This window comes from Martinezella rhizogenes (assembly GCF_007002745.1).
In the GTDB taxonomy this organism is placed as follows: domain Bacteria; phylum Pseudomonadota; class Alphaproteobacteria; order Rhizobiales; family Rhizobiaceae; genus Agrobacterium; species Agrobacterium cucumeris.
Genome location: NZ_SGNY01000003.1, coordinates 57,087 through 284,639, shown reverse-complemented (window position 1 = coordinate 284,639; position 227,553 = coordinate 57,087). Strand labels below are relative to the sequence as shown.

Below are 227,553 nucleotides of genomic sequence, written 5' to 3'. Positions count from 1 at the left end.
TCGGCGGCCATCAGGCTCGGATAGGCAAGCAGGCCAAGCGAGACCTGTTCGGCATTCTTTCCGGACTTGTCCTTGAACTGCGTCATGCGCTCCATCCAGCCGATACGCGCCACGCAGTTGAACACCCATGCCAGTTCCGCATGCTGCGGCACGGCCGACTGGTTGAAGACGATGTGCTTTACGGGGTCGATGCCCGAGGCGATGAAGGCGGCCGCGATCGAGCGGGTCTGCGCCTTCAAGTCAGAATGAACGAGCTGGGCAGTGATGGCGTGCATGTCGACGACGCAATAGATGCAGTCGTTATCTTCCTGCAAAGCCACGAACTTGCGGATAGCGCCGAGATAATTGCCGAGATGCAGATTGCCGGTCGGCTGGACGCCCGAGAAAACCAGCGGCTTGAATACGTTCATTGTCGTCCTCGAAAAGGCTTGTGGAGGGCCCCGCCCCGTGATTTGAATTGCACGCGCTTATGCACCCGCAGCCCCTCGCAATCAAGCGGTTTCAGGGCATATCAGCCGCGCGGCTGAAGAAGATCCCAGCGATTTCCATAAGGGTCGACAAAGACCGCGACGGAGCCGTAAACCTCATGGCGCGGCTCTTCCAGAAAACGCACGCCGCGCGCCAGCATCGTCTCGTAGTCGCTTTGAAAATCATCGGTATTGAGGAAAAACCCGACACGTCCGCCGGTCTGATTGCCAATGGCAAGCCGCTGCGATTCACCATCGGCCTCGGCAAGCAGCAGGGCGCAGCCGTCGGTGCCTTGAGGTTTCACCACCAGCCACCTTTTGCCATCACCAAGCGGCTGATCGGAGAGGCACTCAAACCCCAGAACCTCGCAATAAAACGCCTTTGCCCGATCGTAGTCATCGACCACGAGGGTGACGAGGGCGATGCGGCGGTTTTCGGCAAAGGACATCAGCCTGCCTCCGTCTCGACGTTCTTTTTGCCGCGCTTGCGAATGGCGCGCTTGACCATGCCGATATCAGCGCCGCCCGAAGCGAAGGCCAGCACGAAATAAACCAGCATGGCGGCAAAAACGAGAGCCATGATGGTGCCGGCCTGAACGAAAATCGACGAGGCCGAAGATAGCTCGAAACTAAGCCAGGTCAGCGCATAGTGGACGAAGCCCGCCATGAGGGCGGCAGCCAGCAGCAGCCGCGGAATGCGAGTAAGCAGCGGAATATCCACCTGCCAGTGACCGCGCCACAGCAGCATGGCAAACAGCAAGGCGGCATTCACCCAGCCGGCGGTGATCTCGGCAATGGCGATGCCTGGACCGCCGAGACGCGGAAACAGCGTCAGCGCCAGCGAGACGTTCACCACCACGGAAATTGCTGCGAAAATCATCGGTGTGCGGGTGTCTTCGCGGGCGAAGAAGCCCGGAATGAAGGCCTTTATCAGCACGAAAGCCGGCAGGCCAAGACCATAGATGCCGAGGATTTGCGCAACAGTGATGGTGGCGGACGGCGAAAAATTGCCGCGCTCATAGAGAAAACGGACAATCGGTTCCGCCATGACGAGAAGGGCAGCGGCAGCGGGCAAGGTCAGGAAGAGTACGAATTCGACCGAACGGTTCTGCAGGCTTCCCGCCTCGACCATATGGCCACCGCGCAGGGCGCGCGCCAGTTCCGGAAGAAGCACGGTGGCGACAGCGATACCGACGACACCGAGCGGGAGCTGGTAAATCCGGTCCGCATAGGCAAGCGAGGAGATCACTCCTTCGCCAGCAGAGGCGATATTGGTGTTGATTAGCAGGTTGATCTGGGTGATGCCGCCGGTAATTGCCGCCGGCAGCGCGAGGACCAGAAGCCGCTGCACATTCTTCGTCAGTCGTGGCCTGCGGAAACCGATGCGCATGCCGGCATTGCGCACGGCAATCCAGACGATGGCAAGCTGCACCAGACCCGCCACCATCACCCCCCAGGAAAGGGCATAACCCACCTGCAGGGGATCATAATTCTTCCACCATGCCCAAGCGAGCACGCCGATCAGGATGATGTTGAGGAAAACCGGAGCGATAGCAGCCGCGAAATAGCGGTGCAGCGAGTTCAACATGCCACCCATCATCGCCGCCAGCGACATGCAGGCGAGATAGGGGAACATGATGGTGGCAAGATGCACCGTGTTATCGAACTTCACCGGATCTTCGAGGAAGCCCGGTGCAATCACGGTACGCACGATGAACGGCATCGACAATTCCATCAGGATTGTCAGAGCCAAAAGCACGGTGAACAGGACGCCGAAAACTTCCTCGGAAAAGCGCCTTGCGCCCTCCATGCCGTTCGCCTCGATTTCCTTGGCGAAGAGCGGCACGAAAGCCGAGTTGAACGCGCCTTCGGCAAAAAGCCGCCGGAAGGTGTTCGGAAAACGGAAAGCGGCATTGAAGGCATCGGCCACCGGGCCGGTGCCGACGGCGGCAGCCATCAGGGTTTCCCGGAGGAAGCCGAAGATGCGGCTGCCGAGCGTGGCGGTGCCGACGGTGGCGAACTTGCCGATCAGACTCATGGGCGCTTCAAGCCTTTGCCGTGCGCGCGGCCGGCAGTGCGGCCACGTCGGGATGGGCGATGATGCCGTTCGGCATGCGGTCGCGCAATTCATCTTCCTGTTCGCTCATCACCGCCTTCAGGCGGGTGGCGATGCTGGCCTGCCGGTTGTCGTTCGTCACCTTCTGCCCGAAGAGATCAGTCACATAGAAGGTGTCGATGACCTTTTCGCCAAAGGTGGTGATGCGGGCGGAATGAATATCGAGCGACAGATCGGCGATGACAGCCGTCATATCCGCCAGCAGGCCCGGCCGGTCGAGGCATTCGACTTCAATAACGGTGAACTTGTTCGACAGCCCGTTGGAAATGATGACCGAGGGCGGAATGATGAAGGCGCTTTTTTTCTTGCGGCTCTTGGTGCGCGTCGCGATCATTTCCGGCAGGCGCTGCTTGCCGGACAGAACCTCCTCGATGAGCTTGCCGACATTGTTGCCGCGCCGCGTCTCATCTTCATCGATCGGAAATTCACGGTTGATGAGGATCGTATCGAGCGCCCGTCCATCCGATGTGGTGAAAATCTGCGCATCGGCAATGTTGGCGCCGGCCGCCGCGCAGGCGCCTGTTATGATCGACAGCAGGCGCGGATGGTCGGGCGCCAGCACGGTAATTTCCGTAATCGCGTGGAAGGAATGGGTACGCACCATGGTCGACAGTGCCTTTTCCTGCTTGTCGGCCTCGCGGATGAAGCGGGTGTGGCGCACCTGATCTTCCAGCGCCACCGTCAGCAGATAGGGCTCGTAATGCAGCTTGGTATATTTGCGCCGCGCCTTTTGGCCCCAGTCGTCCAGTGCCTCGTAAAGCGCCTGCCGGGCGATCTGTGCGCGTTCCTTGCGAGAGACTTCCGAGAAGCCACCGGAAAGCAGCAGTTCCGTCTCGTAATAAAGCGAACGCAGCAACTGTCCCTTCCAACCGTTCCACACACCCGGACCAACGGCGCGAATATCGCAGACCGTCAGGATGAGCAGCATCTTCAGCCGCTCCATGGATTGCACCTTGTCGGCGAAATCGGTGATGGTCTTGCGGTCGTGCAGATCGCGTGTCTGGGCGACCATGGACATCAGGAGATGCTGCTCGATCAGCCAGACGACGGTTTCGGTCTGCTTGCCGGTGAGGCGGAAACGCTGGCACAGCTTGCGGGCCACGCGCGCGCCGGCAATCGAGTGGTCTTCCTGCCGCCCCTTGGCCACATCATGCAGCAGGACGGCGACATAAAGCGCTTCGCGCTCCTCAAGACCCGGCATCAGCTGGTTGGCCAGCGGATGGGCATCGACAGCCGTCCCCTTGTCCACCTCGGACAACACACCGACCGAACGGATCAGGTGCTCGTCCACGGTATAGTGATGATACATGTTGAACTGCATCATCGCGACGATCTTGCCGAATTCGGGAATGAATTTGCCGAGAACGCCTGCCTCATTCATGCGTCGAAGCGTTAATGCAGGATCGCGCCGCGAGGTGAGGATCGACAGGAAAAGCCGATTCGCCTCCTCGTTTTCCCGCAGAGCATCGTTGATGAGCGACAGCGAGCGCGTGACGACGCGCAAGGCATCCGGGTGCAGTTCGAGATTGTTGATATCGGCGATGTGGAACAGCCGGATCATATTAACCGGGTCATTCTTGAAGACGTCAGGTTTGGCCAGCGCGATGCGCCCCCTATCCTCGACGAATTCCACCGAACCCGGAATTTTACGCACACGATGCGCGAATCGGCTGAGAACGCCGGAGAGGCCCGGTACATCCTTCGCCTGCCGGTCTTCCAGTGCGGCGCAGACGATGCGGGTGAGGTCACCCACATCCTTCGCCACGAGGAAATAATGCTTCATGAAGCGCTCGACGGCCGAAAGGCCGGGGCGCGGCTGGTAGTTCAGCGCATCGGCGATCTCGCGCTGAATATCGAAGGAAAGGCGCTCTTCCGCTTTATTGGTGATGAAATGCATCTGGCAACGGACAGCCCAGAGAAAATCATCGGCCTTCTCGAACAGCCTGAGTTCACGCCGCGACAGAACACCGAGCTTGACGAGATCGGCGGTATCGCGAACGTGGTAATAATATTTGGCGATCCAGAACAGCGTGTGCAGATCGCGCAGGCCGCCCTTGCCTTCCTTGACGTTCGGCTCCACCAGATAACGCGTGTCGCCAGCCTTGCGGTGACGCTGGTCACGCTCGGCGAGCTTGGCTGCGATGAATTCCGGGCCGGTGCCAGTGACGACTTCCGCCTCGAAGCGTTTTTCCAGATCGTCGGTCAAAGATTTCTTGCCGCAGATCGCCCGCACTTCCAGAATTGCGGTCCTGATCGTCATATCGGATTTGGACAGGCGAATGCACTCATCCACTGTGCGGGTGGCATGGCCAACCTTGAAGCCGAGATCCCAGAGCAGATAAAGCACGAACTCCACGGCCTTGTGCATATCAGGCGTATTTTTCGCGGGCAGCAGGAACAGGAGGTCGATGTCCGATCCCGGCGCCAGTGTGCCGCGGCCGTAACCACCGACGGCCGCCACCGCGATCTGCGGGGCATCCTTCGGATAGGCATATTGGCAGGCGAGATCATAAAGCGTCTCGATCAGGCGGTCCTGAAGCCAGGAAATGCGGCGGGCGCAATCAATGCCGCTGCCATCAGCCTTCAGCAGTTCGCGGACCTTTTCCCGGCCTTCCGTGCTGGCCTTGCGAAACAGCGGCAGAAGGTCGGACCTGACATCGGCGATGCGCTTGCCATCTTCCTTAAAGATGATGTCGCAGTCGCGCTTCAGCGCCGAGACATCGAGAATTTCGGAAAAATCCAGGTCCTTGATGGCCATCTATGCCGGTATCCATGTCCTGTGGGAAATCCCACCGCTTGCGATGGGAGTGTCCTATAGCGAGTTTTAAAGGCGATGGACAGGCAGTCTCCGCATCGAACCGAAAAGTGTCAGCGGTTTTCGGAAAATTCGATGCGCAAAAAGTTCAAGCCTTGCCAAGTTCTTTCTTTAACGCATAGAGCGCGTCCAATGCCTCACGTGGCGTCATTTCGTCCGGATTGATCCCCTTCAATGATTCTTCCACTTTCGATGGTCCGGCCTTGCGGGTTTCCTCGCGGCGAACGGCGATCTGGAACAGCGGCAGATCATCGATCAGCTGGCTGGCCGGGTTCTTGCGGTCGGCATCCTCCAGTTTCGTCAGCACTTCACGAGCACGCTCCACCACCGATGCCGGCAGGCCCGCAAGCCGTGCGACCTGAATACCGTAGGAGCGATCCGCTGCACCTGGTCCGACTTCGTGCAGGAAGATAACGTCACCTTCCCACTCCTTCACCCGCATCGTGGCATTGGAGAGGCGACCGAGTTTTTCCGACAAAACGGTCAACTCGTGGAAATGGGTGGCAAAGAGACCACGGCAACGATTGACCTCGTGCAGATGTTCGACCGCTGCCCAGGCAATCGAAAGACCGTCAAAGGTCGCAGTACCACGGCCGATCTCGTCCAGAATGACCAGCGAGCGATCCGTCGCCTGATTGAGGATGGCAGCGGTTTCCACCATCTCCACCATGAAGGTCGAACGGCCGCGCGCCAGATCGTCGGAAGCGCCGACGCGGGAAAACAGCCGGTCGACGATGCCGATATGGGCGGCTTCCGCCGGAACGAAGGAGCCGATCTGCGCGAGAATGGCGATCAGCGCATTCTGGCGCAGGAAGGTCGATTTACCGCCCATGTTCGGGCCGGTGAGCAGCCAGATTGCACCGTTCTTGCCACCATTGACGGCCGAAAGATCACAATTATTGGCAATGAAGGGTCCGGCCGATTGCCGCCGCAACGCCTGTTCTACGACCGGATGACGCCCGCCCTTGATCGCAAAGGTCATGGAGGCATCGACAATCGGACGGCAATAGGCCTGCTCGGTGGCGAGATAGGCGAGGCTTGAGGCGACGTCGATGACGGCGAGTGCGAAAGCACCGGCCTTGATCGCTTCGGCCTGCTGCACCACGGCCTCGACCATGCGGGCGAAGGCTTCCAGCTCCATGGTCAGAGCCTGCGCTGCGGCATTGGCGATGCGGCTTTCGAGATCGGCAAGCTCGGTGGTGGTGAAGCGCATGGCGCCCGCCATCGTCTGGCGATGGATGAAGCGCGCCTTGGCCTCATCCGTCGCCATCATCACATCGGCATTGCCCGCCGTCACCTCGATGAAATAACCGAGAACGTTATTGTGCTTGATCTTCAGTGACTTGATGCCAGTCTCATCGGCATATTTCAGCTGCAGACCGGCGATAACCCGGCGCGACTGGTCGCGCAGCGCCCGCACCTCGTCAAGTTCAGGATTGGCGCCGTCACGCAGGAAACCGCCGTCGCGTTTCAGAAGCGGCAGGTCGTCAGCGAGCATCGAGCCGAGCATGGCTTCCAGCCCGCCCGGCAAGGCTTTCAGATCCTTGAGAGCCGTCGCCAGTTCATCCGGTAGCAACCCGCCATCGAGAATAATCGCGATTTTTTCAGCCGAAGCCAACCCCTGCCTGATAGCGCCGAGATCGCGCGGGCCGCCACGCTCCAGCGCGAGGCGGGATAACGCGCGCGGCATATCCGCGACATGTTTCAAGGCGTCGCGCAGGTCTTCGCAGAGAGAGACGTCATCGATGAGATAGGCCACGGCATCAAGGCGGGCATTGATCTTGTCCGGGTCGGTGAGCGGCGACATCAGCCGCTCGGCCAGCATCCGCGCGCCACCGCCGGTCACCGTGCGGTTGAGGGCATGCAGCAGCGATCCATCCCTTTCGCCTGATAGCGTCTTCACCAGCTCCAGATTGGCGCGGGTGGCGGGATCGATGAAGAGGGTAGAGGCAGCACTTTCGCGTTCCGGCGCGCCGAGAGGCGGACGCTCGGCAATCTGGGTCTTTTCGACATAAGCGACGGCGGCGGCAGCGGCAGCCATTTCCACCCGCGAAAACGTGCCAAAACCATCAAGCGTCGAGACGTTGAAATAACGGGCGATCCGCCCTTCCGCCGTGGCGCTGTCGAAAAGAATGGCCGGCTGCGGCACCGCAACGCGGCCAAGAACGTCGAAGACCGGCCGCAGCTCCTCGTCATGAAACAGGCTGTCGGCAACGATCAGCTCACGCGGGTCGATGCGCCAGATATCGGCGAGAAGCCGCGTTAGCGTGGTTTCCGCCAACCGGAAAACGCCGGTGGAAATATCGATCCAGGCCAGTGCAAACTGTGCCTCGGCACTGCCACGAATGCGGGCAAGCGCCATCAGATAGTTGGATTCCGTCGGCGACAGCAGCTTTTCTTCGGTCAGCGTGCCGGGCGTGACGAGCCGCACCACATCACGCTTGACCACGGATTTCGAGCCACGTTTCTTCGCCTCGGCGGGACTTTCCACCTGCTCGCAGACGGCAACGCGATAACCGCGCAGGATGAGTTTCTGGAGATAGTCGTCCGCCGCGTGGACGGGAACGCCGCACATGGGAATATCATGCCCCATATGCTGTCCACGTTTCGTCAGCGTGATGCCCAGAGAACGGGAGGCTTCGACCGCATCGTCAAAGAACAATTCGTAAAAATCGCCCATGCGGTAAAACAGCAGCGAACCCGGATTGTTCGCCTTGATCTCGATATATTGTTCCATCATCGGAGTGGCCGTCGCGCGGCTCTCCTCCGAGATCAGGGAAGCGGTTGTCAGAACGTCCGTCAATGGCCTGCCGATGTCATATCGTGTTGCGGAAAACGAGCGCCGACACTAGCGGGAATGCCCGCCTCAAGACAACACGCGCAGGCCCGCTGCCCACAGGAACATCCGGCAAAAAGCCGATCAGCCGTTGATGCGCTCGGCCTCGCCGCCGTAATAGCTGATATAGCGGCCGGCGATGGACGTGACCGGCAGAACCACAAGAACATCCGTGGTGTTGAAGGCATGATCCACCACCGCGCCGGAACCGAACATGGCGCCAAGACGCATATAGCCCTTGATCAGCGGCGGCATGGCGTTCAGCGCCTTGCGGGTGTTCAACGCCTCCGCCGGCATCAGGTCCATCTCGTGGTAAAGCTCGGGAAGCGCCGAAGCCTCCCACTCGCCTTTCGCAACGCAATTGTGGTGAAGGAAGGAGAGCGCCAGCGCATGGGTTTCCGGCTGCACGCCGGGGAAGGAGGCGCAGCCGATCATGGCGTCCATGCGATGTTTCACCGCATAGGCCCAGTTGCCCTGCCACAGAAGCTCGACCGTGCGCTTGGTGCGATATTCCGGCAGCACGCAGGAGCGGCCAAGCTCCATGAAGCGCTTGCCCGGATGGCGCGCAACCAGCCCGGCAATGTCGAATTCGCTGGCGGAATAAAAACCATTATTGGCGAGCGCCGTTTCCTGACGCAGCAGACGATAGGTGCCGACGATCTGATCCTCGCTGTCACCTTCGATTGCCTTGTCCAGTACGAGCAGGTGGTCGCAGACACTGTCCCAGGCGTCGATGTCACGCTTGCGCCGCATCGCCTCAGCGGGAAGGCGCGCATTCATTTCCTCAACGAAAACCTTGTAACGCACGGATTGTGCGGCATCGATCTCGCGCTCATTTCTCGCGAGCCGGGTTTCCAGCGTGCCGATACGACCGAAAAGACCCTCATTATCCTGAGCGGACTCAGGGCGTGGGGGAATGACAACATTGTTTTCACAAATGTCGTGATTGAAGATTTCGGCAACCATGGGGAATCGCTCCGCCACCAAAGAATTTTCCTGTCATAAATCACTAATTGACGACAGAATAGTGACAAAATGACGCCAGCGCGAGTCTGTCAAGCTATTATGGCGAAAGGCGTTTCGCCTCCAGCATACGACGAATTTCCTCAACCAGCTGTCTCGGGTCGGTTGGCTTGGTCAAAACCTTGGCTGCACCGGCTTTCAGCAGGATTTCAGCCGTGTCGGCGCTGGCATCACCACTGAGCACGATGACGGGAATATTTCTCTCATCCCTCAACGTGCAGAAAAGTTCCGGCAGCACCTCAAGCCCCTCGCCACCTGGCATATTGAGATCCGAGATGACGAGATGCGGCAAACGGGCAGCACCCGGCGCCAACGACTGCCGCAGGGCCTGAAAATCATCGACGGCACGAACGATATAGCCGCTCTTCTCCAGGACCGCCCGGATGATGCGGGCATTGACGGCATCATCCTCGGCCACGAGAATTTCGACGCCACTTGCCCCTTCCTTCAACCGTGATGAAAAGCCCACATCGGGGTGGTTGTCGTTCAGCGCGTCGCGGCGTTCTATGCCCCGCAGGCGGCCACAGAGGACGTCGATCAGCGATTTTTCGCGCAGTGGTCGGATAAGCCAGGCGTCGAAGGAGACATGCATCGTCGAAGGCCGTTCCTCCGGGCTCACCAGCAGGGTGCGGCGAACATTCTGCTGCGGCCAATCCTTCAGGGTATCCCTGAACAGGGGTGAAACGCGCCGGTCGACGATGATATCGGTGAGATCGGCACTAAGGTCAGCTGCCCCATCCCGCAGCTTTTGCAGATCTTCCGGCTGATGAATGAGAACACATTTGCCGCCAAACGCCTCTATCGCCTCCATCGTCACCGCCCCAGCCACACCCCTGGGCGCAATCAGCAGGACATTGGTGTGTTGCAGACAGCGGCGCCGGCCAGGATCCGGAACTGCAACGGGCGCGCCGCCCGGGCGGAACGAAAGCGTGAAGATACTGCCCTTCCCCCTGTGGCTCGAAACCGTAAGGCTGCCGCCGAATTCCCGCACGATGCGGGCGGAAATCGCAAGACCGAGGCCCGTGCCGGCACTTCGCTGCGACATCGGCCCTGCCTGCTCGAATTCACCGAAGATACGGGCCTGTTCGCTCTCGCTCATGCCCGGACCGGTATCCTCAACGGTCACCTGCAATTCGCCCTCGACCATGCGCGCCCGGATGACAACCCCGCCTTCGCGGGTGAATTTGACGGCGTTTCCGAGAAGATTGAACAGAACCTGCCGCAGTCTTGCCGGATCGAAATCGAGATAATCGGGCACGTCAGGGCTGACGAAGGAGGTGATTTCGATCCCTTTTTCGTGGGCGCGGTGCGCCAGCATCTCGACAATGCTCTCGATCAACCGCCGCAGGTTTTCCGCGCGCGGATTGAGCTTGAAGCGGCCCGCTTCCATGCTCGAATAATCCAGCAGATCCTCAACGAGCTGCACCAGCGACTGGCCGGACTGCTTCATGCCATCAAGATAATTACGCTGCTCTTCGTTGATCTTCGTTTGTGACAGCAGATGGTTCATGCCGAGCATGCCGGAAAGCGGCAGGCGGATTTCATGACTTACCGTGGCAAGCAGCCTTGCCTTTTCGGCATCGGCCTTTTCGGCGCGCAAACGGGCGTCTTCCCTTTCGGCAAGCGCAAGCCGCTCTTCCGTCACGTCTCTGGCGATGCTGCTGATGAGAAGACGGCTGCTGGCCAGATCGCGGGTTACCACATCGTGCCAGGAGAAGATGCGCTGTCCGAAAGGGGTGGCAATTTCCACGTCATAGGCGTGAACCTTGTCGCCTGGACGGAAGGCAATGCCGATTTCCTCGCAACTCAACCCTTCGGGGGCCGAGCATCCCGTCATTTCACGAAAGATCCGGTTCGCTTCAACGATACGCCTATCCAGATTGCGGATGACGACGATATCACCCATGGATTCCTGCATCTCGGCGATCAGCGAGCGGTTCTGCGTCTGCCGCAGCCGGACATCCAAATCCTCGGCCAGCGCGTCTGTATTTCGGACCGGTTTGCCAAACAGCGCGTAGAGAAGGACACCGACGAGCACGGCGCCGAAAAAGGATGCTACGGCGACGGTGATCACATAGGGCACTGCAAGCGCAATCAGCGCAGCGACGAATGCGCCGACCGACAACGAAATGGCAACGTAGAGGGAAATCGGCCCTGAGCCGATCTCGTGTTTCGTGCCGGCATGCCGCCTTGTCGCGTCGACACGATCATCCGGCTGCGCCGCTACAGGCGCCAGCCCAAGCCCGTCTGAAACTTTTTCCCGAAGTTTTGCCAGTTCGCTCATATGCAACCGCTACCATGGCAGCGGTTTTGATATGTTTGGTGCAAACCCTAAAATTTTACTTTTTAGCCGCCCGGGCGTGCAGAAATTCGTCAAGAATGACGCAGGCTGCACCGATGGTTATGAAACTGTCGGCGAGATTGAACACAGCGAAGGACCATGTCTGCGTGTGAAACAGGATGTAGTCGATGACGTGTCCATAAAAGAACCGGTCGAGAAGATTGCCGGCAGCACCCGCGATGATGAAGGCAAAGCCGAGATGGGCAAAGGTGCGGTCCGCCGCCGTCTTGCGCCACAACCACAGCACGAAGACGACAATAACGAGCCGCATGCTGACAATGAACCAGCCCTGCATGTCCGATAGCATCGAAAAGGCGACGCCGAGATTATAGGTGCGGTAAAGCGCCAGAAACGGAATGACCGGCACCATCTCCTGCAATGGCAGATAGGCTTCGACCAGTTGCTTGACGATCTGGTCCAGCACCAGTGCGGCGATGATCAGCGCAAAGGCCGGGCCGAACTTCGAAAACAAAGCCGCTTTGGCCATTACTTCACCGGTGCCAGTTCGAGGAGATGGCGCCGTGCTTCGAAAAGCATCACGGCGGTTGCGATGGCGAGATTGAGGCTGTCGGCACGGCCCTGCTGGGGGATGCGCGCCAGCTGATCCGCCTTGCCAGCCAGTTCCGGCGGCAGACCGGATTGCTCGTTACCCATCAAAAGCACGACCGGCCTGCCGGCATAGTCGATCTTCCGATAATCCGAGGAACCCGAGAGATGGGTGGCGACGACGCTAACCTGCGCCGATTTTTTCCAGGAGAGGAATTCCTCAACCGAGGCACGGGCGACGGGCATGGCGAAGACCGAACCCATGGTGGCGCGAACCGTTTCCAGCGAGAAAGGATCGGTACAATCGCCGACCAGAATGACACCGGAGGCGCCCGCCGCATCGGCGGTGCGGATGATGGTGCCGAGATTGCCGGGATCGCGGACACGGTCGAGCGCGATATAGGTCTCGCCCTTTTCCGGGCGAATATCCCTGAGAGAGGCCCATTTCTGTTCAAAAATGCCGACGACCATCTGCGGATTGTCGCGGCGGGTGATCGAGGCAATGACTTTTTCGCTGACTTCGAGCACCAGCCCGCCTGACGCGACCGTCTTGACCGCCGCCTGCTCTACCAGCGGCTTGCCCTTGGCGGCCTTTGCGTAAACCAGCGTCTTGATCGTCCAGCCGAGTTCGAGGGCATCGATGACCAGCTTCAAGCCTTCCGCCATGAAGGTGCCGGTCTCTTCCCTGCCCTTTTTCTGGGTGAGCGCCTTGATATCCTTGATGATGGGATTGGCGAGGCTGGTCACTTCCTTGACCTGGCCAACCCGGCGCGTGGTGTTTTCGCGCATATCTTTCATCATTTCGGCTCCCAACGGCTGAACAGCGATGTGGAAAGCACCCGGCCCGGCGTCTTGCCGTCAAGCCCGGCCTCGCGAATGACGAGCTCGCCTGACGCAACGGCGCCGCCGGCGCCACGCATGATTTCGCGCATCAGCTCGTGCATCGAATAAAAACTGGCCCTGATGGAATAGGCCGTCAGCACCAGGCCGAGCGCCTTGGGTGAGAGGATTTCCCGGCAGATATCCAGCATCAACGGCAGATGGTCAAACAATTGCCAGACCTCGCCATGGGTGCCTCGGCCGAATTTCGGCGGGTCGGTGAGGATGATGTCATAGGTGCTGCCACGACGCTCCTCACGCTGGATGAATTTCATCGCATCTTCGCAGATCCAGCGGATGGGCGCCTGTTCCAGCCCGGCAAGCGCCTGATTTTCCTTGGCCCAGCCAATCGCCTTCTTGGAAGCATCGACATGGGTGACTTCAGCCCCCGCGGCGGCCGCAACCAGCGAGGCGACGCCGGTGTAACCGAAGAGGTTCAGCACTTTCAGCGGCCGGTCGGCCGTCTCGACGGCATGTTTCAGCCATTCCCAATGGACGATCTGTTCCGGGAAGACGCCGACGTGCCGGAAGGCCGTGAAGCGGCCCAGAAATTCAACGCCGAGCAGGGACAAGGGCCAGGTTTCGCCCAGCGCCGTCTTCGGAAAGCGCCAGCGGCCCATGCCGTCTTCATCCGTATCGCCGGTAAAAATGGCATCGGCATTCTGCCACACCCGGTCGGGGACCGACGGTTGCCACAGCGCCTGCGCCTCGGGACGGACGATGCGGTAGTCGCCATATTGTTCGAGCTTTAGGCCATTGCCGCTGTCGATCAGGTGAAAATCGCCGGCACCGCTCGATTCCAGAATGACCGGAACCTGTTCTGCGGGACGTTCCCCGGTGCGCTGCTTGAGGGGCCGTGCAGGCGCCTGCTCAACCGCCGGTGCGGCAGCAACCTTCTCCTTCGGTGCAGGTTTCGGCACGCTGCGAACCGCGTCGGGTTCGCGCTTTTTCGACGCTGCATCGGCGCGTCGCGCCGGCTTTGCGGCATGAACCTGTTTTTTCTCGCTCCCGGCACGTGCACGATTGCCCGGCCGGCTGTCTTTTTTCTTCAATGGAAATCTTTCCGCTTCTGCCCGCGTCTTATGGCGCAGCAAATAGCATTCCGCACGCCGCTCGACTAGAGCCGGAACGACTGTCGGCTATATCACTTTGCCGGGAGTTGGCCCGCATTCGGAAGCTGAGCGGCCGAAGTCGCCTTTTGGCGGTTCGCCTCATCGTGCCAGCGAACCGCTTCCCTGGCTTCGATACGGGCGCGTTTGCGATGTTTGCCCTGCGCGAACCATGTGGCTGCCGATCCCAGCAACACGCCAAAAATGACGGCCAGAAACAGGAACACGAAAAACGGCGCGGTGAAGGACAGAACGCCGTCATCGGGACGGAAGGGGTTGAGTGCAAGCGTCACGGCCTGACGGTTGGCCACGCACAGGATGACGAGGATGATCGCCAGCGGAAGCAGGATGATGAGGTTGATGATTTTTTTCGACATCCGACATTACTCCATCGCTGCGGGGTTCCGCCGGCTCCGTTTCCGGCGTCCTGCGTCCGGGACGATCAATCGTCCTCTTCTTCGTCACCCATTCCAGGGTTAAGGCGCTCACGCAGCTCCTTGCCCGTCTTGAAGAAAGGCACCCATTTTTCCTCGACGAAAACCGATTCGCCCGTGCGCGGGTTCCGCCCCGAACGTGAAGGTCGGTTTTTCACGGAAAATGCGCCGAAACCACGAAGCTCGACACGATTTCCACCCGCCAGGGCATCGGTGATTTCATCCAGCACCGCATTGACGATGTTTTCCACGTCACGGTGATAAAGGTGCGGGTTACGCGCAGCAACGATCTGCACCAGTTCAGATTTGATCACGGTTGCCCCCTGAAAGAATTGGATTTTTAACGTGGCCCAACCTGCCAAACGGAAACAAGACCGTCAAGAAACAACTTGTCCGCACCGAGCTGGCCGGGTCCCGCAAAGGGAATTAAATCGTCATATCCCAGAAACTTCGCTATTTGCGCAACACTGAAAAACGAAAAAGGCGAACGAGACGACGGTGCGCGCCATTCGACGATCGGCAAATCCTTGGCGACGCCGTGCGTTTCGAGATAACCGCGGATTTCCTTTTCGCCACCGAGCGTATCGACCAGCTTGTTGGCGAGCGCCTGCCTGCCGGTGAAAATCGATCCATCCGCCAGTTTCAGCACATCCTCACGCGGCAGCTTGCGACGATCGGCCACAAGGTCAACGAACCAGCCATAGCTGTCCATCACCATGGCTCGGATCATCGTCTTTGCTTCTTCAGGTGCCTCGTGGAACGGCGAAGGTTCCGCCTTCAACGGGGAGGACTTGATTTCCTGCAGCGAGACGCCGAGCTTGTCCATCAGTTGGCCCACCTGCGGATATTGAAAGATGACGCCGATCGAACCGGTGATCGAGGTTTCCCCCGCGACGATGACGTCGCCAGCCGAAGCGATCATGTAACCGGCGGAGGCGGCCAGCGTGCGGACGTCGGAAACGACCGGCTTCTTGTCCGCAACGCCGCGAATGGCCTTGAAGATACGCTCACCGCCATAGGTGGTGCCGCCCGGTGAGGAGATCGACACGATCAGCCCTTTGACATTGTCGCTCTTGGCGATCTTGTCGAGCCGTTCCAGAAGCTCCGTATTGTCCTGGATCAGACCGGAAATCTCGACGCGGGCGATATGCGGCTTGGCACTTTGCTGCGGCTCGGTCCAGAAAAACCGGTAAAGGCCGAAAATACCGACGACAAACAGCAAAACAGCGGCAATCCGCCAGAAAGTCAGCTTGCGGCGCAATTGCCTGCGATCTGCTATCGCCATATTATCCATCGAGAACCTCTGCCATCCGGCCTTTGACGCCACGCGTGCTTCACGGCCATATGGTTCTTCTAGCGCGAAGCCGCAAGGAAACAATAAGGAAACCAGAATTACGATAAAATTCGCATTTCCCTTGCACCTTTCCAGACAAAAACCATATTGGCAGGACAAAGCACTCGTGCCAAACACATTCAGATAAACATACAAGCTTCAATTGTGCGCCAAAAATGGCACCCAGGAAGTTTCCGGACCCACTCTTATGCTTGAACGACTCCGCGAACCCGCGCCAGCATTTCCGCTGCCGAATGACCAGAACGGCGCTTACGAGCGCGCTCTGCGGCATTCCGCGCGCGTGAAGCGGTTGAAAATCATCCTGCCGCTCAGTGCCGCGGTGATTTCGCTCGCCTTCATCGCCGTTTCGCTCATCCGCACCTGGGCGCCAGACGAGGTTTCGCTGGAAAGCGCAAGGATCGAAGACGGCAAGATCGTGATGGAAAAACCTGCCGTTGCCGGCCGCAACGAGAAGGGGATCGATTATTCCATGAACGCCGACCGTGCGTTGCAGGATATCGCCAATCCCAACCTGATGACGCTGGAAAAAGTTCTGGCCGCAGTGCCTGTCAATGACAGCGTCGCACAGGTGATCGCCAAGGAAGGCATTTTCGACCGGGCCACCAATACGCTGAAGATGACGGCACCTTTTGACATCAATCTCAGCAATGGCATACAAGCGAAGTTCCAGTCTGCGGATGTTGATTTGAAGGCCGGAAAAATGAGCAGCAAAGAGCCCGTTTCGATCAAAACAAACGACGGTGCCATTGTTGCGCAATCGATTGATATCGCCGATAATGGCAAGACAATTACATTTTCGGGGCAGGTACGGGCACGTATCGCTGCATCCAATATCAAAAATGAAGCCAAGTGAGAGCCCGGTCCAGATGATGCAAGTTTCCCGTCCCGTTTCCCTTGGCAGATCCGCAGGCGTTGCAGCCGCAGGTCTTGTTTTCTCCTGTCTCGCAACCGTGGCCTTCGCCCAGAGCACCACCAGCAACATGCAGGGTGTGAAGCTCTCCAGCGATCAGCCGATCGCGATCGAAAGCGACCAGCTCGAAATCCGGGATCAGGAGCGCAAGGCCTACTTCACCGGAAACGTGAAAGTTGTGCAGGGCACGACCACCCTTCAGGCCGGCAAGATGACGGTCAACTACAAGGGCGAGGGCTCCTCGCTCACCAGTGGTGACGCCAATATCGAAAAAATCTTCGTCGATAACAATGTCTATCTGACGTCCGAGACCCAGAAGGCCACGGCTGATCATGGCGAATTCGACATGGCGGCGCAGACCTTCATCCTGACGGGCAAGCAGGTCGTTCTGTCCGAGGGCACGAATGTATTCACCGGCTGCAAGCTCACTGTCCTCATGAACTCGGGACAGGCGAAGCTCGAAAGCTGCGGCGGCCCCGTTCGGATCATGCTCGATCCGAAATCGCAGAAAAAACAGTAGTCTCACCTCGTGAAGATACCTTCGATCTCAAAAATGTTTGGCGGTGGGCGCAACCCATCCGTGGAAGCGACCTCACAGGCCGACAAAGCCCGTTATGAAGGCACGCTGATCGCGCATGGGCTGACGAAGACCTATAATACACGCCGGGTGGTCAACGGCGTGTCACTCGTCGTGCGCCGCGGTGAGGCCGTGGGGCTTTTAGGTCCGAACGGCGCCGGCAAGACGACCTGTTTTTACATGATCACCGGCCTCGTACCCGTCGATAGCGGCAAGATCGCCATCAATGGCAATGATGTGACCGGCATGCCGATGTACAGGCGTGCGCGTCTCGGCGTCGGGTATCTGCCGCAGGAAGCCTCGATTTTTCGCGGGCTGACGGTCGAGGAAAACATCCGCGCCGTACTTGAAGTCCACGAACCGGACAGTGCCAAGCGAAGCCGCAAGCTCGACGAGCTGCTGGAAGAATTCCACATTGCCCAGCTGCGCAAGTCGCCGGCAGTCGCACTGTCGGGCGGTGAACGCCGTCGCCTTGAGATCGCCCGCGCTCTGGCGACCGATCCGACTTTCATGCTGCTGGACGAGCCTTTTGCCGGTGTCGATCCGATTTCGGTCAGCGACATTCAGAATCTCGTCAGACACCTCACCGCACGCGGGATTGGTGTTCTCATCACCGACCACAATGTCCGCGAAACGCTCGGCCTCATCGACCGCGCCTATATCATCCATGCCGGTGAGGTTCTGACCCACGGCCGCGCGGACGATATCGTCAACAATCCGGACGTGCGCCGGCTCTATCTCGGCAATAATTTCAGCCTTTAAGCTTGCGGGCGCGAAAGATTCTTCATCGCGCCCTGCGCCGGCGCTTGACCAAACAAGATAAAAAAGCAATTTTTGGGCCAAGTTTCTTTGCCTTCTCAAAATTTATGAAAACTGTGGCAATGGAGAAGCTGTAAGGGGAGTTTCGCGTCCGCCATGGCATTGTCTGCCAGCCTTTTGCTGCGTCAAAACCAGTCTCTCGTCATGACACCTCAGCTGATGCAGTCCATCCAGCTGCTTCAGATGACGCATTTCGAGCTGACGCAGTTCATCGCGCAGGAAGTGGAGCGTAATCCGCTGCTCGAAATTGCAGCAAACGACGGCGATTTGGGCGGCGACTTACCTGATAATGCGGATAATTTCAGCGATACCGACGGCGAAGCCTCGGATAAAAACCCCACGGTAACGGCCGACAGCGAAGACTGGTACGGCGACCGCGCCGCAAATCTCGGCGAACAGCTCGATACCAGCTTCGAAAATGTCTTCCCGGACGATGCCGAGCCCAGAAAGGCCGATGCGCCCGAACTGGCAAGCCAGTGGAAATCCATGCCCGGGCAGGAATCCGGCGAAAGCTATGATCTCGACGATTTCGTTGCCGCGAAACAAAGCCTTGGTGACCATCTCAATCAGCAAATGCCGCTGGCCATATCCTCCCCCGAGGACCGCATGATCGCCGATGCACTGATCGGCCAGCTCGACGAAACCGGATATATCGCAGCGGATGCCGTCGATGATGTCGCTGAACGGCTGGGAACGGCGCCATCGGCGGTGGAGCATGTTTTAAAGACGCTTCAGGGTTTCGATCCTCCGGGCGTGTTTTCCCGTTCGTTGAGCGAATGTCTGGCAATCCAGCTCGCCCAGAGAGATCGGCTCGATCCGGCGATGCGGGCCCTGATCGATAATCTCGAGCTTTTGGCCAAACGCGACTTTGCTACCTTGAAAAAACTCTGCGGCGTCGATGAAGAGGACCTTCTCGACATGCTGGCGGAGATCCGGACGCTCAATCCGCGTCCCGGCGCGAGTTATGATTCGACCGTTTCGGAGACAATCGTCCCCGATATCATCGTTCGGCCCTCTTCATCCGGCGGCTGGCTTGTGGAGATAAATCCCGACACCCTGCCGCGTGTGCTCATCAACCAGAGCTATTTCGCCGAGGTTTCGAAACATAAGGCGCGTGCAGATGAGGACCAGGATTTCCTTTCCGAGTGCATGCAGACGGCTCACTGGCTGACCCGCAGCCTCGACCAGCGTGCCCGGACGATCATGAAGGTAGCGACCGAGATCGTGCGCCAGCAGGACGCCTTTCTCGTCAACGGCGTTGATCACCTGCGCCCGCTGAACCTCAAGACGGTGGCCGACGCCATCAAGATGCACGAATCCACCGTCAGCCGGGTGACATCGAAGAAGTACATGCTGACGCCACGCGGGCTGTTCGAGCTCAAATATTTCTTCAGCGTCTCGATCAGCGCGGTTGAAGGCGGCGACAGCCATTCGGCGGAGGCGGTACGTCATCGCATCAAGGCCATGATCGCCCAGGAGGCTGCCGAGGCGGTGCTTTCCGATGATGACATCGTCGACAATCTGAAAAAGAGTGGCGTTGATCTCGCCCGCCGCACTGTCGCCAAATATCGTGAGGCGATGAACATCCCCTCCTCCGTTCAGAGACGCCGCGAAAAGAAGGCGCTCGCGAAGTTGTCAGTCTTCTGAGCGGCGCGCCTGATCACGTTTGGAGCGCTTTTTTGCCGCACCATTGACTCTTATCACGCCAGGGGCTAGAAGCCCGCCGCACACGTAAGCAAGGTCATTTGTAACGGATTCATCTCCACCGTCCATGGGCGTAAAATTCGAATGGAGGCTTTTTAAGGTCTTCGAAACGCTTGGATGCGCGCTCGGCTTGACGTAAGCTGGTACTCGCAAATCACTACAAAAAGGAAAATTTCCATGAGTGTGCGTGTATCTGGTAAACATATGGAGATCGGCGAATCTTTCCGTCAGCGGATTGAGGACAATATAGGTCTGGCAGTTACCAAATACTTCGATGGGGGGTATTCAGGCCAGGTAACCGTGGAGAAGTCCGGATCGCGTTTTGCCGCCGACTGCAAGCTGCATCTCGATACAGGCGTTGTATTGCATGCGGCGGGTCAGGCAAATGATCCGCAGGCAAGCTTCGATGCCGCCGCAGAGCGGATCGAGAAGCGCCTGCGTCGCTACAAGCGCAAGCTGAAGGACCATCACAATGGTTCGAATGGCGTGTCGCAGGAAATCGCCTATACGGTGATGGATGCTGTTCCCGATGAGGACCATGAGGTTCCCGAGGACTACGCACCCACGATCGTCGCGGAGAGTTCGAAACAGATAAAGACAATGTCCGTTGCCAGCGCCGTGATGGCGCTCGACATGACGGACGAACCGGTTCTGCTGTTCCGCAGCCCGGGCAAGGAATATCTCAACATCGTCTACCGACGTCATGACGGCAATATTGGCTGGATCGACGCGGAAACGATCAAGAGCTGAACAGTCTGACAAGACGTGGGAGGCAGAACGCGAAAGCGTCTCTGCCTCCTGCATCGTCTCGATGGCATGAAGGAAAAAGAGAATGGCGTTGGCAGATTTGCTGCAACAAGATGCGATTATTCCCGCCCTCAAGGTGAATTCCAAAAAGCAATTGCTTCAGGAGCTGGCCGCAAAGGCAGCCAGAATTACCGGAGTCTCGGAACGGGAAGTTTTCGACGTCATCCTCCAGCGTGAAAAGCTCGGCTCCACCGGCGTCGGCCATGGCATCGCCATTCCACACGGCAAGCTCGCCAGCATTCATCAGATCACGGGTGTCTTCGCACGCCTTGAAACGCCGGTCGATTTCGAAGCGCTGGACGACCAGCCGGTCGATCTGGTTTTCCTTTTGCTTGCGCCTGAAGGCGCTGGTGCGGATCACCTGAAGGCACTGTCTCGAATTGCGCGCGCCCTGCGCGACCCTGAACTGGTGGCCAAGCTGCGCGCCACCGATTCCGACACGGCAATCTATGCTTTCCTCAATCAGGAACAGGCGACGGCGGCCTGATCCGCCACCACTGATCTCAGGTTTTCATGACAATAAAAAACGCGCCTCAAGGGCGCGTTTTTTATTACGGGAAGAAATGCCTCAGGCATCCTTTTCATTGAGAGAGGCCGTGCCGGGCTCTGCCGATGCGGCGGTTTCCGCCTTCGGGCCACCCTTGGCAACACCCACCATGGCCGGGCGCAGGACGCGGTCGCCGATGGTGAAACCGGCCTGGATAACCTGAAGCACGGTGTTGTTCGGAACTGCCGGATTGGGAATTTCGAACATGGCCTGGTGGAAGTTCGGATCGAACTTCTGGCCCTCTGCATCAATCTTTTTGACCCCATGGCGCTCGAGCGTCGACAACATCGAGCGCTCGGTCATCTCGACGCCTTCGATCAGGCCATTGAGACCGGCTTCGCCATTGGTCTTGAGCTCATCCGGGATAGCCTCGAGCGCGCGGCGAAGATTGTCGGAAACCGCGAGCATGTCGCGTGCAAAACCGGCCAGCGAGTAGGCCTTGGCGTCCTTGACGTCGCGCTCGGTGCGGCGACGAAGATTGTCCATTTCGGCGGCAAGACGCAGGAACTTGTCGCGCAGATCGGCATTTTCTGCCTTCAGCAGCTCGACCGGATCGGGTTCGGCAGCATCAGTCGGCTCTTCCCCGGCAAGTGCGGGATCGAGAAACTCTTCGGCGATGTCCGCGTCAGGTCCGGGCTTTTTCGTATCGTCGGTCATGACGTTCTCCAAATTTGAATATTGTTGGTTGCGCCCGATATCGAGCTTTGGCGGGCAAAAATCAAGGCTTGCGGCGAAAAGCTTGCCGCATTCTCTGGCCTTGCGGGCTTGCCCTATCTTTGCTTTCGGGAAAGGCGGGCCATGATCTGGGCGGTATAATCGACCATGGGAACGATACGGGCGTAATTCAGCCGTGTTGGCCCGATGACACCGACAGCACCCACGACCCGGTTGTCCTCATCGCGATAGGGCGCAACAATGAGCGACGAGCCGGACAGCGAAAAGAGCTTGTTTTCCGAACCGATGAAAATCCTCACACCCGAGCCGCTTTCCGCAAGGTTGAGGATCTCGATCAGATTTTCCTTGCGCTCCAGATCGTCGAACAGCAGGCGCACACGATCGATGTCTTCTTCGCCGGCCAGGCCTTCCAGCAGGTTGGAACGTCCGCGAACGATGAGGCGGCCGAGCTTGCCTTCCTCATTGTCACCCGCCCAGACGGCAAGGCCACGTTCAATGAGATCCTGCGCCAGCGTGCCGAGTTCCGATTGCAGCTCCGCACGCTGCGTCTGGAACTGGCCGCGCAGTTCCTGCAGCGTCTGGCCGGAGAGATGGGCGTTGATGAAATTGGCCGCCTCGGTCAATTGCGACGAGGAAATGCCGGCCGGCAATTCGATGATGCGGTTTTCGACCTGATTATGGTCGCCCACCAGCACCGCAAGCGCCTTGGTGGGTTCCAGCCGAATGAATTCGACATGTTTAAGGATGACATCGTTCTTGGCCGTCAGCACGAGGCCGGCGCCGCGCGACATGCCCGACAGCATGCGGCTTGCTTCCGTCAGCAGCCCTTCCAGCGATTGTTCGTGGCCGGCGACCGGGCCGATCTGCCGGTCGATATTCGCCCGCTCGTCGGCAGGCAGATCGCCCACCTGCATGAAGGCGTCAACAAAGAAACGCAGCCCCGTCTGGGTGGGCAGGCGTCCGGCGCTGATATGTGGCGAATAGATGAGGCCAAGTTCCTCGAGATCGCTCATGACGTTGCGCACGGAGGCCGGCGAAAGCGACATTGGCAGCAGCCGCGACAGGCTGCGCGAGCCCAGGGGTTCACCAGTGTCGAGATAGCCTTCGACGATGCGGCGGAAAATTTCCCGCGACCGTTCATCCAGCAGAGATGCCTGATCTTTTGAAAGCGGTGCTGAAAAACCCATCTCGTCCGTTCTTTGTCGCCCAAATCTACTCTGCGCCAATATAATGCGTCGCGCCGCTGCGGCAAAATGGAAATTGGCTTTGCAAAAGCCCGGAGCGCGCCTTAGAAGGCAGGAACCAACATGGAGAGTGGATCATATGCGGCCTTCAGGCAGAAAAACCGATCAGATGCGCAAGGTTTCCTTCGAGCGCAATTTCTCGAAACATGCCGAAGGCTCCTGTCTGGTCAAATTCGGCGACACGCATGTGCTCGTCACCGCTAGCCTTGAAGAAAAGACGCCGCCATGGCTGCGCAACAGCGGCAAGGGTTGGGTGACCGCCGAATACGGCATGCTGCCACGCTCTACCAATGAGCGCATGAAGCGCGAAGCCGCCGCCGGCAAGCAGGGTGGGCGCACGCAGGAAATCCAGCGCCTCATCGGCCGCTCGCTGCGCGCTGTCGTCGACCTCCAGGCGCTTGGCGAACGCCAGATCAGCATTGACTGTGACGTCATCCAGGCGGACGGCGGCACACGCACCGCCTCCATCACCGGCGCATGGATTGCCCTGCATGATTGCCTGAAGTGGATGGAAACCCGCAACATGATCAAGGTCGAGAAGGTCCTGAAAGACCATATCGCCGCGATCTCCTGCGGCATCTTCGCCAAGCAGCCGGTGATCGATCTCGATTATCTGGAAGACTCGTCCGCCGAGACCGACGCGAATTTCGTCATCACCGGCTCCGGCGGCATCGTTGAAGTTCAGGGAACGGCGGAAGGCGCACCCTTCTCCGAAGAAGAATTCCTGACGCTGCTTGGCCTTGCCAAGGCAGGCTGCAGCGAACTGGTCGCCCTTCAGAAGCAGGCGATTGCCTGAGCCGACAGGAAAGCATGATGCGCAAGCTCGATACCAGAACGATCGTCGTCGCCAGCCACAACAAGGGTAAGATCGCCGAAATCGCCGATCTGATCGGACCTTTCGGCTTTTCCGCCAAATCGGCTGCCGAGCTGAATTTCGCAGAGCCGGATGAGACGGGTACCACCTTCGAGGAAAATGCCGCCATCAAGGCGCTTGCCTCCGCCAAGGCATCTGGCCTGCCGGCTTTGTCCGACGATTCCGGTCTTGTCATCGACGCACTGGATGGCGCGCCGGGTGTCTACACCGCCAATTGGGCAGAAACGGCCGATGGCACGCGCGATTTCGCCATGGCAATGCAAAAGGTTGAAGATGCGCTGGCGGAACGCGGCGCATCGAAAGCCGAGGATCGCACGGGCCGCTTCGTCAGCGTATTGTGCCTTGCCTGGCCGGACGGTCATGTCGAATATTTCCGTGGCGAGGTGGAAGGCACCGTCGTGTGGCCGCCGCGCGGAACGAGCGGTTTCGGTTACGATCCGATCTTCAAACCCGAGGGTTACGACACTACATTCGGTGAGATGACGGCGGATGAAAAACATGGCTGGAAACATGGTGACGCCTTTGCGCTGTCGCACCGCGCCCGCGCCTTTAAAGAATTCGTAGAAACCTGCCTGGAGGCATGAACCCGATGGTCGGGGAGCATCATTTTTCTGCCCCCGGCGCATCGCTTCTGCCGGATACGGGCGATCCCGGTTTCGGGATCTATCTGCATTGGCCCTTTTGTGCGGCCAAATGTCCCTATTGTGATTTCAACAGCCACGTCCGCCACCGGCCGGTGGATCAGGAGCGGTTTACCGCGGCCTTCCTGCGTGAAATGGAGCATATGCGGGCGCTGAGTGGCCCGCGGGTCGTTACCAGCATTTTCATGGGCGGCGGCACGCCATCGCTGATGGATCCGCAGACGGTTGCGGCCATTCTGGATGGCGTTGCGCGTTTCTGGCATGTGCCTGATGGTATCGAGATCACCATGGAAGCCAACCCTTCCAGCGTCGAGGCGGAACGGTTTCGCGGTTATCGCGCAGCGGGCGTCAATCGCGTCTCGCTTGGCGTGCAGGCACTGAACGACCGGGACCTGAAGTTCCTTGGCCGTCTGCATGATGTCGCCGATGCCCTGAAAGCCATCCGGCTGGCGCGGGAAATCTTTCCGCGCATGTCCTTCGATCTGATCTATGCACGCCCGAAGCAGACGGTGGCCGAATGGGATGCCGAACTGAAGGAGGCGGTTTCCTATGCCGTCGACCATCTGTCGCTCTACCAGCTGACCATCGAGGAAGGCACGCCTTTTTATGGTTTGCACAAGGCCGGCAAGCTCATCGTGCCGGATGGCGAGCATTCGGCTGTGCTTTATGAGGCGACGCAGGAAATCACCGAGCGCTACGGCATGCCGGCCTATGAGGTTTCCAATCACGCCCGCCCCGGCGCCGAAAGCCGCCATAACCTCACCTACTGGCGTTATGGCGACTATGCCGGCATTGGCCCTGGCGCGCATGGACGCCTGACGCGCGGCGCCTCCAAGCTCGCCACCGCCACCGAACGACACCCGGAAACCTGGCTCGAGACCGTCGAGCGGGAAGGCCATGGCATGGTCGATAAGGAAATGCTGGGTGTCGACGAGCAGGCCGACGAATTGCTGCTGATGGGGCTTCGCCTGCGCGAAGGCATCGATCTGGCCCGCTGGAGCGATCTTTCCGGCCGCGATCTCGACCCGGAAAAGGAAGAATTCCTTCTGCAGCACGGTTTCGTGGAAAGGCTCGGCAATTCGCGCCTGCGCTGCACGCCTTCTGGCATGCTTATTCTGGATGCGGTGGTCGCCGATCTCGCCTGCTGACCGGCAGTACTGCCTGCCCTCAGCCAATCAAGAATTGAGAAAAAAATAAAAAAAGCGGCCCGGAGGCCGCTTTTTTTCATGCGTTGTTTTCGTTGATCAGGCGTTTCAGCAGCTCAACCTCGTGGCCGAGCTTGGTGTCGCCGGAAATCAGTTCCTCGATCTTGCGCACCGCGTGAAGAACCGTGGTGTGGTCGCGACCGCCAAAACGGCGACCGATCTCGGGGAAGGAGCGCGGCGTCAGCATCTTGGCCAGATACATGGCGATCTGGCGCGGCTTGACGATGACGCGGGTGCGGCGGTTGGATACCAGCTCCTGTCGCGACACATTATAGTGTCTGGCGACGATGCGCTGAATATCCTCGATGCGCACGCGCTTGGCCTCACCGCTTCCGACGAGGTGCGACAGCAGCTCATCGACACGGTCAACCGAGAGGTTCGGCTCAAAAGAGCGACGGAACATCAGCTGGTTGAAGGCACCTTCAAGCTCGCGTCCGCTCGCAGTCACGCTTTTGGCCACGTGGGTCAGGATTTCGTCCGAAATCTCGAAAGACGGATCGTCCTGGCGCGCCGAACCCATACGACGGTTGAGCATTTCATACCGCATGTCGTAATCGGGACCTTCGATCTCGATCGCCATGCCGCCCTGAAGACGGGACCTCACACGCGGATCGAGCGATTCCAGCTCCCACGGTGCACGATCAGCAGCCACCACGACCTGCTTGGCGCTGTCGAGCAGCATGTTCAGCAGGTGGCAGAATTCGTGCTGGATCATCTTGCCCTGCAGGAACTGCATGTCGTCGATGACGAGCAGGTCGATATTGCGCAGCGTATCCTTCAGCGTCAGCGCATCATTGTCGCGGATCGCCGTTGCAAAACGCCACATGAAATATTCAGCCGTCAGATAGACAACACGCGGATTGCGCGGGCTGTCGATGGCGGCATTGGCAATGGCCTGCAGAAGATGCGTCTTACCAAGACCGACACCCGCATGGATGAACAGCGGGTTGAAGCGCACGGCGCCGGCACCGGCTTCGGCGATCGTCTTTGCCGCCGCAAGTGCGACACGGTTGGACGAGCCTTCGACAAACGTATCAAAGGTGAAGCGCGTATCAAGCGGCGAACCGAACAACGGCCCGGAGCCGCCCTGACGCAGGGTCGCCTGCGCTGCCGCAGGCTGTGCGGCGGGCGCCGTCGCGGGCTGCGACGGAATGAAGGACTTGTTGCGCGGAGCAGCACCGACCTCAGGTGCGGGCTGCACCCGTTCGTCAGCCTGCGCCGGGCGAACCGGACGGCTGGCCGAGCGAACAAGAATCTCCACCTTCAACACATCCGGATCCTCGCTCTGAACGAGGTTGGTGATCAGATCCATGTAACGGTTGTTGATCCACGACTTCAGAAAGGTCGTCGGAACGGTAAAGCGGACGACGCTTTTCGAAACGGTATGGAGTTTGAGCCGTGCAAACCAGCTTGCATAGACCTCCGGACCAACCTGTGCCTTGAGCCGCGCGCTAAAACGCTCAAACAGCGCATCGTGCTTCATTGCCGATTTGTCCCCTGCCGCATCAGAGCAAGCTGCATCACATGCCTTCGGTGCGCGGTCCCCATCAGCCACCGCACCCATCGCCAAATTCAATTGCATATTGCCGCCTTTCAAATTGCCAATCATAGCCTGACGATCAAAAATCGATCGCCAGAGATCCCCCTCGTATTATTCCGGCCTTCAGTGCTCCCCTCGAAAGAGCATCAAAGGCTACTACTTGTTTGCGAGCCGGTTATCCCATTTCCCTCCCCCTCATGGAGAGGCCTGCGACACGCTAAAGACGCTCCTTTCGCCACAACCCTAAGGCGTATTCTTGAGGACAAAAAACCCCTGCCCGTTCCGAGACCGAAACGGCGCAAAAAGCTCCATGACCTGAGAAAACGGGCCCCGAAAGACCCGCCAGCAAGAAGGTGAATATCGTCGATACGATCATCGAGATAATCTGTGGACTGAGATCCGCACCCCTTGTTGGAATGCATTTAGGCAGGATCGTGGGGAGAGATCAATGGCGTTTTTTCTGCAAAAACTCAGATCGGCCATTGACTCACAAAGGCCGTTTTGCATCACGGGCAAGGCCCGAAGCAGAATCGCTTATGAATCAATGAGATTCAATTTTGGCAATTTTAGAGAGCCTGTTTTGGCAAAAAAATAAAAATCTTCTTGACTCAAAACTCGTCACGACTTCCGTAGAGAAAGCTTCCCATTTTCCGGGAGACCTCCTACAAGCCATTGTTTTTGCTTAATATTTCCTGTCGTCCATCTGACACGCGTTTGTCACGTTACGGCAGGAATGATTAACGGGCAGTTAGAATCACAAAAAGCCCGGTCAAAAGACCAGGCTTTTTGAATAGTTATTTGTGATTAGCCGGATTAGGCCGAAAGAGCCTTAACGCGCTGTGCGAGACGCGACACCTTGCGGGATGCGGTGTTGCCATGCAGGACGCCGCGGGTAGCTGCGCGCTGGATCTCGGGCTGAGCAGCCTTCAGAGCTTCGGTGGCAACAGCCAGATCGCCGGAAGCGATTGCTTCCTCGACCTTGCGAATGAAGCCGCGAACGCGCGAACGGCGAGCCTTGTTGACTGCGGTACGGCGAGCGATCTTGCGGGTCGCCTTTTTCGCCGAAGTTGTATTGGCCATGTATGCCTCTCTTCGAATTCAAACCAAATTCCGCAACCAGAGGATCGGGTCGTTCGACGACCTCACTTAACCCAAGAATGCGGGAGTAATTTCGGACAAGCCGGATGGCTTTCCTTAACCGTGGGCGGGCATATACCGCTAAAGCGCACGCCCGTCAACGCGCAAATGGCGGAAAACGCCGATATTCCGACTCCTTAGCGATTCCGGAAAACGGGTTTGCGTTTTTCGATGAAGGCCGCCATGCCCTCCTTCTGGTCCGCCGTTGCAAAGAGCGACTGGAAGGACCGCCTTTCATATCGCAGGCCTTCCGCCAGCGACACCTCGAAGGAGCGATTGACGCTTTCCTTGGCCATAAGAACCGAGGCACGCGACAGCGAAGCGATGCGGGTAGCAGCCTCCACCGCCTCCTCCATCAGATTTGCGGATGGCACGATGCGCGAGACGAGGCCTGAGCGCTCGGCCTCCGCCGCATCCATCATGCGGCCGGTCAGAACCAGATCCATGGCCTTTGCCTTGCCCACTGCCCGTGTCAGCCGCTGTGAGCCACCCATGCCGGGGATGACGCCGAGGGTGATCTCCGGCTGGCCGAACTTCGCCGTTTCCGAAGCGATGATGAAATCGCACATCATCGCCAGCTCGCAGCCGCCACCGAGCGCAAAACCCGAAACGGCAGCGATGACCGGTTTCCTCGTCGACGCAACCTCGTCCCAGCCGCCGAGAAAATCACCGACATAGGCGTCGACAAAATCCAGCCCCTGCATCTCCTTGATGTCGGCGCCTGCGGCAAATGCCTTTTCCGAGCCGGTGATGATGATCGCACCAATGGAATCATCGGTGGAGAATGAAGAGAGAATGTGCCGCAGCTCTTTCAGAAGCACCGAGTTGAGAGCGTTGAGCGCCTTGGGGCGGTTGAGCGTTATGACGCCCACCTCATCACGCTTTTCGACCAGTATCGTTTCATAGTCCACGGCAATCTCCCCTTCTCCGTTGTTGCGGCCCATTACTCTTGGCTCAGTCACTTCTGGCAGGCGGCGCAATAAAAGGTCGAACGACCGGCCTGTACCACTCTCTCAACCGTACCCCCGCAGCCGGGTGTCCGGCAAGGCTGGCCTTCCTGATCGTAGACCGAAAAGGAATGCTGGAAATAACCGAGTGTCCCGTCTGTCTGTATATGGTCGCGCAGTGAGGAGCCGCCGGCGGCGATAGCGTCCGCGATCACGTCACGGATTTTTTCCGTCAGATCGGTGAGCTGCGCTTTGGGCTTGCCTGATGTCGTCACCAGCGTTCCCGCTGCCCGCAAGGGAGAAAGATGCGCGCGCCACAGCGCCTCGCAGACATAGATATTGCCAAGGCCGGCAATGACCTTCTGATCCAGCAGCGTGCCTTTCAAGGGCTGGCTCTTGCCCTCAAACCGGCTCGCCAGATAATTGGCGCTCAATGCATTGCCTGTTGGTTCCGGCCCAAGCTCGGCAAAAGCCGGATAGAGATCGAGCTTGTTGCGCTCCACCAGATGCATGAAGCCGAAGCGGCGCGGATCATTATAGATGACGCAGACGCGCTCTTCGCCCTTATCCAGATGAAAGACGACATGGTCGTGTTTGCCATCCTTTGAGCGGGCATAATGAAACGCGCCGGGCGTATTGCCGGCTTCATCCGCGTCCGCCTCGATACGAAACGAGCCGGACATGCCGAGATGGGCAATGATCGTCAGCCCATCCTCAAGTTCGATCAAAAGATATTTCGCCCGGCGTCCAAGCGATATGATCGTTTTGCCTTCGATCAGCGTCGCAAAATCTTCCGGGAACGGAAAACGCAGATCAGGGCGGCCAAGGTGGAGTTTGCGAACCCTTGCCCCTTCCATGGCGGGGGCAAGACCGCGTCTGACAGTTTCGACTTCTGGCAATTCTGGCATCTGGCTTATCCGGCAGTTTATCGTTAGGACCATGTGGTCTATACAATGCACGCGAAATGTCGCGCCCAGGCGATGCGGCAACAGATAGCGTCGCCATGGCGTTTCCGCTATGGTCCGCCACGCAATAAAATGGAGACAGACGATGACCGACGCCCGTACGACCGCAGAAGGCGGCATGGAAACGTCCTATGGCTTCCACAAAGTGGACGAAGGCAAAAAGCAGGGGCTGGTCAACGAGGTCTTCCACAAGGTGGCCAAGCGCTACGACATCATGAACGACGTGATGTCGGCGGGCCTGCACCGGCTGTGGAAGGACGCCATGGTCTCTTCGCTTTCGCCGCGCAAGGATGCTTCCTACAGGGTTCTGGACGTGGCGGGTGGCACCGGCGATATCGCGTTTCGCATCGTCGAGGCCTCCAACCGTCTGGCGCACGCCACCGTTCTCGATATCAATGGCTCGATGCTGGCGGTCGGCGAGGAACGCGCTGCAAAAAAGAAGCTTTCCGACAATCTGACCTTCGTTGAGGCCAATGCCGAAGAACTGCCCTTCGAGGCGAATTCATTCGACGCCTATACGGTCGCTTTCGGCATTCGCAACGTGCCGCGCATCGATGTCGCGCTGAAGGAGGCCCATCGCGTGCTGAAACGTGGCGGGCGGCTGCTGGTACTGGAATTTTCAGAGGTCGAAATGCCGCTGCTCGACCGCGTCTATGACGCCTGGTCGTTCAACGCCATTCCGCAATTTGGCAAGATGATCACCGGCGACGCCGAACCCTATCAATATCTGGTCGAATCGATCCGCAAATTCCCCAATCAGGAGGATTTCGCGGCGATGATCCGCACCGCCGGCTTCTCCCGCGTGTCCTACACCAACTACACCGGCGGCATCGCCGCCCTGCATTCCGGCTGGAAGCTTTAAGAGCATGGCCAGCAGAAGCAGGAGACAGGCATAAGCATGAGCACTTTGGGCGCATATTTCCGCCTCGCAAGGGTTGGCTGGGTTCTCGTGCGCGAAGGTGTCGTGCTGGCCCTACCCTCCGACGACCTTCCTGCTCCCGCGCAAATGCTGAAAGCGTTGCTGAAGCCCTTCGCCCGCAGCAAGGCCAAACGGGCGCAGCGTAGCGACCGGCTGGCAACGGCCGTCGAGCGGCTTGGACCGTCTTATGTGAAGATGGGCCAGTTTCTGGCCACCCGCCCGGATGTGGTGGGAGCCGATTTCGCCGACGATCTCGCAAGCCTTCAGGATCGCATGGCATTTTTCCCGGCTGCTGCGGCCAAGGCTAATATCGAAGGTTCGCTCGGACGCACGGTTTCCGACCTCTACAGGGAATTCGGTGATCCGATCGCGGCCGCCTCCATCGCCCAGGTTCATCCGGCAATGGTGGATACGCCGAAGGGACCACGCAAGGTGGCCGTCAAGGTCATCCGTCCCGGCGTGCGCCAGCGTTTCCAGAACGATCTGGAGGCGATGTATCTGATCGCCGACCTGCAGCAGCGCTTTGTCCGTTCAGCCCGCCGTCTGCGGCCAGTCGAGGTGACACGCACGCTGGAACAGACAACCAAGATCGAGATGGATCTGCGGCTTGAGGCCGCCGCCCTTTCCGAGCTTGCCGAAAACACAAAGGATGATCCCGGTTTCCGTGTTCCGGAAGTCGACTGGGAACGCACCGGCCGCGATGTCGTCACCATGGAGTGGATCGACGGCGTCAAGATGTCGGATATCGAAGGGCTGAAGGCTGCCGGTCACGACCTGAACCAACTGGCCGACACGCTGATCCAGTCTTTCCTGCGGCACACGCTGCGCGACGGCTTTTTCCATGCCGACATGCATCCCGGCAATCTCTTCGTCGACGACAAGGGCATGATCGTCGCGGTGGATATGGGCATTGCCGGACGGCTCGGCAAAAAGGAACGCCGCTTCCTCGCCGAAATCCTCTATGGCTTTATCACGCGCGATTACATGCGGGTGGCAGAGGTACATTTCGAGGCCGGTTATGTGCCGGGCCATCACGATAAAGCCAGCTTCGCACAGGCGATCCGCGCCATTGGCGAGCCGATCCACGGGCAGCCGGCCGAGACGATCTCCATGGGCAAGCTGTTGACCCTGCTGTTCGAAGTGACCGAGCTTTTCGACATGGAGACGCGGCCGGAACTGGTGATGCTGCAAAAGACCATGGTGGTGGTGGAAGGCGTATCACGCATGCTCAACCCGCGCTTCAACATGTGGAAGGCGGCCGATCCGGTCGTCGGCGGCTGGATCAGGGACAATCTCGGTCCCAAGCGCATCGTCACCGATCTGAAAGACGGCATGAAGGCCGCTCTAAAGCTTGCCGAAGCGGCACCCGAGATCGCCGCCAAGACGGAAAAGCTGCATTCCGAGCTAATGTATATGAGCGAGAACGGTCTACGTTTCGATGCCCAGACAGCCGAAGCCATCGGCAGGGCGGAAGCGCGCCATACCAAATGGGGGCGGATTGCGCTCTGGGTGATCGCGCTGACGCTTCTCTATATTGCCATCCGAATCAGCTAAGACATATCTGAACCTTGGAGGTGCGCGATGTCACGGTTGGGCACCTCAGTTACCAAAAACCGCCTTTCAAGCCGACGTGACGACCGCATGCCATGCTCATGCAATCTAACGAAGAATAGTGACCTGACCTTCTCAACGAAACAGGTGGCCTATGCGACTGTTAACCCTTCTGGTTGGTTCGCTATTCTTCAGTCTTCAACCGGTCGCAGTGCCGGAAGCAATGGCGCAACACAGGGTCTACGATCCCTGTACGGATGGCAGCATAAGCGATGGCAAGCCGCGCAGTTGCGGCGAGCTGAAACGGGAATTGCGACGCAGTGACAGGTATGGTCGCAGGGAGTGGGATTATTATCGGCCGATGCGCCCCCCGCGCACCGATCCATGCAGGGACGGGCGCGTCAGCGACGGGCAACCGCGATCCTGCGGAGAGTTGCGTCGCTGGTTGAATGGTAGATGATTGCCGGACGGGAATTGAAATTCATGGCAAAAACTCAGGCAGTGAAACAGGCCCTTGTCTATTGTTCGTGGCCGATGGTGTTTTTCTTCGGCCTTGTCGGCTCCTATTTCGCCTTCAACAGCAGCCATCCCATCATGGCGTTCCTCTGCGTCTATGCGGGCGCGGTGTTGAGCCTGTTTCTCCTGGAACGTTATATCCCCTATGAGGTTCAGTGGCTTCAGGGCGATGGCGAAACCGCGACCAGCATTGGCCACACCCTGTTGACCAAGGGCCTTGTCCAGCTTGCCGCCGTTGCGGGAGCAATCTTTCCGATGCTGACCGCCAATGTGCTGCAGCCGCTTGCGGCCATGCGGTTCAATCTGTGGCCCTCCGACCTGCCGATGATCATTCAGGTCGCACTTGCGGTCACCATCGCTGAATTTGGCCTCTACTGGGCGCACCGTATCGCGCATGAGACCGTGTTCTTCTGGCGTTTCCATGCCCTGCACCACAGCGTTGTCCGTCTATGGGTGGTCAATACCGGTCGCTTTCATGTGGCGGATTCGCTCTTCAAGATCGCGCTCAGTCAGCTTCCGCTCTATTTGATGGGCGCACCCTTGCACGTTTTCTGGTGGCTTGGCGCCGTTACCGCCTTCATCGGCATTCTGACCCATTGCAATGTCGATATGAAAACTGGCCCGCTGGACTATGTATTCAGCACGCCGCGGCTGCACCGCTGGCATCATTCCAAGGAGCTTCCCGAGGGAAACACCAATTATGGCGAGAATCTCGTCATATTCGACCAGCTGTTCGGCAGCTATTTCAATCCCGATCGCCCGTCCTCCACCAATATCGGTATCAAGGGGCAAATTGCGAAGGGCTTTCTGCCCCAGCTTTTTCAGCCCTTCACCAAGGAGGGCGTTCGCCAGATCATCGGTCGAAACACAAAAGACAATTCAGGCGAAACGCCCGGCATGTGAGGTTGGAGCATTCCCGCTTTTCTCCGAAATGCGAAAACGCTCTAGTCGAAGAATATGCCCAGCTCAGAGCGCAGTTTCTTCGTCAGGCCGGCCGCAACCAGTTCATAGGAGCGGCGCACATAATGCTCTAGCTCCTCTCGCTCGAGCGGTGAATGGTCACCGATCGATATCCATTTGCGTTTGGCAAAATAGGGCGCCTGACCGATGCCTTCCAGCGAGGTGAGGATTTCGAAACTTTCCTCCGAACATTTCACCACCAGACGCCAATCCACCCGCTCTCCCAGCACGGCAAAGACCTTGTCGCCGACCTTGGCGACATGGGAATCCCACTGATCGACGAAACGCACGCCCGGCCATTCGCCCAGCACTCTGTCGAATGTCTTGCGATCAAACAGGCTCATGCGAGTTTCTCCGCGATAAGGGCTGCCAGACGTTTTGCGACGTCGGCCTTGTCGAGATCCGGCCAGGCCTCAATACCGTCCGCCGATATGATCTTCACGCTGTTTCGATCTCCACCCATGATGCCGGTCTCAGCCGAGACATCATTGGCGACAATATAATCCGCGCCCTTACGCTCCAGCTTGGCGCGACCGTTCTTCTCAACGTCCTGTGTTTCGGCGGCGAAACCCACCACCAGCTTCGGGCGCTTTTCGTGGTGGCCGACGGTTTTCAGGATATCGGGGTTTTCCGTCAATTGCAGCGCGGGCGGTGCATCGCCCGGCTGCTTCTTGATCTTCTGTTCCGATGAACCTGTCACCCGCCAGTCAGCGACGGCGGCGACCATGACTGCGATATCCGCCGGGAGCTTCGAGATCACCGCATCGCGCATCTCTTCGGCACGCTCGACATGGATCGTTGTGACTCCGGCCGGATCGGCGATGGTGACCGGGCCTGAGACCAGCGTCACCTCCGCCCCCAGTTCCGCGAGAGCTGCCGCAATGGCGTGGCCCTGCTTGCCCGACGAGCGGTTGGCTATATAGCGTACCGGATCGATCGGCTCATGCGTGGGACCGGAAGTGACGATGGCCTTCCTGCCCTTGAGTGGTTTGGGGCCATTGTCCAAAAGCGCCTCAACGGCCTCGACGATCTGCAACGGCTCCGCCATCCGGCCGAGACCCGCCTCGCCCTTCTCCGCCATCTCGCCTGCCATGGGTCCGATGAAAAACACACCGTCTTTTTTTAGCGTTTCGACATTGCGGGCCGTCGGCTTCGCCGTCCACATTTTCGGATTCATGGCGGGTGCGATCAGCACCCTGCGGTCAGTCGCGAGAAGGATGGTAGAAGCAAGATCGTCGGCCAGACCATGCGCCATCTTGGCCATCAGATCGGCAGTGGCGGGCGCGACCAGCACGAGGTCGCAGTCGCGCGCCAGCCTGATATGGCCGACATCCTGCTCGTCCTGTCTGGAAAAAAGCTCGGTGAAAACGTGGGTGGCAGACAGCACGCCGACCGCCAGCGGAGTGACGAATTCCTGCGCACCCTTCGTCATGACCGGCGTCACCTTCGCGCCGCGCTCTTTCAGGCGGCGGATGAGATCGAGGCTCTTATAGGCCGCGATGCCGCCGGAGATGATGAGGAGAATATGTTTGCCTGAAAGCGTCATGATGCCGGACCAGTTTCCCGTTTCACCGGGAAACTAAGCCCTTGGCATTCAAAGTGCAATCCGGCTGATATCACGCCGCCTTGGCGACGTGATATTCCTTGATCGCAACCATCTTGATCGCCGGAAAACGCTCGGACTCATAACGCAATGAGAAGGCGTCCTGCGCCAGAAACACCGGATCGCCATCCAGATCGCGGGCGATATCACCGCGCTTGACGTTGAGGAACTTGTCCATCTCCGCCGGCTGATCGGATGAAATCCAGCGGCAGACGGAAAAGCGCGACATTTCGAAGGAGACCGGCAGGCCGTATTCGCCCATCAGCCGTTCCTTCAATACGTCCAGCTGCAGCGCGCCGACGACGCCGACGATGGCGGGCGAACCGTCCTCCGGCGAGAAGAGCTGTACGACGCCCTCTTCCGCCATCTGCTGCAGAGCTTCCTTCAGCTTCTTCGCCTTCATCGCATCTTCCAGCCGCACGCGGCGCAGGATTTCCGGCGAGAAGTTCGGAACGCCCTGGAAAACAAGGTTTTCACCCTCAGTCAGCGTATCACCGATGCGCAGCGTGCCGTGGTTGGGGATGCCGACCACATCACCCGCAAAGGCCGTATCGGCGAGCTGACGCTGCGAGGCAAAGAAGAATTGCGGCGCGGTCAACCCCATCTGCTTGCCGGTGCGCGACAAACGCGCCTTCATGCCGCGCTCCAGCTTGCCGGAGCAGATGCGGGCAAAGGCGATGCGGTCGCGGTGGTTGGGGTCCATATTCGCCTGAATCTTGAAGACGAAGGCCGTCATCCTGTCTTCGGCCGCATGCACGGTGCGGGTATCCGCCACCTGATCGCGCGGCGGCGGTGCGAAATCGCCGAGTGCATTGATGAGGTCGCGCACACCGAAATTGCGCAGCGCCGAACCGAAGAACACCGGTGTCATGTGGCCTTCAAGAAACGCCTGGCGATCGAAGGGACGGCAGGCTTCCAGCGCCAGTTCCGTTTCTTCGATAAAGACCTTGCGTTCGTTTTCAGGCAGCCGATCGGCAACCGCCTGCGGGCCGTTGACGGAGAGGCCTTCCACCTGCGTATCATTGCCACGAAAGGTGTTTTCGGCAAGATTATAAGCGCCACAGAAGCTTTTCGCCCGTCCCACCGGCCAGGTGATCGGCGCAGTATCCAGCGCCAGCTTTTCCTCGACCTCATCCAAAATCTCGAAGGGATCACGGCTTTCGCGGTCCATCTTGTTGATGAAGGTGATGATCGGAATATCGCGCATGCGGCAGACTTCAAACAGCTTCAGCGTGCGTGGCTCAATACCCTTGGCAGCATCGATGACCATGATCGCCGCATCCACCGCCGTCAGCGTGCGGTAGGTGTCGTCGGCGAAGTCTTCGTGGCCGGGCGTATCGAGAATGTTGAAGACGCGGTCGTTATATTCGAAGGTCATGACCGAGGTGACGACCGAAATGCCGCGCTCCCGCTCGATCTTCATCCAGTCCGAACGGGTCTGGATGCGATCCTTCTTCGCCTTCACTTCACCGGCAAGCTGGATCGCTCCGCCGAACAGCAGCAGCTTTTCGGTAAGCGTCGTCTTACCCGCGTCCGGGTGCGCGATAATAGCAAAGGTGCGGCGGCGGGAGACCGCCTCGGCAAGTGTTTCGGCCATCTGACAAATCCTGTGAATTGCGGGCTATCTAGCGTTTCAGGCCCGCATTTGCAATTGACCTCGCCGCGATCTGCGCAAACTAATGCCACATGACCGTTCAAAATGACAATCGCCCCCCTCTTCGCCTCGTCCGCCTCGCCAATGGCGCAGGCCTCGAATTGCCGTCCTATGAAACCGGCGGTGCAGCCGGTATGGACCTGCGCGCCGCGGTGCCTGCAGATCAACCGCTAACGCTGAAACCCGGTGAACGGGCACTGGTGCCGACCGGCTTCATCTTCGAAGTTCCATCCGGTTATGAGGCGCAAATCCGCCCCCGCTCCGGCCTTGCCATCAAGAACGGCATCACCTGCCTCAATTCTCCCGGCACGGTGGACAGCGATTATCGCGGCGAAGTGAAGGTCATTCTCGCCAATCTGGGGCAGGATGATTTCACCATCGAGCGCGGAATGCGCATTGCGCAAATGGTTATCGCGCCGGTAACACAGGTCACCGTGAGCGAAGTGACGGAAACCTCCGAGACGGCGCGTGGCGCCGGCGGTTTCGGCTCGACCGGGGTCTGACCGGCAAGCCGCATGATCGATTGTTTTTACCCGGCAATTTCGCTATTGATCTAGCGGATTTTCCGGGAAACATGATCATGACACTGACGACCCTTCTGGCCTATGCCACTGCCCTCTTCATCGCCGCCGCCATTCCCGGCCCCGGCATGACGGCGATCGTGGCGCGGGCGCTGGGTTCGGGCTTTCGGGAAACCTTCTTCATGGGCCTCGGGCTGGTGCTGGGCGACATGATCTACCTGACCGGCGTAATACTGGGGTTGGCCTTCGTGGCCCAGACCTTTCAGGAAGCCTTCATGGTGCTGAAATTCGCCGGCGCGGCCTATCTCCTCTATATCGCCTGGAAGCTTTGGACCGCCGGCCTTTTGCCGCAGGACCTGAAGGCGAAAAAAAGTACCAGCATGCCGATGTCCTTCCTGTCCGGCCTGCTGATCACCCTCGGCAACCCGAAAACCATGCTGTTTTATGTGGCGCTGGTGCCGACGCTGATCGACATCCGCATGATCGGCCCGTCGGAATATGCGACACTCCTCGCCCTCACCTTCGTCGTGCTGATGGCCGTTCTTTTGCCCTACATCCTGCTTGCGGCCAAGGCGCGCAACCTCCTGAAACGGCCGAGCGCGCTGACGATCCTCAACCGCACGGCGGCGGGCATTCTGGCCGGAACGGCGACCATGATCGCCATCCGCAGCACCTAAAATAATTTCGTTCATTTACCCCGTTTATCGTGAAATTTTTCCGGTAAACCGGCCATATAAGGATGAACGTTCGCTAGCCTGACAGGGCGATTGCTCCTATTCTGCCGCTCAAATCTTGCGGCCATTATTCTGTGGCCTTCATACAGGAGAGCATCATGCCCGAAGCCAGAAAGCCCGGACGCGGACGCGTCTATTCCTCGATTACGGAAACAATCGGCGATACGCCGATCGTGCGGCTGGACAAGCTGGCGAAAGAAAAGGGCGTGAAGGCCAACCTGCTTGCCAAGCTGGAGTTTTTCAACCCCATCGCCTCCGTGAAGGACCGCATCGGTGTTGCCATGATCGAAGCGCTGGAAGCGCAGGGCAAAATCACTCCCGGCAAAACGACACTGGTGGAGCCGACTTCGGGCAATACCGGCATCGCGCTTGCCTTTGCTGCCGCGGCCAAGGGCTACAAGCTGATCCTGACCATGCCGGAAACCATGTCGGTCGAGCGTCGGAAAATGCTGGCCCTGCTCGGTGCCGAACTGGTGCTGACCGAAGGTCCGAAGGGCATGAAGGGCGCAATCGCCAAGGCGCAGGAACTGGCCGAGACGCTTCCCGACGCCATCATACCGCAGCAATTCGAAAACCCCGCCAATCCGGATATTCACCGCAAGACGACGGCGGAGGAAATCTGGAACGACACCGACGGCACGGTCGACATTCTCGTTTCCGGCATCGGCACGGGTGGAACGATCACCGGCACGGGTCAGGTTCTGAAATCCCGCAAGCCGGAAGTGAAGGTCATTGCGGTGGAACCCGCCGACAGCCCGGTGCTCTCCGGTGGCAACCCCGGCCCTCACAAGATCCAGGGCATCGGCGCTGGTTTTGCACCCGCCATCCTCGATACCGGTATCTATGACGAGATCGTCACCGTCACCAATGACGAGGCTTTCGAAATCGCGCGTCTCGCGGCAAGGCTCGAAGGCGTGCCTGTCGGCATCTCCTCGGGTGCAGCATTGGCGGCGGCAATCAAGGTCGGCGCGCGCGAGGAAAATGCCGGCAAGAACATCGTCGTCATCGTTCCTTCCTTTGCGGAGCGTTACCTTTCGACGGCGCTGTTCGAAGGTCTTGGGCTCTAACGACCCCATCCGGTACGCGCGATCGCGGACCAAGGAATCGAGATTTATCATGCCGCCGGTACCGCTGGCGGCATAAGCCTTTCAGAACGCCCGCATTCGGCTGAATTCACGCGATGCGCTTCATATCGTGCTTTCGCATCGGCCTATCGAGAAGGGGCGGAGCTTTTTCAGAGGCTGCCTCCAAACTCTTCCAAAAAAGCGCGCAAACATCACGGCTCTAAGCCGCTGTCGGCAACCTCTCACCCGCGATACGATAGGACACGGCTTCCGCCACATGAATGCGGCCGACCGTTTGTTTGCCGTCCAGGTCGGCCAATGTTCGCGCGACCTTCAGAATACGGTGATAACCGCGTGCGGAAAACTTCAGCCGTTCTGCGGCATCGCGCAACAATTGCAGCCCGGACGCATCCGGCTCGGCATATTTTTCGATCAGGGTCGTCGTGCAGCGGGCATTGGTACGGATGGCAGGAAACCCCGCCGCCGCATAACGCTCCTGCTGGGCGAGGCGGGCATTGGCGACACGGGCGGCAACCACCGCGCTCGGCTCGGACGCGACGGGGCGGATGAGATCAGTGGCGGAAACGGCAGGAACATCAATACGGATATCGATACGGTCCATCAGCGGACCGGAAATGCGCCCCTGATAATCGGTCACGCAACGCGGACCTCTGGCGCAGGTGAAGCCCGGCTCTCCTGCCATGCCGCACCGACACGGGTTCATCGCTGCGACGAGCTGGATTTGCGCCGGATAGCTGACGCGGTGATTGGCCCGCGCGATGATACATTCACCCGTCTCCAGCGGCTGGCGCAAAGCATCCAGCACCTGCGGCGAAAATTCCGGGAATTCATCCAGAAAAAGAACGCCGTGATGGGCAAGTGAAGCCTCGCCCGGTCTGGCGCGCAACCCGCCACCAATCAAAGCCGCCATGGTGGCGGAATGATGCGGCGTGCGGAACGGCCTGCGGTCTGAAAGCTTGCCGCCCGACAATTGGCCGGCGATGGAATGAACCATGGACACTTCCAGCAGCTCTGCCGCCTCGAGCGGCGGCAGGATGGACGGCAGACGCGCGGCAAGCATGGATTTGCCGGAGCCGGGTGGACCGACCATCAGCAGATTATGGCCACCAGCCGCTGCCACTTCCAGCGCACGTCTGGCGCTTTCCTGTCCCTTGATATCCGCCAGATCGGGCAGATTGACCGGACTGGTCCGGATGGCGGGCACGGGGCGCGAAAGCAGCTGCGTGCCGCGAAAATGATTGGCAAGCGCTATGAGGCTGCGCGGGGCAAGGATATCGATGCCGGCACCGGCCCAGGCCGCTTCCGGACCGCTTTCAGCCGGGCAGATCAGGCCCTTGCCGAGAGCGTTGGCGCCGATGGCCGCCGGCAGCGCGCCAGAGACCATGCCGATGGTGCCATCGAGATTAAGTTCGCCGAGAACCACATATTGGCCGAGCGCCTCTGCCGGTATGGCGCCCAAAGCGGCCATGAGCCCCAGAGCAATTGGAAGATCGAAATGCGAGCCTTCCTTTGGCAGATCGGCAGGCGCGAGATTGACGGTCACCTTTTTTGCCGGAAGCGCCAGACCCGAAGCATGTAGTGCCGCCTGCACCCGCTCCCGGCTTTCGGCCACCGCCTTGTCCGGCAGGCCGACGATCTGGATGCCGACCTTTCCGGGTGCGACCATGACCTGCACCTCGACGGGCACACCCTCTATGCCCTGAAATGCAACCGTATTGACCTTCGCCACCATGGCCTGCCCCCGCAAACCGGCCACGACATCAGAGCTTCATGCCCTGTGGCGGCCACCCGCAAGCAACGTGCCATAAGGCAAAGAATAAAACAAGAACATCCGGTGAACAATTTCACGCGGGCGATGTATTTTAGTTGTATCTAGTTGCACCCACGGAACAAACGGAGTTCGATCGGAAATCGCCTCAGAAATCCTGAGCTTCGCGCTTTTTCTCGATGGCGTCCCACAACAGGCTTGCCACATCGGCACCGCCGAATTTCTGCACCTCACGAATGCCCGTCGGTGAGGTGACGTTGATCTCCGTGAGATAATCGCCGATCACATCGATACCAACAAAAAGGAAACCACGCTCGCGCAGGGCGGGACCAATGCGGCGGCAGATTTCCTTCTCGCGCGCCGTCAGTTCCGTCGGCTCTGGCCGGCCACCGGCATGCATGTTGGAGCGGGCATCGTTTTCCGCCGGCACGCGGTTGATTGCGCCCACCGGCTCGCCATCCACCAAAAGGATGCGCTTGTCGCCCTTACGGACGTCAGGCAGATATTCCTGGGCGATGTAAGGCTCACGGAACATCTGGCCGAACATTTCCAGCAGCGAGGAGAAATTGCGGTCGTCACGCGCCGAATGGAAGACACCCGCACCGCCATTGCCATAAAGCGGCTTGAGGATGATATCGCCCATTTCATTGCGGAACCGGGCGATCTCGGCCACGTCCTTGGTGATCAAGGTCTTCGGCATCAGATCAGCGAATTCAGTGACGAAAATCTTTTCCGGCGAGTTGCGCACCCAGGCGGGGTCATTGACAACAAGCGTCCTAGGATGAATACGCTCCAGCAGATGGGTGGAGGTGATATAGGCCATGTCGAATGGCGGATCCTGACGCAGATGGATGACATCCATGGTCGAAAGATCAACGCGCTCCGGTTCCGACAGCGAGAAATGGTCGCCCTTTATGTCGCGCAACTCCATCTGCTCGACGGTGGCGTAAATCTTGCCGTCACGCATGGAAAGACGGTCGGGCGTATAGTGGAACAGCCGGTATCCACGCGCCTGCGCCTCAAGGCTCATGGCGAAAGTGGAATCACCGGCAATGTTGATGCCGGAGACATGATCCATCTGGATCGCGACGTTCTTGATCTTCGCCATGCGCATGTTCCTCTTGCAGCATAGGGATGCCCTGCGGCCCACAATGCCCATTGTCCCGTCTTTTCAAGCTTCCCGGCAAGCCCGGGAGAGACCCGGAAATGCTTCAGAAAACCCTGAAGATGTAGGGCAGCGACCATTCAAACGCAACTGCTGCAAGCGGTGCTTTGTGTGAGTTTTATTGAACCTTCACAATTCCCCCGACGGAGCCGGAAGGCCCCGTCGTTTGAATTGTTTTACCGTTTCAGGCCGCCAGCTTGTAGGAACTGCCGGAAAACAGCTTGTTCTTGACGCGATAGGCCAGCGCCAGCGCCCGGGGGAATGGACGACGCATGAAGGCAACCTTGCGGACATAGTCATCCACCCGCCAGGTGGCCCATGTTCCCGCCCGGAAATAGGCGACGTCGCCAACCCGCAGGATGCTGACCGAACCGTCTTCGGCCGTCACATGCACCTCGCCTTCCAGAATATAGACGGTTTCATCCCAGCCGAAGAACCAGCGGAATTCACCGGCCGTGCAATCCCACATGGCGGTGCTGGAAGCGCGGTCACCGCTTCGGGAATGATCGGCCGCGCGCGCCTGGGGATCGCCGGAGATGATCCAGTCAGGATTGATGGGGGCTGGCTGAAGTCGCAGATCGGTGCAGGATGCGCTGACAACGGCCTCGTCTTTTACTCCGCGCAGATAGGCCGGCAATATTGGCATCGTGCGGATCGCCATGGTTGCAGCCGCCGCGAACATCATTTTGAACGACATATGAGAAAACCCCCGTGAAATATTGGAGGTCTTCTATCATCGGGATCGTAACAAAGCGGTTTTGACAATCGGCGCAATTTTAGTCATCGCGCCGATTTCTTCCGACGTGATCAGGCCGTTGCCAGCTGAGCGGACTGTACCTGGACCTGCTCCGCCTTACCGGCGATGCGCTTGCCGGTTTCGTTGGAGAAGAAGTGCAGTTTTTCCGGCGCTATCGTTACCGACAATGCAGCCGGAACCTCGACATCCGGCGGGAAAGCCACTGTCAGGTTCTGATCGCCGATCATGCCATGCACGAGGCGCTGCGAACCCAGCTCCTCGATATAATCGACGCGCAGCGCAAGGCCCTGCTCGCCCGCCGCGGCAATGCGGAAATCCTCCGCCCGCATGCCCACCGTCACCGACCCCGAAGCGGGGGCAAAACCGTTCAGTGCAAACAGTGACGGACCGATGGCGAGGCTATCGCCATGCAGTTCGGCATTCAGCAGGTTCATGGCGGGAGAGCCGATGAAGCTGGCGACGAAGGTGGATGCGGGGGTGTGATAGACATCAAGCGGCGCGCCGATCTGTTCGATGCGGCCGCCATTCAGCACTACCAGACGATCAGCCAGCGTCATGGCCTCTAGCTGATCATGGGTGACATAGATGGAGGTGGTGCCGAGGCGTTTTTGCAGGCGCTTGATTTCACCGCGCATCGAGACGCGCAGCTTGGCATCGAGGTTAGACAGAGGCTCATCGAACAGGAAGGCAGCCGGTTTGCGAACGATGGCACGGCCCATGGCGACACGCTGCCGCTGGCCGCCGGAAAGGGCGCGCGGTTTGCGATCCAGATAGGGTTCGAGCTGCAGCATACGGGCGGCTTCGGCCACACGTTCATCGATCTCCGTCTTCGGCGTCTTGCGGTTCTTAAGCCCATATTCCAGGTTCTGACGCACCGACATATGCGGATAAAGCGCGTAATTCTGGAACACCATGGCAATATCGCGGTCGGCGGGATCAGCCTGGTTGACCACCCGGTCGCCGATCTTCACCGTGCCTTCGGAGATGTCCTCGAGCCCGGCAACCATGCGCAGGAGCGTTGACTTGCCGCAGCCGGAGGGGCCGACGAGAACGATGAACTCACCATCCCTGATGTCGATATCGACGTGATGCACGGCGCGCACGCCGCCATGATAATCCTTGCAGACCTGACTGATTTCTATAGCGGCCATTTCGGTCTCCTTATTTATCGCTCTCGGTGAGGCCCTTGATGAACCAGCGCTGGAATACGATGACGATCAGCACCGGCGGCAGCATGGCCAGAACGGCGAGCGCGAAAGCTTCGTTGTAATCGGGAATTTGCGAACCAACCCAGACCTGCAGGATCGACTTGATGCCACGCATCAGGGTGAAGAAACTCTCATCCGTCGTCATCAGCATCGGCCAGAGATACTGGTTCCAGCCATAAACGAACATGATGATGAAGATCGCCGCCATCATGGTGCGCGACAGCGGGATGATAACATCGATGAAGAATTTGAACGGCCCTGCCCCGTCGATACGGGCGGCCTCCAGCAATTCTTCCGGAATGGATTTGAAGAACTGCCGGAAATAGAAGGTGCCAGTTGCAGACGCCAGAAGCGGCACGATCAGGCCGGTATAGGAGTTCAAGAGGCCAAGTTTGCTCATCACCTCGTAGGACGGCATGATGCGCACCTCAAGCGGCAGGAGCAGCGTCGTAAAAATGATCCAGAAGGCGAGTGTGGCAAAGCGGAAGCGGAAATAAACGATCGCATAGGCCGCCGTCATCGACAGCACGATCTTGCCAACGGCAAAACCAATGCCGAGAATCAGCGAATTGAGCACCATGTTGAGGCCGGTAATCTGCCCGGTGAAGCCGCCCTTCTGCGTCAGGACCTTTTCATATGTTTCGACGAAATTGTCGCCCGGAATGATCGCCAGGCCGCTGCGATGGATTTCCGCCGCCGTATGCGTCGAGGTCATGAAAGCCACGACAACAGGCAATATCAGGAACAGCGCGCCTGCTATCAGCACCAGATGGTCGAGGGGTTTTGTCTTGTACATCGTCTTTTCCCTCAATTGTAATGGATGCGCTTCTCGATGAAGCGGAACTGGATGATGGTGAGGACGAAGACGACCAGCATCAGAATGACGGACTGGGCAGAAGAACCGCCGATGTCATTGCCGCGGAAACCGTCGAGAAACACCTTGTAGACCAGCGTGATCGGGTTATTGGCCGCCTTGTCCTTCACCATTACGTCGATGACGCCGAACGTGTCGAACAGGGAATAGGTGATGTTGATGATCAGCAGGAAGAAGGCGGTGGGCGCCAGAAGCGGCATGATGACCGTCCAGAAGCGGCGAAAGCCAGAGCGGCAATCAATGGCAGCTGCCTCACGCACAGCGACGGACACGCCTTGCAGGCCAGACAGGAAGAAGATGAAATTATAAGGGATCTGCTTCCACACGGCGACGACGACCATGGCAAAGGCCGTGTCGAAATAATTGAGGCCGACCTTCATGTCCCAGCCGAAAAACGCCGCCATCTTGACGAAGGGGCCGATATGCTGGTCGAAAAACATCATGCCGATGAGGCCTGCGACTGGCGGCGCGATGGCATAAACGGAGATCAGCAATGTCTTGTAGGTCGAACTGCCGCGAATGACCGCATCCGCCTTGACGGCCAGCAAAAGGCCGAGCGCCAGTGAAAAGAAGGTCACCAGGATAGTGAAAACGACCGTGAACTTGGCAATGTTGAGATATTCCGGATTGAATATCGCGTCCGAATAATTGGCGAAGCCCACGAATGACGCCCCGAACCCGAAAGGGTCTTCGAGATAAAACGAGGACTGAATGGCCTGAGCGGACGGCCAGTAGAAAAAGATGAAAATCACCGCGAGCTGCGGCGCCAGAAACAGATAGGGTACGAAGGACGAGGAGAACTGTACGCGCTTCATGCCGGCTTCAGCGGGCTTGGCGGGTTTTCCAGCCTTTGCGGACCAGCCGGATAAAAACCGGCGCGGTTGAGACGATGTATAGGCCACGCTTGCGCCTCCTTATCCAGAAGCGAGCCTCCCTTCCGTCGGAAAGGAGGCTCGACAACGATCATTGGTTTCGAAAAGATCGATCAGCCGGCCGTCTTGGCGAAACGGGCCAGAAGGTCGTTGCCTTCCTTCTCGATGATGTCGAAGGCGTCCTTCGGCGTGACTTCGCCGGAGAAGATGCGGTTATATTCGCGTTCCATGACGGCGCGGATCTGCGGGTAGAAGCCGAGGCGATAACCCTTGGACCATTCGCCGCCCGGCAGCGACAGCTGCTGGATGCCGACTTCGGCGACCGGCTTTTCCTTGTAGAAGCCTTCAGCCTTGGCCTTTTCGTAAGCGGCCTTGGTGATGGCGACGTAACCGGTGGCCTTGTGGTAGAAGACCTGGATTTCCGGCGAGGTCAGGAACTGGAAGAAGTCAGCCACGCACTTGTTTTCGGCTTCGGACTTGCCGGACATTGCGAAGAGGGCAGCGCCGCCGATGAAGGAGTTGGTGCCAGCGCCCTTGATGGAGCCCCAGTAGGGAAGGAAGGTTGCCGAGAACGGCATGGTTGCCGTCTTCTGCAGGCCACCGAACGAACCGGAAGAACCGATCCAGAAAGCAACCTTGCCTTCTTCAAACGGCTTCTGGTTGTCGTTCCAGCCGGCGCCGTAGTAAGCGAACAGGCCCTTGTCCTTCCAGTCCTTCAGCTTGTCGAACATCATGACGAGGTTCGGATCGGTAAGCTTCAGCTTGGTATCGGTGACGCTGTCGTAGCCGTTATTGTTGGTGGCGAACTGGATGTTGTTGCGGGAGAAGAAGTTCTCCGTGAACTGCCAGGTCAGCTGCGACTGAACGAGCGGGATATAACCGGCTTCTTTCAGCTTCGGCGCAACCTGTTCAAACTCTTCCCAGGTCTTCGGTGCTTCGACGCCGGCCTTCTTCAGGGCTTCGTCGTTGACATACATGATCGGAGCGGAGGAGTTGAACGGCATGCCGACGAACTTGCCGTCAGCTGCAGCGTAGAAATAACGCACGCCGTTGATGAAGGCTTCGCGGTCGAACTTGTAACCGGCCTTGTTGATGAGGTCTTCCGCAGGAATGACCGCGCCCTTGGCGTTGATGATGGTGGCAGCGCCGGCATCGAAAACCTGGAGGATGTTCGGCTGTTCGCCGGAACGGAAGGCGGCGATGCCGCTGGCCAGGGCTTCTTCGTAAGAACCCTTGGAAACCGGCGTCAGAGCGCATTCCTTCTGGGCTTCGTTGAACTTCTGGGAAACTTCGTTGATGACTTCGCCGTTACGGCCGCCCATACCGTGCCACCAGGTGATGTTGGTCGCAGCCATGGAAGACGTTGCCGAAATGCTGACCGCCACTGCGGCCATGGAAATCTTCTTCAACATTACTAAATCCTCTCCACCATTTATTGGGATGAGGATGCGAATAGAGGGGTTCCATGACGCCTCTTTAACAGTTTCATGTCAGATTTGTTACGGCGCCTGTTAATGAACTCCGTTCTTTCAAAAATGGATGTCTCAGGCGTCCTTGCGCTTTATCGGCCGGGCCGGATTTCCCACCACCGTCGCGCCGGGCGGCACACCCCGCGTCACCACCGAACCAGCACCGACAATCGCCCCATCACCAATGGTTACGCCGGCCAACAGGATTGCGCCGCCGCCGATCCAGACATCACGGCCGATTGTCACCGGTTTTGCGATTTCAACGCCTTGCGCGCGCGGAACCGGGTCCAGATGGTGTTCAGCACAATAGATCTGCACGGCGGGGCCGAGCATTGCCCCATCGCCGATCACCACCCTGGCGGAATCGAGAATGACGCAGCTGGCGTTAAGATAGACATTCCTGCCCAGCGTGATGTTGAAGCCATAAGCGCAATGAAACGGGGCTTCGATAAATGCGCCTTCCGCGACAGAGGCGAAGAGGGCGTGCAGCAGCGGTGCCATGGCTCCGCGCTCATCCGGCAGCGCGGTATTGTGCTGGTGAACGGCCCGGCGGGCGCGCCAGCGCAGCCCATCCAGCTCGGCATCCATGCAGCTGTACCATTCGCCCGCGGCCATTTTTTCCCGCTCGGTGGACATTGCCTTCCCTCCCCCCTCAAAATGCGTCAATGAAATGCTGCGGCAGGCGTCGCGGCAGAATGGCGACGATATCGAAGCGCAGCGAAAACCGGGCAGCATCCCCGCGACGGGAGAGCCAGAGATCGGCGGCGGCCCGGATGCGCTGCTGCGAATGGAAGCCGACCGCATCGATAGCCCCCAGCCCGGAAGATCGCGCCTTGACCTCGATGATAGCAACGACATCCCGCTTGCGGGCGATGAGGTCGATTTCCCCCAACCGGGTACGATAACGAATGGCGAGGATGCGATATCCCTTCGCCAGCAGATAGAGTGCGGCCCAATATTCCGCCGTGCGACCGCGCCGCTCGGCCTTGCGTCTTCTGTTCCTTTGCGCGTCAGCCGCCATCCCTGTCCTTCATGTCCAGCAGCCGTTGATAAAGCTCCTTGCGTGGCAGGCCGGTCAGTTTCGATGCCTCGCCCGCGGCCTTGGCGGCAGGCATGGTCGCGACCAGATCCTTAAGGAGCTTTTCGACATCCTCGATATCGGGAATTTCGTCATAGGAGGGCGGCTCGATCAGAAGTACGATCTCGCCCTTCACCACGCGATCCTCGTCATAATAATCGGCAAGCTCGCTGAGCGTGCCGCGCCGGAATTCCTCGAAAGTCTTGGTCAACTCGCGACACACCACGGCGCGCCGGTCGCGGCCAAGCACTTCCGACGCCACCTTGACGGTGGTGCCGATGCGGCGCGGCGATTCAAAAAAGATCAAAGTGGCGGGGATTTTCGCAAGTTCGGCAAACCGATCGCGCTTGCCGCGATCCTTCACCGGCAGGAAACCCGCAAACAGAAAGGCATCACTCGGCATGCCCGATCCGACAAGGGCGGCGAGCGGCGCAGATGCGCCCGGCACCGGCACGACGCGATGGCCCGCTTCCAGTGCCAACTGACCAAGACGATAACCGGGATCGGAAACGAGCGGCGTTCCGGCATCCGATACCAGTGCCACGGATTTTCCGGCTTCCAGGGCGGCGATGAGCTTCGGCCCCGCTTCGTTCGCATTGTGCTCGTGGTAGGCGAGCGGGCGCGTGCGAATGCCGTAGCGTTCCAGCAGGATACGGGTGACGCGGGTATCCTCGCAGGCGAGAACATCCGCCGAAGCCAGTGTCTCCAGCGCGCGGATGGTAATATCGCCGAGATTGCCGATGGGGGTGGCCACGAGATAAAGCGCCGGCTCCAGCGGTCGTGCCGGAATGGTGGCCGTCCCGATCCTGAATTCCCTTGTTGCCTGCCTGGCATCGCTGTTCGATAGTTCTTCCGTCACACGGCTTCCAATCATTCTGGCCGATTATTGCCGGCCGGTCGCTCCGGTTTTCCTCCTTTATGGGCAATAGAAAACCGGCGAACAAGGTCCATGGACGGCTCCATCCTGTGGATCATGCTGTATAGCAGCAAAATGAGCCGAGGCAGACGCACTCGGCTCTTGCATTTTCTGCAATAACTCTGCCATTTTGCCCGTCCACATTATCCGGCTTTTTTGCCGGTCAAGACTCTTCTTGCCGATCCGGCGGTGGCCGGTTCGCAACGGTTGAAAGCGGTAGCGTCCATGCGTATTACTCTTGAGCGGTCGAACCTTCTTAAATCGCTGAACCACGTGCACAGGGTTGTCGAGCGTCGTAACACGATCCCGATCCTGTCCAACGTCCTGCTTCGCGCATCCGGCGCCAATCTGGACATGAAGGCGACCGACCTCGACCTCGAAATCACCGAAGCAACACCGGCCATGGTGGAACAGGCGGGCGCCACCACCGTGCCGGCGCACCTGCTTTATGAAATCGTGCGCAAGCTGCCTGACGGTTCCGAGGTGCTTCTGGCCACCAACCCTGATGGCTCCACCATGACGGTTGCCTCCGGCCGTTCGAAATTTTCGCTGCAATGCCTGCCGGAAACCGATTTCCCTGACCTGACAGCTGGCACCTTCAGCCATACTTTCAAGCTTAAGGCGACCGATCTGAAGATGCTGATCGACCGCACGCAATTTGCGATTTCGACCGAAGAGACACGTTATTACCTGAACGGCATCTTCTTCCACACCATCGAAAGCGGCGGCGACCTGAAGCTGCGCGCTGTCGCGACGGACGGTCACCGTCTGGCGCGCGCCGATGTGGATGCCCCTTCCGGTTCCGAAGGCATGCCGGGCATCATCATTCCGCGCAAGACCGTCGGCGAACTGCAGAAGCTGATGGACAATCCGGAACTGGAAGTCACCGCCGAAGTCTCGGACGCCAAAATCCGCCTGACCATCGGTTCGGTGGTTTTGACCTCGAAGCTCATCGACGGCACCTTCCCGGATTATCAGCGCGTCATCCCGACCGGCAACGACAAGGAAATGCGCGTCGATTGCCAGACCTTCGCGCGGGCTGTGGATCGTGTCTCGACAATTTCGTCCGAGCGCGGCCGCGCCGTGAAGCTGGCGCTAACTGACGGCCAGTTGACGCTGACCGTCAACAATCCCGACTCGGGAAGTGCTACCGAAGAACTGGCCGTTGGTTACGACAATGATTCGATGGAAATCGGCTTCAATGCCAAATATCTCCTCGACATCACGTCGCAGCTTTCGGGCGAGGATGCGATTTTTCTGCTGGCGGATGCCGGATCGCCGACGCTCGTTCGCGACACCGCCGGCGATGATGCACTCTATGTTCTGATGCCGATGCGCGTTTAAACGGCTGTTTTTTTGCCAATTCAATCAAAAACGCCGGTGGATCGCTTCACCGGCGTTTTTTGATTCGGATGCTGCGCGTTTCAAGCAATAAGCGAATTTTTCCAGTTACGACATTTTGCCTTGTTTTTGCGCCAAATGAGATCAACAGTGCGTAACCGTTTTTTGACAATGACCAAAAATGTATCCGAGGGGAATTATGGCACTTAACCTGAAGCAACGCCTTGAGCAGAAATTTGAGGAAGAAATCCGCTTTTTCAAGGGCATGGTCAGCCAGCCGAAAAAAGTCGGCGCCATTGTCCCGACATCGTCGATCACGGCGAAGAAAATGGCGAGTGTCATCAATCCCCATTCCGGCCTGCCGGTTCTCGAACTCGGCCCGGGCACGGGTGTCATCACCAAGGCCATTCTGGCGCGCGGCATCAAGCCGGAAAGCCTGACGGCCATCGAATATTCAACCGATTTCTACAATCAGCTGCTCCGGAGCTACCCCGGCGTCAATTTCGTCAATGGCGACGCTTTCGATCTCGATGCGACGCTCGGTGAACACAAGGACCAGATGTTCGACAGCGTCATTTCTGCCGTGCCGATGCTGAATTTCCCAATGGCCGCCCGTATCAAGCTTCTTGACGGATTGCTGAAGCGCGTGCCGCATGGCCGCCCCGTGGTGCAGATATCCTACGGTCCGATTTCCCCGATCGTCGCGCAACCGCATCTTTACCACATCCGCCATTTCGATTTCATCGTGCGCAATATTCCGCCGGCACAATTGTGGACCTATACGCGGGCCTGACCATTCGGCAGAATGGCTAAGACCGTCATTTCCCGGTCGTGACGGATGGTTAGGGTGTTGGTTTGCCCTTTCCATTGCCTTTGAGGATCGGTTTCATGCACGCGCTTTACATCACCCATCCCCAGGTCAAGATCGACCCGATGGTTCCCGTTCCCGATTGGGGGCTTTCGGACAGGGGTGCCGAGCGGGCGCGGGAGGCAAGCCACCTCCCCTGGGCACGGTCATTGCGTCGCATCGTTTCCAGCGCCGAAACCAAGGCGATCGAAACCGCCCGTATCCTCGCCGAAACCTCCGGTGCGACGATAGAGATTATCGAAGCAATGCATGAAAACGACCGGTCCGCCACCGGCTTCCTGCCGCCGCCGGAATTCGAAAAGGCGGCGGACTGGTTCTTCGCCCATCCTGACGAGAGCTTTCACGGTTGGGAAAGGGCGATCGACGCGCAGGCACGGATCGTCAGCGCCGTCAAAGCTGTTCTCGACAGGCACGAACCACAGCAGCCCATCGCCTTTGTCGGCCATGGCGGCGTGGGTACGCTGTTGAAATGCCATATTGAAGGCCGCGGCATCAGCCGCGCCAAGGACCAGCCACCGGGCGGCGGCAATCTTTTCCGCTTTTCCATCGCCGAGTTTTCACTTGCAGCCGCGTCGCCCACATGCGACTGGACGGCAATGGAAACATGGCAGGGATAAGACAATGACCGCGCGCGAAAAACTCATCGTCGGGCTGGATGTTCCGACTGTGCAGCAGGCCGAAGACATCGTGTCGAAGATCGGCGACGAGGTTCTGTTCTACAAAATCGGTTATCAGCTGGTATTCGCAGGCGGTCTCGAATTTGCGCGTGACCTTGTTCAGAGCGGCAAGAAGGTCTTTCTCGACATGAAGCTGCTCGATATCGACAATACCGTTGCCTCCGGTGTCGAAAACATCGCCCGCATGGGCATGTCGATGCTGACCCTGCACGCCTATCCGAAAGCCATGCGCGCCGCGGTCAAGGCGGCCGAAGGCTCCGGCCTCTGCCTGCTCGGCGTCACCGTGCTGACCTCGATGGACGACAGCGATCTGGCGGAAGCCGGTTACGCCTCGGATGCCCGTTCGCTGGTGCTGCGCCGGGCGCAACAGGCACGCGAGGCTGGTATGGGCGGCATCGTCTGTTCGGCCGAGGAATCGACGGCGGTGCGCGAAATTCTCGGTCCGGACCTTGCCGTCGTCACCCCCGGCATTCGCCCGGCCGGTGCGGATCTCGGCGATCAAAAGCGGGTGATGACGCCTTACGACGCCATCAAGGCCGGCTCCAGCCATCTGGTCGTCGCCCGTCCGATCGTCAGGGCGGAAGACCCGAAGGCGGCAGCCCGCGCCATTCTTGATGACATGCTGCGCGCCAGCTTTCCGGCCAATCACTAACGACAGGAGGAGATGAAATGGCAAAGGGATATTGGATCGCCCGCGTCGATGTGCGCGACAATGAGCGTTACAAGGACTATGTCACGACAGCGAAGCCCGCCTTCGAGCGGTTCGGCGCCAATTTTCTGGCCCGTGGCGGCGCATTGACCGAACTGGAAGGCAAAGCACGCGGACGTAACGTCGTCATCGAGTTCCCCTCCGTACAACATGCCATCGACTGTTATAATTCGCCGGAGTATCAGGCCGCGGCCAAAATCCGTCAGGAAGTCGCTGATGCGGAGATGCTGATCGTCGAAGGAATTTGACGCTCGTCAACCGCATTTCCAAAGCCTGCCCCTGCCGCGCGATAACATCTCTTCACCTGCGCGCGGCTTTGGGCTAAGAGACTGAAAAACGCTTTATCGACAGCTTCTGAGGAGCCTCCCATGACCTTGGCCAACCTTCCACCCCTCGTCACCGTTTTCGGCGGTTCGGGTTTTGTCGGGCGGCATGTCGTGAGAATGCTCGCCCGGCGCGGTTATCGCATCCGCGTTGCCGTGCGTCGCCCGGATCTTGCCGGTTTCCTGCAGCCGCTCGGCAATGTCGGCCAGATTTCCTTTGCCCAGGCGAACCTGCGTTATCGCGACTCCATCATCAAAGCCGTCGAAGATGCAGACCATGTGGTCAATTGTGTCGGCATCCTGACCGAAAGCGGCCGCAACACCTTTGACGCCGTGCAGGAATTCGGCGCCAAAGCGATTGCCGAAGCCGCCCGTGACACAGGCGCGACGCTGACGCATATCTCCGCCATCGGAGCGGAAGCAAATTCGCAGACCGGCTATGGCCGCACCAAGGGCCGCGCCGAAGCCGCCATTCATTCCGTTCTGCCAGGCGCGGTGATCCTGCGTCCGTCGATCATTTTCGGACCGGAAGACGATTTCTTCAACAAATTCGCCAAGATGGCCCGCAGCATGCCGTTCCTGCCGCTGATCGGCGGTGGAAAAACCAAATTCCAGCCTGTTTATGTCGAGGATGTCGCCGAAGCCGTCGCCCGCAGTGTCGATGGCAAGCTGAAGCCCGGCGCAATCTATGAACTCGGCGGTCAGGACGTGATGACGTTCCGCGACTGTCTTGAGGCAGTTCTTGCAGCAACTTATCGTCAGCGTCCTTTCATCAATCTGCCTTTTGGCGTCGCCTCGATGATCGGCAAGATCGCTTCACTGGTCCCGCTCATCACGCCGCCGTTGACCGCCGATCAGGTGACCATGCTGAAAAAGGACAATGTCGTTTCCAGCGAGGCGGAAAAGAACGGCCTGACACTCGAAGGCATCGGCATCAATCCCGTTCGTGTCGCTTCGGTTCTGCCCTCCTACATGGTGCAGTACCGCACACATGGTCAGTTCTCCAACGCCGGAAAAGCCGCCTGAAGCTGCACTTCAGGCATCGCCATTCTGAACGGAAGCGGGAGCCATTCCCGCTTTTTGTTTTTGCGCGATTGAATTGCAACCAAACCGCTACTGGCGCATTTCTCCCTCAACTGAAGGGGAGGTGCAGCATCAACAGGGACGGCGTTGCAAAGCCGGGTAAAAGTTAACGGCCATCTGGCCGCAACACGTAAGCGTGGCACAAGCGCAACTGTGGAAAAGACTTCGCATTAACCCGGTATTCAGCAAGCTCCTTTATTGATATTGGCCACATTCCAAACATATCCCGGACCCTCAATTCACACACGGCGGCATGATCCGCACGAACGAACGTCTGAAAGGCAATCATAAAATGGGCAGATCTATCGCACTCTTTTTTGCGTGTGCGGCTTTGGTGGTTCTGGCGGGTTCTTTCATGGCGCCGGGAACGGTTGCGGCGGGCAAGAGCGGTTGCGCTCCCGCTTACGGCGTCGATCCCTGCGCGACGGCTTCGATCAGCGCCAACTGATCAGCCTCTAAAAGCTTCAAAGAAAAAGCGCCTCCGGTTTTCCGGGGCGCTTTTTCGTTTTCAGGTCGGCCATTCAAGACGGCCGGCATTCACTGGCTTAACCAAAAACCAGAAGTGCGATCAGCCCCAGCGAACCGATGACGATGCGCCACCAGGCGAAAGGCGCAAAACCACGCCGCGAGACGAAGTCCAGCAGCGAGCGCACGACAAACAGGCCGGAAACGAACGCCGCGATGAAACCCACGGCAATCAGCGCGCCGTCATCAAAGCTCAGCGCATCGCGGTTCTTGTAGAGATCGAGGGTGAAAGCGCCAAGCATGGTCGGCATCGCCAGGAAGAACGAAAATTCGGCGGCAGAGCGCTTGTCCGTACCCATCAGTAGCGAGCCGACAATGGTAGCACCCGAGCGCGATGTGCCGGGGATCATCGCAAGGCACTGGAACAGGCCGATCTTGAACGCGAGCGACGGCGGATAATCCATGATGTCGGTATATTTCGGTTTTAACGGCATGCGGTCGACGGCAAGCAATATGACGCCGCCGATAATAAGGACGACACAAATCAGCATCGGTGTTTCGAACAGCACCGTCTTGATGAAGTCATGCGCCAGAGCCCCGATCACCGCCGCCGGCAGGAAGGCAAGCGCGACGGCCATCACGAAGCGGCGCGCCTTGGCGCTGGTCGGCAAAGCGAGTGCGATCGATACAAGTTTTTGAAAATAAACAAGAAGGATAGCGAGGATAGCGCCGAGCTGGATAAGGACGGCAAAGGTGTTGCCGGGTGATTTGAAGCCGAGGAAATGCCCGGCCAGCAGCACATGCGCCGTTGAGGAAACGGGAATAAACTCCGTCAGACCCTCGATAATGCCCAGCAGAAGCGCGCTGATGATCGATTGGTCACCCATGAGGTATCCTTTTTTCAGGGGAAAGCGGCAATGGAAAGCAATTGCGTTAAACTTGTTTTAAAGTAGCCAAGCTCTTATAGCGTCTTGATGAAGCGAAACTGAAAAAGTTTTCCGGCAAATGCCGATCATGACAACCAATCGTAAAAATTGAGTACCGATGCCAACTCTCTATCATTCTCCGATGTCGACCGCATCCCGGTTCGTTCGTCTGATCCTCGCAGAATACGGGTTCCAGACCGATCTCGTGGAAGAGCAGCCGTGGGAAAGACGACGGGAGTTTCTGGCGCTCAATCCGGCCGGCACCCTGCCGGTCTATCTGGATGACAATATGCGCTCGCTAAGCGGGCCTTATGTGCTTGCCGAGTTTCTTGACGAAACGCATGGGGTTTTGAAGCGCGACAGGCGACTTCTGGCAGAAGACCCGTTTCAGCGGGCGGAAATCCGCCGCCTGACCGAGTGGTTTCTGCAGAAGATGGAAAATGACGTAACCCGGCCGCTGGTGCGGGAGCGGGTTTATAAATTGCAGATGACAACCGCGCAGGGTGGCGGGCCGCCGGATTCCAAGCTGTTGCGTACTGCCCGCAACAATATCCGCCAGCATATCAAATATCTGGAGTGGCTGGCCGGTTCGCGCACATGGCTTGCCGGCGACCGGTTGAGCTATGCAGACCTTGCCGCCGCAGCCGGTGTTTCGGTGCTGGACTATCTTGGTGAAATCAACTGGCTCGAGGCGCCGATTGCCAAGGAATGGTATCAGCGGCTGAAATCAAGGCCTTCCTTCCGACCGTTCCTGAGCGAACGCATTCCGCGCCTTGCGCCCTCCTCCCACTACGCCGATCTGGATTTCTAAAATACGGTCTTCTGGTTATTTGCTGCGGCCTGCGGCTGTATTTAACGCATGTCATTGTCCCGAAACCGCTGCACACTTTCGGGCGACATGCACTATATATGCCGCAGAATAACCCTCGGGAGACATGACCATCGACGTCGCCAGCGACAAACAGCAGATACGCGCCCGAAAGCTGACGGACTTCGTTCGTCAGGAGGCGCTTTCGCTCGGCTTCGATCTGTGTCGCATTACCGCGCCGGACTGCATTCCACTGGCGCCGGAACGGCTGAGGCTGTTTCTCGACAAGGGTTACCACGGCACCATGGCGTGGATGGAGGAAACGGAGGCTCGCCGAGCCCAACCGAAAACGCTGTGGGGCGACGTGCGCTCCATCGTCATGTTCGGCCTCAATTATGGCCCGGAGGAGGACCCGCGCGGTATTCTTTCGAAACCGGACAAGGCAGCCATTTCGGTCTATGCCCGCAATCGCGATTATCACGACATTATCAAGGGACGGTTGAAAGAGATTGCCACCCGCTTTGCCGCACGTGCAGGCGAGGATGTGAAGGTCTTTGTCGATACCGCGCCGGTCATGGAAAAGCCGCTTGCCGCCGCCGCCGGGCTTGGCTGGCAGGGCAAACACACCAACCTCGTCAGCCGCACCCACGGTTCCTGGCTGTTTCTCGGCAGCATGTTCACCACCGCCGAGCTCTGTCTTGATGAGGCGGAGAAGGACCATTGCGGTTCCTGCCGCGCCTGTCTCGATGCCTGTCCGACGGCCGCTTTTCCGGCCCCCTATCAGCTCGATGCACGCCGCTGCATCTCCTATCTCACCATTGAACACAAGGGGCCGATCCCGCACGAATTCCGGCCGTTGATTGGCAACCGCATCTATGGCTGCGACGATTGCCTTGCCGCCTGTCCGTGGAACAAGTTCGCAGCTAGCGCCTCCGAGATGAAATTGCAGGCGCGCGAGGATCTGAAGGAACCTTCCATTTCTTTCCTGCTGACACTCGACGATGCCGCCTTCCGCAGCTTTTTCAGCGGCTCCCCGGTCAAACGCATCGGCCGCAACCGGTTTATCCGCAACGTGCTGATCGCAGCGGGAAACTCCTCCGACCGGCAATTCGTGGAACGATGCAAGGCACTTGCCGAAAGCGATTCCTCGCCGGAGGTGCGCGGTATGGCCGCATGGGCTTTGTCACGGCTTATGGACAGGGAAGAATTCCGTACATACTCTGCCAGCCGCGCCCCGGAGACTGATCCGGAGGCGGAAATGGAATGGCAATTGGCAGAGGCGTGACGCATGCATGTGATGATTTTCGGCGCGGGATATTCGGGAAAAGCCATCGCAAACGCGCTGAAACCCGCGGCTGGTACCATCTTCGGTACGACCCGCAGTGAGAATAAATTCCCGAACCTCGAAGCCGCAGGCATGACACCGTTCCTTTTTGACGGTGTTCGTTTCAATGACGATCTCATCGCCGCGATGGGCAATATCACACATCTCGTCCAGTCCATCGCGCCCGGCGGGCAAGGCGATCCGCTGCTGGCGTTGCTGGGCAGCGATCTGAAACGGTTCCTGCCGAAGCTGGAGTGGGTGGCTTATCTTTCCACCGTCGGCGTTTATGGCGATCATGATGGTGCCTGGGTGGATGAGGAAAGCCCCTGCCGCCCGGTTTCCGCCCGTTCCGTGGAGCGCGTCGCCGCCGAAGCCGCCTGGACGGCAGCTGCCGAAAAAGCAAATGTGCCGCTTGTCACCCTTCGTCTGTCCGGAATTTATGGCCCCGGACGCAATGCCTTCATGAATTTCGAAAAGGGAACGGCGCGAAGGCTGGTCAAGAAAGATCAGGTGTTCAATCGCATCCGGGTCGAGGATATCGGTGCGGCACTTGCCTTTCTGGCGAGCAGGAACGAACGCGGTATCTTCAATGTCACCGATGACGATCCCTGCCCGCCGCAGGATGTCGTGAGCTTCGCCGCGATGTTGATGGGTGTGGAGCCGCCGCCCGAACAGGCGTTTGAAACCGCCGATCTGACGCCTATGGCGCGCTCCTTCTACGGCGAGAACAAGCGTGTTTCCAACGCCAAAATACGCAGCCTCGGCTTTAATTTCGACTTTCCGGAGTACAAGATCTCGCTGACGAAGTTGTGGGAAAATGGTCTCTGGCGAGGCTGAAGACGAGGCCGTTAAAAGCGATGAAAAATCCTTCCAAACCCACTTTTGAGGATGGTTTTCGTCGCATTTTGGTCAATTAGGACTTTATTAACCAAACAAAATTCACTAAAATCATAGCAATTAGAAAAATATTTCACTCACATTTCGTGAAGTGGATTCACGAAGCCGTGACTTGCAACAGCATTTCGATTGCGCATTGATTCTGCGTTATTTTTTCCATTTTTATATCCGTCTATCACACGGACACCTTTCCGGCTAACGATCACGAATGTTACAGCCTGTAACACTTCGTGATTTGAGCTTAGCTTTTTTTCGCCATTTTTCCCTCGCCCTACAATCTCGCATCAAAAGGCGTTCAGGCCAGTTCATGGTCGTTTAGCAAGGGCACAATCAATCGGCGCGGGGCCGATTTTCAGGGAAGCACAGTTTGTTGAATATCCGTCGTATAACTTTCACCGCTGCAACTATAGCCGCCTGTTCCATCATCGCGCCTCTTCAGGCGAATGCGGCAAATGGTTGTGGAGGCGCATCGTGGTATGCGTTGACCTCCAAGACTGCTTCGGGCGAGCGTATGAACGCCGCCAATCTGACCGCCGCGCACCGCTCGCTGCGGTTTGGCACCAAGGTCAAGGTTACCAACGCGCGCAACGGCAAAGCCGTGGTGGTGCGCATCAATGACCGCGGTCCGTTCATCAAGGGTCGCGTTCTCGATCTTTCCAAGGCTGCCGCCAAGAACATCGGCATGATCAGTTCCGGCACTGCCAAGGTCTGCTACGAGATCGTCAAGGCCGATTGAGCCTTGCCCTCGCCGCCATTCGCGTCTACCAACCGGGCTTATCAGCAAAAGAGGTAGACAATGCGTTTGGGCGGGCGTTTGGCCGGAGCAATCGAAGTATTGGCGGATATTGAAGGGCGCAAACGTCCTGTCGCCGATGCATTGAAGGACTGGGGGCTTGCCCATCGTTTTGCAGGCTCCGGCGACCGGGCCGCGATCGGCAACATCGTCTATGACGCGTTGCGCATGAAACTGTCGCACGCCTGGCTGATGGATGATGACAGCGCAGCCTCGCTTGGCTATGCCGTGCTGCTGCGCCAATGGGGCAAAAGCTTCTCGGAACTGGCGGCGGAATTCGATGGCGACAGGTTCGCCCCCGCCGCACCAGACGAACAAAGGCAGCAGGCCTTTCTTTCCCGCTCTCTCGGTGACGCGCCGACCCATATTCAGGGCGATATTCCCGAATGGGTGCAATCTTCCTTCGAAACGGCATTTGGCGAAAACTGGCTCACTGAAGCGCAGGCGCTGAATGAGCGGCCGACCCTTGACCTGCGCGCCAACACGCTGAAGGCAACCCGCGAAAAAGTTTTGAAGGCACTTGAGGAAAGCGGCGCGGAAGCCACGCGTATCGCCCGTCAGGGTGTTCGCATCCCTGCCGGTGAAGGCCCCTCCCGTCTGCCGAATGTGACCGCCGAACTCTCCTTTCAGAAGGGCTGGTTCGAGGTGCAGGACGAAGGCTCACAAATCGTTGCCGATCTCGCCGGCGCGCATGAGGGCGAACAAATCCTCGATTATTGCGCCGGTGGCGGCGGCAAGACGCTCGCCATGGCCGCCAGCATGAACAATAAAGGCCAGGTTCACGCCTTCGATGCCGACCGCAAACGGCTTGCGCCGATCATCGAGCGGCTGAAGCGGGCCGGCACCCGCAACGTGCAGGTCCATGACCGTACCGCCGGGCTTGTGCCCTTCCAGGGAAAATTCGATCGCGTTCTGGTGGATGCGCCCTGCACCGGCACCGGCACATGGCGCCGCCGCCCCGATACCAAATGGCGGCTGACGGCACGTAATCTGGAAGAACGCGTGCAGCAGCAGGGTGAGGCGCTGTCGCAGGCCAAGGGTTTCGTGCGCCCGGGTGGCGAGTTGCTTTATGTCACCTGCTCCGTTCTGCCTGAAGAAAACGAACAGCAGGTCCGGCGTTTCTGTGAGGAAAATCCCGAATTTGTCATCGGTTCTGCTCTGGAGCGCTGGCAGACGACTTTCGGTGCAAATGCGAACAAACCGCATTCCTCCGACGGAAAGACACTGGCGTTGACGCCTGCAACCACAGATACGGACGGTTTCTTCTTCTGCTTGATGAAACGCAAAGCATAAAAGCCGATTTGCACGCGCTGATTTTACTTGGGAAATGCCACGCGATCTTGTTTTAAAGCATTCTAAACTAGAATGTTTGACACAAGTTTGTGATTGGGTCAGAACTCGCTGGCCGCAGCGTGAAGTCTTTTCACGCCTGCCCAAGGAGAGGGATCATGATCCGCAAAACCATTCTCAGCGCCTCTTTCGCGCTTCTTGCCGCATCGGCGGCTTTCACCGCGCTTCCTGCACAGGCCGCCACTGACGCGGCTGCCGTCGTCAAGCACTACGCCGATGTCGCGCATGCGAAATACGAGGATTCGCTGACCACGGCGAAGGCGCTGGACAAGGCGATCGATGCGTTGATTGCAACGCCGAGCGAAGAGACGCTGAAGGCCGCCCGCGAAGCCTGGATCAAGGCGCGTGTTCCCTACCAGCAGTCGGAAGTCTACCGTTTCGGCAACCCGATCGTTGACGATTGGGAAGGCAAGGTGAATGCCTGGCCGCTGGATGAAGGCCTGATCGATTATGTTGACGGTTCCTACGGCACGGAAAGCGACGAGAACGAACTTTACGTCGCCAACCTCATCGCCAATCCGAAGATCAAGATCAGTGGTGAAGAGGTCGATGCCTCCAAGATCACCCCTGAACTGATCGAGAGCCTGCACGAGGCGGGTGATGTCGAAGCCAATGTGACCACCGGTTACCACGCCATCGAATTCCTGCTCTGGGGCCAGGATCTGAACGGCACCGGACCGGGCGCGGGCAACCGTCCCTATACCGACTACGACAAGGCAAAATGCACCAACGGCAATTGCGACCGTCGCGCCGATTACCTGAAATCCGCCTCCACCCTGCTGATCAAGGATCTCCAGGAGATGGTGGACACCTGGGCGCCGGAAGGCGAAGCCACCAAGACGGTGGAAGCCGATCCGAAAGCCGGCCTCACCGCCATTCTCACCGGCATGGGTTCGCTTTCTTATGGCGAGCTGGCCGGCGAGCGCATGAAACTCGGCCTTCTGCTGCACGATCCGGAAGAGGAGCATGATTGCTTCTCCGATAACACCTATAATTCGCATCTGAACGACGCCATCGGCATCGCTTCGGCCTATACCGGTGAATATACCCGCGTGGACGGCACGAAGATGACCGGCGCCTCGCTGGCGGAACTGGTCGGCGCCAAGGACAAGGCGCTGAACGACGAAATGACGGCGAAGCTGAACAAGACGCTCGACGCCATGCATGCGATGGAAAAGCGCGCCCAGACCGTTGAAGCCTATGACCAGATGATCGGCGAAGGCAACAAGGAAGGCAATGCCGTGGTTCAGGCGGCCATCGACGGTCTCATCGACCAGACGAAGACTGTTGAACGCGTCATCGCCGCACTCGATCTCGGCAAGATCGATCTCGAGGGCTCTGACAGCCTCGATAACCCGAACGCCGTCTTCAAATAAGCGGCAAGACGGGCCGCAATGCACTGCGGCCCGTTTCTCCCATGCGCTCCTGATTTCCATGGAATTGTCACTGCTGCCGATCCGCAAGCCGTTTTTCTTCGCCGGGGCAGCCTGTCTTCTGGCATCGGCAACGCTTGCCGCGCCGTTGCGTGATGATCTGACGAAGAAAGACCGCAGCCGTGTTGAGGCCGTGACCGCGCCGACGACGGATTTTACGAAACCGGAGCCCTTCGAGGCCATGTCCGGTGGCGCGACAACCAGCAACAACAAACCCGACAGCGGCGCATTTTCGCATCCTTCCGCCACCATGCCTTTCGAGCGGAAGCAGGATTTCAAGCTCGGCAATGCGCTGTTCCAGAAGCTCTGGGTCTCCTCTCCCTCCTCCACCCAGGCATCGGACGGGCTGGGACCGCTTTATAATGCCCGGTCCTGCCAGACCTGCCATGTGAAGGACGGCAGGGGCCGCCCGCCTCTTGCCGGGGAAGACGCCGTCTCCCTGTTTCTGCGGCTGGCGCGACCGGCCCGAAACGAAGCGGAACGGGCCGCGCTTGCGCGCCACGAGGTGCTGAGTTTTCCCGACGAAACCTATGGTCACCAGCTTCAAAACCTCGCCATTCCCGGCCTTGCCGCCGAGGGCAAGCCGGTCATCAACTACATTGAAACGCCGGTTCGGCTTGCGGATGGCGAAATGGTGATGCTGCGCAAGCCCACCTATGCCGTAGCGGACCTCAACTACGGCCCGCTTGGCACCGACACGACACTTTCGGCGCGGATCGCCATGCCCACGCTCGGGCTTGGCCTGATCGAGGCGATCAGCGAGGCCGATATTCTGGCCAAAGCCGACCCCGATGACAAAAATGGCGATGGTATCGCCGGGCGTCCGGCATGGGTCAGGGATCATCGCACCGGTGAGGTGAAACTCGGACGGTTCGGCTGGAAAGCCCAGAATGCAAGCGTGCGCGATCAGAGCGCCAGCGCCTTCTCCCACGATATCGGCATCTCCACACCGGATGCGCCGAACGCTTATGGCGATTGCACCGATGCCCAGAAGGACTGTCTGGCCATGCCGACCGGCGTGCAGCCGCGGCTGGGGCCAGTGGAAGCCCCTGACCCGGTTCTCGATCTCGTGACCTTCTACACCGAAAACCTCGCCGTGCCGCAGCGGCGCAATGCCGGTGATGCGACCGTTCTGCAGGGCAAGCAGCTGTTTTACACCTCCGGCTGCACGGCCTGCCACACGCCGAAATTCGTGACCCGCCGCGATGCCAGCGACCCGATGCATTCTTTCCAGCTGATCTGGCCCTATTCGGATTTCCTCTTGCATGACATGGGAGAGGCGCTTGCAGATGGCCAGCAGGTGGGTGAGGCGAATGGGCGGCAGTGGCGCACCCAGCCGCTCTGGGGCATCGGCCTGACGCAGAGCGTCAACGGCAACGGTTTTTACCTGCATGACGGGCGGGCGCGCAGCCTGACGGAAGCGATATTGTGGCACGGTGGTGAAGGGCAAAAAGCGCGCGATGCCTTTGCCGTCTTGCAAAAATCCGACCGGCAGGCTTTGCTGGCTTTTCTGGAGTCCCTTTGATGAAAAATGCCATGCGAAAAATATCCGGCCTTGTTTCCGTGCTGCTGCTTTTGACCAATCAGCCGGCGATGGCACAGGATGTGGAACTGATGCCGCCGCCGCCGCTCGACCCCGCACAGGTGCGGAGCGTTATGGAAAAGGCGGTGAACGGCTTCATTCGCCCCGGTTATGACCACTTCCGGCAATCCGCAGACAGGCTGGAAGGCAGCATGAAGGCTTTCTGCGCCGCGCCCTCCAAAACAACGGATGAGGCGGCTAAAGCGGCCTTTGCCGATACCGTGGCGAACTGGTCGACCATCGAGATCGTGCGGGTCGGTCCTGTCATCGAGCAGAACCGTTTCGAAAGGGTGCTTTATTACCCCGACAAAAAAGGCCTCGGACTGAAACAGGTGCAGCGTTACCTCTCCGAAAAGGATGAAAGCGTCACCAGCGCCGACGGCCTGAAGGGCAAGAGCGTCGCGGCACAGGGGCTTGGCGCGCTGGAATTCGTGCTTTACGGCACTGGCGCGGAAGAACTGCTCGACAAAAAGGGCGATTTCCGCTGCCGCTTCGGCGCAGCCATCGCCGGCAATATCGCCAATGTGGCGGCCGAGCTTTCCGACAGCTGGAATGCCCCTGACGGCGCGCAGAAAAACTGGACCCAGCCGGGGCCGGACAATCCCGTCTTTCGAGACGAGCGCGAGGCCCTGGTTGCCCTGCTCGGCATTCTCGTGCATGGCTCCGAAGCGATCCGTGACCAACGGATCGAAACCTTCTACAAGGGGCCGGACAAGGCGCGTTTTCCACGCACCGCCATTTACTGGCGCTCCGGCCTGACGTGGAAAAGCATCTCGGCAAACATCAAGGCCGTTCAGACCCTGCTGCACACCGCCGATATGGTCGAACTCGTGCCACCCGACCAGCGCTCCATCGTCAATTCCATCGACTTCATCGCCAAATCGATGATCCGCATTTCCGGAACGATCGATACGAATGTCGAAAAGGCACTGGACAAGGATGATCAGCGCGCCAAGGTGGATTATCTGCTCCTCAACGGCAAAGACCTGATCTATCGCCTCAATGACCAATATGGCGGCGCCATCGGCCTCAGCTCCGGCTTTTCCTTCGCCGACGGGGACTGAGCCGATGATATCAGGCGCCAAGCGGATGTTGATAGATCGGCGCAGCTTCATCAGGGCAGCGGGTATTCCCTTTCTTGCTGCGTTGGCTCCCCGTTCACTTCATGCACTGGAACGGGCAGACGCGGTCTTTGCCTCCGCCTTCCGCGCCCGTGACGGCTCCTACGGCATTGCGACGGTGAGCGAACGCGGCGAGATCATTGACCGCGTTGCGCTTCCCGCCCGCGCCCATGGAATGGCGACGAGCCACGCGACCGGCATGGCGGTGGCCTTCGCGCGCCGGCCCGGCACCTTCTTCATGGCTTTCGATCCCGCGCGGCACCGCGAGCCGATCGTGATGCACACGCCGGAGAACCGCCATTTTTATGGTCACGGGCAATTTTCGCCCGATGGGGCGATCCTCTATGCCAGCGAAAACGACTTCGACGGCAATCGCGGTGTTATCGGGTTATACGACGCCAAAAACAGATTTACCCGCATCGGTGAATATGATGCGCACGGCGTCGGTACGCATGACATGACGGTGAGCGATGACGGGCGGCTGATCGTGATCGCCAATGGCGGCATCGAAACCCATCCGGATTTCGGCCGCACAAAACTCAATATCGACAGCATGCAGCCGTCTCTCGTGCTTCTGGACGCCGCAACCGGGCAGCTGATCCAGAAACATACGATGCCGGACGGGCTGCGGCAGCTTTCCACCCGCCATGTCGATCTTGGCGATGACGGCCGCATCTGGTTCGCCTGCCAATATGAGGGGCCGCGCAACGATCTGCCGCCGCTTGTCGGCCATTTTGCCAGGGGCGAGGACCTGGCCTTCGTCGATCTGCCGGAGGAAACAACGGTGCGCCTTGCCAATTATGTTGGAGCCATCGCCGTCAATCGGCGCGAGGGACTGGTGGGCCTGACCTCGCCCAATGGCAATGCCGCCGTGACACTGGATGCGAAAACCGGGCGGGTGGTTTCAGAGGTAAGCGTGCGCGAAGCAGCGGGCGTTGCCCCCGCCGCCAAGGGCATTGCGGTTTCTTCCTATGACGGATTTTTCGAGGCGCTGCGCAGCGACGTGGCATGGGACCAGCATATCGTGCGTATCTCCAGCTAAAATACTGAAAAGGCACGGGAACAAAAGCCCGGCAGGCGCATTTGATGCGTCATGAAAAACCTGACCGTGTACGTTGTTTTTGTGGTTGTCGTTGTTGCCATCGGGGCTCTGATCGGCGTCAACAATGTGCCGGGTGAATGGTATCAATCGCTGCAGAAGCCTTTCTTCAATCCGCCCAACTGGATTTTCGGGCCCGTCTGGACCGCGCTTTACGTGCTGATCGGTATCGCCGGTGCACGCACATGGATCAGGAAGCGGATGGGAACGCGCATGCGCCTCTGGTTCACCCAGATGGTGCTGAATTTCCTGTGGTCGCCGATCTTTTTCGGCATGCAGAGCCCGGCGGGCGCACTGGTCATCATCATTCCGATGCTGGTGTGCATTTTGGCGTTCATAGCCCTTACCTATCGCCGTGACCGCATATCCATGTGGCTTTTCGTGCCCTATGCGTTGTGGGTTGCCTTTGCCAAAGTGCTGAATGCGAGTATCGGCATCCTGAACTAATTTCTCCCTGCCCGGCCCTTGCCTTGCCTGCCGTCCCGCGCCATGTCAGTTTGCGATGGGACTTAAAGCAGGCAGGTAGGCCATGGAGATCACGGATCCCGGCGATTTTCGTCAGCGGATAGAAAGAAGCTTTGCGCGACAGGGCGTGGTGCAGGCAATCGATGCTGAGATCAGCCGCATCGAACACCGGCTCGTGGAAATCGAACTACCCTTCCATGAAAAGCTGACGCAGCAGCATGGCATATTGCATGCCGGCGTCATCGCCGCCGGTCTGGATACGGCCTGCACCTATGCCGCCTATACGATCATCGAACCGGAAGCTTCGCTTTTGACCATCGAGTTCAAGGTCAACCTCATGTCGCCGGGCCGCGGTGAGCGGTTCCTGTTTCGCGGCGAGATCATCAAGCCCGGCAACAACCTGATCGTCGCCGATGGCCGCGCTTATGCCCTTGCCGACGGTCCCGCGAAGCTGATCGCCTCCATGACTGGCACGATGATGGTGGTGAAGGGTCGCGAGGATATTACCGGATGAGCTACCGGCTTTTGCATGTTGCGGATAAATCCGTTCTTTTCGTCATGGCGGCCTCGGCCGAATATGGTCCTCATCTGCAGGCAAGAATTTCCCCCCTCATGACCGGCGTCGGCCCAGTCGAGGCGGCGATTTCGGTCACGGCAGTTCTTGCCGGTCTCGATGCAGCGGATCATCTGCCTGATCTCGTCGTTTCGCTCGGCTCAGCCGGCTCGCGGACGCTGGAACAGACGGGCATTTATCAGGCGATTTCAGTTTCCTATCGCGACATGGACGCCTCGCCCTTCGGCTTTGAAAAGGGGCGCACGCCGTTTCTAGACCTGCCGGCCGAGGTGGCGCTCCCCTTCCGCATACCCGATATTGCCGAGGCGCGGCTTTCCACCGGCGGCAACGTGGTTTCCGGCGCTGCCTATGGGTCGATCGATGCCGATATGGTGGAAATGGAGACCTTTGCCGTTTTGAGAGCCTGCCAGCGTTTCGGTGTGCCGCTCATCGGCCTGCGCGGTATTTCCGATGGCAAGGCGGATGTGAACCACGTGGACGACTGGACGGAGTATCTGCATATCATCGACGAAAAGCTGGCAGATGCCATCGACCGGCTTTGCCGCGCCATTGAGGAGGGCGTGATCGCCCTTTGAAACCTTGCGATTTTCGCAAATTTCCGCTGGTTGATGCCCGCTTGCGGGTTGCCTAAAGCCGCCATTTTCTTTAAAGGCTCGCCATGACCCAGATAGCCCATCCCGACAGCATTCTCATCATCGATTTCGGCAGCCAGGTGACGCAGCTCATTGCGCGCCGCATCCGCGAAGCCGGGGTCTATTGCGAAATCCATCCGTTCCAGAATGCCGCAGAGGCGTTTGAGAAGCTGCAGCCCAAGGGCGTGATCTTCTCCGGCGGCCCCGCATCCGTGACAACGGAAGGCAGCCCGCGCGCACCGCAGGCAGTGTTCGACAGCAAGGTTCCGATCCTCGGCATCTGCTACGGCCAGCAGACGCTCTGCACACAGCTCGGTGGCGTGGTGGAAGGCGGCCATGCGGCGGAATTCGGCCGCGCCGATATCGACATCAAAAAGGCAAGCCCGCTGTTCGACGGCTTCTGGGAACAGGGCAAGAGCTATCCGGTGTGGATGAGCCATGGCGACCGCGTGACGAAGCTGCCGGAAGGTTTCGAGGTCATCGCGACCTCCGAAAACGCACCTTTCGCCATCGCAGCCGACGAGGCGCGCCACTATTACACCACCATGTTCCACCCGGAAGTGGTGCACACGCCTGACGGCGGCAAGCTGCTGTCCAACTTCGTGCACAAGATCGTCGGCTTGAAATCCGACTGGACGATGGCGGCCTACCGCGCCGAGATGATCCGCAAGATCCGCGATCAGGTCGGCACCGGCCGCGTGCTCTGCGCACTCTCCGGCGGCGTCGATTCCTCGGTTGCGGCCATCCTCATTCATGAGGCGATCGGCGACCAGCTGACCTGCGTTTACGTCGATCACGGCCTGATGCGGCTTGGCGAAAGCGAGCAGGTCGTCGGCATGTTCCGCGACCACTACAATATTCCGCTGGTTCATGTGGACGCCGCTGATCTGTTCCTCGGCGAACTCTCGGGCGTTTCCGATCCGGAAGCAAAGCGCAAGACCATCGGTCGTCTGTTCATCGAAGTCTTCGAGGCCGAAGCGGCCAAGATTGCCGCCGATGGCAAAGGCGCACCGAAGTTCCTGGCGCAGGGCACGCTTTATCCTGACGTCATCGAAAGCGTTTCCTTCTCCGGCGGCCCGTCCGTCACCATCAAGAGCCACCACAATGTCGGCGGCCTTCCCGAGCGCATGAACATGCAGCTCGTTGAGCCGCTGCGTGAGCTTTTCAAGGACGAAGTCCGCGCGCTTGGCCGCGAACTCGGCCTGCCGGAAAGCTTCATCGGTCGCCATCCCTTCCCCGGCCCGGGTCTGGCGATCCGCTGCCCCGGCGCGATCACCCGCGAGAAGCTCGATATTCTGCGCAAGGCGGATGCGATCTATCTCGACGAAATCCGCAAGGCCGGTCTCTATGACACCATCTGGCAGGCCTTTGCTGTGCTGCTGCCGGTTCAGACCGTCGGCGTCATGGGCGACTACCGCACCTATGACTTCGTCTGCGCGCTGCGCGCCGTGACCTCGGTGGATGGCATGACGGCGGATTTCTATCCCTACGACATGAATTTCCTCGGCCGCGCCGCCACCCGCATCATCAACGAAGTGCGCGGCATCAACCGTGTTGTCTACGACGTGACGAGCAAGCCGCCCGGCACGATCGAGTGGGAATAACGCCTACAATAGGCATAGCTTGGACGATGACGCCGCGACTAGCTCGCGGCGTTTCTGTTTTGTCTTGTGAGGTAGATGATCTGGGCGGTCAGGCCGACGACGAGGATCGCCAGCAACCCGCCCTGAACGCCGAGGAGCAGCGGCGACTTCAAATCGGTAACAAAGGGATGACCATCCGGAACACGGCGCAGGGTCTCGGTCGCCGTCGGCACCATCAGGAGAAATGCGCTCACACTCAGACAGATGGTTTCTATATATCTGGCGATGCGCGTTGAGCCGAGAATGCGCTCAATTCCGTAACCTGCGAGCAGGAACAGGATGGTCAGCGCGCCAATGGCGTAGCTGACCGGCTGATGCGCCACGAGGAACGCCGTCACTGCGCCAATCAGCATGGACACAAAATAGATGGCGCCCGGCCCGGATCGGGGAACGATCCGACCGTGACGGGCAAACATGTAAAGGGCCACGGGAATGGCGGGCAGGCTGCCGAGTGTGTGGACCCAGCCAAGCGGAGAAATTCCGAACATGAGATTGCCTTTCTCTTCCATAAGGGCGGTGGCGGCCCGGGGAAGCAGACTGTTGACGACTGATCTGGAAGCGTAATGCTGTCTATTTACCGGGTCGGGATGTCGCTCAGGTCATGCATTCACCTCCCTCGCGACGTTTCATTTTCAAGCTGTGATGCGCTCCAGCATGGGGCGGGTTATCGCGCCAAAGGCTGCGGCATCACCGTAGGCGCGGGCCGAGAGCATTGCGCCATGCACGGTGGCCATGAACATTTCGGCATTGGTGCGCGCTGTTCCTGTCAGCACAAGGCGCCCTTGGGTAGCCCCGCGCTCCAGCACGGCGGCAAGCCAGCCCGAGAGGCTTTGAAAATGCGCACGCACCTCAAGAACCACAGATTCGGGAAGGACGGGTATTTCAGTGGCAAGCAGGGCGCAGACGCAGAAGGGATGGGTCGCATCAGCGATACAGCCTTCCCAATAGCCGATATAGGCGCGAAGCTGTTCGAGCGGATCGGAAATGTTTCGCTCCAGCTCGGCGAGCCCGGCTGCAGCTTCCTGCCTGTACTGCTCGACCAGTTTGCGGACCAGGTCTGATTTGCTCGGGAAATGGTGGTGAATGCTGGCATTGCGAATGCCGACCACGCTGGAAATATCGGCGTAGCTGAAACCGTTGTAGCCGCCGCTTACAATCAGAGTACGCGCGCAACGAAGAATTTCATCGGCCTTGGTTTGTGGGGTTTTCATATTCATTACCTACCAACTAGTAGGTAGATTGTCAACTCAATGCACCATGCTGTTATTTTCTGGAGTTCCCCTGCCTGTCGGGATTGTAATTGTTCTCTTTTTGTTCTTTTAATTTCTTCTGGCAATGATAATATCGCGGCCTTGGCAAAAGCCGTGGAGCATCGTCATGGGTTTCGAGTTGACGGATAAGGGAGGTGTAAGGCAGCTTTTCTTTGAAGGGCTGGAGACGCCAAAAATACAGCGCCTTAATCCGCGATTTCGCAGCAAGCTTCTCTTATTGTTGAAGCCGCCGGCAGTCGTGGCCGATAGAATCTTTGCCGATGCTTCACAGTATGCGGAAGGACGGACAAGGCGTGCAGCCTATCCGGCGGAGCTTCTGCATATCACGCTGCTCTGTATCGGATGTTTCGAGACTGTGCCTCACGGGCTGATAAACAGGCTGAAGGCGGCGCTGGGAGAAATCAATGCGCGGCCCGTTCCTATCACTTTCGAAGAAACGTCGCTTTTTGGTAATCGCAATAGTCTGGTGCTGCGAAGCAGCCGCGATATGCCGGAAATCAAGGCTCTCGTGAAGATATTGCAACGCGCCCTTTGGCGGGCAAATCTTCCCTTTGTTACGGCATCATCTTTTACGCCGCATCTCACCATGATCTATGGCTGTGGGAAGATTGAGCTTATGCCCGCCGGTAAACCCTATAGCTGGCTGGCGGGCAATTTCGAACTTGTCTTCAGCCATAATGGCGAAACAAGGCACGAGCCGCTGGCACGTTTTGCGCTTTCAGCGAAGGCGGATCGTTATGAGCGGCCTGAGAGCCAGTTATATTTATCGGAAAAAGTGATCGGCCCGTCAAAGCGGCCGAAACAGAGTGCAGCATCTCGATGACGTGCACTCGAAGCGGCGGAACAATCCCGCGCTGACAATTTATCCCGCACCTGTCCTTCGAGGACTATGCGGGAACCTTCCTGTGTGAATACGGAACGCTTCTTGAGCCATCCGCGACGCATCCACCTCGCCCGTCGAAAACCGGCATGGATTTCGACGCCGAGCGCAAGCGAGGCGATGCCGCCTCGCTACAAATAATAGCCAGCTTAGAGCTGTACCTTGTCGAAAGCCTTACCGTCGATGCCGAGGGCTTCGAGATCGGCACGGGCGGGCTTGCGATGTGCGCGAACAGCGGCCGAAACCGAGAGCGCTGCACCGAGAACGGCGAAAGTTTCACCGAAGAAGTTACGCGATGTCTTTGCAACCTGACGCATTTTTCTCTCCATCTTTGATGCCCAGATAATGGGTATTTTCGGCCTCTTCTACAACTCATGATGTAGCAGGGAAGCCATGCAGCTTTGCTCGCGCTCGTTTGGATATCAGCCATGGCGATTTCGCATGGCTCAGACCTCACACCCCGACAGGCCTGCAAGGGACCTCGGACATGGGTTGAATAAGCCGGATATTTTGTTATGCCGGAAAGCTGAATACAAAGAGGCTGGTAGCATGACGATCACCATTTACGGCATCAAGAACTGCGACACGATGAAGAAGGCCAGAAGCTGGCTGGAAACCAACGGCATCGACTATTCTTTTCATGACTACAAGACGGTCGGCATCGATCGCGCCCATCTGGAGACATGGTGCGATGCCGCGGGCTGGGAAACCGTTATGAACCGCGCCGGCACGACCTTCAAGAAGCTGGATGATGGCCAAAAGGCCGATCTTAGCCGCGAGAAGGCCATCGGTTTGATGCTGGAGCAACCCTCCATGATCAAGCGTCCGGTACTCGAGGCCAAGGGCAAGATAACCGTCGGTTTCAAACCGGAAACCTACCAGACACTTTTTGCCTGAGCGCAGCCGCCATGTCGAAAACGACCCGCGCCACGCAGATGCTGACCAAGGCTGGTATTACCTTCACCACCGTCACCTATGATTACGACCCGAATGCCGACCGCATCGGCCTGCAGGCTGCCGAGGCGATTGGGGAACCGCCGCATCTGGTGTTGAAGACACTGATGGCGGAACTGGATGGCAAACCGGTCTGCGTCGTTGTCCCCTCCGACCGTGAGGTGAGCATGAAGAAGCTTGCCGCCGCCTTCGGAGGCAAATCCGCCAGCATGATGAAGCCTGCCGATGCGGAGCGGGCCACCGGTTACCATGTTGGCGGCATCAGTCCTTTCGGTCAGAAGAAACAGGTGCCAACGGCCATTGAGGCTGATGCCATGGCGCATGCGCATGTTTACATGAATGGCGGGCAAAGAGGGTTACAGGTGAGACTTTCGCCCCGCGATGCGCAGGTAGCGTTGAAGGCCATCATCGCTCCGCTGGTGGCGGACTGACGCTTTTCCCACCGCTTTTGAAAGCATTTGGCTTTCGAAAGGAATGGGCTATGGTCGGCACCTCCGATTGAAATATACGAAGGCAGATCATGACCGTTTCTCCCATCGATCCCGTCAAACTCGAAAAACTGGCCGAAGTCGCCGTAAAAGTCGGCCTGCAATTGCAGAAGGATCAGGATCTGGTGATCACTGCGCCCCTGGCGGCACTGCCGCTGGTGCGGCTCTTGACCAAACACGCCTATCTGGCCGGCAGCGGGCTGGTCACCACCTTCTATTCCGATGAAGAAACCACGCTATCACGCTACTGCCACGCCAGTGACACGAATTTCGACCGGGCTTCCGACTGGCTCTACGAAGGCATGGCGAAGGCCTATGCCAACGGCGCGGCGCGGTTGGCGATTGCCGGCGATAACCCCATGTTGCTGGCAGAGCAGGACCCGGCCAAGGTGGCGCGGGCCAACAAGGCCAATTCCACCGCCTACAAGCCGGCGCTGGAGAAGATTTCCAATTTCGACATCAACTGGAACATCATTTCTTATCCGAACCCCTCCTGGGCTAAGCAGGTCTTCCCCGGGGTCTCCGAGGACGAAGCTGTTCGCAAGCTCGCGGACGCCATCTTCGCCGCCTCGCGGGTGGACCTGGCCGACCCTGTGGCGGCCTGGGCAGAGCATAACGCCAATCTCGCCAAGCGCTCGGCATGGCTGAATGGCGAGCGCTTCTCATCGCTGCACTTCACCGGCCCCGGCACGGATGTAAGGATCGGGCTGGCAGACGGCCATGAATGGCATGGCGGCGCTTCCACCGCCAAGAACGGCGTAACCTGCAACCCGAATATTCCGACCGAAGAAGTATTCACCACGCCGCATGCGCTGCGCGTGGATGGTTACGTTTCCAGCACCAAGCCCCTTTCGCATCAGGGAACGCTGATCGATGATATCCGGGTGAAATTCGAGGGTGGCCGCATCGTCGAAGCCAAGGCTTCGAAGGGCGAAGCGGTGCTGAACAAGGTGCTCGACACCGATGAGGGCGCTCGACGTCTCGGCGAAGTGGCGCTGGTGCCGCATTCCTCGCCGATCTCGGCAAGCGGTATCCTGTTCTACAATACGTTGTTTGACGAAAACGCCTCGTGCCACATCGCGCTTGGCCAATGCTATTCGAAGTGCTTTGTCGACGGTGCTTCGCTGTCGCAGGATCAGATCAAGGCGCAGGGCGGCAATTCCAGTTTGATCCATATCGACTGGATGATCGGCTCCGACAAGGTGGATATTGATGGCGTGAAGCCGGATGGCTCCACGGTTCCGGTGATGCGCAAGGGCGAATGGGCCTGAGGACACTTACCTCGGTAACTGGCTGCGCTGACTGAGCCAGATGCTGAAAAGCACCGCAACAAACCCGGCGATCTGCGCTGGCGTGAGGCTTTGGCCGAGCGCCAGCCAGCCTAGAAGAGTTGCAACGACAGGGCTTAGAAAACCGAGCGATGCCGCAGCCGAGGGCTCTATGCGGGCAAGCCCGCGAAACCACAGAAGATAGGTCAGCGCCGCACCGATGAGGCCGAGATATGCCATGCCGAGGATATTGGCGACGGTTGGTGTTGGCAGGGCCGGTTCCAGAACAAAGGCAACCGGCAGGAGCAGAATGCCGCCCGCGGTCAATTGCCAGGCGGTGAAGGTGAGATTGGAGACCGGCGGTCGCCATTTGCGCGTCAGCACCGTTCCGAAAGCCATGGAGACGGCACCGGCAAGGCCTGCGGCAACACCGATACCATCCAGCGCCGCTCCGGGCGTCAGCACCAGAAGTGCGACGCCCGCAATGCCCAGCAGACCGGCGGCGATGGCAAGCGGCCTGACGGGCGCGGCCAGAAACAGCCGGGACAGGCCAATGACGATGAGGGGTTGCACCGCACCCACCGTGGCCGCCACACCACCCGGCAGCCGATAAGCCGAGACGAAAAGCATCGCCCAGAAGAACGAAAAATTCAGCGCGCCAAGAATGAAACTGCGCGGCCACCAGATGCCTTGCGGCAGCTCCCGGACGAGCAACAGCAGCAGGATGCCCGCCGGCAAAGCACGCAACATGGCGACATGCAGAGGGTAGCCCTGCGGCAAAAATTCCGTGGTGACGAAATAGGTGGTTCCCCAGATGGCAGGGGCAAGCGCGGTCAACAGCACATCGGCGGCGTAGGTCGGATTTTTCTTCATTTCAAGAATCTCTATATCAAGATAAATCCACTTTAGTCGATTTTATCTTGACGTCAAGATATCAATTGTTATGCCTTGGTGATGAGCAAAGAACCGCTGGACCACGTCGATCATATTCTGGCGCAATGGCGCAAGGAGCGGCCGGATCTCGATGTCGGCCCCATGGGCCTGCTTGGGCGCCTGCACCGGCTCAGTACACATCTTGGCCGCGAGGTTGAGGCGGTACTGCTGAAACACGGGCTCTCCTCCTCCGCTTTCGATGTGCTGGCGACATTGCGACGGGCCGGTCCGCCCTATCGCCTCTCCCCCGGCGATCTGTTGGCCATGACCATGGTGAGTTCCGGCACCATGACCAACCGGATCGACCAGCTGGAAAAGGCCGGGCTGGTGGAGCGCATTCACAACCCGCAGGACCGGCGCAGCGTATTGATATCGCTGACGGAGCGTGGACTTGCGATTGTCGAGGATGCCGTCGGCGCGCATGTCGAAAACCAGCATCGTCTGGTTGCTCATCTCAGCGAAGAGGAGCGTGCGGCGCTGAACGAGTTGCTGAAGCGCTTTTTGCAGGGTTTCGAGCAGTAGATTCAAGGATCAGACAAACATCCAATCAAACCAGCGATCGGCGCTTGTTTTGGCGAAAAAAGTCCTGTAAGCAATTCTCCATAAACCTGTACTACAGGTTGGAGGAAAAATGTATAACGCCATTTCCCATGAAACCGGTCTCGTCAGCAGCACGATCGGCGCGATCACGCGCCATATCCGCGAAAACGAGCTTGCCCCCGGGGCAAAGCTGCCAAGCGAGCTTTCGCTTTCCCAGCAACTCGGCGTTTCTCGCACCGTCGTTCGCGAAGCTTTCCGGTCTCTGTCAGCCATGCGGCTGATCGATGTCAGCGCCGGTAAACGCGCCACCGTGGCGACGCTCGATCATGGTGCGATGTCGCTGATGTTCGAGCATGGCATTCACACCGAGCAGATCAACATCCAGCAGATTTACGACGTGCGCCGCACCATCGAAGTCAGAACCGTGACGCTGGCGGCGCTGAGGCGCACGGATGCGGAAGCGCTCACCATTCTCAACCATGCCAACGATATGGAACGGGACTTCGGCGACAATGACAAAGTCATGGAGCACGATCTCGCTTTCCATCTCGCCATTGCCAAATCGTCGAAGAACCCGGTTTTCGAACTCATCCTTGGCGCTTTTCAAAATGTGACACGCCAGACATGGCCGATCGGCTGGAAAAGCCGCACATCCGACGCGCAGCGCCACACCACGGTCTCGCTTCACATTGAGATCGGACAGGCCATTGCCGCAGGCGATCCACAAATGGCGTCAACGCTGATGGCGCGGCATTTCGATGAAAGCGTGCACGCGCTTCTCGCTGCAGGTATCGCCTGATTTTTCAACACAGTCCCAGATGGCAAACTGCCTTCCTCTGGAGGAGAGAGACTCATGAAAATTACGAAAATCGAGACCGTCCGCGTGGCGGAACGGGCAAACCTGCTCTGGGTTCTGGTCCACACGGATGAGGGTATTACCGGGCTGGGCGAAACCTTCTTCGGCGCGGAGACGGTTGAAACCTACGTGCATGAATATATCGCACCCCGCGTCATCGGCCGCGATCCGCTGCAGATCGATCTTCTGGCTCAGGATCTCGTCGGTTATCTCGGCTTCCGCTCATCCGGTGCGGAAGTGCGGGGCAATTCCGCCTTCGATATCGCGCTCTGGGATATTTTCGGCAAGGCCACCAACCAGCCCATCGCCCAGCTTCTCGGCGGTTTCAGCCGCAAGGAAATCCGCACCTACAATACCTGCGCGGGCACGGAATATATCAAGAAGGCGACCGGCCAGCAGACGGCGAATTACGGCATGGCCGACGGCAGGGATTATGATGATCTGAACGGCTTCCTGCACCGGGCGGACGAGCTTGCCCATTCGCTCCTGGAAGACGGTATCACCGCCATGAAGATCTGGCCTTTCGATGCGGCGGCGGAGAAGACGCGCGGACAATATATCTCGATGCCGGACCTGAAAAGCGCGCTCGAGCCGTTCGAAAAAATCCGCAAGGCGGTCGGCGACAAGATGGATATCATGGTGGAGTTTCACTCCATGTGGCAGCTTCTGCCCGCCATGCAGATCGCCAAGGCGCTCACGCCATACCAGACCTTCTGGCATGAAGACCCGATCAAGATGGACAGCCTTTCCAGCCTGACGCGGTATGCCGCCGTGTCGCCCGCGCCGATTTCCGCATCCGAAACGCTGGGTTCCCGCTGGGCCTTCCGCGATCTCTTGGAAACCGGTGCTGCCGGCGTGGTGATGCTTGACATCAGCTGGTGCGGCGGGCTTTCGGAAGCACGCAAGATCGCCTCCATGGCGGAAGCCTGGCACCTGCCGGTCGCGCCGCATGATTGCACCGGGCCAGTGGTGCTTTGCGCCTCCACACATCTGTCGCTCAATGCGCCGAACGCGCTGGTGCAGGAAAGCGTGCGCGCCTTCTACAAGACCTGGTATCGCGATCTCGTGACCGCTTTGCCCGAAGTGAAAAACGGCATGATCACCGTGCCGCCGGGTGCCGGCCTTGGCATGGAGTTGCATCCGGATATCGAAAAGACCTTCACCGTCAGCCGCCGTTTTTCGGATGCGGCGTCGATCTGATCAAAACAGACTACCTTGATTGCCAGGGTCTGAAGAAGCCGGTTTCGCCGGCTTCTTTTTTTGTGCGGCGGCGGCATCCGGGGACGGCGTTCCCTCTCCCGTTGTGATGGCGGAGACGCGACCGTCGGCAAATTCCATAGACACGACAGCGCCGGAGGCAATGGCCGCGGCACGGGTCAGCGGCCGGTTCTCTTCATCACGGATCACGGCATAACCGCGGTTCAGCACGTTCTTATAAGAGAGCGATTGCAGGATGCGATTGTGGGCGGCAAGGCCGGCGCGGTTCTGCGCCATGCGATGCAAGACGGCGGTATCGGCCCGGCGCGCGGCGGTGACGACGCGTTCCTTCTGCCGCTCCAGCTGGCCAAGCAGGCGGGCTGGTAGCGAACGCAGCGCGGAATCGAAGGCATCAACGCGGCCTTTGCCCTGCAAGAGCCGGCGTTCCACCAGGGTCTCGGCCCGGTGCATACGCTCGGTGATCCTCTGCCTGTGGTGTTTGAGACCGTTCAGAAGAGTTTCCGGCCGAAGCCCCGAAGCGGAGCGCTCAAAGGCGCGGCGCTTGTTCAGCGTGGTCATTTCAAGCCCACGACCGAGACCGCTTGCGGCCTCGTCAAAACGGCGGCGCGGCAGGGCCAGAAGCTGGTCGAGCGACGGCAGCGCCCGCACCAGCGCCCGCAAACCCTGGCGGCGATTGTCCATCTGCCGCGATACCGAGCCGGAAAGGCGGGCAGCAAGGCCGGAAAGCTGCGCTTCCAGTTCCGCGCGCACCGGCACGGCCATCTCGGCCGCTCCCGTCGGCGTCGGTGCACGAACATCGGCGGCATAGTCGATCAATGTCGTATCCGTCTCGTGTCCGACGGCGGAAATCAGCGGAATTTCACTTTCAGCCGCAGCGCGCACGACGATTTCGTCGTTGAAGCTCCAGAGGTCCTCCAGACTGCCGCCACCACGCGCGACAATCAGCACATCCGGGCGGGCGATCTCACCACCGGGCCGAAGCGCGTTGAAACCGCGAATGGCGTTCGCCACTTCCTCGCCCGAGCCTTCGCCCTGCACCTTGACCGGCCAGACGACGACATGGACGGGAAAACGATCCGAAATGCGGTGAAGAATATCGCGAATGACAGCGCCCGTCGGTGAAGTGACGACGCCGATGACATGCGGCATGAACGGCAGGCGGCGCTTGCGGGCCGCATCGAACAGCCCTTCCGCCGCCAGACGCCGGCGGCGGTCTTCCAGAAGCGCCATCAGTGCGCCGGCACCGGCCGGCTCGAGGCTTTCAATGACGATCTGGTATTTCGAGGAGCCGGGAAAGGTGGTGACCTTGCCCGTCGCGATGACTTCCATGCCCTCTTCCGGGCGGAACTTCAGCCGCGAAAACGTGCCCTTCCAGATCACCGCATCGATGCGGGCGCGATCATCCTTCAGCGAGAAATAAGCGTGACCGGAAGAATGCGGGCCGCGATAGCCGGAAATCTCGCCGCGCACCCGCACCTGCTCGAAAGCCGTCTCCACCGTGCGCTTGATGGAACCCGACAGTTCGGACACCGAGAACTCGGCGAGATTGCTCAATGCGGCGTGGGAGAAGATATCGCTCATGACCGTTTGTAACCAAAACCCGTCGATTCGGAAATGCCGGTGCTCGCCAGCCCGATTTTAACGGCGATGAAACCATATCCTCAACTAACGAGTTAGGAAAACAGGGAACGGAGGAGAAAACAAGGGTTCGTTAGGGAAGAAGACGCTAGGTCTTGTCCCAGGCCCGGCAACCAAAGAGGAGGCGGCATCCATGATTTTTCTTACCGCCACAGTGCTTGGCGTAACCGCAGTTGCGTTGCGTTCTGTCTTCAGCATCATTTTCATCTGCATGATGATTATCGGCGCTTATGGTGTAGCAATGGCGCTTTCTTCCACGGCCGTGCCGTTGATGTCGCTGCTTTTGGCGCTAGCCGGTTATAATTTTGGCGTCGTCGGTGTCGTCATCGGCCTTCTCGTGCTGCAACGCCCGCGCTCCACGCAACCGACACTTTAAAAGCTCCCGGCCTTGAGACTTCCGCACTTCGCGTTGACCGAGATTTGCGGATTGGCCGCTGAACTTACAGTCACCTGCCTGCTCATTTTCTATCTCGGTGTCGATCCGCTGGCCGCCCGATTGCCCGGTGCGGCGGCAGGCGTTGCGACGAGCTGGCGGCTGAACCGCTCCAACAGCCGTGCACCCGCCACATTGAGCGTTTTTCTCGTGAATGCCGTGACGCTCACATCCCGCATCGTCGGTGTCGGGCTGTTTGTGTTGCTGCAGTGGCGCAACCCGCTGGTCCAGCCGCTTATCCCGCTCGCCTTTTCAGCATTCGCGGCATTGCTGCTGGCGCTTTACGGCTACCGACGGCTGCAAAAACGACAATTGGACCGGCATTAAACCGTTTCCCAACCGTCCTTTTCAGCTGCCCGATAGATGGCGTCGATAAAAAGCTGGTTCTTCCGCGAGCTTTCCAGCGTGACGACTTCGCCCTCACCCTTTGCCGCCCGGGCAAAAGCCTCCGCCTCCAGCTTGTATTGACGGCTATCCTGAAACCGGAAGATTTGCGACTGGCTATGGGCCTGATTGGTCAGCTCGATCTCTTCCGCACCCCAGCGATTGGCGTTGAAAGGGGATTTGACCTCGATGTAACCATCCGTGCCGTGGAAGACCATGAGCTGACGGGCCGCAAGCTGGGTCGACAGATAAAAGCTCAGTTCGAAATCGCCGAAATCAGCCCTGACGCTGGAATAGATATCCGTACCGAATTCCCTGTCGCGCTCAACTGTGGCCTGCACCCGCTTCGGCTCCGCGCCGGTGGCAAAACGGGTCACGATGGTTGGGTAGACGCCGATATCCGGCAGGGCGCCGCCGCCCAGTTCGGGAATATTGCGCATGTTGCCGGGATCGCGATTGAAATAGCTGAAAGCGCCCTGCACATGTTTCAGCGTGCCGATGGCGCCCGATGCCAGCAACTCGTTCACCTTGGCCCAGACCGGCGCATAGGTGACCATGAAAGCCTCGGACACAATAACGCCATTGCGGTCGCGTGCGGCGATAAGCGTATCGATCTCTTCCGCTTTCAGCGCAATCGGCTTTTCACACAGCACATGCTTGCCGGCATCGGCCGCCTTGATGGTCCATTCCACATGCTGGGAGGTGGGAAGCGGGATATAGACCGCATCGATCACATCCGATGCCAGCATCTCCTCATAGGAACCGAAGGCGTTGGGCACGGAAAAACGCTCGGCCACTGCACGCGCCTTGGCGTGATCGCGGCTGGCGATGGCGCTGACCACACAGTTTTGCGCATCCTGTATTGCCGGAATGACGTGATCCTGAGCGATCTTCGCCGTTGAGATTATTCCGAAGCGCAGCATTCCCATTCTCCCACTCTGCCATTTCTTCGGAAACTTACCATCCCGGCACCGTGTGGCAAGCCGGCAAAGTCCGATCAGTATAAAGTATGGCCGGATGTGTCCTGCCTTTGTCGGCCTGGTTGCTTTTATCGAGCTGTGTAAGGGAGAATTATGTTATCAGTACCCCAACGGAGAAACATGAAATGTCCTCTTCTCACACCGCACTGCTCGTCATCGACGTTCAGGAATCGTTTCGGCATACCCCTTATTTCGAGGAAAGCGGGCTCGCCGCCTATCTGGAGAAACAGCAGGCATTGATCGACGGCGCCAAGGCCGCGGGAATTCCCGTTGTTCAAATCTTCCATGTCGATGGCGACAAGGCCTTCTCGAAAGACAGCGGCTATGTCCGTGCGCTGGAGGGTGTGGAGATCGCACCCGATGTGACCTTCCACAAGAACCGCCATTCGGCTTTTGCCGGCACCGGCCTTGAAATCTGGCTGACGCAGAAAGGTATCAACCGGCTGATCGTCTCCGGCATCCGCACCGAACAATGCTGCGAAACGACCACCCGGCACGCTTCCGATCTCGGCTACAGCGTCGATTACGTAACCGAGGCGACGTTGACCTTTCCGATGATGCACGCCTCCGGCACGGTGTTCAGCGCCGACGATATCCGTAAACGCACCGAGCTGGTGCTGGCGGGGCGCTTCGCACGCATCGCCACGGTGAACGACGCGATTGCAACCTTGAAAGAAGCAGCCTGATGGATAAAGGCGGCACACGCATCATTCCGTTTTATACGCTTGTGCCGCCGCACGCGCTGTTGCTCGATATTGCCGGCCCCCTGCAGGTCATCCGTTATGCCAATGACGAGCAAAGCGACATTTTTTTCGACTGCCGCTACATTGCGGCAAGGGACAGGCAACAATCCTCGATCGGCCTTGACCTTTGCGGGCTGGAGACCCTGCCGGCGTCGCTTCCGGAAAATGCGTTTCTCTTGATCTCCGGCAGCACTTCACGTTCCGAGAGCGAGCCGGAAACGCGGCGGGAGCGTCAGGCATTGACGACATGGCTGGGCCGCGTCGCGCGTATCGATACTACCGTCATTTCCATCTGCTCCGGCGCGTTGCTGGCGGGAGAGGCCGGACTTTTCGACGGACGAAGCTGCACCACCCATGCCGATTGCATCGAGGCGCTGCGACGCATCGCGCCATTGTCCCAGGTGGCCGAAAACCGACTGTTCGTTGAGGACGGAAACCGCTTTTCAAGCGCGGGCATCTCCACCGGCATCGACCTGATGCTGCATGTGGTTTCCCGGCTGACATCCCCGGCCGTTGCAGCGCGTATTGCAAAAACCATGGTTGTCTATCTCAGGCGCAACGGCAGCGATCCGCAAATTTCGCCCTGGCTGACAGGCCGTAACCACATGCACCCCGCCATTCACCGCGTGCAGGACCGGGTGATGGCAGAGCCAGCGCAGGACTGGTCACTTGAAGGCCTGGCCGATATTGCAGCCCTCAGCGAAAGGCATCTGTCACGCCTGTTTCGCGAACATACCGGCATCAGCGTCATCGATTATGTCAATCTGATGCGGGTCAATTTGGCCCGTGACATTCTCGCCAATAGCCGCCTCGATATGGAGTCCATTGCCGAACGGGCGGGGTTTGCCTCTGCCCGGCATTTGCGGCGCGTGTGGCAACAGCACAATCACCTTCCGCCCAGCCACTATCGCAGCTATCGGAGCTGATCTCGCCGGCTTCCGTCCATTGCCTGATGAGTGCCATCAAAGGAATTGAATGGTTATGCGGATGAGCAGTTGCTAACCTTGCTACAAAGTCAGCAACAGGAGCATTCCCCGTGGAAAAACGAAACCTCGGCCGCACCGGCCTCTCCATCGCCCCGATCGTCTTCGGCGGCAACGTGTTCGGCTGGACAGCGGATGAGAAGACTTCCTTTGCCCTTCTCGACGCTTTTTTCGATGCCGGGTTCAACGCCATCGACACGGCGGATGTCTATTCCGCCTGGGTGGACGGGCATGAGGGCGGCGAATCCGAAGTCATCATCGGCAAATGGCTGAAGCAATCGAGTATCAAGCGCGAGGATGCGGTGATCGTCACCAAGGTCGGTTTTGACAATCGCGGTCAGAAGACCGGCCTCAGCGCCAAGTGGATCGCAGAGGCTGTCGAAGCCTCGTTGAAGCGGCTGCAGACCGACTATATCGACCTCTATCTCGCCCACAAGCCGGATGCCGAGGTGCCGCTGGAGGAGACGCTTGCCGCCTTTGCAAAGCTGAAGGAACAGGGAAAAATCCGCGCCATTGGCTGCTCCAACTATTCCGCCAGCCAGCTTCAGGACGCGCTGGATACGGCTGCGAAAAACAATCTTCCGCGTTACGACGTGCTGCAGCCGGAATATAATCTCTACAACCGTGCGGATTTCGAAGGTCCGCTTGCTGATCTTTGTGTGAAGGAAGAGATTGGTGTCATCAACTACTACAGCCTCGCTGCCGGCTTCCTCACCGGGAAATACCGCGCCAAGGCCGATACGGAAGGCGTCGCCCGCAGCTATCGCGTCGGCGAATATGTCAACACGCGCGGCCTTGCCGTGCTGGGGGCGATGGATGCCGTGGCGGTACAGACCGGGGCCAAGCTCGCCGATATCGCGCTGGCGTGGCTGTTGCGGAAAAAGGCGATAACCGCGCCGATTGCCAGCGCCACCAGCCTGTCGCAGCTTGAAAGCTTCAAACGCGCCGTCGAGTTGAAACTGACCGATGAAATGATGACCCTTCTCGACAAGGCAGGCGCATAAGATGGAACTTGTAATTCGTAACGCTGAGCCGGCTGACCGGGCGGAATGGCTGCGCCTCTGGAACGATTACCTCGCCTTTTACGAGGTCGAGCTTGCCGATGACGTCACCGACCATACCTGGGCGCGCATCCTTGATCCCGCATCCCGTGTTTCGATGCGTGTGGCCGTGCTGGGTGACAGGATGGCGGGTTTCGCCATCCACCACTTCCATGATTCCACCTGGGTGAAGACGCCGGATTGCTATCTGGAGGATTTGTTCGTCGATGGAGAAATCCGCGGCAAGGGAACGGGCCGCGCGCTGATGGACGATCTTATCACCATCTGCAAGGAAAAGGGCTGGTCGCGGCTATACTGGCACACGGGCGAAGACAACCACCGCGCCCAGAAACTGTACGACAGCTACGTGAAAAGCGACGGCCATATTCGCTATCGCATCAAGTTCTGATCAGCCCCGGAAGCGGAAAAAATCCACGAAAGCCCTCAGCGCCGGACGCATCTGCCGGCGGGAGGGATAATAGATATAAAAGCCGTCAAAGGGTGCGCACCAGTCCTCCAGCACGCGGATGAGCCTGCCCTCCCTGATATCGTCCTCGACGCGCTGCTCGAAAACGAAGGCGAGCCCTGCCCCGTCTATCGCCGCCCGGCGAATGAGGCTTTGGTCCGATAGGATCAAAGGTCCCTGCACATCGACCACCAGCGGCTTGCCGTTCTTCTCCAGTTCCCAGCGATAAATAAGACCACTGGCGAAACGGCGGCGAATACAGCGATGGCGGATGAGATCCCTGGGATCGCGTGGCGGTGGATTTTCCGCGAAATAGGACGGAGAACCAACAATTGCGCCGCGCCATGCGCCGCTGGCTTTCACCGCAATCATATCCGCGTCGAGGTGCTCCCCGAGCCGCAGCCCGGCATCGAAACCCTTCGCGACAATATCTTCAAAACGGTCGTCGGTTGAGATTTCGAGGGAAATATCGGGATAGAGCCGCAGGAACTCACCCAACCGCGGCACGATGAGATCCTCGGCGGCCAGCCTCGGCAGGGTGATGCGCAGGGGGCCGGCCGGTCTCCCGCCATGCTCGGCAAGCGTCTCGATGACCGCATCGATATCTGCAAGCGCCGGACCCAGTGTTTCGAGAAGCCGCCTTCCCTCCTCTGTCGGCGAAACGCTGCGGGTGGTACGATGAAGCAGACGCAGGCCAAGGCTTGCCTCCAGTGACGAGACGGCATGGCTGACGGCGGAGGGCGCAATGGCGAGTTCAGCCGCAGCCTTGCGGAAGCTGCGGCCTTCGGCAACGGCAGCGAGAACGGCCAGCTGGGAGAGTTGCACACGGTTCATTGTTCTAAATGATAGAACAACCCAAGTAGATTTGCAGCGATTATTTTTATCGCCATGAGACGCTATTTTCTGATCACGCCCTGATGACGGGCGGTTCCTTATGGAAGGACGAACAGATGAAACAAAGAACCCTTGGAAACAACCTATCCGTTTCGGCGCTTGGCCTCGGCTGCATGGGAATGACCCATGCCTATAGCCCGACCGGCGATGAAAGCAGCGCAATAGCGACGCTGCACCGCGCCGTCGAACTCGGCGTCACCTTTTTCGATACGGCAGAGGTTTATGGGCCTTATAATAACGAGATTCTCGTCGGCAAGGGTTTGAAGCCCTATCGCGACAAGGTGGTCATCGCCACCAAGTTCGGTTTCAGGATCGACACCAGCAAACCCGCAGGCCAGATGATGGTGGGCACCGACAGCCGGCCGGAAAATGTGCGTGCCGTCGCCGAAGCCTCGCTCAAACGTCTTGGCGTCGATGCCATCGACTTGTTTTACCAGCATCGCGTCGATCCCGATGTGCCGATCGAAGAGACGGTCGGGGCCATGGCGGAGTTGGTGAAGCAAGGCAAGGTGAAACATCTCGGCCTTTCCGAAGCCAGCGCCGAAACGCTTCGCAAAGCGCACGCCACCCATCCGATTGCGGCCATTCAGAGCGAATATTCGCTGTGGACCCGCGATGTGGAGGAAAATGGCGTGCTGGAAACCTGCCGTGAACTCGGCATTGGTTTTGTCCCCTTCAGCCCGCTCGGGCGCGGGGCTCTGACGGGCGCGCTGAAGTCACTCGACGGCCTCGCCGCCGATGATTTCCGTCGCGGCCTGCCACGCTTCCAAAGCGAAAACTTCGACGCCAATCTGGCGCTCATCCAGCTTCTGGAAGACATGGCGACTGAAAAGGGCGTTACCGCCGGGCAACTGGCGCTCGCCTGGGTGCTGGCACAGGGCGACTTCATCGCTCCTATCCCCGGCACCACAAAAATCGCCAATCTGGAGAAAAACGTCGCTGCAGCGGATGTTTCGCTGACGGCGGAAGAAGTTGCGAGCCTCGGCGCCCTCCTCTCGCCGGCAAAGGTTGCGGGGGAACGCTATCCCGCGCGCATGTCCCAGATGGCCAACCGCTAAAAACAAAAAAGCCGCGGCAACCGCCGCGGCTTTTTTCATTCCGTCATCGGCTTTCAGGCGCGCAGAACGCCACCTGTCGACTTCTCGACATTGCCAACGATCTTGGCCGTCAGCGCCTCGAAATCCTCATCCGTCAGCGTCTTGTCGACCGGCTGGATCTGCACTTCGATGGCAACCGACTTGCGATTTTCGCCAAGTGACGCACCCTCAAAGATATCGAAGACATTGACGCCGGTGATCAGCTTGCGGTCGGCGCTCGTCGCGGCCTTGATGATGGCACCCGCCTCGACCGACTTGTCGACCACGAAGGCGAAGTCGCGCTTGACGGCCTGGAAGGGCGAAAGCTCAAGTGCGGGCTTGGTACGGGTCGCCTTCTTCTTCGGCTCCTGCATGGCATCGAGATAAATCTCGAAACCACAATAGGCACCGGAGACATCGAGTTCGGACAGGGTCTTCGGATGGAATTCACCGAAATAACCGAGCACGACCTTCGGGCCCATCTTGATGGTGCCAGAACGGCCGGGGTGATACCAGGAAGGCGCACCGGCTTCGATCTGCACATTGGCCATGGGCAGGCCGCAGGCTTCGAGCACGCAGAGCGCATCAGCCTTGGCGTCATAGACATCCACCGGCTTGCCGCCGCCCTTCAAAGCATTGGACCACATGCGGCCGCTGCCTGCGAGCGAGGCCGTGCCACGGCGGACACCGCCGGCAACACGGCGCTGCTTCTCAGGCGTATCGCCCTCATAGGTGCCGGAAACCTCGAAGATCGCGACGTCACTATGCCCCTTGTCGGCATTGCGCTGGGCGGCGGTCAACAGGCCAGGCAGCAACGAGGGCCGCATGTCCGACATATCGGCCGCAATCGGGTTGGCGAGCTTCAGGGCCGGCGAACCGCCACCGAAGAGCTTCGCCTGCGCTTCCGGAATGAAGGACCACGTGACGGCCTCCAGCATGCCACGGCTCGCCAGGGCACGGCGCGCGGTACGCGTGCGGATCTGCAGCGTGGTCAGGATACGACCATTGACGGCACCGAAGTTTTCCAGCGGTTCCGGCTTGATATTGTCGACGCCGTGGATGCGCATGACTTCTTCCACCAGATCAGCCTTGCCGTCGACATCAGGACGCCAGGACGGGACGGTGACGGAAACGCGCTCGCCCGTTCCCTCGACACCGAAACCGAGGCCCTTGAGAATCGTGAGGCTCTCTTCTGCCGAAACTTCCAGACCCGTCAGGCGTTTCACTTCCGCGAGCGGGAAATCCACGACCTTGGGCTGATGGCCCTTATAACCCACGACCCGGGCTTCGCCAGCGACGCCGCCGCAGAGTTCCAGAACCAGTTCGGTGGTGCGCTCCAGACCCGGAACCATGTATTCCGGATCAACGCCGCGCTCGAAACGATAACGCGCATCGGTGATGATGCCGAGCGAACGGCCGGTCTTGGCGATGTTGATCGGATCCCAGAGAGCGGATTCGATCAGCACATCGACGGTATTGTCATCGCAGCCGGAATGTTCGCCGCCCATCACGCCGCCGATGGACTCTAGGCCCTTTTCATCGGCAATGACGACATTGTTCGGGCCGAGCTTATATTCCCGCTGGTCGAGTGCGAGGATGGTCTCACCCTCTTTCGCACGACGAACCATAAGATCGCCCTTGACCTTGGCAGCGTCGAAGACGTGCATCGGCCGACCCTGATCGAAGGTCATGTAGTTGGTGATGTCGACAAGCGCGTTGATGGGGCGCAGGCCGATTGCCATCAGGCGTTGCTGCATCCATTTCGGGCTCGGGCCGTTCTTCACGCCACGTACGATGCGCAGCGAAAAGCCGGGGCAGAGCGCCGCATCGTCCAGTTCCAGCTTCACATCGACGGGCGTTGCGCCTTCCACCTTGAAGGACGGCGCAGGCCTCGTCTTCAGCTTGCCGAGACCGGAAGCCGCGAGATCACGGGCAATGCCGTAGATCGACGTGCAATCCGGGCGGTTCGGCGTCAGGTTGATTTCGATCATCGGATCGTCGAGGCCGGCATAGGTGGCGAAGGACGTGCCGACAGGGGCATCCTGCGGCAGATCGATGATGCCGTCATGATCGTCGGAAATGTTGAGCTCCTTTTCGGAGCACATCATGCCGTGGCTTTCGACGCCGCGAATTTTGCCCACAGCAAGGGTAACATCGATACCCGGGACATACACGCCCGGACGCGCCAGCGCACCGACAAGGCCGGCGCGTGCATTCGGCGCACCGCAAACGATCTGTACCGGCTTGCCATCACCGGCATCGACCATCAGCACCTTGAGGCGGTCGGCCTCAGGATGTTTTTCAGCGGAAACCACCTTGGCAATGACGAAAGGCTTGTAAGCCGCCTTGTCGTCAACCTCTTCGACCTCGAGGCCGATTGCCGTCAGCCGCTCGCAAATCTCGTCCAGCGTCGCATCGGTATCCAGATGCTCTTTCAGCCAGGAAAGAGTGAATTTCATGTCTTTGCTCCTTGGCTACCCGGATTAAACGCTCAAACCGCCGAACAGCGTCGGCATGTCGAGCGGGCGGAAGCCGTAATGGTTCATCCAGCGGACATCGGCGTTGAAGAAATCGCGCAGATCAGGCATGCCGTATTTCAGCATGGCGATGCGATCGAGGCCCATGCCCCAGGCAAAGCCCTGATATTCGTCCGGGTCCAGCCCACCAGCACGCAGCACGTTCGGGTGCACCATGCCGCAGCCGAGAATTTCCATCCAGTCGTTACCTTCGCCGAACTTGACGATCGGGCCAGAACGGTCGCACTGGATATCCACCTCGAAGCTCGGCTCCGTGAAGGGGAAGAAGGACGGGCGGAAACGCATGACGACGCTGTCGACCTCGAAGAATGTCTTGCAGAACTCTTCCAGCACCCAGCGCAGATTGCCGACATGCGCCTTCTTGTCGATGACAAGACCTTCGACCTGATGGAACATCGGCGAATGGGTGGCGTCGGAATCCTGACGGTAGGTCTTGCCGGGAATGACGATGCGGATCGGCGGCTTCTGGCTTTCCATGGTGCGGATCTGCACCGGCGAGGTGTGCGTGCGCAGCACCTTACGCTCACCATTTTCATCCGGCTGGAAGAAGAAGGTGTCGTGCATTTCGCGGGCCGGGTGGCCTTCGGGGAAATTCAGCGCCGTGAAGTTGTAATAATCGGTCTCGATATCGGGACCTTCGGCGATCGAGAAACCCATATCCGCGAAGATGGCGGTGATTTCATCGACGATCTGGCTGATGGGATGAATGCGGCCACGCTCGGCCGGGGACTGGCGAACCGGCAAGCTGACATCCACCGTTTCCGCCTTCAACCGGGCGGCGATGGCAGCATCCTTCAGCGCATTCTTGCGTTCGCCGATAAGATCGGTGATCTCAGTCTTGAGCTGGTTGATGGCAGCACCGCGGGTCTGGCGCTCTTCCGGCGTCATGCTGCCCAGCGTCTTCAGAAGCTCCGAAACCGAGCCCTTCTTGCCCAGCGCGGAAACGCGCACGGCTTCGATGGCCGGCTCATCGGCAGCAGCGGCGATCTCCGACATCAATTGCGATTTCAAGGTATCAAGTTCAGTCATCTTTTCCTGCCTTGCCGGTCTTTTTAACAGCGGCTTCGGGGTTCACAGCATTCATCAGATAGTCGGTCGCCATGATAAAGCGTCGCAGATCACTACCCATCCGCACGCGCCCGATCAACCGGGCAAGCGGTAAAAATCGCCCGAGAATGCCGGTCAGGCGGCACAATTCTTCCAGCGCCCGGGGCGGGGCGTTTTCGCGCCAGCGGGCGAAGGCCGCATCGCAGGTCCCCGGCGCATCGCAGGCGCGGGTGGCGACCTGTAAAAACAGCAGCCATATATCGCGGGCCTGCGCCGTTTCCAGCGGCATGACCTCCTGAGGACGCTCCTCGAAATCCATGAAACCGACACGGCCGTCCTGAAGAAAGAAGTCGCGCACATGCGGACGACCATGGCAGAGACCCGCCGCATGCAACTCGCCAAGCGCCTCTGCGGATTTTACAAGCAGCGCATCGTGCTCCACCGGTGTCGTGGCCTTTATCGCATCCATGCGCTCCATGATGGTGGGGCCGACATCGCCAAGCACAACGGCCGTCGACGAGGAATAGATGACGGGGGGCACGGGGAAACCACGGGCCTTGAAGGCCTCCAGCGTTTCGAGTTCGCGGCGCATGAGACCGGCGCCATCAAGCGGCGGCGAAGGACGCATAAAGGTATAGGGAAGCAGCTTTGCGAGAAAAGTCTGCAGCTTTATCCACCAGGACGGCGTTTCCGTGCCCTGGCGTTTTATCCAGACGGTCGTTGTGGAAAGCTCGAGTTTCTGCACGCGGCGCTCGCTTTTAAGCAGAACCCGCATCAAGGCTGCGATATCGCCATCTTCGAGATGGACGTGGAAACCCTTCGCCTTTTCCGCCTCACTTGCGGCAACCAGCATTCTTGCCCCCCAATGGAACATGCCGACCGAAAGCCGGATGCCCCACCCTTCTGGCAACCCCGGCACAAAACGCTCTACGCCTTTGCCGAAACTGCCGTGAATTCCAAAAAATCGAAAACCCGCGCCGGAGGACCGGCGCGGGTTTCAAATGAACAACAGATTGTCCGCGCCGTAATTACTTTACAGCGGTTTCAAACTCGTTGGTCGTACCAGCATCCTTGAGGTACTCAAGAGCCTTCTTCGCTGCTTCAACGAGCGCGCCGAATGCTGCCGGCTCATGGATAGCCATGTCGGACAGAACCTTGCGGTCGACTTCGATGCCAGCCTTGTTCAGGCCGTCGATGAAGCGGCCGTAGGTCAGGCCGAATTCGCGAACAGCAGCGTTGATACGCTGGATCCACAGAGCGCGGAAGTTGCGCTTGTTGACCTTGCGGTCGCGGTAAGCGTACTGCTTGGAACGATCCACGGCAGCCTTTGCTGCGCGGATGGTGTTCTTGCGGCGGCCGTAGAAGCCCTTGGCTGCCTTGAGTGTCTTGGTGTGCTTGGCGCGGGAAGTTACGCCACGTTTTACGCGTGCCATGTCATGATCTCCTTAAAGTGTCCAAAAGTGCGGAAAAGTCTCAGAGACCGTTCGGCAGGTAGTTCTTGACGACTTTCTTGCCGTCAGCTTCGGCGAGAACCATGGTTCCACGCGCGTCGCGAATGAACTTGTTGGTACGCTTGATCATGCCGTGGCGCTTACCGGCGGCGGCTGCAACAACCTTACCGGTAGCGGTGATCTTGAACCGCTTTTTTGCAGCGGACTTCGTCTTCATCTTGGGCATTTTGCTACTCCGTGTTTTTGTATCGAAACAGGCAGACGAGGCCTATTTCAAGCTATTCAGGAACGGCCTCGGCATGCCCTGCCGGACCGTTCGGACGCGCGCTTATAACCGCAGTCGGCTAAAAGCGCAACGGGGAATGAAAATTTCCCCTTGCGGCGGTGATTTACGCAGCTTTCAGGACTGGCGCAAATTATTTCGGGGCGAGAACCATCATCATCTGACGGCCTTCCAGCTTCGGCTCGGCTTCAACCTTGGCAATCGCCTGGGTATCTTCCTTCACCTGGAGGAGAAGTTTCATGCCAAGTTCCTGGTGGGCCATTTCACGGCCACGGAACTTCAGCGTCACCTTCACCTTGTCACCCTCGTCAAAGAAGCGGTTCATCGCCTTCATCTTCACGTCATAGTCATGCGTGTCGATGTTGGGGCGCATCTTGATTTCTTTGACCTCGACGATCTTCTGTTTCTTGCGCGCCTCAGCGGCTTTCTTCTGGGTCGAGTATTTAAGCTTGCCGAGATCGAGGATCTTGCATACCGGCGGCTCTGCGTTCGGCGAAATCTCGACGAGATCGAGACCGGCCTCTTCCGCCATTTTCAAAGCCTGATCCGTCGGCATGCTACCGAGGTTCTGGCCCTCTTCATCAATAAGCTGAACTCTGGGAACCCGAATTTCCCGGTTGGAGCGCGGGCCCTCCTTGACGGGGGCATCGGCTTTGAAAGGTCTGCGAATGGTCGTATTCTCCTGATCTGTTTCTGGATCACGTCAGCAAAAAACAGCTTGTTTGGTACAAGCGGCGGAAATGTCGTTATTGCCGTGGCGAAGTCAATAGCATATCTGCCCGAAAAGATCACCTCTTGCCACGGTTTTTGCAAATACGCCGCCGATATTGCACGAAAATCAGGAGAATTGCATATACATGACCGAACAAGCCGCTGAATTCCTGCATATGGGAGCGGGTGACGACGCCCGCAACATCGCTTTTCTCCATCGCCGCGCAGCATCACAGCCAGACGCACCCCTGCTCGTCTGGCTCGGTGGCTATCGTTCCGACATGACGGGAACCAAGGCTGTGGAGCTCGATCGCTTCGCAGCGGAAAATGGTCTCGCCTGCCTGCGGCTCGATTATTCCGGCCACGGAGCTTCCGGTGGCGATTTCAAAAGAGGCACGATTTCGCGGTGGCTGGAAGAAGCACTCGCCGTGGTACGCGCCAAGGCACCGGCGCGTGTCATCCTCGTCGGCTCGTCCATGGGTGGGTGGATCGCGTTGCGCATGGTCGAGGAGTTACGCAAGGTAGGTGGAGCACCCTCCGTCGCCGGTCTGGTTCTTATTGCCCCCGCTCCCGATTTCACTGCGGAGTTGATAGAGCCCAGCCTGACGGAAGCGGAAAAGACGTCGCTGGTGGAAAGAGGCTATTTCGAGGAACATTCGGAATATAGCCCTGAACCCAACATCTTCACCCGGGCGCTGATGGAGGACGGCAGGCAGAACCGTGTGCTCACGGGCATCATCACCACCGGCTGCCCCGTTCACATCCTGCAGGGCATGCGTGATCCCGACGTCCCCTATCAGCACGCACTGAAGCTCCTCGAGCACCTTCCCGCCGACGATGTCGTGCTGACGCTGATCCGCGACGGCGACCACCGGCTTTCCCGGCCGCAGGATATCGACAGGATGCTCGCAGCCGTCAAAGCCCTTGCAATATAGGCATTTGCGCAACGCTCTTAACCATATTCAACGAGTCTTGCGCGCCACCGATTGCTAATGATTGACTCCTACCCCCCATCCCTCTTAACTTTTCATTAAGAATTAAGGGACGGGTTTCATGATGAACGCACCGCTGGCGCGTGCGCTGCTGTTTGCAGTTGCCGCCGGGCTAATGACTGCTGCTTCCGCCATGGCGGAAATCAAGGGAAGCCCTTCCATGGTGACGGGCGGGATTACCTCCCAGCCGATCGGCCATTACGAGTTCTGTCAGAAATATGCGGATGAATGCAACATTCGCAACAAGATGACGCCGCCACCGCGCGTCACCGAATATGGCTGGGGCGTCATTCGTGAGATCAACACCTCCGTCAACACCACCATCGTGGCGATGACCGATCAGGAAATCTACGGCAAGGACGAAGTCTGGGAATATCCAACGACGGCCGGCGACTGCGAAGATTTTGTGCTGCTAAAGCGCAAGAAGCTGATCGAGCGCGGTTTTTCCGTGGCCGACCTGCTGATCACCGTTGTGCGCAAGCCGGATGGTGAAGGCCATGCCGTGCTGACGCTTCGTACCACCGATGGCGATTATATTCTCGACAACCTCACCGACGACGTGAAGCTCTGGACCGACACGAATTACACCTATCTGAAACGGCAGGCGTCCTTCAATACCGGCCGCTGGGTCTCCATCGAAGATGGTCGTGACGTCCTGGTTGGCGCGTTGCGCTGACACTCAAACTGCCATTCTGGACAGATGAGAGCCCGCCGCCGCGGGCTCTTTCTTTTTTCAGCCATTGCCGATGATAATGCCGGCTGCCAGCACCAGCGAACCGCCAAGCACAACCTGAAACACCGCCCGCAGGAACGGCGTTTCCATGAAGCGGTTCTGAATGAAGGCGATGGCCCAGAGTTCCACGAAAACGACGATGGCGGCGATTGCCGTGGCCGTCCAGAAATGTGGAATGAGATAAGGCAGCGCGTGGCCGAGGCCACCGACGGCCGTCATGATGCCAGAGGCGAAGCCCCGTTTTACCGGCGAGCCACGGCCCGAAAGCTTGCCATCATCATGGGCGGCCTCGGTAAAGCCCATCGAAATGCCCGCGCCCACGGAGGCTGAAAGGCCGATGAGGAAGGTCTGCCAGGTATCCTGCGTGGCGAAAGCCGCGGCGAAGATCGGCGCAAGCGTCGAGACGGAACCGTCCATCAACCCCGCAAGGCCCGGCTGCACATAGGTCAGAAGAAACTGCCGCTTGGCCGTTGCCGCCTCTTCGGACTTGCCGTCTTCATCGAGATGTTTTTCTTCCAGCCGTTGGGCAATCTCTTCGTGCCCCCGCTCCGCCTCGGCCAGGTCACCCAACAGCTTGCGTGTCGAGGCATCGGTGGTTCGCTTGAGCGCTTCATCGTAAAAGCGGATCGCCTGCGCTTCCATCAATTCCGCCTGGGCGCGAATTTTTTCCAGCGACAGGTTCTTCACCAGCCAGTCCGGCGTGCGCTCGTAAAATCCGCGCACATGTTCGCGGCGGATCAGCGGGATGGTTTCTCCGAAACGGCGGCGATGCATGTCGATCAGGACATTTCGATGCCGCTGCTCGACCTCCGCCATGTCTTCGAAAACCTTTGCGGATTGCGGATATTGCCCGCGCAGATGATCGGCGTAGGAGCGGTAAATACGGGAATCATCCTCTTCCGACGAGATGGCGAGTGCCAGGATTTCCTGCTCGCCGAGCGAGGAGAAGGGACGTTTGGACAGGGAAAAAAGACTGCGGAACATGGCTGAAACCTTTTTAGAATAATTCTAAATACAGCGGCAGACCGCCACAATCAAGCTTTTTAGAATGATTCTAATACGTCAAAGCGTCGCATTGCGGCGGACCACCAGACGGCGTAAATTTATGGAAAAGGAAGCACGATGCAGGATCCAATCACGGCAAAGGCCGCCCATAACGCCGACATCCAGCACAAGGCGGAAAGAGCCATGGCAGCGATCGGCGTCGATGCCGGTTTCATCGATCTGCTTGTCGAGACATTTTATGGCCGCGTTCTAAAACATCCGACGCTCGGGCCGGTTTTCGATGCGCGACTTTCCGGGCGCTGGCCGGAACACATGGACAAGATGAAACAGTTCTGGTCGGCAATCGCCTTCAAGAATGGCGGTTACGGTGGCAAGCCGGTACAGGCGCATCTGGGCGTGAGTGGAATGACGGCCGAACTTTTCCCGCAATGGCTCACGCTGTTTTCGGCAACGCTCGATGACATCGCGCCGAGCAGGCAGGCCCATGACTGGTTTATGGAAACGGCGGAACGCATCGCCAAAAGCCTGACACTTTCGCTGTTTTATAATCCTGCAATGGACGATCCGGCATTGAAACGCACGCAACCCTGACCATGGCAGGGCAGAAGCCACAAGAAGAACGCGATCACGTGCCAAAACGGCAATCGACAGGCATTGCAGAAGAGCGCGCAAGTTTGGCACATTCCCTCTTGATGGTTGCAAGGATAAATGGTTAGTAGCCTTTGGGAGGCGTACCGTGCGGTTCGCCTGTAATATGCAGACGTATCAGGGCTTATCGACATGGATCGCAGATCATTTATCCGCAAGGCGGGCGCTCTTGGCGCCGGTGTTACCGCAACCGCGCTGGCCGCTCCGGCCATTGCGCAGGAAAACCCCAAAATCACCTGGCGCATGACGTCGTCCTTCACCAAGGGCCTCGACATTCTTTTCGGTGCTGGCCAGATGGTCGCCGATCACGTCAAGGAAGCTTCCGGCGGCAACTTCGTCATCCAGCATTTCGCCGGCGGCGAAATCGTGCCGGCGCTGCAGGCGGCCGATGCGGTGACGGCCGGAACCGTCGAAATGGCGCATACCTGCGCCTATTATTACGTCGGCAAGGACCCGACCTTCGCGCTTGGAACCTCGGTTCCCTTCGGTCTCAACGCGCGCCAGACGAATGCCTGGTTCAACCAGGCCGGCGGCAATGAGCTGCTCAACGAGTTCCTTGCCCAGCACAATATCTACTCGATCCTGCTCGGCAATACAGGCGCTCAGATGGGCGGCTGGTTCCGCAAGGAAATCAACACCATCGACGACCTCAAAGGCCTGAAGATGCGCATTGCCGGCCTCACCGGCCAGGTGATGCAGAAGGTTGGCGTTACCCCGCAGCAGATCGCCGGCGGCGATGTCTATGCCGCGCTGGAAAAGGGCACGATCGACGCAACCGAATTTGTCGGCCCCTATGACGACCAGAAGCTCGGCTTCTACAAGGTCGCAAAATATTACTACTATCCGGCATGGTGGGAAGGCGGCCCGGCCGTGCATGCCTTCGTGAACCTGCAGAAATTCAACGAACTGCCGGAAAACTACAAGCGCATCCTGAAAGACGCCTGCGCCGCCGGCAGCGCCAGCATGCTGGAGCGCTACGACGCGCGCAACCCGAAGGCCCTGAAGGAACTGGTGGCGCAGGGCGCCATCCTGCGGCCGTTCAGCCAGGAAATCCTTGATGTCTGCCACAAGGCGGCACAGGACACCTATGTGGAAATTTCGGCCAAGAACGAGAGCTTCAAGAAGATCTACGAGAGCCAGCAGGCCTTCAAGAAGGATGCCTATCTCTGGGCGCAGATCGCCGAATATACCTATGATACCTACATGATGATCCAGCAGCGCAACGGTACGCTCTGAGCCTCCTCATTTCCCGACCATCTTCAGACGGTCATCCGGCATCTGCCGGGTGGCCGTTTTGTTTGGCGAGACCAGCTTCCACACCTGCCGTTCACGCCAGTCGACCGGGCTCATGCCGGTGACGCGGCGAAATTCCCGGTTAAAGTTGGACTTTGTCTGGAAACCCGAGGAGAACATGATTGCGGTTACCGATTGCTCCGTCTCCTCCAGCAGCCGGCAGGCCTCGCGGATACGGAGCTGGTTGACATATTGCGAGACATTGATGCCGAGGGAACGATTGATCGCACCGGATATTAGCCGGCTGGGCAGGCCGAGGCGTCTGGCCAGCCGGGTCAGGTTGAGGTTCTCGTCGCGGTAAAGCGCCTGTGTTGTCATGAGCTGGTCGAGGCTTGCGATTATGTCGCGGTCCTGTTCCGATGGTTCTGAGGGAGGCGGCAATTCCTCAGCCGGCTCTGCAGCCGTTTGCGGCGCTTTGCTTTTTCCAGCCAGGGCGGCCATCAGACCGATCAGCAACAGCCCGAAAAGATTGGCATTGCTGACAAGCGCGGCGACATTTTCCCCATGCGCCCACTCAAAATCGAGGAACACGAGAAGATCGAACAGCGCCGAAACACAAAGCGCCACGGCGGCGATAATCAATGCCCTGTGCGCAGAAGTGACGCTGGCGAATTGCGCCTCGTCCAGCCCATCCGGCCCTTTTCCTCCCAGAAGAAGCAGTGCGGCGGCATGGCCGACGAAGATGAGGATCAAGGCAAGGTCGATCACTACCGGCAAGGCGAATTCCAGAACAACGATCAACAAAGGCGAGAACACAAGACTTGCCAGCATCGCTCTCCTGCTGTCTGCCCCGACCCTCATCAAGCCGCGAAAGGCGATATAGACTAGCGGTGGCAGGCAGGCGGCCAGAACCGGCAGGACATAACGTACGGCATTGACGCCATACCCCCAGCGCAGGCCGACAAGAACCGATTGCACGGCGCAAAGCGCGATCAGGGCCAGAAAGGCGCGGTTCGTCCGCACATCGTCTCCGCTTCGGAAAAAGACGATGAACATGACGACCAGCAGAAGCGCCACGACGAATGGCAGGGGAATGAAAAGCACGAATAAATATCCCGGATCGACGACCTGTTGTCTTTTCATGGACCAGATCGCGTTTCGGTACGACCTCAAACGCGATCAAGGACGCGAAAAACAGGTGACGGTGCAGATTGGGTCTCGTTCTTTCCGACCGCAAGAGGTTTTTCATGCGCCCCATCGTCACCATCACCACCATGCTGTTTTCCGCTCTCATTACCCAGCCGGCTTTTGCAAATGAAGCCGTTGGCGTCAGCGAAATCGCCATCCACTCTCCCGAACGTGGCGAGGACCTTGCCGTCACCGTCTGGTATCCTTCGGAGGGCAACGGCACGCAGACGCTTTCCGGCGAGGACCGGATTTTTCAAGGCACGCCCGTCTTCAAGGACGGTGCGGTACAACCGGGTCGCCTGCCGCTGGTGCTTCTGTCACACGGTTCGGGCTCGAGAGTGAGCGGCATGGCCTGGATCGCGGCAAAGCTTGCGAGCGAAGGTTTCATCGTCGCCGGCCCCAACCATCCCGGCACCACCAGCGGCGATTCAACGCCTGCCGATACGCCGAAAATCTGGGAGCGGACGGGTGATCTTTCCACGATCCTCACCGCGTTGACGACGCAGGGCAAATGGTCGGGCGCGATCGATGCGCAGAGGATCGGCGTCCTCGGCTTTTCGCTCGGTGGCAGCGCGGCAATGGAGATTTCGGGCGCACGCGCCGATCTCAACGAGTATAAGCGCTATTGCGAAGACTATGCCACGATGATGGATTGCCAATGGTTTGCCGGCGGCCGGGGTTATCTCAACAACGAGCCGGTCAGTGTACCGAAGCTCGACCTCGGAACCCTCGACAAGGCCCGTTTCGAGCAGCAGAACCGCGATCCACGCATTCGTTCCGCCGTGCTGGTCGATCCTGGCCTCGCACTCGCCTTCCAGCCGGACAGCATGAAAACAATCGACATTCCGCTGGCCTTCATCAATCTCGGCAGCAAGGGGAAAATTCCACCGGCCGTGCTGGCGGACAAACTGGCAGCCGAGGTGCCCGGCGCGACCTATCAACAGGTCGATGAGGCCAACCATTTCAGCTTCCTGCCCCTATGCAAACCGGATGCCGATGCGTTTCTCAAATCCGTTGGCGAGCGTGATCCGATCTGCGAACCAGCCGGGCCGCGCGACCGTGCGGATATTCATGCCGAACTGGAAAAGGTGATTGTTGACGCCTTCAACCGCACGCTGAAGCCGGGACAATAAGCAGACTAAATGCTCTAGTCGATCCGCTTGTAAAACAGCGTCGTGCCACAATAACGCCCATCGGGAAACAGGGCGTAATCGGGAATGACCCCGACCCGTTCCCAGCCAAGGCGGGGATAGATAGCCTCTGCATCACTGCCTGTGGCCGTATCCAGCACCAAAAGGGTACGGCCACGGGCTGCCGTTTCCTCTTCAACCTTCTGCATGAGCTTGCGGGCAAGCCCGAGACCCCGCGCCGAGGGATGCACGAGAAGCTTCATCAGATCGCCGCGATGTGGCTGGTTGGGTTTGGAAGCGAGGCCCACCTGCACGGTTCCCACCACCTTGCCATCCACTTCCGCCACGACATGGATCGTGCCGCCCTCATTCGCCGCTTCCGCCACGGCTCGCCAGAAGGGCTCTGCATCCTGCGGAGAAAAGGGCAACATGAAACCAACGGATGCGCCGCCATTGACGCAGGCGGAAAGGACTTCGCAAAGTTCCGGCAGGACGTCGAGCGTCTCTTGCCCGTTCAGCACGCGGATGGTGGCCATGAAAACTCCTCTGGAAAAAATCAGCGCTGTCTTTGGTCCAGCACGACGGCGTAACGGGCGGGTTTTTCGGAAGGATTGTGAAAGACATGTCCTTCACCGACCGGCATGAAAAGGCAGTCGCCGGGCTCCATCAGATGCACCGTACCGCCGCTCGTCATCTCCAGAACGCCTTCGAAAAGCCAGACATATTGCGTCATGCCCCTGCTTGCCGCATGCGGCGGAAAGCCGACACGCGCACCGGCCGGAAACTCGACCTCGACAATATCGACATCGGAACCGACGCGCGGTGGGGAGATGGCGCGGCGGACATAACCGGTTTCGGGATCTTTCCAGAGCTGCTGGTCCCGCTTCTTTACCAGCGGGGAAACAGCCTCTTCGTTTTCGGCGAAGAAGCCGGAGAGCGACAGGCCCAATGCTGCGCAGATGCGGGCGAGCAGCGACGCCGTCGGGCTCGCCTCACCCCGTTCGATGCGGGAGATCATAGCGCGGCTGACACCGGATTCAGAGGCAAGCCGATCCAGTGTCAGGCCGTTTTCCGCCCGCAACGACCTGATCCGCTCACCGATCGAACGTTCGAGAATATGATCTTCATTTTCCATCATATGAGACTATAATTCCCATATGATGGAGTCAATATCCACGATAGTGGAAACCCGATTACCGTCGGATGGCCATTATCGCGGGAACAATGAAGGCTTCAGGCACCGACCTGGGCAATCCAGTCGTTCAGATTATAGTAGTTTGTTACTCGACTAACTTTTCCATCCTTCAGGTCGAAGAAGGCACCGGCGGGCAGGACGTATTTCTGGCCATCAGCTTCCGGCAATCCCTCATCAGTCTTGAGATATTCGCCATTGACGGTGAATTCGGCGGAGGCACGTTTACCGTCTGCGCTCGCCATGATCACCATGTCGGTGAGGTTTTCCTTATAGCAGCGGTTCATGTGGTCCATGAAGGAGGCAAAAGCCGCCTTGCCGGCCTGGCGTTCGCCCTGATTGATGTCATGCACCACCTCGTCATGAAGAAGCGCCAGAAAGGCATCCATGTCCTGTCGGTTGAAGGCATCGTAATAGGCGCGGATGGTCTCGGCAGCGGTCATCGTCTTCTCCGTTCAATGCTTGCGCGGGTTTTCCATGACGGTATAACCAGCGGAACCGAAAGTGAAAATGCCCATGACCGTCGAAATCAAGTCTCTTTCCGGCATTGACGCCGCACCCTATTTCGATGATCTCGCACGGCTGCGGATTACGGTGTTCCGCGCCTTCCCCTATCTCTATGATGGTTCGGTGGACTATGAGCGCAAATATCTGGCCACCTATGCCGATACGAAGGGCGCTGTTTTCGTGCTGGCGCTCGACGGCGGGCAGGTTGTCGGCATGTCCACGGGCATGCCCATGGCGGCGGAAACCGACGAGGTGAAATCGCCTTTCCTTGTTGCCGGTTACGACCCGTTGCAGCTGTTTTATTTCGGCGAAAGCGTGCTGTTGCCGGATTATCGCGGTCACGGCATCGGCGTGCGGTTTTTCGAGGAACGGGAGGCCCATGCCAGACGTCTCGACTTCGACTGGTGCACCTTCTGCGCTGTCGAGCGGCCTGCGGATCACCCGCGCCGCCCGGCAGATTACGTGCCGCTGAATGCCTTCTGGGAAAAGCGCGGCTATCGCCACCACCCCGAGCTGCGCACCAGCTTTACCTGGCAGGATATCGACGAGAGCGTCGAGAGCCCGAAACCGCTGTCCTTCTGGATGAAGAACATCGCCGCAGGAGATAGAAACCGATGACCCGCCTCGCCGCCAGCCAATATGCGATCGAACTGATCGAGACATGGGAAGCCTATGCGGCGCATCTTGCCGCCATCGTGCGCGAGGCGAAAGAAACGGGTGCGGAACTGCTGCTTCTGCCGGAATATTCGGCCATGGCGCTGACCGGGCAATTACCGCCCGAGGCACGGTCGGATCTGCATCGTTCCATCGAAGAGATACAGCCGCTTATTCCTTCCTGGGTGGAACTTTGCGAAGAGCTGGCACGACAACATCAAATCCTCTTCCAGCCGGGCAGCGCGCCGGTGAAGGACCCGGACGGCAAGTTCCGCAACCGGGCATGGCTGTTTGGACCGGACGGGTTGATCGGTTATCAGGACAAGCAGATCATGACCCGTTTCGAGCGGGAGCAATGGAACATCCATGCCGGTGCAGAGGGTCTGAAAGACTTCGACACGCCAGTCGGCAAGCTCGGCATCCTCATCTGTTACGATAATGAGTTTCCCATGCTCGGCCGCAGGCTGGCGGAACTCGGCGTGGAACTCGTTCTTGCCCCCAGTTGCACCGACACGCTGGCAGGCGCTTACCGGGTGCGCATCGGCGCGCAGGCGCGGGCGCTGGAAAACCAATATGCCGTGCTCTCCTCTCCCACCGCAGGCGAGGCCCCATGGTCACCTGCCGTCGATGAAAATCGCGGCCGTGCGGCGCTTTACGTGCCGTCCGACTATGGCATGCCGGCATCCGGCATCGTTGCGGAAAGCGACAGCGATGCGGTGACGCAGAGCACGCTATTGATTGCCGATATCGATCTTGCCGCTGTCGCAAGACTCAGAACCGAAGGACAGGTGGCCACCCGTCGCGACTGGCCGGAGCAATTTGCGATCTAAAAAGCCCATTTTAAAGGGCTTTTAACCAAATTCCCGCTTTGCGGCATGAGAAGCCCCTGCTATAGCGCGGAGCATGAGCACAAATTCGACCCGCACGCCCCTGGACCATATCCGCAACTTCTCGATCGTTGCCCACATCGATCACGGCAAATCGACGCTGGCCGACCGGTTGATCCAGTCGACGGGCGGCCTTGCCGAACGCGACATGTCGGAACAGGTTCTCGATTCGATGGATATCGAGCGCGAGCGCGGTATCACCATCAAGGCCCAGACCGTGCGCCTGCACTATAAGGCGAATAACGGCGAAACCTATGTGCTGAACCTCATCGACACCCCCGGCCACGTCGACTTCGCCTACGAAGTGTCCCGCTCGCTTTCGGCGTGCGAGGGTTCGCTGCTCGTCGTGGACGCATCGCAGGGCGTGGAAGCCCAGACGCTTGCCAACGTCTATCAGGCGATCGACAACGATCACGAGCTGGTGACGGTGCTCAACAAGATCGATCTGCCGGCGGCCGAACCCGACCGCATCAAGGAGCAGATCGAGGAAGTGATCGGCATCGACGCTTCCGACGCCGTGATGATTTCGGCCAAGACCGGCCTTGGCATTCCCGATGTTCTGGAAGCCATCGTCAACCGCCTGCCGCCGCCGACGAGCGAAGTTGGCGAAAACGGCCCGCTGAAGGCACTGCTGGTCGACAGCTGGTACGACACCTATCTCGGCGTCATGGTTCTGGTACGCGTCATCGACGGCGTGCTGAGCAAGGGCCAGCAGATCCGCATGATGGGTTCAGGCGCGAAATACGGCATCGAGCGCGTTGGTGTGCTGACCCCGAAGATGGTCAATGTCGACAGCCTCGGCCCTGGCGAGATCGGCTTCATCACCGCCTCGATCAAGGAAGTTGCTGATACCCGCGTCGGCGATACGATCACCGACGACAAGCGCCCGACCGCGCAGGCCCTGCCCGGCTTCAAACCGGCACAGCCCGTGGTATTCTGCGGTCTCTTCCCGGTCGACGCGGCGGACTTCGAAGATTTGCGTGCGGCGGTGGGCAAGCTTCGCCTCAACGACGCCTCCTTCTCTTTCGAAATGGAATCGTCTGCCGCTCTCGGCTTCGGTTTCCGTTGCGGCTTCCTTGGCCTGCTGCATCTTGAAATCATTCAGGAACGCCTTGAGCGCGAGTTCAATCTCGATCTCGTCGCCACCGCACCTTCGGTTGTCTATGAAATGACGCTGACTGACGGTACCGAGAAAGAACTTCACAATCCGGCCGATATGCCCGACGTGGTGAAGATCAAGGAAATTCGCGAACCGTGGATCAAGGCGACGATCCTGACGCCGGACGAATATCTCGGCGGCATCCTGAAGCTGTGTCAGGACCGGCGCGGCCTGCAGACGGAGCTGACCTATGTCGGCAACCGCGCGATGATCACCTATGAACTGCCGCTCAACGAAGTGGTATTCGATTTCTACGACCGGCTTAAATCCATCTCCAAGGGTTACGCCTCGTTCGATTACAACATCATCGATTATCGCGAAGGCGATCTCGTCAAGATGTCGATCCTCGTGAATGGCGATCCTGTTGATGCGCTTTCCATGCTGGTGCACCGCTCGGCGGCCGACCGGCGTGGGCGCGGCATGTGCGAGAAGCTGAAGGAACTCATTCCGCCGCACATGTTCCAGATCCCGATCCAGGCGGCCATCGGCGGCAAGGTCATCGCCCGCGAAACCGTGCGCGCGCTGCGCAAGGACGTGACGGCGAAGTGTTACGGCGGCGACGCGACACGTAAGCGCAAACTTCTGGACAAGCAGAAGGAAGGCAAAAAGCGCATGCGTCAGTTCGGCAAGGTGGAAATTCCGCAGGAAGCCTTCATCGCCGCCCTGAAGATGAACGACGAATAAGCAGCACTGATACTGCATCGCTATTGGAGGGAGGCTTACAGCCTCCCTTTTGCGTTTGAAGCGACATGGTTAGGTATGCAGCTTTGCGCCCTTGGTGATTTTGTCGACGATCTTCTTGTCCGCCCGCAGCGCCATACCGACCACCCTGGCATTCTCAGGAGAAAACTCCGAAAATACCTGACGGTTGGCGACATCGTGCCCGGTCGCGAACATTTCCTCAATGTAGAGTGATGTTGTGACATCGCGCTCGAGGGATCGCTGATGGATCTTTCGGAGCGCTTCCTGATCCGTGGCCATGACAACGATCGGCTGGATGGACAGGGGATTGTAGACGTTGCCGGCACCATCGCGGTATGGTTCCCCGATGATCTCTCCGGTCTGGGCGACAATCCCGGACATGAGAAATGCAGTAACGTTCAGTTTTTGCCATACGGCAAGGTCATCACGAAGGATAACGGCGATCTTGGTATCAAACATGCGAACTCAATCTGGCTGTGGTTACGAAAGAGAAGCAACCCTAGACCCTTCGCGCACCGTCGATCTTGAACGTTCGTGCAAATTCGAGGGGATCGTGCAGGCGCCCGCAAGCGAGGGCATAGAACGCATCGAAGCACGCTTTCATGGCAACGCCTATGCGCCGCATCGCCATGATACCTATGCGCTCGGCGTCACCCTTTCCGGCGTCCAGACTTTTTCCTATCGCGGGACCTCGCATTTCAGCATGCCGGGAAATGTCATCGTGCTGCATCCCGACGAAGTGCACGATGGGGGCGCAGGCACGGATGAAGGCCTGCGCTACCGCATGCTTTATCTTCCGCCTGAAAAAATCGCGCAGGCGGGATATCAGGCGCTGCCCTTTGCAAAAAATCCCGTTATCGAGGACGCCGCGTTCCGGCAATGTCTGATCGAGGCGCTCGGCAATCTCCAGAGCGAGCCGGACAATCTGCTCCTGACCGACTGGCAATCGAGACTGGCGGATCTGCTTTCCAAACATTCAAACGGCAGCGCTACAACCATCAAACGGATTGACCACGCCGCCGTTTTGCGGTGTCGGGACTATCTGCTGGAGAACAGTGCCGACACTGTCGGTGCAGAGGAGTTGGAGCGAATAAGCGGGCTCGACCGCTTTACGCTCTTCCGGCATTTCCGTGGCCTGCTGGGAACCAGCCCGCATCGTTATCTCATCATGCGGCGACTACAAAAATGCAAGGAGATGATGCGGGCCGGTGCCAGCCTTGCTGAAACGGCATTTGCCTGCGGGTTTGCCGATCAGGCGCATTTCACCCGGCATTTCAAGAATGCCTTCGGCATGCCTCCCGGACGCTGGCTTAGCCTCACCTCCAGCTGATCATTCCGGAAACAGGATCGACCGGTGCGCCGCGGCACCTGTCATGGCACCATCGCCCACCGCAAGGGCGACAGAGCCTGCCGGCCTTGCGACATCACCGCAGGCAAAGACGCCGCGGACCGTGGTCTGTTTCATGGCATCAGTCACGATGCTCGATCCCATGGGCCCCTCCTCCACGGAGCAGCCGAGTTTTCCGATCCATTCCGAGGTGATCCGCAGTTTCGGCTGGGTGAAAAGACCGGCCAGCGCAATGCTGCGGCCGTCGGCCAGAACGACATCCGCATGTCCGGCAATTTCCGCGATACGGTCTTTTTCCACCCGGACACCACGGGCAGACAGAAGTGCGGCCTGATCCTCATCCGGCACGAACATGCCATTGGTAAAGAAAGTCGTCTCACCCCAGTCCGGCAGCATCAGGGCGTGATGAATAGCCATGGGTGAAGCGGCAATGACACCGATTTTTCCCTGATCGAGTTCGTAGCCATGGCAATAGGGGCAATGAAAGACCGAAGAGCCCCAGCGCTCTTTCAGCCCGGCTATGTCAGGCAGCTGATCGGTAACGCCCATGGCAAGGATCAGCCGGGCCGCACTTTCGCGGCGGTGACCGTCGATCTCAACGGCGAAATCGCCAAAAGACCCCTCGGCGCCGGTCACGCTACCCTCCGCCCACGCTATCGTCTGGTAACGCTCGATCTGCCGGCGCGCTTCGGCGACGATCTCGCCCGGTGCCTTGCCATCCTGTCCAAGAAAACCATGGGAATGGCTGGCAAAACGGTTCCTTCTTTTACCCGCATCCACAACAAGAACGTTCTTTCTGGCGCGGCCCAGCTGCAGGGCGGCGGATAGACCGGCATAGCTGCCGCCGATGACGATGACGTCGAATTTCATGATGCACCTATCGTTCAAGACCGGGCAGGAAGCGCCCGCTTATTTTCACGATACTTATATTGTTACGTGATTTTTCGAGTCAAGGGTCATGCAACTTATATTGTTACGTCACTTCGGAACTGATAGCGTGGCGAAAAACAAATGGGCTTGCGCAATGAGACACGACACGCGCCTTTCAAGGGTGCTGCATATTCTGATCCATATGGAAAAACACGAGAGAGCGGCGACCTCTGAAAGCATCGCGGCCATGCTGCAGACCAATCCTGTGGTGGTGCGCAGAACCATGGCGGGCCTGCGGGAGCATGGTTATGTCTCATCGGAAAAAGGCCATGGCGGCGGCTGGGTCCTTGCTCGACCGCTCAGCGAGATCACCCTGCTGGATATTTACCGGGCGCTCGGCGCACCGGAGCTGTTTTCCATCGGTCTGGCGGGCGACAATCCGAACTGCGTTATAGAACAGGCGGTCAATGAGGCCCTTTTTGACGCGATGAAAGAGGCGGAAACCATCCTCCTGTCCCGCTTTGGGAGCATAACGCTTGCAGCGCTGGCGAAAGAATCGATCGCCCGCTGGTCCAAGGTGTCCAATAGCCCATCGGCGATGGAGCAGCTCTAAACGCGAAAGCTGATTGCACCCACGAAAAAACCGCCTGCCCGAAGGCAGACGGTCTTATAATGTCAGTCAGCCCATTACGGCTGGGTCTGAGTGCCACCCGTATTCGGGCTTGCCGGGGCCGTGTTGTTTGCCGGCGGCGTTGCCGGGGCAGTCGGCGCCATGGGGGCGGGCGCCTGATCCGTGGCCGCAGGCGGCGTGGTGGACGATGTCGTGGCTGGATCGGTGGTCGGGCCGCTCATCTGCGACCAGGCAAAAACGCCCACCAGCACAACGACGATGATTGCCAGCCACGGTACCCAGGACGACGAGGTCCGGGCCGTCGGCTCATTGCTGATATTCAGTTCCGGACGAAGATCGCGGTCCGGGCGCGGGTTGTTGGGATCGAATGTCATGGTATTTCTCCTCTTCACTCTGCGGAGAAAACGGTGTTCACGCGATTTTGTTCCGATTCATCCCCATGCCTTCAGGGCAGGCGGTGATCGGCCGCCTCCCGGAGCGCATCCTCGAGCACCGTCATGGTCTGCGGACTGCCCATTTGCGATACATTGAAACGCATGAAACTGGATGCATTCTGCGAGGAACTGAAGACGTTGCCGGGTGCCAGAACCACCTGCTGCGCAAGCGCGCGGCGCGCCACATCGCCCGCATCCACTCCGTCCGGCAGACGGCACCATAAAAACATGCCCGCCTGCGGCTCGATCCAGGGCACACATCCAATCGACTTCAGACGTGCCGCCGCCTGCGGCATCACGGCCGCAAGGCGCAGTCGAAGCGCCTCGACATGCTTGCGGTAACTGCCATCCGTCAAAAGCGACAGTACCAGCGCCGCAGAAAAATGCGCTCCACCGAAAGCGGTGGCGATCTTGAGATCGGTCAGCGCTTCCACCCATGCCAGAGGTGCCGCGATGAAACCGCACCGCACGGAAGCCGACAGGGTTTTTGAAAAACTGCCGATCTGGACAACACGGTTAAGACCATCAAAAGCAGCCAGCCGCGGTGCCGCCTGTGTTTCGAAATCGGCAAAAATATCATCCTCGATGATGGTCAGCCCCGCCTGTTCGGCGAGCATCAACAGCCGATGGGCGGTAACGGCGGAAAGTCTGGCGCTGGTCGGATTATGGATCGCGGAATTGGTAATATAAAGACGCGGCTGGTGTTCCTTCAGCGCCTGTTCGAACAACGGCAAGTCCGGCCCGGTTGGCGTGTAAGGCACGCCGATGACCCTGACGCGGTGCGCGCGCAGCAGCGCATGGAAATTGAAATAACAGGGATCGTCGACAATCACCGCATCCCCCGGCTGCAGCAGGAAACGGCAGAGAAGATCGATCGCCTGCGTACCGGAATCGGTAAGCATGATCTGGCCGGTGCCCGCCTGTACCCCGTGTTCCGCAAGCCTGCGCGACAGAAGCTGGCGAAGTTGCAGCAGCCCCATTGGGCTCGCATAATCCGTCAGCAGGGCAGTATCCGCACGAGCAAGCCCCCGCATCGCCCGCCGCAGCGCCTCCTCCGGCATCCATGACGCGGGAAGCCAGCCGCAGCCGGGCTTGGCAAGGACGGAGGCCTCATCCAGCGCCTGCCGCGACACCCACAGGGGATCCACCGCCCTATCCAGCCGCGGCTCGATATCGGCCAGAGATAACGGCGCAAGCGGACCCGCCACAAAAAACCCGGAGCCGGGACGAGAACCTATCGTGCCATCAGCCACCAGGCGGTCATAGGCTTCGACGACGGTGGAGGTGGAAACCTGCATCGCCTTTGCCAGCGCCCGCACCGAAGGCAAACGTGCGCCCGGCACCAGGTTGCGCGCGGCGATGCGCTGGCGGATACTCGCCATTACTTTTTCTATGCGTGTTCCGGGCTGCATGCCTGTTCCGGGCTCAATGCGCGTGACGGGAACAACCTGCTCGTTCAAACCGCTCTCCATCCGTACTGGGGCATCAACCATAACAGTTTCTTGAAATTGTACACGACTGTTGCTGTTCCTGCCAGCCGTTCCGGATCAAGAAAGCTAAATGCAGGAGATGACAATGGACAAGACGACAAGCGGCTGGCTGAACGGCCTTATCGGCGTGGTGATATTCAGCGGTTCACTGCCGGCCACACGTATTGCGGTGACCGATTTCGATCCGGTGTTCCTGACTGTTGCCCGCGCCAGCATTGCCGGCATTCTGGCACTCGCCCTGCTGTTGCTGTTCCAGCAAAAACGCCCGGCGCGGAACGATATGACATCGCTTTTCATCGTCTCGTTCGGTGTGGTGGTGGGTTTTCCGCTTTTGACGGCGCTGGCGCTGCGTCACGTGACATCAGCGCATTCCATCGTCTTCGTCGGGCTATTGCCGCTCGCAACTGCCGTCTTCGCGGTGTTGCGCGGTGGTGAACGTCCCCGTCCGGCCTTCTGGCTGTTTTCCTGTCTGGGCAGTGCTCTCGTGGCAGGTTTTTCACTGTCGAACTCGCTTTCAGCCGGAGTTGGGGCTTCGCTTGCCGGCGATCTCCTGATGCTGGGCGCGATCATCGTCTGCGGACTGGGTTATGCCGAGGGCGCCGCGCTGTCGCGGAAGCTGGGCGGCTGGCAGGTCATCTCCTGGGCACTCGTTCTCTCGCTGCCGGTGATGCTGCCGCTTGCCTTTTTCACCGGACCGGAAACGCTTGCCGGCATTGATCCGCAGGCCTGGGGCGGCCTTGCCTATGTGTCGCTGTTCAGCATGTTGATCGGCTTCATCTTCTGGTATCGCGGACTGGCGCTCGGCGGTATTGCCGCTGTGGGCCAGCTGCAATTGCTGCAGCCGTTCTTCGGGCTGGTGCTTGCAGCAACGCTGCTGCATGAAGAGGTGAGCCCTGCCATGATCGGGGTTACGCTTGTCGTAGTGCTTTGCGTTGCGGGTGCCAGAAAATTCGCGCGCTGACACCCGCCCGGATCAGCTTGAACGGCGGTCGATCCAGCGATGCCATGCGTCTTCGCTACCGTTGAAGACATTGAGATCGATACGGCCATCTACACCGTGCGACAGGCCGGAGCCGGAATACTGCCAGAACAGCCACTTACGTCCGGGATAGACCACGGACGGATGCTGGGCGACGGCGCGCAGCCAGAATGGATAGTCCTGGAATTCGCCCGTGAGGTTGTCCTTATAGAAATCAGGTGCCGTATAAATGATCGGCCGCTGTCCGTAATGGCGCTCAAGCTTGGTCATGAAGACGCGCATCTTTTCCAGCACGCGCTCACGGGAATGGCGCATCTTGCAGCTCGACTCGCCGTTATATTCCACGTCGATGACAGGCGGCAGCGCATCGGGATCGCGCGGCACGTTGCGAATGAACCAGTCCGCCTGCTCGCTGGCCGAGCGGCACCAATAAAAGAAGTGATAGGCGCCGCGGCGGATGCCTGCCTCCTTTGCGCGCTGCCAGTTGGTACGGAACATCGGGTCAAGATGATCACCACCATCCGTCGCCTTGATGAAAGCGAAATTGGCGCCACGGGTGCGCAGCTGCGGCCAGTTTATATTTGCCTGCCAGCGGGAGACATCCACACCGTGGACCTGAAAATGGCGCGGCTGAACGCGGCCGAAATTGATTGGCTTGGCATCGCTGAAACTGGAGCGGAAAATACGCGAGCGGATTTGTGCGCCGGCACCCGCTGCCGGGGCGGCGGCCATGGCCAATTGGACTGGACGCTCCATTTCGCGAACCATCGGGCGCTCCGCCGGCCGCACCATTCCCGCCTGCGATGGCGCAGGCAAGCCGATTTCAGGCGCATTCTGAAGCATGGAGGCTTTTGGAGTGACGGCGGAAAAGGCCTTGGGCTCTTCAGGCACCGGCCCGCCCCATGCCAGCACTTCCTGCCGTGGCTGGGCGGTGATGGCCTGCGTGCCAACACTTGCCTGCGGCACGGGTGCCGAAGGCGTGACCGAACTCGTCGTCTCCTTCGAAGGCAGGCCAGCTACCAGGCTTTCCGGCCCGGAACTGGTGCAGCCACCTAACAAAAGGCAACCGAAGAAAAGTGCTGGCACAGCCGATGATCGCATGAGAACCCGTACGCAAAACAAATCGGGGGCACTCAAACGCCGCCCGGAGACCTCGAAATACAATTGCTAACGGAAGATTATCAAAAAAGACTGAATCTTATCTTTACGCCGGCACCTGCCAATGCGCCTGTCATTTCTGGCAGGCAACATGCTTCGAGTTCTCACAGGGCGGCAAAAATCAGGCCGTCATGGTGGTCAGATCGACGGTATCGGCACCGGGAGAATTTTTCTTGATCGACTCGATCGCATGGACGGCCGAGGCCTTGGCCTTGTACCCTTCCGAAGAAAACATCGTTTCGCCGTTGGATGCCTTGAAGCGAAAACGATATTCGCCAGCCTTGTCCTGATAAATCTCAAATTTATACATGCTCTTCACATCTCCTTGCTGATGATGGTGAAACGACCACGACCCTGATTGCCCTCGTTAACGACGAAAATAATCCGCTTAAATGAGCCGCACCCAGGCACGCGCAATTTCCAGACCAGCCGCATCGGCCATATCTGCGCGCCTGCCGCGATGGTCGCTGTATTTTTCCAGCCAGCCGGGCGCCATTTTTTCGACCGATGCCGGGAAGGCCTCGCACCAGCTGTCCACCACAGCGGTAGATGCTTCGAAATGGAACTGGGTGCCATAAACCGCCCGGCCTAGACGGAAGGCCTGATTTCGCGTCGCTTCATTGGTTGCCAGCCGTATTGCGCCCGGCGGAAGCGTGAACGTATCGCGGTGCCACTGAAAAATTGGGAATATTTCATCCAGTCCCGCCAATAACGGATCGGATACGCCGTCTTCCGTCAGCGATACATCTTCCCAACCGAATTCAGGCGGGCCGGAGAGAATATTTTCTCCCCCATAGGCGCGCGCCAGCAACTGGCTGCCAAGGCACACGCCCATCACGGCCTTATCGGCATCACCAAAGGCTTTCATCAAAAGGGCAAGGTCTGGAAGATAGGGATAAAGCGCGTCATTGAGGGCATTCTGCTCACCGCCGAGAACGATGAGCGCATCATGCTCACCGGCATCCGCGGGAAGAGGCTCGCCCGCATAGGCGCGGATGACATGCAAGTCCGAACCCGCCTCTTCCAACGCAACCCCGAGCTGCCCGTGCGGCGTGCCCGCCATGTTTTCGATGATTGCAACGCGCATACGGCCTCTCGATGGTGCTGAAAATTCAAACGGCGCGTTCGCCGTTCAAATTCAAGCTTCACCATGAGAAAAACGGATTTTCAAGAGGCATGAAGGGTGGCGGGGCAATATTGAAAACCCCGCCGACGGAACCTTAGAATTCCCGGGACATTTTTGCGTCGACGGAATGCCGGTTACCACCACGAACGGCGAAGAACAGGAAGATAGCCGCCCATAGGATCGACTTTTCTGCACCAGCCAGGCCCTCTGCCTTTACGATGCCGTGAAAATAGACCGTTACCAGCAGAACGATCATGGCCGCGAAAGAGGCAGGCCGCGTGAAGAGGCCGATCGCCACCAGAATACCGCCGAAAAACTCTGTGGCGGCAAGAAGCGGCGACCAGAACACGCCGGGATAAAAGCCAAGGCTTTCCACCATGCCGACCGCACCGAAAGGGTTGGCAATCTTGCCGAAACCATGGGTGACGAGAAGAACACCCGCCGCAACGCGCAGAATGGTCTCCACCAGATCATGCGTCGAGTTGTAAAGCGGTGCGACAGCGGGAACGAAAAGACGCTGACGGTTATTGTCGAACTGGGCCATAGGATCTCCTCGTTTCAGCCTTCGATGGCTTATCTGTTCGCAAAGCTCCGTGATAAGAACAAGAACGCGCCGGGTAAAAACATGAGTGTTATAGTTGACATTATCGTGACCAGACTTTGAAGGAGACGTGACCATGACCGACACCAAGCCGCGCATAACCATTCGCTATTGCACGCAGTGCAACTGGTTGCTGCGCGCAGGCTGGATGGCGCAGGAGATCTTGCAAACCTTCGCTTCTGATATCGGCGAAGTCAGCCTCATCCCCTCAACCGGCGGTCTGTTCGAGATCACCGTGGACGACGCCACCATATGGGAACGCAAACGCGATGGCGGTTTTCCCGGCCCAAAAGAGCTCAAACAGAGAATCCGCGATATCATTGATCCGGACCGCGACCTCGGCCATGTGGACAGAACGAAGCATGACGGGCTCGACACCTGACCCGGCGACATGTTTCAACAGCCTCCAACCAAGTTTTTTCCCTTTAAAATCAATGATCGTCATAAAAGTTCAAAAAGTCTGTTGACACCGGGCGGCTGCCCTCGTACATCGCTCTCCGTCGCCCAGATGGCGGAATTGGTAGACGCGCCAGCTTCAGGTGCTGGTACTCGAAAGGGTGTGGAGGTTCGAGTCCTCTTCTGGGCACCATTCCTTTTTTGATCTTAGCCAGATCAATGACTTAGACGAAAAAACAGCAACATGCAGGCCTCCCGCGAAACGCAGGGGCGCATGTTGTGTTTTTTTGATCTGATCAAATTCATGGCTCCCGTTCCCCCCAAAAAACGATTGCCGCCTGCGCGAACGCAACATTTGTCACGCCGACAAAATGCCCGCCGCTTCTTCATGCGAAATCATTATATGTGAAAGCCTCGTCTGGCCTCGCCGAGCTTACGGTTGAGAGTCTTTGTCGCCACTGTTTTGCGAATGTTGTTCGCAATTCGGCGTGCAGGAAAGCACGGTTCGTTCCGTCTGGCGGAAAACGCGAACTGTATTGCCTTCATCGATGGAGACGAGAATGCGCTCATCGACGATCGGATTGCCATCGGCATCAAGAAGCACGAGATTTGTCGTGCCGAAACTGCGGCCGGTCAGCACAATGGTCGTGGCATCGGCGACCGTCGCATCGGCAACTTTCGAATTACCAACAATAACCTTGCTGACAGGACGATCGAGACGGAGAACACGGGCGTGGTTCATCGAAACGCGCAATATGTCTTCCTGGGCGAAAACAGATTGCGACGAGCCTCCCATAATGACGGACAAGCCGACCACAATTTTCGCCAGTTTTCCGGATGACACGCGTTTGGCCCTTGTTCATTACCCGCACTTTACTGCGTCGCAGAATGCGCGGTTTTAGTGAATGAAGCGTTAAACGGCGAAAAGGCACGATGCAGGCAGTAACCATGCGCAGCTGAAGTCTTTTTCCGCCTCCACCGGCTCGCATCAAAATTGAACATATATGCCCCATTAAGAGAGTAGCTTTCCAAAAATGGGAAATCCCTTGCGCCGGAATGTATTTGTTTATCAGCAAATATAAAAATACGGGCAATACTTTTTATCTTTGTTTACCAAGAGAAACTCATCATGCCATTTACTTTAGATTAAGGATTTTTTTTAAGTGGTTGGAAATCGCTCGGCTGTAGTTTGAACGCAACCGAACAACGGAAAACAGTTGTCGGCGTGCTGAACCAAACAAGAGTTAGGAGATACTCATGACCAAGATTTTCGCTCGTTTCCTCAAGGACGAATCCGGCGCCACGGCAATTGAATACGGCCTGATCGCTGCACTTATTTCTGTTGCAATCGTTGGCGGTGCCACGACTGTCGGCAGCAAGATCGGTACGCTCTTCACAAACATTGGCACGAAGATGACGGCGGCTTCCACTGCATCTGGAAAGTAATTTCCGCATCATTTCATGGATGGTCGCCCCTAAAAAGGGCGGCCATCTTGGTATTTTTAGGCAACCTCCATGCGTTGTTGTCACTCGTTTGCCAAATCCTCTGTAGGATTGATCTAATGGTCGTAGCAGCAATTTTTCTGACTTTGCCTTTGTGCCTTGCTTTCGCTGCGCTGAACGATCTATTCAGCATGACCATACCCAACAGAATACCGCTTATCTTACTAGTTTGCTTTTTTGTTGTTGCACCGTTTACCGGCATGGAATGGCAGACTTTCGCGATGAGCATTGCCGCAGCGGCCGCCGTTTTTTTCGCCTGTTTTGCGCTCTTTGCTGCAAATGTGATGGGTGGTGGGGACGCCAAGCTGTTGACCGCCGCTACGGTCTGGTATGGATTCAATTCTTCGCTCATAGAATTCTTGCTTGGAGTCACTTTCATTGGTGGCGTATTAACGCTTGGCATCCTGCTTTTGCGGTCACGATCGCAAGAAATCATGGCAATCGGCATTCCCATCCCGGATTCCCTGATGGTGGCAAAAAAAATCCCCTATGGCATCGGCATCGCCATTGCCGGCCTTTTGACTTACGGTGACGCGCCGCTTGTAAAAGCTGCCATCGCCAGTCTTTCCTGAACAAGTTACATAGCTGACGGATTAAAGTCCCGTTAACCACAAATCCAAGCATAATATTAACCATAATTATACCAATCATGCGCCATCCTGAGGGGAGAACAACCTGATTCCCTCAAGGATCGAGCATGAAACCGTCGCGTATCGTTATTCTATCCGTTGCCCTGGTCGCTGCCGGTCTTGCCGGTCTCGTCGCCATGCAGATTTCCGGCGCAAAGCAGGTCATCGAAAAAGCGGAAACGATCATCCAGAAGGAACCGACGGTCAATGTTCTCGTTTCCTCAGTCAACTTGCCTGTCGGTAGCCGCCTGAACGATAGTTCGATGCGCTGGACACCCTGGCCGCAGGGCAATGTCGTCGATAACTTCATAACCGAAACAAAAAATCCGAACGCGATCACCGAACTCACCGGTGCCGTCGTGCGGTTGCCCCTGTTTGAGGGCGAACCGGTGCGGCCGGAAAAGGTCGTCGATTCCAGTACCCGCATCATGTCTTCACTTCTGCCGGCGGGCAAACGCGCCGTCGCTACGGAAATTTCCGTCTCCACCGGCGCCGGCGGTTTCGTGCTGCCGAATGACCGGGTGGATGTCATCATGGTTCGCAAGGGCGATAACGGCAATTTCCTGACCGAAAACGTTTTGAACAACGTCCGCGTTCTCGCAATTGACCAGCAGATCAAGGAAGGCGAGGACGGCATCTCCGCCGTCGTCGGTGCGACTGCGACTCTGGAGCTGACGCCAGAACAGGCAAAAATCATAACGGTGGCGCAGCAGATGGCGGATCGGCTCACTCTTGCGTTGCGCTCAATCGCCGACGCGCAGGAAAACGATACGCTTTCAGCGGGCTACCTTCTCAACGGCGGCTCCGGTCAACCGGAAATACAGGTGATCAAGTCCGGGTCGATCGTCAAGGGCAGTCAAGGAGCATCACAATGACCGGGGAGTTCATGGCAAAGCGTGTTAAAAGACACCTGCGTTCATCGATGCTGGGCGGACTTGCTTTCTGCGTGGCTTTTTCAGGCATTCCAGGCCCGCATTCGCCTGAATTTCTGCGCCTTGGCGAAGCCGCGGCACAAAGCGCAAGTATCGTTCGGATTACCGAGAGCGGATCCGGCATCCGCAAACGTCTTAAGCTCGGCCTCAACAAGGCATTGGTGATTGATCTGCCTGAGGATGCGCACGACATTCTCGTTGCGGATCCAAGCCTTGCCGATGCCGTAACACGCACTTCTCGCCGTATTTATCTCTTCGGAAAAACGGTGGGACAGACAAATATCTTCATTTTCGGTGAGGGCGGTCGCGAAATCGTTAGTCTCGATCTTGAAGTGGAGCGCGACATCTCCGGCCTCGAGGCCAATATCCGCCGCTTTATTCCCGAGTCGGATATCAAGGTGGAAATCGTTTCGGACAACATCGTTCTCACCGGCTCTGTGCGCACACCGCAGGATTCTGCGCGTGCCGTGCAGCTCGCCGACGCGTTTCTAAAGGGCGGGGAAGCCACCACGCGCAATATATCACTCACCGGCGGTGACAATGGCGGCGATGCAGCGATTTTTGCGGAAAGACGCCAAGTATCGCAAATCGTCAACATGTTGACGATCGAGGGCGAAGATCAGGTAACACTGAAGGTGACTGTCGCCGAAGTCAGCCGGCAGGTGCTGAAACAGCTCGGATTCAACGGCTCCATTGGCAGCTCCACAAGCAATAACGGCTTTTCGTTCTCAAATCCGTCCAATCTTGGAAATGCAATCAGCACTGCCTCGCGAATAGCCAGCGGTTCAATCGGTTCCGGCTCGATGAACTTTGCCAGCTACCTCAATGCCATGGAGCAGGCTGGCGTCGTGCGCACTCTGGCCGAACCTAGCCTCACCGCCATCTCAGGTGAACAGGCCAAGTTCTATGTGGGTGGAGATTTCCGTCTGGCCGCAGAGCAAGAAGTATCCGTTGACAAGGAAACCGGCCAGCAGACCATAACACGTACAACAGATACGGTTGACTACGGCATCACGTTGAACTTCAAGCCCGTTGTACTTTCGCCAGGGCGTATCAGCCTTAAGATCGAGACCAATGTTTCCGAGCCGACATATGAAGGCAATGTGGTAACGGGAAATTCGGGCGGCAACATTCCCGGCTCGACCTATATGTCAGTCCGCAAGCGCGAAACCTCCACAACAGTCGAGCTTCCGTCCGGCGGATCGATCGTGATCGCAGGGCTTGTTCAGGACAATGTCCGTCAGGCCATGTCCGGACTTCCGGGCATGTCGAAAATCCCGATTTTCGGCACGCTTTTCCGCAGCAAGGACTTTATCCGCAACGAGACGGAGCTGGTCATCATCGCCACGCCCTATCTGGTGCGGCCTGTTGCGCGCAACCAGATCGCCCGCCCGGATGACAACTTCAACCCGGAAAACGATGCCGCCATGTATTTCATGAACCGCGTCAACAAGGTCTATGGCCGGAAAGACCAGGTTCAGGCAGCGCCCTATCAGGGATCAGTGGGGTTCATCTACAAATGACGACACGCGCACGAAATCTCCTCTTCAGAGCAAGCCCGATAAGGGCAGGGAACGTCATGCCGGAAATAACCTCTTCTTCTTCCCTCAGACGGGCCGGTCTCGTCTCCATGGTTGCGCTCGTCGCCGGCCTGCTGCAAGGCTGCGCACGCGATCCGCTAACAACCAATGCCATTCCCGATGATTATCGCACACGTCATCCGATCACCCTTTCGGAAGCGGAGCACTCGCTGGATATTCCGGTTTCAGCGGGCGACAGCCGCTTGACCACCGCAGTGGCGGATAACGTTCGTGGTTTCGCCCAGAATTACGCATCCATGTCGACCGGCATCATCAATATTCAGACGCCATCGGGATCAGCCAATTCGGCAGCGGCCTCCAGAATGGCAAAGCAGATCCGTTCAACGCTTTCCGGCGCTGGCGTCCCTTCGGGCAAAATCATGGAAACACGTTATGCGGCATCCCCCAACGGCGATGCCGCCCCCATCCGCCTGAGTTATGTCGCTGTTACCGCCATGACCGGGCAATGCGGCCAGTGGCCCGAAGACCTTTCGGACAACACCTTCGCCAACAAGAACTGGTACAATTTCGGATGCGCTTCGCAGAGCAATCTCGCCGCACAGGTTGCCAATCCAATGGATCTGGTCGGCCCGCGGGGCATGAGTCCGATCGATGCCGAGCGTCGCGCCGTGGTCATAGACTCCTATCGCGGCAAGAGCACGACGGCGACGACGGACTGATGTGGTTCCACCATTTGTTACGGCAGGATAGACGATGAGCGCTGTAGAATACGATATCAAATCAAGCGGCGGCACAGACGCCGCGCCCGTCCGCGCCGGGGACATGGATCGTCTGCGGCCCCTGCCCCGCATTTCCGTCCATGCCTTCTGTGTCAGCGACAATATGCAGGGCGTCATGGACGCATTGTCCGGCGACAGACGCATGAGCAAGGTGACCCTTCGGGTGACCAAGGGCGACATCAACGCGGCAGCCACGATGTTTTCCGCTTCGCCCACGCCCAATCTCATCATCCTGGAGACGGCAAGTGCACCCGCTTCGCTGCTGGATGATCTCGCGCCGCTGGCGGAGGTTTGCGACCCCACCACCCGTGTCATCATCATCGGCCGACACAATGACATAACGCTTTATCGCGATCTCATCCGTAATGGCATTTCCGAATACCTTGTCGCCCCGGTCAGCATGGCCGATCTGCTAGCCTCGATCGCGACGATCTTCGTCGATCCGGAGGCGGAACCGCTCGGCCGCAACATTGCCTTCATCGGCGCAAAAGGCGGGGTGGGGTCCTCGACGATCGCGCATAACTGCGCCTTCGGCATATCCACGCTGTTTTCCACCGAAACCATCCTGGCCGACATGGACCTTGCCTATGGCACGGCCAATATCGATTTTGATCAGGACCCTGCCCAAGGCATGGCGGAAGCCGTGTTTTCACCGGAACGGCTGGACGAGGTGTTTCTCGACCGTCTTTTGACGAAATGCTCCGACCATCTGTCACTCCTGGCGGCGCCGTCGCTTCTCGACAGGACATATGATCTCGATCGCCAGGCTTTTCTCCCAATTCTCGAGGTTCTGCAGCGTAGCGCCCCTGTTGCGGTCCTCGATCTTCCCCACCAATGGTGCGACTGGACGCGGGCAGTCCTTGCGGAAGCCGATGAAGTGGTGATTACGGCGGTTCCCGATCTCGCAAATCTGCGTAATACGAAGAACCTGTTCGATGCGCTGATAAAACTGCGACCGAATGACAAGTTACCGCACCTCATTCTCAATCAGGTGGGCATGCCGAAACGTCCGGAAATCGCGCCGGCGGACTTTCTCGAGCCGTTGGAAATCGAGCCGATTGCGATCATTCCGTTCGATACCCTGCTGTTTGGAAATGCCGCCAACAGTGGTCGCATGATCAGCGAGATGGATGAAAAATCCCAGATCGCGGAAACTTTCTCACAGATCGCCCATACGATTACCGGCCGTACCGTGCTGCGCAAAAGCAAACGCGGCGGCCTGGACAAACTCAAGAATATTCTCAAGCGCAAATAGGCTTCGCCTGTGCGTCCTTAGACGGAAACGCCGATGTTCGGAAAACGCGGGTCTGACGGCCCATCCAGAAACACAAAGCCGGATTTGGCCGCAGCTGTCCCCATGCAGGCGGCGGTGGCAGCCGAGCCTCGGCCTCTTACGATCGACACGCTTGAACCCGGCCAGTCGCCCGCGACGCGCCAGGCGCAGGCAACATCGCAGTCGCCGCAGAAAAAACGCGCGCGCACGGAAGATTATTACAACACCAAGAGCCAGGTTTTCTCTGCGCTCATCGATACGATCGACCTTTCGCAGCTTGCCAAGCTCGACGCGGAGAGCGCGCGCGAGGAAATTCGCGATATCGTCAACGATATCATCACGATCAAGAACTTCGCCATGTCGATTGCCGAGCAGGAAGAACTGCTCGAAGACATCTGCAATGACGTTCTCGGTTACGGCCCGCTGGAGCCGCTTCTCGCCCGCGACGATATTGCCGATATCATGGTCAACGGATCCGGCCAGACCTTCATCGAAGTTGGCGGCAAGACCATTGAATCCGACATCCGCTTTCGTGACAACGGCCAGTTGCTGTCCATCTGCCAGCGTATCGTCAGCCAGGTCGGCCGGCGTGTGGATGAATCGAGCCCGATATGCGACGCCCGCCTGCCGGACGGATCACGCGTCAACGTCATCGCGCCGCCGCTTGCCATTGACGGACCGGCGCTGACGATCCGAAAATTCAAGAAGGACAAGCTGACACTCGATCAGCTGGTACGTTTCGGCGCAATCACGCCCGAAGGCGCGACCTTGCTCAAGATCATCGGGCGCGTACGCTGCAATATTGTCATTTCGGGCGGTACTGGCTCCGGCAAGACCACGCTGCTCAACTGCCTGACCAGTTTCATTGACAGGGACGAACGTGTCATCACCTGTGAGGACACGGCCGAACTGCAACTGCAGCAGCCGCATGTGGTGAGGCTGGAAACACGCCCGCCAAACATCGAAGGTGAAGGCGAGATCACCATGCGCGATCTGGTCAAGAACTGCCTTCGTATGCGTCCAGAACGTATCATCGTCGGCGAAGTGCGTGGACCGGAAGTTTTCGACCTGCTTCAGGCCATGAACACCGGTCACGACGGCTCGATGGGGACGCTGCACGCCAACACGCCGCGTGAATGCCTTAGCCGTATCGAATCCATGATTGCCATGGGTGGCTTTACCCTGCCGGCCAAGACCGTGCGCGAAATTATCTCCGGATCAATCGATATCGTCGTTCAGGCGGCGCGCCTGCGCGACGGCTCCCGCCGGATAACGCAGGTTACCGAAGTCATCGGCATGGAAGGCGACGTCATCGTTACCCAGGATTTGATGCGGTACGAGATTGAAGGCGAAGATGCGAATGGCAAGCTGATCGGCAGACATGTGTCGACCGGCATCAGCAAACCGCATTTCTGGGATCGCGCACGTTATTATGGCGAAGAGAAACGTCTGGCGGCCGCGCTCGACGAAATGGAAAAGACATCCTAAGGGAAGGCGACTGCCATGGACCCGACAATCCTGTTACTGGCCGTACTTGTCGCCATTTCGGCAGGAGCGCTGGCTTACGCCTTCCTTTTTCAGCAGATAGAGGTCGAAAAAAAGACCACCAGCCGTTTCAAGCGGGTGAAGGCTGCGGAAACGGACCACGCCAATATCAAAGCTGCGCGCGACCGGGTCCAGGAGCTCGGCAAACGCCGCAAATCCATGCAGGACAGCCTGCGGGAAATGGAAAAGAAACAAAATGAAAAGGCAAAAAGGACAAAGAATGTCAGTTTGCGCGACAAACTGGTTCAGGCTGGCCTGCGACTTTCGATCCGGCAGTTCCACCTGCTGAGCGCAGGCGGGGCTGTTGCCGCCGGTATCATAGCAATTCTTTATGGCCTGTCGCCGCTCATCGCTCTGCTTATAGGAGTGGTCGTTGGGTTGGGACTGCCACGGTGGGTATTGGCCTTTCTTCTCAAGCGGCGGCAGAAAAAATTCCTGGAGGAGTTTCCCAATTCGCTGGACGTCATGTGCCGGTCGATCAAGTCCGGGTTGCCGCTGAACGACGCCGTGCGATTGATCGCATCCGATGGCCAGGAGCCGGTGAAAACGGAATTTCAGCGGGTTGTCGATGCACAACAGGTCGGGATCAGCATTCCGCAGGCAATCGAGCGTATGATGCTGACCATGCCCCTGTTCGAGGTCAGTTTCTTCGGCACCGTCATTACCATTCAGGCGCAGGCGGGCGGCAATCTTTCAGAAGCGCTGTCCAATCTTTCAAAAGTTCTGCGTGACCGCAAGAAGATGCGCGCCAAGGTGAATGCCCTCTCAATGGAGGCGAAAGCCTCGGCGGTCATCATTGGGGCACTGCCTTTCATCGTCATGACGCTGGTGCACTTCACGTCGCCCGATTACCTGTCTGTGCTTTTCACCGATTTGCGCGGGCACATCATTCTCGGAGCATCCGGCATCTGGATGCTGATTGGCATTTTCATCATGCGCCAAATGATCAATTTCGATATCTGAGGGCGGGGCCATGACAGGAAATCTCGTTTCCCGCCTGACGGATCCGCAGACGATCATTGCCATTCTGGTCACGCTTGCGGTTTTTGCCACCCTTTACACCCTCATCATGCCGTTCTTCGAGCGCAAGGACTTCGCCAAGCGCATGAAAGCGGTGTCGACGGAACGCGATGTTATCCGCAGCCGCGAACGCGAGCGGCTCGCAACGACCTCCAGAGACGGAAAGACCTCGTTGCGCGGCAGCAACAACAAGTCCGCGCGCCGCATCGTCGAAAGGTTCAATCTTCAGGAAGCACTTGCCGACGCGAATACGATGAACAAGCTGCGTGCAGCGGGTTTTCGTTCACAGAATGCGCTCAACACATTTCTCGCCGCGCGATTCGTCCTGCCATTCGCCTTTCTTGCCATCGCTTTTACCTGGGTTTTCGTCCTGGGAAACCTCGCTGACAAGGCCTTTGTCGTCAGGCTGATGGCTGTCCTGCTTTTCGGCTATATCGGTTTTTACGCGCCGAATATCTACGTTTCCAACGCCATGACAAAGCGACAGGGGTCGATCAAGCGTGCGTGGCCGGATGCGCTGGATCTGATGCTGATCTGCATAGAATCCGGTGTCTCGATGGAAGCCGCGATGCGCCGTGTGGCGGAAGAAATGGGCGAGCAGTCACCCGAACTGGCGGAAGAAATGATGCTGACGACAGCCGAGCTCTCCTTCCTTCAGGACAGGCGCATTGCCCTGGAGAACTTCGGTATGCGAACACAGCTGGATGGGGTCAAAAGCGTGGTGCAGGCGCTTATCCAGGCGGAGCGCTATGGCACGCCGCTGGCTCAGGCGCTACGCGTTCTTGCGCAGGAAGGCCGTGACGAGCGCATGAACGAGGCCGAAAAGAAAGCCGCGGCGCTGCCACCGAAACTGACCGTGCCAATGATCATATTCTTCCTACCGGTGCTCATCGCCGTCATCCTCGGGCCGGCCATCATCCGGGTTATGGACACGTTCAAATAAAAAACCGCCGGCATTTTGCGCGGCGGTATATTCCGATCCCGGCTGGCAAGATCGCCGGCCACTTATGCCGGCGGCTGCACCTAAAAGCCTTATCAGCCTGCAGGCTTTGCGTCTTTTTTCGCCAGCTGCTGCCAGGAATTCTGCTGTGAGAGCATCGCGCGCAGATAGGTGAGATTTGCCTGCGCCTGCTGCGCCGAAAGCTCCTGAACCGCGATGCGCTCGGCTTCGGCGAAACGTCCCTGAAGACCCACAACAAGCGCGAGGTTCTGGCGGACGCGGCTGTCCGCGCCGGGCTGCGAAATGGCGGACTGCAAATATGTTTCGGCGGTGCGGGGATCACTCGACAGGACATAGGACATGCCGAGGTTCGAAAGCACGCTTGGATCGTTCGGCTTGAGGTCGAGCGCCTGCCGGTACCGCGAGCGCGCCTCGTTCGAGCGTCCAAGCTGATCGAGCACCGCACCTTCGGCGGAGTAAAGCCGCCAGTCGGGACGGTCGGGCGTCTGTGCCCGCTGTATGGTCGAAAGCGCCTGCTCCAGCTGGCCGGCCGCCGCCTGCGCCTTGCCATAGGCCGCAAGCACATCGCGATCCGCCGGATTGGCGATGGCAATCTGCTGCATGACGGCGAGCGCCTGGGTATTTTTGCCCGTCATCATCAGAACACTGGCATAGTTCATGCCCACCGACTTGTCTTTGGGGCTGCGCTCATAGGCCTTGCCGGCGGTCGCTTCCGCCTGCCGCAGTTGATCCATGTTCATCGTGTCATAGGAACGCGTGGCGGCGGGAATGGAACCAGTGGACATGCGATCCGGCTTGTTGGTGCTCGCGCATCCGGAAACGGCCAGAACCAGCGCTACCAGGCATGTTCCGCGCAGCAATCCGGTCCGGCCTGTTTTAGCCAAAGAAAAAGCAGTCATGGCAGCGCCCCCGCCCAAAAATGATCGATCTTGCGCCCGACATACGACAGACTCACATGACGCAACTTTCACTAAAGCAATAATCTGTTAACCCTAACAGAGCGTTAATCGCACCGATTCACGACACTGGAGCGCCGCGTCCGAGAGGATGCAAAAGGCCGCTCCGGCACTTTGAAACTACGCATCGTTCCTGTCGAAAATCATTCCGATTTTCGGGCCGACGCACCAACGGAAGCATACAATGGCGCCCTATCAGTTCATCGAACGCCCCACCCCTTTCAGCTCGAAGGCCGGCAGCACCTTACCGGTTTTTGCCGTCACGCCAGCCCATATCGAACAGGGCGCCATCGATCCTGTCGCTCTGGACTGGGCGAAAAAGGCCGGGTTCAAGGCAGAAGCAGGCGCCATCCTGCTCGTGCCTTCGGCCGACGGTTCGCTGGGTGGCGCGCTTCTCGGGCTTGGCGGCAATCCCTCCGAAATTCCCTTCATAACCGGCAAACTCGCCCGTGAACTGCCGGAAGGCGAGTGGCACATCGAAACGGCGCCCCTGACCGCCAACCGCCTGGCGCTCGGCTTCGGCCTCGGCAGCTATCGCTTCGACAAATACAGAACCACCAAGACCAACGGGGCAAAGCTTCTCATTCCGCAGGATGCGGAAGACGGCGAGATCAAGCGCATTCTGGCCGGCGTTTTCCTTGCCCGCGATCTCATCAATATACCGGCCAATGACATGGGGCCGGACGAGCTTGAAATCGCCTTCCGTGCCCTCGCCGCTCATTATAAGGCAAAGGTCAGCGTCACCACGGGCGACGATCTGTTGAAGGAAAACTTCCCCCTGATCCACGCCGTTGGCCGCGCCAGCGAAAGCGCACCGCGCCTCCTTGAGATGAACTGGGGCAAGAAGGGCAATCCGCGTCTCACCCTCGTCGGCAAGGGCGTCTGCTTTGATACCGGCGGTCTCGATATCAAACCCGCTGCCTCCATGGCTTTGATGAAGAAGGATATGGGTGGAGCGGCCAATGTTCTTGGCCTTGCACTGATGATCATGGACGCGAAGCTGCCGGTCGACCTTCGCGTACTTGTACCAGCCGTCGAAAATTCCATCTCTTCCAATGCTTTCCGCCCCGGCGACATCTACAAAAGCCGCAAAGGCCTGACGGTGCAGATCGACAATACTGACGCCGAGGGACGTCTCGTTCTGGCGGATGCACTGGCCTATGCCGATGAGGATGCGCCGGACCTGATGATCGACATGGCGACGCTGACGGGTGCCGCCCGCGTTGCCCTTGGCCCGGATCTGCCGCCTTTTTATACCGATGACGAAGATCTGGCCCACGACATCGCGGAAGCCAGCATCGATATCGACGACCCGCTGTGGCGGATGCCGCTCTATATGGGATATGACAAGGATATCCGCTCGCGGGCAGCCGATATCACCAACGCCCCGTCAGGCGGCATGGCCGGCTCGATCACGGCAGCCCTGTTTCTCAAGCGTTTCGTGACCAACACCAAGCGCTGGGCGCATTTCGACATTTACGGCTGGTCACTGAGCGAGAGGCATCACTCGTCGATTGGCGGCGAGGCGCAGGGTATCCGGGCGCTCTTCCATTACATCGCACATCAATTCGCGAAGTAATTACTTCCCCGGGCGCTTCGTTGACAGGAGCGCCCGGTCTTTCTCAAACCAGAACCTTCTGTTCCTTGTGGTCTTCCTCTCCGAAGAACTTCAGGTAACGTTCCACTTCGGCCGGCTCGCCCGTCGCCTTTTGCGGATTGTCCGAAAGCTTGACCGCCGGCCGGCCATTGGCATCGCTGACCTTGCAGACGATCGAGATCGGCTTGAGGCTGGCGATGGTCTTCGGCGCGCAGCCGGCAAAGTCGTTGGTAAGATTGGTGCCCCAGCCGAAGCTCATGCGAACCCGGCCTTCGAAATGCCGGTAGGTGTCGATGATCGCGTTGACATCGAGGCCATCGGAAAAGATCAGCATTTTCTTGCGCGGGTCGCGGCCCATCTTCTGCCACCACTCGATGATCTTTTCGCCGCCTTCGATCGGCGGCGCGCTGTCTGGACGAAAGCCAGTCCAGTCCGCCACCCATTCCGGCGCGTTGCGCAAAAACGCTGCCGTGCCGAAGGCATCAGGCAGCACGATCAGCAGGTTACCGCCATAAAGTCGGTTCCAGTCCTTCAGAACCTGATAGGGGGCGGCCGCCAGTTCCTCGTTCGTCTGCGCAAGTGCTGCAACGACCATCGGCAATTCATGCGCGTTGGTACCTACGGCTTCGAGATCGGAGTCCATGGCGAGCAGAACATTGCTCGTGCCCGTGAAAGCCGGTCCAATGCCTTCCTTCAGCGCCTCGACGCACCAGCGTTGCCACAGGAAGCTGTGGCGACGGCGCGTGCCGAAATCGGAAATGCGCAGGCCCGGCAGTTCCCGCAGCCGTTCGACCTTTTCCCACATCTTGGCCTTCGCCCGGGCATAAAGGACATCCAGTGTGAAATAACCGAGCGAACGCATGGCGCTGCGCGAGCGCAACTCGTTGATGATTGCCAGCGCCGGAATTTCCCAGAGCGTCGTATCCATCCAACGGCCGTGGAAGTTCAGTTCATACTGCCCGTCACGTTTGAAAAGCTCATATTCCGGCAATTGATAACTCGAAAGCCAGGAGAGGAACTCCGGCTCGAAAATCTGCGAGCGACCGTAAAAGGAGTTACCCGCGAGCCAGATGTTCTCCTTCTTGGAGAGACGCAGGGTGCGCGCGTGATCGAGCTGCTCACGCAGTTCCATCTCGTCAATCTCCTCGGCCAGCCGCACCGTCTTGGTACGGTTGATCAGGGAAAATGTCGCGTCGACTTCCGGATAGAGCTTCCAGATCATCTGCAACATCAAGAGCTTGTAAAAATCCGTATCGATCAGGCTGCGAACGATCGGATCGAGCTTCCAGGTGTGATTGTGGACACGGGTCGCTATATCGGTCTTCGTCATGCTCGCATTCCCCAACATCGGCCGAGACCCGACGTCACCCCGCACCTCGGCAGGTCTCAACCTGTCATGGCAAAGACTTATCTGAAAAAGCGACAACAAGTCCAGAGCACCGACGGCAGAGGGCCTTAGTTTTGCGCACGCATCGGATTTTTCGAAAAGCGTACCGCACCTTTCGGGCAGAGGCACTCAATGCCTTTGCCTCAGAAGGTCGGGTCGACGGGATTGATGCCGGGATACCAGTCCTTCGAGACCGGATTTCTGCCACCGAAGCTGGAAATACCATTTTCATCCGTGCAGCGATAACCCTGAACGGGAAGTCCCCGGCTGCCAAAAACATTGCGGTAGGCACCTCTGGAATATCCGGTTCTTCCCAGTTCGCTGTGGCAGGTATAACGCACCTTGGGCTGCAGCGTGCGCGGATCCTTGACACCAGGCAGGTTCGCATAGGCATCGGGTGCCGGGGCAAAGCCATTCTGGAAAACGGTCTGCGCCTGAGCCGAGGCGCTCAATAGAACCGCCGTCAGGAATGCTGCCAATTTTGTCGCGGTTTTTGTCTTCATCGATGCCGATCCCGTACCATCCTTCCTCAGATGTAGGCCGTTGACGACCGTCCTACAAAGGGTGGGGCGGGCACGATTTCGTGAAAACGGCTTTCTCAGCCCTCTAGACGACGAAAAGCCGTCGGCTTTTCATAAAGCCAGCCGATACGCTCGATGGCCGCATCGAGATTTTCGCGAGCGACATTCATCGTATGCCCATTGGCGTGAAGCAGCGTTTCCTCGTTTTCCATGAGGCCGACATGGCCCTTCCAGAAAACAAGATCACCGCGGCGCAATTCGTCGCGCTCTATCTCCACGCCGAGCGACTTCACCTGCATGTCGGTATCGCGCAGAACCCGCCGACCCGCCATTGCCATGGAAAGCTGCACGAGGCCGGAACAATCGATGCCATGGCCGGAGCGTCCGCCCCACAGATAGGGCGTCTCGATAAAGCGCAGTGCTATCGCCACATAATCCTCTTCGAGAGCATCACCGACGGCACGGCAATGGGCGGCGATGATGCCCTCGCCTTTTTCAGTCATCAGATAGCGGGTGCCGCGTGTCTCCGCCTCGCCGACGATGCGAACAAGGCTGCCCATGGAAAGGGCCGCGACCGGCGGCTTGCGCAGTTCAGCGGCAGGATAGAGAAAGGTGCGCGGCGCGACGACACGATGGGTGGCGGCAACGACATCGCCGATAGCGGTTTCCGGCACGTAACCGGCGTAGCCATCGGCATCCGCCTGCACCCATGCCCAGCCGTTCGCTCTGTCGAAAACTCGAACAGTTTCGCCAAACAAAAGCTCCGTATCGATACCGGAGGCTAAGTCTGGCGTCGGTCGCAGGCCAATGACGGGAACGGCGACTTGCGCGGGAGAACCACTGACGAAGCGGTCGGCCTGCACCACGCCTTGCAGTTTTTCATCGGCGAGGTCAGAGCGGAAGACATTCAGGCGGCGGTCGAGCATCATGGGTTTCACGTCCAGAGTTAGATCTTACGCGCCTGATCAATAATCAGATCGCCGAATTTTTCCAGATAGAGCGCACCAGTGACGGTGCGTTTTATCACAACATTGCGCCTGTCCCGTTCATCCCGCACCCTGTCGACCAGCCCAAGCGCCCCGAGACTGTCGAGTGCGCGGGTGATGACCGGCTTGGTCACGCCGAGCATTGCGGCGAGACCGCGAACGGTGTGCGGCGGCGGCACGAGATAAATCTGCAGCAGGATGGCGGTCTGGCGCAAGGTCAAATCCGCCGCGTCGGCAATGACCTGCTCGATCGCGACGCGATGCCAGAGCCCCAAGGCTTCCGTGGGCGAAAGTTCTGCAGGCACACTGATAAACCTTCCAGTCGTTATCGTGCCTTTTTCAGGCAACGAAAGGCAAAACTCAAGAACCATGGCGCACAAACAAAACCGCCGCGCTGTTGCAGACCGGATAGGTCGAACAGCGCGGCGGCGTTTCTGGACCCGTTTTCCGGGCTTCCAACGTCCCCTCTGGACTTAAAACAAGAGAAGCAGGAAGCGTGCCAACTTTATTGCAGCGCACAAATATGAGAAAAAACAACCATTTGTCGTGCGATCCTGGCGCCACGGCCAGATTTTCTGCAAACGCAGATGAGCAATAAAAATAAGCAGACAGAAATTCAGTGATTAAAAACTACCTTCCGCCGCAGAGGCGGAAGGCAAGGATCGTTGTGGATCAGATTTCCGCGTTGCTCAGATTTCTGCGCCGCGGGCCGTATCAGCGGCATTGGCGCCTTGCTGCCGGTTATGGCGGATCGACGACCAGAGCGAAATACCGATCAGGGTCGCACCGCCAAGACCGGTGATGACCTCCGGTATATGGAACATGGTCTGCACATACATGATGACCGACAGGATAAGGATCGCGTAAAATGCGCCGTGTTCCAGATAGCGGTATTCGGCAAGCGTTCCCTTCTCAACCAGCATGATCGTCATCGAGCGCACATACATGGCGCCGATGCCGAGGCCGATGGCGATGATGAAGAGGTTCTGGGTCAGTGCGAAAGCACCAATCACCCCGTCGAAGGAGAAGCTGGCATCCAGCACTTCGAGGTAAAGAAACGCACCGAAGCCGCCTTTGGCCGCGCCTTCCAGCATTTCCTGGCTGCGATCGAGAATACCGCCGACGACTTCCACCAGGAGGAAGGTCAAAAGACCCCAGATCGCCGAATGGAAGAAGGTGTTGGCAGCGACCGGGCCGAGTTCCGGGTTGTCACTGGCACCGATGATACGGGAAAACACCAGCATGACGACAAGCACGAAGGCGATCTCGATGCCCTTGACGGAGGAATAGGTCGCAGCCTTTTCCTCGATCCAGCGCACCCAGTGAACGTCCTTTTCATGGTCGAAGAAGAAATTGAGACCGACCATCATCAGGAAGGTGCCGCCAAAAGCCGCAATCGGCAGATGGGCGTCACGCATGATTTCCGAATAACGTTCTGGCTGCGTTGCCGCCATGACGATTGCCGTCCAGGGGCCGACATTGGCGGCAACGACGACGATGAGCAGCGGGAAGACGATACGCATGCCGAAAACGGCAATCAGGATACCCCAGGTCAGGAAGCGGTGCTGCCAGACCGGCGTCATATCCTTGAGCTTGTTGGCGTTGACGATGGCGTTGTCGAAGGAGAGCGAGATTTCCAGCACCGCAAGAACGACGCAGATAAAGAAGATCGTCGCCGTGCCGCCCACCGTTCCGGTCATTTCCCAGCCGAGATAACCGCCGAGGATCAGACCGACGATGGTGACGATAAATGCCCACTTGAAGTAGGAAAGCGTGGTTTTCTGGGCGGGGCTCATGTCCGGTCGCCTCCAATAACGAGGACGTTCACGGACCGACGCGGAGCGTCAGGCCGCACGCAGAAAGCACGCGCGCGAAGCACATTCAGGTTTTTCATAGTTTTTAATCCGCCGGCCAATTTTTGCAGGCGGTACCGACATCGCGAGAGCGCCGTAAAACTCTCGCCAGAGGGGCCCGGCACCTTTGTTTCCTCTGCCCATGCGAGACATATGATCGCAGGGCCTTCTCTTACTCCCTGAAGATCACGCCTTCGTCAAGTCCCGTGATTGTATCGACAGTGCTCAGGAAAGATCAAACCTGTTCTTCGACCAGTCCTTCCGCCGTTTCGCGGCGTCGCTTCAGCGTATTTTCGCGGAAGAAAATATAGAGGCCGGATAGAACAATCAGGCCCGCGCCGATGACGATGCTGATATGCGGCACATCCCCGAAGAATGCCCAGCCGAAGATCACCGCCCACAGCAGCAGCGTATATTGCAGCGGCGCGACGGTCGCAGCATCGGCAAGCTTCAGAGCCCGATTGACCAGCACATGCGCCGCCATGGCGACCACGCCAAGCAGGCTGAGGAACGCCAGATCGAAGCTGGACTGGACCGGCAGCCAGCCGGATGGGGTCAGAAACACCGCAACGATGCCCGCAACCCCCGCACCGATGATCTGCCAGAAGGCAAGCACCGTATCCGGCGTATTGCGCAGCTGGCGTCCGGACAACATCATGAAGGCGAAGGCAGCACTGCCGAGAATGGAAAACAGCGCAGCGGAAGTGAGGCTTGCCGAACTGGGTTTCAAGGCGATGAGAACGCCGATGAAACCGATGGCGATGGCCGTCCAGCGACGCCAGCCGACCTTTTCCCCGAGCAGAAACGGCGCCAGAGCCGCCACATAAATTGGCGCTGCCAGCCAGTAGGTCATGACATCTGCCAGTGGCAGGCTCGCAACCGCGAAATAGAAACAGAAAAGCTCGGCAGTGGAGAAGAAGACACGCGCCGCCTGCAATCCGGGCCGCTCGACCTTCACTAGGCCGGAAAGGCCGGCTCGCCAGACGATGGGGACAAGGATGACAAGGGCCGCAGCACTTCGGATCAGGATAACCTGTCCCTGGCTATAGGTCGACACGAGCCATTTTCCCATGGCATCGTTCAACGCGAAAAGCAGCATTCCAAGCAGCATGACGGCCACGCCGAGGCCAGTCGGCGAAAGCTTTCGTATCATAGTCGACATGTCAGTTCCGATCTCTCCCAATCGCTGCATTGGTCGTTCAGCCAGCCACCCCTTGTCAAGCCCGGAGCGGGCTAACTTGTGTAATTAATATTACTAATGGATCGACCGGCCGACCTCAGGCGAAGATTCGCCGCTCTTCGGCAACGAGTTCCTGAAGAAAATCAACCACCGTGCGGACACGGACCAATTGGCGGGCGGATTCGTGATAGGCCGTCCAATAGGACCTGATGATGCTGATATGCGGCATGATCCGCAGAAGTTCAGGATATTGCCCGGCGATGTAATTGTGCAGAATGCCGATGCCTGCCCCCGACCGCACCGCCTCCGTCTGGCCGGTGGCACTGGAGATTTCAAAGGCGGCGTCCCAGTCGCGCATGACCTCACCGGTAAAGTTCAGTGAGGGCGAGAAGATCAAGTCCTCCACGTAACCGATGCGACGATGGCGCTTGAGCGCTTCGACATCCGCCGGCGTTCCATATTCGGCCAGATAGTCCGCTGAGGCATAAAGCCCGAGCGAATAATCGGTGAGCTTTGAGAACATCAGCCTGCCCTGTTCCGGCCGTTCGATGGTGATGGCAATATCGGCCTCGCGTTGCGACAAAGAGAAGGAACGCGGCACGGGCACGAGCTGGATTTTGAGGTCAGGATAACGGGCCGTCAGCCGGCCGAGCCGTGGCGCGAGAAAGGAAACGCCAAGACCGTCCGGCGCGCCGATGCGCACCGTTCCCGCCACCGCCGTATCGACGCGGCCGAGATTGGCCTGGGCATTCAGCATTTCGGTTTCCATGCGCTCGGCGGCACCCAAAAACCGCTGACCTTCCTCGGTCATTTCGCAGCCATTCGTCCGGCGGATGAAAAGCTGGGTCTTCAGTGCCTGCTCCAGCAGCGTCAATCGCCGCGAAAGCGTTGCATGGTTCAGACCGAGCCGTTTCGATGCGGCGAGGATCTGCCCGGAACGGGCAACGGCCAGGAATATGCGGACGTCATCCCAATTCATGGCTTACTGCGCATCATTACGGGTTCAACTTCGATCAAAGTCAGCGATGTCACCATTCCTGCCACACCCTCTTTATATTTCAGGAAATGCGGCGTTTGCAGATGCGCCTCATATGCAGTCTGGTTCGCATAAACTTCGAGGATGCGAATCTTTTCCGGGCTGCCTTTGATCGCCACCGCATTTAACGCAAGCACGCCATTTTCAAGACGGACAGACGCCTCGATCTCCTCTGCAAGCAATCTGCGATAGGCTTCCAGATGGGTCGGATCGATTTCTATTTCAGCCATCCTCACGACAGGTTCATCGCTTGCCATCTTTTGACTTTCTTTTTGAATGGCGAACTCGCCATGCCGGATCAGGAAACGCCTAAGAATGCTCATCGTGCTTTAATTTACGCACAACGGTTTCTTATCCGAGTTCATTGCTTTGTACAAATTCAAGTGCAATGCTGCACCCATCAAAAAATCGCGGAGGATTACCCATGAAGGAAATCGGTCATTTCATTAACGGCAAGCATGTGCAGGGCACCAGCGGCCGCACATCGAATGTCTATAACCCGGCGACCGGCGAAGTGCAGGCAACCGTTGCGCTTGCGAGCGACGCCGAACTGCGCGCCGCCGTTGAAAGCGCCAAGGCGGCACAGCCGAAATGGGCTGCCACCAACCCGCAGCGCCGCGCCCGCGTCTTTTTCAAATTCGTCGAACTTCTGAACCGCGACCTCAACGAGCTGGCAGTGCTGCTTTCCAGCGAGCACGGTAAGACTGTTGAGGATTCCAAGGGTGATATCATCCGCGGCCTCGAAGTCTGCGAATTCGTCTGCGGCATTCCGCATCTGCAGAAGGGTGAGTTCACCGAGGGCGCTGGCCCGGCCATCGACATGTATTCGATCCGCCAGCCGGTCGGCATCGGTGCCGGCATCACGCCGTTCAACTTCCCCGGCATGATCCCGATGTGGATGTTCGCGCCGGCGATCGCCTGCGGCAACGCCTTCATCCTCAAGCCTTCCGAGCGCGATCCGTCGCTGCCGATCCGCCTTGCTGAACTCATGATCGAAGCCGGTCTTCCGGCCGGTATCCTCAATGTCGTCAATGGTGACAAGGGCGCCGTCGACGCCATCCTGACCGATCCCGATATCGGCGCTGTTTCCTTCGTTGGCTCGACGCCGATCGCCCGCTACGTCTACGGCACTGCCGCCATGAACGGCAAGCGTGCGCAGTGCTTCGGCGGCGCGAAGAACCACATGATCATCATGCCGGATGCCGATCTCGATCAGGCGGTAAATGCACTGATGGGTGCGGGTTACGGTTCGGCCGGCGAGCGTTGCATGGCTGTTTCCGTTGCGGTTCCGGTTGGCGAAGAAACGGCCAATCGGCTCGTGGAAAAGCTCATCCCGCAGATCGAAAGCCTGAGAATCGGCCCCTATACCGATGACAAGGCCGATATGGGCCCGCTCGTCACCAAGGAAGCCCAGACACGCGTCAAGGGTCTGATCGACAGCGGTGTTGAGCAGGGCGCAAAACTGCTGGTCGATGGCCGCGATTTCAAGCTGCAGGGTTACGAGGACGGTTATTTTGTCGGCGGCTGCCTGTTCGACCACGTCACGCCTGACATGGACATCTACAAGACGGAAATCTTCGGACCGGTTCTGTCGGTCGTTCGCGCCAAGAACTACGAAGATGCGCTGGAACTGCCGATGAAGCATGAGTACGGCAACGGCGTCGCGATCTACACCCGTGACGGCGATGCAGCACGCGACTTCGCAAGCCGCATCAACATCGGCATGATCGGCGTCAACGTTCCGATCCCGGTTCCGCTTGCCTACCACTCATTCGGCGGCTGGAAGGCCTCGAGCTTCGGTGACCTTAACCAGCACGGCACGGATTCGATCAAGTTCTGGACCAAGACCAAGACGATCACCTCGCGCTGGCCATCCGGCATCAAGTCGGGTGCCGAATTCGTCATGCCGACGATGAAATAAGCCGAAAAACCGGCAACCAAAACAAAAAGCCCCGCTGCAAAAACAGCGGGGCTTTTTTGATTAAAAAGATTACTAAAAAAATCAAGTTTCTTTCGTCAAAATAATTCCACTTAAAGCTGTTATCGCGTAAGAGAGCCGTTGCGGCGTGGGGACGCTGCCAATCGACGATTACGGGGAAGCCTGCAAACTCAATCTGCCCGGAGAGGGGCATGTCATGAGGGACTATTATGAGTGAAATCTCAGTCAGCGCGGATCAGCGCGCGCTCGAACGTGGCTCGTTCAGTGGAAATGCCAAGGAATATTTTGGCATCTGGATCGTCAATATTCTGCTGACGATCGTCACGATCGGCATCTATTCCGCCTGGGCAAAGGTGCGCCGCAAGCGTTATTTCAATGGCAACACCGTGCTGGCCGGCCGCGCTTTCGGTTATCACGCCACCGGCGGGCAAATCTTCAAGGGTCGGCTGATTGCATTTGCATTCATCGTCGTCTCGCAGCTTGTTGGCCTCATCCATCCGTTTCTGGTCTTCGTGCCGGCGATCCTGCTGATGATCTTCTTTCCCTGGCTCATCACGCGCAGCATTCGTTTCAATGCGCGGGTGACGAGCTATCGCAATGTCCGTTTCGATTTCGTCGGCACTGCGGGAGGCGCCTTCGTCTCCATTCTGCTCGGCAGCCTCGTCGCGCTTTTCTCCTTCGGCATTCTGGCACCACTGTCCAGCCGCTGGGCAAACCGCTACATTTTCAGCAACCTGCGTTACGGTGACCGGCCTTTCAGTGCCGACCCGAAGATCAGCGCGCTTTACCAGGTCTGGATCATTCCTGCGATCATGGTGGTGATCGGCAGCATCGTGGTCGGTTTCTTCGGCATTGCCGCCTTTGCGGCCAATAGCGCTATCCTCGAAGACGAGACGGCCGCCATGGTTACCGCGCTTGCCTCCCTCTATGTCGGCCTTTTCGGCGCATTTCTGGTTTATGGCCTCGCGGGCGTCGTTTATCGCACGGGCGTTCGCAACGTCGTTATTTCGTCCATGCTGCTGGATGGAAAGCACGACCTGCACAGCGACCTGCATCGCGGGCGCTACCTCTGGATCGTCATCTCCAACCTTGTCGTCACCGTTTTCACACTCGGCCTGATGCGGCCATGGGCAGCGGTGCGCGAGGCGCGTTATACCGTGGAACGCACGGCGATCCGCTTCAACGGCGATGTGGGCGAGGTCCTTTCTTCGATGGAAGCAACGGGTGCCGCCGTCAGCGCCGAATATATGGATATGGAAGGCTTCGAATTTGGTTTCTGATATCGGAGAAACCGTTTCGGGCGAGTGGCATGCCGCTCGCTCCAGCCTTTCCAGCGCCGCCAGGCTGAAGTTTGGCGGCACGGTCCTTCTCGTGCTCGACGCGAAGGACAACCATGTCAGAACCCAAGCCGAGATAAAAACGGTCGAGATCAGCCACCGGGTCGGCGCCATTCCCCGGGAGTTGCATTTTCCCGATGGTTCGCTGTTCGAAACACGTGACAATGACGGCGTGGACAGATTGCTGCACGCGCACATCGACAGACGTACCGGCGTCGTGCACTGGCTGGAACAGTTCCGTCCGCGATTGATCGGCATCACCGCGGCAGCCATTCTTCTGGCCTATGGCACCTACAAGCTGGCGCTTCCCGCGCTCGTCGAACTGGCGGTCGCTGTCACCCCGCCGATCGTTCCGCAGATCATGTCGGCCAGTACCATGCAGGCCTTCGACCAGACAGTCTTCTCCGCAAGCGAACTACCGCAGGAGGAGCAGGATGCCATCAGCGCGGAATTTGCCCGGATCGCCGCCCATGCGGAAGGTTCGCCTGAGGACTACAAGCTGAATTTCCGCAAGGGCGGTTACATCGGCCCCAATGCCTTCGCGCTGCCGGATGGAACGCTGGTACTGACGGATGAGCTTGTGGAGCTGGCAGGTGACGACAGGCAGATGATCACCGGCGTTCTCGCGCATGAAATCGGCCATGTGGAATATGAGCACAGCCTGCGACAGCTTTATCGCGCCGCCGGTGTCGCCGGTCTCGTCATGCTGATTGCCGGTGATGTCGGTTCGGCCATGGAAGATATTCTCACCCAGGGCGGCGGTCTTCTGGCGCTATCGCATTCGCGCGATGCCGAGCGGCAGGCGGACGAGCGCTCCGTGGTACTGATGCGCAAGGCTGGACTCGACCCCACCGCCATCGAGCGTTTCTTCGCGTTGCTTGAGGAAAAGCTCGGCGACAAGGGCGGCACCAGCATCGTCTCCACCCATCCGGGAACACCAGAAAGGCGTAAAGCAATCCTCGATTACAACGCTTCACTCGATAACAAACCGGCGGGCAACTGACCCGCCGATAATCCCGGCACTCGAGTTGCAAGCCTTGAGAACGGCGTCAGTTGGTCGGACCGTCGTTGAAACCCACTTCGTCCACCAGTTCGGACGCCTGCTTGCGATGAGCGGCAATATCCGTCAACGGTAGCTTATCCGGATTGATGGGCCCGAAACCCTTGACGACATCGGACGGCTCGGCACCCGGCAGTACCGGATATTCAAAGACCTGCTTGGCGTAGATTTCCTGCGCCTCGCGGGACGCAAGGAATTCCATCAGCTTCAGCGCATTGTCCTTGTTGGGCGCATATTTCGTCAGTGCCATGCCGGAAATATTCACATGCGTGCCGCGGTCGCCGGCATTGGGGAAGATCACCCGCACCGATCCCGCCCACACTTTTTCTTCCGGTTCCTGGTCATTGGTCAGCATCAGGCCGACATAATAGGTATTGCCGAGCGCGATGTCACATTCGCCGGAAAAGATCGATTTCGCCTGGCTGCGGTCGGTCCCATCCGGCTTGCGGGCAAGATTGTTCTTCAGACCGGTCAGCCATGTGCGGGTGTAATCGACGCCATGATGAGCGATCATCGAGGCGATCAGGGCAATATTGTAGGAATGCTGGCCATCACGAATGCAGATCTTGCCCTTCCATTTCGGGTCGGCAAGCTCCTCATAGGTAATGTCCTTCTGGGTTACCCGCTCCTTCGAGGCATAGACCACCCGGCCGCGCGTCGTCAGGCCGAACCACTCGCCCTGCGGATCGCGCAGATTGGCGGGGATGTCCTTCTCGATCACTGGATCGTTCAGAACCGGCTGCGTGACGCCGCCTTCCTTCGCCTCAACGAGACGGGCGATATCAACTGTCAGCAGCAGATCGGCGGGCGAGTTGACGCCCTCGGCCTGAATGCGCTCCACCAGCCCCTTGTCGAGGAAAAGAACGTTGGCTTCTATGCCCGTTTCTTTCGTGAAGGCATCGAGCAGCGGCTGGATCAGCTCGGGCTGGCGATAGGAATAGACATTCACCTCGCCTTCCGCAAAAGCCGCGGGCGCGCCGGAAAGGATCGTCAGCCCTGAAAAAACGGCAGCGGAAAAATACGATTTCAAGCTTGCCATTACGAATGCCTCCATTACATTCAGATTCTTGACTTGTTTGTTCATGAATCATTGAAGCGGTCAACAAGGCTGTTCGAGAAATATCGAATGGCCGCCAGTTTTTTCGGTTTCTGGAATTGTTCTAAACTGAAAAAGAGACTATATAACTCCACATTGAGAGTTAGGAGACCAGCATGCGTTTGACCAAACAGACCAACTATGCCGTTCGCATGTTGATGTATTGCGCTGCGAATGAAGGCAAGCTGAGCCGCATTCCGGAGATCGCCAGGGCTTACGGCGTATCTGAGCTGTTCCTTTTCAAAATCCTGCAGCCGCTCAACAAGGCGGGCCTCGTAGAAACCGTGCGTGGCCGCAATGGCGGCGTGCGGCTTGGCAAGCCTGCCGAAAAGATCAGCCTGTTCGACGTGGTGCGCGTGACCGAAGACAGCTTTGCCATGGCAGAATGCTTCGAGGACGGTGCCGTTGAGTGTCCGCTTGTGGACAGCTGCGGCTTGAACTCGGCGCTGCGCAAGGCGCTCAATGCCTTCTTTGATGTTCTTGCGGAATATTCGATCGACGATCTGGTCAAGGCGCGCCCGCAGATCAACTTCCTGCTCGGGATCGATACGGAAATGCCGAAGGCCATGACCCTTCCCGCCGCCTGATCACGCGGATACCAGAACAGCAAAAGCCAAAGCCCGCGCCCACAGGTTGCGGGTTTTTCTTTTATAAAATACTCATGAAATACAATATTTTTGGCGATGCAGGTTGACGCCGCCTGACGAAGCGGCGCATTTGGTCACGAGCTTTTTCAAGCAACCAATCAGCGTCGCAATGATCATCAAGCCTGAATTCCATACATTTGCGCTTACCGCCCTTGTCGGCAGCATGGGCGCGCTGCTCGCCAGCCTGCTGCATGTCCCCGCCCCCTTCCTTTCCGGGCCGGCGGTTGCCGTAACGATCACGGGACTGGCGGGCGTCAAGCTTGGAATTCCGGCCTTCATCCGCAATGCCTGTTTCGTCGTCGTCGGCATATCGATGGGAACGAGCGTAACGCCCTCGGTCATCGATGCGGCAAAGACATGGCCGCTGAGCTTCGTCATTGTGCTCGTCGCCGTCGTCATCATGCTCTATGTCGCCTATTGGATCCTGCATTACGGTTTCGGATACGACCGGACGACGGCAATGCTGGGCGCTTCCCCCGGCCACCTCAGCTATATCATCAGCCTTGGGGCGGAAACGAAAAGCGATCTTGCGACCGTCAGCATCGTGCAGAGCGTCAGGGTACTGGCGCTGACGCTTTCCGTACCGCTGATCGTTGAATATTTCGATCTGGTCAGCACCGAACCGCTGATAACCAACCCGCCAATGGGCCTGCTAACCCTGGCGCTAACCATCGCTGCATCGCTTCTGACCGGCTGGCTTTTCCTGCGCTGGAGATTTCCGGCAGCCCTGCTGCTTGGCGGCGTGGCAATTTCCATCGGCACCCATATTACCGGCCTCACAGAGGGTGGCGTTCCCACCTGGCTCAGCCTGCCGGTCTATGTATTGATCGGCTGTCTCATTGGCACGCGTTTTTCCAACGTATCCCTGATGGAAGTGCGCAAGGGTTTTCTGGCCGGCTTTGTCGTCACCATCGCCGTGATGGTGATCGCCGGCAGCATTGCCTGGATGATTTCCAGCGTCACCGGCGTTCCGCTCAATGCCGTGATGATCGCCTATGCGCCGGGTGGTCTCGAAACCATGGCGGCCATGGCGGTGATGATGCATGCCGATACTGCCTATGTCGGCTCCCATCATGTCATAAGGCTTCTTTTCCTCTCCGTCCTCATGCCGCTCGTCATGGGCAAGGACGCCCGCAAGCCGAACGGCGAGACCTGACGAAACCCAGCCGTCGCTAAAAATCTGACTGGCGTGCAACCATTTTTCCTCCCACCCGTTGATATTCAGCCGCAACTGCGGCGGCGATCTCTCGCCTGTTCAGCAGGCTGACCCACCGGAGGACCATTCATGAACCGCTTGATGACGTTGACGGGCGCCGGACTTGCGCTTGCCTTTTCTGTTTCCATCGCTCAGGCGCAGGTGGTTGTGTCGTCGAAGATCGACACGGAGGGCGGCGTTCTCGGCAACATCATCCTCGCCGTGCTGAACAAGAATAATATCGAGACGACGGACCGCATCCAGCTTGGCGCCACCCCGGTGGTGAGGAAAGCGATTACGGCGGGCGAAATCGATATCTACCCGGAATATACCGGCAACGCCGCCTTCTTTTTCTCCAAGGCCGATGATCCGCTCTGGAAAGATGCCGCCAAGGGCTATGAAGAAGCGAAAACGCTAGATTACGACGCCAACAAGATCGTCTGGCTGACGCCATCCCCGGCAAACAACACCTGGGCTATCGCGTTACGCAAGGATGTTGCCGACAAGAACAATCTGAAGTCGCTTTCGGACTTCGGTAAATATGTCGCCGATGGCGGTGAGGTGGTTCTTGCCGCATCCTCCGAATTCGTCAATTCCGCCGCCGCCTTGCCGGCGTTTCAGACGACCTATGGTTTTACCCTGAAACCGGAGCAGCTGATCACGCTGTCCGGCGGTGACACGGCGGCCACGATCGCAGCTGCCGCCAATCAGACCAACAATGCCAATGCCGCCATGGTTTACGGCACAGATGGCGGCATCGCGCCTTCGGGGCTTGTCGTGCTGGAAGACGACAAACATGTGCAGCCGGTCTATCAGCCTGCGCCGGTCATTCGCGAAGAGGTTCTGAAAAAGAACCCCAATATCGAGGAACTGTTGAAACCCGTGTTCGAAAAACTTGATCTGGCGACGCTGCAGGATCTGAATGCCCGCGTACAGGTGGGTGGCGAACAGGCCAAGACCGTGGCACTCGACTTCCTGACAAAGAACGGTTTCGTCAAATAATCACCTATGAGACAATGATGCAGGATGGTGAAAAGCAGGTGCGGTTTTCAACATCCCGCCCCAGCTTGGCGTCCAGGGGGAGCGCAATTGACGAAATGGCCTGACAAGGTGGGTGTGCTGATTTCGTGCCTGCTGCTCTACGCACTCTCCGCCTCGCCCTTCATGATATTCCGCGCCAATCGGATTGTTCAGGGTGAAGCACGAACGATTTTCGAAGCCCTTCCCGCAATGGCCGCAGCCTTGCTTGTCGCCATTATTCTGATTGCCGCCTTCATCGCCTTCTTTCGCTTCCCGGCGCGGCTAAAACTGGCGGCGGCGATGGGGGGGCTGGCGGCACTGGCAATCTTCGTCGGACAGGCCGCCTCCGCCCTGATACCGGAGGGTAACAGTTTTGCCCGCGTTTCGCCTGCCAGCGGGTTCTGGCTGATGTTTGCCGGGCTGTCATTGCTTGCGACGGACTGCATTGCGCGTCTCCAGCCGAAGCCCGCCATGCGTATTTTTCTGCTGCTGCTAGCCATCGCTGCCCTCGCAGCGGTCTTGACCAGCGGCCTCTGGAATGACCTCTCCATCATCAAGGAATATGACGGCCGGGCGGATATATTCTGGACCGAGGCCCTGCGGCATGTGGAGCTGGCCATCGGTTCGCTGATCGCGGCGACCGTCGTGGGTATTCCGCTGGGGATACTCTGTTACAAGGTCGAGCGGTTGCGTGCCGGCCTGCTGAACAGCCTCAACATCATCCAGACCATCCCGTCCATCGCCCTTTTTGGCCTTCTGATCGCGCCGCTCGGATGGATCGCCGCCACTGTGCCGGGCGCGGCAAAGATCGGCATTGCCGGCATCGGCATGGCGCCCGCATTCGTGGCGCTGTTTCTCTATTCGCTGCTGCCGGTTGTTTCCAATACGGTTGTCGGTCTTTCCGGCGTCTCGCAGGCGGTCCGGGAAGCGGCGCGCGGGCTTGGCATGACACCGGTGCAAAGGCTGTCGCGGGTGGAATTTCCGCTGGCCATGCCGGTCATCCTCACCGGCATCCGTATCGTGCTGGTGCAGAATATCGGGCTGGCGACCATCGCCGCGCTGATCGGCGGCGGCGGTTTCGGCGTTTTCGTGTTTCAGGGCATCGGGCAGACGGCGATGGACCTCGTACTGCTTGGCACCGTGCCGACCGTTCTCCTCGGTTTTGCCGCCGCGATCACGCTAGACGCCCTCATCGACAGCAATCTCTTCAGCACAGGCGGAAGGCAACAGGCATGATCGAGATCGACACCATCACAAAACGATATGGCGATGCGGCTGTTGTGGATCAGGTGTCGCTGACTGTCGCACCGCGCACCGTCACCGTCATCGTCGGCACGTCAGGATCGGGGAAAACCACGCTGCTGCGGATGATAAACCGGCTGGTGGAACCGACCTCCGGCACGATCCGGATCGACGGTGAGGATGTCAGCACGATGCCGGGTTACAAACTGCGCCGACAGATCGGCTATGCCATTCAGGGCCATGGCCTGTTTCCGCACAGGACGGTGGCGGAGAATATCGCCACCGTTCCGCAGTTGGTCGGCTGGGACCGCAAGCGTATCGAGGCGAAAATCGATGCGTTGATGCACCTCTTCCAGCTTGATCCCGCGCTTTATGCGGATCGTTTTCCGCATGAGCTTTCCGGCGGCCAGCAGCAGCGTGTCGGCGTGGCGCGGGCGCTCGCCGCAGAGCCTAATATCTTGCTGATGGATGAACCCTTCGGCGCGCTCGACCCGGTGATCCGCGCCAAGGCGCAGAACGATCTTCTCGATATTCAAAAAAAGCTCGGCGTTACCATCGTTCTCGTCACGCATGATATGGACGAGGCCTTTCATCTGGCGGATCGCATTGCGGTGATGGACAAGGGCCGCATCGTGCAGGATTGCCCGCCGGCCGAACTGGTGCTGAAACCGGCAACCGATTTCGTACGCACCATGATCGGCGAAAACGAGCGCGCGCTGAAACTGCTGTCGGTTCTCTCGATTGCTGACATCGTGGAGCCGGGAAGCGCCGAGGGTGAACCGCTCACCGAACATACAAGCCAGCGCGATGCCCTGTCAGCGATGTTATGGGCGGGCTGCGATGTCCTGCCGGTCGTCAAAGATGACGGCCAGCTCGCCGGCCGGGTGCGGCGGGACGTTCTCCTCCAGCGTGCTGCCGGAGCCTCATGAAAAACGCGGCCTCTTTCCTTGCAATCGGCTTTCTGGTGCTGGCGCTGATCGTCTTTCTTGCGGCGCCGCAAATCTTCGCGCCGATATTCCGCCCTCTTGTGCAGGCCAATGCACCGGCGATCTACACGCAGGCCAATCTGCTCTCCCTCACTCTCTCGCATCTGACCACCGTGGCGATCGCCACGGGGCTGGCCACGCTGGTAGCGGGCGCGCTTGCAGTTATCGTCACCCGGCCTTTCGGGACGGATCTCCTGCCGCTGTCGCGCAGCATCGTCAATATCGGCCAGACCTTCCCGCCCGTGGCGGTACTGGCGCTTGCGGTGCCGATGATCGGTTTCGGGGAGAAACCGACGCTTATTGCACTGTTTTTATACGCATTGCTGCCGGTGTTCGAAAATACGCTGACGGGGCTTACCACCCTGCCCGCCACGGTGATGGATGCCGCCAGAGGCAGTGGCATGACCGGCTGGCAGCGGCTTGTCAAAGTGGAACTGCCGCTTGCCCTGCCCGCCATTCTTGCAGGTATACGGTTATCGGCAGTCATCAGCCTTTCAACAGCCACCATCGGCTCCACGGTAGCGGCACGCACGCTTGGTGAAGTGATCATCGCCGGCCTGCAATCCAACAATCTCGCCTTCATCCTGCAGGGCGGCTTGATCGTCGCCGCACTGGCAATTCTGATCCACTCTGCCTTTTCCGCGCTGGAAAGAACCGCCGCCCGCAAAACCGGGCACTGACACGGGCTGGCGCCGCATTTTTATATTCCCGATACCTGCCGCACATGTTAGGGGCTGACCGTCGAAACAGAAACATCAGAGGTTCGGGTGACACAGGCAATCGTCGTGATGGGAGTGAGCGGCTCTGGCAAGTCCACGGTCGCAGAGGAGCTTGCGGAAAAACTGGGCATCGCCTTTATTGAAGGCGACAAGCTTCACCCGAAAGCCAATGTCGATAAAATGTCCGAGGGCATTCCACTGACGGACGAAGATCGCTGGCCCTGGCTGGACCTGATCGGCGCGGAACTGCGCAAGGGCAGCGAAGGCAACGGTGTCGTCGTCTCCTGCTCGGCACTCAAGAAAATCTACCGTGACCGGCTTCGCACGGCCACTGGCAGCCCGCTTGCTTTCGTTTATCTGGATGGCAGCCTGGAGCTTCTCAGCCGGCGCATGGGTGAACGCAAGGGCCATTTCATGCCGCTCTCGCTGCTTCAGACCCAGCTTGCCACGCTGGAAGTGCCGACCGGCGAACCGGGCGTCGTCACCGTCAGCATCGACACCACACCGGAAGAAATCGTGAAAAATGCGCTTTCCGGCCTTAAAACAGTGACGTTCTAACTCCCTGTTTCATTTCATTTCCGGAGGCGAAACCGCTTCAGGCTTTTACGGGAAATGCTCTAAAAGCCGAGCCTGTCCCGCATGCCGTACCACCAGGCGCCAAGCACGGTCAGCGGCACGCGGAACGTCTTGCCGCCGGGGAACGGATAGTTCGGCAGCGAACTCCAGACATCGAAACGTTCGGCGTGGCCGGCAACGGCCTCGCCCAGTATCTTGCCGAGCAGATGTGTGGTCGTGACGCCATGACCGCTGTCGCCATGCGAAAAATAGATATTGTCCGAAAGCCTGCCCATATGCGGGATGCGTGTCAGCGTCAGCGCGAAATTGCCGCTCCAGGCGAAGTCGATCCTGGTCTTTTCCAGTTGCGGAAAGGTCTTCAGCATGTTCGGGCGGATAACGCCGGTGAGGTCGGCCGGGTCGCTGCCGCCATAACCGATGCCGCCGCCGTAAAGCAGGCGGTTATCCGAGGTCCGGCGGTAATAATCGAGAATGTAATTGGCATCCTCGACGCAATAATCCGCGGGCAAAAGCGCCTCGATCAGATCAGCATCGAGCGGTTCCGTCGCCATGACCTGACTTGAGACCGGCATCATCCGCTCACCGATTTCCGGCAGCAATGTGCCGAGATAGGCATTACCGCAGACGAGCACATATTTCGCCTTCACGCTGCCCGTCGCCGTGCGCACCACGGGGTTTGGACCCTGTTCTACCGAGATGACCCGTGAATTCTCATAAATCCGCGCACCGAGGCTTTCGGCCGCCGCCGCCTCGCCCTGCACCAGATTGAGCGGGTGGATGTGGCCGCCGAGGCGGTCGATCATGCCACCGGCATAACGGTCGGACTTTACATAAGTGCCGACATCCGCCCTGGAGACCATTTCCAGCCCGCCATGGCCGTGCTTTTCCCAATGGGCCTTGTGAGCTTCCATCTCGCGGATCTGTTTCGGCGTAAAGGCGGCGAAGAAGCCACCATCGACGAGATCACAGTCGATGTCATATTTGGCGATGCGCTCACGGATAATTGCGCCACCTTCCAGCGACATTGCCCCGAGCTTTACCGCCTTGTCATGCCCATAACGGCCAGCGATGGTTTCGAGATCACGGCTATAGCCATTGACGATCTGGCCGCCATTGCGGCCCGAGGCGCCGAAGCCGACACGCACGCCTTCCAGTACGATGACGGCATAACCGCGTTCACTGAGTTCAAGTGCTGCGGAAATTCCGGTGAAACCGCCGCCGATGATGCAGACATCGGCTTCCAGCGCGCCTTCGAGCGTTGGTCGCACGGATTTGACATTGGCGGAGGCCGCATACCATGAGGATGTATGGCCCGGATTGGGGATCGTCGTTACCTCAGCCATTTCTCACACCGTCCTGATATAGGCGTCATATTCGACGTCGGTTACGCGCAGGGAAAATTCGGAAAGCTCCTGCTGTTTGCAGGCGGAAAACAAGGTGCGGTACTTCTGGCCGAGCGTCGCATAGGCAAAGCTCGAGCGCGTGAAGCGCTGCAGGGCGTAATCCCAGTTGGTGGGCAGCGGTTCGTGATTGATCGCATGGCTGTCACCGGCGATCGCGCCGCCCGGCTGGCGCTTTTCCTTCATGCCGGCAAGTGCGGCACTCAGAATCATCGCCACAACCAGATAGGGGTTGGTATCGGCACCGGCCACGCGATGTTCGATGCGCGTCGCGGCCTTGCTGGCAACGATGACGCGCACCGCCGCCGAGCGGTTGTCGATGCCCCATGAGGCGTAGGTGGGCGCATGTTCGCTCGGCGTCAGACGGCGGTAGGAATTGGCATGGGGGGCGAAGATCGCCATGCTTTCCCCCATGTTTTCCAACAGGCCACCAACCGAATGCATCAGCGCATCCGACGGGCCGTTTTCGCCTGCATAGATGTTCCTGCCGTCCTTATCGAGAACGGAAAAATGCACATGCATGCCATTGCCCGCCTGCAAGCCGTAAGGCTTGGCCATGAAGGTGGCGTCGAGTTCATGCCGCCGCGCTACACCCTTGACGATGCGTTTCAGGAAGACCGCGAAATCGGCGGCCTGCAAGGCGTCCGGCACATGGTTGAGGTTGATCTCATATTGCCCCGGCCCGTTTTCGCGTAGTGTCGTATCGGCAAGCACGCCCTGTGCCCGGCAGGCTGTGGCGATGTCGTGGAAGACATCCTCGAAATCCTGCAATTCGGAGATCGACAGGACCTGGGTCTGGCCCGTGTGCCAGCGCCCCTCGCGGCTGTGCGGCGGGCGCACGGGATCCAGTGCGGAGCGGACCGGATCGATCAGGTAAAATTCAAGTTCGGTCGCCACGACCGGCGTGAGGCCGGCCTTTTTATAGGCGCTGAGAACCTGCGAGAGAACATGGCGCGGATCGCCATAAAAGCCGGTTCCATCCGGGTTTCTCATCGCCAGCAGAACCTGCGCTGTTGGACGGCCAAGCCATGTCACACGCGACAGTGTACCGGGAACAGGGAAACAAAAACCGTCGGGATCGCCCGTGCCTTCGGCAAGGCCTGCGGCGTGCACATCCCGACCCCAGATATCCAGCGCATAAACGGAGCGGGGAATGGCCATTCCCTTTTCGAGAACGTCGATCGCCCTCTCACGTGGAATCCATTTGCCGCGCGGAACGCCGTTCGCGTCTATGACGAAGGCTTCGAGAATTTCGATATCGGGGTTATCGGCGAAAAATTTCTTTGCTTTTTCAATATCATCCATCATGCACCAGCAGGCCGTTTCTCTTCTGTTTCGCGCGCGGAAGCGCTTCGCTAACGAAAATCATCCTGTTGCTGATAGATGAGAAACCTCGCCACCATGATGACGTTTGCCCCTTTTCCCCTTTGATAAGCCTATGTTACGTGGCCCGCCGCAGGAAGGCCAGCGGATTCGGCCATCAGGGATTGAACCTTTCCGGGCGATAGGCGTCGATGGCGATAACAGGCGTTTCGCCGGCCATGGTTTCCGCCAGCACTCGACCGGTGATCGGCCCAAGTGTGAGGCCGTGATGAGCGTGGCCGAAGGCAAACCACAAGGTCCTGTGGCGCGGTGCCCTGCCGATAATCGGCATCATGTCAGGCGTGCAGGGGCGTGCGCCCATCCACGGCTCCGCATCCAGCCGGCCGCCAAGGGGAAAGACGGTACGGGCCACCCGTTCCGCCCGCTCAATCTGCACGGGGGATTTCGGCGCATCGCGTTCGGCAAATTCAGCACCCGTCGTCAGACGGATGCCCTTGCGCATCGGTGCCAGAAAATAACCGCGCTCGGCATCGATCAGCCAGTTGTTGAGCTTTGTCCCTTCCTGCGGCGCATAATGCATGTGGTAGCCGCGTTTCACCCCGAGCGGGAAGCGATAGCCAAGCCTTTCTGTCACAGTATCGGCCCATGGGCCAAGCGCCACGACGGCATGCTCGGCCTCTACTGCACCGGTTTCGGTACGCACCGTCCAGCCACTTACCGTCTGGCTAAGCGTCGACGCATCTCCCCGGACAAAGGTTCCGCCGTAGCTCTCAAACAGTCTGAGATAGGCGAGCGTCAGCGCGTGCGGATCGAGCACCGACCAGGGGTCGTTCCATTTCAGGCCGCCGACGAAATCCCGGCTGAGATGCGGTTCGACGGAAGCAAGCTCATCAGCATCGAGTTTCGTGTGGGAAATGCCGTGGTCACGCGCCAGACGCTCGGCGAAGGCATAGTCGGCATCCCGCCTTGCGGCTGTCCTGTAAGCCTCCATCCAGCCATTCTTCACGATCAGATCGCCAGCCTTCGCCTCATCGATCAAAATGCTGTGTTCAGAGACGGAATGTTCGATCAGCGGCGCATAGGCATGGGCAATCGCCGCATGGCGCGTGGCTGCGGAATTATACCAGTAGCGGCCAAGAAAAGGCGCGATCTTCGGCAGAGCCGAGAGATGATAACGGGCATCGATGCTGTTATTCAGGGAATAACGTAGCAGCAGCGCCAGATCCTGCGGAAAGGCGTAAGGTACGACACCTTCTCTCTGGATCAGCCCGGCATTACCGAAGGAGGTCTCCTCGCCCGGTCCGCGCCGATCGACCAACACCACCGATTTTCCCCTTCGGGCCAGTTGCAGGGCGACCGAGACCCCGATGATCCCCGCTCCCAGAACAATCACATCCGCTGCCATGGCAATCAATCCGTTTCCGCATCACGTCTCTCGCAACATGGGTCGGCATTTTTCGCAAAGCAACAGAAAAATCATCACCTTAATAGAAACAGCGATGCGCCTACTGGCTCACCGCTTTGGTTTCGACAGCCTCGATATTGAAGGCCGCCGCCAGCAATGCCCTGGTATAATCCTCCTGCGGATTGGCGAAAATCTCCGCCGCCGGGCCGCTCTCCACCACCTTGCCGTGGCGCATGACGATCAGGTCATTGGCAAGCGCTTTCACCACCTTAAGATCGTGGCTGATGAAGAGGTAGGCAAGTTCGTGCTTGGCCTGGAGATCGCGCAGCAGATCGACGACCTGCGCCTGCACGCTCATGTCGAGTGCCGATGTAGGCTCGTCCAGCATGACGAAACGCGGTTTAAGCACCATGGCGCGGGCGATTGCGATGCGCTGGCGCTGACCGCCGGAAAATTCATGCGGATACCGCCAGCGGGTGGCCGGATCGAGGCCGACCTCTTCCAGCGCGGTGGCGACACGCGTATCGCGCTCATCGGCGGACAGGGCCCGCTCGTGCACCTTCAGGCCCTCGGCGACGATTTCACCCACAGACATGCGCGGGCTGAGCGACCCATAGGGATCCTGAAACACCACCTGCAACCGGTTCCTGAGCGGCTTCATCATCTCATAGGAATAATGATCGATCGACTGGCCGATGAAGCTGATGCGCCCCTTGGATGCGATCAGCCGGGAGAGCGCCAGACCAAGCGTGGTCTTGCCCGAACCGGATTCGCCCACCACGCCCACCGTCTGGCCGGCGCGCAGGGTAATATCGATGCCGTCCACCGCCTTCACATGGTCGACCACCCGGCGCATCAGTCCGGCCTTGATCGGGAACCAGACCTTGATGTCGTCGCCCTGCATGACCACCGGTTTGCTAGCATCGGAATGCGGCGGCTCGCCTTTGGGTTCGGCTGCAAGGAGATGGCGCGTATAGGCGTGCTGCGGATCGGTAAACACCTGCTCCACGGTGCCGGTCTCGACGATCTTGCCCTTGGTCATGACACAGACGCGATCGGCAAATTTGCGGACGATGCCGAGGTCGTGGGTAATGAACAGCATGGACATGCCGTGCTTGGTCTTCAGATCACTCAGAAGCTCGAGGATCTGCGCCTGTACTGTCACGTCGAGCGCCGTGGTCGGCTCATCGGCGATCAGCAGTTTCGGCCGGTTGGCAAGCGCCATGGCGATCATCACGCGTTGCCGCTGGCCACCGGACAATTCATGCGGATAGGCCTTCAGGCGCTTTTCCGGCTCGCGGATACCGACCTGCAGCAACAGTTCCAGCGTGCGCGCCCGCGCCTCAGCCCCGGTGATCGCCTGGTGCAGCTCGAGAATCTCGCCGATCTGCCGCTCGATGGTGTGGAGCGGATTGAGCGAGGTCATCGGCTCCTGGAAAATCATGGTGATGTCGTTGCCCCGCACCGCGCGCAACGCCCGTTCCGGCAGGGTCAGCATATCCTTGCCGTCAAACAGGATTTTCCCGGAAGGGTGGCTTGCCGCCGGATAGGGCAGCAATTTGAGAATGGAGTTCGCGGTCACGGATTTGCCGGAGCCGGATTCGCCAACGAGGGCAACGACTTCGCCCGGCATCAGGTCGAAGGACACGTGATCGACGGCAACGCTGGTCGCGCCACCCTGATGGAAGGCGACCGAAAGGTCACGGACGGAGAGAAGTGGCTGGATGGTTTTTTCCGTCATGGCGATCACCGGAACGTCTTGCGTGGATCGAAGGCGTCGCGCACCGCTTCACCGACGAAAATCAACAGTGAAAGCATGATGGACATGGTGAAAAACGCAGTGAGGCCAAGCCACGGGGCCTGAAGGTTGTTCTTGCCCTGCGCGATCATCTCGCCGAGCGACGGCGATCCCGGCGGCATGCCGAAACCGAGGAAATCGAGCGAGGTGAGGGTCGTGATCGAACCGGAAAGGATGAACGGCAGGAAGGTTAGCGTTGCCACCATGGCGTTGGGCAGAAGATGCCGGAACATGATCGTCCAGTTGCCGACACCGAGTGCACGTGCAGCGCGGACATATTCGAAGTTTCTGGCGCGCAGGAATTCCGCACGCACGATGCCGACAAAGCCGACCCATGAGAAAAGCAGCATGATGCCGAGTAGCACGAAGAAACCGGGTGGAAGAATGGCCGCAATGATGAGCAGGATGTAGAGCACCGGCATGGACGACCAGATTTCGATGAAACGCTGCAAAAGCAAATCCGTCCAGCCGCCAAAATAACCCTGAATGGCGCCGGCGGTGACGCCGACCAGGGCCGACGCGATAGTCAGCGTCAGGCCGAACAGCACGGAAATACGGAAACCATAGATCATCCGCGCCGTGACATCGCGTGCCTGATTGTCGGTTCCGAGCCAGTTGAGATTGCCAAGCGTGCAGCCGGGGTCGGCGTTACCCTGCGGGTAAGCCGAGCAACGGTCTTTTTCATCCATCAGCCAGAAGGGCGCGGTGGGCGCGGAATGCGGAATATTGGAATTGACCGTCTGGTAGGAATAGCGGATCGGTGGCCAGATCATCCAGCCATTGGCGTTGATTTCGTCCTGGATGAAGGAGGATTTGTAATCGGTCTGGGCAAGGAAGCCGCCGAATTTCTCCTCGGGATAATCGACCATGACCGGCACCAGAATCTCACCCTTGTAGGAAGCGAGAATGGGTTTGTCATTGGCGATGAATTCCGCGATCAGGCTCAGGAAAAACAGGACCAGAAACAGCCAGAAGGACCAGTAACCGCGCCGGTTCGCCTTGAAATTCTGCCAGCGGCGTTTGGTGGTCGGCGAAAACCACGGGCGCTTCGGCTTTACCAGTGTTTCGGCAGCGGCGGTGTGGGCAAGCGTCATCACACGTCCCTCCGCTCGAAATCGATGCGCGGATCGATCCATGTATAGATGAGGTCTGATATGAGGCCGACAACGAGGCCCATCAGCGAGAAGATGAAGAGCGTGCCGAACACGATCGGGTAATCACGATTGACGACCGAAAGATAACCGAGGCGGCCGAGACCATCCAGCGAAAAGATGTTCTCGATCAGCAGCGAGCCGGTGAAGAAGGCCGAGATGAAGGCGCCCGGAAAACCGGCAATCACGATCAGCATCGCGTTGCGGAAGACATGGCCGTAGAGAACCTTGCGTTCGGTGAGACCCTTGGCGCGGGCGGTGACGACATACTGCTTCTTGATCTCGTCGATGAAGGAGTTTTTCGTCAGGAGCGTCGTCGTTGCGAAGGCCGAGAGCGACAGCGCGATCAAAGGCAGTGTCAGGTGCCAGAAGTAGTCGATGATCTTCTGCCACCAGTTCAGCTGGTCAAAATTATCCGATACCAGACCACGCAGCGGGAACCAGTCGAAGAACGATCCGCCGGCGAAAAGCACGATGAGCAGGATACCGAACAGGAAGCTCGGCACCGCATAACCGATGATGATGATGCCGGAGGTCCAGACATCGAAAGTCGAGCCATCGGAGACGGCTTTCTTGATGCCGAGGGGAATGGAGATGATGTAGGAGATGATCAGGATCCAGAAACCAAGCGACATCGACACCGGCAGCTTGTCGATGATGAGATCGATGACCGAGGAATTGCGGAAGAAGCTGTCGCCGAAGTCGAAGCGGATGTAATTCCACATCATTTCGAGAAAACGGGTGAGCGGCGGCTTGTCGAAACCGAACTGTTTTTCGAGCTTGGCGATCAGCTCCGGATCGAGACCCTGCGCACCGCGATATTTCGAGCCGCTTTCATCAAAGCCGCCGGACTGGCCCATAAGATCGCCGCCGCCAGAAAGGCGGTCGGACGCGCTGTCGCCCTGCCCCGTCAGCTGCGCGACGACCTGCTCCACCGGCCCGCCCGGCGCAAACTGGATGACGAGAAACGAAATGCCCATGATGCCGATGATGGTCGGGATCATCAGCGCCAGACGTCTGAGGATATAGGCGCCCATCAGTCTCTGCTCCCGGCCGATACATCAGCGGTTTTCGTTTCAGTCAAACCCGGTCCTTTCATGAAAGCGCGGCCCGCGCGCTCCAAGCGATTCGTTTCGCCCTATGTGAATCAAGCCTTCGCCGCGAAAGCAAGGCCGGCGTCAGTTTGCGGCCTGGCTGGACCACCATGCATCCGGAAAACCGATGCCATATTCGGGCAGGTTTTCAGGGCGGGTGAGCGTGTTCCAGTAAGCGAGGAACATCTCGCCGCGGTAAAATTGCGGAATGACGTAGCTGTTTGCCAGGAGCACCCGGTCGAGCGCCCGCGCCGCGGCCACCTGTTCATCCCGGTTGGGCGCAAATATGACCTTTCTGACCAGCGCATCGACGGCGGGGTTCTTGATGCCGGCAAGGTTATTGGACCCCTGCCGATCGGCGGCAGCCGAGCCCCAGAAATCCGCCTGTTCATTGCCGGGATTGGCCGATGTCGCCCAGAGCTTGACGGCGATATCAAAATCGAAGCTGCGGGTGCGGTTGGTATATTGCGAGGCATCAACCGTACGGATCGTGGCATTGATGCCGATCTTCTTGAGGTTCTGGACATAGGGCAGGATGGTTCTTTCCATGCCGGAGGAATCGATCAGGAATTCAATGTCCAGCTGCTGCCCCGTCGCCGCATTGACCATGCGGTTGCCACGCAGCTCGTAACCGGCCTCCTTCATCAGCTTCACCGCCTCGCGCAGATTGTCGCGCTGCTTGGCGGGATCGCCTGCCACCGGGTTGCGGTATTCGGTGGTGAAGACTTCCGGCGGAACCTGATCCTTCAACTCCTGCAAGAGTTCCAGTTCTCGCCCGGTCGGCAGGCCGGAAGAGGCGAGCTCGCTGCCCATGAAGAAGCTGTTGATGCGCTGGAACTGGCCGTAAGCCAATGTGCGGTTCAGCTCCTCGAAATCGAAGGCGTAATTGAGTGCCTTGCGCAGGCTGGGGTTCTGGAACTTTTCGCGGCGCATATTCGGCACGAAGGCCTGCATGATGCCGACGGAGCGATAGATATTCGGCAGTTCCTCTTTCTTGACGCGGCCTTCCTTGACGGCCGGGAAATCATAACCCGTGACCCAGCGGCTGGATGAGGCTTCCTGCCGGAAATCGACGGTACCGGATTTGAAGGCCTGAAATTCCACATCCTGATCGGAAAAGAAGCTGTAGGTGATAGTTTTGAAATTGTTCATCCCGACATTCACATTGACGTCCTTGCCCCAATAATCATCGCGACGCTCATAGGTCATCGTGGAACCGGGAGACAGCGAGGCGATCTTGTAGGGGCCGGAGCCCATCACCGGCTCCAGCGTGCCACGGGAGATATCACGCGGCTTGCCGTCCGGGCCGGCGGCTTCCCACCAGTGCTTGGGAACGATCAGCAATTGCCCGACGATCTGCGGCAGTTCGCGATTGTTCTTTTCATCGAAAGTGAAGGTGATCTCCCTCTCGCCGCTCACTTCCGCCTTGGTGACGTGGGTATAATAGGTGGCAAGCTGCGGGCTCAGGTCTTTGGCTTTTTCGAAGCTGAAAACGACATCCTCCGGCGTCACCGGTTTACCATCCGCCCATTTGGCCTCCGCCCGCAGCCGGAAGGTGGCTTTCGAAATATCGTCGGGATAGCTGACCCCCTCTGCCAGAAGCCCGTAGGAGGCCGACAGTTCCTCCTCCGTCGATTTCATCAACGTGTCGAAAACAAGGGAGAGGCCGGTCGCCGCCTCGCCCTTGGCGAGCAGCGGATTGAGCGTATCGAAGGTTCCCGTCGTCGACATGCGCAACGCACCGCCCTTCGGCGCCTTGGTGTTCACATAGTCAAAATGATCGAAACCATCCGGATGTTTCAGTTCCCCGACCGTCGAAATCCCCTTTCGCCAGACATCGCCCGACTGGGCAAAGGCCGCCGCCGGTATCAGCATGGCGGATGCCGCAAGGGCGATCACAAGGCGGAATTTCAGTCGAGCCAATATCATGCGGGGCGGTTCCTGTTTTCGTGTTTGTTGAAGAGAGCATAAAACAAACATTGGCAAAAAACAGATGCTTCGGCTCACAAGCTCTTTATCGGCACCGTTAACGCCCTGCTTTGCACAAACGGGGCGAAACATGGTTTCAACAAAATCCCGTTCCAGTTTATTCTGCGGGGAAGAGAATCATCTGATCGGACGGACACGGCTATATGACGGCGGGATCATCGAGAGTTTTCAAGGCGGCCATGCTGGCGATTTCGGTCGTTTCCGCGCTGCAGTTGCAGATGGAAACCGCATCGGCCGAGGACCGGCCTGCGAAAGAAGTGTTCGGCCATATGGCACTGCCCTCTGCAGCAACCTCCCAGCCGATCGGCTCCTATGCCAAGGGCTGCCAGTCCGGCGCCATCGCCATGCCGACCGACGGTCCGGGCTGGCAGGCCATGCGACTTTCGCGCAACCGGCGCTGGGGCCAGCCGCAGCTGATTTCCTTCCTCGAACGCTTTTCGCAGGATGCCCAGAAAATCGGCTGGCCGGGTCTGCTGCTGGGCGATATTTCCCAGCCGCGCGGCGGGCCGATGCTGACCGGCCATGCGTCGCACCAGATCGGCCTCGATGTGGACATCTGGTGGCGGCCGATGCCGACCCCGCGGCTCACCGCGGAACAGCGCGAAACGGTGCCTTTCATCTCCATGCTGGACAAGAGCAAGTTCCTGACGGTCGATGACCGCAAATGGTCACCGCTGAATGCCCGGCTGGTGATGATGGCGGCGAGCTATCCGCAGGTGGAACGCGTTTTCGTCAACCCGGCCATCAAGCAGAAACTCTGCCAGACATGGACCGGCGACCGCACCTTCATGGGCAAGATCAGGCCGATCTATGGGCATGACGAACATTTCCATATCCGCCTCGAATGCCCGCCCGGCGCGCCGAACTGCAAGCCGCAGGCGGCCGTGGGCAAGGGCGATGGCTGCGACAAGTCGCTCGCCTGGTGGTTTTCCAAGGAACCATGGGCAGCACCGAAGAAGGACCCTAACGCCAAGCCGGTGAAACCGCGACAGGTGATGGTCTCCGACCTGCCCACCGCCTGCGCCGCCGTGGCTGCCGCCCCTTCCGCCAACCCCGAGGGTATTGCTGCGCAGGCCTATTCGCCAGCACCGGTTCAGGCCGTGCGCCAGCAAAGCGTCGAACAGGTCATTCAGAACGCTCCAACCCTGCAGCCACCTTCGGATATTCCGCTTCCGACCCAACGTCCGACATTGAACTGAAACAGAAATGAGGCATTCAACAGCTTCCCTTTTCAAATGGCGGCAAGCTGTTATAGAAGGCTTCAAATCGATTTAATTCTTTACGGGGACAGGCTGGGACCATGGAAGGGCAACGCTGTATCGCGCTCATCGCTCACGACGAGAAAAAAGACGATATGGCGGATTTCGCCCGTCATCACCAGAAGGCGCTCTCCAGTTTCAGGATCGTCGCCACCGGCACGACCGGCGGGCGGGTACAGGAAGCCTGCCCGGGGCTCGAGGTCATTCGTCTGAAAAGCGGGCCGCTTGGCGGCGACCAGCAGATCGGAGCGATGATCGCCACCGGCGAGGTGGATATGCTGATCTTCTTTACCGACCCGCTGACGGCCATGCCGCATGATGTGGATGTGAAAGCGTTGACCCGGCTTGCCACGGTTTACGACATTCCCATGGCGCTCAACCGCGCCACCGCAGAAAACCTGATCGACTTCAACTCCGCCGACTGACCCGCACCCACCAATATGGAACAGGCAATGCCGAAGACGTCCGATACCGAATATCTGTCCTTTCCGATCCTTCTTGGCGACATCGGCGGCACCAATGCCCGCTTTTCCATTCTGATCGATTCTTTTGCGGATCCCGTACACCTGACCACGGTAAAGACCGCGGAATATCCGACGATCGACGACGCCATCCAGCAGGCGGTTCTGGACAAGACCTCGCTTCAGCCGGTCTCGACCATTCTTGCGATTGCCGGCCCTATCGAAGGCGACGAGATACCGCTCACCAACTGCCACTGGGTCGTCAAGCCGAAGGGCATGCTGGCTAATCTCGGCCTGAAGGACGTCATCGTCATCAATGATTTCGAAGCACAGGCTCTGGCGATTGCAGCGCTTGACGACGACAACCGCGAGCCTATCGGCTCCGGCAAGAAAGACATGCTGGCGTCGCGCGTCGTTCTCGGACCGGGCACGGGCCTCGGGGTTGCCGGTCTGGTTTACGCCCGCCATATGTGGTTCCCGGTGCCCGGTGAGGGCGGCCATATCGATGTCGGCCCAAGAAGCGCGCGTGATTATGCGGTTTTCCCGCATATCGAAACCATTGAGGGCCGTGTTGCCGGCGAGCAGATCCTGTGCGGGCGCGGACTGGTCAATCTCTACCGCGCCGTCTGCAAGACCGATGGCATCGAGCCCGTCTTTTCCGACCCGGCCGATATCACCTCGCAGGGGCTTTCGGGCCAGAATGCGCAGGCAAAAGAAACGCTTTCGCTTTTCAGCACCTATCTCGGCCGTGTGGCTGGCGATCTCGCGCTGATTTTCATGGCCAAGGGCGGCGTTTATCTCGCTGGCGGCATTTCGCAGAAGATCATCCCGGCGCTGAAGAGCCCGGAATTCCGGGCCGCGTTCGAAGACAAGGCGCCACACAGCGCGCTGATGCGGACCATTCCGACCTTCGTGGTCACCCATCCGCAGGCGGCGCTTTCCGGCCTCGCCACATATGCCAGAACGCCTTCCGATTTCGGCCTGGCGCTGGACGGGCGGCGCTGGAGAGCCTGATCGCTCTCCTCTCAAAGGGAACTACCCTTCCCATGTGGCGCTTGCGAAGCGAGCGGCTGGTCTTTAACGTCACCGCTGCAAATATCAAACGTCCGATGCCGGCGGGTTTCGATCCGCCCGAGATGAAAAGTGAGTGAAACATGAGCAGCAGCGGCATGAAACTGGTGGTGGTCGGCGCAGCGGGCCGCATGGGACAGGCGCTGATCCGCCTCATTCACCAGACACCAGGCGTCCAGCTTCATGCCGCCGTCGCGCGCGAAGGCTCGGCCTTTGTCGGACGCGATGCGGGCGAGATTGCCGGTCTCGGCCCGATCGGCGTCGAAATCACCAGCGATCCGCTGCAGGCCTTCCTGCATGCGGAAGGCGTTATCGACTTCACCTCACCGGCAACCAGTGTCACCTTCGCGGGCCTCGCCGCGCAGGCGCGCATCGTGCATGTCATCGGCACCACGGGCTGCTCCCCCGAAGACGAGGAAAAATTCAAGGCGGCGTCGCGCCATGCCCGCATCGTCAAGTCGGGCAATATGAGCCTCGGTGTCAACCTGCTCAGCGTTTTGACGCAGCAGGCGGCGCAGGCGCTGGACGCGCAGAACTGGGATATCGAAATTCTGGAAATGCACCACAAGCACAAGGTGGATGCGCCGTCCGGCACGGCACTTCTGCTGGGTGAAGCAGCGGCGGCCGGCCGCAGGGTCGATCTCACTACCTCCTCGGTGCGCGTACGCGACGGACATACGGGTGCACGCGAGACCGGCACCATCGGTTTCGCCACGCTGCGCGGCGGTTCGGTGATCGGTGAACATTCGGTGATCTTTGCCGGTGAAGGTGAGCGCGTCGAGCTTTCCCACTATGCCGGCGACCGCTCTATCTTCGCACGCGGCGCGATTACGGCGGCTGTCTGGGCCTTCGACAAGAAGCCGGGCTTCTATTCCATGCTGGATGTGCTCGGTCTTTCGCAGGCGGAGTAAGCCCGTACCCTAATTTTCCACCGTGAATTCGACGGTATCGGCCGAAAATCGGCTGACGGCATATTGCACCGGCACGCCATCCATATCGGCATTCAGCGCTTGGGTGACGAGCAGGATGGCACCCGGCGACAATTCGAGATCGGCGAGATCCTGCGTATCGGCGTGGCTGGCTGAAATGACGGTCGAGATGCGCACGTAGTCCGCCACACCGAGCACCTTGAAAGCGGCCGTGATCGAGCCGCTTTTCTGATAGGCCTCGCCTATTCCGGCAAAACGATCCGCCGGAAACCATGTGGTCGAACGGGACACCGGCCGGGTGTCGGCCTTGCGCAGGGTCTCCAGACGCACGAGCGGAGCGCCGGTCTGGAGTTGCAGCCGCGCTGCCAGATCGGCAGTTGCAGGCTCGGTCGTGTGGGAAAGAAGCAGCGCCTCCATTTCCTTCACCTGATCGCCGATGCCTGCCGTGAACCGTGTGCGCAGTGAAATCGGAAAACTCAGCCGTTCCTTGCGGGCAATCATCGTGCCGCGCCCCTGCATCGGCTCAAGAATACCTTCGCTCGCCAGTGCGGCAATGGCACTTCTGACGGTATGGCGGTTGACGCCGAATTTTTCCGCCAGCGCCATCTCAGGCGGCAACATGCCGGTTTCATCGTGATCACCAGCCGCAATCTCGCCTCGGATCCGGTCGGCGATCTGCCGCCAGAGTGCGACGCCGTTCTTTCTTTTCATTGCTGCTGCAGGGCTCATGTCACACGCTTGTCATTCATCAACGTTAATTGTAGCTTATATTGTATAGTTGTCTATATCAATAGACATTAGAGGTCAAGCGATGAATAACGAAGCTGCGAATATACTTAGCGAAAGGAAGCGGGTGGCGGCACTTCTTGCCCGCGCTACCGTCCAGGAACTTGAGGCGGTCTGGAACCGGCAGGACGCCAGCCCGCAGACGGAAAATGTGCGCGGGCCGGAAACCGGCCTCGTCATGGTCAAGGGCCGTATCGGCGGCGGCGGCGCGCCTTTCAACCTCGGTGAAACCACCGTTACCCGCGCGACGATCAAGCTTGCTTCCGGCACTGTCGGCCATGCGCATGTTCTCGGCACCGGCCGCAAGAAAGCCTGGTACGCAGCCGTTTTCGATGCGCTCTGGCAGGAAAATCCGACCCGTAACTTCATTGAAACCGAGCTTCTCTCACCGGTCGAAAAAAGACTGACTGAAGAAAAGCAGCGGAAAACGAAAGAGACCGCCGCCACGCGGGTCGATTTCTTCACCATGGTTCGAGGAGAAGACTAATGGGTGTCAAAGCCGAAGCATTGACGGGCGGCTTTTCCGACGCCGTCTTCGATTCCCAACGGGTTTTTAAAAAGCTGATGGACGGCATGGCCCGTCCGGGCACACCGCAGACGATCGAAACCGCAGTCGCCCCGCCGGCACCGCTTGCCACGGCAACGGGTGCGGTTCTGCTGGCGCTTTGCGACCACGACACGCCCGTCTGGCTAAGCAGCACGTTGCGGAAAACCGCCGTGCCGGGTTGGGTTGGGTTTCACACCGGCGCGATTGCAACGGAAGAAAAGGGTGCAGCGCAGTTCGCCGTCATCGAGGTGGGCAGCACCATTGCCTCCTTCGGTCTCTTCTCTCAGGGAAGCCAGGAATATCCCGACCGTTCGACGACGGTCATCATCGAATTGCCCGATCTTGATGGCGGACAGGAATTGTCACTGTCCGGCCCCGGCATCCGCCACATCAATATCATCAGCCCTTCCGGCCTGCCGGAGATATTCCCGAGGCTGTGGGCGGAGAACAACGCCATTTTCCCGCGCGGCGTCGATGTCATTTTGACCTGCGCCGACAAATTCGTCTGCCTGCCGCGCACGACGCGCATTAAACCCGTGGAGGCATAAGATGTATGTTGCTGTCAAAGGCGGGGAAACCGCCATCGCCAACGCCCATCGGCTTCTGGCCGACAAGCGGCGCGGCGACCGTGACCTGCCGGCGATGACGGTCGCGCAGATCGTTTCGCAGCTTTCACTCGCCGTCGACCGCGTCATGGCGGAAGCCTCACTTTATGATCAGTCGCTTGCAGCCCTTGCCGTCAAGCAGGCACGCGGCGACATGATCGAGGCCATCTTCCTGCTGCGCGCCTACCGCACTACCTTGCCGCGCTTCGGTTATTCGCTGCCGGTCAATACGGCGGACATGACGGTGCAGCGACGCGTTTCGGCAACCTACAAGGACTTGCCGGGCGGGCAATTGCTGGGACCGACCTTCGATTATACCCATCGCCTGCTCGACCCTTCGCTGCTCGAAGACGAGGTTGTCGAAACCGCTGCCATTCGTGAAGGCGAACCGGATTATGTCATGCGGGTTTCCGACATTCTCGCCGAGGAAGGGCTGATCGAAAGCGATGGCGATATGCCTGACGATCATATTGCCGGCGATCTGACGCGCGAGCCGATGGAGTTTCCGATGCCACGCGACCTGCGCCTGCAATCGCTGGCGCGTGGCGACGAGGGCTTCCTTCTCGCACTCGCCTATTCGACGCAGCGCGGCTACGGCCGCACGCATCCTTTCGTCGGGGAAATCCGCATCGGCGATGTAGAAGTGGAGCTGGAGGTTCCCGAACTCGGCTTTGCCGTCTCGCTTGGCGACATTCAGGTTACCGAATGCCAGATGGTCAACCAGTTCAAGGGTTCGGCCAAGGCGCCACCACAGTTCACCCGCGGTTACGGGCTCGTGTTCGGCCAGAGCGAACGCAAGGCGATGGCCATGTCGCTGGTCGACAGGGCACTGCGGGCGGGCGAGTTCGGCGAAGATGTCGTTGCCCCGGCGCAGGATGAGGAATTCGTCATCTCACACGCCGACAATGTGCAGGCGACGGGTTTTGTCGAACACCTGAAACTGCCGCATTACGTGGATTTTCAGGCCGAACTCGGTCTGGTCAGGAAAATGCTCGCCGATTTCGAGGCGATCAACACTGATGGCGCGGAATGGATGGGCGATGCGGCCGAATAGCTCAGCGGCTGTGCTGCTCACCAAACCAGTAAGCGCAAAAGACGGTCGATGCTGCAAACACAGCAAAGAACATGGCTGCAAGAATTCCAATCTCCATGAGCTTGTACTCCTTTTTTCGCAAGGTTAACGCGCAATGCTTGAAGAAGTTTCATTTGACGACGGGCTGGCTGCCTACAACTTCGCCTATCTGGACGAACAGACCAAGCGGATGATCCGCCGGGCGATCCTGAAGGCCATCGCCATTCCCGGTTACCAGGTCCCCTTCGCTTCCCGTGAAATGCCCATGCCCTATGGCTGGGGCACCGGCGGCGTGCAGCTCACCGCTTCCATCGTCGGCCCCGACGATGTGCTGAAGGTGATCGACCAGGGTGCCGACGACACCACCAACGCGGTATCCATTCGTGCCTTTTTCCAGAAGGTGGCGAATGTTGCCGTCACCACCCGCACCAGGGATGCGACCATCATCCAGACGCGGCACCGTATTCCGGAAGAAGAACTGCATTCCGGACAGGTTCTGGTCTATCAGGTTCCCATTCCCGAACCCTTGCGCTTCCTTGAGCCACGCGAAACCGAAACCCGCGTCATGCACGCGCTGGAAGAATACGGCCTGATGCACGTCAAGCTCTACGAGGACATCGCCCGCAACGGCCGCATCTCCACCACCTATGCCTATCCGGTGAAGGTTGCCGGACGTTATGTGATGGACCCCTCGCCGACGCCGAAATTCGACAATCCGAAAATGAATATGTCGGACGCCCTGCAACTGTTCGGCGCCGGGCGCGAAAAGCGTATCTACGCCGTACCGCCCTATACCGACGTCGTCAGCCTCGATTTCGAAGACCATCCGTTTGAAATCCAGCGCTTCGACAAGCCCTGCGCACTGTGTGGTGCGGAGAATGTCTATCTGGACGAGGTGGTGCTTGATGATAAGGGCGGGCGAATGTTCGTCTGCTCCGATACCGACCATTGCGAAGACCGCCGCGCCCATGGCCACAAGGGCCATATGCTGGCGGATGTGAAGGAGGCCGCAGAATGAGCGACGCACCGCTTTTGAAAGTCCGGGACGTTTCCAAATATTACGGCGACCGCGCCGGTTGCCGCAACGTTTCCTTCGAGCTTTATCCGGGCGAGGTTCTGGCCATTGTCGGTGAATCCGGTTCCGGCAAGACCACGCTTCTCAACTGCATCTCCACCCGGCTGATGCCAACGGCGGGCAGCGTGGAATATCGCATGCGCGACGGTTCGGTACGTGACCTTTACCACATGGGTGAGGCCGAACGGCGTTTCCTGATGCGCACCGACTGGGGCTTCGTGCACCAGAACCCGGCGGACGGGCTGCGTATGGCGGTTTCGGCCGGCGCCAATGTCGGTGAGCGACTGATGGCCGTGGGCAACCGGCATTACGGCAATATAAGGCAATCGGCCAGCGAATGGCTGGAGCGGGTGGAAATCGGCACCGACCGCATCGACGACCAGCCGCGCGCCTTCTCCGGCGGCATGCGCCAGCGCCTGCAGATTGCCCGCAATCTCGTCACCTCGCCGCGCCTCGTCTTCATGGACGAACCGACGGGCGGCCTCGATGTCTCCGTGCAGGCGCGCCTGCTCGATCTGGTTCGCGGTCTCGTCAATGATCTCGGCCTTGCCGTCGTCGTCGTCACCCATGATCTGGCCGTGGCACGACTGCTGTCTCATCGCATGATGGTGATGAAGGGCGGCGACGTCATCGAGCATGGTCTCACCGACCGGGTGCTGGATGATCCGCGCGAGCCCTACACGCAATTGCTTGTTTCCTCCATTTTGCAGGTTTGACGCCATGGCGACGCCCCTTATCGTTTCAGAAGTCTTCAAAAGCTTCACCATGCATCTTCGCGACGGCATCGAGCTGCCCGTTGTCCGCGATGTCAATTTCTCCGTTTCGGGCGGCGAATGCGTCGTTCTCGGCGGCCCCTCGGGTATCGGCAAAAGCTCGATCCTGAAAATGCTCTATGGCAACTACGCCATCGACAGCGGGCAGATCCTCATCCGTCATGAGGATCAGGTCGTTGATATCGGCAATGCCTCGCCGCGTACGATCCTCGAAATTCGCCATCGCACCATCGGTTATGTCAGCCAGTTCCTGCGCACCGTGCCGCGTGTTCCGGCAATCGACGTCGTTGCCGAACCGCTCTTCGCGCGCAAAGTGGCCGCCGAGGAGGCGCGTGAGCAGGCAGCTATGCTGCTGTCGAAACTCAACCTGCCGCGCGAACTGTGGTCCCTGCCGCCGGCGACCTTCTCGGGCGGCGAGCAGCAGCGCGTCAACATAGCGCGCGGCTTCATCACCGATCATGCGATCCTGCTTCTCGATGAGCCGACCGCATCGCTGGATGCCGCCAACCGGCGGGTGGTCGTCGACATGATCATCGAGAAAAAAGCCAAAGGCACGGCGCTGCTTGGCATTTTCCACGACGAGGAAGTGCGCGAAGCCGTTGCCGACCGCATTCTCGACGTCTCGCAATTCTCTCCCCGGAAGGCAGCGGCATGAGTGTCAAGGTCGGTCTCGAACCCGTCATTCACGACACCGCCCGCGTCACCAATTCCTCGATCGGCCGCTATACCGAAATTTCGGAGCGCTGCCGCCTCGAGGAGGTTGAGATGGGCGACTACTCCTACGTCATGCAGGATGGCGCGATCTGGTGCGCCACCATCGGCAAATTCGTCAATATTGCCGCTTCCGTCCGCATCAATGCCACCAATCACCCGATGCAGCGGGCGACATTGCACCATTTCACCTATCGCGCCCGCAGCTACTGGGACGACGCCGAGGATGAAACGGATTTCTTTGCCGCACGCCGCGCCAAGCGGGTGGTGATCGGTCACGATGTCTGGATCGGCCATGGTGCGACCCTCCTGCCCGGCGTGACGGTGGGGAACGGTGCGGTGATCGGTGCTGGCGCGGTGGTATCGAAAGATGTCGCACCCTATACCATCGTCGGCGGCGTGCCCGCCCGGCTGATCCGTGAGCGTTTTTCAGCGGAGCTCGGCCGGCGAATGGATAATCTGAATTGGTGGGATTGGGACCATGCAAGGCTGCGCGGCGCGCTCGATGATTTCCGCGCGCTCGCCGCCGAGGATTTCGTGGCGAAATATGGTGGATGAACTCCGCTCATGGCGAGGCAATTGCAGTCCCGGGACCATGTCCCGGGATTTCTGTTTGTCGCCTCCAGACATGCCCGGCGGGATTTCCTGCTCATGACTTGCCTGACGAAAGGTTTGTCGGCGAACCCCTGGGCGTCGTATCTGCGAATTCTGTAATATTTTCTTCATTAAACTGACACGCGCAGTTCATGGACCGCTGTTAGGTCGAACCCCGTCATAAGAAGATTGGACGGGGAAATGAGCTTTCACCTGAAGCAAGTCACGCGCCGTTTCGGCAACCACACCGCGGTCGATGCCGTAAATGTCGAGATACCGCAGGGTCAGATGGTTGGTGTGATCGGACGCTCCGGCGCCGGCAAATCGACGTTGCTGCGCATGATCAATCGCCTCGTCGATCCCTCTTCGGGTTCCATTCACTTCAACGACATGGAAGTTTCGTCGCTGAAGGGTGCGGCGCTGCGCAACTGGCAGCGCGATTGCGCCATGATTTTCCAGCAGTTCAATCTGGTGCCGCGTCTCGATGTGCTCACCAATGTCATGCTTGGCCGTCTCAACCACCGTTCGACGGCGCTCAGCCTGTTCAACATTTTCACCAATGATGAGCGCCTGATGGCAATCGCCGCCCTCGAGCGGCTCGGCATCGAACATGTGGCCATGCAGGCCGCCGGCACGCTTTCCGGCGGCCAGCAGCAGCGCGTCGCCATCGCCCGCGCCCTGATGCAGTCTCCGAAGATGGTTCTGGCCGATGAGCCGATCGCATCGCTCGATCCGCTCAATGCCAAGATCGTGATGGACGCGCTGCGCGACATCAACGAGCGCGAAGGCATCACCGTCATCACCAACCTGCACACGCTGGATACGGCGCGCAATTATTGCGAACGCATCATCGGCATGTCGCAGGGTCGTGTTGTCTTCGACGGAACGCCGGCGGAGCTGACCGCTGCGGCCGTCACGGAGATTTACGGGACCGATTCACAAGGGTCCGGCATCGACGAGACCATGACGTCGACCAGCATCAACATTCCCGGCGCGCAGCTTCCCGCACGGCCGATACAGCAATCTGCCGGTCCCGAACCGCTCGCTCTCGCCGGGCTCTGAGGAACCGCTCAGCATCGTTTGTGCCCGCGTCAAGGGCCGACATTTCACAACAAACTCCGGCTCGCCGGGAAACAGGAGAAAGTCCATGTTGAAGAAAATCCTTCTTTCGGCAGTCGCCCTTGGCGTTCTGGCCGGTTCCGCCATGGCTCAGGACGTCAAGGTCCTGCGTATCGGTCTCGACGGTTCTGAAAACGAAGCCGACCAGATCCGCAACACGAAGTGCGTTGCCGATGGCCTCAAGGCTGCGACCGGCGTTTCCGAAGTTCAGGTTTTCCCGTCGCCGGACTATAACGGCGTCATCCAGGGCCTGCTCGGCGGCACCATCGACATCGCTTCCATGGGCGCTTCCTCCTACGCCAAGATCGCTCTTGCCGATCCGAAGGCCGTCGATCCGATCCTGACCACCGCTGGCGCCGATGGTTCGACCGGCTATTACACGATCATGGTTGCCCGCAAGGACAGCGGTATCAAGACGCTGGCTGACGCCAAGGGCAAGAAGATCGGTTTTGCCGACCCTGACTCCACCTCCGGCTTCCTCGTCCCGAACGTGGCTATCCCGAAGGAAACCGGCGTTCCGGTGAAGGAATACTTCTCCGAGACCGGCTTCGGTGGCGGCCATGAGAACCTCGTTCTCGCCGTTCTCGACAAGAAGTTCGACGTTGGCACGACCTTCGGTTCGGGCGTTGGCAAGTGGGAAGAAGGCTACACGGCCGGCAACCTCTACCAGATGGTCAAGAAGGGCAACCTCGACATGGACGATATCGTCGAAGTCTGGAAGTCGCCGCTGATCCCGAACGGCCCGCTGATGGTTACCAACAAGCTCGGCGACGCCATGAAGCAGAAGGTCGAAGACTTCTTCATGGAACTGCCGAAGAAGGACCTCGCCTGCTTCCAAGGTTTCACCCAGGGCAAGAACACCGCCTACATCAAGGTCGACCCGTCCTTCTACCAGACGATCATCGACGCCCGTAAGTCCGTTATCGGCGGCTGATCCTGCGATCATACCCGGAAGCGGCGGTGCCTTGCGGCGCCGCCGCTTTTGCCAATAAAGGAAAAGCGGCATGACGACCACACTGCATCATGGCACCCTCTCCCCCAAGGGATTGAGCGCATCGTCCCAGACGGTGATGCGTCATTATCAACAGCAGCTTGCGACAAGACGGATTTATACCGTTATTTCGCTCGTGATCTTCCTCGTCATCCTCGCCGCTTCATTGAATTTTGCCAACGCGGCCAATTCAGGCAAATTCTTCGAGCGCCTGCCCTATTTCTTCGACTTCATGAAAACCTTCGTGCCGGACAGCCCGCTTGAAATTTTCCGGGCGATGTTCGACCTGCCGTCACCCTATGCGGACGGTTCGCTGAAATATAACTACGTCGCGGATCGTGTTTACATCACCGATAGCTTCTACATCCCGCACTTCATCTATCAGCTGATCATCACGCTCAACATCGCGCTGGTTTCGACAATCATCGGCACCAGCTTTGCCTTCGTACTGTGCTTTTTTGCCTCCACCAATCTCGTCGGTGCCGGGATCGTGCGCTGGGTCGTGCGCCGGGTAATGGAAGTTTTACGCGCCTTTCCGGAAATCGTCGTTGCCGGCTTGCTGACCGCCATTCTCTCGATCGGTCCGATTGCAGCGATCATCGCGATTTCAGTCCACACGATCGGCGCTCTGGGCAAGCTGTTCTTCGAAGTAGTGGAAAATGCCGACATGAAGCCGGATGAAGGCCTTCGCGCGTCCGGCGCAAACTGGCTGGAACGCGTTCGCTTCGCCATCGTGCCACAGGTCCTGCCCAACTTCGTCTCCTACGCGCTGCTGCGCGCCGAAATCAACGTGCGCGCCTCGACCATCATCGGTGCTGTCGGTGGCGGCGGCATCGGCGAGGTGTTTCGGCTGTCGATCGGCAACGATCATGCTTCCAAGACCTATGCCATCATCATCCTGCTGCTGATCACCATCATCGCCGTCGACCAGTTTTCCAGCTGGCTGCGCCGCAGACTGATCGGCCATCAATCCTTCGAATTCGGACGGGGAGCAGCCTGATGTCCTCCAGCTTCATTCTCAACACTGCCGAGCGCGAAAGGCTGACCGCCGCGCATCCCGCGATTTTCAAACGCGGCTTCATGAAGCGTTACGGTCTGCTGATCGGTATTCTCGCCACCGTCGTCTATCTCATCAGTTGCTTTTTCTTCTTTAATGTCGGGCCGGCTTTCATGCAGGGCCGCTGGGATCGTGCCTCGAGCTATATTCAGGACTGGTATTCCTGGCGTGCCCAGCCGCGCCTGCGCTTCGAAGATGGCAAGGTGGCACCGCAATGGTCGAGCCGCGGGCAATATCCTGTCGACTCAAAGATCGACTGGTTGCAGCCCTTGCCGGATGGCGGCTACAGCGTGATCTATGCGGGCATGGAAAACCGCCTCGACGTGACGCCGACCCGGGTGGACGTTTATGTCGACGGCAAGAACTACCCCGTCATCATCAACGGTGAGCAGGCGCGGGCGCCTGAGGGACTACCGGAAGAAATCCAGCAGGACGGTAACAAGGTTCTCGTGCATTACGGTTTTGCCGGCCAGGCGGAAATCCGCACCAGCCAGGTCTATGTACAGCGCCGCTTCCTTGGATGGGCAAACTTCCTGTTTGACACCAAGTCGGAATTCTGGGGCAAAGGCTATGGCGAACTCGCGGCTCTGGCGCTGTGGGGAGAAAGGCTCGATCCCGAGCGCTCCAATATCAGCCATATGGTGGATGATTTCCTCGACAACAGCGTCTGGCAACATGCAGATATTCTTTCCAAGCTGATGCAGACGCTGGTCATGGCCTTTGTGGGCACGCTGTTCGGCACGCTCGTTGCCCTGCCGCTCGCCTTCATCGCCGCCCGCAACATCACCGCCAACAGGGCTGCCAACTGGGGCATGAAGCGTCTGTTTGACTTCCTGCGTTCGATCGACATGCTGATCTGGGCGCTGTTCTTCACCCGCAGTTTCGGTCCCGGACCGATCCCCGGCATTGCCGCGATCTTCTTTACCGATACCGGAGCGCTCGGCAAGGTCTATGCCGAGGCGTTGGAGAATGTCGATGACAAGCAGCGCGAGGGCGTCAAATCGGTCGGTGCTTCCCCGATTGCCGTCAATCGTTTCGGCGTGCTTCCGCAGGTGCTGCCCGTCTTTATTTCCCAGTCGCTCTATTTCTGGGAAAGCAATACCCGCTCCGCCACGATCATCGGTGCTGTGGGTGCGGGCGGTATCGGCCTGAAGCTGCTGGAAGCGATGGGCACCAACGCCGACTGGGACAAGGTTGCCTATATGGTCCTGCTTATCCTCTTCGTCGTTTTCCTGTTCGACCATATCTCCAATTCGCTGCGTTCGCGTCTGATTGGAAAAACGCAGCACTAGACCATGAAAGATAAGGGCGGGATGTATGCGAAGGCCGTAGGAGCTTCCCTATCCCGCCCTGCTAAAACCACGGGTCCAAAGACGGATTTTTATCCCTGACGCATTCGTCCTGATGTCCGGGCGCCCCCCAAGGGGCATTCCGGGGTTTAACCGCATTTCGAATGTGCTTTTTTCCATCTGCATCATCATTCTGTCACGGAAAGCGATTACCTCGCACTCCTGACCTTGCGGGAAGCGGGCGAGTCACGCCAAATAGCTTCTCATCCCTGGTTTTCCATGACACTGAAGAGTGCTTGCCGTGCGCTACGCCATCTATTTTTCTCCGGCTAAAGATCATCCGCTGACTGAAGCAGCGTCGCGCTGGCTTGGGCGCAATGCATTTTCCGGTACGCTGCATGATGACCATGACGCCTATGCGGACATGACGGAAGAACCCCGCCGTTACGGTTTCCACGCGACCCTGAAGGCTCCCTTCGAGCTTGCGGAAAAATACAGCGAGGCCGAGCTTCTTGCCGCTGTCGAAGGTTTTGCCGCAAGCCAGCCGGCCTTCGATATTCCGCGTGTCGTCGTTGGCGCGCTCGGGCCGTTTTTCGCTCTGGTTCCGGACCGGACCTACCAGCCGCTGCAGGATTTTGCCGCCGAGATCGTCGACCATTTTGACCGGTTTCGCGCGCCTCTGTCGGAGACCGACATTGCCCGCCGGCGGCCACAGATGCTGACGGAAAGCCAGCGGCAAAATCTGTCGCTCTGGGGTTATCCGCATGTCATGGACGACTTCCGTTTTCATATGACGCTGACCGGTCGTATCGACGAAGACGACCAGCCCGCCATGCAGGAGGTGCTTTCGGCGCGTTTTGCCGAATTCGTCGATCAGCCTCTCACCATTTCCGGCCTCGCTTTGTTCATCGAAAAAACGCGCGGCGCGCCCTTTACCGTTCATCGCTGGCACCCGCTTGGCCAGCAGCCAAAGAAAGATGCGAACCCATGACCGAGCACGCCCTCTCCAATGCCCGTATCGTTTTGGAAGACGATATCATTCTGGGATCCGTTCTGATCCGCGACGGCAAGATTGCGGATATCAGTGAAGGCGCCTCCAAAACCGGAGAAGACCTCGAAGGCGACTTCCTGATCCCGGGTCTGGTAGAACTGCATACCGATCATCTGGAGCAGCACTATTCACCGCGCCCCGGCGTGATCTGGGACAAGATCGCCGCCATTCAGGCCCATGATGCACAGGTTGCGTCATCAGGCATCACCACCGTGTTCGATTGCCTGCGGCTCGGCTCGGATGAGGATGGCGGCTTCAAAAAGGGCGAAATGCGGGAAATGGCTGATGCCATCGAAGCGGCGGCGGATCAGAACCGTCTGCGCGCAGATCACCTGCTGCATCTGCGCTGTGAGGTCGCCTCCGCCGATGTACTGGAACATTTCGAAGATTTCGAAACCGATCCGCGTGTGCGGCTGATTTCGCTGATGGACCACTCCCCGGGCCAGCGTCAGTTCCAGTCGATGGACCAGTACATCTTTTATTACCAGAAGAAGCGCGGGCTGAGCGACGAGGCTTTTGGCGAGTTCGTGCGCCGGCGGCAAGCCGCATCGGCCGAATATTCCGCCAAGCACCGGGATTATCTGGCCGCCAGCTGCGCCAAGCGCGGCATCACCGTCGCAAGCCATGACGACGCCACCGAAGCGCATGTGGGCGAAGCCATCGGTCACGGTGTTAAACTGGCGGAATTCCCCACCAGCGTCGAGGCTGCAAAAGCCTCGCATAGCGCTGGCATGAGTGTGTTGATGGGCGCTCCGAATATCGTTCGCGGCAAGTCCCATTCCGGCAACATCGCCGCCCGCGATCTCGCCGAGATCGGTGTGCTGGATGTTCTTTCTTCCGACTATGTGCCGTTCAGCCTGCTTTTCGCACCATTCCTGCTCGCCGATCAGGTGGACGCCATCACCCTGCCGGAAGCGCTCCGTATGGTCACCGCCACACCAGCTCGCACCGTTGGTCTTCTTGACCGCGGCCGTATCGCCACGGGATTGCGGGCCGATCTGGTTCGGGTTCACCGCGAAGATGGCGTACCGGTCACCCGCTCGGTCTGGCGTCAGGGCAAGCGCGTGGCATGACCGGCAACGGAGAAGGCAGCCGGCGCGAGAAAACGCCCGGCACGATGATTGTGGTTGTCGGCCCAAGCGGGGCCGGCAAGGATACGCTAATGGACTATGCGGCAACGCAATTGTCCGGACGGCCCGGCTTCCACTTCACCCGTCGGGTGATTACCCGCAGTGGTGATGCGGGCGGCGAAAATCACGATGCCGTTTCAATGCAGGAGTTCAACCGGCTGCAGGATGAGGGCGCATTCGCCGTCTCCTGGCAGGCGCATGGGCTGAAATATGGTATTCCGGCTGCGGTCTATCGCCAGCTTGAGGCGGGAGACGTGGTCATCGCCAACGGTTCCCGCTCGGCCTTACCCGAGTTCAGTTCCGCCTTTTCCCGTCTCAGGGTAGTGAACATTGTCGCCCGGCCGGAAGTGCTGGCGCGGCGGCTGGAACAGCGCGGACGGGAAAGCCGCGAGGATATTCTACGGCGGCTGGAACGCAGCTCGCTTGCGGTCGTCGGAGATTTTGACGTGACGACGGTGGATAATAGCGGCGCGATCGAAGATGCGGGCAAGACCATCATGCAGGTATTGGAACAAAGCGCCGGCCGCGACTGATCTTGATATCTGAGGCTCGGACCGCTCGACAAAAGGTCACGCAAAGCTTACCATCAGGCGACAAATTCCAAACATGGTACGCCAAGGCGAGGGATGCCCGAAAAGAGGGTCAGTGACGAGATAAGTGTGGTGGCTGGTCTGGCCGCCGGCGTTAGCAATTATGCGCGGTCGCGGGGGATTGATATCGTCCCCATTTGCAAGGCTCTCAATATTGATCCCGCCACTTTCGACAGTCTGACGGAGCGCATAAGTCTCGACAGATTATGCCGATTGCTCGAAACCTGCGCCTTGATTTCCGGTGACGACGCCTTCGGTCTGCAATGCGCCTCCGCATTTCCGGCCGGCGCATCCGGTGCATTTGGTTACGGTTTGATCAGCGCGCCGACGGTGCGGGCTTTCCTGCGGTTTCTTCAGGATCACGTTTATTACGCGACCAACAACAGCAATTTCACCATGGTTGCGGATACCACACATGTAACGCTTTCCTGGTCCTTCGCGCCTGTTATTGCCAAGCGTGATCAATATGTGGATCTTTCCCTGACAGTGCTGATCCAGCGCCTTCGCGATATTCTGGGCGAGCGGATCAATCAGGTCGAAATAGGTCTGGAGCGACAGAAACCGAATAATATTCAGCTATTTAAAGAAAGAATGACCAAACGGATCAGCTTCTCACAGGCGATCCACACGATGCGTATTCCTGTCTCGCTCCTCGACGTGGCCAATCCGAACGCAGATGAGCGGCTGTTCGAACTGATGAACCTGCAATGCCGGATGCTGCGACCGGAAACATCGGCGGATGCAACACATTTCATCGATCAGGTAAAACGGTATATGCAGATGCGGCTGTCGGATGCGGAGCTTTCGCTTGGCGAAATCGCCCCCTACTTCAATCTTTCCGAACGGAGTTTTCAGCGGCGGCTTGCCGAACTTGGCACCAATCTCAACGAGATAAAAGACGCCATACGCAAAAATGCCGGCTTCAAGCTTCTGGTGGAAAGCGACCTTTCGGTGTCCGACATAAGCTATCGACTGGGCTATTCAACGCCCGGTGCGTTTTCGCGCTCCGTTTCCCGCTGGTTTGGGGCAACGCCGACGGATATTCGCAAGAAACATGCGCATCATTCCGCCGGATAAGACAGATTTGCAGCATCAATATTTCGAAAATACACATTAAAATTCAGAATTATGTCGGATTTTTCCGGCTCCTGTGCCGAAACATAACAATAAAAACGTAAAACTTGGCGCGAGATGTTATTCTATCGGTGCAGTATATCGCTTATTAGAGCGCCGCGTGGCCCTTAGGGTTTGACGGAAAACATTCCAAAGCTTTGAATCTGCACATTGTTCTGATCCAGAACCGATTCTGGTTTTGCGAATGTCGGTGTGGCAGCACTCCCTGTGCCTAGGAACAACGTCAATGCGGGGCCGGCTGGCTGCGAAAGCGGCCACTGTTGGATATTCCTGGTGCCAGATGAAACCTATTGGCGAAATTGACGTTTCCGTTCGCGTGCAGACAGAACGTTCGCGGGCGGGCCTCGGGGAATGAAATTATTACCTGATCGCACCGCCGGGCAGGTCAATCTCTTTTGAGGCAGAAAGAACATGTCTTTAAAAACGCCGCATGAACATCGCCAGACGCGCGCGATCGCCCTGTCGGACCGGGAACGGCACTATCTGGGACTGGTGGCGCGGGGTAAACATCCCTCCCACATCGCCCTTGTGACCGGTGGGACCGAGGCCGAGGTGAAGGACACACTGGAAGCTGTGCGTAACCGGCTGGGTGCCACCAATCTGCTGAATGCCGTCAGCATTGCCCTGCTGCGTGGCCTGATCGAGCAGGATATCTGAGGCTTTTTCGCTCCAGCGGCTTATGTGGACGCGTCCCCTTCCCGTAAGCCCAAACCGGATGAGCGGCTTTCTGCGTCAAAATCCCCTCATTTTGATGGCGGGATGGCGGACCAAAAGCGGGCCGGAAATGATTTCCGGTCCATATCGACGCAAATGCAAAGCGGCCATAAACGGTTTGCCCGGCGGATCATCAGGTCCGCCGGGTTTTCATTTTACAACTGTTTAAAGCGACTGGATTTCAGCAAGGATATCGCTTTCGACGACGATGCCGCTTTCCAGCGCCTGCCGGCGAACGCCCTGGCTACGGCGGCCGGGCAAACGCACATTCTCCTGCTTTTCTATCTCACCGGCGATGAGCGCCAGTCGTTCAGTAAAGACTGCACCACCCGAGGACACGGGATCGATGACGATAATCGTGTGGCCGAGTGACGGTGGCGCGCCCTTGTCATCCAGAAGGGAAGAGGCTTCGAACGCGAAATTTCCTCCGGTCAGCGCGGCGGCCATGATTTCCACCATCAGCGCCAGTGCGGCACCTTTCGCCTCGCCGGCGGGCACCATGGTTCCCTCGATGGCTTCTTCAGGATCGGTGGTTGGCCGGCCGTTTCTGTCGAGCGCCCAGTCCCCCGGAATAGTTTCGCCCTTCTGACGGGCCGCCATGATCTTTCCGCGTGCTACCTTGGAAAGCGCCAGATCGATCACCAGAGGATCAACGTCGCCAACCGGGGTCGCGAATGCGATTGGATTGGTGCCATAAAGGGGTTTGTTGCCACCCCACGGGGCCATGGATGCCGGCGCATTGGCGAACATCAGCGCGACAAGACCCATCTCGGCAAAACGTTCGACAGTTAATGCCATGACGCCGGCGTGATGGGAGCGATGGATGGCGGCAAGCGCAATGCCCTGCTGCCGGGCCATTTCAGGCAACTGCTCCAGCGCGCAATCAATCGCCGGATAGGCATAACCGTGGTTGGCGTCGATCGACAGCACACCCGGCTTCACGCGCGTCGCCACCGGCCGCGCCTTGCCATCGACTTTTCCCACCCGCGCCTGGCGGACATAAACGGGGATACGGCGAAAACCGTGACCGCTCTGGCCTGCCGCTTCGGATGCGACGAGCGCCTTCGCCACTGAGCGGGCGTTCTGCGGCAGAACGCCGTTGCGCTCAAAGATAGAGGAGACGAGATCCTCCGCCTCTGCGATTGAGAATTTCATTCCGGAATGCCTCTGCTTGGTAAAGTCGACAAAGACCTACACCATCGAAAACATTCGCGAAATCTTATTCACGCGCAAACGGATGTGCGCGTGAGGAATAGTGGACATGCCCGTTAATTTAAACGGGTTCTAGCGGATGCTGATCGGCAGCGTGATCGTCTTGCTTGCTTCCGGAGGCGGAGCAGGCACGGGTGACGCGCTCTGGATCCAGGCCGCAATCTGCTGGTCGATTGAGGAATCGCCGGTGGACTGGACCACGCTGACCCCACTGATCGCGCCTGCGTCATTGACCCTGAACCGCACCGTTGCCGTCATTGCATCACTGCGAAGCGAACGTGGCTTGCGCCGCTGGATATGGGAACGAACCTTCGATCCCCACTTTGCCGGTGAGGCAGACGACGATGAGAAGAAACCGGCATTGTTGCGCGATGCCGCTGTCCTGTCGGACTGCTGTGCCTCGGCCTTGGCCGTTTCGCGCAATTCCGATGCCTGCTGCGGTTTGGGGCGCTGGCGCTCGACCTTCTTCTTTTCTTCCGGTTCTTTCTTCTCGACCTTCTTTTCAACGGGCGGCGGTGGCGGCCGAATGACAGGCAAGGGAACCTCGATATTTTCGAGTTCCGCCATCATCTGTTCCTGCACGGGGTCGATCTGCTCTACCGGCTCAGGAATTTCCTGTGGCTCGACAATCTCCTCAACCGGCGGTTCCGGCGGCTGCACAGGCTCCGGCGGCGGCGTTTCCGCAACCGGTTCCGGTGGCGGCGGCTCTTCCGGTGGAGGTTCCTCCATCGGCTGGCTGTTGTCGCTCTTCACCTCTTCGGCGTCCTCGACATCCTGCGCCGGTGTCGTTTCTTCAGTGTTGACGGCTTCCGGTATCGCCGCCATCTCAATCATGATCGCGGCTGGCGGTGGCCCGCCAGCATCGAGTTCTTCCGGTTCCTGCATCAGATAATAGGCAAAACCGGCATGAACGCTCAGCATGAGCAGCGCCGCGGCGGACCACAGCGTCACTTCCCCCAGACGGGAATGTCGGGACTGCGGGTAGCCGTTTTCAGTCATGGCGCCGTTCCCGGCGCCGTCGGCGCGGCGGGTTGGGCGGCATTGGCGGGCGGCGATGCCGCACCGACATTTTCCAGACCCACCAGGGCGATCTTCAGGTAACCGGCATCCCTGAGCAGGTTCATGATTTCCATGAAGTGACCGTAGTCGACGGCCTTGTCGGCGCGCAGGAAAATGCGCGTATCCTTCTTGCCGCCCGTCTGCCTGTCAATCGACGCCGCCAGTGCTTCCCGGGCAACGACATCATTGCCGAGGTTAAGCGAGAGATCGTCCTTGACCGTCAGATAAAGCGGTTCTTCCGGACGCTCCGCCGGCTTGGCGGTGGATGCGGGGAGATCGACATTCACATCCACCGTGGCCAACGGCGCAGCCACCATGAAGATGATGAGCAGAACCAGCATCACGTCGATGAAGGGCGTGACGTTGATCTCGTGGTTTTCGGAGAGATCGTCTCCGCTATTTTCGCGAATACCGCCAGCCATGACCGATCACCGTCCAACCAGCGACACTGCGGGCTTGCTGGTGCTGCCCGGCGGAATGCGGCGGAAATCGAGATCGCGGCTCACGAGACGCTCCACGCCGGCGGCGGCATCCGCCAGCAGATGACGGTAACCGGTGATGGAGCGGGCAAAGACGTTGTAGATCACCACCGCCGGAATAGCGGCAACGAGGCCGATCGCGGTGGCGAGCAGCGCCTCGGCAATACCCGGCGCCACGACGGCAAGGTTGGTGGTCTGCGATTCCGAAATGCTGATGAAGGAATTCATGATGCCCCAGACCGTGCCGAACAGGCCGACGAAGGGAGCGGTGGAACCGATAGTCGCGAGAGCACCGGTTCCGCGCGACATGCGGCGACCCGCATGGGTCTCAATACGCGACAGCGCCGAGGAGACACGCTCCTTGATGCCACCGCCGTCCGTGTGTTCGACCACCGCATCGGAAAGCTGCATTTCATGGGTTGCCATGCGCAGCATGAGTGCCGCCGGTCCGCCCTTGTTTTCGACGGCATCAGTCGCTTCAGTCAGGGTTTTCGCCCGGCGAATGACCTTGAGTGTTGCACCGGCACGCACCCGCGCACCCGCGAGCTCGATAGACTTCGCCACCCAGACCGTCCAGGTGACGAGCGACGCGAAAGCAAGGCCGATCATCACGCCCTTCACGACCCAGTCCGCAGCCATGAACATGCCCCATGGCGACAGGTTATGCGGGATATCAGCACGATGTTCGGCACTTGTGGGTTCGGCGCTAGTAGGCTGGGCGCTGGTGGGCTCGGGATTGGCGGGCTCTACCGGAGTAGAGACTTCGTTCGGCGCAAGTGTTCCGTTCGCCTGAGGCGGCTGCTCGGTCTGCGTCGGCTGCGGCGCAGCACCTTCAGATGTGGACTGAGCGGGTGCAGGCTGGTTCGATGGCGGCTGGGCGGGTGTGGCAGCCGGCTGTTCCGGTGTGGTTGCGGAAGGCGGGGTGACAGGCTGGAGCGCCGGAGCGCTTGGCGTTGCGGGCGTTTCCACCGGCGGCTGGGCAGGCTGAACCGTTTCCGCCTGAGGTGCAGGTTGGGCCTGGGGCTCGGATGCTGTCTGAGCCAAAACCGCGCCGGCACTCAGCCCGGCCAGCAGGGTAACTGCCGCAGCAAGGGAAACGTGCCGTGTTTTGTTTGCCCTGTTGAAGGATGCGGAAGAAGTGGAGGTCTCAGCTGACATAATTTTTATCCCGGATTCCGTCGATGAACTCATCCGCAGATTGGCCGGTTTCTGAAAGCCGGGGTCATGAACGGATGCCGTCGTGAAAGCTTGACGTTCCGATAATAAACCTGAGTTCTTTTGACAACTATTATATTATTAAAAGACGACGCGTAAACTCTTCTTTACAAAAAAGTGACTGTCCGAGTGGCTTCAGGTGTTTTGCGAAGGCGAAAATTGCGCCACGAGGGCGTGCCGGTCGCCGGGATAGGTCACACGAACGCTCGTGACATAGTCCGTCCCGTGCCAGGTGCGGCGATCTATGACCAGACAGGCCGCACCGGATGCGATGCCCAGCGCCGCCGCATTCTTGCGATCGGCGGAGACGGCGCTGATGCGATGTTCGGCTGCACTCCAGGGCACCATCTTCAACAGCCAGGTGCCCGGACCGGTCTGCGAAAAATCCGCAACTTCCGCTTCCGGGACGGCAGTGACATTTATAATGCGTTCTTCAAGGCAAAAGGGAACGCCGCCGGCAAAATGCGTGCAGGTGAGCTCCAGCACCCGCGCGTCGGCGGCAAGCGCCATTGCCGCACTGTCTTTTTCACCCGCGGGGCGCAGACGCCGCTTGTCGAGACGGTATCCGTAAACGAGGCCGAGCGCCTGAACCTCCCGCTCGATATCATGGATTTCCAGCACGGCCGATTGCGCATGGGGCTGGCGAACGAAGGTGCCGAGCCGCCGGCGTCTTTCAATCAGGCCGCGCTGTACCAATTCGCCCAACGCCTTGTTCACCGTCATGCGCGAGCAGGCATATTGCCGGGTCATCTCGTGTTCGAAAGGAATACGGTATCCCGGCGGCCATTCGCCCGACATGATATGGCGCTCGACATCGTTGCGGATGCGCTCGTGCAGTGATTTCTCCTGAAGATCGGCACCTGTACTCCTCATCCCGATGCTTCTCTCCTCCCGGTTCGCTGGATCAACTAGCCATGGGCAGCGGCGGCAATCGCCTCACTGCGAATTTCCTCCGTCAGCTTCGCGCGCAGCTGTGAAAACTCCGGGCTGGCCTTGACGGTGTAGTGACGCGGATGCGGCAGGTCGACCGGCGTGATCGACTTGATGCGCCCCGGCCTTGCCGACATGGTCACCACACGCGACGCCATGAAGACTGCCTCCTCGATGTCATGGGTGACAAAAATGACGGTCTTCTGCTCCCGCTCCCAGATGCCGAGCAGCAATTCCTGCATCAGCCCGCGCGTCTGGTTGTCGAGCGCGCCGAAAGGCTCATCAAGCAGCAGGATTTTCGGACCGTTCGCCAAAGCGCGGGCAATGGCGGTTCTCTGCTGCATGCCGCCGGACAGCTGTTTCGGCCAATGGTTTTCAAAACCGCGAAGGCCGACCTTGTCGATATAGCTATCAACGATCTCCCATTTTTCCTTCTCGGCGACGCCGCGTTCGCGAAGGCCGAAGGCGACGTTTTCCCGGATCGTCAGCCAGGGAAACAGCGTGTAGGACTGGAATACCATACCGCGATCCGCACCCGGTCCCGTCACCGCCCGGCCGGACAGCAGGACCTCGCCGGTCGTCGGACGGTCAAGCCCGGCGATGATGCGCAGCAGGGTCGATTTTCCGCAGCCCGACGGGCCGAGGATGGTAACAAAATCATTGCGTGGTATTTCCAGATTGGTCGGCTGGAGGGCCAGCGTCGGCTGCCCGCCCTGCACGCCCGGAAAGGTGCGGCTGACGCCCTTGATAATAAGTTCACTCATCAGGCAAGCCTCCAGGCGAAAAGCTTCCGGTTCAGCGATTTAAATGCGAAATCGGAAATGAGGCCGATAACACCGATGACGATGATGCCGAAAATGATCTGTCCGGTTGCCATCAGCGCCTGGCTGTTGATGATCATATAACCGATGCCCGAGGAAGCGCCGATCAGTTCGGCGACGATGACATAGGTCCAGGCCCAGCCCAGAACGAGGCGGAGGATTTCGGCAATATCGGGCGCATTGGCGGGAATGAGAACACGGCGCACCACGCCTCTGTCTTTTGCGCCGAGGGTATAGGCGGCCTCCACAAGGTCCCGTCGCGTGCCGGCAACCGCTACGGCCACCATCAGGATGATCTGGAAAACCGCGCCGATGAAGATAACCAGCAGTTTCTGCATCTCACCAATGCCGGCCCAGAGAATGAGCAGCGGCACGAAGGCGGATGCCGGAAGGTAGCGGGCGAAGGAGACGAAGGGCTCCAGCAACGCTTCGATGGGCTTATATGCCCCCATGGCGATACCGAGCGGCACTGCGACCACGGATGCCAGCACGAAACCGCCCACCACGCGCCAGATGGTCATGCCGATATCGCCGGCAAAGCCCTGATCGGTCAGCAGATAGATGCCGTCCTTCAGCATGGTGATGGGGTCCGCCAGAAAGGTCGGCGATACGAAGCCGCCAAGCGTGGCGAGGCCCCAGGCGGAGAAAAACAGCACGAAGAACAGAATGCCGAGGGCAATTCTCGTGCTGTTCCTGATAGGTTGAAGTGGTTGCATTCTGTCGCCTGTCTGGGAGAACCGGCGCGGCAGCTACACCGCGCCCTCAGAGCGCTTCCACACCATTCCCGGCGCGGAAGACGCTTTCCTGCATGTCATTGTCGGCAACATTCCGGCAAGGGATGCAGCCGCCTGTGCGCGTTACTTGATGAAGGACGTATCTGCGAGCGTCGAAAGATCGGGCTTCGACTTGATCACGCCGATTTCGAGAAGCAGATCGGCCGACTTTTCGGAGAAGGTCTTGAATTCGCCCTCGAAGAACTTCTGGTTGGCGGCCTTGTCCTGCCATTCCAGGAACTTTGCAGAAGCTGCAAAGGCCTCTCCCGCCTGCTTCACATCCGCGCCCATCGTCGCATAGGACTTCTCAGGGTCCTTCTTGATGAGGTCGAGTGCTTGGAAATAGCTGTCCGCCAGAGCCTTCGCCGCCTGCGGATTGTCCTTGAGGAAATCTGGCGTGCAGCCGAACGTGTCCATGACGGCGGGATAATCCAGCGTCGTTGCGAGGATTTTACCCTTGTCGGGGGCGGCGCGCACGGTGGAGAGATAAGGCTCATAGGTCATGGCCGCATCATTCTGGCCGGCGACGAATGCCTGCGCGGCCGGTCCCGGCTCAAGGTTGACGACCTTGACATCCTTCAGGGTCATGCCGTTTTCCTTGAGGATCCAGGCAAGGAAGAAATAGGGGGAGGTGCCCGGCGCGGAAGCGGCAATCGTTTTCCCCTTGAGATCAGCGACGCTTGAGACATCGCCGCGCACCGCGATACCATCAGCACCATGGGATTTGTCCATCTGGAAAATCTGCGTGGACTTCACGCCATTGGCGTTCCAGGCGATCCATGTTTCCACCGTGGTGGCAGCACACTGGATATCACCCGACGCAAGGGCCAGATGCCGGCTGGCCTGCGGTATCTTCTTGATATCGACCTTCAGGCCGTTCTTTTCAAAAATACCCGCCTGCTTGGCAAGTGTCAGCGGCGCAAAACCGGTCCAGCCGGACATGCCGATGGTGACCGATGTTTCAGCATAGGCAGAAGCGGATGAGAAAAGCGCTGCAATTGTGGCGAGAACCCACGTTTTTTTCATGATCTGAACCCCTTTTGATTTATTTTTGTGCGACATTTTTTATCGCTTTATTTGAGGCATCGTAGGCAGGGTTTTTAGATTTGTCTAGACAAAGTAGAGGCATTTGAGCGCTGCCGGAAAGATTGCAAATCGGTCGCCTACCGTCCTACACATAGAGTGACAGGGACCTGCACAGGTCTGCCGTTTTTCCATCGGGCTGCCATGACCAGACAGAGACGTCGCAACATCATAAAGGCAAGGCGCACCGGAACCGGCATTGCGCTGGTTGCCGCCATTTCCTTCATCGCCGGCATGACGGATGCGGTGGGTCTTTACGTTTCCGGAGATTTCGTCTCCTTCATGACCGGCAACACGACGCGCGCCGCAGTCTCCATGGAGTCAGGCATATACTCCCACGCTGCCAAACTGCTTTTCGCGATCGTCGCCTTCGTGGCGGGCAATGCCGGCGGCATCGTGGTGGCGCATAAATTCGACCGGCGCATCTTCGCAGTTCTTATGGCGGTGGGCGGGCTGGTGGCGATTGCAGCGCTGCTGCGCGACGAGGCCTCCGGTCTCCTGCAATTTTATCTCGTCGTTTTTGCGATGGGCATGGTCAATGCCGCCGTGGAGCATATTGAGGGGCTGCCGATCGGCCTCACCTATGTGACCGGCGCTCTTTCCCGTTTCGGCCGCGGCATCGGTCGCTTTCTTCTCGGCGAACGCAGCCTCGACTGGGGCATCCAGATCGTGCCATGGCTTGGCATGCTCACCGGCGCAATCTGCGGTGCGGTGTTGGGCGCGACGCTGCATTCGGATGCGCTGTGGGTGGTTGCGGCTTCGGTTTTCGCCATAGCCTTCGCAACCCTCGTCATTCCGCGCTCGCTCCGCCAGCGATACAATCAGCGGGTCAAAATCCGGCGAATTGCGCCGTAACGGCTGCCGCCGTCACTTTCGCGAAATGGTGACGAATTTCGTGCCGCGCACCCGCACCGTCATCAGGCAGGGCTCCTTGTCGGTGCGTTCGCAATAACGCGGATGCATTTTCAGCACGAAGACCATGTTGCCGAAACGCTTGATGAAATCGTAGCCGTAAATCCGGGCTGTGGCGATCATCAGATAACCACCCTCTTTTACCTGGACGTAGAAATTATAGGGGCATCCCTCATCATCACAGGCGCGGCCTTTTTCGCCGTCGCAATCCAGAACACCGTGATTAACGACGGCATCCATCAGGCCGTCATTATTGATATCCAGCCGTGTAACGAAATCGTCACCAAACGCCGCCACCTTGCACTCGTTGCGAAAATGGTCCTTTTCATAAATCTCGGGATCGTTCACCAGTTGCTGCTGTGCCGCCAGCGCCACCGGAAACATCAGAAGAACCAGTGTCTGAAGAGCGACAACGATAGCGATTCGCACGGCATTTTCCTTTGCATCCGTTTCGGTTATGGATGTTGCGATCATCCGGGCGGCCAGCCTAGAGTTTAGTGCTTGCGCGACACTGACGTGTTCGCGGCCCATGTTTCGGGGGGAACCTTTTCATGACACTGCTGGGTTTTCTCGACTATGCCGGTGTCGCCATCTTTGCTGCAACCGGTGCTCTGGCTGCCTCACGCAAGCAACTGGACCTGATCGGCTTCCTGTTTTTCGCAGCCGCGACAGGGATCGGCGGCGGCACGGTGCGTGACCTCGTGCTGGGCAGGGCGCCAGTCTTCTGGGTGGTAAACCCGACCTATATTCTTGTCTGCGTATCGGTCGCGGTTTTGCTCTTCTTTACAGCACATCTTTTCGAATCCCGTTACCGGGTGCTGTTATGGCTTGATGCCCTTGGCCTCTCCGCTTATTGCGTGATGGGGGCAGCCAAGGGCCTTGCCGCGAGCGGCTCTGCGACCGTTGCCATCGTCACCGGTGTTCTGACGGCCACATTCGGCGGCGTGCTGCGCGATATTCTCGCCGGCGAACCTTCCGTCCTCCTGCGACCGGAAATCTACATTACCTGCGCGCTTTTGGGCTCTTCCACCTTCATTATCGTCTATTTCCTCGGCGCGCCGCTTTATGCGGCATCAGCCGTCGGCGTGTTGACGGCTTTCGGCGTCCGCTCTGGAGCGCTGATCTTCGGATGGACTTTTCCGCCCTACAAGGCCAAGCCCGGCAGGCGCCCCGAAGATATAATGAAGTGAGCGATAAAGCCGCCTGAAACAGAAATGGCGCCCGAGGGCGCCATTTTCATTTCCAGTCTCTGCCGAAACCTCAGCCGCGCTTGCGACGAAGGCGGATGACCACATCCACATGGGCGATTTCCATGCCTTCCGGCGCTTCCGGCAGGTTGCCGATGTGGAGATTATTGACGGGAATATCGAGAACCTCGTTCTCGCCCTCGACGAAGAAATGGTGGTGATCCGACACGTTGGTATCGAAATAGGTGCGGGCACCCTCGACAGCCAGAACGCGGATCAGGCCAGCTTCGGTAAACTGATGCAGCGTGTTATAAACCGTGGCGAGAGAAACAGGCACGCCGGCGGTAACCGCCTCATCGTGCAGTTCCTCGACCGTCAGGTGGCGATCACCCTTTGCGAAAAGAAGATCGCCCAAAGCCACACGCTGACGCGTGGGGCGCAGCCCCGAGCGCCGCAGCCTCGTTCCGATATCCAAAGTGGCGTCAAATGCCATGCAATCCCATTCCAAGCACAGGGGTGAAATTCACCAATTGCATTAGCATATATCTTTTGCAGCGAATGCTTTCAATAGTTTCAGCGTCGCCGAGTGTCGCAAATGGCTGCAAACCGGCCATTCTTGCAAATTTCCTCTGGTTCCTTCCCGATGGTTCCTGTATGCGGACGGCACATTGAGGTAATGACTTCTGCAAAGAAGGTTCTGAAGACAAAGAATGGGGGCGAAACGGCCTTTGCCCTTGCAGCGCTTCATTTTGAACCTAACTTGCTCTAGTGAAGTCAATCAACACCAGTAACTGGGGAAGTGAAAGCGGTATGGCAACGAGGCAATCAAGTTACAATTACGAGGAGATCCTGTCCTGCGGTCGCGGCGAATTGTTCGGCCCGGGAAATGCCCAGCTCCCATTGCCCCCCATGCTGATGGTTCACCGCATCACCGAAATTTCCGAAACCGGCGGCGCGTTCGACAAGGGTTTCATCCGCGCCGAATACGATGTCAGCCCCGATGACTGGTATTTTCCCTGCCATTTCCAGGGCAACCCGATCATGCCGGGGTGCCTCGGCCTTGACGGCATGTGGCAGCTGACCGGTTTCTTCCTCGGCTGGCTGGGTGAAGAAGGCCGCGGCATGGCGCTTTCCACCGGCGAAGTCAAATTCAAGGGCATGGTTCGCCCGAACACCAAGCTCCTGCAATACGGTATCGATTTCAAGCGTGTGATGCGCGGCCGTCTGGTGCTTGGAACCGCCGACGGCTGGCTGAAGGCCGACGGAGAAACCATTTATCAGGCGACGGACCTTCGTGTAGGGCTGTCGAAAGAAAAGACCGCCTGAAGCAGACGGAATAAGTCTTGGCAAGGCCGGGCGGCGTCGGTCGTCCAGCCGAAATCTTAAGAAAAGGTCCCTTTCATGAGACGAGTTGTTGTCACCGGCCTCGGTATTGTTTCTTCCATCGGCGGTGATGCCGCTGAAGTCACCGCATCGTTGCGCGATGCCAAATCCGGCATTTCATTTTCGCCGGATTTTGCCGAACACGGTTTCAAGTGCCAGGTCTGGGGCAAGCCGTCTCTTGACCCGACCGATCTGGTCGACCGCCGCGCCATGCGCTTCCTGTCGCAGGGCGGCGCGTGGAACCATGTCGCCATGAAACAGGCGATCGCCGATTCCGGTCTCGAAGAGAGCGACATCAGCGGCAATGAACGCACCGGCATCATCATGGGTTCGGGCGGTCCGTCCACCCGCACCATCGTTGAAGCAGCCGATATTACGCTGAAGAACAACAGCCCGAAGCGTATCGGCCCCTTCGCCGTGCCAAAGGCCATGTCATCCACCGCGTCGGCAACGCTCGCCACCTGGTTCAAGATCCACGGCGTCAACTATTCGATCTCGTCTGCCTGCTCCACCTCGGCGCATTGCATCGGCAACGCCGCCGAGATGATCCAGTGGGGCAAGCAGGATGTGATGTTTGCAGGCGGCCACGAAGACCTCGACTGGTCGATGTCCAACCTCTTCGATGCCATGGGCGCGATGTCGTCCAAATATAACGAAACTCCGTCTCTCGCTTCACGGGCCTATGACGTCAATCGCGACGGCTTCGTCATCGCTGGCGGCGCTGGCGTGCTGGTTCTCGAAGAACTGGAACATGCAAGGGCGCGCGGCGCCAAGATTTACGCCGAGATCGTCGGATACGGCGCAACCTCCGACGGTTACGACATGGTGGCCCCGTCAGGCGAAGGCGCAATCCGCTGCATGCGGCAGGCGCTCGCCACCGTCAAGGGCGACATCGACTACATCAATACCCACGGCACCTCGACGCCGGTTGGCGACAGCAAGGAAATCGGTGCGATCCGCGAAGTCTTCGGCGACAGGATTCCGCATATCCAGTCGACAAAGTCCCTCACCGGCCATTCGCTGGGTGCAGCCGGCGTGCAGGAATCGATCTACGGTCTGCTGATGATGCAGGAACGCTTCATCGGCGAAAGCGCGCATATTTCCGAACTCGACCCGGAATTTGCGGGCGTTCCGATCGTTCGCAGCCGCATCGACAACGCCAAGATCGACACCATCCTTTCCAATTCCTTCGGCTTCGGCGGCACCAACGCCACGCTGGTCTTCCAGCGTCATAACGGATAATTGCCAATGAACGGCATCATGCAGGGTAAACGCGGCCTCATCATGGGCGTCGCGAACAATCACTCCATCGCCTGGGGTATTTCAAAGGCACTTGCGGCGCAGGGTGCGGAACTGGCCTTCACCTATCAGGGTGAAGCGCTTGGTAAACGCGTAAAACCGCTTGCCGCAGAACTCGGTTCTGACTTCATCGTGCCGTGCGATGTCGAGGATATCGCCTCTGTCGACGCACTTTTTGCGGCGATCCGCGAAAAATGGGGCTCGCTGGATTTTGTCGTGCACGCCATCGGGTTTTCCGACAAGAATGAGCTGAAGGGTCTTTACGCGAACACGACCCGCGACAATTTCAGCCGCACCATGGTCATTTCCTGCTTCTCATTCACGGAAATTGCCAAGCGCGCCGCCGAACTGATGACGAATGGTGGTTCGATGCTGACGCTGACCTATAATGGTTCGCAACGCGTCATCCCGAACTACAACGTCATGGGCGTCGCCAAGGCGGCACTTGAAGCATCCGTGCGTTATCTCGCTGCAGATTACGGGCCGCGCGATATTCGCGTCAACGCCATCTCGGCTGGTCCGGTCCGCACGCTGGCGGGTGCCGGCATTTCCGACGCACGTGCTATTTACGCATGGAACCAGAAGAACGCGCCGCTGAGGCGCACGGCGGATATCGAGGATATTGGCGGATCGGCGCTGTACCTGCTGTCCAACCTGTCGCGCGGCGTAACCGGCGAGTGCCACTATGTGGATTGCGGTTACAATATCACCTCGACCCCTACACTCGAGGTTCTGTCAAAAGCGGACGCGGAATAATAACCCGTTTCTTCCCTTCGAAAAAGCCCGGCAATATGCCGGGCTTTTTGCATTTGGAGCCTGTGTCATTTTCGTGAATCGCTAAAGTAGAAGCCGTTGGGGTAACTGAATTTAAATACCAGCTGGTTATGGTCTGCAACAAATTCATCGGTTGCGCTTGCCGCATATTCTAGAGATCGACACATATGCGACTGGCCAGACTGACGCCATTGCTACGAAAATTCGGGGTTTCGCGTGACGGCACAGCGGCCATTGAATTCGCGATACTCGCCATTCCCTATTTCCTCGTTGTTTTTGCGATCATTGAGACCTTCATCGCCATGATGGCGGAACAGGTTGTCGTAAATGCCACGGAAACCATGGCGCGGCGTCTGCGCACCGGACAAATCAGCAGTTCGATTTCGAAAGAGGATTTTCGCAAGAACTTCTGCAACGAAGTCTCGGTGATGATCACCTGCTCTGCGGATGAGATAAAAACCGAACAGAAACTCTATATCGACCTTCGTTCCTTTCCGGCCTTCAAGGATATTCCGACCACGGTACCCCTGAAGGCTTACGGCGAATATTACGATCTCGATACGGCGCAATTCGGCTTCAAGCCGGGCGGACCGGAAACAATCAATATGCTGCGCGTCTATTATCGCTGGCGTGTCATCGCCGATATCATCCGTCCATATCTTACCAAAATACGTCCAGCTGACGGGTCTATGCCCTCGCATTTCCTTATTGTCGCGACCGACGCTTTCATGAACGAGAAATATACAACAAGCGGGGGCTCATGATGGCAGGCCTGATAGCCGCCGTCGCGAACGGCAGACTTCGTTTTACAACACTCGTCACACGCTTCGTAAAGGATCGCCGTGGCGTGGGCGCTGTGGAATTCGCAATTCTCTTCCCGATATTGCTCGCCCTTTATGTGACATCCTTCGAGCTCACCATCGGTTACAATACCTATAAGCGGGCAAGCAGCGCTTCAGCGACGATCAACGACCTGATCTCCAAAACGGGCTCCGTCGACAAGGCCTATCTCAAAAACATGCAGAATGTTGCGGCGGCTGTCTTTGCGCCTTACAGCACGAAGGGTTTGAAGCTGAAGATCAGTGGCATAGCGATCGACAAGCAGAAACAGGCGAAAATAACCTGGTCCTGGGATGAGAAGGATCAGAGACCATATGCGGTGGGATCGGCAGTCACGGTTCCAACCCGCCTGCTCATCGAAAACAGCTTTCTCATTCACGTCGAACTTTCCATTCCACATGAATTGCTGATGTTCATGCCCGACATCGCTTCATCGGGAGTAAGATCGATCACCATCGGCCGTGATTACTTCTTCAAGCAGCGCGATGCGGAGGTCACCTGCACCAATTGCTGAGCCAGAAGGCGCAGCAAGGGTGACCCCGTACGATCCGTTTCTAATAGACGTCGCGCAGATAGCGCTTTTCGCGCTTCAGCCGGTTCACATACTCGCTTGCCGCTTCAGCAGAAATGCTGGCTTCGTCGGCGACGATCTGATGCAGGGCGTCATCGACATCCTTGGCCATGCGGGTTGCATCACCGCAGACGTAGAAATATCCGCCCTCTTCAAGCCATTGATAAAGCGCCTTGCCGTTCTGGCGCATGCGGGTCTGGACATAGATCTTCTCCGCCTGATCCCGCGAGAAGGCAAGGTCGAGACGGGTCAGCACGCCATCACGACTCATGTCACCAAGCTCGTTTTCGTAGATGAAATCCGACTGGCGGTGCTGGTCACCAAAGAATAACCAGTTCTTACCAGCAGCACCCCTCGCCTGCCGCTCCTGCAGAAAGGCCCGGAAAGGCGCGATGCCGGTGCCCGGTCCGACCATGATGACAGGCGCGCCGTTATCCTGCGGCACGCGGAATGCCTTGTTGGGCGACACGAAAATCCCGGCATTCTGGTCGGCCTCAACCCGGTCCGCCAGATAGGTGGAGCATACGCCGCCACGCTCGCGGCCATCGGCACGATAACGCACGCTGGCGATGGTCAGATGCACGCTGTTTTCCGCAACCAGCGGGCTGGAGGAGATGGAATAAGCGCGATGCTGCAGCGGCTTCAGGAAGGTCACGAATTCGGCAAGATCGAATACGGGCTTTCCGCCGAGATTGAGCAGATCGAGAATATCCTTGCTCCAGAGAAAGGCGGCCAGCTGCTCCCTGTCCCCATTGGCAAGGATATGGCTCAACTCGTCATGTCCTGCGCGCTTGCCAATTTCAGCCACCAGTTCACGCGAAGGCGTCGATATCTCGAACATGTTCAGAAGCGCATCACCGATCGGCCGGTCGAGGCCGGTGACCTCGCCATCCGCACTCGCTCCAAAGCATTCGAGCAGAGCGGCGACCAGTTTCGGGTCGTTGAGGGGGACGACACCAAGGGCGTCCCCGGCCTCATATTCAAGGCCGCTTGCCCCAAGATCAAATTCGTAATGGCGAATCTCCTTGGACGAGGCCGGGCCGGAAAGAAGGCGATTGACGCTCACCCGTGACGAATAAGGGTTCTTGCGACCCCAGCCCTGTTTTGCCCGCGCGGGCGGCTCGGCGATCACAGGTGTAATCGCGGCGGCATTGTCACCACCGATGGCGAGGGCAAGCGGCAGCGTCTCGCCGATCCAGGCGGCGGCCGCATCCTCGAAATCGATGTCGCAGTCGATACGCGTCTTCATGCGCCTGCCGCCGAGCTGTTCGAAACGCGTATCGATAAGCTTGCCCGCCTGGCAGAAGCCGTCATAGCCGGTATCGCCGAGTGCAAGAACGGCGAAATTCATCTCATCCAGTCGTGGCGCGCCATCGGCGGCAAGCGCCTCCCAGAACAGCTGGGCATTGTCAGGCATCTCGCCTTCCCCGTAGGTCGAGGTGACGACGATGACACGCTTCATGGAGCCGAGACTGTCCATCGAAACGTCGTCCAGCGCCGTCACAACCGGCTGCATGCCCTGGGTGCGGGCAGCGGCGGCAATATCCATCGCCAACGCCTCGGCGTTGCCCGTCTGGGTGCCGACAAGGATGTTCAGCAGGCTGGCCGTCGCCTTGGGGGCAGCAGAGGCCACCGATGTCTCGAGGCCGATGGCGGTGCGGGAGTGGAGCCCGGCCAGAAAACCGGCGAGCCAGGCGCGCTGGTCACCATTAAACGGCGCATCCTGTGGAATGTAAGGTATCTTCATCATGCTGCCCTGTTCTGGCTGGATGCGGTGGCAAGGTCCGGGATGGCGCGAGCGGCGAAAAGCTCCTCGAAGCCCGGCAGACGGCCGATCTTCTCGATGTTTTTCCGGTTCTGCTGAATGATCCAGCCATAGGTACCGGGGCTGTCCACCGACCAGATGTTCCGGCGCGCCAGCGCCTGCTTGTAATCGTCAAGCCGCTTGGCCGCGATCATCACCGCGAGCTGTTCGTCGCTATGGTCGGAAAGTGCTTCACGGGCATATTTCAGCAGGCGCTGCATCAGCGCGTAATCTTCCGTGAGGATGAGATTACGCACGGCTTTTTCTATTGTCGGGTCGGAAGGGCCGGATGCCATCGGCAACCGTTGCAGGGCGATGGCCTGCGCCATGCTCAATACGGTGTAGTTATTGAGAAGCGCATACATGTCTTCCGTATCCGTCTCGCCATAACCCGGCACCGTTCCGTTCAAGACAGCCTTACGGTCCCGATAAGCGAGCTTGAACTTGCGCAGCTGATGGGCGGCAAGTGCCGACGCCAGCTCCTCCAGCAGCTCCTTGCGGGGCTTGGCTTTGAGGATCTCATCGCTGTCCTGATAAAGCAGCAGGGCGCGCGGCATGCCATAGACGAAATTATGCTGCTCACTCTCCCAGTTTTCCAGAAGCCATGCCGCCTTGGCCGAGCCGGTCTCTGCGACATGCAGGCTTAGAAGCTGGTGGACTGCCTGATTGTGGATTGCTGCCTGTTCATCCTCACCGGTGATCGAGCCGAGCAGGATGGAATCATGGCTGACCTTCTTCGGCAGATCGCCATAGGGATCATACTGATAGACGAAGCCGCCGCTCATGCCGTTGCCAAAACCCTTGCCGAAACTGCCAAGGTTGAGAACAGCACCATTGGTCATATATTCGCAGGCGAAATCGCCAACGCCTTCGACCACGGCGGTGGCGCCAGAATTACGCACCGCAAAACGGTCGCCCGCCTGTCCTTCCACGAAGGTGCGGCCGCCGGTGGCGCCGAATAGCGCGAAATTACCGACCAGCACATTGCCGCCCGCCTCTTGCGAACCGCCGCCGGGGGAGCGCACGACGATGGTGCCGCCGCAGGCGCTTTTGCCGACACCGTCATTGCAGGTGCCGGTATGCACCATGACCATGCCGTCATTGCAGAAAGCGCCGAAGGACTGACCAGCCGAACCTGACGTATCGATGCGCACCGAACCCGCTTCCAGAAAACGGCGGCCACGGCCATCCCGCTTGACGGCCGGAAGCGCGTCCAGTTGCTCATCGGAAAGTTCGTGGTTCAACATGCGTTCGATATCGACGGCGAGCTGGCCGCCGACGCTCTTGTTGCAATTGTTGAGGAAACGATTGCCGCCAAGCTCGATGTTCTCGCGCTTGCTGTCGACCAGCGCCGAACGCACGAGATCGATGAAGGCATCGTCGAGTGCGAAGTCCTTTTCCATATAGACCGGGCTGTCGATCTTCACCTCTTCGACCACGGCAAGCATTGCCCGGAGGTCAAGCTGGCCGACGCTTGCCGGATGATCGAGGAGGTGAAGAAGGTCGGAACGACCACGGGCTTCCCGCAGCGAGGCAACCCCGAGCCCGGCCAGAATCTCGCGCGTTTCATGGGCGATGTTCATGAGATATTGCGCCAGCGCCCTCGGATCGCCGTTGAAGGCTTCCTGATTGGTGGTGAGACCGGCCGGGCACTTGATGTTGCAGTTCTTCGCCATGACGCATTTCAGCATCATCAGCGCCGTGGTGCCGAATTCGAAGCTGTCGCCGCCGAGAAGGGCTGATTTCACCACGTCGCTCGCCGTCTGGTGCGCGCCGGAACAACGTAGCAGCACCTTGGCGCGCAGACCGGTGGCGCACAGCGCCTGATGCACCTCGGCTATGCCGATTTCCGCCGCACGGCCGGTATATTTGAGGCTGGTAACGGCCGCAGCACCCGTGCCGCCGGTATTGCCGGCAACGTTGATGACATCCGCACCCGCCTTGGCGACGCCGACTGCAATCGTGCCGATGCCTTCCGACGATACGAGCTTGACGATGACGCGCACGCGTGCCGCCTTGGCGTCGTGGATAAGCTGGGCCAGGTCCTCGATCGAATAGGTATCATGATGCGGCGGCGGCGAGACCAGCTCGACGCCTGGCGTGCCACCGCGCGCCGCAGCGATCTCCACCGTCACCTTGGGAGATGGCAGCTGCCCGCCCTCGCCCGGCTTTGCGCCCTGGCCAATCTTGATCTCGATCTCTTCCAGCATCGGATCGGCAAGATAACCGGCCCAGACACCGAAGCGGCCGGAGGCGAACTGCTTGATGCGCGAGGCACGGATGGTGCCGTAACGGGAGATATGCTCGCCGCCCTCGCCGGAATTCGACATGCCGCCGACCATGTTGGTGCCGTGGGCCACCGCCTCATGGGCAGCAGCAACCAGCGCGCCGTGGCTCATGGCACCCGATGCGAGGGTCTTGGTGATCTCGCTTGCCTTTTGCACGGTCTCAAGCGGAATACTCTCCGGTGCGGTGCGGATAAGCGACAGATAGGCGGCGGCCTCACCCTTTGCCTGAACCATGAGCGCGCCACCTTCCAGCCAATGGCCGGCGATGTCGCCGCCGAAGCGGTCGAGCAGCGACTGGCCGAGTGCGGCGAGGCGGGCAAGTTCATGACCGTGCGGGCCGATCAGATGTAGCCGGAACGCGCCGTCTCCTGCCGCTTCGCAGCGCAATCCGCGCACCATGAAGCTGTTATTGCCCTGCCGGGAAAACCGCCCCATTTCCCGGCGGAATTCTTCGGCCGAACCGGCAAAGGTCACATCGGCCGGCAGTTCCAGAACATCGCGCAGGGCGGCCGGGCGGCGCGCTCTTTCTTCAGCCATCATGCGGGCAAAGGAGCGGTAACCGGGCGTCACCTCGAATGCGTCGATGGCCTCCGGGGTCAGCCGGTCGAAGCTGTTGTGATAATAGGCAGCATCGTTGAGACCGAAGGCATCTTCCAGCCGGTTAAGCGGCAGGAGGCGCAGCGCCTCTTCGTTTTCGGTTCCCTTGTCGAAACCGATCTTCTCCTCCGTCATATCAACGAAGCCGCGAACCGCCGTGGTGCCATAAGAATGGCCGGCGCCTTCAGCGCGCTCCTTGAAGAGACCGAGGAGCGGAATGTCGTTTTCACCCTTCACCGACAATGCTTTTCGATGCCAGTCGGCCACCGCCTGCGCGATAACGGCGAAGGTGACGCCGCCGACCGGGGTCTTCACATTGGGGAAATAACGCTTCAGGACGGGATCGTTGGTATCGAGGAAATTCGGCTCGAAGAACTCACCGCCAATGTAGCTTTCCGCCGTGCATAGGCCGACTTTGCCCATGGTCTTCATCAGCGACTTTTCCGCCGCCTTGGCGAAGCGCTTGAACGCCTTGTCGGCCTCGGCGCCGAATTTCTCTTCCGCACGGAACTGCACGCCGAGCGGATAGACAGCCGAAGCACCGAAACCGAGGCCGGCTGCGATATGATGGGAGGACGAAAACTGCCCGCTTTCGACAATCAGGGAAACGCGCAGCCGCAGACCTTCCTCGATCAGCCGCTGATTGATGGCGGAAACGACCATGATCATCGGCAAGGCCGCGCGGCCCGCCGAGACATGCCGGTCGGTGATGACGGCAATCCCGCCCTGCTCGGCTGCGAAAGCCGCAACCTCATCGCAAAGGCCGTCGATCGCCTGCCGGAGGGCCGCTTCATTGGCGTCAGCAGCATCGAAGACTGGCGTATAGAGCATTTCGAAACGACGAACGGGTGTCTCGGGCTGCTCGCGAATGCGCAGCATATCAAGGTGGGTAAGGATCGGGGAGCGAACGACGATCTGGCGGGCCTTGGCCGCACCGCTGTTCGGCTTTGCGCCCAACGCCACCCGTAGCGTCATACCATCGGCCTCACGAATGCTGTCGAGCGGCGGATTGGTGACCTGCGCGAAACGCTGTGAGAAATATTTGGCCACCCCGCCTTCCTGATCGGAAAGCGCATTGATGGCATTGCCATAACCCATGGCCGAGATTTTTTCCGCACCGGAGGCCAGCATCGGGTCCATCAGGAACTTGAAGCTTTCCTGATTGTGCGAATAGGCGACATAACGCTGATGCCGTTCCAGATCACCATTGTAGCGAAGCGGCGAACCCTGCTTGTCGGCCGGCACCTCTGGCAGATCACCAAGCATTACGCGCGCTTCAGACAGCAGCGACGGATAATCCCGCTGTGAGGCCAGAAGCTCCAGCGCCTCGACGGTTGAAAAGGCGCGACGCTCGGCGTGATCGTAATAAAGCATGCCACCCGCTTCGATGCGGCCACGGCGAATGACGCTTTCCGCCGGGAAGGCAATCTGCCCCGCCTCAGACATGACACAGAGATAGTCCTCCGTCTCGACGGTGCGCAGCGGGCGCAGGCCAAGGCGGTCGAGGCGTGCACCAATGATCGTGCCGTCACCGAAGATCAGCGCGGCCGGGCCGTCGTTCTTTTCCTCATAGAGCGAGAAATATTCCAGCATCGCCTTCACACCGGGCGAGAGCGTGTCGTCGTTTTCCCAGGCTGGCGGCATCATCGAGACCACGGCGGTGACGAGGTCGAGACCATCCTCCATCACCCGCGCCTGCAATGTCTGGTCCAGACGGCAGCTATCCGACTGGCCCTTGGGCCTGACGATGCTGGCATTCTTCGCCAGCGCCACGGCTGCTTCCGATAGCCGGTTTTTCTTGTCGGTGTTGAGTTCGCCATTATGCGCCATCAGGCGGAAGGGCTGCGCCATGGAGGGGTGCGGATCGGTATTGGTGGAGAAGCGCGTGTGGAAATACATCGTATGCACTTCATGGCGCGGATCTGTCAGATCGCAGAAATAGGGCATGACCTCCTGGGAGTTCAGACGCCCCTTGAGCACCTGCGTGCGCGCGCTGAGCGACAGCGGGTAAAAACCGGCAAGCTCCGGCACGGTGTAAGCGAGCGCCTCGATGGTGAGCAACGCCTTGTGGATGCGCCAGTCGAACTCAGCAAGCGTCGCGCATTCCGCTGGTGCCGAAAAAACCCATTGGCGGATCGGTAACTGGTAGGGGATTGCGGCGGGACGGATGGCCGCATCATTCACCGGCACATCGCGCACCAGCAGAACCGAAAAGCCCTGCTCTTTCAGAGCGCTGCCGATGATACCGACGGCCTCACCGTGGAAAGCCTCATTCTGCGGCAGGAAAAAATTGCCGACGCCGAACCGGCCGGCCTTGAGGGAACCTTGTCCCGTCAACTCACGAAAAAAGGAGAGCGATAGGTCCAGGGACACGCCCGCGCCATCACCAACACCTTCCGCCGACATGCCGCCGCGATGCGGCACGGCACAGAGCGCCTCATGGCCGCGCTTCAGCACATCATGCGTCTGCATGCCATCCTTGCGGGTGATGAAACCGACGCCACAGCTGCTTTTTTCAAAAGCCGCATCATAAAGGCCGAATTTTTGCTCCGTCACACTCAAGGCACTCTCCTCTCGTTGCGCATTTCGCGCGGCATCACCCTCTTTTCCCGAAACCCGGCGCGTCAGCCGGCACTCTGCGGGCGGAGCCGCAGGCGACCTGGCTGCTCCTCTTTTTTTGGCTATCGGCGTTTAATGGCGCGAACGGTCGTTTTGCAGCCGGCAAACGGCGTGGCGGCAATGGCCGCTTTTTCGCAAATAATGATCGTCGTCGTTCGCATCGCGTTCCCTGGTGGCCGGCATTCCCGGCAATGAGACACACTGAATTATGTCAGTATTGCTTACATAATATTTCATGATGGACCGAGTCAAGATTAAAATCGGCCTCGCGCAATAAAAAAACAAAAACGCCGCGAAATCCGACAGGATTCCGCGGCGCGATGGCTGCAGGGATTGTTAAATTGCCCAGATCAGTCCGAAGGCATTTCCAGTGTGCGGCTGAACCACAGAGCGATCAGCGTACAGAGCGCACCCGACATCAGGTAAATTCCGACGGCGAACAGTCCGAATTTGGACGAAAATCCAAGCGCGACGAGCGGTGCGAAACCGGCGCCGATCAACCAGGAAATATCCGAGGTGAGCGATGCGCCGGTATAGCGATATTCGCGGCTGAAGCGGGAGGCGAGCGCGCCGCCCGCTTGGCCGAAAGACAGGCCAAGCAGCGAGAAGCCGATCAGGACAAAGAGATAGCGGCCGATATCGCCCGAACCGAGAAGGACCGGCGCAACAAGGCTGAATAGACCAATGAGCACAGCCGCAATGGCCAGAAGCTTCCGCCTGCCGATCCTGTCGGCCAGAATGCCGGACACCACGATCATGCCGCCGGCGATAATGGCGCTGACGAATTGCACGAACAGGAAGTCCGACACGCGCTGGGTGGTGTTGAGGGAGACCCAGCTCAGCGGAAACACCGTGACGAGATGGAAGAGCGCAAAGCTTGCCAAAGGCACGAAGGCACCGGTGACGACGACCGGGAACTGCGAGCGCAGCATCTTGAACATCGGGCGCGGTTCCAGCTCGTGCTGCTCCAGCATGGCCTGGAATTCCGGCGTGACGATCATGCGCAGGCGGGCAAAGAGCGCGAGAACATTGAGCGCCAGCGCCACGAAGAAGGGGAAACGCCAGCCCCAGGCGAGGAATTCCGCATTGGAAAGCTGCGTGACGAAAACGATGAAAAAGGCACTGGCGAGACCGAAGCCCATGGCCGCGCCGATCTGCGGCATCATCGCGTACCAGCCGCGCTGTTTCTGCGGTGCATTCATGGCAAGCAGCGAAACCAGACCATCCCAGGCGCCGCCCAGACCAAGGCCCTGGCCGATGCGAAACACCGCCAGGAGAACGGGGGCGAGCATGCCGGCTTCCGCATAGGAGGGAAGGAAGCTGATCGCCATGGTGGAGCCACAGAGCGTGAAGAGCGCCGCCATCAGCTTGACGGCACGACCGAACTTGCGGTCGATCTGGAGGAAGATCAGCGAGCCGATCGGCCTTGCGATAAAGGCCAGAGAGAACACCGCGAAGGAATAAAGCGTGGCCGTCAGCGGATCGACGAAGGAAAAGAAGACATGCGGAAAAACGAGAGCGGAGGCGATGGCGTAGATGAAAAAGTCGAAAAACTCCGTCATTCTCGCAAGAATGACCGCAATCGTGATGCGATCCGGATCGACCTTGACCGGATCTGTTCCATGACCATTGGCTTCCGGCGCCTGCCCAAATGATGGAGCAGCATTGCTATAACTCATAATATCCCTCCTGCGTCATGGTCGAACCATTCCCTGTAACGCTCGGGCTCCTCTTCCGTTGCGTTACGATGCGACGGATTGTCACACGCACCCTCCGTAACGTCAATTGAAGTTTGATAAGAAAGGCTTGCCCCACAAGCGCGCTATGCGATAATGCAGCCGCTCCGCCTTCAAAGGCAGCTCTGCCAGGCACATGGTGCATCGCGAAGGTTTCGCTGCACCGCGACAATATACCTCATTTGAAAAATGATGTTCGGCAATTAATCGCGGCATAATCCAAACTGTACGAGTTCAGAGAACGTGCGCATGATCAAAAAAATCCCATCCGCCCTTCTGGCTATTCCGGTACTGCTGCTGCTTAGCGGCTGTAACCTCGTGGTCATGAATCCATCGGGCGACGTCGCCATCCAGCAGCGCGATCTCATCATCACGTCCACGGTTCTGATGCTGCTGATCATCGTTCCGGTCATCGTGCTGACGCTTTTCTTCGCATGGAAATATCGTGAATCGGCCAAAGCCGAGGATTACGATCCCGAATGGCACCACTCGACGCGCCTTGAAATGGTGATCTGGTCGGCCCCCGTTGCGATCATCCTGATGCTCGGCACGGTAACCTGGATTTCCACCCACCGTCTCGACCCCTACCGTCCGCTGGAGCGCATCGACGAGAACCGTCAGGTCACCGCGGATATCAAGCCGATCACGGTGGAAGTGGTGGCCATGGACTGGAAATGGCTGTTCTTCTACCCCGAACTCGGTATCGGCAGCGTCAACGAATTCGCCGCTCCGGTCGATGTTCCGATCAACTTCAAGATCACCGGCACGACCGCGATGAACTCCTTCTTCGTTCCCGCACTTGCCGGCCAGATCTACGCCATGGGCGGCATGCAGACCAAGCTGCACGCCGTCATCAACAAGGAAGGCGTTTATGACGGCTTCTCGGCCAACTTCTCCGGCCCCGGCTTCTCCCACATGCGCTTCAAGTTCCATGGCCTCAGCCAGCAGGGCTTCGATGAGTGGGTTGCCAAGGCGAAAGAAGGCGGCAAGGGCTTCGGCCGACAGGAATATCTGGAATTCGCCAAGCCTTCGGAGCGCGAGCCGGTGCAATATTTCGCCTCGGTCGATCCGGAACTTTACAGCGCCATCCTCAACCGCTGTGTCGAACCCAACAAGCTCTGCATGCGCGACATGATGCATATCGACGCCAAGGGCGGCGGTGGCAAGGAAGGCATCGACATCACCAAGGCGCTGAACTCCGTCGTCTGCACGCCGCTTGCGCCTTACGGCGTCGCCAGCGGTCCCCAATCTACTCCGGCTGCGATCAAAGGTCAGACTTTCGAGCCTGCAGCGCTGCCGGAAACCAAACAAGTCGCTGGCTGACGATACGTCCCGGCATTCTTCGGCGCGGCCTGGCTGCGCCGACCTTACGTCTTAGAATCGCAAGAGGCTGAAAATGATCGTCAATTCCGATCAAACGTCGTTCCTGTTCGGGAAGCTGACATGGGAGTCCATCCCGCTTCACGAGCCCATTCTTGTCGCCACCTTCGCGGCCGTGGCGCTGGGCGGCATCGCCGTCGTTGGCGCCCTCACCTATTTCCGGCTGTGGGGTTATCTCTGGAACGAATGGTTCACGAGCATCGATCACAAGAAGATCGGTATCATGTACATCATTCTGGCGCTGGTCATGCTGTTGCGCGGCTTTGCCGACGCCATCATGATGCGTGTCCAGCAGGCGATCGCCTCCGGCGGCTCGGAAGGTTATCTTCCGCCACACCATTACGACCAGATTTTCACGGCCCATGGCGTCATCATGATCTTCTTCATGGCCATGCCGATGATCACCGGTCTGATGAACTTCGTCGTGCCGCTTCAGATCGGCGCCCGCGACGTTTCGTTCCCCTTTCTCAACAACTTCTCCTTCTGGATGACCACGGCCGGCGCCGTCATCACCATGATCTCGCTGTTCGTAGGTGAATATGCGCAGACCGGCTGGCTCGCCTATCCGCCGCTTTCCGGCATCGACGGCAGCCCGGGCGTCGGGGTGGATTATTATATCTGGGGTCTGCAGATCGCCGGTGTGGGAACGACACTCTCAGGCATCAACCTGATCGTGACGATCATCAAGATGCGCGCGCCTGGCATGACCATGATGCGCCTGCCGATCTTCGTCTGGACATCGCTGTGTTCGAACATCCTGATCGTGGCTTCGTTCCCGATCCTGACCGGCACGCTCGCGCTTCTTACCCTCGACCGTTACGTTGGCACCAATTTCTTCACCAACGATCTCGGCGGCAACCCGATGATGTACGTCAACCTCATCTGGATCTGGGGCCATCCCGAAGTTTACATTCTGGTGCTGCCGGCATTCGGCGTCTTCTCGGAAATCGTTGCGACGTTCTCCCGCAAGCGTCTCTTCGGTTATGCCTCGATGGTTTATGCAACTGGTGTCATCACCATCCTTGCCTACATCGTTTGGCTGCACCACTTCTTCACCATGGGTTCCGGCGCGAGCGTCAACGCTTTCTTCGGCATCACCACGATGATTATCTCGATCCCGACGGGCGCGAAAATCTTCAACTGGCTCTTCACCATGTATAAGGGCCGCATCAATTTCGACGTTCCGATGCTCTGGACGATCGGGTTCATGATCACCTTCGTCATCGGCGGCATGACCGGCGTTCTTCTTGCCGTTCCGCCCGCGGATTTCGTGCTGCACAACTCGCTGTTCCTGATCGCCCACTTCCACAACACCATCATCGGTGGTGTGGTGTTCGGTGTGCTTGCAGGTATCGTCTACTGGTTCCCGAAGGCCTTCGGTTACCGTCTCGATCCGTTCTGGGGCAAGCTGTCCTTCTGGTTCTGGTTCATCGGCTTCTACTTCGCCTTCATGCCGCTCTATATTCTCGGCCTGATGGGGATTACCCGCCGTATCAGCCAGTTCGAGGACAATTCGCTGCAGATCTGGTTCCTGATCGCCGCCTTCGGCGCCTTCCTGATCGCACTCGGCATCGCCTCCTTCGTCATCCAGCTCATCGTCAGCTACCTGAAGCGCGATCAGCTGCGCGACGTGACGGGCGACCCCTATAATGGCCGCACGCTGGAATGGTCGACGTCGTCGCCACCGCCCGCCTACAACTTCGCCTTCACGCCGGTCATTCATGACGTGGATGCCTGGGCTGACATGAAGAAGCGTGGCTACGACCGTCCGCAGGAAGGGTTCATCCCGATCCATATGCCGAAAAATACCGGCGCGGGCGTCATCATCAGCGCCATCAGCGTCGTCCTCGGCTTCGCCCTAGTGTGGCATATCTGGTGGCTTGCGGCTCTTTCGATGCTCGCCATCATCGCAGTCTCGATTGCCCACACCTTCAACTACAACCGCGAATACTACATTCCGGCTTCCGACGTTTCGACCGTCGAGGCTGAGCGTACAAAGCTGCTTGCGGAACAGGCGTAACGAATATGGCTCATGCACCTGCACAAAGCGCCGCCGGCGCTGAACCACCGGTCTTCTACCTGAAGGAAGATCACCACCCGGAGAACGGCACGTCGCTGGGCTTCTGGCTTTATCTGATGAGCGACTGCCTCATCTTCGCGACGCTGTTTGCCACCTATGCCGTTGTCGGCCGCAACTACGCGGCCGGCCCTTCGGGTGCGGACCTGTTTGACCTGAAGCTGGTCGCCATCAATACCGGCTTCCTGCTCTTCTCCTCCATCACCTATGGCTTTGCCATGCTGGAAATGGAAAAGAAGAAGGTGAAAACGACGCTGATATGGCTCGGTGTCACCGGCCTCTTCGGTCTCGCCTTCCTTGCGGTCGAAATCTACGAGTTCCATCACCTGATCGCGGAAGGCGCCGGCCCGCAGCGTTCGGCCTTCCTTTCGGCCTTCTTCGCGCTGGTCGGCACGCACGGTCTGCACGTCACCTTCGGTGTCATCTGGCTCGTCACACTGATGGTTCAGGTCGGCAAACACGGCCTCATCCCGGCGAACAAGCGTCGCCTGATGTGCCTGTCGATGTTCTGGCACTTCCTTGACGTCATCTGGATCGGCGTCTTCTCCTTCGTTTATCTCATGGGAGTTCTTTGATGAGTTCCGAAGCACACGCACATCACGACGCGCATGGCGACGACCATCACCATGATGGCGCAAGCCACGGCACGTTCAAAAGCTATATGATCGGCTTTGTCCTGTCGGTCATTCTGACGGCGATCCCCTTCTGGCTGGTCATGGGCGACGTTCTGGAAAACAAGACCGTGCTGGTCATCGCGATCATGGGTCTCGGCGTCATCCAGATCTTCGTGCACATGATCTACTTCCTGCACATGGACACCAAGTCCGAGGGCGGCTGGACCTTCATGGCGCTGATCTTCACCGTTGTGGTGCTGCTGATCACGCTCTCGGGTTCGCTCTGGGTCATGTACAACATGAACAAGAACATGATGCCGCTGCACATCGAAGATGTGAAAAACCTGCCCTGAGCAGCCATAAATCAACGGCCTGCCGGACCTCCGGCAGGCCGCTCCGCGCCAACACATAACCCCATGAATCCTGGCGCGATTTATGGGGTTATTTGCTGGAGGAAGCGCATGCGGGAGCCAAGTGCCCGCCGGAGCAGACGATCCTGCTGCCAGAGGCGCTTCGCAAGGACCATGAGATGAGCGAAATCGCACCCCAAAACCGGCGTATCCGCCCTGCGGCAATCGTCGTCCTGTTTTTGACCATTATCCTGACGGGCTGCCTGCTGGCGCTTGGAACATGGCAGGTCCAGCGCCTATTCTGGAAGCTGGATTTGATTGAGCGTGTCGAGGCCCGCGCCCATGCCGCGCCTGTCGATGCGCCTGCCGCCGGTGAATGGCCGGCCCTCACCGATTCCGCCGATTATGAATATCGCCGTGTGAAACTGTCCGGTACCCTGCTCAACGACAAGGAGGTTCAGGTCTACACGGTCACGGATCTCGGCCCCGGTTACTGGGTCATGACACCGCTGCGGCGGGACGATGGCTCAAGCGTGATCGTCAATCGTGGCTTCGTGCCCTCCGACAAACGCGATCCGTCTACACGCCGCGAAGGGGAAGCGGCCGGAAACGTCGAAATCGTCGGGCTGATGCGCGCGCCGGAAACCGGCGGACTTTTCCTTCGAACTAACGATCCGGCAAATGGCCGCTGGTATTCCCGCAACATTCCCCAGATCACGCAGGCATCCGGCCTCTCCGACGTGGCGCCGTTTTACGTCGATGCGGATGCGACGGCCAATCCGGGCGGCCTGCCGGTTGGCGGCAAAACCATGCTCACCTTCCCCAATAGCCACCTCTCCTACGCCGTCACCTGGTATATTCTCGCGGCCATGGTGGTTGCGGCCGGCTGGTACGTGCTGCGCAACCTCAACACACCGAAATCGAAACGGGATGCTGATTGAACAGCTGGTTTTACCGGATGGTTCATAAAAGCGCTTCCTTCTTCACGTTTTGCTGATCTATAACGACAGTTCGGCCTGACATTGCCCGTCGGCGCATTTTGTTTCGGTGAGTTATGGCAAGAGCATTTCTTCTCGTTCTGGATTCCTTCGGTGTCGGCGGTGCACCTGACGCAGAGCACTATGGTGATCTTGGCGCGAATACCCTCGGCCACATCGCCGAGTTCTGTGCCGCAGGTGCAGCCGACAGGCCGGGGCTTCGATCCGGCCCGCTGAAGCTGCCGAACATGTGCTCGCTTGGCCTTCTGGAGATCGCGCGCCAGGCAAGTGGCGACATTCCCGCCGGCATGGAGCCGCCGGAACGTATTTTCGGCCTGCATGGCTCAGCCAGCGAAGTTTCAAAAGGCAAGGATACGCCATCCGGCCACTGGGAAATCGCCGGAACGCCTGTCACCTTCGACTGGGGTTATTTCCCGACGGAGGGAGACGCCTTTTCCCCGGAGCTAGTGGAGGCCATTTGCAAAGAGGCGGATATTCCCGGCATTCTCGGCAATTGCCATGCGTCCGGCACTGACATCATCGCGCAATTCGGCGAAGAACATATCAGGAGCGGCAAGCCGATCTGCTACACCTCTTCCGATTCCGTGTTCCAGATCTCCGCGCATGAAAGCCATTTCGGGCTGGCCAGGCTGATCGCGCTCTGCGAGACGGTGCGCAAACTGCTTGATCCCTTGAGTATCGGCCGCGTTATCGCCCGTCCTTTCATCGGCGAGACGGTCGCCACCTTCGAACGTACCGGCAACCGCCGCGACTTTTCCGTGCCGCCGCCCGAACCGACGCTTCTCGACCGGCTGGTGGAGGCGGAGCGCAAAGTGCACGCCATCGGCAAGATCGGCGATATCTATGCCCATCAGGGTATCTCACGCGTCATCAAGGCAAATGGCAACGCAGCCCTGATGGATGCGACACTGCAGGCCATCGACGAGGCCGAAAATGGCGATCTCGTCTTTACCAATTTCGTCGATTTCGACATGCTTTATGGCCACCGTCGTGACGTTGCCGGTTATGCGGCTGCGCTTGAGGCTTTCGATGCGCGCATCCCGGAAATTCATCGCAAGATGAAGCCGGGAGACATCGCCATTCTTACCGCCGACCATGGTTGCGACCCCACCTGGCGTGGCACCGACCATACACGCGAACGGGTGCCAATCATGGCATTCGGGCCGGGCATCCGCTCTCGTGATGTCGGAATTCGTTCAAGCTACGCCGACATCGGCGAAAGCATCGCCCATCATCTTGGTATCGAGGCCGGTTCACACGGCAGGAGCTTCATTTGACATCGCATTTGCTGAAAGCAGAAATCCACTGCCACATCGAAGGTGCGGCACCGCCTGCCCTCGTCGCAAAACAGGCAGAGAAATACGGCATAGACACCAGCAGCTTTCTGCGTGACGGCCAATATGTCTGGTCGGATTTCGCCGAGTTCATCCAGTGCTACGATGCGGTGGCGCAGGTGTTCAAGACGGATGAGGACTATGCGGTTCTGACCGAAACCTATCTGACCGAACTGGCGCAGGCCAACACGATCTATAGCGAGCTGATCATTTCGCCCGACCATGGCGACCGTATCGGACTTGGCGCTGACGCTTATCTCGCCGGTATCGCCGAAGGCATCCGGATCGCGAAGGAAAAAACCGGCATCGAGACCCGTATCCTCGTTACCGGCGAACGGCATTTCGGCCCGGAACGGGTGATCGCGGCGGCCGAATATGCGGCACGTGCCCGGCATCCGCTGGTGACCGGTTTCAACATGGCCGGCGAGGAACGCATGGGCCGGGTTGCCGATTATGCGCGCGCCTTCGATATTGCCCGCGATGCGGGTCTCGGACTGACCATCCACGCCGGCGAGGTCTGCGGACCGGAAAGCGTTGCCGATGCACTCGATCTCATCAAACCAGCACGCATCGGCCATGGCGTGCGCGCCATCGAAGATGCCGGTCTCGTCTCCCGGCTTGTCGAGACGGGAACGGTTTTGGAAGTCTGCCCCGGGTCGAATATCGCACTCAAAGTTTATCCGGATTTCGCCAGCCATCCGCTGAAGGCGTTGCGCGATGCCGGAGTGCGTGTATGCATCAATTCCGACGATCCGCCATTCTTCTTCACCTCGCTTGCCCGGGAATATGAGCTGGCCGCCGGCGTGTTCGGCTTCAGCGACACCGAGATCAACGGCATGACCCGTACCGCACTGGAATGCGCCTTCGTGGACGAGGCGACGCGCGGGCAGCTGCTTGCGAGACTGGATCGCGCCCGAGACGACGGTTGACGGGGTAAAACCGCGAAGAAGGCTTGCGAAAAGCCCGCTTTCGGTGAATGACAGGGGCACAAGATCAAAAAGGAAGGCCAGTTTCATGGACGGCGTCACAGTCATTGAACATCCGCTGGTGCGGCACAAACTCACCATCATGCGCAAGAAGGAAACTTCCACGGCCGGCTTCCGTCGCCTGCTGAGGGAAATTTCGACGCTGCTTTGCTATGAAGTGACGCGCGACCTTGAAATGACGATGGAAACCATCGACACGCCGCTCGAAACCATTCAGGCTCCGGTTCTGGAAGGCAAGAAACTGGTTTTCGCCTCCATCCTGCGCGCCGGCAACGGCCTTCTGGAAGGCATGCTCGAACTGGTGCCGTCGGCGCGCGTTGCCCATGTCGGCGTGTATCGTGACCATGATACGCTGGAGGCCGTCGAATATTATTTCAAGGCTCCCGAAAGCCTCGATGCCCGTCTGGTCATCGTTGTCGACCCGATGCTGGCAACCGGCAACTCCTCCATCGCCGCTGTCGAAAAGCTGAAAGAACGGGGTGCAAAGAACATCCGCTTCCTGTGTCTGCTGGCAGCACCGGAAGGCATCAAGAATTTCCGCGAGGCGCATCCCGATGTGCCGATCTATACCGCCGCAATCGACAGACATCTGAACGAGAAGGGTTATATCGTCCCCGGCCTCGGTGACGCTGGCGACCGTATGTACGGCACCAAATAACGCCGTTTATCTTCGCTTAACCGTTTGAGCCATTCGCCGTCCGATACGCGGCGAATGGCTTTTTCTTTTAAGATTTCAGCATGTTTTGCGCTTATCCTGTCCAGGAATAACCTTGGGCTTTGAGGAGCAACGACTTGCTGGCGCGCACGATTTTTCTGCTTATCGGCCTTTCGGTCAGCGCCACGCAAATTCCGGCGCTGGTGGAGAAATTCCAGCAACGCCCTGAAACAGACGTCGAAAAGCCGGTGGCCGCACCCGAGGTCGCCAAGCCGCAAACGGCTTCGTTAGGCGGCATCAATCTGAAAGCAGATGCCCGCGGCCATTTCAACGCCACCTTCCGCATCAATGGCAAGTCCTTCGACGGGCTTGTTGATACCGGCGCTTCGATGGTCGCGATCAACGAGACGATTGCGCGCCGACTTGGTTACGGCGTCAACAGTCTGGACTACAAATATGCGATCTCGACAGCCAATGGCCAAACCATGGCGGCCTATGTGAAGCTCGACCGGGTGGAGATTGGTCCAATCCGCGTTCAGAATGTCGATGCCATGGTGCTGAAGGACAATGCTCTGAGCAACATGCTGATCGGCATGAGCTTTTTGAAACAACTGTCATCCTTCAAAGTCTCGGGCGGTGAAATGCGGCTGGTCAGGTGATCCGCTCGAGGATGGGATCAACGATTTCAGGTGCGTTGTCGGCGATCGCGTAACAGGCCGTTATCCTTTTGACGGCACGTTCCGCCTCATCCGTCGAAGCCGCATGGACAATGGCAATCGGCTCGCCCTTTTCCACCTTTACGCCAAGCGGCAGGATATCCGAAATACCGACCGCCGGATCAATGATGTCCGACGGCATTCTCCTGCCCCCACCGAGCTCGACGACGACCATACCAAGATCACGCGTTTCGCAGGATGTTAGCCAGCCGCTGCGCTCAGCCTGCACCGGAAGAGCGACCGGGGCGGACGGTAGATAACGGATTGCGTTCTCGACGAAATCCGAAGGCCCGCCCAGTGCTGAAACCATCCGCGCAAAGATTTCCATGGCCCGACCGGAAGACAGAGCGGCCGCAGCCAATGCCTCGCCTTCCTCAAGCGTGGCAGCTTTTTGAGCCTGCACCAGCATTTCCGCGGCGAAGGACAGGACCACCTTTTCAAGACGGGTTCCAGCCTTGCGACCGGCCAGGAAATCCAGGCAATTGACGATTTCGACGGCATTGCCGGCGGCATCACCAAGTGGCTGGTTCATGTCGGTTATAAGCGCCGTCGTCGGAAGTCCCGCACCATTCGCCACATCGACCAGCGCGCGGGCCAGATTGCGGGCATCCTCCACGCTCTGCATGAAAGCACCGTTGCCGACCTTCACGTCGAGAACCAGCGTCTCGAGCCCGGCTGCAAGCTTCTTCGACAGGATGGAGGCGGTGATCAGCGGTATGGAATCAACCGTCGCGGTCACATCCCTGATAGCGTAAAGGCGTTTATCGGCGGGGGCGAGATCGCCTGTCTGGCCGATGATGGCGCAGCCGACCGCCTTCGCCGTTTGGCGGAACAAAGCCTCGTCCGGCATGACATTGTAACCGGGGATGGCTTCCAGCTTGTCAAGCGTGCCGCCGGTGTGACCAAGGCCCCTGCCGGAAATCATCGGCACGGCGAGGCCGCAGGCGGCAACGATGGGCGCCAGCATCAGGGAGACGTTGTCACCGACGCCACCGGTCGAGTGCTTGTCCGCCACCGGCCTGCCAATATCGCTCCACGAGAGGACATCGCCACTATCGCGCATGGCGAGCGTCAGCGCCACCATCTCGTCGCGGTTCATGCCGCGGAAAAACACCGCCATGGCAAAGGCGGCCGCCTGCCCTTCCGATATGCCATCTTTCGACAGCGCGTCGATGAAAGCACCAATCTCCTGCGGCTCAAGAGACAGGCCATCGCGTTTGCGGCGGATGATTTCCTGCGGGATCAAGCTCAATACCCGCTGGCGGCCTTGGCCGGTTCGCCGCCGGCCAGCACGTTCAGCACATCGTCGAGAACGCCCGAAGCACCGAAGCGGAAAGTGGACGGCATGGCCCAGTTGGGTGCCATGATGGTTTCCGCCAGCCGCAGGTAAAGCGTCGCATCCTCCACCGTGCCGATGCCACCGGCAGGTTTGAAGCCAACTTTCTGCCGGCTGTCGCGGATCGCCTGCAACATGATGTCTGCCGCCTCCAGCGTGGCATTGATGGCGACCTTGCCCGTGGAGGTCTTGATGAAGTCAGCGCCTTCGGCGATCGCGAGTTCGGAGGCGCGGCGGATCAGAGCCTTGTCCTTCAACTCGCCGGTTTCGAGAATGACCTTGAGCAGCACGGGTGCGACACAAGCCTTGCGCACGGCCGCTACCATTTCGCTAACCGCCGCTTCATCGCCTGCTATGAATTTACGATAGGGGATGACGAGGTCGATTTCATCGGCACCATCACGGATCGCTGCTTCCGTTTCCGCCACGACAGTCGCGACATCAAGATCACCCGAGGGAAAATTGACGACGGTGGCGATACGGATCGCGTGTTCTCTTCCGAATGCAGCGCGTGCCTGCGCCACGAAACGCGGCCAGATGCAGATGGCAGCAGTGTTGCCATAATCCGTATGCGCGCGCTGGCACAAAGCGGCGATCTGCTGCGGCGTGCAGTCTTCCTTGAGATTGGTCAGGTCCAGCAAGGACAGAGTGAGGGCAGCCGCTTCGCGCGGACGCTGGAGTTCCATGGTCACGCTCCTCCTGAGATCATTTCCTTCAGAATGGCGGCAAGTCGCTTGCCGCCCACGGGAGCCATGTCCTTGGTTTCCTCATGGCTCAGTTCCGCGCCAGTCATGCCGGCGCCGTAATTGGTAATAACCGATGCGGCGGCAACGCGCATCCCGAAAAAGCGCGCGAGGATGACTTCCGGCACGGTGGACATGCCAACGGCATCCGCGCCGAGAAGCCGCGCCATGCGAATTTCCGCCGGCGTTTCGAAGCTTGGCCCGGAAAACCACATATAGACGCCGCCGAACAAAGGCACCGTCGCGCGGATCGCGGCGTTGCGCATTGCCAGCATCAGGTCCGGATCATAAGCCGTGGTCATGCCGACGAAGCGGCGGTCGCTTTCCTCGCCGATCAGCGGATTCATGCCGGAATAATTGATGTGATCGGTGATCTGCATGACGGAGCCGGGCGGCATATCCTGCCTCACCGAACCCGCCGAATTGGTGAGGATGAGCGATTGCACGCCGAGACCGGCCAACGCCTCGATGACCGGGCGCATCGCCGCCGGATCGCCCTTTTCGTAGAAATGCACCCGACCGGACAGCATCATGACGGGCTCGCCGCCAAGATAACCGGCCACCAGCTCGCCCGCATGGCCGGAAACGCCACCGGCGGGAAACCCGGGAAGATCGGTATAGGGCACACGGATCGGGTCGCTGACTTCTTCCACCAGCGACCCCAGGCCAGAGCCGAGAACGATGGCGACGCGCGGCATCAGGCCGTTCAGGCGCTCTACCAGAATATCGATCAAGCCATCCGTCATCAGGGCAACTCGGTCTTGAAGACGGAGGGCAGAAGCTCTTCCATGGTCATGACCTTCTGGACGCCGGTTTCGTCGCAAAGATAGATCTTCGTCTGCGGTGTGGCGAATTCGGCAATCTTCTGGCGACAACCACCGCAGGGCGTGCAGAGCGGCAGCTTTTCGGCAAAGACAGCGACTTCGCTGATCTTCTTTGCCCCGCCCATGATCATGGCGCTGATAGCGGATGGTTCCGCGCACCACCCCTGCGGGAAGGAGATGTTCTCGATATTGGCGCCCTTGTAGATTTTGCCGTCATCAGCACGGATCGCCGCGCCGACGGGAAACTTCGAATAGGGCGCATAAGCGAAGGCCATGGCCTCCACCGCCGCCTCGAACAGGGCATGGGATGTCGGGTCAGAAGACATGGGTTTAACGCTCCTTCGCATAGGCAACGCCACCGGCCTTGGGGGGCTTGGCAACGCCGATGAAACCGGCAAGCAGGATGCAGGTCAGGATATAGGGCATGGCCTGGAAAATCTGCACCGGCACCTCGCCGATGCCAGGCACGGATTTGCCCTGCATGAAATTGGCGAAGGCATCGAGAAAACCGAACAGCAGGCAGGCGAACATGACCGGCACCGGCTTCCATTTCGCGAAGATCAAGGCGGCAAGCGCAATATAGCCCTTGCCGGCCGACATGTTGGCGATGAAGGCCGCCGATTGTGCTACGGCGAGATAGGCGCCCGAGAAACCGCAGAGGAAACCGGCGACGATAACCGCGCGGTAACGCATCCACGTCACCGAAATGCCCGCCGTGTCGACAGCACCCGGATTTTCACCGACGGCGCGCAGGCGCAGGCCGAAACGGGTGCGATAAAGCACCCACCAGGAAAGTGGCACCGCCAGGAAGGCGAGATAGGTCAGGATATTGTTGCCGGAAATGACATTGGCGTAGAGCGGGCCGATGAAGGGCACTTCGCGCATCGCATCCGCGCCGGGCAGGATGATTGGCGCAAAACGCCCCTCGCCGGGCAATTGCGGCGTGCGGCCACCTTGCCCAAACCATGCCTGGCCCAGAACCACCGTCAGGCCGGCGGCGATGAAGTTGAGCGCTACCCCTGAAACGATCTGGTTGCCGCGATTGGTGATCACGGCAAAGCCATGGATCAGCGAGAACGCTATGGAGACGCCAATGCCGGCCAGAAGACCAGCCCACGGGTTTGCGGTAAGATAGGCGACACAGGCGGAAGCAAAGGCCGCCGCCAGCATCTTGCCTTCAAGGCCGATATCGAACACGCCGGCGCGTTCGGAAAAAAGCCCCGCCAGTGCGGTGAACAGAAGCGGGATGGTGAGACGGACGGTCGAGCCGAGAATGCTGACCAGCATATCGAAAAAATCCATGTCAGCTCACCCCTTTGCCAAACGCTGGTAGATGTGGACGATCGTCGGCCGGTACATATATTCCAGCGCGCCGGCGAACAGGATCACCAGACCCTGGATAACCACGATCATCTCGCGGGTAATGTTGGGCATCTCGAAGGAAAGATCCGCGCCGCCCTGATAGAGAATGCCGAACAGCAATGCCGAGAAAATGATGCCGAGCGGATGGCTTCGCCCCATCAGCGATACGGCGATGCCGACAAAGCCCGCACCGCCGACGAATTCCACCTGCAGGCGCGCTGAAGCGCCCATGACCGGGTTCAGCGCCATCATGCCCGCCAGACCGCCGGAAATGAGCATGGCGATGATGACGGTGCGTGCATAGGGAATGCCGGCATAAATGGCAGCGGAAGGGCTGACGCCGAGCGTGCGCATCTCATAACCAAGCTTGGTGCGCCAGATCAGCACCCAGACGAGGAAACACATCACCAGAGCGATAAGGAAGGAGACGTTGAACGGCGCCGGCCCGAGCTTGAGGCCGAACCATGCCATCAGCCAGTCCAGCTTCGGCAGTTGTCCACCGGGCAGGAAGGTGCGCGTTTCCGGCGCCATCTTGCCCGGTACGATCAGCACATTCACCAGCAGGTAAACCATCAAGGCCGCAGCGATGAAGTTGAACATGATGGTGGTGATGACGACGTGGCTGCCGCGTTTGGCCTGAAGCCAGGCCGGAATAAAGGCCCAGGCGGCACCAAAAACGGCGGCGCCGACGACGGCGAAGGGCATTGTCACGTACCATGGCACGTAACGGTCAAGTGCCAGCGCCACCAGCGCCGCACCCAGCCCGCCAATATAGGCCTGACCTTCGGAGCCGATGTTGAACAGGCCGGCATGAAAAGCCACGGCGACGGAGAGGCCGGTGAAGATGAAGCTCGTCGTATAAAACAGCGTGAAGCCGATGGCGTCGCCACGGCCGAGCGCGCCTTCAATCAGCAGGCGAAGTGCTGCCAGCGGATTTTCGCCGATGGACCAGACGACGAGCCCGGAAATCAGAAAGGCGGTTATGACATTCAGCAATGGCAACAGGCCGTAGCTGATCCAGTTTGGTAGGGGTGCGGAAGCGGTGCTCATTCATGCCTCATGCGGCGATGCCGGCCATCATCAGGCCCAGCGTCTGTTCTTCGGCTTCCGCCGTTTTTTCTCCAACGACACGGCCGGCGAACATGACCATGATCCGGTCCGAAAGGGAGCGGATTTCATCAAGCTCGACCGAAACCAGCAAAATCGCCTTTCCGGCATCACGCATTTCGATGATGCGGCGGTGGATGAATTCGATGGCGCCGATATCCACGCCGCGTGTCGGCTGGCCGATGATCAGCATCTTCGGGTCGCGTTCGATTTCGCGGGCAACGACGATCTTCTGCTGATTGCCGCCGGAAAAATTGGCGGTCTTCAAATGCGGGTTCGGCGGGCGGATGTCATATTTCTCGATCTTTTCGACGGCATCCCTACGGATGGCCTCGGGATTCAGGAAAGGCCCCTTTCCGTAACGCTCGTCATGGTGATAACCGAGGATGGAGTTTTCATATTCCTCGAATTTCAGCACCAGCCCCATATGATGGCGGTCTTCCGGGATATGCGCCAGACCAAGTTTGCGCAGGATCGCCGGATCGGGACGATCCACCTTCTGACCATCCACCCATATCTCGCCCGAAGAGGGCTTGCGTATGCCGGCGATGGCTTCCAGCAGTTCCGATTGACCATTGCCCGCGACCCCGGCGATGCCGACAATTTCACCGGCGCGGACATCCAGCGAGACATCGTCGACCATGGTGACACCACGGCTGTCCTTGACGGTGAGATTACGGATGGAGAGAAGAACCTCGCCCGGCGTCGTCTCGCCCTTTTCCACCCGCAGCAGCACACGGCGGCCGACCATCAGTTCGGCCAGTTCCTCGACGCTGGTTTCGGAGGTCTTGCGGGTTGCCACCATTTCGCCGCGGCGCATGACGGAGACGGAGTCCGTGATCGCCATGATTTCGCGCAGCTTGTGGGTGATGAGGATGATGGTCTTGCCCTGCTCACGCAGAACACCGAGGATCTTGAAAAGGTGATCGGCCTCAGCCGGCGTCAGAACGCCGGTCGGCTCGTCGAGGATCAGGATTTCGGCACCACGATACATGGCTTTGAGGATTTCGACGCGCTGTTGCAGGCCAACAGGCAATTCTTCGATCACCGCATCCGGATCGACTTCCAGTCCGTAATCATCCTCGAGACGCTTCAGCTCCTTGCGCGCTCCGGCCCGGCCTTTGGCCAGCAATGCGCCGCCCTCCGCACCCAGCATGACGTTTTCCAGAACGGTGAAATTTTCCACCAGCATGAAATGCTGATGCACCATGCCGATACCGGCATTGATCGCGGCCTGACTGTCACGGATCGCAACAGGTGCGCCGTTTACCCTGACTTCACCGGCATCTGCCTGGTAAAAACCATAGAGGATCGACATCAAAGTCGATTTTCCGGCGCCATTTTCCCCGATGATGCCGTGGATCGTGCCCTTGGCGACGGTCAGATTGATATTCTTGTTGGCGTGAACGGCACCGAATTTCTTGTCGATGCCCACGAGCTCGATTGCAGGATCCATACTCAAACCTAACCTCTCCGAAGGCTGGATATGAAAAGGGCGCAAGATGAAAATTCATCATGCGCCCCAGTTACATATCATATCATTTCGGGCAGGAGTTGTCCGCCATATAGTCATGGACCTTGACGGTACCGGCAATGATGTCGGCCTTCGCCTTGTCCACGGCGGCAATCATCTCAGGCGTGATCAGGGCCTTGTTGTTGTCATCAAGCGCATAGGCCACGCCGTCTTCCTTGACGCCGAGCGCCACGATGCCGGGGGTGAACTTGTCGTCCTTGGCATCCTTATAGGCGTTGTAAACAGCCAGATCGACGCGCTTGACCATGGAGGTCAGGACGGAACCCGGATGCAGGTGGTTCTGGTTGGAATCGACGCCGATCGAGAACTTCTTGTTGTCGGCGGCGGTCTGCAGCACACCGATACCGGTCGCACCGGCTGCCGCATAGATCACGTCCGCACCCTGGTCGATCTGGTTCTTGGTGAGTTCGCCACCGCGTACCGGATCGTTCCAGGCAGCACCCGTGGTGCCGGTCATGTTCTGGAAGACTTCGATCTTGTCATTGGCCGCCTTGGCGCCCTGGGCATAGCCACAGGCAAACTTACGGATCAGCGGAATATCCATGCCGCCGATGAAGCCGACCTTGCCGGTCTTGGAAGCCATGCCCGCCAGAAGACCGACGAGGTAGGAACCTTCATGCTCCTTGTAGACGACGGAGCGGACATTCGGCAGTTCGACAACGGAATCGACAATCACGAATTTGGTGTCGGGGAATTCGGCTGCAACCTTTTCCATGGCCGAAGTCCAGGCGAAGGACACGGCGATGACGGGGTTGAAGCCCTTGCTGGCGAAGTTGCGGATGGCCTGTTCGCCCTGCGTGTCGCTGGTCGGCTCAAAGTCACGGTACTCGATACCCGTTTCCGCCTTGAACTTTTCAGCGCCGGCCGCAGCGGCTTCGTTGAACGACTTGTCGAACTTGCCGCCCGTGCCATAGACCAGCGCCGGCTTGACATCCGCAGCGAGCGCGGAAGCCGACATTGCGGCAAGCGCAAAAAGCGTCAGAAGGGATTTTTTCATTGTGCAGCCCTGTTGTTGCAATTGATATTATAAGGGTCCTCCCGCAATCCCGTTTGCCGGGAATGTCTGCGGAACCGCCAACCGTTATACCGGCTGTGCTTGCCTCATATCCTTGCATGGCTCAATGAAAAATTCATCCGGTTTTTTTGACCCGGTGGAAAAACTTTTATCTGGCGCTTTTTTGGTCTTTCCACCGTGGCGACCTGCAAAAAATCTAGTCGATATTGCAGCTTACGCCGGTTCCCCGCAAGCCGCAGTAGCCACCCGGGTTCTTGGCAAGATATTGCTGATGATAGTCCTCAGCGTAATAAAAGGTTTCAAGCGGGCCGATTTCGGTGGTGATGGCCCGTCCATGGCCTGCCGCCTCCAGAGCCTGCTGAAAAGTATCGCGCGCCTTTTGCGCCTGCTGCAGCTGGCCTTCGGTCGTGGCATATATGGTCGAACGATAGGTCGTACCCACATCATTGCCCTGCCGCATACCCTGGGTCGGATCATGCTCCTCGAAGAATATCCTGAGCAGGCCCGACAACGGGATCACAGCCGGATCATAGACGACCTTCACCACTTCTGCATGGCCCGTCTGACCGGTCGTCGTTTCCTGATAGGTCGGATTCTCAGTAAAGCCGCCGGCATAACCAACCGCCGTCACCCAAACGCCCGGCGTCTGCCAGAACAACCGTTCCGCGCCCCAGAAACAACCCATGCCGAGGTAGATGATTTCCAAACCGTCTGGATAAGGCCCCTTCAACGGCCGACCATTGACGAAATGGTTCTCCGGCACCACAAGCGCCTCTCCCCGGCCCGGCAAGGCAGTCTCTTCGGTCGGCATCGTCGTCTTTTTTGAAAGCGTATCGAACAGGAACATCGGGACCTCCGTGCGGCCAATATCGCCGCTTCTCATGGTTCACAACTGCGGGCGCAAGGTCGTGCAGGCTGAAAAATCAGACTGGCAGGCGCCTCATCGCCTTGTGCTTCCTGTAACCGGCCATCCAGCAAAGCAGGGACAGGGCGAGGAAAAAGGCAAATGCGGGCAGCGCCGACAGCGCGTTTTCAATAAAGCGCCACGCTTCAGGGTGAATATAGTGACCCACGGCGGCTTCCACCATGGTGCGCGAGGCAGGAAGAAGATAATTCCAGACGGAAAGGATGCCGGTAATATTGACCGAGGACGTGGAAACCGAGCGGATCGAATCAAGCACACCCAGAAAAACCGCTGCCAGAAGGAGAAGAAAGCTCAAAAAACGCAAAAAAGCTTTCATCAGGACACCTCGGTTATGGTCCATCTCTTCAACGGACATGCTTTGATACATATAGCGCATCGATAAAGGCGGTAAAACCCGTTTGCAACCGCATCGAAATGCAGGAAATTGCCGACATTTCAAAAAACTGTCAGATTCGTGTTGATCCCTGCGAATTCATCGGTATATATCGCGCCGTTCCAGTGATTTGCATTCTTCAAAACATGCAGATTTGAAAAAAGGACAGGTGGCCGAGTGGTTTAAGGCGCACGCCTGGAACGCGTGTGTGCGTGAAAGCGTACCGTGGGTTCGAATCCCACCCTGTCCGCCATTTTCCCAAATAGTCAGATAAGCCCACGACTTAGCGTCTATTGCCGCTTTCTCCTTCGATACCCCTTTTCTTCCCCGCATGCCGTATGGATTTGCAGACTACAGGGTTGCCGCACACAGCAGCGCTCGCGTGACGGACCAATCCTGGCATCGATATTTCCTTTTTACCCGGGTGTAATTGACGAAATTGTTTTACCCGGATATTAATTGCGACATTCATTGTGGCGAGTGTGACATGTCGAATCCCCCCAGCAGGCCATGCACAGCCTTTTCCGGCGACCGATTACTGCTCAGCGGTCTTCTGGCCGAAGTGGCCATCGCGATCCGCCGATTGGGCGAGACGGACAAAACGATCCTCGTATTCGACGATGCCACAGGTCGTGTCGTCGATCTCGATCTGCGTGGCACCGATACGGAAATCGTTGAACGGCTATCCCACCTGCCAAAGGCAATTGTGGGAAGCGATCGACCGGAGGCCGATGCAACCTCCGGCCCGACGGTTTCGGAGGAAGGGCAGAATCAGAAGAGCCGCGGGCGGCCGAAACTGGGTGTCGTCGCCCGCGAAGTGACCCTGCTGCCGCGACAGTGGGAGTGGCTTGCAGCCCAGCCCGGCGGCGCTTCAGCGGCATTAAGGCGTCTGGTGGACGAGGCCAGAAAGGCTGGGCATCCGCATCAGGAAAAGCGGGCGGCACAGGAGGCCGCGTATCAGTTCATGCAAGCGATCGCGGGAAACCTCCCCAGCTACGAGGAAGCGATACGAGCCCTTTTTGCAGACGACCGCCCCGCGCTGGAAGAACGGACCACATCATGGCCCGCAGATATCAGGGCCTATGCCCTGCGCCTCGCATTCAGGTCGCACGACCGGCGGCATTCTTGACGCGCCGAAAAACCGAGCACCGCGAACAGAGCAGAACCCATGCCCTGTTTCCAATGATTTCCGCTGGAGGGCAGCCGTGAATATTGTAAGATCCAATGGCATCGAACTCGCCTGGGACAGTTTCGGTGATGTAACCAATGAGGCGATCCTGCTGATTTCCGGTCTGGGGACGCAGATGATCCGCTGGACGATACCTTTTTGCGAGCATCTGGCCGCAGCGGGTTATCGCGTAATCCGCTTCGACAATCGCGATACCGGCTGCTCCACCCACTTCAGCAGTTCGCCCCCACCGGATTTCGGCGCACTTGCATCCGCATTGATGGCAGGACGCCGGCCCCAGATGCCCTATACACTTGGCGATATGGCAGTCGACGCCGTCAGCCTCCTCGACACACTCGGTATCGCAAAGGCGCATGTCGTTGGACGCTCGATGGGAGGAATGATCGCACAGGTCCTTGCGAGTGATCATCCAGACCGCGTCCTTTCCTTAACTTCGATCATGTCCAGCACCGGTAATCCCGCCCTGCCGCAGGCGGCACCCGATGTCATGGCAATGATGATGGCACCCGCGCCTGACCCCGCCATCGATCAGCAGGGGTTTCTGGCTGCGCGCCTCGCTTTCGCCCGCCGGATTGCCAGTATCGGTTATCCGTTCAACGAAGATGCCCATCGTACCCTCCTGCTGGAAGAGGTGCGTCGAAACCATGATCCCGATGGCGTGGCACGGCAGATCGCAGGCATGGCGGTGGCAGGAGACCGACGCTCGCGTCTGGCGATGATTACAGCACCGACGCTCGTCATTCACGGAACCGACGATCCATTGATCCCGTCAGCCTGCGGTCAGGATACGGCGCTTTCGATTCCAAATGCGATTTATCTGCCGATCGAAGGGATGGGGCACGACCTTCCAGGCGAACTCGAGCAGACGGTTATCAAGGCCATTTGCAGCATGACCAAAAAGAAAAACTTCGCGGGAGCACCACACACCGCGTAGCCCGCCATGGCCCCTGTCATGTGCGATAGCCGCCAAAATCGAACTTCGCCCGTCTCCGTCCGCCAGCACATCTGATGGTGGGACAGCATAGCGTCAAAGTCGCGTTTTCCCGTTTCCGCAAGCGTTGATGGCTATGCTTCCGCACAGACTGAGGTTTCCTGCGCTTTTTGCTGCGCTTACCCCTCTCTTGCGCCTTGCAGCAGGAAAAATCGCTCCTTATATACGCCGCAGAACTGCAGCGAATGTTGCAAATCCAAGTCAAGGAGTTGCCACAAGAATGCCTCACGGGGTTCCGGCAGCTCGCTTCAAGGAGAGAAGAGCATGGCAAAAGTAATCGGTATCGACCTTGGCACGACCAATTCCTGCGTCGCAGTGATGGACGGCAAGGACACGAAAGTAATTGAAAACGCGGAAGGTGCACGCACCACGCCGTCCATGGTGGCATTTTCCGACGATGGCGAACGCCTTGTCGGCCAGCCGGCCAAGCGCCAGGCCGTCACCAACCCGACCAACACCCTGTTTGCGGTCAAGCGCCTCATCGGCCGTCGTTATGAAGACCCGACCGTTGAAAAGGACAAGCACCTCGTCCCCTTCGAGATCGTCAATGGCGACAATGGTGACGCCTGGGTGAAGGCGCAGGACAAGAACTATTCCCCTTCGCAGATTTCCGCGATGATCCTTCAGAAGATGAAGGAAACGGCTGAATCCTATCTCGGCGAAAAGGTCGAGAAGGCCGTCATCACCGTTCCGGCGTACTTCAACGACGCGCAGCGCCAGGCAACCAAGGATGCCGGCCGCATCGCCGGTCTTGATGTTCTGCGTATCATCAACGAGCCGACTGCAGCTGCACTCGCTTACGGCCTCGACAAGAAGGACGGCAAGACGATCGCCGTTTATGACCTTGGCGGCGGTACCTTCGATATTTCCGTTCTGGAAATCGGCGACGGCGTCTTCGAAGTGAAGTCGACCAACGGCGATACCTTCCTCGGTGGTGAAGACTTCGACATGCGTCTGGTCGAATATCTGGCCGGCGAATTCAAGAAGGATCAGGGCATTGACCTGAAGAACGACAAGCTCGCTCTGCAGCGCCTCAAGGAAGCTGCCGAAAAGGCAAAGATCGAACTTTCGTCTTCGCAGCAGACCGAAATCAACCTGCCCTTCATCACGGCTGATGCTTCCGGTCCGAAGCATCTGACGCTGAAGCTCACCCGCGCCAAGTTCGAAAGCCTGGTTGACGATCTGGTGCAGCGCACCGTCGCACCTTGCAAGGCGGCGCTGAAGGATGCCGGCGTTACCGCTGCCGAGATCGACGAAGTCGTTCTCGTTGGTGGCATGAGCCGCATGCCGAAGGTTCAGGAAGTCGTCAAGCAGCTGTTCGGCAAAGAGCCGCACAAGGGCGTGAACCCGGATGAAGTTGTTGCCATGGGCGCCGCCATTCAGGCCGGCGTTCTGCAGGGTGACGTCAAGGATGTTCTGCTGCTCGACGTGACCCCGCTGTCGCTCGGCATCGAAACGCTGGGTGGCGTCTTCACCCGTCTGATCGATCGCAACACGACGATCCCGACGAAGAAGAGCCAGACCTTCTCGACCGCCGAAGACAACCAGTCGGCCGTGACCATCCGCGTTTCGCAGGGCGAGCGTGAAATGGCGCAGGACAACAAGCTGCTCGGCCAGTTCGACCTCGTTGGTCTGCCGCCGTCGCCGCGTGGCGTTCCGCAGATCGAAGTTACCTTCGATATCGACGCCAACGGCATCGTGCAGGTATCCGCCAAGGACAAGGGCACCGGCAAGGAACAGCAGATCCGCATCCAGGCCTCCGGTGGTCTGTCCGACGCCGACATCGAAAAGATGGTCAAGGACGCCGAGGCCAATGCCGAAGCCGACAAGAAGCGTCGTGCGGGTGTCGAAGCCAAGAACCAGGCAGAAAGCCTCATTCACTCCACCGAAAAGTCGGTGAAGGAATATGGCGACAAGGTTTCCGAGACCGACCGCAAGGCGATCGAAGACGCCATTGCCAGCCTGAAGACGGCGGTTGAAGCTTCCGAGCCTGACGCCGACGACATTCAGGCGAAGACCCAGACCCTCATGGAAGTTTCCATGAAACTCGGTCAGGCCATCTATGAAGCACAGCAGGCCGAGGCCGGCGATGCTTCTGAAGGCGGCAAGGATGACGTCGTCGATGCCGACTATGAAGAAATCAAGGACGACAAGAAGTCCGCATAATCGCGTGGCTTCCCTACTCCTCACACCATATGCAAGACATCCGGCTGCCGACGTGCAGCCGGAAATCCATTTGCGGGGCTTGTTAACTTAATGGCGAAAGCAGACTTTTACGAAACACTCGGCGTCAGCAAGACCGCGGACGAAAAAGAGCTGAAAAGCGCCTTCCGCAAACTCGCGATGAAATACCATCCGGACAAGAACCCGGATAACGCCGAATCCGAGCAGAAATTCAAGGAAATCAACGAAGCATACGAAACGCTGAAGGACCCGCAGAAGCGCGCGGCCTATGACCGTTTCGGCCACGCCGCGTTTGAAAATGGCGGCATGGGTGGTGGCGGCATGGGCGGTGGCGGTTTCGCCAATGGCGGCTTCTCCGACATCTTCGAAGACATTTTCGGTGAGATGATGGGTGGTGGTCGTGCGCGCCGCTCTTCCGGCGGGCGCGAGCGCGGGGCCGATCTTCGCTACAATATGGAAATCACGCTGGAGGAAGCCTTCGCCGGCAAAACGGCGCAGATCAGGGTTCCGACCTCGATTACCTGTGACGTCTGTTCCGGCTCTGGCGCCAAACCCGGCACCCAGCCCAAGACCTGCGCCACCTGTCAGGGTTCCGGCCGCGTGCGCGCCGCACAGGGCTTCTTCTCGGTGGAGCGCACCTGCCCGACCTGCCATGGTCGCGGCCAGACGATTTCCGATCCGTGCGGCAAGTGCCACGGTCAGGGTCGTGTGACGGAAGAGCGTTCGCTCTCGGTCAACATTCCCTCGGGCATCGAGGATGGCACGCGCATTCGTCTACAGGGCGAAGGCGAAGCCGGCATGCGTGGCGGCCCAGCGGGTGATCTTTATATCTTCCTGTCCGTGCGACCGCATGAATTCTTCCAGCGCGATGGTGCCGACCTTTATTGCACGGTGCCAATTTCAATGACGACGGCAGCGCTTGGCGGCACCTTCGATGTCACGACACTCGATGGTACCAAGTCGCGCGTCACGGTTCCGGAAGGCACCCAACCGGGCAAGCAGTTCCGTCTGAAGGGCAAGGGCATGCCGGTGCTGCGTTCGGCGCAGACTGGTGATCTCTACATCCAGATTCAGATCGAGACGCCGCAGAAGCTCAGCAAGCGTCAGCGCGAGCTGTTGCAGGAATTCGAACAGCTCTCCTCCAAGGAGAACAATCCGGAATCGACCGGCTTCTTTGCCCGGATGAAAGAATTCTTCGACGGCTGATTGTCGACGGCTACGTTCATTAATAATAACGCCGCCATCCTTCGGGACTGGCGGCGTTTTCATTTCTGGCTCAGCCGGAAAAGCCACCTTCATCAAGATATTGCCGTTCCTCCGGCGTCGTTTCCCGCAGCAATATGTCGTTGCGATGCGGAAAGCGACCGAAACGCTCGACAATATCGCGATGTTCTTCGGCATGGTGCAGATAAAGCCCGCCAAGCGGCTGGTTCAAGTCACAGGCGCGCTGCTGGGCCGCAATATCCTCGGCATGGGAAAAGGGCAGATAGAAGAAAACGCGCAGATCCTCGCTCACTGCCTGATCGTGACCACGGCGTATGGCCTCATCGGCAAACAGACGTGCCAGCGGATCGGTGGCGTACATATGGGCGGTGCCACGAAAGCAGTTGCGCGGGAACTGGTCGAGAAGAAGCATCAGGGCAAGACTGCTTTCTGCACCGGCGAGCCAGCCATCCAGTTCACGCCGTGCAGCAGCGAAATGGGCATCGCGGAAGCGGTCGTGAAAGTGATTGTCGAAGGCGGTATCCTTGTCGAACCATTTGTCCGGCCCGGCCTTTTTCCAGAAATTGGTGATTTCGGCGGCAAGTGCGGCTGTGTCGTTTTTCATCGGGTGCTCCCTGTCAGTAATGCGGTGGCCGGGTGATGGCTGGCGCGTCCAGCGATTGCTCCTCAAGGCTCAGGAACCGTTCCGTCAAGCGGTCGAGCTTGGCGCGGGTCTGCTCCACCACCTTCCACTGTTCCGTCAGCTGATCGGACAGTTCCTCGATGGTCTTTGCCTGATGCGCGATCGTTTCCTCAAGCGCAATGATCCGTTTTTCGGTTTCCGACGTCATATCGACCTCTCTTTCCCGCCCTTCCTTGGGCTTAAAAGCGCGGGAGTCAACCATATGTCGCTTTCGTGAAGCGAATTCGTCACAACCGATCCAGACACAAAAAAGCCGGCGATGCTTCCATCGCCGGCGTCTCAGGGTTTGATATTGCTCAGTCTTCTTCCACAAAAACCTCTTCACGTTTCTTCTTCACGCTGGGCAGGAAGACGATGATCAGGACGGCCAGAGCGATGAAAAGCAGGGTGGCGCTGATCGGGCGAGTGACGAAGGTCGTCGGATCGCCACGCGACAGGATCATGGCGCGACGCAGATTTTCCTCCAGCAGCGGTCCGAGCACGAAGCCCAAAAGCAGTGGGGCAGGCTCGCAGCGCAGTTTCACCAATACATAGCCGATGAAACCGAAGAAGGCGACGGCATAGAGATCGAAGACGTTGGAATTGACGCTGTAGACCCCGATGGCGCAGAAGGCCATGATGATGGGGAACAGCACGTAATAAGGCACCGTCAAGAGCTTCACCCACAGCCCGATCAGCGGCAGGTTGAGGATGACGAGCATCAGGTTGCCGATCCACATGGAGGCGATGATGCCCCAGAACAGCGCCGGCTGTTCGGTTGCAACGTTCGGACCCGGCACGATGCCCTGAATGATCATCGCACCGATCATCAACGCCATGACCGGGTTGGCCGGAATGCCAAGGGTCAGCAACGGGATGAAGGAGGTCTGCGCGCCGGCATTATTGGCCGATTCCGGACCGGCAACACCGGCAACCGCGCCATGCCCGAATTCTTCCGGGTTCTTGGAGACGCGTTTTTCCACCGTATAGGAGGCAAAGGCCGCAAGAATTGCCCCACCGCCCGGCAGGATGCCGAGAGCCGAGCCGATAACCGTGCCGCGCAGCACCGGGCCGATCATGGCCTTGAAATCTTCCTTAGACGGCATCAGGCTACTGACCTTGGCGATCAGCACCGACCGGGTGCGTTCGTTCTCGAGATTGCGCAGGATTTCCGCAATACCGAAGACGCCCACGGCGACCGCAACGAAGTTCAGGCCATCGGCATATTCGCGGATGCCGAGGGTGAAGCGCGGCGTACCGCTATAGATATCCGTACCAACCAGACCAAGCAACAGACCGAGCACGACCATGGCCAGCGCCTTGACGATGGAGCCATGGGCAAGTGCGATGGACGAGACAAGGCCGACGACCATCAGCGAGAAATATTCAGCGGCACCGAATTCCAGCGCGATGGCCGTCAGAGGCGGCGCGAAGATTGCCACGAGGAAGGTGGAAACCGTACCCGCGAAAAACGAGCCGATGGCGGCGATTGCAAGTGCAGCACCCGCCTTGCCCTTGCGTGCCATCTGGTAACCATCAATGGCGGTCACGGCAGAGGAAGACTCCCCCGGCATATTGATGAGAATGGCCGTGGTGGAACCGCCATATTGCGCGCCGTAATAAATGCCGGCGAGCATGATCAGCGAGGAGACGGGCTCAAGCTGAAAGGTGATTGGCAGCAGCATGGCGATGGTCGCAGTTGCGCCGATGCCCGGCAACACGCCGATGAGGGTGCCGAGCAGTACGCCGATCAGGCAGAAAAACAGGTTTGCCAGCGACGAAGCGGTGACGAAACCGAGAGCGAGATTATTGAGCAAATCCATCGGGGCGCCTCAAAATTTAAGCCAGGGGCCGAAGCGCTGGAATGGCAGGCCGAGACCATAATTGAACACAGCAACGGAGAAGACCGTGATGGCGGCGGAAATAACGACGGCCATCAGCGGGCTCATCTTGTGCGAGGCGAAGGCTGCGATAAGCGCGCTGAAAAACAGGGCTGGTACGAAACCCAGTCCGCGGACCGTGAAGCCGAAAAAGATCGGCGCGGGCAGGATGAAAAAAATCCCCCGCCAGGCGATGGCGCCGATGACATCACCCTGCACGCGGGTGGCGCGGAAGAATATGACGCTGCCGAGCAGGATCAGCACGATTGCCAGAACAAGCGGGAAATAACCCGGTCCCATGCGAAAGGCGGTTCCGATTTCCAGCCCGAAGGATTGCAAGGCGAAAAAAGCGCCAAAACCGATGAATATGGCCCCGCAGGCTGCTTCGGCAGGGTCAATGAAAAACGACTTCATGAAAGATGCCCCTCCACTGCGGCCGGCAATACACCGTTCCGCGCGTTAAAAATGACGGCAGAAAACCGGCGGCGAAACGCCGCCGGTCACTTCCTGATCATCAATCGGCATATTGGCCGGCGGACTCGATAACCGGCTTCCAACGAGCGATTTCGCTTTCAAGCTTGGCCTTGAGTGCCGCAGGCGTCGCATCGCTTTCAGGGGAAGGCGTGGTGCCGAGTTCGGCAAAACGAGCCGCGACGTTCTTGTCCTTCAGCGCGACCTGCAGCGACTTGGAGAGCTTTTCGTTGATTTCGGCAGGCGTGCCCTTGGGCGTATAGATGCCGTGCCAGATACCGACTTCGAGTTTCGGCAGACCTTCTTCGGCGACCGTCGGCACATCCGGAAGCACGTCGAGCCGCTTGGCCGTGGTTACGGCATAGGCCTTCACGGTTCCGCCCTGGATCTGCTTGGTGGTGTTGGTGGTCTGGTCGCACATGATATCGACCTGGCCGCCGAGCAGGTCGGTCATGGCCGGGCCTGTGCCCTTGTAGGGAACGGTGACCAGCGGCGTCTCAATGGCGCTCATGAACAACATGCCGCACAGATGCGATGCGGCGCCGATGCCGGCATTGGCGACGGTGACCTTGTCCTTGTTCGCCTTGGCGTAGTCGATCAGACCCTTGAGGTCCTTCGTCTCGAGGTTCTTGCGCGACAGAATGGTCATCGGCACTTCGGTGACCAGACCGACATATTCGAAAGCGTTTGTCGTGTCATAGGCGAGCTTGCGATAGAGCGTGGCGCTGGTTGCCATGCCGATATGGTGCAAGAGAACCGTGTAACCGTCCGGATCTGCCGAAGCCACACGGCCAGCGCCGAGCGTGCCGCCCGCGCCGCCGACATTTTCGACGATGATCTGCTGGCCAAGATCCTTCGACATGGATTCGGCAACAAGGCGCGCTACCGTATCCGTCGGGCCACCGGCAGCAAAAGGCACGACCATGGTGATGTTACGCTCGGGATAATTCTGAGCGGATGCGGACAGCGCAAAAAGGGAAACGGCAGCGGCGGCAGCAAGGCCGGTGACTGTCTTCAGTATTTTCATCGATTCCTCCCGGATGAAAATTTTCGCCACTTCAGCCGCGCATACTCCTCTATGGCGGCCGGGGTGAGCTATTTGCGATCCGGGATTGTCGTTCAGCAACGGCGGTCTTGCCAAGAGATGCGCTTTTATCGTCGTCACAAACAGCAATGGGTGGATTTCTACCCATAGGGGTTCATCCGTGGGTGGAAATCCACCCATCACACCTCTGTCATATGACGGTGTAGCTCGTATTTCTGCATTTTTTCGTAAAGCGTTTTGCGGGAAATGCCGAGGCTCTCATAGACGGATTTCAGATTGCCGCCATGGACGGCAATCGCGCGTGCAATCAGGCTTTTTTCATAAGCTGCAACCCTTGTGGCAAGCCCTTCCCTACCATCGTCCTGAAACGACGGCGAGGCTTCGGAAGCATCACTTTCCAGACCAAGGACGAAGCGGTCCGCCGCATTGCGCAATTCACGGACGTTGCCAGGCCACTCGCGAAGGGAAACGACTGAAAGCAGTTGTTGCGGCACGTCCACATCCTCCCGCCCGTAACGGGCGGCAGCCTCCCGCACCAGATGCAGGAAGAGCAGCGGTATGTCGGCACTGCGTTGCGACAAAGAGGGCACGAGGATTGTCGCGACATTCAGGCGATAAAGAAGATCGGCGCGGAACCGGCCCGCGGCGACTTCCTGTTCCAGATCGACCTTGCTGGTGGCAATGAAACGGACGTCGAGTTCGACGATTTCATTGGAGCCGAGGCGGGTAATCACCCGCTCCTGCAAGACACGCAGGAACCGGCCCTGCAATTCGAACGGCATGGAGCCGATTTCATCCAGCAGGATGGTGCCGCCACGGGCGTGCTCGAACTTGCCGTAACGCGGGCGCAGCGCACCCGGAAAAGCGCCGGCCTCATGGCCGAAGAGTTCGCTTTCGATCAGCGTCTGCGGGAGGGCAGCGCAATTGATCGCGACGAAGGGCCGGTTGGCT

At 58.8% G+C, this 227,553-nt stretch carries 227 protein-coding genes, 2 tRNA genes and 2 pseudogenes (2 of these 231 running past the window's edge); 123 read left to right on the top strand and 108 right to left on the bottom strand.

The genetic code is table 11. From position 1 onward, the window contains the following. The 13 genes from trpS to sppA form a co-directional block, all read right to left on the bottom strand. Positions 1-410, bottom strand: the 5' end (the start) of a protein-coding gene (gene trpS / locus EXN68_RS11500; RefSeq protein ID WP_142840921.1) for a tryptophan--tRNA ligase. It extends 655 nt beyond the left edge of the window; the window shows 410 of its 1,065 coding nt (coding positions 1-410); its start codon is at positions 408-410; its stop codon lies off the left edge, out of view. A 101-nt stretch (positions 411-511) separates the two neighbouring features. After that, positions 512-916: a VOC family protein gene (locus tag EXN68_RS11495; RefSeq protein ID WP_142840920.1), complete on the bottom strand. Its 405-nt coding sequence runs from the start codon at positions 914-916 to the stop codon at positions 512-514. After that, a complete protein-coding gene (gene murJ, locus EXN68_RS11490) occupies positions 916-2,505 on the bottom strand; it encodes a murein biosynthesis integral membrane protein MurJ (RefSeq protein ID WP_142840919.1) in 1,590 nt (529 codons plus the stop codon). Before murJ ends, EXN68_RS11495 begins: the two co-directional genes overlap by 1 nt. Before the next feature lie 7 nt (positions 2,506-2,512). Next, a complete protein-coding gene (locus EXN68_RS11485; protein ID WP_142840918.1) occupies positions 2,513-5,341 on the bottom strand; it encodes a [protein-PII] uridylyltransferase in 2,829 nt (942 codons plus the stop codon). Positions 5,342-5,486: 145 nt separating this feature from the next. Next, positions 5,487-8,138, bottom strand: coding sequence for a DNA mismatch repair protein MutS (gene mutS / locus EXN68_RS11480; RefSeq protein WP_142841278.1), 2,652 nt, complete (start codon positions 8,136-8,138; stop codon positions 5,487-5,489). A 180-nt stretch (positions 8,139-8,318) separates the two neighbouring features. Continuing rightward, entirely contained in the window at positions 8,319-9,200 is an 882-nt protein-coding gene (gene olsB / locus EXN68_RS11475; RefSeq protein WP_142841277.1) for a l-ornithine N(alpha)-acyltransferase, read from the bottom strand. Positions 9,201-9,297: 97 nt separating this feature from the next. Continuing rightward, complete coding sequence (locus EXN68_RS11470; RefSeq protein ID WP_142840917.1) at positions 9,298-11,541, bottom strand: PAS domain-containing sensor histidine kinase; 2,244 nt, start codon at positions 11,539-11,541, stop codon at positions 9,298-9,300. Positions 11,542-11,596: 55 nt separating this feature from the next. Then, positions 11,597-12,085 (bottom strand): signal peptidase II, encoded by a 489-nt coding sequence (gene lspA, locus EXN68_RS11465; RefSeq protein ID WP_142840916.1) that lies wholly within the window; start codon positions 12,083-12,085, stop codon positions 11,597-11,599. Continuing rightward, the gene (locus EXN68_RS11460) at positions 12,085-12,945 is read right to left on the bottom strand and encodes a TrmH family RNA methyltransferase (protein WP_142840915.1); all 861 of its coding nucleotides are present in this window, start codon (positions 12,943-12,945) and stop codon (positions 12,085-12,087) included. Before EXN68_RS11460 ends, lspA begins: the two co-directional genes overlap by 1 nt. Then, the gene (locus EXN68_RS11455; protein ID WP_142840914.1) at positions 12,942-14,075 is read right to left on the bottom strand and encodes a class I SAM-dependent rRNA methyltransferase; all 1,134 of its coding nucleotides are present in this window, start codon (positions 14,073-14,075) and stop codon (positions 12,942-12,944) included. The genes EXN68_RS11460 and EXN68_RS11455 overlap by 4 nt, the downstream gene beginning before the upstream one ends. A 92-nt stretch (positions 14,076-14,167) precedes the next feature. Then, the gene (locus tag EXN68_RS11450) at positions 14,168-14,509 is read right to left on the bottom strand and encodes a LapA family protein (protein ID WP_142840913.1); all 342 of its coding nucleotides are present in this window, start codon (positions 14,507-14,509) and stop codon (positions 14,168-14,170) included. A 65-nt stretch (positions 14,510-14,574) separates the two neighbouring features. Continuing rightward, positions 14,575-14,904, bottom strand: a complete 330-nt coding sequence (locus EXN68_RS11445) for an integration host factor subunit beta (protein ID WP_225245141.1) — start codon at positions 14,902-14,904, stop codon at positions 14,575-14,577. A gap of 2 nt (positions 14,905-14,906) precedes the next feature. Continuing rightward, positions 14,907-15,860 (bottom strand): signal peptide peptidase SppA, encoded by a 954-nt coding sequence (gene sppA / locus EXN68_RS11440; RefSeq protein WP_142840912.1) that lies wholly within the window; start codon positions 15,858-15,860, stop codon positions 14,907-14,909. 247 nt (positions 15,861-16,107) lie between these two features. Here sppA and lptC point away from each other — a divergent pair, with 247 nt between their 5' ends. The 6 genes from lptC (at position 16,108) to ptsN (ending at position 21,224) form a co-directional block, all read left to right on the top strand. Further along, positions 16,108-16,773, top strand: a complete 666-nt coding sequence (lptC, locus tag EXN68_RS11435) for an LPS export ABC transporter periplasmic protein LptC (RefSeq protein ID WP_046799323.1) — start codon at positions 16,108-16,110, stop codon at positions 16,771-16,773. 13 nt (positions 16,774-16,786) lie between these two features. After that, the gene (locus EXN68_RS11430) at positions 16,787-17,350 is read left to right on the top strand and encodes an LptA/OstA family protein (protein WP_046799322.1); all 564 of its coding nucleotides are present in this window, start codon (positions 16,787-16,789) and stop codon (positions 17,348-17,350) included. A gap of 33 nt (positions 17,351-17,383) precedes the next feature. Further along, positions 17,384-18,169, top strand: a complete 786-nt coding sequence (gene lptB / locus EXN68_RS11425) for an LPS export ABC transporter ATP-binding protein (RefSeq protein ID WP_161991301.1) — start codon at positions 17,384-17,386, stop codon at positions 18,167-18,169. 153 nt (positions 18,170-18,322) lie between these two features. After that, positions 18,323-19,873 (top strand): RNA polymerase factor sigma-54, encoded by a 1,551-nt coding sequence (rpoN, locus tag EXN68_RS11420; RefSeq protein WP_142840910.1) that lies wholly within the window; start codon positions 18,323-18,325, stop codon positions 19,871-19,873. Between the two features lie 234 nt (positions 19,874-20,107). Further along, entirely contained in the window at positions 20,108-20,680 is a 573-nt protein-coding gene (gene hpf, locus EXN68_RS11415; RefSeq protein WP_046799319.1) for a ribosome hibernation-promoting factor, HPF/YfiA family, read from the top strand. Between the two features lie 82 nt (positions 20,681-20,762). Continuing rightward, positions 20,763-21,224, top strand: coding sequence for a PTS IIA-like nitrogen regulatory protein PtsN (gene ptsN / locus EXN68_RS11410; RefSeq protein ID WP_046799318.1), 462 nt, complete (start codon positions 20,763-20,765; stop codon positions 21,222-21,224). A gap of 81 nt (positions 21,225-21,305) precedes the next feature. Here ptsN and grpE read toward each other — a convergent pair whose 3' ends face one another. Together grpE and hrcA are read right to left on the bottom strand one after the other, a co-directional pair. Beyond that, positions 21,306-21,941: a nucleotide exchange factor GrpE gene (gene grpE, locus EXN68_RS11405; protein WP_046799317.1), complete on the bottom strand. Its 636-nt coding sequence runs from the start codon at positions 21,939-21,941 to the stop codon at positions 21,306-21,308. 113 nt (positions 21,942-22,054) lie between these two features. Continuing rightward, positions 22,055-23,146 (bottom strand): heat-inducible transcriptional repressor HrcA, encoded by a 1,092-nt coding sequence (gene hrcA / locus EXN68_RS11400; RefSeq protein ID WP_142840909.1) that lies wholly within the window; start codon positions 23,144-23,146, stop codon positions 22,055-22,057. Positions 23,147-23,282: 136 nt separating this feature from the next. On the opposite strand from hrcA, the gene rph reads away from it, so the two are divergent. Genes rph through hemW form a run of 3 tightly spaced genes read left to right on the top strand, consistent with a single transcriptional unit; the run spans position 23,283 to position 25,866 of the window. Continuing rightward, positions 23,283-23,999, top strand: a complete 717-nt coding sequence (gene rph / locus EXN68_RS11395; protein WP_142840908.1) for a ribonuclease PH — start codon at positions 23,283-23,285, stop codon at positions 23,997-23,999. Positions 24,000-24,016: 17 nt separating this feature from the next. Further along, positions 24,017-24,661 carry an RdgB/HAM1 family non-canonical purine NTP pyrophosphatase gene (gene rdgB / locus EXN68_RS11390; RefSeq protein WP_142840907.1) on the top strand — a complete coding sequence of 215 codons (645 nt, stop codon included), beginning with the start codon at positions 24,017-24,019 and terminating at the stop codon, positions 24,659-24,661. 5 nt (positions 24,662-24,666) lie between these two features. Then, positions 24,667-25,866, top strand: a complete 1,200-nt coding sequence (hemW, locus tag EXN68_RS11385; RefSeq protein WP_142841275.1) for a radical SAM family heme chaperone HemW — start codon at positions 24,667-24,669, stop codon at positions 25,864-25,866. A gap of 76 nt (positions 25,867-25,942) precedes the next feature. On the opposite strand, the gene dnaA is transcribed toward hemW, so the two are convergent. The 4 genes from dnaA to mutM all read right to left on the bottom strand — a co-directional run bounded on the left by dnaA (position 25,943) and on the right by mutM (position 30,455). After that, positions 25,943-27,406, bottom strand: a complete 1,464-nt coding sequence (gene dnaA / locus EXN68_RS11380) for a chromosomal replication initiator protein DnaA (RefSeq protein ID WP_237681390.1) — start codon at positions 27,404-27,406, stop codon at positions 25,943-25,945. Positions 27,407-28,276: 870 nt separating this feature from the next. After that, entirely contained in the window at positions 28,277-28,543 is a 267-nt protein-coding gene (gene rpsT, locus EXN68_RS11375) for a 30S ribosomal protein S20 (protein WP_003493474.1), read from the bottom strand. A 194-nt stretch (positions 28,544-28,737) separates the two neighbouring features. Beyond that, a complete protein-coding gene (locus tag EXN68_RS11370; protein WP_161991300.1) occupies positions 28,738-29,511 on the bottom strand; it encodes an enoyl-CoA hydratase in 774 nt (257 codons plus the stop codon). Between the two features lie 47 nt (positions 29,512-29,558). After that, positions 29,559-30,455: a bifunctional DNA-formamidopyrimidine glycosylase/DNA-(apurinic or apyrimidinic site) lyase gene (gene mutM / locus EXN68_RS11365; RefSeq protein WP_142840904.1), complete on the bottom strand. Its 897-nt coding sequence runs from the start codon at positions 30,453-30,455 to the stop codon at positions 29,559-29,561. 142 nt (positions 30,456-30,597) lie between these two features. Between mutM and ubiE the strand changes: the two genes are divergently transcribed. The 3 genes from ubiE (at position 30,598) to olsE (ending at position 34,401) form a co-directional block, all read left to right on the top strand. Further along, positions 30,598-31,374, top strand: coding sequence for a bifunctional demethylmenaquinone methyltransferase/2-methoxy-6-polyprenyl-1,4-benzoquinol methylase UbiE (gene ubiE, locus EXN68_RS11360; protein ID WP_142840903.1), 777 nt, complete (start codon positions 30,598-30,600; stop codon positions 31,372-31,374). A gap of 36 nt (positions 31,375-31,410) precedes the next feature. Next, complete coding sequence (gene ubiB / locus EXN68_RS11355; protein ID WP_142840902.1) at positions 31,411-32,985, top strand: 2-polyprenylphenol 6-hydroxylase; 1,575 nt, start codon at positions 31,411-31,413, stop codon at positions 32,983-32,985. 480 nt (positions 32,986-33,465) lie between these two features. Continuing rightward, positions 33,466-34,401, top strand: a complete 936-nt coding sequence (olsE, locus tag EXN68_RS11350) for an ornithine lipid hydroxylase OlsE (protein WP_142840901.1) — start codon at positions 33,466-33,468, stop codon at positions 34,399-34,401. 41 nt (positions 34,402-34,442) lie between these two features. Here the strand turns inward: olsE and EXN68_RS11345 are convergent, their stop codons facing one another. From EXN68_RS11345 to EXN68_RS11335, 3 genes are all read right to left on the bottom strand, one after another. Next, positions 34,443-34,802: an MmcQ/YjbR family DNA-binding protein gene (locus EXN68_RS11345; RefSeq protein ID WP_142840900.1), complete on the bottom strand. Its 360-nt coding sequence runs from the start codon at positions 34,800-34,802 to the stop codon at positions 34,443-34,445. Next, on the bottom strand, positions 34,799-36,004 hold the full coding sequence (gene coaBC, locus EXN68_RS11340) for a bifunctional phosphopantothenoylcysteine decarboxylase/phosphopantothenate--cysteine ligase CoaBC (protein ID WP_142840899.1): 1,206 nt from the start codon (positions 36,002-36,004) through the stop codon (positions 34,799-34,801). Before coaBC ends, EXN68_RS11345 begins: the two co-directional genes overlap by 4 nt. Positions 36,005-36,074: 70 nt before the next feature. Next, complete coding sequence (locus EXN68_RS11335) at positions 36,075-37,658, bottom strand: peptide chain release factor 3 (protein WP_052820301.1); 1,584 nt, start codon at positions 37,656-37,658, stop codon at positions 36,075-36,077. Positions 37,659-37,747: 89 nt separating this feature from the next. Between EXN68_RS11335 and dut the strand changes: the two genes are divergently transcribed. The 3 genes from dut to cysK all read left to right on the top strand — a co-directional run bounded on the left by dut (position 37,748) and on the right by cysK (position 40,037). Then, positions 37,748-38,218, top strand: coding sequence for a dUTP diphosphatase (gene dut / locus EXN68_RS11330; RefSeq protein ID WP_142840898.1), 471 nt, complete (start codon positions 37,748-37,750; stop codon positions 38,216-38,218). A 77-nt stretch (positions 38,219-38,295) separates the two neighbouring features. Further along, positions 38,296-38,913 (top strand): LysE family translocator, encoded by a 618-nt coding sequence (locus EXN68_RS11325; RefSeq protein ID WP_046799448.1) that lies wholly within the window; start codon positions 38,296-38,298, stop codon positions 38,911-38,913. 155 nt (positions 38,914-39,068) lie between these two features. Further along, positions 39,069-40,037 (top strand): cysteine synthase A, encoded by a 969-nt coding sequence (gene cysK, locus EXN68_RS11320; protein WP_142840897.1) that lies wholly within the window; start codon positions 39,069-39,071, stop codon positions 40,035-40,037. Positions 40,038-40,254: 217 nt separating this feature from the next. On the opposite strand, the gene EXN68_RS11315 is transcribed toward cysK, so the two are convergent. The 11 genes and pseudogenes from EXN68_RS11315 to rsmI form a co-directional block, all read right to left on the bottom strand. Next, complete coding sequence (locus EXN68_RS11315; RefSeq protein ID WP_142840896.1) at positions 40,255-41,787, bottom strand: YifB family Mg chelatase-like AAA ATPase; 1,533 nt, start codon at positions 41,785-41,787, stop codon at positions 40,255-40,257. Positions 41,788-41,971: 184 nt separating this feature from the next. Next, positions 41,972-42,931: a glutathione synthase gene (gshB, locus tag EXN68_RS11310; protein ID WP_142840895.1), complete on the bottom strand. Its 960-nt coding sequence runs from the start codon at positions 42,929-42,931 to the stop codon at positions 41,972-41,974. A gap of 241 nt (positions 42,932-43,172) precedes the next feature. Beyond that, entirely contained in the window at positions 43,173-43,685 is a 513-nt protein-coding gene (locus EXN68_RS11305; protein ID WP_142840894.1) for a cupin domain-containing protein, read from the bottom strand. A gap of 110 nt (positions 43,686-43,795) precedes the next feature. Then, complete coding sequence (locus tag EXN68_RS11300) at positions 43,796-44,896, bottom strand: sn-glycerol-3-phosphate import ATP-binding protein UgpC (protein WP_142840893.1); 1,101 nt, start codon at positions 44,894-44,896, stop codon at positions 43,796-43,798. Between the two features lie 10 nt (positions 44,897-44,906). After that, the gene (gene ugpE / locus EXN68_RS11295; RefSeq protein ID WP_142840892.1) at positions 44,907-45,749 is read right to left on the bottom strand and encodes a sn-glycerol-3-phosphate ABC transporter permease UgpE; all 843 of its coding nucleotides are present in this window, start codon (positions 45,747-45,749) and stop codon (positions 44,907-44,909) included. Positions 45,750-45,760: 11 nt separating this feature from the next. Further along, positions 45,761-46,729 (bottom strand): ABC transporter permease, encoded by a 969-nt coding sequence (locus tag EXN68_RS11290; RefSeq protein ID WP_193559514.1) that lies wholly within the window; start codon positions 46,727-46,729, stop codon positions 45,761-45,763. A gap of 83 nt (positions 46,730-46,812) precedes the next feature. Next, positions 46,813-48,111 (bottom strand): extracellular solute-binding protein, encoded by a 1,299-nt coding sequence (locus EXN68_RS11285; RefSeq protein ID WP_046799279.1) that lies wholly within the window; start codon positions 48,109-48,111, stop codon positions 46,813-46,815. Between the two features lie 144 nt (positions 48,112-48,255). Further along, positions 48,256-48,420 (bottom strand): annotated as a pseudogene (locus tag EXN68_RS28165) (DapH/DapD/GlmU-related protein); the annotation flags it as partial. Between the two features lie 225 nt (positions 48,421-48,645). Beyond that, positions 48,646-48,783: pseudogene (locus EXN68_RS28160) on the bottom strand (maltose acetyltransferase domain-containing protein); the annotation flags it as partial. Positions 48,784-48,820: 37 nt separating this feature from the next. Further along, on the bottom strand, positions 48,821-49,189 hold the full coding sequence (locus EXN68_RS11275) for a YraN family protein (protein ID WP_142840890.1): 369 nt from the start codon (positions 49,187-49,189) through the stop codon (positions 48,821-48,823). After that, positions 49,179-50,120 (bottom strand): 16S rRNA (cytidine(1402)-2'-O)-methyltransferase, encoded by a 942-nt coding sequence (rsmI, locus tag EXN68_RS11270; RefSeq protein ID WP_137085833.1) that lies wholly within the window; start codon positions 50,118-50,120, stop codon positions 49,179-49,181. The genes EXN68_RS11275 and rsmI overlap by 11 nt, the downstream gene beginning before the upstream one ends. A 267-nt stretch (positions 50,121-50,387) precedes the next feature. Here rsmI and dnaN point away from each other — a divergent pair, with 267 nt between their 5' ends. The 7 genes from dnaN (at position 50,388) to EXN68_RS27650 (ending at position 55,611) form a co-directional block, all read left to right on the top strand. Next, entirely contained in the window at positions 50,388-51,506 is a 1,119-nt protein-coding gene (gene dnaN, locus EXN68_RS11265; RefSeq protein ID WP_142840889.1) for a DNA polymerase III subunit beta, read from the top strand. Between the two features lie 196 nt (positions 51,507-51,702). Continuing rightward, the gene (pmtA, locus tag EXN68_RS11260) at positions 51,703-52,296 is read left to right on the top strand and encodes a phospholipid N-methyltransferase PmtA (protein ID WP_142840888.1); all 594 of its coding nucleotides are present in this window, start codon (positions 51,703-51,705) and stop codon (positions 52,294-52,296) included. Positions 52,297-52,391: 95 nt separating this feature from the next. After that, a complete protein-coding gene (locus EXN68_RS11255; protein ID WP_142840887.1) occupies positions 52,392-52,988 on the top strand; it encodes a histidine phosphatase family protein in 597 nt (198 codons plus the stop codon). Between the two features lie 4 nt (positions 52,989-52,992). Further along, a complete protein-coding gene (gene pyrF, locus EXN68_RS11250; protein ID WP_142840886.1) occupies positions 52,993-53,700 on the top strand; it encodes an orotidine-5'-phosphate decarboxylase in 708 nt (235 codons plus the stop codon). Positions 53,701-53,717: 17 nt separating this feature from the next. Further along, a complete protein-coding gene (locus tag EXN68_RS11245) occupies positions 53,718-54,005 on the top strand; it encodes a DUF1330 domain-containing protein (RefSeq protein WP_142840885.1) in 288 nt (95 codons plus the stop codon). A 120-nt stretch (positions 54,006-54,125) separates the two neighbouring features. Further along, on the top strand, positions 54,126-55,106 hold the full coding sequence (locus tag EXN68_RS11240) for a complex I NDUFA9 subunit family protein (RefSeq protein ID WP_142840884.1): 981 nt from the start codon (positions 54,126-54,128) through the stop codon (positions 55,104-55,106). Positions 55,107-55,455: 349 nt separating this feature from the next. Continuing rightward, positions 55,456-55,611: a hypothetical protein gene (locus tag EXN68_RS27650; RefSeq protein ID WP_006310141.1), complete on the top strand. Its 156-nt coding sequence runs from the start codon at positions 55,456-55,458 to the stop codon at positions 55,609-55,611. A gap of 97 nt (positions 55,612-55,708) precedes the next feature. Here EXN68_RS27650 and EXN68_RS11230 read toward each other — a convergent pair whose 3' ends face one another. Continuing rightward, the gene (locus EXN68_RS11230; RefSeq protein WP_142840882.1) at positions 55,709-56,515 is read right to left on the bottom strand and encodes an undecaprenyl-diphosphate phosphatase; all 807 of its coding nucleotides are present in this window, start codon (positions 56,513-56,515) and stop codon (positions 55,709-55,711) included. Between the two features lie 157 nt (positions 56,516-56,672). On the opposite strand from EXN68_RS11230, the gene EXN68_RS11225 reads away from it, so the two are divergent. The 13 genes from EXN68_RS11225 (at position 56,673) to guaA (ending at position 70,236) form a co-directional block, all read left to right on the top strand. Next, entirely contained in the window at positions 56,673-57,365 is a 693-nt protein-coding gene (locus EXN68_RS11225; RefSeq protein WP_142840881.1) for a glutathione S-transferase family protein, read from the top strand. Between the two features lie 124 nt (positions 57,366-57,489). Then, complete coding sequence (queG, locus tag EXN68_RS11220) at positions 57,490-58,647, top strand: tRNA epoxyqueuosine(34) reductase QueG (protein ID WP_161991299.1); 1,158 nt, start codon at positions 57,490-57,492, stop codon at positions 58,645-58,647. A gap of 3 nt (positions 58,648-58,650) precedes the next feature. Continuing rightward, entirely contained in the window at positions 58,651-59,523 is an 873-nt protein-coding gene (locus EXN68_RS11215) for an SDR family oxidoreductase (protein ID WP_142840880.1), read from the top strand. Positions 59,524-59,950: 427 nt separating this feature from the next. Continuing rightward, positions 59,951-60,319 (top strand): septal ring lytic transglycosylase RlpA family protein, encoded by a 369-nt coding sequence (locus EXN68_RS11210; protein ID WP_035219318.1) that lies wholly within the window; start codon positions 59,951-59,953, stop codon positions 60,317-60,319. 60 nt (positions 60,320-60,379) lie between these two features. Then, positions 60,380-61,669: an RsmB/NOP family class I SAM-dependent RNA methyltransferase gene (locus tag EXN68_RS11205; RefSeq protein WP_142840879.1), complete on the top strand. Its 1,290-nt coding sequence runs from the start codon at positions 60,380-60,382 to the stop codon at positions 61,667-61,669. 155 nt (positions 61,670-61,824) lie between these two features. Next, positions 61,825-63,102, top strand: coding sequence for an imelysin family protein (locus tag EXN68_RS11200; protein ID WP_142840878.1), 1,278 nt, complete (start codon positions 61,825-61,827; stop codon positions 63,100-63,102). A gap of 58 nt (positions 63,103-63,160) precedes the next feature. Beyond that, positions 63,161-64,684, top strand: coding sequence for a di-heme oxidoreductase family protein (locus EXN68_RS11195; protein ID WP_142840877.1), 1,524 nt, complete (start codon positions 63,161-63,163; stop codon positions 64,682-64,684). Beyond that, a complete protein-coding gene (locus tag EXN68_RS11190) occupies positions 64,684-65,805 on the top strand; it encodes an imelysin family protein (protein WP_142840876.1) in 1,122 nt (373 codons plus the stop codon). Before EXN68_RS11195 ends, EXN68_RS11190 begins: the two co-directional genes overlap by 1 nt. A gap of 4 nt (positions 65,806-65,809) precedes the next feature. Continuing rightward, positions 65,810-66,904, top strand: coding sequence for a DUF1513 domain-containing protein (locus tag EXN68_RS11185; RefSeq protein WP_142840875.1), 1,095 nt, complete (start codon positions 65,810-65,812; stop codon positions 66,902-66,904). A 51-nt stretch (positions 66,905-66,955) separates the two neighbouring features. Beyond that, on the top strand, positions 66,956-67,408 hold the full coding sequence (locus tag EXN68_RS11180; protein ID WP_142840874.1) for a TspO/MBR family protein: 453 nt from the start codon (positions 66,956-66,958) through the stop codon (positions 67,406-67,408). 82 nt (positions 67,409-67,490) lie between these two features. Then, positions 67,491-67,940 carry a PaaI family thioesterase gene (locus EXN68_RS11175; protein WP_065114661.1) on the top strand — a complete coding sequence of 150 codons (450 nt, stop codon included), beginning with the start codon at positions 67,491-67,493 and terminating at the stop codon, positions 67,938-67,940. After that, positions 67,937-68,575, top strand: a complete 639-nt coding sequence (locus EXN68_RS11170) for a 5'-methylthioadenosine/S-adenosylhomocysteine nucleosidase (RefSeq protein ID WP_142840873.1) — start codon at positions 67,937-67,939, stop codon at positions 68,573-68,575. The genes EXN68_RS11175 and EXN68_RS11170 overlap by 4 nt, the downstream gene beginning before the upstream one ends. An 83-nt stretch (positions 68,576-68,658) precedes the next feature. Further along, a complete protein-coding gene (gene guaA, locus EXN68_RS11165) occupies positions 68,659-70,236 on the top strand; it encodes a glutamine-hydrolyzing GMP synthase (RefSeq protein WP_142840872.1) in 1,578 nt (525 codons plus the stop codon). A 38-nt stretch (positions 70,237-70,274) separates the two neighbouring features. On the opposite strand, the gene EXN68_RS11160 is transcribed toward guaA, so the two are convergent. After that, on the bottom strand, positions 70,275-70,763 hold the full coding sequence (locus EXN68_RS11160) for a hypothetical protein (RefSeq protein ID WP_142840871.1): 489 nt from the start codon (positions 70,761-70,763) through the stop codon (positions 70,275-70,277). A 144-nt stretch (positions 70,764-70,907) separates the two neighbouring features. Continuing rightward, the gene (locus EXN68_RS11155; RefSeq protein ID WP_142840870.1) at positions 70,908-71,486 is read right to left on the bottom strand and encodes a TetR/AcrR family transcriptional regulator; all 579 of its coding nucleotides are present in this window, start codon (positions 71,484-71,486) and stop codon (positions 70,908-70,910) included. A gap of 166 nt (positions 71,487-71,652) precedes the next feature. On the opposite strand from EXN68_RS11155, the gene EXN68_RS11150 reads away from it, so the two are divergent. Next, positions 71,653-72,369, top strand: a complete 717-nt coding sequence (locus EXN68_RS11150) for a 2'-5' RNA ligase family protein (RefSeq protein ID WP_142840869.1) — start codon at positions 71,653-71,655, stop codon at positions 72,367-72,369. A gap of 206 nt (positions 72,370-72,575) precedes the next feature. Here EXN68_RS11150 and EXN68_RS27645 read toward each other — a convergent pair whose 3' ends face one another. After that, positions 72,576-72,743 carry a hypothetical protein gene (locus EXN68_RS27645; RefSeq protein ID WP_003503889.1) on the bottom strand — a complete coding sequence of 56 codons (168 nt, stop codon included), beginning with the start codon at positions 72,741-72,743 and terminating at the stop codon, positions 72,576-72,578. Between the two features lie 232 nt (positions 72,744-72,975). Between EXN68_RS27645 and EXN68_RS11140 the strand changes: the two genes are divergently transcribed. The 3 genes from EXN68_RS11140 (at position 72,976) to EXN68_RS11130 (ending at position 75,139) form a co-directional block, all read left to right on the top strand. Further along, complete coding sequence (locus tag EXN68_RS11140) at positions 72,976-73,323, top strand: ArsC family reductase (protein ID WP_142840868.1); 348 nt, start codon at positions 72,976-72,978, stop codon at positions 73,321-73,323. A gap of 11 nt (positions 73,324-73,334) precedes the next feature. Continuing rightward, complete coding sequence (gene ybaK, locus EXN68_RS11135; RefSeq protein ID WP_142840867.1) at positions 73,335-73,811, top strand: Cys-tRNA(Pro) deacylase; 477 nt, start codon at positions 73,335-73,337, stop codon at positions 73,809-73,811. Between the two features lie 89 nt (positions 73,812-73,900). Then, complete coding sequence (locus EXN68_RS11130; protein ID WP_142840866.1) at positions 73,901-75,139, top strand: aminopeptidase; 1,239 nt, start codon at positions 73,901-73,903, stop codon at positions 75,137-75,139. Between the two features lie 6 nt (positions 75,140-75,145). Here the strand turns inward: EXN68_RS11130 and pecM are convergent, their stop codons facing one another. After that, on the bottom strand, positions 75,146-76,009 hold the full coding sequence (gene pecM / locus EXN68_RS11125; RefSeq protein ID WP_142840865.1) for a 4-hydroxybenzaldehyde efflux transporter PecM: 864 nt from the start codon (positions 76,007-76,009) through the stop codon (positions 75,146-75,148). Between the two features lie 81 nt (positions 76,010-76,090). On the opposite strand from pecM, the gene EXN68_RS11120 reads away from it, so the two are divergent. The 3 genes from EXN68_RS11120 to EXN68_RS11110 all read left to right on the top strand — a co-directional run bounded on the left by EXN68_RS11120 (position 76,091) and on the right by EXN68_RS11110 (position 78,665). Further along, positions 76,091-76,591, top strand: a complete 501-nt coding sequence (locus EXN68_RS11120) for a MarR family winged helix-turn-helix transcriptional regulator (protein ID WP_161991298.1) — start codon at positions 76,091-76,093, stop codon at positions 76,589-76,591. Positions 76,592-76,700: 109 nt separating this feature from the next. Beyond that, entirely contained in the window at positions 76,701-77,408 is a 708-nt protein-coding gene (locus EXN68_RS11115) for a FadR/GntR family transcriptional regulator (RefSeq protein WP_065114645.1), read from the top strand. A 54-nt stretch (positions 77,409-77,462) separates the two neighbouring features. After that, on the top strand, positions 77,463-78,665 hold the full coding sequence (locus EXN68_RS11110; protein ID WP_142840864.1) for a mandelate racemase/muconate lactonizing enzyme family protein: 1,203 nt from the start codon (positions 77,463-77,465) through the stop codon (positions 78,663-78,665). Here EXN68_RS11110 and xseA read toward each other — a convergent pair whose 3' ends face one another. Further along, positions 78,666-80,264, bottom strand: coding sequence for an exodeoxyribonuclease VII large subunit (gene xseA, locus EXN68_RS11105; protein ID WP_142840863.1), 1,599 nt, complete (start codon positions 80,262-80,264; stop codon positions 78,666-78,668). Positions 80,265-80,454: 190 nt separating this feature from the next. On the opposite strand from xseA, the gene EXN68_RS11100 reads away from it, so the two are divergent. Together EXN68_RS11100 and EXN68_RS11095 are read left to right on the top strand one after the other, a co-directional pair. Continuing rightward, entirely contained in the window at positions 80,455-80,697 is a 243-nt protein-coding gene (locus tag EXN68_RS11100) for a hypothetical protein (RefSeq protein WP_080818188.1), read from the top strand. A 12-nt stretch (positions 80,698-80,709) separates the two neighbouring features. Next, on the top strand, positions 80,710-81,081 hold the full coding sequence (locus EXN68_RS11095; protein WP_142840862.1) for a hypothetical protein: 372 nt from the start codon (positions 80,710-80,712) through the stop codon (positions 81,079-81,081). On the opposite strand, the gene EXN68_RS11090 is transcribed toward EXN68_RS11095, so the two are convergent. Then, the gene (locus tag EXN68_RS11090) at positions 81,078-82,061 is read right to left on the bottom strand and encodes a Gfo/Idh/MocA family protein (protein WP_142840861.1); all 984 of its coding nucleotides are present in this window, start codon (positions 82,059-82,061) and stop codon (positions 81,078-81,080) included. The two genes, EXN68_RS11095 and EXN68_RS11090, sit on opposite strands and share 4 nt — an antisense overlap. Before the next feature lie 182 nt (positions 82,062-82,243). Between EXN68_RS11090 and EXN68_RS11085 the strand changes: the two genes are divergently transcribed. The 4 genes from EXN68_RS11085 to EXN68_RS11070 all read left to right on the top strand — a co-directional run bounded on the left by EXN68_RS11085 (position 82,244) and on the right by EXN68_RS11070 (position 85,293). Beyond that, positions 82,244-82,804, top strand: coding sequence for an isochorismatase family protein (locus EXN68_RS11085; RefSeq protein WP_142840860.1), 561 nt, complete (start codon positions 82,244-82,246; stop codon positions 82,802-82,804). Beyond that, on the top strand, positions 82,804-83,787 hold the full coding sequence (locus tag EXN68_RS11080) for a GlxA family transcriptional regulator (protein WP_142840859.1): 984 nt from the start codon (positions 82,804-82,806) through the stop codon (positions 83,785-83,787). Before EXN68_RS11085 ends, EXN68_RS11080 begins: the two co-directional genes overlap by 1 nt. A gap of 110 nt (positions 83,788-83,897) precedes the next feature. Continuing rightward, the gene (locus tag EXN68_RS11075) at positions 83,898-84,848 is read left to right on the top strand and encodes an aldo/keto reductase (protein ID WP_142840858.1); all 951 of its coding nucleotides are present in this window, start codon (positions 83,898-83,900) and stop codon (positions 84,846-84,848) included. A gap of 1 nt (position 84,849) precedes the next feature. Then, entirely contained in the window at positions 84,850-85,293 is a 444-nt protein-coding gene (locus EXN68_RS11070; RefSeq protein WP_142840857.1) for a GNAT family N-acetyltransferase, read from the top strand. Here the strand turns inward: EXN68_RS11070 and EXN68_RS11065 are convergent, their stop codons facing one another. Next, the gene (locus EXN68_RS11065) at positions 85,294-86,184 is read right to left on the bottom strand and encodes a LysR family transcriptional regulator (RefSeq protein ID WP_142840856.1); all 891 of its coding nucleotides are present in this window, start codon (positions 86,182-86,184) and stop codon (positions 85,294-85,296) included. Between the two features lie 116 nt (positions 86,185-86,300). Between EXN68_RS11065 and EXN68_RS11060 the strand changes: the two genes are divergently transcribed. Continuing rightward, complete coding sequence (locus EXN68_RS11060; RefSeq protein WP_142840855.1) at positions 86,301-87,302, top strand: aldo/keto reductase; 1,002 nt, start codon at positions 86,301-86,303, stop codon at positions 87,300-87,302. Positions 87,303-87,355: 53 nt separating this feature from the next. Here EXN68_RS11060 and pheT read toward each other — a convergent pair whose 3' ends face one another. The 6 genes from pheT to infC form a co-directional block, all read right to left on the bottom strand. Next, positions 87,356-89,779 (bottom strand): phenylalanine--tRNA ligase subunit beta, encoded by a 2,424-nt coding sequence (gene pheT, locus EXN68_RS11055; RefSeq protein ID WP_142840854.1) that lies wholly within the window; start codon positions 89,777-89,779, stop codon positions 87,356-87,358. A 24-nt stretch (positions 89,780-89,803) separates the two neighbouring features. Continuing rightward, positions 89,804-90,886 (bottom strand): phenylalanine--tRNA ligase subunit alpha, encoded by a 1,083-nt coding sequence (gene pheS / locus EXN68_RS11050; protein WP_110755727.1) that lies wholly within the window; start codon positions 90,884-90,886, stop codon positions 89,804-89,806. Beyond that, on the bottom strand, positions 90,879-91,757 hold the full coding sequence (locus tag EXN68_RS11045) for a phosphotransferase (RefSeq protein ID WP_142840853.1): 879 nt from the start codon (positions 91,755-91,757) through the stop codon (positions 90,879-90,881). The genes pheS and EXN68_RS11045 overlap by 8 nt, the downstream gene beginning before the upstream one ends. A gap of 175 nt (positions 91,758-91,932) precedes the next feature. Further along, positions 91,933-92,337, bottom strand: coding sequence for a 50S ribosomal protein L20 (gene rplT / locus EXN68_RS11040; protein WP_003507464.1), 405 nt, complete (start codon positions 92,335-92,337; stop codon positions 91,933-91,935). Between the two features lie 40 nt (positions 92,338-92,377). Then, the gene (gene rpmI / locus EXN68_RS11035; protein ID WP_003493355.1) at positions 92,378-92,581 is read right to left on the bottom strand and encodes a 50S ribosomal protein L35; all 204 of its coding nucleotides are present in this window, start codon (positions 92,579-92,581) and stop codon (positions 92,378-92,380) included. A 190-nt stretch (positions 92,582-92,771) separates the two neighbouring features. After that, the gene (gene infC / locus EXN68_RS11030; RefSeq protein WP_077224822.1) at positions 92,772-93,308 is read right to left on the bottom strand and encodes a translation initiation factor IF-3; all 537 of its coding nucleotides are present in this window, start codon (positions 93,306-93,308) and stop codon (positions 92,772-92,774) included. Between the two features lie 187 nt (positions 93,309-93,495). Here infC and EXN68_RS11025 point away from each other — a divergent pair, with 187 nt between their 5' ends. Together EXN68_RS11025 and EXN68_RS11020 are read left to right on the top strand one after the other, a co-directional pair. Further along, positions 93,496-94,284: an alpha/beta hydrolase gene (locus tag EXN68_RS11025; RefSeq protein WP_142840852.1), complete on the top strand. Its 789-nt coding sequence runs from the start codon at positions 93,496-93,498 to the stop codon at positions 94,282-94,284. A 118-nt stretch (positions 94,285-94,402) separates the two neighbouring features. Next, the gene (locus tag EXN68_RS11020) at positions 94,403-95,017 is read left to right on the top strand and encodes a transglutaminase-like cysteine peptidase (protein ID WP_142840851.1); all 615 of its coding nucleotides are present in this window, start codon (positions 94,403-94,405) and stop codon (positions 95,015-95,017) included. Between the two features lie 57 nt (positions 95,018-95,074). Here EXN68_RS11020 and mbfA read toward each other — a convergent pair whose 3' ends face one another. Next, positions 95,075-96,058, bottom strand: a complete 984-nt coding sequence (mbfA, locus tag EXN68_RS11015; protein WP_142840850.1) for an iron exporter MbfA — start codon at positions 96,056-96,058, stop codon at positions 95,075-95,077. A gap of 138 nt (positions 96,059-96,196) precedes the next feature. Here mbfA and EXN68_RS11010 point away from each other — a divergent pair, with 138 nt between their 5' ends. Next, the gene (locus EXN68_RS11010; protein WP_142840849.1) at positions 96,197-96,670 is read left to right on the top strand and encodes a group III truncated hemoglobin; all 474 of its coding nucleotides are present in this window, start codon (positions 96,197-96,199) and stop codon (positions 96,668-96,670) included. Between the two features lie 189 nt (positions 96,671-96,859). Next, complete coding sequence (locus EXN68_RS11005) at positions 96,860-97,963, top strand: TRAP transporter substrate-binding protein (protein ID WP_142840848.1); 1,104 nt, start codon at positions 96,860-96,862, stop codon at positions 97,961-97,963. A 6-nt stretch (positions 97,964-97,969) separates the two neighbouring features. Here EXN68_RS11005 and EXN68_RS11000 read toward each other — a convergent pair whose 3' ends face one another. Then, a complete protein-coding gene (locus EXN68_RS11000; RefSeq protein ID WP_161991329.1) occupies positions 97,970-99,064 on the bottom strand; it encodes a helix-turn-helix domain-containing protein in 1,095 nt (364 codons plus the stop codon). A gap of 143 nt (positions 99,065-99,207) precedes the next feature. Between EXN68_RS11000 and EXN68_RS10995 the strand changes: the two genes are divergently transcribed. Then, entirely contained in the window at positions 99,208-100,281 is a 1,074-nt protein-coding gene (locus tag EXN68_RS10995) for an alpha/beta hydrolase family protein (protein WP_142840846.1), read from the top strand. A 14-nt stretch (positions 100,282-100,295) separates the two neighbouring features. On the opposite strand, the gene EXN68_RS10990 is transcribed toward EXN68_RS10995, so the two are convergent. From EXN68_RS10990 to EXN68_RS10980, 3 genes are all read right to left on the bottom strand, one after another. Continuing rightward, positions 100,296-100,814, bottom strand: a complete 519-nt coding sequence (locus EXN68_RS10990; RefSeq protein WP_142840845.1) for a GNAT family N-acetyltransferase — start codon at positions 100,812-100,814, stop codon at positions 100,296-100,298. 20 nt (positions 100,815-100,834) lie between these two features. Then, complete coding sequence (locus EXN68_RS10985; RefSeq protein WP_142840844.1) at positions 100,835-101,416, bottom strand: helix-turn-helix domain-containing protein; 582 nt, start codon at positions 101,414-101,416, stop codon at positions 100,835-100,837. Positions 101,417-101,511: 95 nt separating this feature from the next. Beyond that, positions 101,512-101,913 carry a ketosteroid isomerase-related protein gene (locus EXN68_RS10980; protein WP_142840843.1) on the bottom strand — a complete coding sequence of 134 codons (402 nt, stop codon included), beginning with the start codon at positions 101,911-101,913 and terminating at the stop codon, positions 101,512-101,514. A gap of 73 nt (positions 101,914-101,986) precedes the next feature. Here EXN68_RS10980 and EXN68_RS10975 point away from each other — a divergent pair, with 73 nt between their 5' ends. The 3 genes from EXN68_RS10975 to lepA all read left to right on the top strand — a co-directional run bounded on the left by EXN68_RS10975 (position 101,987) and on the right by lepA (position 105,361). Beyond that, positions 101,987-102,595, top strand: a complete 609-nt coding sequence (locus tag EXN68_RS10975; RefSeq protein WP_161991297.1) for a GNAT family N-acetyltransferase — start codon at positions 101,987-101,989, stop codon at positions 102,593-102,595. Beyond that, complete coding sequence (locus EXN68_RS10970) at positions 102,592-103,461, top strand: carbon-nitrogen hydrolase family protein (protein WP_142840841.1); 870 nt, start codon at positions 102,592-102,594, stop codon at positions 103,459-103,461. Before EXN68_RS10975 ends, EXN68_RS10970 begins: the two co-directional genes overlap by 4 nt. Positions 103,462-103,522: 61 nt before the next feature. Beyond that, positions 103,523-105,361, top strand: coding sequence for a translation elongation factor 4 (gene lepA, locus EXN68_RS10965; protein ID WP_161991328.1), 1,839 nt, complete (start codon positions 103,523-103,525; stop codon positions 105,359-105,361). 69 nt (positions 105,362-105,430) lie between these two features. Here lepA and EXN68_RS10960 read toward each other — a convergent pair whose 3' ends face one another. Beyond that, positions 105,431-105,838 carry a DUF2000 family protein gene (locus EXN68_RS10960; protein ID WP_142840840.1) on the bottom strand — a complete coding sequence of 136 codons (408 nt, stop codon included), beginning with the start codon at positions 105,836-105,838 and terminating at the stop codon, positions 105,431-105,433. A 94-nt stretch (positions 105,839-105,932) separates the two neighbouring features. Between EXN68_RS10960 and EXN68_RS10955 the strand changes: the two genes are divergently transcribed. Next, positions 105,933-106,709, top strand: coding sequence for an AraC family transcriptional regulator (locus EXN68_RS10955; RefSeq protein WP_161991327.1), 777 nt, complete (start codon positions 105,933-105,935; stop codon positions 106,707-106,709). Here EXN68_RS10955 and EXN68_RS10950 read toward each other — a convergent pair whose 3' ends face one another. After that, positions 106,710-107,597: an NAD(P)/FAD-dependent oxidoreductase gene (locus tag EXN68_RS10950; RefSeq protein ID WP_142840839.1), complete on the bottom strand. Its 888-nt coding sequence runs from the start codon at positions 107,595-107,597 to the stop codon at positions 106,710-106,712. A gap of 154 nt (positions 107,598-107,751) precedes the next feature. On the opposite strand from EXN68_RS10950, the gene EXN68_RS10945 reads away from it, so the two are divergent. Next, the gene (locus EXN68_RS10945) at positions 107,752-108,210 is read left to right on the top strand and encodes an Rrf2 family transcriptional regulator (protein ID WP_142840838.1); all 459 of its coding nucleotides are present in this window, start codon (positions 107,752-107,754) and stop codon (positions 108,208-108,210) included. Between the two features lie 74 nt (positions 108,211-108,284). On the opposite strand, the gene EXN68_RS10940 is transcribed toward EXN68_RS10945, so the two are convergent. Both EXN68_RS10940 and EXN68_RS10935 read right to left on the bottom strand, forming a co-directional pair. After that, positions 108,285-108,602, bottom strand: coding sequence for a hypothetical protein (locus EXN68_RS10940; protein ID WP_142840837.1), 318 nt, complete (start codon positions 108,600-108,602; stop codon positions 108,285-108,287). Positions 108,603-108,673: 71 nt separating this feature from the next. Beyond that, positions 108,674-110,074, bottom strand: coding sequence for an aminotransferase-like domain-containing protein (locus EXN68_RS10935; RefSeq protein ID WP_142841263.1), 1,401 nt, complete (start codon positions 110,072-110,074; stop codon positions 108,674-108,676). Between the two features lie 163 nt (positions 110,075-110,237). Here EXN68_RS10935 and EXN68_RS10930 point away from each other — a divergent pair, with 163 nt between their 5' ends. After that, a complete protein-coding gene (locus EXN68_RS10930) occupies positions 110,238-111,113 on the top strand; it encodes a DMT family transporter (protein ID WP_142840836.1) in 876 nt (291 codons plus the stop codon). 12 nt (positions 111,114-111,125) lie between these two features. Here the strand turns inward: EXN68_RS10930 and EXN68_RS10925 are convergent, their stop codons facing one another. From EXN68_RS10925 to EXN68_RS10910, 4 genes are all read right to left on the bottom strand, one after another. After that, on the bottom strand, positions 111,126-112,232 hold the full coding sequence (locus EXN68_RS10925) for a glycoside hydrolase family 25 protein (RefSeq protein WP_142840835.1): 1,107 nt from the start codon (positions 112,230-112,232) through the stop codon (positions 111,126-111,128). Positions 112,233-112,410: 178 nt separating this feature from the next. Next, positions 112,411-112,599 (bottom strand): YegP family protein, encoded by a 189-nt coding sequence (locus tag EXN68_RS10920; protein WP_046799222.1) that lies wholly within the window; start codon positions 112,597-112,599, stop codon positions 112,411-112,413. 78 nt (positions 112,600-112,677) lie between these two features. Beyond that, positions 112,678-113,376 (bottom strand): type 1 glutamine amidotransferase, encoded by a 699-nt coding sequence (locus EXN68_RS10915; protein ID WP_161991296.1) that lies wholly within the window; start codon positions 113,374-113,376, stop codon positions 112,678-112,680. A gap of 133 nt (positions 113,377-113,509) precedes the next feature. Continuing rightward, positions 113,510-113,959 (bottom strand): DoxX family protein, encoded by a 450-nt coding sequence (locus EXN68_RS10910; protein WP_142840834.1) that lies wholly within the window; start codon positions 113,957-113,959, stop codon positions 113,510-113,512. 133 nt (positions 113,960-114,092) lie between these two features. Between EXN68_RS10910 and EXN68_RS10905 the strand changes: the two genes are divergently transcribed. After that, the gene (locus EXN68_RS10905; protein ID WP_142840833.1) at positions 114,093-114,398 is read left to right on the top strand and encodes an Rdx family protein; all 306 of its coding nucleotides are present in this window, start codon (positions 114,093-114,095) and stop codon (positions 114,396-114,398) included. A 120-nt stretch (positions 114,399-114,518) separates the two neighbouring features. Then, positions 114,519-114,605 (top strand) — tRNA-Leu (locus EXN68_RS10900). Between the two features lie 240 nt (positions 114,606-114,845). Here the strand turns inward: EXN68_RS10900 and EXN68_RS10895 are convergent. Continuing rightward, entirely contained in the window at positions 114,846-115,208 is a 363-nt protein-coding gene (locus EXN68_RS10895) for a pilus assembly protein N-terminal domain-containing protein (protein ID WP_153515366.1), read from the bottom strand. 461 nt (positions 115,209-115,669) lie between these two features. Here EXN68_RS10895 and EXN68_RS10890 point away from each other — a divergent pair, with 461 nt between their 5' ends. The 9 genes from EXN68_RS10890 to EXN68_RS10850 all read left to right on the top strand — a co-directional run bounded on the left by EXN68_RS10890 (position 115,670) and on the right by EXN68_RS10850 (position 124,577). Further along, the gene (locus tag EXN68_RS10890; protein WP_142840832.1) at positions 115,670-115,858 is read left to right on the top strand and encodes a Flp family type IVb pilin; all 189 of its coding nucleotides are present in this window, start codon (positions 115,670-115,672) and stop codon (positions 115,856-115,858) included. 116 nt (positions 115,859-115,974) lie between these two features. After that, positions 115,975-116,487 carry an A24 family peptidase gene (locus tag EXN68_RS10885; RefSeq protein WP_142840831.1) on the top strand — a complete coding sequence of 171 codons (513 nt, stop codon included), beginning with the start codon at positions 115,975-115,977 and terminating at the stop codon, positions 116,485-116,487. 125 nt (positions 116,488-116,612) lie between these two features. Then, a complete protein-coding gene (gene cpaB, locus EXN68_RS10880; protein ID WP_052820178.1) occupies positions 116,613-117,419 on the top strand; it encodes a Flp pilus assembly protein CpaB in 807 nt (268 codons plus the stop codon). After that, positions 117,416-118,999, top strand: coding sequence for a type II and III secretion system protein family protein (locus tag EXN68_RS10875; RefSeq protein WP_142840830.1), 1,584 nt, complete (start codon positions 117,416-117,418; stop codon positions 118,997-118,999). The genes cpaB and EXN68_RS10875 overlap by 4 nt, the downstream gene beginning before the upstream one ends. A gap of 56 nt (positions 119,000-119,055) precedes the next feature. Continuing rightward, the gene (locus EXN68_RS10870; protein WP_142840829.1) at positions 119,056-119,736 is read left to right on the top strand and encodes a CpaD family pilus assembly protein; all 681 of its coding nucleotides are present in this window, start codon (positions 119,056-119,058) and stop codon (positions 119,734-119,736) included. Positions 119,737-119,770: 34 nt separating this feature from the next. Then, the gene (locus EXN68_RS10865) at positions 119,771-121,051 is read left to right on the top strand and encodes a CpaE/TadZ family protein (RefSeq protein ID WP_142840828.1); all 1,281 of its coding nucleotides are present in this window, start codon (positions 119,771-119,773) and stop codon (positions 121,049-121,051) included. 33 nt (positions 121,052-121,084) lie between these two features. Further along, a complete protein-coding gene (locus tag EXN68_RS10860; RefSeq protein WP_142840827.1) occupies positions 121,085-122,557 on the top strand; it encodes a TadA family conjugal transfer-associated ATPase in 1,473 nt (490 codons plus the stop codon). Between the two features lie 15 nt (positions 122,558-122,572). After that, positions 122,573-123,577, top strand: a complete 1,005-nt coding sequence (locus tag EXN68_RS10855) for a type II secretion system F family protein (protein WP_142840826.1) — start codon at positions 122,573-122,575, stop codon at positions 123,575-123,577. 10 nt (positions 123,578-123,587) lie between these two features. Further along, the gene (locus EXN68_RS10850) at positions 123,588-124,577 is read left to right on the top strand and encodes a type II secretion system F family protein (RefSeq protein ID WP_046799210.1); all 990 of its coding nucleotides are present in this window, start codon (positions 123,588-123,590) and stop codon (positions 124,575-124,577) included. Positions 124,578-124,669: 92 nt separating this feature from the next. Here EXN68_RS10850 and EXN68_RS10845 read toward each other — a convergent pair whose 3' ends face one another. Next, a complete protein-coding gene (locus tag EXN68_RS10845) occupies positions 124,670-125,494 on the bottom strand; it encodes a tetratricopeptide repeat protein (protein ID WP_142840825.1) in 825 nt (274 codons plus the stop codon). 241 nt (positions 125,495-125,735) lie between these two features. Between EXN68_RS10845 and EXN68_RS10840 the strand changes: the two genes are divergently transcribed. Then, the gene (locus EXN68_RS10840; protein ID WP_142840824.1) at positions 125,736-127,130 is read left to right on the top strand and encodes a leucyl aminopeptidase family protein; all 1,395 of its coding nucleotides are present in this window, start codon (positions 125,736-125,738) and stop codon (positions 127,128-127,130) included. Between the two features lie 43 nt (positions 127,131-127,173). Here EXN68_RS10840 and pncB read toward each other — a convergent pair whose 3' ends face one another. From pncB to EXN68_RS10800, 8 genes are all read right to left on the bottom strand, one after another. Then, entirely contained in the window at positions 127,174-128,478 is a 1,305-nt protein-coding gene (gene pncB, locus EXN68_RS10835) for a nicotinate phosphoribosyltransferase (RefSeq protein WP_046799208.1), read from the bottom strand. A 200-nt stretch (positions 128,479-128,678) separates the two neighbouring features. Beyond that, positions 128,679-129,038, bottom strand: a complete 360-nt coding sequence (locus EXN68_RS10830; RefSeq protein WP_142840823.1) for a hypothetical protein — start codon at positions 129,036-129,038, stop codon at positions 128,679-128,681. 95 nt (positions 129,039-129,133) lie between these two features. Beyond that, positions 129,134-129,985 carry a C40 family peptidase gene (locus EXN68_RS10825; protein ID WP_142840822.1) on the bottom strand — a complete coding sequence of 284 codons (852 nt, stop codon included), beginning with the start codon at positions 129,983-129,985 and terminating at the stop codon, positions 129,134-129,136. A gap of 17 nt (positions 129,986-130,002) precedes the next feature. After that, positions 130,003-130,347, bottom strand: a complete 345-nt coding sequence (locus tag EXN68_RS10820) for a MarR family transcriptional regulator (protein WP_142840821.1) — start codon at positions 130,345-130,347, stop codon at positions 130,003-130,005. 384 nt (positions 130,348-130,731) lie between these two features. Next, on the bottom strand, positions 130,732-131,838 hold the full coding sequence (locus EXN68_RS10815; RefSeq protein ID WP_052820170.1) for a DUF475 domain-containing protein: 1,107 nt from the start codon (positions 131,836-131,838) through the stop codon (positions 130,732-130,734). A gap of 292 nt (positions 131,839-132,130) precedes the next feature. Then, on the bottom strand, positions 132,131-133,048 hold the full coding sequence (locus EXN68_RS10810; protein ID WP_142841257.1) for a DMT family transporter: 918 nt from the start codon (positions 133,046-133,048) through the stop codon (positions 132,131-132,133). 124 nt (positions 133,049-133,172) lie between these two features. Continuing rightward, on the bottom strand, positions 133,173-134,054 hold the full coding sequence (locus EXN68_RS10805) for a LysR family transcriptional regulator (RefSeq protein WP_142840820.1): 882 nt from the start codon (positions 134,052-134,054) through the stop codon (positions 133,173-133,175). Beyond that, positions 134,051-134,368, bottom strand: a complete 318-nt coding sequence (locus EXN68_RS10800; protein WP_142841255.1) for a putative quinol monooxygenase — start codon at positions 134,366-134,368, stop codon at positions 134,051-134,053. Before EXN68_RS10800 ends, EXN68_RS10805 begins: the two co-directional genes overlap by 4 nt. A 167-nt stretch (positions 134,369-134,535) precedes the next feature. Between EXN68_RS10800 and EXN68_RS10795 the strand changes: the two genes are divergently transcribed. From EXN68_RS10795 to EXN68_RS10785, 3 genes are all read left to right on the top strand, one after another. After that, positions 134,536-136,032 (top strand): CoA-acylating methylmalonate-semialdehyde dehydrogenase, encoded by a 1,497-nt coding sequence (locus tag EXN68_RS10795; RefSeq protein WP_142840819.1) that lies wholly within the window; start codon positions 134,536-134,538, stop codon positions 136,030-136,032. Positions 136,033-136,259: 227 nt separating this feature from the next. Then, positions 136,260-137,330, top strand: a complete 1,071-nt coding sequence (locus EXN68_RS10790; protein ID WP_142840818.1) for a YjgN family protein — start codon at positions 136,260-136,262, stop codon at positions 137,328-137,330. Beyond that, a complete protein-coding gene (locus EXN68_RS10785; RefSeq protein WP_142840817.1) occupies positions 137,320-138,390 on the top strand; it encodes a M48 family metallopeptidase in 1,071 nt (356 codons plus the stop codon). The genes EXN68_RS10790 and EXN68_RS10785 overlap by 11 nt, the downstream gene beginning before the upstream one ends. A 46-nt stretch (positions 138,391-138,436) precedes the next feature. On the opposite strand, the gene EXN68_RS10780 is transcribed toward EXN68_RS10785, so the two are convergent. After that, positions 138,437-139,486 carry a Fe(3+) ABC transporter substrate-binding protein gene (locus tag EXN68_RS10780; RefSeq protein ID WP_237681389.1) on the bottom strand — a complete coding sequence of 350 codons (1,050 nt, stop codon included), beginning with the start codon at positions 139,484-139,486 and terminating at the stop codon, positions 138,437-138,439. Between the two features lie 173 nt (positions 139,487-139,659). Between EXN68_RS10780 and rirA the strand changes: the two genes are divergently transcribed. From rirA to EXN68_RS10745, 7 genes are all read left to right on the top strand, one after another. Continuing rightward, the gene (gene rirA, locus EXN68_RS10775; protein WP_142840815.1) at positions 139,660-140,130 is read left to right on the top strand and encodes an iron-responsive transcriptional regulator RirA; all 471 of its coding nucleotides are present in this window, start codon (positions 139,660-139,662) and stop codon (positions 140,128-140,130) included. 169 nt (positions 140,131-140,299) lie between these two features. Beyond that, the gene (locus EXN68_RS10770; RefSeq protein ID WP_142840814.1) at positions 140,300-141,346 is read left to right on the top strand and encodes an AbrB family transcriptional regulator; all 1,047 of its coding nucleotides are present in this window, start codon (positions 140,300-140,302) and stop codon (positions 141,344-141,346) included. A 129-nt stretch (positions 141,347-141,475) separates the two neighbouring features. Further along, complete coding sequence (osmF, locus tag EXN68_RS10765; RefSeq protein ID WP_142840813.1) at positions 141,476-142,387, top strand: glycine betaine ABC transporter substrate-binding protein OsmF; 912 nt, start codon at positions 141,476-141,478, stop codon at positions 142,385-142,387. 87 nt (positions 142,388-142,474) lie between these two features. After that, positions 142,475-143,641 (top strand): ABC transporter permease, encoded by a 1,167-nt coding sequence (locus tag EXN68_RS10760; protein ID WP_161991294.1) that lies wholly within the window; start codon positions 142,475-142,477, stop codon positions 143,639-143,641. Then, entirely contained in the window at positions 143,638-144,576 is a 939-nt protein-coding gene (locus EXN68_RS10755) for an ABC transporter ATP-binding protein (RefSeq protein WP_142840812.1), read from the top strand. Before EXN68_RS10760 ends, EXN68_RS10755 begins: the two co-directional genes overlap by 4 nt. Continuing rightward, positions 144,573-145,313: an ABC transporter permease gene (locus EXN68_RS10750; protein WP_142840811.1), complete on the top strand. Its 741-nt coding sequence runs from the start codon at positions 144,573-144,575 to the stop codon at positions 145,311-145,313. The genes EXN68_RS10755 and EXN68_RS10750 overlap by 4 nt, the downstream gene beginning before the upstream one ends. Before the next feature lie 108 nt (positions 145,314-145,421). Beyond that, positions 145,422-145,910: a gluconokinase gene (locus EXN68_RS10745; protein ID WP_161991325.1), complete on the top strand. Its 489-nt coding sequence runs from the start codon at positions 145,422-145,424 to the stop codon at positions 145,908-145,910. A gap of 59 nt (positions 145,911-145,969) precedes the next feature. Here the strand turns inward: EXN68_RS10745 and EXN68_RS10740 are convergent, their stop codons facing one another. The 7 genes from EXN68_RS10740 to EXN68_RS10710 form a co-directional block, all read right to left on the bottom strand. Beyond that, entirely contained in the window at positions 145,970-147,271 is a 1,302-nt protein-coding gene (locus tag EXN68_RS10740; RefSeq protein ID WP_142840810.1) for an NAD(P)/FAD-dependent oxidoreductase, read from the bottom strand. A 3-nt stretch (positions 147,272-147,274) separates the two neighbouring features. Continuing rightward, on the bottom strand, positions 147,275-148,636 hold the full coding sequence (locus tag EXN68_RS10735) for a glutamine synthetase family protein (protein ID WP_161991293.1): 1,362 nt from the start codon (positions 148,634-148,636) through the stop codon (positions 147,275-147,277). Positions 148,637-148,808: 172 nt separating this feature from the next. Continuing rightward, positions 148,809-150,056, bottom strand: a complete 1,248-nt coding sequence (locus EXN68_RS10730) for an NAD(P)/FAD-dependent oxidoreductase (RefSeq protein WP_142840809.1) — start codon at positions 150,054-150,056, stop codon at positions 148,809-148,811. Positions 150,057-150,156: 100 nt separating this feature from the next. After that, positions 150,157-151,797, bottom strand: coding sequence for an ABC transporter ATP-binding protein (locus EXN68_RS10725; protein ID WP_142840808.1), 1,641 nt, complete (start codon positions 151,795-151,797; stop codon positions 150,157-150,159). A gap of 5 nt (positions 151,798-151,802) precedes the next feature. Continuing rightward, the gene (locus tag EXN68_RS10720; RefSeq protein WP_142840807.1) at positions 151,803-152,948 is read right to left on the bottom strand and encodes an ABC transporter permease; all 1,146 of its coding nucleotides are present in this window, start codon (positions 152,946-152,948) and stop codon (positions 151,803-151,805) included. Next, positions 152,948-154,042 carry a microcin C ABC transporter permease YejB gene (locus tag EXN68_RS10715; protein WP_046799187.1) on the bottom strand — a complete coding sequence of 365 codons (1,095 nt, stop codon included), beginning with the start codon at positions 154,040-154,042 and terminating at the stop codon, positions 152,948-152,950. The genes EXN68_RS10720 and EXN68_RS10715 overlap by 1 nt, the downstream gene beginning before the upstream one ends. Positions 154,043-154,183: 141 nt before the next feature. After that, positions 154,184-156,028 (bottom strand): extracellular solute-binding protein, encoded by a 1,845-nt coding sequence (locus tag EXN68_RS10710; protein ID WP_142840806.1) that lies wholly within the window; start codon positions 156,026-156,028, stop codon positions 154,184-154,186. 203 nt (positions 156,029-156,231) lie between these two features. Here EXN68_RS10710 and mepA point away from each other — a divergent pair, with 203 nt between their 5' ends. From mepA to dapB, 4 genes are all read left to right on the top strand, one after another. Continuing rightward, the gene (mepA, locus tag EXN68_RS10705) at positions 156,232-157,287 is read left to right on the top strand and encodes a penicillin-insensitive murein endopeptidase (protein WP_142840805.1); all 1,056 of its coding nucleotides are present in this window, start codon (positions 156,232-156,234) and stop codon (positions 157,285-157,287) included. 101 nt (positions 157,288-157,388) lie between these two features. Beyond that, entirely contained in the window at positions 157,389-157,772 is a 384-nt protein-coding gene (locus EXN68_RS10700) for a methylglyoxal synthase (protein ID WP_046799184.1), read from the top strand. A gap of 27 nt (positions 157,773-157,799) precedes the next feature. After that, complete coding sequence (locus EXN68_RS10695) at positions 157,800-158,822, top strand: glucokinase (protein WP_142840804.1); 1,023 nt, start codon at positions 157,800-157,802, stop codon at positions 158,820-158,822. A 140-nt stretch (positions 158,823-158,962) separates the two neighbouring features. After that, positions 158,963-159,790 (top strand): 4-hydroxy-tetrahydrodipicolinate reductase, encoded by an 828-nt coding sequence (gene dapB / locus EXN68_RS10690; RefSeq protein WP_142840803.1) that lies wholly within the window; start codon positions 158,963-158,965, stop codon positions 159,788-159,790. Between the two features lie 9 nt (positions 159,791-159,799). Here the strand turns inward: dapB and phnF are convergent, their stop codons facing one another. Further along, positions 159,800-160,537, bottom strand: a complete 738-nt coding sequence (phnF, locus tag EXN68_RS10685) for a phosphonate metabolism transcriptional regulator PhnF (protein WP_142840802.1) — start codon at positions 160,535-160,537, stop codon at positions 159,800-159,802. 82 nt (positions 160,538-160,619) lie between these two features. Here phnF and phnG point away from each other — a divergent pair, with 82 nt between their 5' ends. The 16 genes from phnG (at position 160,620) to EXN68_RS10605 (ending at position 174,989) form a co-directional block, all read left to right on the top strand. Next, positions 160,620-161,081: a phosphonate C-P lyase system protein PhnG gene (gene phnG, locus EXN68_RS10680; RefSeq protein ID WP_142840801.1), complete on the top strand. Its 462-nt coding sequence runs from the start codon at positions 160,620-160,622 to the stop codon at positions 161,079-161,081. Then, on the top strand, positions 161,081-161,689 hold the full coding sequence (gene phnH / locus EXN68_RS10675; RefSeq protein ID WP_142840800.1) for a phosphonate C-P lyase system protein PhnH: 609 nt from the start codon (positions 161,081-161,083) through the stop codon (positions 161,687-161,689). Before phnG ends, phnH begins: the two co-directional genes overlap by 1 nt. A gap of 1 nt (position 161,690) precedes the next feature. Further along, positions 161,691-162,800 (top strand): carbon-phosphorus lyase complex subunit, encoded by a 1,110-nt coding sequence (locus tag EXN68_RS10670; RefSeq protein WP_142840799.1) that lies wholly within the window; start codon positions 161,691-161,693, stop codon positions 162,798-162,800. Between the two features lie 133 nt (positions 162,801-162,933). Further along, on the top strand, positions 162,934-163,836 hold the full coding sequence (locus tag EXN68_RS10665) for an alpha-D-ribose 1-methylphosphonate 5-phosphate C-P-lyase PhnJ (protein ID WP_065114568.1): 903 nt from the start codon (positions 162,934-162,936) through the stop codon (positions 163,834-163,836). Next, positions 163,833-164,609 carry a phosphonate C-P lyase system protein PhnK gene (gene phnK / locus EXN68_RS10660; RefSeq protein WP_003524419.1) on the top strand — a complete coding sequence of 259 codons (777 nt, stop codon included), beginning with the start codon at positions 163,833-163,835 and terminating at the stop codon, positions 164,607-164,609. Before EXN68_RS10665 ends, phnK begins: the two co-directional genes overlap by 4 nt. Before the next feature lie 4 nt (positions 164,610-164,613). Further along, positions 164,614-165,321, top strand: coding sequence for a phosphonate C-P lyase system protein PhnL (gene phnL / locus EXN68_RS10655; RefSeq protein WP_142840798.1), 708 nt, complete (start codon positions 164,614-164,616; stop codon positions 165,319-165,321). Continuing rightward, entirely contained in the window at positions 165,318-165,935 is a 618-nt protein-coding gene (locus tag EXN68_RS10650) for a transferase hexapeptide repeat family protein (RefSeq protein ID WP_142840797.1), read from the top strand. The genes phnL and EXN68_RS10650 overlap by 4 nt, the downstream gene beginning before the upstream one ends. A 237-nt stretch (positions 165,936-166,172) precedes the next feature. After that, on the top strand, positions 166,173-167,033 hold the full coding sequence (phnC, locus tag EXN68_RS10645; RefSeq protein WP_142840796.1) for a phosphonate ABC transporter ATP-binding protein: 861 nt from the start codon (positions 166,173-166,175) through the stop codon (positions 167,031-167,033). A gap of 85 nt (positions 167,034-167,118) precedes the next feature. Beyond that, a complete protein-coding gene (gene phnD, locus EXN68_RS10640) occupies positions 167,119-168,024 on the top strand; it encodes a phosphonate ABC transporter substrate-binding protein (protein WP_142840795.1) in 906 nt (301 codons plus the stop codon). Positions 168,025-168,094: 70 nt separating this feature from the next. Next, positions 168,095-169,081: a phosphonate ABC transporter, permease protein PhnE gene (gene phnE, locus EXN68_RS10635; RefSeq protein WP_142840794.1), complete on the top strand. Its 987-nt coding sequence runs from the start codon at positions 168,095-168,097 to the stop codon at positions 169,079-169,081. Further along, complete coding sequence (gene phnE / locus EXN68_RS10630; protein WP_142840793.1) at positions 169,081-170,430, top strand: phosphonate ABC transporter, permease protein PhnE; 1,350 nt, start codon at positions 169,081-169,083, stop codon at positions 170,428-170,430. Before phnE (EXN68_RS10635) ends, phnE (EXN68_RS10630) begins: the two co-directional genes overlap by 1 nt. Positions 170,431-170,719: 289 nt before the next feature. Continuing rightward, positions 170,720-171,418: a DUF1045 domain-containing protein gene (locus tag EXN68_RS10625; RefSeq protein ID WP_161991291.1), complete on the top strand. Its 699-nt coding sequence runs from the start codon at positions 170,720-170,722 to the stop codon at positions 171,416-171,418. Beyond that, positions 171,415-172,551: an alpha-D-ribose 1-methylphosphonate 5-triphosphate diphosphatase gene (locus EXN68_RS10620; protein WP_142840791.1), complete on the top strand. Its 1,137-nt coding sequence runs from the start codon at positions 171,415-171,417 to the stop codon at positions 172,549-172,551. The genes EXN68_RS10625 and EXN68_RS10620 overlap by 4 nt, the downstream gene beginning before the upstream one ends. Beyond that, on the top strand, positions 172,548-173,141 hold the full coding sequence (gene phnN / locus EXN68_RS10615) for a phosphonate metabolism protein/1,5-bisphosphokinase (PRPP-forming) PhnN (RefSeq protein WP_161991290.1): 594 nt from the start codon (positions 172,548-172,550) through the stop codon (positions 173,139-173,141). The genes EXN68_RS10620 and phnN overlap by 4 nt, the downstream gene beginning before the upstream one ends. 93 nt (positions 173,142-173,234) lie before the next feature. Further along, positions 173,235-174,275, top strand: a complete 1,041-nt coding sequence (locus EXN68_RS10610; protein WP_142840790.1) for a helix-turn-helix domain-containing protein — start codon at positions 173,235-173,237, stop codon at positions 174,273-174,275. A gap of 468 nt (positions 174,276-174,743) precedes the next feature. Then, positions 174,744-174,989, top strand: a complete 246-nt coding sequence (locus EXN68_RS10605; RefSeq protein WP_142840789.1) for a helix-turn-helix domain-containing protein — start codon at positions 174,744-174,746, stop codon at positions 174,987-174,989. 222 nt (positions 174,990-175,211) lie between these two features. Here the strand turns inward: EXN68_RS10605 and EXN68_RS10600 are convergent, their stop codons facing one another. From EXN68_RS10600 to EXN68_RS10565, 8 genes are all read right to left on the bottom strand, one after another. Then, positions 175,212-176,201, bottom strand: a complete 990-nt coding sequence (locus tag EXN68_RS10600; protein ID WP_142840788.1) for an Ldh family oxidoreductase — start codon at positions 176,199-176,201, stop codon at positions 175,212-175,214. A gap of 129 nt (positions 176,202-176,330) precedes the next feature. Then, the gene (locus EXN68_RS10595; RefSeq protein ID WP_142840787.1) at positions 176,331-177,257 is read right to left on the bottom strand and encodes a TonB family protein; all 927 of its coding nucleotides are present in this window, start codon (positions 177,255-177,257) and stop codon (positions 176,331-176,333) included. Beyond that, positions 177,254-177,739 (bottom strand): TonB system transport protein ExbD, encoded by a 486-nt coding sequence (gene exbD / locus EXN68_RS10590; RefSeq protein ID WP_046799164.1) that lies wholly within the window; start codon positions 177,737-177,739, stop codon positions 177,254-177,256. Before exbD ends, EXN68_RS10595 begins: the two co-directional genes overlap by 4 nt. Before the next feature lie 6 nt (positions 177,740-177,745). After that, on the bottom strand, positions 177,746-178,954 hold the full coding sequence (exbB, locus tag EXN68_RS10585) for a tonB-system energizer ExbB (RefSeq protein ID WP_142840786.1): 1,209 nt from the start codon (positions 178,952-178,954) through the stop codon (positions 177,746-177,748). 192 nt (positions 178,955-179,146) lie between these two features. Then, positions 179,147-179,884, bottom strand: coding sequence for a histidine utilization repressor (hutC, locus tag EXN68_RS10580; protein ID WP_142840785.1), 738 nt, complete (start codon positions 179,882-179,884; stop codon positions 179,147-179,149). A 35-nt stretch (positions 179,885-179,919) separates the two neighbouring features. Continuing rightward, positions 179,920-180,705 carry an ABC transporter ATP-binding protein gene (locus tag EXN68_RS10575; RefSeq protein ID WP_142840784.1) on the bottom strand — a complete coding sequence of 262 codons (786 nt, stop codon included), beginning with the start codon at positions 180,703-180,705 and terminating at the stop codon, positions 179,920-179,922. Continuing rightward, entirely contained in the window at positions 180,705-181,478 is a 774-nt protein-coding gene (locus EXN68_RS10570) for an ABC transporter permease (protein WP_142840783.1), read from the bottom strand. Before EXN68_RS10570 ends, EXN68_RS10575 begins: the two co-directional genes overlap by 1 nt. 141 nt (positions 181,479-181,619) lie before the next feature. Then, entirely contained in the window at positions 181,620-182,561 is a 942-nt protein-coding gene (locus tag EXN68_RS10565; RefSeq protein WP_142840782.1) for an ABC transporter substrate-binding protein, read from the bottom strand. 201 nt (positions 182,562-182,762) lie between these two features. Here EXN68_RS10565 and EXN68_RS10560 point away from each other — a divergent pair, with 201 nt between their 5' ends. Continuing rightward, a complete protein-coding gene (locus EXN68_RS10560) occupies positions 182,763-183,473 on the top strand; it encodes a YoaK family protein (RefSeq protein WP_142840781.1) in 711 nt (236 codons plus the stop codon). Between the two features lie 12 nt (positions 183,474-183,485). Here the strand turns inward: EXN68_RS10560 and EXN68_RS10555 are convergent, their stop codons facing one another. Further along, entirely contained in the window at positions 183,486-184,004 is a 519-nt protein-coding gene (locus EXN68_RS10555; protein ID WP_142840780.1) for a hypothetical protein, read from the bottom strand. Between the two features lie 77 nt (positions 184,005-184,081). Here EXN68_RS10555 and EXN68_RS10550 point away from each other — a divergent pair, with 77 nt between their 5' ends. Next, the gene (locus EXN68_RS10550) at positions 184,082-184,720 is read left to right on the top strand and encodes a trimeric intracellular cation channel family protein (protein WP_142840779.1); all 639 of its coding nucleotides are present in this window, start codon (positions 184,082-184,084) and stop codon (positions 184,718-184,720) included. A 70-nt stretch (positions 184,721-184,790) separates the two neighbouring features. Here EXN68_RS10550 and irrA read toward each other — a convergent pair whose 3' ends face one another. Next, positions 184,791-185,210 carry an iron response transcriptional regulator IrrA gene (gene irrA, locus EXN68_RS10545; protein WP_046799156.1) on the bottom strand — a complete coding sequence of 140 codons (420 nt, stop codon included), beginning with the start codon at positions 185,208-185,210 and terminating at the stop codon, positions 184,791-184,793. A 317-nt stretch (positions 185,211-185,527) separates the two neighbouring features. Between irrA and fabA the strand changes: the two genes are divergently transcribed. The 5 genes from fabA (at position 185,528) to EXN68_RS10515 (ending at position 189,527) form a co-directional block, all read left to right on the top strand. Next, entirely contained in the window at positions 185,528-186,043 is a 516-nt protein-coding gene (gene fabA, locus EXN68_RS10535) for a 3-hydroxyacyl-[acyl-carrier-protein] dehydratase FabA (protein WP_035219583.1), read from the top strand. A 75-nt stretch (positions 186,044-186,118) separates the two neighbouring features. Continuing rightward, positions 186,119-187,342 carry a beta-ketoacyl-ACP synthase I gene (gene fabB, locus EXN68_RS10530; RefSeq protein ID WP_142840778.1) on the top strand — a complete coding sequence of 408 codons (1,224 nt, stop codon included), beginning with the start codon at positions 186,119-186,121 and terminating at the stop codon, positions 187,340-187,342. A gap of 6 nt (positions 187,343-187,348) precedes the next feature. Next, a complete protein-coding gene (gene fabI / locus EXN68_RS10525; protein WP_142840777.1) occupies positions 187,349-188,155 on the top strand; it encodes an enoyl-ACP reductase FabI in 807 nt (268 codons plus the stop codon). 185 nt (positions 188,156-188,340) lie between these two features. Further along, on the top strand, positions 188,341-188,937 hold the full coding sequence (locus EXN68_RS10520; RefSeq protein ID WP_142840776.1) for a TadE/TadG family type IV pilus assembly protein: 597 nt from the start codon (positions 188,341-188,343) through the stop codon (positions 188,935-188,937). Next, the gene (locus EXN68_RS10515; protein WP_142840775.1) at positions 188,934-189,527 is read left to right on the top strand and encodes a TadE/TadG family type IV pilus assembly protein; all 594 of its coding nucleotides are present in this window, start codon (positions 188,934-188,936) and stop codon (positions 189,525-189,527) included. Before EXN68_RS10520 ends, EXN68_RS10515 begins: the two co-directional genes overlap by 4 nt. 40 nt (positions 189,528-189,567) lie before the next feature. Here the strand turns inward: EXN68_RS10515 and EXN68_RS10510 are convergent, their stop codons facing one another. The 3 genes from EXN68_RS10510 to EXN68_RS10500 all read right to left on the bottom strand — a co-directional run bounded on the left by EXN68_RS10510 (position 189,568) and on the right by EXN68_RS10500 (position 198,571). Beyond that, complete coding sequence (locus EXN68_RS10510) at positions 189,568-191,334, bottom strand: diflavin oxidoreductase (RefSeq protein WP_142840774.1); 1,767 nt, start codon at positions 191,332-191,334, stop codon at positions 189,568-189,570. Further along, positions 191,331-196,835 (bottom strand): glutamate synthase-related protein, encoded by a 5,505-nt coding sequence (locus EXN68_RS10505; protein WP_142840773.1) that lies wholly within the window; start codon positions 196,833-196,835, stop codon positions 191,331-191,333. The genes EXN68_RS10510 and EXN68_RS10505 overlap by 4 nt, the downstream gene beginning before the upstream one ends. Positions 196,836-197,242: 407 nt before the next feature. Then, on the bottom strand, positions 197,243-198,571 hold the full coding sequence (locus tag EXN68_RS10500) for an MFS transporter (protein WP_142840772.1): 1,329 nt from the start codon (positions 198,569-198,571) through the stop codon (positions 197,243-197,245). 306 nt (positions 198,572-198,877) lie between these two features. Between EXN68_RS10500 and cyoA the strand changes: the two genes are divergently transcribed. The 9 genes from cyoA (at position 198,878) to EXN68_RS10455 (ending at position 207,681) form a co-directional block, all read left to right on the top strand. Then, positions 198,878-199,951 (top strand): ubiquinol oxidase subunit II, encoded by a 1,074-nt coding sequence (cyoA, locus tag EXN68_RS10495; RefSeq protein ID WP_142840771.1) that lies wholly within the window; start codon positions 198,878-198,880, stop codon positions 199,949-199,951. Between the two features lie 73 nt (positions 199,952-200,024). After that, positions 200,025-202,028, top strand: a complete 2,004-nt coding sequence (gene cyoB / locus EXN68_RS10490) for a cytochrome o ubiquinol oxidase subunit I (protein WP_142840770.1) — start codon at positions 200,025-200,027, stop codon at positions 202,026-202,028. A gap of 5 nt (positions 202,029-202,033) precedes the next feature. Beyond that, positions 202,034-202,660, top strand: coding sequence for a cytochrome o ubiquinol oxidase subunit III (gene cyoC / locus EXN68_RS10485; protein WP_142840769.1), 627 nt, complete (start codon positions 202,034-202,036; stop codon positions 202,658-202,660). After that, complete coding sequence (gene cyoD / locus EXN68_RS10480; protein WP_142840768.1) at positions 202,660-203,052, top strand: cytochrome o ubiquinol oxidase subunit IV; 393 nt, start codon at positions 202,660-202,662, stop codon at positions 203,050-203,052. Before cyoC ends, cyoD begins: the two co-directional genes overlap by 1 nt. Positions 203,053-203,228: 176 nt before the next feature. Continuing rightward, entirely contained in the window at positions 203,229-203,990 is a 762-nt protein-coding gene (locus EXN68_RS10475; RefSeq protein ID WP_161991289.1) for an SURF1 family protein, read from the top strand. A 113-nt stretch (positions 203,991-204,103) separates the two neighbouring features. Continuing rightward, a complete protein-coding gene (locus tag EXN68_RS10470) occupies positions 204,104-205,324 on the top strand; it encodes a phosphopentomutase (RefSeq protein ID WP_142840767.1) in 1,221 nt (406 codons plus the stop codon). After that, positions 205,321-206,310 (top strand): adenosine deaminase, encoded by a 990-nt coding sequence (locus EXN68_RS10465; protein WP_142840766.1) that lies wholly within the window; start codon positions 205,321-205,323, stop codon positions 206,308-206,310. Before EXN68_RS10470 ends, EXN68_RS10465 begins: the two co-directional genes overlap by 4 nt. Positions 206,311-206,395: 85 nt before the next feature. After that, a complete protein-coding gene (upp, locus tag EXN68_RS10460) occupies positions 206,396-207,025 on the top strand; it encodes a uracil phosphoribosyltransferase (protein WP_004439188.1) in 630 nt (209 codons plus the stop codon). Positions 207,026-207,159: 134 nt separating this feature from the next. Next, positions 207,160-207,681 (top strand): TIGR02281 family clan AA aspartic protease, encoded by a 522-nt coding sequence (locus EXN68_RS10455; protein ID WP_161991288.1) that lies wholly within the window; start codon positions 207,160-207,162, stop codon positions 207,679-207,681. On the opposite strand, the gene deoA is transcribed toward EXN68_RS10455, so the two are convergent. The 10 genes from deoA to EXN68_RS10405 all read right to left on the bottom strand — a co-directional run bounded on the left by deoA (position 207,674) and on the right by EXN68_RS10405 (position 216,900). After that, positions 207,674-208,990 carry a thymidine phosphorylase gene (deoA, locus tag EXN68_RS10450; RefSeq protein WP_142840764.1) on the bottom strand — a complete coding sequence of 439 codons (1,317 nt, stop codon included), beginning with the start codon at positions 208,988-208,990 and terminating at the stop codon, positions 207,674-207,676. The genes EXN68_RS10455 and deoA overlap by 8 nt on opposite strands. Further along, complete coding sequence (gene deoC / locus EXN68_RS10445; protein ID WP_142840763.1) at positions 208,987-209,760, bottom strand: deoxyribose-phosphate aldolase; 774 nt, start codon at positions 209,758-209,760, stop codon at positions 208,987-208,989. Before deoC ends, deoA begins: the two co-directional genes overlap by 4 nt. Before the next feature lie 2 nt (positions 209,761-209,762). Further along, on the bottom strand, positions 209,763-210,563 hold the full coding sequence (locus EXN68_RS10440) for a purine-nucleoside phosphorylase (RefSeq protein ID WP_142840762.1): 801 nt from the start codon (positions 210,561-210,563) through the stop codon (positions 209,763-209,765). Beyond that, positions 210,563-210,967, bottom strand: coding sequence for a cytidine deaminase (locus EXN68_RS10435; protein ID WP_142840761.1), 405 nt, complete (start codon positions 210,965-210,967; stop codon positions 210,563-210,565). Before EXN68_RS10435 ends, EXN68_RS10440 begins: the two co-directional genes overlap by 1 nt. A 4-nt stretch (positions 210,968-210,971) precedes the next feature. Next, the gene (locus EXN68_RS10430; protein WP_046799138.1) at positions 210,972-211,943 is read right to left on the bottom strand and encodes an ABC transporter permease; all 972 of its coding nucleotides are present in this window, start codon (positions 211,941-211,943) and stop codon (positions 210,972-210,974) included. A gap of 6 nt (positions 211,944-211,949) precedes the next feature. Then, positions 211,950-213,053, bottom strand: coding sequence for an ABC transporter permease (locus tag EXN68_RS10425; RefSeq protein ID WP_142840760.1), 1,104 nt, complete (start codon positions 213,051-213,053; stop codon positions 211,950-211,952). Between the two features lie 7 nt (positions 213,054-213,060). Beyond that, complete coding sequence (locus EXN68_RS10420; RefSeq protein ID WP_142841242.1) at positions 213,061-214,566, bottom strand: ABC transporter ATP-binding protein; 1,506 nt, start codon at positions 214,564-214,566, stop codon at positions 213,061-213,063. Between the two features lie 82 nt (positions 214,567-214,648). Next, a complete protein-coding gene (locus EXN68_RS10415) occupies positions 214,649-215,641 on the bottom strand; it encodes a BMP family lipoprotein (protein ID WP_142840759.1) in 993 nt (330 codons plus the stop codon). A gap of 214 nt (positions 215,642-215,855) precedes the next feature. After that, positions 215,856-216,506, bottom strand: a complete 651-nt coding sequence (gene msrA / locus EXN68_RS10410) for a peptide-methionine (S)-S-oxide reductase MsrA (RefSeq protein WP_142840758.1) — start codon at positions 216,504-216,506, stop codon at positions 215,856-215,858. Between the two features lie 76 nt (positions 216,507-216,582). After that, positions 216,583-216,900, bottom strand: coding sequence for a hypothetical protein (locus EXN68_RS10405; RefSeq protein ID WP_142841240.1), 318 nt, complete (start codon positions 216,898-216,900; stop codon positions 216,583-216,585). 220 nt (positions 216,901-217,120) lie between these two features. On the opposite strand from EXN68_RS10405, the gene EXN68_RS10400 reads away from it, so the two are divergent. The 5 genes from EXN68_RS10400 to dnaJ all read left to right on the top strand — a co-directional run bounded on the left by EXN68_RS10400 (position 217,121) and on the right by dnaJ (position 222,527). Then, positions 217,121-217,210, top strand: a tRNA-Ser gene (locus tag EXN68_RS10400). A 234-nt stretch (positions 217,211-217,444) separates the two neighbouring features. Next, positions 217,445-218,086: a DUF2239 family protein gene (locus EXN68_RS10395; protein ID WP_142840757.1), complete on the top strand. Its 642-nt coding sequence runs from the start codon at positions 217,445-217,447 to the stop codon at positions 218,084-218,086. Positions 218,087-218,162: 76 nt separating this feature from the next. Continuing rightward, on the top strand, positions 218,163-219,080 hold the full coding sequence (locus EXN68_RS10390) for an alpha/beta fold hydrolase (RefSeq protein ID WP_142840756.1): 918 nt from the start codon (positions 218,163-218,165) through the stop codon (positions 219,078-219,080). Positions 219,081-219,401: 321 nt separating this feature from the next. Then, positions 219,402-221,303, top strand: a complete 1,902-nt coding sequence (gene dnaK, locus EXN68_RS10385) for a molecular chaperone DnaK (protein WP_142840755.1) — start codon at positions 219,402-219,404, stop codon at positions 221,301-221,303. A gap of 90 nt (positions 221,304-221,393) precedes the next feature. After that, the gene (gene dnaJ / locus EXN68_RS10380; protein ID WP_035219642.1) at positions 221,394-222,527 is read left to right on the top strand and encodes a molecular chaperone DnaJ; all 1,134 of its coding nucleotides are present in this window, start codon (positions 221,394-221,396) and stop codon (positions 222,525-222,527) included. 70 nt (positions 222,528-222,597) lie between these two features. On the opposite strand, the gene EXN68_RS10375 is transcribed toward dnaJ, so the two are convergent. From EXN68_RS10375 to EXN68_RS10345, 6 genes are all read right to left on the bottom strand, one after another. Next, positions 222,598-223,149, bottom strand: a complete 552-nt coding sequence (locus tag EXN68_RS10375; RefSeq protein ID WP_142840754.1) for a DUF924 family protein — start codon at positions 223,147-223,149, stop codon at positions 222,598-222,600. 13 nt (positions 223,150-223,162) lie between these two features. Further along, the gene (locus EXN68_RS10370; protein WP_013635242.1) at positions 223,163-223,375 is read right to left on the bottom strand and encodes a SlyX family protein; all 213 of its coding nucleotides are present in this window, start codon (positions 223,373-223,375) and stop codon (positions 223,163-223,165) included. Between the two features lie 148 nt (positions 223,376-223,523). Continuing rightward, positions 223,524-225,029 (bottom strand): tripartite tricarboxylate transporter permease, encoded by a 1,506-nt coding sequence (locus EXN68_RS10365; protein WP_142840753.1) that lies wholly within the window; start codon positions 225,027-225,029, stop codon positions 223,524-223,526. Positions 225,030-225,038: 9 nt separating this feature from the next. Then, complete coding sequence (locus EXN68_RS10360) at positions 225,039-225,500, bottom strand: tripartite tricarboxylate transporter TctB family protein (protein WP_046799131.1); 462 nt, start codon at positions 225,498-225,500, stop codon at positions 225,039-225,041. Positions 225,501-225,600: 100 nt separating this feature from the next. Further along, positions 225,601-226,584, bottom strand: a complete 984-nt coding sequence (locus tag EXN68_RS10355; RefSeq protein ID WP_142840752.1) for a tripartite tricarboxylate transporter substrate-binding protein — start codon at positions 226,582-226,584, stop codon at positions 225,601-225,603. 197 nt (positions 226,585-226,781) lie between these two features. Beyond that, a protein-coding gene (locus EXN68_RS10345; protein WP_142840751.1) for a sigma-54-dependent transcriptional regulator crosses the window boundary here: on the bottom strand, positions 226,782-227,553 show its 3' portion. The gene runs 575 nt beyond the window's last position; only the last 772 of its 1,347 coding nucleotides appear in the window; its start codon lies beyond the right edge, outside the window; its stop codon occupies positions 226,782-226,784.

Bases quoted from the DNA above. Each gene is read 5' to 3' on its own strand.
- EXN68_RS11495 (WP_142840920.1), bottom strand. From the start codon at position 916: ATGTCCTTTGCCGAAAACCGCCGCATCGCCCTCGTCACCCTCGTGGTC.
- murJ (WP_142840919.1), bottom strand. From the start codon at position 2,505: ATGAGTCTGATCGGCAAGTTCGCCACCGTCGGCACCGCCACGCTCGGC.
- EXN68_RS11485 (WP_142840918.1), bottom strand. From the start codon at position 5,341: ATGGCCATCAAGGACCTGGATTTTTCCGAAATTCTCGATGTCTCGGCG.
- mutS (WP_142841278.1), bottom strand. From the start codon at position 8,138: ATGATGGAACAATATATCGAGATCAAGGCGAACAATCCGGGTTCGCTG.
- olsB (WP_142841277.1), bottom strand. From the start codon at position 9,200: ATGGTTGCCGAAATCTTCAATCACGACATTTGTGAAAACAATGTTGTC.
- EXN68_RS11470 (WP_142840917.1), bottom strand. From the start codon at position 11,541: ATGAGCGAACTGGCAAAACTTCGGGAAAAAGTTTCAGACGGGCTTGGG.
- lspA (WP_142840916.1), bottom strand. From the start codon at position 12,085: ATGGCCAAAGCGGCTTTGTTTTCGAAGTTCGGCCCGGCCTTTGCGCTG.
- EXN68_RS11460 (WP_142840915.1), bottom strand. From the start codon at position 12,945: ATGATGAAAGATATGCGCGAAAACACCACGCGCCGGGTTGGCCAGGTC.
- EXN68_RS11450 (WP_142840913.1), bottom strand. From the start codon at position 14,509: ATGTCGAAAAAAATCATCAACCTCATCATCCTGCTTCCGCTGGCGATC.
- sppA (WP_142840912.1), bottom strand. From the start codon at position 15,860: ATGGATAATATGGCGATAGCAGATCGCAGGCAATTGCGCCGCAAGCTG.
- lptC (WP_046799323.1), top strand. From the start codon at position 16,108: ATGCTTGAACGACTCCGCGAACCCGCGCCAGCATTTCCGCTGCCGAAT.
- EXN68_RS11430 (WP_046799322.1), top strand. From the start codon at position 16,787: ATGATGCAAGTTTCCCGTCCCGTTTCCCTTGGCAGATCCGCAGGCGTT.
- lptB (WP_161991301.1), top strand. From the start codon at position 17,384: ATGTTTGGCGGTGGGCGCAACCCATCCGTGGAAGCGACCTCACAGGCC.
- rpoN (WP_142840910.1), top strand. From the start codon at position 18,323: ATGGCATTGTCTGCCAGCCTTTTGCTGCGTCAAAACCAGTCTCTCGTC.
- hpf (WP_046799319.1), top strand. From the start codon at position 20,108: ATGAGTGTGCGTGTATCTGGTAAACATATGGAGATCGGCGAATCTTTC.
- ptsN (WP_046799318.1), top strand. From the start codon at position 20,763: ATGGCGTTGGCAGATTTGCTGCAACAAGATGCGATTATTCCCGCCCTC.
- grpE (WP_046799317.1), bottom strand. From the start codon at position 21,941: ATGACCGACGATACGAAAAAGCCCGGACCTGACGCGGACATCGCCGAA.
- hrcA (WP_142840909.1), bottom strand. From the start codon at position 23,146: ATGGGTTTTTCAGCACCGCTTTCAAAAGATCAGGCATCTCTGCTGGAT.
- rph (WP_142840908.1), top strand. From the start codon at position 23,283: ATGCGGCCTTCAGGCAGAAAAACCGATCAGATGCGCAAGGTTTCCTTC.
- rdgB (WP_142840907.1), top strand. From the start codon at position 24,017: ATGCGCAAGCTCGATACCAGAACGATCGTCGTCGCCAGCCACAACAAG.
- hemW (WP_142841275.1), top strand. From the start codon at position 24,667: ATGGTCGGGGAGCATCATTTTTCTGCCCCCGGCGCATCGCTTCTGCCG.
- dnaA (WP_237681390.1), bottom strand. From the start codon at position 27,406: ATGAAGCACGATGCGCTGTTTGAGCGTTTTAGCGCGCGGCTCAAGGCA.
- rpsT (WP_003493474.1), bottom strand. From the start codon at position 28,543: ATGGCCAATACAACTTCGGCGAAAAAGGCGACCCGCAAGATCGCTCGC.
- mutM (WP_142840904.1), bottom strand. From the start codon at position 30,455: ATGCCAGAATTGCCAGAAGTCGAAACTGTCAGACGCGGTCTTGCCCCC.
- ubiE (WP_142840903.1), top strand. From the start codon at position 30,598: ATGACCGACGCCCGTACGACCGCAGAAGGCGGCATGGAAACGTCCTAT.
- ubiB (WP_142840902.1), top strand. From the start codon at position 31,411: ATGAGCACTTTGGGCGCATATTTCCGCCTCGCAAGGGTTGGCTGGGTT.
- olsE (WP_142840901.1), top strand. From the start codon at position 33,466: ATGGCAAAAACTCAGGCAGTGAAACAGGCCCTTGTCTATTGTTCGTGG.
- EXN68_RS11345 (WP_142840900.1), bottom strand. From the start codon at position 34,802: ATGAGCCTGTTTGATCGCAAGACATTCGACAGAGTGCTGGGCGAATGG.
- coaBC (WP_142840899.1), bottom strand. From the start codon at position 36,004: ATGACGCTTTCAGGCAAACATATTCTCCTCATCATCTCCGGCGGCATC.
- EXN68_RS11335 (WP_052820301.1), bottom strand. From the start codon at position 37,658: ATGGCCGAAACACTTGCCGAGGCGGTCTCCCGCCGCCGCACCTTTGCT.
- dut (WP_142840898.1), top strand. From the start codon at position 37,748: ATGACCGTTCAAAATGACAATCGCCCCCCTCTTCGCCTCGTCCGCCTC.
- EXN68_RS11325 (WP_046799448.1), top strand. From the start codon at position 38,296: ATGACACTGACGACCCTTCTGGCCTATGCCACTGCCCTCTTCATCGCC.
- cysK (WP_142840897.1), top strand. From the start codon at position 39,069: ATGCCCGAAGCCAGAAAGCCCGGACGCGGACGCGTCTATTCCTCGATT.
- EXN68_RS11315 (WP_142840896.1), bottom strand. From the start codon at position 41,787: ATGGTGGCGAAGGTCAATACGGTTGCATTTCAGGGCATAGAGGGTGTG.
- gshB (WP_142840895.1), bottom strand. From the start codon at position 42,931: ATGGCGAAGATCAAGAACGTCGCGATCCAGATGGATCATGTCTCCGGC.
- EXN68_RS11305 (WP_142840894.1), bottom strand. From the start codon at position 43,685: ATGTCGTTCAAAATGATGTTCGCGGCGGCTGCAACCATGGCGATCCGC.
- EXN68_RS11300 (WP_142840893.1), bottom strand. From the start codon at position 44,896: ATGGCCGCTATAGAAATCAGTCAGGTCTGCAAGGATTATCATGGCGGC.
- ugpE (WP_142840892.1), bottom strand. From the start codon at position 45,749: ATGTACAAGACAAAACCCCTCGACCATCTGGTGCTGATAGCAGGCGCG.
- EXN68_RS11285 (WP_046799279.1), bottom strand. From the start codon at position 48,111: ATGTTGAAGAAGATTTCCATGGCCGCAGTGGCGGTCAGCATTTCGGCA.
- EXN68_RS11275 (WP_142840890.1), bottom strand. From the start codon at position 49,189: ATGGCGGCTGACGCGCAAAGGAACAGAAGACGCAAGGCCGAGCGGCGC.
- rsmI (WP_137085833.1), bottom strand. From the start codon at position 50,120: ATGATTGGAAGCCGTGTGACGGAAGAACTATCGAACAGCGATGCCAGG.
- dnaN (WP_142840889.1), top strand. From the start codon at position 50,388: ATGCGTATTACTCTTGAGCGGTCGAACCTTCTTAAATCGCTGAACCAC.
- pmtA (WP_142840888.1), top strand. From the start codon at position 51,703: ATGGCACTTAACCTGAAGCAACGCCTTGAGCAGAAATTTGAGGAAGAA.
- EXN68_RS11255 (WP_142840887.1), top strand. From the start codon at position 52,392: ATGCACGCGCTTTACATCACCCATCCCCAGGTCAAGATCGACCCGATG.
- pyrF (WP_142840886.1), top strand. From the start codon at position 52,993: ATGACCGCGCGCGAAAAACTCATCGTCGGGCTGGATGTTCCGACTGTG.
- EXN68_RS11245 (WP_142840885.1), top strand. From the start codon at position 53,718: ATGGCAAAGGGATATTGGATCGCCCGCGTCGATGTGCGCGACAATGAG.
- EXN68_RS11240 (WP_142840884.1), top strand. From the start codon at position 54,126: ATGACCTTGGCCAACCTTCCACCCCTCGTCACCGTTTTCGGCGGTTCG.
- EXN68_RS27650 (WP_006310141.1), top strand. From the start codon at position 55,456: ATGGGCAGATCTATCGCACTCTTTTTTGCGTGTGCGGCTTTGGTGGTT.
- EXN68_RS11230 (WP_142840882.1), bottom strand. From the start codon at position 56,515: ATGGGTGACCAATCGATCATCAGCGCGCTTCTGCTGGGCATTATCGAG.
- EXN68_RS11225 (WP_142840881.1), top strand. From the start codon at position 56,673: ATGCCAACTCTCTATCATTCTCCGATGTCGACCGCATCCCGGTTCGTT.
- queG (WP_161991299.1), top strand. From the start codon at position 57,490: ATGACCATCGACGTCGCCAGCGACAAACAGCAGATACGCGCCCGAAAG.
- EXN68_RS11215 (WP_142840880.1), top strand. From the start codon at position 58,651: ATGCATGTGATGATTTTCGGCGCGGGATATTCGGGAAAAGCCATCGCA.
- EXN68_RS11205 (WP_142840879.1), top strand. From the start codon at position 60,380: ATGCGTTTGGGCGGGCGTTTGGCCGGAGCAATCGAAGTATTGGCGGAT.
- EXN68_RS11200 (WP_142840878.1), top strand. From the start codon at position 61,825: ATGATCCGCAAAACCATTCTCAGCGCCTCTTTCGCGCTTCTTGCCGCA.
- EXN68_RS11195 (WP_142840877.1), top strand. From the start codon at position 63,161: ATGGAATTGTCACTGCTGCCGATCCGCAAGCCGTTTTTCTTCGCCGGG.
- EXN68_RS11190 (WP_142840876.1), top strand. From the start codon at position 64,684: ATGAAAAATGCCATGCGAAAAATATCCGGCCTTGTTTCCGTGCTGCTG.
- EXN68_RS11185 (WP_142840875.1), top strand. From the start codon at position 65,810: ATGATATCAGGCGCCAAGCGGATGTTGATAGATCGGCGCAGCTTCATC.
- EXN68_RS11180 (WP_142840874.1), top strand. From the start codon at position 66,956: ATGAAAAACCTGACCGTGTACGTTGTTTTTGTGGTTGTCGTTGTTGCC.
- EXN68_RS11175 (WP_065114661.1), top strand. From the start codon at position 67,491: ATGGAGATCACGGATCCCGGCGATTTTCGTCAGCGGATAGAAAGAAGC.
- EXN68_RS11170 (WP_142840873.1), top strand. From the start codon at position 67,937: ATGAGCTACCGGCTTTTGCATGTTGCGGATAAATCCGTTCTTTTCGTC.
- guaA (WP_142840872.1), top strand. From the start codon at position 68,659: ATGACCCAGATAGCCCATCCCGACAGCATTCTCATCATCGATTTCGGC.
- EXN68_RS11160 (WP_142840871.1), bottom strand. From the start codon at position 70,763: ATGTTCGGAATTTCTCCGCTTGGCTGGGTCCACACACTCGGCAGCCTG.
- EXN68_RS11155 (WP_142840870.1), bottom strand. From the start codon at position 71,486: ATGAAAACCCCACAAACCAAGGCCGATGAAATTCTTCGTTGCGCGCGT.
- EXN68_RS11150 (WP_142840869.1), top strand. From the start codon at position 71,653: ATGGGTTTCGAGTTGACGGATAAGGGAGGTGTAAGGCAGCTTTTCTTT.
- EXN68_RS27645 (WP_003503889.1), bottom strand. From the start codon at position 72,743: ATGCGTCAGGTTGCAAAGACATCGCGTAACTTCTTCGGTGAAACTTTC.
- EXN68_RS11140 (WP_142840868.1), top strand. From the start codon at position 72,976: ATGACGATCACCATTTACGGCATCAAGAACTGCGACACGATGAAGAAG.
- ybaK (WP_142840867.1), top strand. From the start codon at position 73,335: ATGTCGAAAACGACCCGCGCCACGCAGATGCTGACCAAGGCTGGTATT.
- EXN68_RS11130 (WP_142840866.1), top strand. From the start codon at position 73,901: ATGACCGTTTCTCCCATCGATCCCGTCAAACTCGAAAAACTGGCCGAA.
- pecM (WP_142840865.1), bottom strand. From the start codon at position 76,009: ATGAAGAAAAATCCGACCTACGCCGCCGATGTGCTGTTGACCGCGCTT.
- EXN68_RS11120 (WP_161991298.1), top strand. From the start codon at position 76,091: ATGAGCAAAGAACCGCTGGACCACGTCGATCATATTCTGGCGCAATGG.
- EXN68_RS11115 (WP_065114645.1), top strand. From the start codon at position 76,701: ATGTATAACGCCATTTCCCATGAAACCGGTCTCGTCAGCAGCACGATC.
- EXN68_RS11110 (WP_142840864.1), top strand. From the start codon at position 77,463: ATGAAAATTACGAAAATCGAGACCGTCCGCGTGGCGGAACGGGCAAAC.
- xseA (WP_142840863.1), bottom strand. From the start codon at position 80,264: ATGAGCGATATCTTCTCCCACGCCGCATTGAGCAATCTCGCCGAGTTC.
- EXN68_RS11100 (WP_080818188.1), top strand. From the start codon at position 80,455: ATGATTTTTCTTACCGCCACAGTGCTTGGCGTAACCGCAGTTGCGTTG.
- EXN68_RS11090 (WP_142840861.1), bottom strand. From the start codon at position 82,061: ATGCTGCGCTTCGGAATAATCTCAACGGCGAAGATCGCTCAGGATCAC.
- EXN68_RS11085 (WP_142840860.1), top strand. From the start codon at position 82,244: ATGTCCTCTTCTCACACCGCACTGCTCGTCATCGACGTTCAGGAATCG.
- EXN68_RS11080 (WP_142840859.1), top strand. From the start codon at position 82,804: ATGGATAAAGGCGGCACACGCATCATTCCGTTTTATACGCTTGTGCCG.
- EXN68_RS11070 (WP_142840857.1), top strand. From the start codon at position 84,850: ATGGAACTTGTAATTCGTAACGCTGAGCCGGCTGACCGGGCGGAATGG.
- EXN68_RS11065 (WP_142840856.1), bottom strand. From the start codon at position 86,184: ATGAACCGTGTGCAACTCTCCCAGCTGGCCGTTCTCGCTGCCGTTGCC.
- EXN68_RS11060 (WP_142840855.1), top strand. From the start codon at position 86,301: ATGAAACAAAGAACCCTTGGAAACAACCTATCCGTTTCGGCGCTTGGC.
- pheT (WP_142840854.1), bottom strand. From the start codon at position 89,779: ATGAAATTCACTCTTTCCTGGCTGAAAGAGCATCTGGATACCGATGCG.
- pheS (WP_110755727.1), bottom strand. From the start codon at position 90,886: ATGACTGAACTTGATACCTTGAAATCGCAATTGATGTCGGAGATCGCC.
- EXN68_RS11045 (WP_142840853.1), bottom strand. From the start codon at position 91,757: ATGCTGGTTGCCGCAAGTGAGGCGGAAAAGGCGAAGGGTTTCCACGTC.
- rplT (WP_003507464.1), bottom strand. From the start codon at position 92,337: ATGGCACGCGTAAAACGTGGCGTAACTTCCCGCGCCAAGCACACCAAG.
- rpmI (WP_003493355.1), bottom strand. From the start codon at position 92,581: ATGCCCAAGATGAAGACGAAGTCCGCTGCAAAAAAGCGGTTCAAGATC.
- EXN68_RS11025 (WP_142840852.1), top strand. From the start codon at position 93,496: ATGACCGAACAAGCCGCTGAATTCCTGCATATGGGAGCGGGTGACGAC.
- EXN68_RS11020 (WP_142840851.1), top strand. From the start codon at position 94,403: ATGATGAACGCACCGCTGGCGCGTGCGCTGCTGTTTGCAGTTGCCGCC.
- mbfA (WP_142840850.1), bottom strand. From the start codon at position 96,058: ATGTTCCGCAGTCTTTTTTCCCTGTCCAAACGTCCCTTCTCCTCGCTC.
- EXN68_RS11010 (WP_142840849.1), top strand. From the start codon at position 96,197: ATGCAGGATCCAATCACGGCAAAGGCCGCCCATAACGCCGACATCCAG.
- EXN68_RS11005 (WP_142840848.1), top strand. From the start codon at position 96,860: ATGGATCGCAGATCATTTATCCGCAAGGCGGGCGCTCTTGGCGCCGGT.
- EXN68_RS10995 (WP_142840846.1), top strand. From the start codon at position 99,208: ATGCGCCCCATCGTCACCATCACCACCATGCTGTTTTCCGCTCTCATT.
- EXN68_RS10990 (WP_142840845.1), bottom strand. From the start codon at position 100,814: ATGGCCACCATCCGCGTGCTGAACGGGCAAGAGACGCTCGACGTCCTG.
- EXN68_RS10985 (WP_142840844.1), bottom strand. From the start codon at position 101,416: ATGATGGAAAATGAAGATCATATTCTCGAACGTTCGATCGGTGAGCGG.
- EXN68_RS10980 (WP_142840843.1), bottom strand. From the start codon at position 101,913: ATGACCGCTGCCGAGACCATCCGCGCCTATTACGATGCCTTCAACCGA.
- EXN68_RS10975 (WP_161991297.1), top strand. From the start codon at position 101,987: ATGACCGTCGAAATCAAGTCTCTTTCCGGCATTGACGCCGCACCCTAT.
- EXN68_RS10970 (WP_142840841.1), top strand. From the start codon at position 102,592: ATGACCCGCCTCGCCGCCAGCCAATATGCGATCGAACTGATCGAGACA.
- EXN68_RS10960 (WP_142840840.1), bottom strand. From the start codon at position 105,838: ATGTTTGATACCAAGATCGCCGTTATCCTTCGTGATGACCTTGCCGTA.
- EXN68_RS10950 (WP_142840839.1), bottom strand. From the start codon at position 107,597: ATGAAATTCGACGTCATCGTCATCGGCGGCAGCTATGCCGGTCTATCC.
- EXN68_RS10945 (WP_142840838.1), top strand. From the start codon at position 107,752: ATGAGACACGACACGCGCCTTTCAAGGGTGCTGCATATTCTGATCCAT.
- EXN68_RS10940 (WP_142840837.1), bottom strand. From the start codon at position 108,602: ATGACATTCGATCCCAACAACCCGCGCCCGGACCGCGATCTTCGTCCG.
- EXN68_RS10935 (WP_142841263.1), bottom strand. From the start codon at position 110,074: ATGCAGCCCGGAACACGCATAGAAAAAGTAATGGCGAGTATCCGCCAG.
- EXN68_RS10930 (WP_142840836.1), top strand. From the start codon at position 110,238: ATGGACAAGACGACAAGCGGCTGGCTGAACGGCCTTATCGGCGTGGTG.
- EXN68_RS10925 (WP_142840835.1), bottom strand. From the start codon at position 112,232: ATGCGATCATCGGCTGTGCCAGCACTTTTCTTCGGTTGCCTTTTGTTA.
- EXN68_RS10920 (WP_046799222.1), bottom strand. From the start codon at position 112,599: ATGTATAAATTTGAGATTTATCAGGACAAGGCTGGCGAATATCGTTTT.
- EXN68_RS10915 (WP_161991296.1), bottom strand. From the start codon at position 113,376: ATGCGCGTTGCAATCATCGAAAACATGGCGGGCACGCCGCACGGGCAG.
- EXN68_RS10910 (WP_142840834.1), bottom strand. From the start codon at position 113,959: ATGGCCCAGTTCGACAATAACCGTCAGCGTCTTTTCGTTCCCGCTGTC.
- EXN68_RS10905 (WP_142840833.1), top strand. From the start codon at position 114,093: ATGACCGACACCAAGCCGCGCATAACCATTCGCTATTGCACGCAGTGC.
- EXN68_RS10895 (WP_153515366.1), bottom strand. From the start codon at position 115,208: ATGGGAGGCTCGTCGCAATCTGTTTTCGCCCAGGAAGACATATTGCGC.
- EXN68_RS10890 (WP_142840832.1), top strand. From the start codon at position 115,670: ATGACCAAGATTTTCGCTCGTTTCCTCAAGGACGAATCCGGCGCCACG.
- EXN68_RS10885 (WP_142840831.1), top strand. From the start codon at position 115,975: ATGGTCGTAGCAGCAATTTTTCTGACTTTGCCTTTGTGCCTTGCTTTC.
- cpaB (WP_052820178.1), top strand. From the start codon at position 116,613: ATGAAACCGTCGCGTATCGTTATTCTATCCGTTGCCCTGGTCGCTGCC.
- EXN68_RS10875 (WP_142840830.1), top strand. From the start codon at position 117,416: ATGACCGGGGAGTTCATGGCAAAGCGTGTTAAAAGACACCTGCGTTCA.
- EXN68_RS10870 (WP_142840829.1), top strand. From the start codon at position 119,056: ATGCCGGAAATAACCTCTTCTTCTTCCCTCAGACGGGCCGGTCTCGTC.
- EXN68_RS10865 (WP_142840828.1), top strand. From the start codon at position 119,771: ATGAGCGCTGTAGAATACGATATCAAATCAAGCGGCGGCACAGACGCC.
- EXN68_RS10860 (WP_142840827.1), top strand. From the start codon at position 121,085: ATGTTCGGAAAACGCGGGTCTGACGGCCCATCCAGAAACACAAAGCCG.
- EXN68_RS10855 (WP_142840826.1), top strand. From the start codon at position 122,573: ATGGACCCGACAATCCTGTTACTGGCCGTACTTGTCGCCATTTCGGCA.
- EXN68_RS10850 (WP_046799210.1), top strand. From the start codon at position 123,588: ATGACAGGAAATCTCGTTTCCCGCCTGACGGATCCGCAGACGATCATT.
- EXN68_RS10845 (WP_142840825.1), bottom strand. From the start codon at position 125,494: ATGACTGCTTTTTCTTTGGCTAAAACAGGCCGGACCGGATTGCTGCGC.
- EXN68_RS10840 (WP_142840824.1), top strand. From the start codon at position 125,736: ATGGCGCCCTATCAGTTCATCGAACGCCCCACCCCTTTCAGCTCGAAG.
- pncB (WP_046799208.1), bottom strand. From the start codon at position 128,478: ATGACGAAGACCGATATAGCGACCCGTGTCCACAATCACACCTGGAAG.
- EXN68_RS10830 (WP_142840823.1), bottom strand. From the start codon at position 129,038: ATGAAGACAAAAACCGCGACAAAATTGGCAGCATTCCTGACGGCGGTT.
- EXN68_RS10825 (WP_142840822.1), bottom strand. From the start codon at position 129,985: ATGATGCTCGACCGCCGCCTGAATGTCTTCCGCTCTGACCTCGCCGAT.
- EXN68_RS10815 (WP_052820170.1), bottom strand. From the start codon at position 131,838: ATGAGCCCCGCCCAGAAAACCACGCTTTCCTACTTCAAGTGGGCATTT.
- EXN68_RS10810 (WP_142841257.1), bottom strand. From the start codon at position 133,048: ATGATACGAAAGCTTTCGCCGACTGGCCTCGGCGTGGCCGTCATGCTG.
- EXN68_RS10805 (WP_142840820.1), bottom strand. From the start codon at position 134,054: ATGAATTGGGATGACGTCCGCATATTCCTGGCCGTTGCCCGTTCCGGG.
- EXN68_RS10800 (WP_142841255.1), bottom strand. From the start codon at position 134,368: ATGGCAAGCGATGAACCTGTCGTGAGGATGGCTGAAATAGAAATCGAT.
- EXN68_RS10795 (WP_142840819.1), top strand. From the start codon at position 134,536: ATGAAGGAAATCGGTCATTTCATTAACGGCAAGCATGTGCAGGGCACC.
- EXN68_RS10790 (WP_142840818.1), top strand. From the start codon at position 136,260: ATGAGTGAAATCTCAGTCAGCGCGGATCAGCGCGCGCTCGAACGTGGC.
- EXN68_RS10780 (WP_237681389.1), bottom strand. From the start codon at position 139,486: ATGGCAAGCTTGAAATCGTATTTTTCCGCTGCCGTTTTTTCAGGGCTG.
- rirA (WP_142840815.1), top strand. From the start codon at position 139,660: ATGCGTTTGACCAAACAGACCAACTATGCCGTTCGCATGTTGATGTAT.
- EXN68_RS10770 (WP_142840814.1), top strand. From the start codon at position 140,300: ATGATCATCAAGCCTGAATTCCATACATTTGCGCTTACCGCCCTTGTC.
- osmF (WP_142840813.1), top strand. From the start codon at position 141,476: ATGAACCGCTTGATGACGTTGACGGGCGCCGGACTTGCGCTTGCCTTT.
- EXN68_RS10755 (WP_142840812.1), top strand. From the start codon at position 143,638: ATGATCGAGATCGACACCATCACAAAACGATATGGCGATGCGGCTGTT.
- EXN68_RS10750 (WP_142840811.1), top strand. From the start codon at position 144,573: ATGAAAAACGCGGCCTCTTTCCTTGCAATCGGCTTTCTGGTGCTGGCG.
- EXN68_RS10745 (WP_161991325.1), top strand. From the start codon at position 145,422: ATGGGAGTGAGCGGCTCTGGCAAGTCCACGGTCGCAGAGGAGCTTGCG.
- EXN68_RS10740 (WP_142840810.1), bottom strand. From the start codon at position 147,271: ATGGCTGAGGTAACGACGATCCCCAATCCGGGCCATACATCCTCATGG.
- EXN68_RS10735 (WP_161991293.1), bottom strand. From the start codon at position 148,636: ATGATGGATGATATTGAAAAAGCAAAGAAATTTTTCGCCGATAACCCC.
- EXN68_RS10730 (WP_142840809.1), bottom strand. From the start codon at position 150,056: ATGGCAGCGGATGTGATTGTTCTGGGAGCGGGGATCATCGGGGTCTCG.
- EXN68_RS10725 (WP_142840808.1), bottom strand. From the start codon at position 151,797: ATGACGGAAAAAACCATCCAGCCACTTCTCTCCGTCCGTGACCTTTCG.
- EXN68_RS10720 (WP_142840807.1), bottom strand. From the start codon at position 152,948: ATGACGCTTGCCCACACCGCCGCTGCCGAAACACTGGTAAAGCCGAAG.
- EXN68_RS10715 (WP_046799187.1), bottom strand. From the start codon at position 154,042: ATGGGCGCCTATATCCTCAGACGTCTGGCGCTGATGATCCCGACCATC.
- EXN68_RS10710 (WP_142840806.1), bottom strand. From the start codon at position 156,028: ATGATATTGGCTCGACTGAAATTCCGCCTTGTGATCGCCCTTGCGGCA.
- mepA (WP_142840805.1), top strand. From the start codon at position 156,232: ATGACGGCGGGATCATCGAGAGTTTTCAAGGCGGCCATGCTGGCGATT.
- EXN68_RS10700 (WP_046799184.1), top strand. From the start codon at position 157,389: ATGGAAGGGCAACGCTGTATCGCGCTCATCGCTCACGACGAGAAAAAA.
- EXN68_RS10695 (WP_142840804.1), top strand. From the start codon at position 157,800: ATGCCGAAGACGTCCGATACCGAATATCTGTCCTTTCCGATCCTTCTT.
- dapB (WP_142840803.1), top strand. From the start codon at position 158,963: ATGAGCAGCAGCGGCATGAAACTGGTGGTGGTCGGCGCAGCGGGCCGC.
- phnF (WP_142840802.1), bottom strand. From the start codon at position 160,537: ATGAGCCCTGCAGCAGCAATGAAAAGAAAGAACGGCGTCGCACTCTGG.
- phnG (WP_142840801.1), top strand. From the start codon at position 160,620: ATGAATAACGAAGCTGCGAATATACTTAGCGAAAGGAAGCGGGTGGCG.
- phnH (WP_142840800.1), top strand. From the start codon at position 161,081: ATGGGTGTCAAAGCCGAAGCATTGACGGGCGGCTTTTCCGACGCCGTC.
- EXN68_RS10670 (WP_142840799.1), top strand. From the start codon at position 161,691: ATGTATGTTGCTGTCAAAGGCGGGGAAACCGCCATCGCCAACGCCCAT.
- EXN68_RS10665 (WP_065114568.1), top strand. From the start codon at position 162,934: ATGCTTGAAGAAGTTTCATTTGACGACGGGCTGGCTGCCTACAACTTC.
- phnK (WP_003524419.1), top strand. From the start codon at position 163,833: ATGAGCGACGCACCGCTTTTGAAAGTCCGGGACGTTTCCAAATATTAC.
- phnL (WP_142840798.1), top strand. From the start codon at position 164,614: ATGGCGACGCCCCTTATCGTTTCAGAAGTCTTCAAAAGCTTCACCATG.
- EXN68_RS10650 (WP_142840797.1), top strand. From the start codon at position 165,318: ATGAGTGTCAAGGTCGGTCTCGAACCCGTCATTCACGACACCGCCCGC.
- phnC (WP_142840796.1), top strand. From the start codon at position 166,173: ATGAGCTTTCACCTGAAGCAAGTCACGCGCCGTTTCGGCAACCACACC.
- phnD (WP_142840795.1), top strand. From the start codon at position 167,119: ATGTTGAAGAAAATCCTTCTTTCGGCAGTCGCCCTTGGCGTTCTGGCC.
- phnE (WP_142840794.1), top strand. From the start codon at position 168,095: ATGACGACCACACTGCATCATGGCACCCTCTCCCCCAAGGGATTGAGC.
- phnE (WP_142840793.1), top strand. From the start codon at position 169,081: ATGTCCTCCAGCTTCATTCTCAACACTGCCGAGCGCGAAAGGCTGACC.
- EXN68_RS10620 (WP_142840791.1), top strand. From the start codon at position 171,415: ATGACCGAGCACGCCCTCTCCAATGCCCGTATCGTTTTGGAAGACGAT.
- phnN (WP_161991290.1), top strand. From the start codon at position 172,548: ATGACCGGCAACGGAGAAGGCAGCCGGCGCGAGAAAACGCCCGGCACG.
- EXN68_RS10610 (WP_142840790.1), top strand. From the start codon at position 173,235: ATGCCCGAAAAGAGGGTCAGTGACGAGATAAGTGTGGTGGCTGGTCTG.
- EXN68_RS10605 (WP_142840789.1), top strand. From the start codon at position 174,744: ATGTCTTTAAAAACGCCGCATGAACATCGCCAGACGCGCGCGATCGCC.
- EXN68_RS10600 (WP_142840788.1), bottom strand. From the start codon at position 176,201: ATGAAATTCTCAATCGCAGAGGCGGAGGATCTCGTCTCCTCTATCTTT.
- EXN68_RS10595 (WP_142840787.1), bottom strand. From the start codon at position 177,257: ATGACTGAAAACGGCTACCCGCAGTCCCGACATTCCCGTCTGGGGGAA.
- exbD (WP_046799164.1), bottom strand. From the start codon at position 177,739: ATGGCTGGCGGTATTCGCGAAAATAGCGGAGACGATCTCTCCGAAAAC.
- exbB (WP_142840786.1), bottom strand. From the start codon at position 178,954: ATGTCAGCTGAGACCTCCACTTCTTCCGCATCCTTCAACAGGGCAAAC.
- hutC (WP_142840785.1), bottom strand. From the start codon at position 179,884: ATGAGGAGTACAGGTGCCGATCTTCAGGAGAAATCACTGCACGAGCGC.
- EXN68_RS10575 (WP_142840784.1), bottom strand. From the start codon at position 180,705: ATGAGTGAACTTATTATCAAGGGCGTCAGCCGCACCTTTCCGGGCGTG.
- EXN68_RS10570 (WP_142840783.1), bottom strand. From the start codon at position 181,478: ATGCAACCACTTCAACCTATCAGGAACAGCACGAGAATTGCCCTCGGC.
- EXN68_RS10565 (WP_142840782.1), bottom strand. From the start codon at position 182,561: ATGAAAAAAACGTGGGTTCTCGCCACAATTGCAGCGCTTTTCTCATCC.
- EXN68_RS10560 (WP_142840781.1), top strand. From the start codon at position 182,763: ATGACCAGACAGAGACGTCGCAACATCATAAAGGCAAGGCGCACCGGA.
- EXN68_RS10555 (WP_142840780.1), bottom strand. From the start codon at position 184,004: ATGATCGCAACATCCATAACCGAAACGGATGCAAAGGAAAATGCCGTG.
- EXN68_RS10550 (WP_142840779.1), top strand. From the start codon at position 184,082: ATGACACTGCTGGGTTTTCTCGACTATGCCGGTGTCGCCATCTTTGCT.
- irrA (WP_046799156.1), bottom strand. From the start codon at position 185,210: ATGGCATTTGACGCCACTTTGGATATCGGAACGAGGCTGCGGCGCTCG.
- fabA (WP_035219583.1), top strand. From the start codon at position 185,528: ATGGCAACGAGGCAATCAAGTTACAATTACGAGGAGATCCTGTCCTGC.
- fabB (WP_142840778.1), top strand. From the start codon at position 186,119: ATGAGACGAGTTGTTGTCACCGGCCTCGGTATTGTTTCTTCCATCGGC.
- fabI (WP_142840777.1), top strand. From the start codon at position 187,349: ATGAACGGCATCATGCAGGGTAAACGCGGCCTCATCATGGGCGTCGCG.
- EXN68_RS10520 (WP_142840776.1), top strand. From the start codon at position 188,341: ATGCGACTGGCCAGACTGACGCCATTGCTACGAAAATTCGGGGTTTCG.
- EXN68_RS10515 (WP_142840775.1), top strand. From the start codon at position 188,934: ATGATGGCAGGCCTGATAGCCGCCGTCGCGAACGGCAGACTTCGTTTT.
- EXN68_RS10510 (WP_142840774.1), bottom strand. From the start codon at position 191,334: ATGATGAAGATACCTTACATTCCACAGGATGCGCCGTTTAATGGTGAC.
- EXN68_RS10500 (WP_142840772.1), bottom strand. From the start codon at position 198,571: ATGAGTTATAGCAATGCTGCTCCATCATTTGGGCAGGCGCCGGAAGCC.
- cyoA (WP_142840771.1), top strand. From the start codon at position 198,878: ATGATCAAAAAAATCCCATCCGCCCTTCTGGCTATTCCGGTACTGCTG.
- cyoB (WP_142840770.1), top strand. From the start codon at position 200,025: ATGATCGTCAATTCCGATCAAACGTCGTTCCTGTTCGGGAAGCTGACA.
- cyoC (WP_142840769.1), top strand. From the start codon at position 202,034: ATGGCTCATGCACCTGCACAAAGCGCCGCCGGCGCTGAACCACCGGTC.
- cyoD (WP_142840768.1), top strand. From the start codon at position 202,660: ATGAGTTCCGAAGCACACGCACATCACGACGCGCATGGCGACGACCAT.
- EXN68_RS10475 (WP_161991289.1), top strand. From the start codon at position 203,229: ATGAGCGAAATCGCACCCCAAAACCGGCGTATCCGCCCTGCGGCAATC.
- EXN68_RS10470 (WP_142840767.1), top strand. From the start codon at position 204,104: ATGGCAAGAGCATTTCTTCTCGTTCTGGATTCCTTCGGTGTCGGCGGT.
- upp (WP_004439188.1), top strand. From the start codon at position 206,396: ATGGACGGCGTCACAGTCATTGAACATCCGCTGGTGCGGCACAAACTC.
- deoC (WP_142840763.1), bottom strand. From the start codon at position 209,760: ATGGAACTCCAGCGTCCGCGCGAAGCGGCTGCCCTCACTCTGTCCTTG.
- EXN68_RS10440 (WP_142840762.1), bottom strand. From the start codon at position 210,563: ATGACGGATGGCTTGATCGATATTCTGGTAGAGCGCCTGAACGGCCTG.
- EXN68_RS10435 (WP_142840761.1), bottom strand. From the start codon at position 210,967: ATGTCTTCTGACCCGACATCCCATGCCCTGTTCGAGGCGGCGGTGGAG.
- EXN68_RS10430 (WP_046799138.1), bottom strand. From the start codon at position 211,943: ATGGATTTTTTCGATATGCTGGTCAGCATTCTCGGCTCGACCGTCCGT.
- EXN68_RS10425 (WP_142840760.1), bottom strand. From the start codon at position 213,053: ATGAGCACCGCTTCCGCACCCCTACCAAACTGGATCAGCTACGGCCTG.
- EXN68_RS10420 (WP_142841242.1), bottom strand. From the start codon at position 214,566: ATGGATCCTGCAATCGAGCTCGTGGGCATCGACAAGAAATTCGGTGCC.
- EXN68_RS10415 (WP_142840759.1), bottom strand. From the start codon at position 215,641: ATGAAAAAATCCCTTCTGACGCTTTTTGCGCTTGCCGCAATGTCGGCT.
- msrA (WP_142840758.1), bottom strand. From the start codon at position 216,506: ATGTTCCTGTTCGATACGCTTTCAAAAAAGACGACGATGCCGACCGAA.
- EXN68_RS10405 (WP_142841240.1), bottom strand. From the start codon at position 216,900: ATGAAAGCTTTTTTGCGTTTTTTGAGCTTTCTTCTCCTTCTGGCAGCG.
- EXN68_RS10395 (WP_142840757.1), top strand. From the start codon at position 217,445: ATGTCGAATCCCCCCAGCAGGCCATGCACAGCCTTTTCCGGCGACCGA.
- dnaK (WP_142840755.1), top strand. From the start codon at position 219,402: ATGGCAAAAGTAATCGGTATCGACCTTGGCACGACCAATTCCTGCGTC.
- dnaJ (WP_035219642.1), top strand. From the start codon at position 221,394: ATGGCGAAAGCAGACTTTTACGAAACACTCGGCGTCAGCAAGACCGCG.
- EXN68_RS10375 (WP_142840754.1), bottom strand. From the start codon at position 223,149: ATGAAAAACGACACAGCCGCACTTGCCGCCGAAATCACCAATTTCTGG.
- EXN68_RS10370 (WP_013635242.1), bottom strand. From the start codon at position 223,375: ATGACGTCGGAAACCGAAAAACGGATCATTGCGCTTGAGGAAACGATC.
- EXN68_RS10365 (WP_142840753.1), bottom strand. From the start codon at position 225,029: ATGGATTTGCTCAATAATCTCGCTCTCGGTTTCGTCACCGCTTCGTCG.
- EXN68_RS10360 (WP_046799131.1), bottom strand. From the start codon at position 225,500: ATGAAGTCGTTTTTCATTGACCCTGCCGAAGCAGCCTGCGGGGCCATA.
- EXN68_RS10355 (WP_142840752.1), bottom strand. From the start codon at position 226,584: ATGAAAATACTGAAGACAGTCACCGGCCTTGCTGCCGCCGCTGCCGTT.